This is a genomic window from Streptomyces sp. NPDC052773 (genome assembly GCF_044547145.1).
Lineage (GTDB): Bacteria > Actinomycetota > Actinomycetes > Streptomycetales > Streptomycetaceae > Streptomyces.
Genome location: NZ_JBITZX010000002.1, coordinates 400,152 through 624,442, shown reverse-complemented (window position 1 = coordinate 624,442; position 224,291 = coordinate 400,152). Strand labels below are relative to the sequence as shown.

Genomic DNA, 224,291 nt, shown 5'->3' with positions numbered 1-224,291 from the left:
ATGGGGGTGCCCCCGCGCGAGCGCAGCCGAGCGTGGGGGAATCGGCGACCGACGACAACGCGGCGAGGCGCGGTGCCAGGCGCCGGGAGCCCGGCCTGATCGACGAGACACCCCCTAGGCCTCCAGGTAGCGCAGCACCGCCAGGATCCGCCGGTTGTACCCGTCGGCCTGGTTCAGGTCCAGCTTGTCGAACACCGCATTGAGGTGCTTCTCCACCGCGCTCTGCGAGATGTGCAGCCGCGCGGCGATCGCCGCGTTGGTGTGTCCCTGCGCCAGCGCCTCCAGCACACCGCGCTCGCGCGGGGTGAGCCGGGTCAGCGGATCGGTGTGCGTGGTGCGCAGGACCAGCTGCCGCACCACCTCCGGGTCGATCGCGGCGCCGCCCGCGTGGATCCGCTCCAGGGCGTCCAGGAACTCCTCGACCTGCGCCACCCGGTCCTTCAGCAGATAGCCGACCCGCTCGGCGCTCACGGCCAGCAACTGGGCCGCGTAGTGGCGTTCGATGTGCTGCGAGAGCACCAGGACGCCGACCTCGGGCCGGCGGGCGCGGATCTCCAGGGCGGCGCGCAGCCCCTCGTCGGTGTGGGTCGGCGGCATCCGGATGTCGACGACGACGATGTCCGGCCGGTGTTCCTCCACCGCCTCCGGAAGCGTCACCGCGTCGCCCAGCGCCGCCACCACCTCGTGGCCCTCGTCGGCGAGCAGCCGGACCAGGCCCTCTCTGAGCAGGGTCGAGTCCTCGGCGAGGATCAGGCGCATGGCAGCTCCGCGGTGATGAGGGTGGGTCCCCCGAGGGGGCTGTCGACGTGCAGGGTCCCGTCGAGCGCCGCGACCCGGCCGCGCAGCCCGGACAGGCCGCCGCCGGCCGGGTCCGCGCCGCCCGCGCCGTCGTCCTCGACGCGTACGGTGAGCCGCTCGCCGTCGCGGAACACCCGCACCGAGACGGCCGTGGCCGCGGCGTGCTTGACGGCGTTGGTGACGGCCTCGGACACCACGAAGTAGGCGGCCGTCTCCACGGACCGGGGCAGCGGCCCGCCGGTCTCGCAGCGGATGCGCAGCGGGAGCGCGGACCGCTCGGCCACCCCGCCCAGCGCCTCCTCAAGACCGAGGCTGTCCAGCGCCGACGGGTAGACCCGCCAGGCCACCTCCCGCAACTCGGTGAGCAGGCCCTGGGATTCCTCGTGGGCCTGGAGCAGCAGGGCGTCGGCCCGCTCGGGGTCGCGGCTGCGGCGGGCCCGGCCGAGCAGCATGGCCAGCGCGACCAGGCGCTGCTGGACACCGTCGTGCAGATCGCGTTCGATGCGCCGCCGTTCGGTGTCCACCGCCTCGACGACCGCCGCCCGGCTCGCGGCCAGTTCGTCGATCCGCCGCCGCAGCAGCTCCCGCTCCGACGGGCCGAAGCACTCCCGGGCCGAGCGCTCGTCGAGCGCGGCCAGCGAGCGCAGCCCCTGGAGGTCGAGGAAGAGCAGCACACCGCCCAGCACCACCTGGGTCAGCAGTTCCTCCCAGCCGACGCCGCCCCGCACCACCCCGTACGCCAGCAGCCCGGCCAGCCCGGCGCCGACCGCGAGCAGCCCGGTCACCACCCCGGTCACCAGCCCGGCGGCGACGCGGCCCGCGACGTAGCGCAGGACCTTCTCGTCGGACGCCGCGTAGCGTTCGGGGAAGCGGTCGCCGAAGAACACGGCCCGGCGGCCCCGTTCCAGCGCCGCCAGCCGGCGCACCCCGGCCATCAGCAGGCCGAACGCGTCCGGCCGGGTGCGCGGCCACAGCAGGAACGGACCGAGGGCGACCCCGGCGACGAGCAGGTGGACGGCACCGGCCAGGGCGGTCGGGAAACCGAGCAGCACACCGAGCCAACGACGCGGCCAGGACGCGGAGTTGGTCGGGTCCTCGGGCACGGGGACCGAGCCTAGTGCGGCCCGTCGGGCCCGATCAACGCCGTCGGCCACCTCGGCTACCTCGGCTGCGTCGGCCACCTCGGCTGCGTCGGCCACCTCGGCTACGTCACCCGCGTCAGCCGCGTCGGGCACGTCGGCCACCTCAGCCGTCACGCCGGTGCCGGGCCGTGGTGCGGCGCCCCTTCAACCGTACGGCCACGTAGGCGGCCAGCGCGACGGCGGCGAGCACCAGGACGGCCTTGCTGAGCACCCCCACGTACGTGCCGACGACGTCCCAGCGGTCGCCCAGCCAGTAACCGGCCAGCACCAGAACGCTGTTCCAGACCAGGCTGCCGAGCGTGGTGAGCATGATGAACACGGGCATCGGCATCCGCTCGACACCGGCCGGCACCGAGATCAGACTGCGGAAGACCGGCACCATCCGGCCCAGGAGGACCGCCTTGGTGCCGTGCCGGGCGAACCACTCCTCGGTGCGCTCCAGATCGGCGGTCTTCACCAGCGGCAGCCGCTCCCACAGCGCGTACAGCCGGTCGCGGCCCAGCAGTACGCCGATCCAGTACAGCGCCACCGCCCCGACCACCGAACCCAGCGTCGTCCACACCAGCGCCGACGTCAGGCTCAGCACTCCCTGTCCGGCGGCGAAGCCGGTCAGCGGCAGGATGACCTCGCTGGGCAGCGGCGGGAACAGGTTCTCCAGCGCGATGGCCAGGCCCGCTCCGGGCCCGCCCAGCGTATCCACGAGATCGGCCGCCCAGCCCGCGACGCCGTCCGCGGGCTCCTGGGGCAGCGCCAGGGTCATCAGATGCACGTGAGGTCTCCAAGCCGGTGGCGTATCGGTTCGCCCGGGGCGGGTGCCCCGACCCGACCCAACCTAGAAAACCGCAGTTCAGTCCCGGCATGAGGGTGCCCGCCCGATGCGCCGGGGTTCCCCGCACCACTGACCCTGCGGAAATCCGCAACGGCCGTCGGCGGACCGGGAGGGCGGGCGCCGGGAACCACAGGGTCGCCTGACACCCTCTCTGTGTGCGGGTCGGACCTGTGGAACCGCGCACGAGTGGGGGGTTGTGATGAGCCGTGTGCTCTATGGCGAGCGGTCGTGGAACCCGCTGGCGCGCACCGTCGAGCTGACCGAGGACGGGCTGCGCAGGGGCGGCCGGAACACGCCGCCGCACGAACTGAACCTCGCCGCGATGGCGGAGGCGTTCCAGCGCGGCCACTGGCTCGGCGGCGGCGGGACGGAACGCCCGCTGGGACACCTGGCGGACGGGCCCGGCATCGTCCCGGTGACCCGCGTCACCGGCACCACCCGACCACTGAAGGTGCGGCGCGCCGCGGAGTTCGCCCGCGCGCTGGGGGAGTTGGCGGTACGGCACTGCGGCGGACCGGAGGGGGTGGCCGCGCTGGCGGACCGGGCCCGGGCCGAGAGGGTGCCGCTGTGGATGGCGCGCCGGTACGCGCCGGGCCCCGCCGGTCCGGTCGCCGTCGCCGTCGACCGCAACCTGGTGCGGGTGGACGTGTGGGGCCCGGACGCCCCCGCCGTACGGATCCGGGCGCCGTACGGCTTCCACCGCCAGGGCCACGAGCCGTCCCAGGGGCTGCGGCTGACCGTCGGCGACGTCGCGGCGGAGCTGAGGTTCGTGAAGAAGAAGCGCAAGTCCAAGAGGCGGGTGGAGGTCCGACTGCCCGGCCACCACTGGGAGTTGCGGCGCGAGAGCGCGCGGAGTTCATGGTTGCTGCGTGACGAACGGCCCATCGCCCTCCTGACGCGTCCCCGCGGACGGCCGGTGCCCGAGCCCGGCGGTGTCCTGCTGCCGCTCACCCCGGTCCGCTACGAGAGCCCCGACCCGCTGGACGCCGTCATGGCCCAGGCCTTCGCCGTCGCCTTCGGCATCGGGGACACCACGGGTGCGGCCCGGTTCCGGGCCGAGCGGCGGCGCCGGGTCAACGGCGGGGAACCGGTCGCCGCCGACGAGTGGTGGGACCGCTCCTGGTTCAGCAACCTCGGCACGGGACGCGACGACAACGAACCCGGCGGCGCGGACGGCTGGGGCGCGGACGGCGGCGAGGGCGGCGACTCCGGCGGAGGAGACGGCGGGGGCGGCGACGGCGGGGGTGGCGGCGACGGCGGAGGCGGTGGCGGCGGCGACTGACGCCGCCGCGTCGGGCAGTGCCCGCGCAGTGAGACCCCTGCGTCACGGTTCGGCTGTCGTGACACGGGGGTACTCGTGGGCCGGCACGAATTCCACGGAGCTTGGGAGGTGAGGGGAGTGACAACCTCTCCTCGGTCGTCGATGGAGACCCATCCCGACATCATCGACATGCGCAACCGCCATGAGATGGCGGAACGCGCCACGAGCACCCCCAGGGCGCAGGCCATCGAGACGCTGGCACTGCTCACCGGGGTCTACCTGGCCGCCTCCCCCTGGATCGCGGGGTTCAGCGGCCTGTCGACGCTGGCGGTCAACAACCTGATCGTCGGTATCGCCTATGCCGTGCTGATGAGCGGCGGTTTCGGCCGTGCGTACGAGCGTACGCACAGCATGGCGTGGGCGGCCTGCGCGCTGGGCGCGTGGACCATCGTCGCGCCGTGGGTCGTCGCCGGTGACGTCAGCACGACCAGGACGGTGGTGAACAACATCATCGTCGGAGCCATCGCGCTGCTGCTGGGCCTCGCGGCCAGCGCCATGTCCGGCGAGCGGTCGTCGCGGGGCGAGGACCGATGACCGCGCGGTAGGCGGCGTTCCGGCGCACCGGGAGAGCCGTCCGGGAGCCCTGGCCGTGGCCGCCCGCCTCGGCCAGGCACCGGACGGGTCTCTGGCATGTGGCCCACCGGCCGGGGTGACCTCACCGGGCCGGAGGGCGCGTATCGGCGTCGTAGACGAGAAGGCCGTCGCCGCGCAGGCGCGCGCCCGGTGTCGGGGAATGCGGCATGAGGCGTCCGTCGTGCATCAGGTGCAGGACGAGCGCGCCGCGGGACAGGACGGCGAAGTCGGCGATCAGACGCCGGTGGCAGCGCCACCACACCGCCTCGCCGCACATCACCGCGGTGCGTCCCCCGGCTGCCTGGCGCATCAGGACGTCCATCGCGGCGACGAACTCCGGGGTGCGGGTGTGGGCGGCGTAGCCACGGAAGGACTCGTTGCGCCAGACGGTGTCGGGCGAGGAGGGTGGCGGCTTGCGCCACCCGCCCAGCCTGCCCTCCCACCGGTAGGCGATGTGCTCCTCGGGCATCCACCGGGCCAGCCGCTGCCGCGACAGGTCCGGATCCCGGCGACTGCCGGGCGCGGTCCTGACATCCACCACGGCGGCCACGCCGGCGCCCCGCAGCAGCTCGGCCAACGTGGTCCGGTCGGCGGTGCCGTGGCCGAAGGTGATCAGCTCCGGGCGCGGGTCGGAGGGCCCGCCCCCGGGGTCGGTGCGCTCATGGCCCATACCCCGAGTGGACCACCTGCCGGCCGGCGCGGCAGCCGCGCCGCGGATGCGGCGGGGGTTACGCGTCGGCCGCCTGGGAACTCAGAGCACCTCACGAGCCGCGCGTCCGCCCGGTGCCACCGGGTTCTTTCCGCTGGTCGCGGACGCCCGGCAGCTCTGGGAGTGTGACAGTGATCTTGGTTGTGCGAATGGTGGAGGAGGCCGACGTCCCCATGCGGTACGCGAGCCGGTGCGGCCGGCGAGGGAGCGGCGGTGGACGAGTCGGCGGAGTCATCGGCCGAGTCCTCGACGGAGGGAGCGCGCCGGCCGTCGTGGCGCGGTGCGTCGGCGTCGGGGCCGGCGCCGGTACGGCGGAGGGGGGTGGTGCCTCGTGTGCGGCCTGAGCGGGGAGATCCGCTTCGACGGACGGGCGCCCGATCTGGCGGCCGTCGGACGCATGACGGACCGGCTCGCCGACCGCGGCCCCGACGGGCAGGGCGCCTGGAGCCGGGGCGCGGTGGCACTGGGACACCGGCGACTGAAGATCATCGACCTGTCGGACCGCGGAGCGCAGCCCATGACGGACGCCCGGGGCGAGGTCACCGGCGTCTTCAACGGCTGCGTCTACAACTATCCGCAGCTCCGGGAAGAGCTGCGCGGGCTCGGGCACCGCTTCGAGTCGACGTCCGACACCGAGGTGGTCCTCAACGCCTACCTGGAGTGGGGGACCGCCTGCGTCGAGCGCTTCCGCGGCATGTTCGCCTTCGCGATCGTCGACCACCGCACCGGCCGTGTCGTCCTCGCCCGGGACCGGCTCGGGATCAAGCCCCTCTACCTGGCGCCGGCACCGGGCCGGCTGCGGTTCGCCTCCTCGCTGCCCGCCCTCCTGGCCGCCGGGGACGTGGACACCTCGCTCGATCCGGTGGCCCTCCACCAGTACCTGAGCTGGCACGCCACGGTCGCGGCGCCCCGCACGGTCCTCAACGGGGTGCGCAAGCTGCCCCCGGCCACCGTGCGGGTGATCGAACCGGACGGCAACCACCGGGACCACCGCTACTGGCAGCCGTCGTACACCCGCCGCGCCGAGTACGCCGGCATGGGAGCCGACGAATGGCGGGACGCCGTGCTGGACGCGCTCCGTACGGCCGTACGCCGCCGGATGGTGTCCGACGTGCCGGTGGGCGTCCTGCTCTCCGGCGGCCTCGACTCCAGCCTGATCGTCGCGCTGCTGGCCGACGAGGGCCAGCGCGACCTGATGACGTTCAGCGTCGGGTTCGAGGCGGAGGGCGGCGAGGAGGGCGACGAGTTCCGCTACTCCGACCTGGTGGCCCGCGAGTTCGGTACCGACCACCGGCGGCTGATGGTTCCCTCCGAGCGCGTGTCGACGGCCCTGGAGGGGGCGGTCGCCGCGATGAGCGAGCCCATGATCAGCCATGACGTGGTCGCCTTCTACCTGCTGTCCGAGCAGGTCTCCCGGGAGGTGAAGGTCGTCCAGAGCGGGCAGGGCGCCGACGAGGTCTTCGCCGGTTACCACTGGTATCCCCGGCTGGCCGAGGTCTCCCGCGCGGACGAACCGGAGCGGTACGCCGAGACGTACTTCGACCGGTCGCACGCCGACCTGGCCCGGATCCTGCGGCCGGAGGTGCTGCCCGACGAGGACTTCTCGGGCCGCTTCGTGCGGGAGCACATGGCGGCGCCGGGCGCCGAGACCGCCCTGGACGCGGCTCTCCGCCTCGACACGCACGTCATGCTGGTCGACGACCCCGTCAAACGCGTCGACAACATGACCATGGCCTGGGGCCTGGAGGCCCGGGTCCCGTTCCTCGACCACGAACTGGTGGAACTGGCGGCGGCCTGCCCGCCCGAGCTGAAACTGGCCGACGGCGGCAAGGGCGTACTGAAGGAGGCGGGCCGCAAGCTGCTGCCGCACGAGGTCGTCGACCGGCCCAAGGGCTACTTCCCGGTGCCCGCCATCCGGCACATGGCCGGGCCCGTCCTGGAGCGCGTGCGCGAGGCGCTCCAGGCGCCGGAGGCGAAGCGACGCGGACTGTTCCGGGACGAGTACGTGGCCGAGCTGCTCGCGGCACCCGACGCGCACCGCACCAGGCGGGGCGCGAACGCCCTGTGGCAGACGGCCCTGCTGGAGATATGGCTACAGACCCACGGCATCAGGTGACCGGAGAGCACGGGGAGATCCGTGTGGCAGCCGACGGGGGGACCCGTGCGGCGGCCGACGGGGAGGCGCACGAGGTGCACCACGGGGAGATCCATGTGGGGCACCATGGCGAGCCCCGTGCGGCGGCCGGTGGGGATACCCGTGCGGCGTCCGGCGGGGATACCCGTGCGGCGACCGACGGAGGCGCGGGGGAGGTGCTGCCCCATCCGGCCCCCGCCCACATCCCTGCCGGGACCCGCGAAGCCGCCCCGGCGCCCCTGCCGCTGCCCGACGCGGGCGGCCCCCGGGACGCCGTCACCCGGCTGCGCGCCCACGGCTGCTGGTACCCCTCGGCGAACCCCCAGGGCACCGAGGTGGCCTTCATCTGCGACCGGGGCGGCGTCCCGCAGCTGTGGGCCGGACCCGTCGACGGCGACGAGGCTCGGCTGCTCGACTCCTCACCGGATCCCGTCACCGAGGTGTCCTGGTCACCGGACGGCCGCTGGATCGCGTACACCACCGCGCCGGGCGGCGGCGAGCACACCCGGGTGCTCTGTGTACGGCCGGACGGCACCGGCCGCCGCCTCCTGGCCGGCGCCGACCCGGCCGCCTCCGCCCATCTGGGCTGCTGGGCGCACGACGGCTCGGCCGTCGCCGTGACCTTCGCGGCGCCGGCCTCCGGCGGGACCGGCGGCGGACTGCCCGACGGCAGACCTCCCGAGGCCGGCCCGGCGGCGGACTGGACGGAACGGGACGGCCACGCCACACTCCTCGGCCCGGCCCCGTACGACGCCGCGTCGGGGGACGTCGCCTCCGTGACCGCCCCGAACGGGACGCCGATCACTGGCACCACCGGCACCGCGGGTACCACCGGCACCATGGGCATCACCGGCATCCCCGGCACCGGCACCACCGCCACCACGACTCCTGCGGCCCGCCCCCAAGGAGGCCTCTCCGTCTACCTGATCGACCCCGACGGCCTGGCTTCCCCCGTTCTCCTCACCACCGAGACGCACGCCGCCTCCCTCCGCGCCTGCGACCTCAGCCCCGACGGCACGCTCGCGCTGCTGCGCCGCGGCCCGCGCGGACGGCGCGAGGCGGTCGTCCTGCGCACCGCCGACTCGGTGACCACGTTCGCCCTGCCGGTCGCCGACGGCGACCCGTGGATCGGCCGGTTCTCCCCGGAGGGCCGCACCCTGTGGCTGCGCAGCAACGCCGACCGCGAGTACGCGGCGCTCCTCGCGGTCGGCCTGGCCGACGACGGCCGGCCGCGCGGTGTGTCCGTCCGGGCGGAACGCGAGGGCAGCGACCTGGAACTCCTGGCCCTGGCGCACGACGGCCGCACGGCTGCCCTCGCGTGGAACGTACGGGGCGCGAGCGAGCTGGAACTCGTCGAGACCGCCCCGACCGGGCAGGCTCCCGGCGCTCCCGCCACCCCCGACTCCGCGGGCCCGGCACGCCCCGTGCCCCTGCCCCACGAGGTCGTCACCCGCGTGACCGCCGCCGGCACCGGACGCCTGCTGCTCGCGCTCTCCGGTTCACAGCGCCGGCCGGGCGTCTGGTGGGCCCACGAGGGCGTATCCCTGCTGCGCACCCCGTGGTCCTCCCGGGACGAGGACGCCGTCCCACCGGGCCGCCCGCCCGTACGCCCGGTCCCCGTGCGCCTGACAGCGCGGGACGGCCTGCCCCTGAGCGGCTGGTACTACCGCGCGCCGGGACGCTCCCCGGACGAACCCGCCCCCTGCGTGATCCACCTGCACGGCGGACCGGAGGAACAGGAACGCCCGGTGTTCCACCCGCTCTACCACGAGCTGACCGGACGTGGCCTGGACGTCTTCGCCCCCGACGTCCGAGGCTCCCTGGGACATGGCCGGTCGTTCGTCGACGCGGACCTGGGCGCGGGCCGCTTCGCCGCGCTCGACGACGTCGCCGACTGCGCCGCCCACGCGGTCACCGCGGGCCCCGCCGACCCGACGCGGCTGGCCGTCATGGGCCGCTCGTACGGCGGCTATCTGACGTTCGCCTCCCTCGTCTGGCACCCGGACCTGTTCCGCACGGGAGTCGCCGTCTGCGGCATGTCGGACTTCCTGACCTTCTTCGCCGGTACGGAACCCTGGATCGCGGAGTCGGCGGCGCACAAGTACGGCCACCCCGAGCGCGACCGCGAGCTGCTGCGCGCCCTGTCGCCGATGAGCCGCATCGACGCGCTGCGCGCCCCGCTGCTGGCGGTCCACGGCGAACACGACACCAACGTGCCACCGGGTGAGTCCCGGCAGTTCGTCCGGGCCGCGCGGGAACGCGGCATCCACGCCGAACTCCTCACCCTGCGCGACGAGGGCCACGACTTCCTGCGCGCGGACAACCGGCGCCTGTTCCGCCGGGCCGCCGCCGACTGGCTGGAACGGCACCTGCACGTGTGAACCGCGTGCCCGGGCCCCGCCTCGGGACTCAGCGACCGCCCCCGCCCCGGGACTCGGGGACCGTCCCCGCCCCGGGACTCGGGGACCGTCCCCGCTCCGGGCCTCGGGGACCGCCCCCGCCCCGGGACTCAGCGACCGCCCCCACTCCGGGCCTCAGGGACCGCTCTCGCCGACGATCAGGCCGATGGCCGCTCGCGGACCGCCCGCGGCGAGGGCGGCGCGCTGCCGGTCCGCGCCGGTGCCCTGCCGGAGCAGTCGGTGGACCAGGGCGGAGACCTCCCGGGTGTCGCCGGACGCGTCCAAGGCGGCGCCGATGTGCCGCAGCAGCCCGCACAGCATGTCCCCGGCGCGGTGGCGGGTGGCGCCGACCGGATCGATCAGGGCGTCGCTGAGGCCGTGACGCGCCGCGTGCCACATGGCGGCCTGGAGGAGCTCCGGCGCGCAGTCCGGCACGGGTTCCCCCGCGGTCGCCTCGGCGAGGGCCGTCTCCACGAGCGCCCGGACGACACCGGCGCACATGACCGCCTCGTCGGCGCGCAGTTGTACGTCGAGACAGCGCACCTCGACCGTGGGGTAGCGCTCGGAGAGCCGGGCCTGCCAGTACAGCTGGCCGGTGTCGGAGATCAGACCGCAGTCGATCAGGCGCTGCACGCGCCGCTCGTAGTCCTCCAGGTCCCGGAAGACGGGAGGCAGCCCGGCGACGGGCCAGCGGCCGAAGATGACGGTGCGCCAGCTCGCGAAGCCGGTGTCGTGGCCGTCCCACAGCGGGGAGTTCGCCGACATCGCCGTCAGCGTGGGCAGCCACGGCCGCAGCCTGTTCAGCACCTGCACACCCGCCTCACGGCTGGGCACGGCCACATGGACGTGCATGCCGTTCACCAGCTGCTCGGCGACCAGCTGGGGCGCCTGGACGAGCATGGCGCGGTACCGGGCGTGGTCGGTGACGGCCACGGGATGCAGTGCGTCGCGCAGCGGCGGTGTCGCGACGGGCGCGATACGGCAGCCGTGCGCCTCCGCCGCGGACGCCAGGGCGTGCCGCAGCCGCAGCAGGTGCCCTCCGACCTCCTGGAGGCTGTCGCACACGGGCGTGGCCACCTCGACCTGTGCCTGGAGCAGCTCGCACTGCACCTCCCGCCCGCCCGTCAGACGAGCCAGGTCGGCCGCCATGCGGACCTTCTCCGCGAGCGGCACCGGGATGCCCGTGACCGGGTCGAGCAGCAGGTACTCCTCTTCCACACCGATCGTCGCCATCGCGCGCCCTTCGCTCGGCGCCCGAGTGCCACCCCCGCCGCGCCGCAAACGGACGGCCTCATTCCGCTCTTGTGTTTCCGCCGACCGGGCCGCGGGGACTCGCCGGATGTGGTGGCGTACGGCGCGGAGCAGCGGGTGCGGCTGCCGGTGCTGCGGGCGGGCTGGCGGACGCAGACGTTCGTGCACTGGCCCGTGCCGGTGGAGGCGGTGCGGCCGCTGGTGCCGGAGCCGCTGGAGGTGGACGAGTACGAGGGCACCGCCTGGGTGGGACTCACGCCGTTCGTGATGGCGGACCTGCGCCCGCCCGGCGTACCGGCCGCGCTGCCGGGCCTCCCGACGTTCCCGGAGACCAACCTCAGGACCTACGTCCGGCACCCCGGCGGCCGGGACGGGCTGTGGTTCCTCTCCCTGGAGGTCACCTGCCCGCTGATGCTCGCGGCGCGGGCGATCGGCGTGCCGTACCACCTCGGCGCCCTGGAGGTCACCAGGCGGGAGGAGACGATCGTCTACTCCGGCCGCAGACGGCCGGGCGAAGCCTCCTACCGCCTCGTGGTCCGCCCCGGAGCCCCGATCGAGCGGCCGACGGAACGGGACGTGTGGCTGACCTCGCGCTGGCGGGCGTACACGCACCGGCTCGGCACCCTCTGGGAGACGCCCGCGGAGCACGAGCCGTGGCCGCTGGCCGCCGCCACCGTCGAGGAGCTGGACGAGACGCTCACCACCGCGGCGGGCCTTCCGGCCCCCACCACCGAGCCCGTCGTGCACTTCTCCGAAGGAGTCGGCCATGTACGGCTGGGAGCCACCCTGCCCTGCCCACCGGCGCACACGGCGCCCTGAGCCCGGACCGCGCCCATGAACAGGCGCACGATGCGCTTCGACGGCTGGATCGCGGGCCTCGGCACCACCTCCGGAACACGGGTCGTGCTCGGCCACTGGCAGCGGTCACCGTTCGGCGCGTTCAGCGACGTGATGCTGGAGCGGGCCGACGGCGAGCGGCTGCTGCTGGCCCCCACGCGGGAGACGGCGGACTTCGTCCGCGCCACCTACGTCTTCGACACCGTGCGGGTCGTCCCCGTGCGGGTCGGCGTGACGGACGACGTCTGGACCGTGACCGCGGACTCCCTCGACCTGCGCTTCACCACCGGGCGGCGAGGACCTCTGGGCCTGCTCCTGAGCGCCGTACCCGACGCCCTCGCCCGCCGTCCCGCGTGGAGCGCGCTCCTGGACGGCCCGGCCCGGTTGCTCCTGCCCGGGGTGCGCACCCGGGGGAGCGCCCGCCCGGGCCGCCGGGAATGGTACGGCGCGCACGATCTCCGGCCCATCCGGGAAGCCTCCGCGCTCTTCGAAGGCACCGATCTCGGAGCCGAAGCACCCGTCGAACCACCCGTCCGCTTCGGCTTCGGCTCGGTCCCGAGAAAGCCCTCGCTCGCCCGGGTCACCACCACGGTGGCCCTCGACCCGGACCGAGCGTGAGGGAGCGCCGCCCCCGGGGTACTCGGCGGGCCGTCCGTGCCGAGGCACGAAGGGAGACGCCGTGAGCGGGAGGACAACGCGGGATCCGGCGGCCGGCATCGCGCTCGCCCACGGCGCCTTCAACGTCGTGGGCGGCCTGTGGCCCCTGCTCCACCTGCGCAGCTTCGAGTGGGTCTTCGGCCCGAAGAGCGACGACTGGCTGCAGATGACGACGGGCGGACTGCTGACCTCCGCCGGCCTGGCCCAGCTCGCGGCGGCCACGGACCCCGAGGGCGGCCCGGCCCACGCCCGCCGCATCGGCCTGGGCACCGCCCTCACCCTGCTGGCCGTCGATCTGGTCTACGTCCCCAAGGGACGCATCCGGCCGACGTACCTCCTCGACGCCGCGATGCAGACGGCCTGGATCACCACCTGGCTGCGCACCGCCCGAAGGGCCTGAAGGCCTGCCGGCCCGGACACCGACACCCGAACCCGACACGGAGGACAGGTCATGAGTGAGCACACGCCGTCCCAGGCCGAGGGCGAGCCCGACCCGACGACGACCGGCGCGGACGCCGAGCCGGACCGGGCCGACCGCCGCGACGCGCCGCGCACCACCCCGTCACAGGCGGAGGGCGACGACGAGGACGGGGACCGGGACGACGCCGCCGAGTGGGAGGCCGGCTGGTCCGGCCCCTGACCCGGACGGCCCTGTCCGCCCTGTCAGCCCTGGCGGCTGCTCGTCTCGCGGTCCGGGACGGGCAGCCGTACCTCCACATGACCGTCGACGATGCGGGTCTCGAAGGCGGGCTGCGGTGAGGTGGCCGGGCCCCGTACGTTCCAGCCGTCCGACAGCCGGAACACGCTCCCGTGCCACGGGCACCGCACACATCCGTCCGCGACGGTGCCTTCGGACAGCGGCCCCGCCAGATGGCTGCACCGCTCCGCCAGCGCGTGCACGGCACCACCGGACTCACGGACGACCAGGACGGGCACGTCGTCCACACTGCGCCGCACCGCCTGACCGGCCGGGAACTCGGCCACCGCCCCGATCCGGTGCCAGCCCGGCGAGACGACGTGCGGCACCTCTTCGGCGTGGTTGGCGCCGGAGGCCTGCCGGTAGGCGAGGTGGCCGCCCAGCACGCCACCCGTCGCGGCAACCGTCAGCCCCAGAAAGCCGAGGCCCCGACCGGCCCCCGCACGGCCCTTGACGCGGCAGGCGAGCGAGGCGGCGTACAGTCCGACGGCCGTCGTGTTGGCCAGCGCGTGCACCAGGCCGACCCGCTGCTGCGGGCGGTGCAGCTCCGCCCAGTCCACGGCCCCCGCCAGCGCGGCGGGCGCGGCCGCGGCCAGCCCGACGCCGATCAGCAGGCCCGCCTCGCGCGAGCGGCCGGGGCCCAGGTCCAGCACCGCCGCGGACAGCCAGCTGCCGATCGGCACCTGCACCAGCAGCGGATGCACCGGATGCCCCAGCCACCTGCCGTGCAGCACATCCCGCCCACCACCCAGCGGCAGCGCCCGCACCCCCCGGCTGATCGCGTCGATCACCGCATCGGCACGAGGCTGTCGTTCGAGTCCGTCCAGCAGCCGCAGCATCCGGTTCTGGCCCATCCGGCGACGTCGTGTGATTCCCATGAGACGCAGGGTCCCCGACCGCGCATACCGCGAAACGAGCTGATCAGGCGGTTGGCGGTGCTGCGCGCCTCCTTTCGGAGGGCGCACGAGGACATGCGGCCGGCCGCCGACGAGGAGCGCGCGAGTGCGCGGGCGAGAGCGGCCGGGGTCCGGCAGGTGTACCGGGAGCCGGGGTGTGACGAGACGCGGGAGCGGCTGCTCCTGTGCGATCTCGGCGCCTTGGGATCCGAACCCGGTCGCTCAGAGCCAGTCCCGCCGCTTGAAGACGACGTACAGGCTGGTGCACACGACCGCCATCAGGAGCACGGCGAAGGGGTAGCCGAACGCCCAGTGCAGTTCCGGCATGTGGTCGAAGTTCATGCCGTAGATCGTGCCCACGAGCGTCGGCGCGAACAGGATCGCCGCCCACGACGAGATCTTCTTGATCTCCTCGTTCTGCTCGAACCCCGCCTCCGCCAGCGCCCGCATCTCCGCGTTCTGCTGCTGGGTGACGAGGGTGGCGTTGACGGTGAGGATCTCGGTGAGGGCCTGGCGGAAGCCGTCGACGCGTTCGCTGATGTGGGTGACGTGGTCGGCGACGTCGCGCAGGTAGCGCTGGAGTTCCTCGTCGGTGCCGTACTTGGAGAAGCCCGCCATGAGGCCGTGCAGCATGCCCACCAGGGGGCGGGTGGCGCGCTGGAACTCGACCATCTCGCGGGAGAGTTCGTAGATGCGGCGGGAGACCTCGGGGTGGCCGCGGAAGACTTCCGTCTCGATCTCGTCGATGTCGTTCTGGACGCCGGCGACGACCGGGGCGTAGCCGTCGACCACCGCGTCGAGGATGGCGTAGAGGACCGCCTCGGGGCCGAGTTTCAGCAGCTCGGGGGTCTCCTCCATACGGCGGCGCACCGCGGACAGGTCGGGGGCGGCGCCGTGGCGGACGGTGATGACGAAGTCCGGGCCGACGAAGACGTGGAGTTCGGCGAAGTCGACCTCCTCGGGCGCGTCCAGGTAGCGGGCGGCCCGCAGGACGACGAACAGCGTGTCGCCGTAGCGCTCCAGCTTCGGGCGCTGGTGGGCCTCCATCGCGTCCTCGACGGCCAGCGGGTGGAGGTCGAACTCCTCGGCCAGCGAGTGCAGTTCGCGTTCGGTGGGGCGGGCCAGGCCGATCCAGGCCATGCCGGAGGGCTGGGAGCGCAGGACGCGGTAGGTCTCGGCGAGGGTGTCGGGGGAGGAGACACGGACGCCGTCCTGGTAGAGGGCCGACTGCACGATCCCGGCGGGGTCGGCGGACGGGCGGGCCGCTGCGGTGCCCCGCGCGGGTGCGGGGGTCTCGTGCGGTGGGGACGGGGGTGCGGCGCGGCGCCACACCGGTCGTCGTGGGCTGCGTCCGTTCCCGGAGTCCTTCGCGGCGATGGGGGCACCTCCCTGGTCCGGCCGGCGATCGCTCAGCAGGATATAGAGGGCAAACGATGTATATCGGGGCGGGGTGGGTGCGGCCCGCCCCGTATCGCGGACCGTACCTGTCCGCATGCCCCGTTAGCGTGCCGTCATGACCAGGACGAAGGCCCAGCCCGCCGCGAGCGGCGGCCCCGTGCTCACCACCCGCGCCCTCAACCGGGCAACCCTCGCCCGGCAACTGTTGCTGCGGCGCTCGCCGATGTCCGCGAAGGCGGCCGTCGAGCACCTCGTCGGACTCCAGGCGCAGGAGGTGAGGCCGCCGTACGTCGCGCTGGCCGCCCGGCTCGACGGCTTCACCACCGGGGAGCTGTCCGGACTGCTCGCCGACCGGGAGGTGGTGAGGATCGTCACGATGCGCTCCACCATCCACCTCCACACCGCCGACGACTGCCTCGCCCTGCTGCCCCTGGTCCAGCCCGCCCGGGACCGGGAGCTGAACATGAAGACCTTCCGGGAAGGTCTCACCGGCGTCGACCTCGACCGGCTCGCCGCCCTCGCCCGCGCGCTCGTCGAGACCGAGCCGCGCACCATGCGGCAGCTCCGCGAGGCCCTGCTCGCCGAGTGGCCGGACGCCGACCCGCAGGCCCTGGCGGTCGCCGCCCGCTGCACCCTGCCCCTGGTCCAGGTCACACCGCGCGGCATGTGGGGCAGGAGCGGCCAGGTCACCCTCACCACCGCCGAGCACTGGCTGGGCCGCCCGGCGGGGCCGCCCGCCTCCCCGGACACCGTCGTCCTGCGCTACCTCACCGCCTTCGGACCGGCCTCCGTACGGGACTTCCAGACCTGGGCGGGCCTGACCCGGACCCGGCCCGTCTTCGAACGCCTGCGGCCCTCCCTCCTCACCTTCCGCGACCCGAACGGCACCGAACTCTTCGACCTGCCCGACGCCCCGCGCCCCGACCCGGACACCCCCGCCCCGCCGCGCCTGCTGCCCGAGTTCGACAACCTGCTGCTCTCCCACGCCGACCGCACCCGCGTCGTCCCGCCCCCGCACCGCGGACGCACCTGGCAGGCGAACACCCTGTACTGCCCGCTCCTCGTCGACGGTTTCCTCGCCGGCGTGTGGCGGCTGTACGACGACGCCCTCGTCATCGAGCCGTTCACGGACCTGACGAAGGCGCGCCGCGCGGAGGTGGGGGAGGAGGCGGAGCGGATGCTGAACGTGCTGCATCCGGACGCCTCGTACGACGTCCGGTTCGGGACCGTCCTTCCCTGACCGCATGGAAAGGGGGCGCTGCGGGCCGCTCGTGGAGGCCCGCAACGCCCCCTGGTTTTCAACCGAGGAGTGGTTGCCCTCGGAAGCTTCTCCCGGTTACGAGTTGACCTGCGCGGTCACCAGGCTGGAGAAGGTGGTCAGCCGGGTGTAGACACCCGGGTAACCGGCCTGGGCGCAGCCCTCGCCCCAGGAAGTGATCCCTGCCAGGACGCCCCCGACGAGCAGGGGACCGCCGCTGTCGCCCTGGCAGGTGTCCACGCCGCCGGAGGAGTATCCGGCGCACACCATCTCGCTCGCGACGAAGTCGGTGCCGTAACTGCTCCGGCAGCTGGTGTCGGAGACGATCGGCACGGTCGCGGTGCGCAGCTGGTTGGAGGAGCTGCCGTTCTGCGACGTGGTGCCCCAGCCGAGCACCCGGGCGGTGGTGCCGGCCGCGTAGACGGAGGTGTCGGTGGAGGAGACGTACTTCGCCGTCGCGTACGGCATCGCCGTCGACAGCGTCAGCACCGCCACGTCCTCACCGCGCGTGGCGGTGGTGTAGTTCGGGTGGATCCAGATCTTGCTGACCCGCGCGACGGTGCCGTTGGTGCCGTTCAGATAGGTGCGGCCGCCGACCACGCGGACGCTGCTCGTCGTCTCGCCCACCATGCAGTGCGCGGCGGTGACGACCTTCGTCGGGGAGACCAGCGTGCCGCCGCAGAACTGGTTCTGCGAGGCGTCGGTGATCTGCATCATGAACGGGTACGCGCTGGTCGTGGTCGTGGTGCCGCCGACGATGGGCTGGGGCGCGGCGACGGCCGCGGGGGCGGCGGTGAGCGCGGTCGCCGCCGCGGCGGCGGTGGCGGCTATCGCGACGGCGGTCTTTCTCGCACGGGTGAGCCCGAACATGAGTCTCCTCAAGGGGTTGCCGGTGGGGGGTCGCGCGGGTGTGGGGGTGGTGCACGAAAGGCCTGGGACGGACCTCCGTGTGCCCGGCGAGCGGCACGGCCCTACGCTAGGGCCGCGCCCGACGACGCCCCAATGAGGGAACCCCCTAAGGGGGTTGGTGAGGGAAAACCCTCGGTCCCGGCCGGACGGAACCGGCCACGGTGTCTCAGCCCGTACGCCGCCCCGCCGCCAGCCGCACGATGTCCACCCGGGAGCGGATGCCCAGCTTGCGGTAGACCCGGGTCAGGGTCGCCTCCACCGTCTTCACGCTGATGAACAGCCGCGCGGCGATCTCCCGGTTGGTGGCGCCCTCCATGACCAGCGAGGCGACCTGACGCTCCATCGACGCCAGCCCCTCCAGCGCCGCCGTCGCGGGCACGGGCGCAGGGGCCGGGACGGGCGGCGGCGGCTCCGGCAGCGCGGCGACCGCCTCCACCTGCCGCAGCCAGGGCAGCGCCCGGCACCGCCGGAACAGCCGCGCCGCCTCGTCGTACGACGTCCGGCCCGGCCGCCCGGTGCCGCGCAGCCCCGCCAGGACGAACGCGGTACGCGCCTCCTCCAGCCCGTACCCCAGCTTCGCCAGCCGGTCCTGAACGGACGTCAGCCGCCCGACGGCGCCCTCGCGGTCCCCGCGCGCCGCCCGCACCAGCGCCTCCGCCCGGTCCAGCACCGCCAGCACGCTCTCCCGGCCCAGCCGCAGCGCCTGCTCCCGGGTGACGTCGACGACGTCCTGCGCCTCGGCGATCTCCCCGATCCGCACCAGCGCCTCCGCGAGGTCCCCGTGCCAGCGCCCGCGCGCCGGGTCCGTCACCCCCAGCCCGTGCTCCAGCTCCCGCACCCGGCGCAGCGACCGCACGGTGCCGGGGGCGTCCCCGGCGACCAGCTGGACGTAGCCGAGCGCGGCCAGGGCACGCGACATGTAGATCTGGTCGCCGTCGTCCTCCGCGTGCTCGGCGGCCTCGCGGGCGAGGGCCAGCGCCCGGTCGACGTCCCCGCCGGACGCCTCCGCGAGGGAGGTGAGCACGGCGGACGCCACCTCGCCGATCCCGGAGTCCCGGGCCAGCCGCATGCTCTCCCGGGCCAGGTCGAGGGCGCGCCCGCAGTGCCCCGAGCGCAGCTCGGTCTCGGCGAGCATCCGCAGGAAGTGCACCTCGCTCTCCACCATGCCGCGCCGCCGCACCTCGCTCAGCAGCCGGGTGACCGTGGAGCGGGCCTCGGGCAGCTGGTCGCTCATCAGCAGCCAGCGCAGCCGCGTCGAGCCCGCCCCGTTGTGGTGGCAGGCGACTTGCGGGTCCTGCGGCTCCTCCAGGGCCCGCCGGATGGTGGCGGGGGCGTCCGGGTGGCCCATCAGCGTCTCGGCCTGCGCCTGGAAGGCGAGCGCCAGCAGCTCGGTACGCCGGTCCCCGGCCCGCGCGGCCAGCGCCGCGGCGTGCGCGGCCTCCTCCCGGCCCTCCGCGAAGTCGCCCTCGACGACCAGGCCCCGCCACGCGAGCTGGTAGTGGACGAGGGCGAGCAGCCGCGGGTCGTCGCCCGCGTCGGCCAGCGCCTGCGGGAAGACCGCGTCGACCTCCCCGAGGGCCTGCCCGGCCGCCTCGATCACCACCATCCAGGCCCGCACCCGGTCGGCGGGCACGGTCGCCCGGGACAGCACCTCCCGCGCGATGTCCCGGGCGAGGTCCACCTCACCGGCGGTGATCGCGTCCTCCGCGGCCTGCAACCGCCGCTCGTCGGCGGCCGGTTCGGCGTCGGCGGGGGTGTGCCGGGCGGCGAGCAGCCCCAGCGAGGCCGCCATCGACGGCGCGCCGCGGTCCCGGGCCAGCGCGGCGGCCTCGGCGAGCCGCGCCGCCACCTCCGGGTCGGTGCCGGGGGTCGCCAGCGCCAGGTGCCGGGCCCGTTCGATCGGGTCGGACGCCGCCTCGGACAGCGCGGCGTGCGCGGCCCGCCGCTGGTGCGCGGGCGCCTCCGCGTACAGCGCGGCCGAGATCAGCGGATGCGCGAACCGTACGGCCGGGCCCTCCGACTCGGTGGTCAGCAGCCCGAGTTCGGCCGCCCGCGCGGTCTCCGCCTCGGCGTGGTCGCGGCCGGCCGCGTGCAGCAGGGCCAGCGTGGGACGGGCGCCCGCGCTGGCCACGAGGAGGGTGTGCCGGGCCTCGTCGGACAGCATCTCCAGCCGGCTCAGCACCAGTGCCCGCAGCGACGTCGGCACCGGCAGCGGCTCGCCCGGCCGGGGCGGGGTCGGGTTCTCGGCGAGGGCGCGGCCGAGCTCCAGCGCGAACAGCGGGTTGCCGCCGCTGGTGCGGTGGATGTCGCGCACGGTGGAGCGGGGCAGGCCGGTGTAGCCGCGGTGGTCGAGGAGCGCGGAGACCTGGGCGCGGGAGAGCGGGCCGAGGCGCAGGGCGAGGGTGTCGGGCGGGGCGGAGCGCAGCTGACGGTCGTACTCCTGGCCCTCGGAGCGCATCGCGCACAGCAGTTGGACCGGGGTGTCGCCGAGGCGGCGGGCGGCGAAACCGAGCAGTTCGGCGCTGGCCGGGTCGAGCCACTGGAGGTCGTCGGCGACGACGAGGACGGGGCCCGCCGCGGCGAGCGCGCGCAGCGCCGACAGCACGGCGAGACGCAGCGCGAGCCCGTCGCTCTGGAGGGTGGACTCGCCGCGGCCGGTGAGCGCGGACTCCAGCGCGGTGCGCTGGGTCGCGGGCAGCGCGCCGGACACCTCGTCGACGACCAGGCCGAGCAGGTCGGCGAGGGCCAGGAAGGGGAGATGGGATTCGGACTCGGTCGCCGAGCAGCGCAACACGGTCCGGGCCGTCGCGCCGTATTCCGCGGCCAATGCCCGCAGCACGGTCGACTTTCCTATTCCGGCGGGGCCGTGGAGCAGCACACTGCCGCCGCGGTCGAGCTGCTCACGCGCCGCGCTGAACGGCTCCTCCCTGCCGATGACCAGGTCGGGGCGGCATCTGGCAGGCTCCTGGAAGTCCCGTCGCACGGTCACCGCTCCCCTCCGTGTGTCGTGTTCGGGCCAAATTCTAGGCGGGGAGTCGTTGAAATCCGGAGGGGCGAGACGGTGAGGGAAATAACAGCAACGTGCCTGGGGAATTTCAGCTCCGTGTCAATTGCATGACGAACGGCGTGCCGGGAGCGCTCCGAGGGGCGCGGAAGCGCGCCCGGAAGGGGCGCGGGGAACTGCGCGAGCAACCACGACGAACCCGTGGCCGCCGCCCCCCGCCGCAGCCCCTACGGCGCCCACGCCCGTAACCCCTACGCGACGCTCACGCCCGTAAGCCCTACGACGCTCACGCCCAAGGAGGCCCTTACGGCAGCACCCCCGCCCGCCGCGCGGCCACCACCGCCTCTCCCCGCGTCCGCGCGCCCAGCTTCCGCATCGCCGAGCGCAGATAGCTCTTCACCGTCTCCGGGCGCAGCCCCAGCCGCTCGGCCGCCGCCGCGTTCGTCGAGCCCGCCGCCACACAGGCCAGGACGTCCACCTCCCGCGGCGCCAGCCGCACCCCGCCCGGCTCCCGGCCCGCCGCCAGCAGCCCGCACGCGTCCAGCAGCTCCGCCCGCAGCGCCGGATCGGGGATCCGCGGCGCCAGCGCCCGCAGGGCCGCGTGCGCCTCCCGCATCCGCTCCCGTACGGCGCCCGCCTCCTCCTCCGCCTGGGGCTCCGCTCGCACGGCGTCCAGCAGCCCCCGTGCCTCCTCCCGCGCCACCAGCGCCTGCTCCACGTCCCGCGCCGCCTCGACGGCCGCGTGCAGCATGCGGTCGCCCAGCGGCTGCGCGGTGCGCAGGGCGCCGTACAGCACGCCCCGCACCCGCCGCCGTACGACGACGGGCACCGCGAGCACGGACCGCAGCCCCTCGACGGCGACCGGCGCGTCGTACTCGTGACTGATCTGCCGCGACGCCGAGTAGTCGGTCACGGCGCACGGCCGGCCCAGCGCCACCGCCTTGCCGCCCAGCCCGTTGCCGGAGGTGACGGCGAGTGCGCTCAGCGCCGGGGTGCGGGTCCCGGACAGCTCGGTGATGCGCATCCACGGCCGCCCCGCCTCCACCAGCCCGCCGAAGGCCACCGGGAGACCGGTCGTGCGGCGCAGCCGCAGCAGCGCGCCCCGTATCTCCGCCGTGTCCGCCACATCTGCCGCGTCTGCTCCCACGTGCTCGCCCTTCCTGGCCGCGGCCGCGTCCTGCGGCGCACACCCCCGTTAGGGGGTAGTGAGACCTGCATCACGGATTACACGATGTCCGGGAGCCGCCCGGCAACGGTCCGGACAGAGGGAGAACAGATGACGACGGCGAAGGCGACCGCGAGCGCGACCGAGGAGTTCCGCAGGGCGCGGGACTTCCTGCTGGCCCACCGGGAGGACTACGCCACGGCCTACGAGGGCTTCGCCTGGCCACGGCCCGAGCACTTCAACTGGGCACTGGACTGGTTCGACGTCATCGCGGACGGCAACGACCGCACCGCGCTGCACATCGTCGAGGAGGACCACACCGAGACCCTGCTGAGCTTCGCCGAACTCTCCGACCGCTCCGACCGGGTCGCGAACTGGCTGCGCGGCCGCGGCGTCGCCGCGGGCGACCGCGTCCTCGTCATGCTCGGCAACCAGGCCGAACTGTGGGAGACCGCGCTGGCCGCGATGAAGCTGCGCGCCGTCGTCATCCCCGCCACCCCGCTGCTCGGCCCCGCCGACCTGCGCGACCGCGTCGACCGGGGCCGGGTCCGGCACGTGATCGTGCGCGCGGCCGACACCGGCAAGTTCGACGAGGTGCCCGGCGACTACACCCGGATCGCGGTGGGCGGCGGGCTCGGCGGGACCTGGCTGCCGTACGAGGAGGCGTACGCGGCCCCGGCCGGGTTCACTCCCGACGGCCCCACCCGCGCCGACGACCCGCTGATGCTCTACTTCACCTCCGGGACGACCGCCCGCCCCAAGCTGGTCGAGCACACCCACACGAGTTACCCCGTCGGGCACCTCGCCACCATGTACTGGATCGGCCTCAAGCCCGGCGACGTGCACCTCAACATCTCCTCGCCCGGCTGGGCCAAGCACGCCTGGTCCAACCTCTTCGCCCCGTGGAACGCCGAGGCGACGGTGTTCCTCCACAACTACACCCGCTTCGACGCGGCCCGGCTGATGGCCGAGATGGACCGCGCGGGCGTCACCACCTTCTGCGCCCCGCCCACCGTGTGGCGGATGCTCATCCAGGCGGACCTGAGCGCGCTGCGCACCCCGCCGCGCGAGGCCGTCGCCGCGGGCGAGCCGCTGAACCCCGAGGTCATCGAGCAGGTCCGGCGCGCCTGGGGCGTCACCATCCGGGACGGCTTCGGCCAGACCGAGACCGCCGTGCAGGTCGCCAACACCCCCGGCCAGCCGCTGAAGACCGGCTCGATGGGCCGCCCCAGCCCCGGCTACCGCGTCGAACTCCTCGACCCGGTCACCGGCGCGCCCGGCGCCGCCGAGGGCGAGATCGCCCTGGACCTCGCGCACATGCCGGTCGGCCTGATGACCGGCTACCACGGCGACCCCGAGCGCACGGCGGAGGCGATGGCCGGCGGCTACTACCGCACCGGCGACATCGGCGCCCGCGACGAGGACGGCTACATCACCTACGTCGGCCGCGCCGACGACGTCTTCAAGGCGTCCGACTACAAGATCAGCCCCTTCGAGCTGGAGAGCGCGCTGCTGGAGCACGAGGCGGTCGCCGAGGCCGCCGTCGTCCCCGCGCCCGACGAGCTGCGCCTGGCCGTCCCGAAGGCGTACATCGTGCTCGCGGACGGCTGGACGCCGGGCCCCGACACCGCGAAGGTCCTGTTCGAGCACTCACGCGAGACCCTGGCGCCCTACAAGCGCATCCGCCGCCTGGAGTTCGCCGACCTGCCCAAGACCGTCTCCGGCAAGATCCGCCGCGTGGAGCTGCGCGAGGCCACGGCGGCCGGCTCGGACGCCGAGTACCGTGAGGAGGACTTCCGGTGAACTCGTACGCGCACGGGGTGAGCGAGACCCCGCTCCTCGGCGACACCATCGGCGCCAACCTCGACCGTGCGGTCGCCGCCTGGCCCGACCGGGAGGTCCTGGTCGACGTCCCGTCCGGCCGCCGCTGGACCTACGCCGCGTTCGCCGCCGACGTCGACGCGCTGGCCCGCGCCCTGCTGGCGAGCGGGGTGGCCAAGGGCGACCGGGTGGGCATCTGGGCGGTCAACTGCCCCGAGTGGGTCCTCGTCCAGTACGCCACCGCCCGCATCGGCGCGATCATGGTGAACATCAATCCGGCGTACCGCACCCACGAGGTCGAGTACGTCCTCAAGCAGTCCGGTGTCTCGCTGCTGTTCGCCTCGCTCGCCCACAAGAGCAGCGACTACCGGGCGATGGCGGAGGAAGTGCGCGGCCGGTGCCCGGAGCTGCGGGAGGTCTTCCACTTCGGCGACCCGAGCTGGGAGGAGCTGCTGGGCCGGAGAGCCGGAGCCGGGACCGCCGCCTCCGCCGCGTTCCCCGAGGACCTGTCCTGCGACGACCCCATCAACATCCAGTACACCTCTGGCACGACCGGCTTCCCGAAGGGCGCGACGCTCTCCCACCACAACATCCTCAACAACGGCTATTTCGTCGGGGAGTTGATCGGGTACGGCGAGGACGACCGCGTCTGCGTCCCCGTCCCCTTCTACCACTGCTTCGGCATGGTGATGGGCAACCTGGCGGCCACCTCCCACGGCGCCTGCATCGTCATCCCCGCCCCCTCCTTCGACCCGAAGGCCACCCTGGAGGCGGTCCAGCGGGAGCGGTGCACCTCGCTGTACGGCGTACCGACGATGTTCATCGCCGAACTCAACCTGCCGGACTTCGCGACCTACGACCTGTCGTCCCTGCGGACCGGCATCATGGCGGGCTCGCCGTGCCCCGTCGAGGTGATGAAGCGGGTGGTCGCCGAGATGCACATGGAGCAGGTCTCCATCTGCTACGGCATGACCGAGACGTCCCCGGTGTCGCTCCAGACCCGGATGGACGACGACCTGGAGCACCGCACCGCCACCGTCGGCCGGGTCCTGCCGCACATCGAAGTGAAGATCGTCGACCCGGCGACCGGGGTGACGCAACCGCGCGGTGAGGCGGGCGAGTTGTGCACACGCGGCTACAGCGTGATGCTCGGCTACTGGAACGAGCCCGAGAAGACCGCCGAAGCCGTCGACGCGGGCCGCTGGATGCACACCGGGGACCTCGCGGTGATGCGCGAGGACGGCTACGTGGAGATCGTCGGCCGCATCAAGGACATGATCATCCGGGGCGGCGAGAACATCTACCCGCGCGAGATCGAGGAGTTCCTGTACGGCCACCCGAAGATCGCCGACGTCCAGGTGGTCGGCGTCCCGCACGAGCGGTACGGCGAGGAGGTGCTCGCCTGCGTCATCCCGCGCGACCCGGCGGAGCCCCCGACCCTGGAGGAGCTGCGCGCGTACTGCGACGGCCGGCTGGCGCACTACAAGATCCCCAGCAGGCTGCGGATCCTCGACTCCTTCCCGATGACCGTGTCCGGAAAGGTGCGCAAGGTGGAACTGCGGGAGCGGTACGCCGACGGGACGACGGCGGAGTGAGGCCGGACGAGCCCGGACGACGGCTGAAACGACCTCCGCGTGACCGCGAGGGCGTTCGATCGTGAGGGGCCGGGGCCCGTAAGATCGGACCCCCTTGGGGGTGAGACATGGTCAAACGGCGGCCCGGTACGACACCCACGCTGGAGCAGGTGGCCGCGCTCGCCGGTGTCGGGCGGGGCACGGTCTCCCGTGTCGTCAACAACGAGGCGGGCGTCAAGGAGTCCACGCGGCGCGCCGTGCAGCAGGCCATCGCCGAACTCGGCTACGTGCCCAACCTGGCGGCGCGTTCGCTGGCCGGGCGGCGCGCCGACGCGGTGGCGCTGGTGATGACGGAACGCGACTGGCGGCTGTTCGGCGAGCCGTTCTTCTCGGAGACCGTGCGCTCCGTCGGCGACGCGCTCACCGACACCTCCGTGCAGCTGCTGCTCACCCTGGTCCGCACGGAGGCCGAACGGCAGCGGTTCGTCGAGTACGCGCGCGGCGGCCGGGTCGACGGCGTGCTGCTGATGTCCGTACGCGCCGAGGACCGGCTGCCGGACATGCTCGCCGACGCCGGTCTGCCCACCGTGCTGCTGGGCCGCCGCTCCGGCGACGAGCAGATCACCTACGTCGACGCGGACAACGTCGGCGGGGCGCGCGAGGCCGTGGCCCACCTCCTGAGCGGCGGCCGGCGCGCCATCGCCGCCATCACCGGCCCGCTCGACATGTACGTCGCCCAGTGCCGGCTGCGCGGCTACCGGCAGGCCCTCGCCGACGCGGGACTGACCACGGACGCCTCCTGGATCGCCGAGGGCGACTTCACGGAGGCGAGCGGGCGGCGGGCGATGACCGAACTCCTCAAGCGGCACCCGGACGTCGACGCGGTCCTCGCCGCCTCCGACACCATGGCCGCCGGTGCGCTGACGGCGCTGCGGGCGGCGGGCCGCCGGGTGCCGGACGACGTCGCGGTCGTCGGCTTCGACGACTTCCAGCTCGCCCAGCACACCGACCCGCCGCTGACCACGGTCCGCCAGCCCCTGGAGGAGATCGGCCGGACCATGGTGCGGCTGCTGCTGGAGGAGATGGAGCAGCCCGAGGTGGCGTGGCGGCACGTCATCCTGCGCACGCAGCTGGTGGTGCGGGATTCGGCGTGAGCCGCCCCGCAGCCGGGCGTGCCGCCCCTCAGCCGGGCGTGCCGCCCCGCCGGGACCCGACTTCATCGGGCACAGGATGTCGGGTCCGGGCAGGTGTCCGCTGCCTAGCGTGGTGAGCGCAAGGAAGGAAGAGCCGAGGAGCGAGGAGACCGGCGTGCTGGAGCGGCTCAACCAGGCCATGGACCACATCGAGGGCCACCTCGACGAGCCGGTCGACGTGGCGGGGCTGGCGCGGATCGCGGCCACCTCGGAGTACCACCTGCGCCGGATGTTCTCCGCGCTCGCGGGCATGCCGCTGTCCGAGTACATCCGGCGCCGCCGGCTGACCGTCGCGGGCGCGGAGGTGCTCGCGGGACGCGAGCCGCTGCTGGACATCGCGGTGCGGTACGGCTACGGCTCGGGCGAGGCGTTCGCGCGGGCGTTCCGGGCCGTCCACGGTGTCGGTCCGGGCGAGGCCCGCCGCACCGGCGCCGCGCTGGTCTCCCAGCCCCGGCTGACCTTCCGTCTCACCGTCGAAGGGAGCAGCAGCATGCGCTATCGCGTAGTGGACCGTACGGCCTTCACCGTCGTCGGCCTCAAGGCCCGGGTGCCCTTGGTCCACCTGGGACCGAACCAGGCCGTCATCGACTTCGTCCGGGGCATCGACCGGCCGGTCCTGGACCACCTGGAGAAGCTGTCGGACCAGGAGCCGCGGGGCCTCGTCGCGGTCTGCGACGACCTGGACCCGAGCCGCGCGGAGGGCACGGAACTCGACTACTACCACGGCGTGATCACGTCTGGGACGGCGGCCCCCGTGGCCACCCCCGAGGGCACGACGACCCTCACCGTCCCGCCCGGCACCTGGGCCGTCTTCACCACCTCCGGCCCGGCCCCGCAGGCCATCCAGGAACTGTGGCGCGCCGTGTTCACCGAGTGGTTCCCGTCCAACCCGTACCGCAGCCGCCCCGGCCCCGAGATCCTCCGCACCCACCTGTCCGCGGACGGGTCGGAGGCGGAGGCGGAGCTGTGGCTGCCGGTGGAGCGGGAGGTGAGCTGACGGGGACCTCGGCTGGTTCTCCTAGTTCTTCTGGAGGGTGCGGGTGACCCCCGCGACGACCGCGGTCGTCAGCATCCACCCGAAGGCGATCAGCAGGTAGGCCAGCCACTGGAGGCCGTCGTCCGTCCAGTACCAGGCGGTTCGCTGGCCCAAGCCGCCGATGGGGACCAGGAGGTCGAGGGTGTAGACGAGGGGCTGGAACGGCGCTCCCTCGCCTCGCTTGACGGCGGTGGGGGAGCCGGTGCCGAAGGCCAGCGTGCCCAGCAGGGTCAGGGTGAGCAGCCAGATTCCGGCGAGCCAGGGACGGTAGCCGTACCCGACGGTCACGTCGAGGAGATGCCCCCACACCCGCGCGGCCGGACGCAGCGTGCGGCGCCGGTGGCGCTGCTTGGCGAGGAGGACACGGCGGGCGTCGTCGTCGTGGCCGGCCTTGCGGTACCAGCTCGCCAACTGCTCGTACGGCTGCGGGCTGTAGCCGGGGCTCCGCCGTACCCACGCCACCCGGTGGGCCACGGAGTCCCGTCGGCCCACGGCCTCCCGCCGCTCGCCGGAGTCCTCCTCCTTGATGGAGCCGTAGACGAAACCGTCCAGCTCCACCACGTCCGGCCAGCTGTGCTCGTTGTCGTGCAGGTAGGACACCTGGGCGCCCCGCAGGTCCACGACGCCGGCCGGCGGCCGGGCGAGGGTGAGGTCGAAGTCGACGGCCTGCGTCAGGGAGGCGACCAGAGACGGGCCGTCACTGCCGGGCGGCCCGTTCAGGACGGCACCTTCGAAGGTCAGGTTGTCCGAGATCCTGGCACCCCGCAGCCGCACGGTCCCGTTCGCGGTGAACCCGCCGGAGCAGTCGAGGGTCGCGACCACGGCGTTGTCCAGGGCGAGCGCCACCCCGCGTGGGCCGGGTCCCGCCAGTTGCGCGCCCCGCATGTGCAGCCCGCCGGGCAACTGCGCTCCCATCAGCCGGACTTCACCATGGGCCACGAATCCGTCGACGCAGTAGACGCCCCCCTCCGCGACCAGTCCACCGGCGGACACGGCCCACTCCCCGGGCGCGACGATCTCGCTGCCGCTGAGATTCACGGCCCCGCTCACCTGGGCGTTGATGAGCGACAGGGCGGTGACCCTGCGGTGCAGAGGCGAGGCGCAGCCGCCCTCCAACAGCGAGCGCCGCAGGTCCAGACGTCCCTCGACCCGCGTCAGCCCGGCTTCCACCCCCGGCACACGGCTGCCCACGATCGCCACGGACTGCGTCGACGCCCCGGAGAGGTCCACGCCCTCCTCGAACCAGCAGTCCTCGAGCCAGACGGGATGTCCCACCTGCGCACCGGCGAGATCGAGCCGTCCGGATATCCGCGCCCCCACGAGCCTCAGGCCCGCCACCGCCCCCGGCCGCGGGCCGTTCGCGCCCAGCAGCAGCGCCCCGATCACCACGGCCCGAACCGTCCGCTCAGGCCCCCACCCCCCGCCACCGCCGACCCGGTCGTCCTCCGGCACCCCCGTCCGCAGATCCACACCGCGCCCCTCGGGGAACGCGTCCCACAGCTCACGCTCGGGCGAAGTCAACTCGTCGTAGGACAGCACGCATGCAGGGTAATGATCTCCGCCCACGACCGCCCACGGAGCTGTGGCCGGCTTCCTCAGTACGGCGCCATCACCAACTCGCCGATCACCCGCAACCCGACTTGGGCTGCCAGCCACGGTGCGCGTTCGGCCTCGGCCTGCTTGACGTGGACGAAGACGGTGTGGTCGGCCGCGGGCTCTCGGTCGAGGTCGAGGTCGCGGGTATGGACACACAGCGTGACGAATGCTCCGCGAGTACCTCCCGCCCCCAGCCTGCCTCCGGAGCCTCAGGCCAGGCGTTGAAGTCCCACCGCACCGTCGCCGGGCTGTCGCCAACCGCCTGGAGGAATGGCTTCACCGTCTCCGGTGGTCCAGCCCAGCGTCGCAGCCGGATGGGCAAGGAGGACGAAGGATCATCCCCACGCTCCGACGAACCGCCTCTTCCCCCTTCCGCCCACCACTCGGCATCCGGCAACACGGCCAGGACCGCCGGAAGCGAGCGAGCCGAGGAGATCCGCACATCGAAATCGACTTCGAGATCCCCCAGGTCGGCGATCCCAAGCAGCCTCTCGACAGTGCGCAACCCCTCGGACAGGTCCGCTGTTCTCAGGATGGGCTGCGCGTAGGAGTTGGACACGGCGGCCAGTGTGCCACTGAAGGGCATTGCTCAACTTGTGTGGCGAGCACGCGCTCCCGGCCCGGCCCCGTCGCCGTACTCTCGAAGCATGAGCGCCGACCTTGGTGACCGGCTTCGGTACATCCGTAAGCGCCGGGGCCTCAGCCAGCGGGAGTTGGCAGAGCGGTCCGGTGTCTCCGTCTCGCTGATTCGCAAGCTGGAGCAGGGAGAACGGAACGACACGCGCCTGGAGACCGCGCGGCAACTCGCCGAGGCACTGAGGGTGCCCACCACCAAGCTCCTGACCGAGCATCCGGAGGCGCCGGCCGGAGGGGACGCCGTGGCGCGCTGGGCCCCGGTGCGTGCCGCGCTCGCGGCCTCGCCGCAGTCCGATGACCTTGCCGAAGTGCCCACGTACGAAGGCGTGCGGGCGTCCCTCGAAGCGGCTGTGCCCTTGTTCTCCCACGACCGTTTCGCAGAGCTGGGCGTGACACTTCCGCCCCTGCTCCGGGACGTGGAAGTGCTCACCGCGGTGGACCCGCGAGGTCGCGTTCTCCGAGCCCGCCTTCTGGAGCTCACCGGATGGCTCATGACCCAGACCCGGCAGTTCGATGCCGCCGAGATGGCCCTTGAGTGCTCTGCGTCGAGGCCGACGGCAGAGTGACCGCAGCGGTCGGCAGGTGTCTGGTGCCGCCGATGCCCGCGACGGTAGGTCGTGTGCGCCCGAGGCACCGGAACCGGCAAGCGGTGACCTGGCGAACGCCACGGGCGTCGAGGCCGAGGCGGTTACGTTGTACAGGATCGGCACCGTGCGTGCCGAGGCGACCTGGTTCCTCGATCAGCACCAGCTGTTGGGCCTGAACAGTGTGCGGCTCTTCATCGAGGACTTCCGAGGCTTCCTGGAGCAGATGATGCCGCTAGTCGAGCAGGGAGCCGGGCGTCGGCCGGAGGAGGACGTTCCAGGGCGGGTGGCGTTGGCCGCCGTAGGAGCAGCACGACGACGCCTGGACGAGCCGGAGGCCGCCGAGCTGGACGGGGAGGTGGCGCGCGCGATGCGGCTCGCCCATTCCGCTGTCGCCCTCTGCGATCACTACGACGCGCTCAGCGGCAGGCTGATGTGCCTGGTGTGCGACCACATGATCGAGGCAGGAGAAGCATCCGTGCCATACGCCCGGTTCCGCTCCGATCCGGATGCCGCGGACGCCACGCATGGCCCGGGAAGCGTCCACGCCCGCTGCACCGGCACCCTCCGCCGCCGCTGACATCACGGGCCGACGTACTCGAAGACAACCAGGCCTCGTTCAGGACTCCCGTAAGGCAGCGGGTGGATGTCCTCGCCCGTGACTGAGCGCGGTAGCCGGCCGCTGAGCGTTCCGGTTGGCATGGGTGAATTGTGTAGGTGGCCCACGGGTTTGAGCGGCGCGTCGGCTGGTGGGTCCCGCGCGGACCGTCCTGCGGGATCCGACTACCCTGGCCGAATGATCGATTGGGGGGATGTCCAGGTCGGGGACGTGCTGTCGGTTGCCTGCCCCTTCACGCCGGCCCGGGTCGAGCAGGGGATCACGTGGGACTGCGTGTCGGTGCGGTGGCCCTGGTGGGAGATCGACACCGGTAGCGATTTTCTGCACTGGAACGGGGTCGTCGCCCTGGGCGTGGACAGTGGCGGGCGCGCCGCGCCTGAGGTGGAGGCGGAGCTGTTCCGGACCGACCCGCCGCCCGAGCAGTTGAAGGCGGGCGACATCTGCCGGGTGGGAGTGCCGCCGACCGTGGTGCATGTGACGGCCGTCGACCACCACGACCCCCCGCTCGAAACGGGCTGGCTGCCGCGCCCGCATCTGACCGTGAGCGTGCTGCGGCGCGGCCTGTCCTATCGCGAGTTCCCGGACGGCAGCCATCTCGACGGCACGGGGTACCCCATCCATCCCGGCGACGGGATCCCCTTCACCTTCGAACTGCTGATGCGCCCGTACGCGTTCCTCTGCCTGGGCGACGAGGTCGCCGACACCGCCGGCCGGGCATGGCGGTTCGACGGCCCCTGGAACTGGACCGCCTTCGACGGAGAACCGGCCGGCGCGGGCCCCGAGTGGCCGCTCGTCCTGCTCACCCGCGCGGGAACGCCGTGCTCCGTCGAGGACGCGGAGGCAGTGGCCACGAGCACGGCGAGCGGTTCGCACCAGAAGACGGTCCGGGACTGGATGTCACTCACCGAGGCCTCGCCTACACCCTGACCCGTCGGGACCTCCGCCTTCGACGTGTCTCCCGTGACGGAGCAGCGGGAACCCAGCGGGTCTGTCGGCCGGGTCAGACGGGGGTGTTCTCGTCGGGTACGAAGGGCTCCCCGTGGCCGGGGACGATCAGGGCGGGCTGGAGGGCGAGGATCTTGCGGCGTGAGGTGCGCAGGCCCTCGGGGTCGTCGGAGGTGGGGTCTTCGGCGGGGCCGTGGGTGCTCCACCAGGCGTGGGTGAGGACGACGGTTCCCTCGGCGGTTTCCGCGATGGTGGAGATGTCCTGGGGGGTGTGGCCGGGGGTCTCCATCAGGCGGATGGAGGGGGAGAGCCGGTAGCCGTCGGCGGGCCTGTCGTGCCAGAGGTCGTGGTGGTAGGTGGCCCAGACGTCGTGGGCGCGGGCGTGGGGGAAGAGGGCCGCGTTGAGGGTGTGGTCGGGGTGGTGGTGGCTGAAGACCACGTCGGTCACCTGCTCGGGGCTGATTCCGGCGGCGGCGAGCGGGTCGAGGATGAGCTTGCGGTTCTCGACCATGCCGGGGTCGACGACGACGATCGTGTCGCCGTTGCGCAGGAGGGAGACGGTGGAGGCGACGTGCCAGGGCCGCTCGCGGCCGTCGCGGTCGGCGTTGCGTGCGTCGAGGCTGTCGTAGCCGGAGGTCAGCAGTGTGAAGGTGGCCGTCATCTGGGAGGGATCTTCCTTGGGCGGGCAGGCGGGCAGGCGGGCAGGCGGGGATGCCCCGGGCGGAAGGCGAGGTGTGCCGTCCGTACGGGGGCGGGGTTGAGGGTGTGTCAGGTCCGCGCCCCGTCGGCACGGGTCCCGCGGGCCGGCGGCGGGGCGGGGTGGTGGGAAATCAGTCGGTGGTGGCCTGGGTGCGGCGGGCGTAGGCGCGGGCGGCGCGGGCGCGGTCGCCGCAGCGGACCGAGCACCAGTGGCGGCGTCCGGCGCGGAGCAGGTAGCGGTTGCAGGGGGTGGACGGGCACGCCGTCAGCCGTTCGGCGTCGGGGCCGGTGAGGAGGTCGGCGGCGTCGGCGGCGAGGATGCCGAGGGCCTGGTCGACGATCTGGTCGATGGGGTGCGGGGCGGTGCGGTGCAGGCCGCGGACGGGGTCCCAGCCGAGCGGGGAGGCGGTGGGGACCCGGGTGAGGGCGTCGTTGACGGCGGTCAGTGCGGTGGCGGGGGCGGGGTGGCCGCCGACCCGGGCCGCGAGCAGGGCGCGTACGTGCTCGCGCAGGGAGCGCATGCGGGCCGCGCAGATCTCCTGCAGTCCCGCCTCCGCGGGGGCCAGGTTGTGGCCGACCAGCCACTGGTTGGCGCCGGACGGTGTGCCCAGCGCGTCGAGGAACTGACCGCCCGGCAGCGCTACGGCGCTGTTGGCGAGGTCGAGCGCGGGGTAGAGCTCGGCGCCCGGCGCCGGAGGCAGCCCGGGGTCGACGGTGCCGACGGTCACGGCGGTGTCAGTCTCACTCACGCATCTCACGTTACAGCTTGCCTTCATCCGTGACAAACGCCTATGGTCACGGATGTCATCCAATCTATCCGTGAGGTTTTTCGTCATGGCGGCATCCGCAGCAACCGCAGCAACCCCCGCTTCCAGCGATCAGGTCCCCATCCGCGTCCTCGGCGGCCCCACCGCACTCATCGAGTACGGCGGGCTGCGGTTCCTGACCGACCCGACCTTCGACGCCCCGGGCAGCTACCCCTCGGGCCTGACCAAGACCGCGCCCGCCTCCGCCACGCCCGCCGACCTGGGCCGTATCGATGTGGTCCTGCTGTCGCACGACGAACACGACGACAACCTCGACGCCTCGGGCCGCGCCCTGCTCGCCGACGTACCCCTGATCCTGACCACGCCCGGCGGCGCCGGCCGACTGGGCGGCACCGCACGCCCTCTCGAGGACTGGGAGTCCATCGAGCTGGACCGCCCCGGCGGCGGCACGATCACCGTCACCGGAGTCCCGGCTCTGCACGGCCCCGGGGTACGCGAGGACCTGGAACCGGTCGTCGGCGAGGTCGTCGGCTTCGTCCTGACCGGTGACGGCCTGCCCACCCTCTACGTCAGCGGCGACAACGCCCAGCTCTCCGTGGTCCGCGAGATCGCCGACCGCTTCGGCCCGGTGGACACCGCCGTGCTGTTCGCCGGCGCCGTCCGCACGCCCGTCCTGGACCGCGCGCTGCTCACCCTCGACAGCGCGCAGGCCGCCGAGGCCGCCCGCATCCTGGGCGCCCGCCGGATCGTGCCCGTCCACTTCGACAGCTGGGCCCACTTCACCGAGGGCCGCGAGCAGCTCGTGCGCGCCTTCACGGCCGCCGGCCTGATCGACCGCGTGGAACTGGCCTGAGCCCGTACGTCTTTCGCCGCCGCGGTGCGGCGTCACGAGCGCCCACCGCAGCGGCCCTTCGACCGGCCCGGCCAGGCCACCCCGCACCGGTCCGGCACACCCCCAGAAGGAAACCCCCGTGAACGACCCCATCAAGGGCACGGCCCGCGGATCCGCTCCCGCGCCGCTGTCCGTCCTCGACACCGCCCTGGCCGGCCGCGGTATCAGCGCCGCCGAGGCCCTGTCCGGCAGCATCGCCCTGGCCCGGCTCGCCGAGAGCCGCGGCTTCACCCGCTACTGGGTGACCGAGCACCACTCCATGCCCGGCGTGTCCTCCTCCAGCCCCGCCGTCCTGCTGGCCCGGCTCACCGCCCACACCACGCGCCTGCGGCTCGGCGCGGGCGGAGTGATGCTGCCCAACCACCCCCCGCTCATCGTCGCCGAGCAGTACGGCCTGCTCCAGGCCCTCGCCCCGGACCGCGTCGACCTCGGTCTGGGCCGCGCCCCGGGCACCGATCAAGCCACCGCCGCGGCCCTGCGCCGCGGACGTTCGGACGACGACGACTTCCCGCGGCAGGTCATCGAGCTGCTGCGGTTCCTCGACGACGACTTCCCCGAGGAACACCCCTACCGCGGGCGCGTCTACGCCGTCCCCGGACCCGGCCAGGACAAGGAGAACGGGCTCTCACAGACCACCGGCCGGCCCTCGGTCTGGCTGCTGGGCTCCTCCGGATACTCCGCCCGGCTCGCCGCCCGCCTCGGCCTGCCCTTCGCCTTCGCCGCCCACTTCTCGCCCGATCACGTTGCGGACGCGCTCCGCCTCTACCGCGACCGGTTCACCCCCTCCGCCGTCCTCGCCGAGCCGTACGCGCTGGCCAGCTTCGCCGTCATGGCCGCCGACGACGAGCACGAGGCCCTGCGCCAGACGCGCAGCTACGCCCACAGCATGATGCGCATGCTCCACGGCAGGTCCTACCTCGTGCCCACGCCCGACGAGGCCGCCGCCCACCCCTACACCGCCTCCGAGCGGCTGGTCCTCGACCGCTGGATCGACAGCGTCCTGCACGGCACCCCCGACCAGGTCACCGAGCACCTCGACCGCCTGCACGAGGCAGCGAGCCCCGACGAGATCATGATCGCCAGTGTGGGCCACAGTCCCCAGGCGCTCCTGCACTCCACGCAGCTCATCGCCGACGCCTACCACCTGCCGGCCAGTCCGGTGGCCGAGTCCGCTCGCTGACACGGCCCCGCCACGCCCGCCGGGCGGTTCACGGGGGCCGCCCGGCGGGCGCGGCCGGCCAGGCAGCATGTCCGGCACCGCACACCCCACCCACCACAGCACCTTCGGGCCCGCGACCTCGCAAGCTCGCGACCTCGTAACGGAGACACCATGCGCAACGGCGCGACCACGCCACCCGGTGGCAGACCGGCCCAGGCCCCACCGGCCACCCCTGCCCCTTCCCTGCCCGAGACGCAGAAGCGGATCCTGGTCATCCTGCTGGCGTCCCAGATCCTCAGCGGTGTCGGACTCGCGGCAGGCGTCACCGTGGCCGCCCTGCTGGCTCAGGACATGCTCCACTCCACCACCCTGGCCGGGCTGCCCAGCGCCCTGCTCACCGCGGGCTCCGCCCTCGCCGCCGTCACCATCGGCCGTATCTCCCAGTCCCGCGGCCGCCGCCCCGGCCTGGCCGCCGGCTACCTCGCGGGCGCCCTCGGCGGTGCCGGAGTCGTCCTCGCCGCCGCCCTCGCCAACCCCGCCCTGCTGTTCGTCTCCCTCTTCCTCTACGGCGCCGGCACCGCCGCCAACCTCCAGGCCCGCTACGCCGGAGCCGACCTCGCCGCCCCACGGCACCGCGCCCGCGCCCTGTCCACCGTCCTGGTCGCCACCACCCTGGGCGGCGTCATCGGCCCCAACCTCACCGCCCCCGCCGGGCACCTCGCCGCCGCCCTCGCACTGCCCCCGCTGAGCGGCCTGTTCCTCGTCTCCGGCGCCGCGTTCGCCCTGGCCGCACTGACCCTGCTGATCTGGCTGCGCCCCGACCCCCTCCTGCTCGCCCGCACCCTCCCCGCCGGACCGGAGGCCCGTGCCGCCGGATCGGAGGCCCGCCCCGCCGGATCGGAGGCCCTCCCCGCCGGACCGGAGGCCCGCCCCGCCGGACCGGAGGCCCGCCCCGCCGGACCCGAGCCGGCGGAGCACACCGCCACCGGGCCGGCCCCCGCCCTCCCGCAGCCCACCGCACACCGCCGCCCCGGCCTGCCGCTCGGCGTACTGGTCATGGTCCTCAGCCAGCTCATCATGGTCGCGATCATGACGATGACCCCCGTGCACATGCAGGACCATGGCCACGGCACCGCCGCCTCCGGCCTCGTCATAGCCCTGCACATCGGCGCGATGTATCTGCCCTCGCCGTTGACGGGAGCGCTCACCGACCGCTACGGCCCCACCGTGACGGCCACCGCCTCCGGCGTGACCCTGCTGGCCGCCGGCCTCCTCGCCGCCGCCGCGCCCGCCGACTCCGTCGTCCTGCTCGCCGTCGCTCTCACCCTGCTCGGCCTCGGATGGAACCTCGGCCTCGTCAGCGGCACGACCGTCATCACCGACGCCGTTCCGCTCGCCACGCGAGCCAAGACCCAGGGCGTGGTCGACGTCGCCATCGCCATCGCCGGGGCCACCGGCGGCATGACCTCCGGCATCGTCGTCGCCGTAGCGAGTTACCCCCTGCTCGCCCTCACCGGCGCCGCCCTCGCCCTCGCTCTCCTCCCCGCGGTCATCGTCACCGCCCGGACCTGAACCGCCTGCCCGGACGGCCGGCGCGGCGCTCACCCCCCACCCGAGCAGCCCCCACCCCGCACCGGCAGCCCCAGCACCGGCTCACCGGCAGCCCCCGCACCGGCACGCTCCGCCCATTCCCCACCCACCCGCCTCCCACCCGCCCGTTTCTCCTCCCCCCGCTTCTCTTGACACCGACGCCCCCCGCTGGCTTCATGGCCAGCACGTGGGAGCGCTCCCAAGGTCATGGGCTCCCGGCGTCTGCTCCCGCCTCGCCTCCCCGCGGACGCGAGCCGGCGCCGGGCTTCCACCACGCCTCACGCACGCCTCGTGCGACGCCCCGAGGGGCCGCTTCCCCGGTACGGCACGACCCAGATCCATCCTCCCGCGCACCCTCGTACGGAAAGGACGATCCGTTGCGCCCGCACCCCCTCACCCTTTTCGGCCGCCGCAGACGCCCCGGCACCGCCGGCGCCGCCGGCCCCCTCGCCCTCGCCGCCACCGTCACCGCCGGGCTGCTGCTGCCGCTCGCCGCCGCCGGCCCGTCGGCCGCCGCGCCCGCGTTCAACTACGGCGAGGCCCTACAGAAATCTTTGCTGTTCTACGAGGCCCAGCAGTCCGGTGAACTCCCGGACTGGAACCGGGTCGGCTGGCGCGGCGACTCCGCGCTCAACGACGGCAAGGACGTCGGCCTCGACCTCACCGGCGGGTGGTACGACGCCGGTGACCACGTCAAGTTCGGCCTGCCGATGGCGTATTCGGCGACCGTCCTGGCGTGGGGCGGGCTGGAGGAGCGCGCCGCCTACACCGACACCGGTCAGTGGGGCCATCTGAAGAACAACCTCCGGTTCGTCAACGACTACTTCGTCAAGGCCCATCCCTCGCCCAACGTGCTCTACGGGCAGGTCGGGCACGGCGGCAAGGACCACGCCTGGTGGGGGCCCGCCGAGGTCATGCCGATGGAGCGTCCCGCGTTCAAGATCGACGCCTCCTGCCCGGGCTCCGACCTCGCCGGGCAGACCGCCGCCGCGATGGCCGCCTCCTCGATGGTCTTCAAGGACAGCGACGCCGCCTACGCCGACAAGCTGCTCACCCACGCCAAGCAGCTCTACGCCTTCGCCGACACCTACCGCGGCGAGTACAGCGACTGCATCACCGACGCGCAGAGCTACTACAACTCCTGGAGCGGGTACCGCGACGAGCTGGTGTGGGGCGCGATCTGGCTGCACAAGGCCACCGGCGACCCCGCCTATCTCGCCAAGGCCGAGAGCTACTACGACAACCTCTCCACCGAACCCCAGACCTCCACCCGCTCCTACCGCTGGACCCTCTCCTGGGACGACAGCTCCTACGGCGCCTACGTCCTGCTCGCCCAGCTCACCGGCAAGCAGAAGTACATCGACGACGCCAACCGCTGGCTGGACTGGTGGACCGTCGGCGTGAACGGCAGCCGGGTGCGCTACTCGCCCGGCGGACAGGCCGTCCTCGACAGCTGGGGCTCCCTGCGCTACGCCGCCAACACCGCGTTCGCCGCGCTCGTCTACTCGGACTGGCTCACCGGCGACCCCACGCGCAAGGCCCGCTACCACGACTTCGCCGTCCGGCAGATCAACTACGCCCTCGGTGACAATCCGCGCAAGGCGAGTTACGTCGTCGGGTTCGGGGTCAATCCGCCGACCAAACCCCATCACCGTACGGCGCACGGGTCCTGGTCCGACCAGATCACCAACCCCGCCGACAGCCGGCACGTGCTGTACGGCGCCCTCGTCGGCGGTCCCAGCGCGGCCGACGACGCCTACACCGACGACCGGCAGAACTACGTCAACAACGAGGTCGCCACCGACTACAACGCGGCCTTCACCGGTGCCCTCGCCCGCCTCCACGCCGAGTACGGCGGCGCCCCGCTGAGCGACTTCCCCGAGCCCGAGACACCCGACGGTCCGGAGATGTCCGTGCAGGCCTCGGTGAACGCCTCCGGCGCCAACTTCACCGAGATCAAGGCCTATCTCGTCAACAAGTCCGCCTGGCCCGCCCGCGCCCTCACCGACAGCTCCCTGCGCTACTACTTCACCCTGGAGCCGGGGGTCCAGCCGAGCCAGATCAGCGTCACCACCAACTACAACCAGTGCGGGCCGGTCTCCGGGCCCACCCGGCACGCGGGCGACGTCTACTACGTCACCGTGGACTGCTCCGACACCGTCATCGCACCCGCCGGCCAGTCCGCGTACCGCAAGGAGGTGCAGTTCCGGATCAGTTCCGCCGGTGCCTGGAGTCCCGGCAACGACTGGTCGTACCAGCGGATCGCCACCACCCCGGGCAGCACCCCGGTGGACGCCCCCAACATCGTCCTGCTGGAGGGCGCACAGCGGCAGTGGGGCACACCGCCGGCCTCGGACGGAAGCACCCCCGATCCGGAACCGACCCCGACACCCACCCCCACGCCGACCCCGACTCCCACGCCCACGCCCACTCCCACTCCCACCCCGACCCCCACACCCGCCGAAGGCTGCGCCGTCACCTACACCGTCGGCTCCTCCTGGAACGGCGGATTCACCGCCGAGGTGCGGGTGCGGAACACCGGGACCACGGCCGTGAACGGATGGAAGCTCGGCTTCTCCTTCAAGGGCACCGAGAAGGTCACCAACGCCTGGAACGCCACGCTCACCCAGTCCGGAGCCGACGTCACCGCCTCCCATGCCGGGCACAACGCCGCCCTGCCCGCGGGCGGTACGGCGAGCTTCGGCTTCCAGGCGAGCGGGACTCCGGCGGGCGCGCCCACCGCGTTCACGCTCAACGGCCGTACCTGCACCACCTGATTGCCTTCTGTCCCCATCCGGTTCTCATCCGACCTCCATATGACCCCCGCCCAACCCGTTCCCGCAACTTTTCGGGAGCGCTCCCAATTCCCTTGTCCGGCTTGCTCGTTGATCGGGCGGGTCGGACTCATCCCGCTGACCTGCGACTTCGAAATCCATTCGACGGATTCGTGTCCACAGGGTTGTCAGGGGCATGGACGGACTCCTACAGTCGCGTCCGAAACCGGTGGGGTGGGAGCGCTCCCATCAGTGGGGAGATGGGAGCGCTCCCGACACCCGAAAAACCGCACAGCGTCCCCTGTCGAAATCCGGTTCCCTCGGAGAGAGGCCCCGCATGCGATCGTCACCGCACCGCCTCCGCACCGCCCGCGCCCTGTTCGGCGCGCTCCTCACCGCTCTGACCACCCTCGCGGCGCTGCTCGTCGGCAGCGCGCCCGCCCAGGCGGACACGCTGATCTGCGAGCAGTACGGATCGACCGTGATCCAGGGCCGCTACGTCGTCCAGAACAACCGCTGGGGCACCAGCGCCACCCAGTGCGTCACCGCCACCGACACCGGCTTCCGGCTCACCACGGCCGACGGTTCGGTGCCGACCAACGGCGCCCCCAAGTCGTACCCGTCCGTCTTCAACGGCTGCCACTACACGAACTGTTCGCCGGGGACCAACCTCCCCGCGCAGATCAGCTCCATCTCCAGCGCGCCGAGCAGCATCTCGTACGGCTACGTCTCCAACGCCGTGTACAACGCCTCGTACGACATCTGGCTGGACCCGACGCCCCGCACCGACGGCGTCAACCGGACCGAGATCATGATCTGGTTCAACCGGGTCGGCTCGATCCAGCCGATCGGCTCCCGCGTCGCCACCGCCACCGTCGGCGGGCGCAGCTGGGAGGTGTGGACCGGCAGCAACGGGTCCAACGACGTGATCTCCTTCGTCGCCCCGTCGGCGATCTCCAGCTGGAGCTTCGACGTCATGGACTTCGTCGACGAGACCGTCGCCCGCGGCATGGCGCAGAGCAACTGGTACCTGACGAGCGTTCAGGCCGGGTTCGAGCCGTGGCAGAACGGCGCCGGGCTCGCGGTGAACTCCTTCTCCTCCGCCGTGAACCTCGGTGGCGGCGGCGGCCCCGGTGACCCGGGCGACCCGGCGGCCGGCTGCCAGGTGGCGTACGACACCAACGTCTGGCAGGGCGGCTTCACCGCCAACGTGACCGTGAAGAACACCGGCACCACCGCCGTCGACAACTGGAAGCTGGGCTTCACGCTGCCGTCCGGACAGCGGATCACCAGCGCCTGGAACGCGACCCTGTCCGGGTCGTCGGGCGCCGTCACGGCGAGCCCCGTCGCGCACAACGCGCGGCTCGCGGCCGGTGCCAGCCAGACCTTCGGGTTCCAGGGCACCTACAGCGGCAACTTCGCCGAGCCCTCCGCGTTCACCCTGAACGGCACCACCTGTTCCGTCGCCTGACCGGCGGCGCACCGACCCGCTCCGGGCTCCGCCCTGCGCCGACAGGGCGGACCCCGGAGCGTTCCAACCCCCCGCCCCTCCGGCCCGCACCCGGAAAGGCCAGCCCGTCATGACCCCGCTCCTCCCCGCGGCCCGCGCATCCGCGGCGCCCGCGCGCCCCTTACGCTCCGCCCGCTCCGCACGCCGTACCGCCTTCGTCGCCGCGCTGTGCGCCGCCGCGCTCGCCGTGACCGGGCTGACCGCCGCCGCCCCGCCGGAGCGGGACACTCCGCGGGCCGCCGCCGTCCTGCCGTACCAGGACCCGTCGCTGCCCGTGCCCCAGCGGGTCGACGACCTGCTGGGCCGGATGACGCTGGACGACAAGCTCGGCCAGATGACCCAGATCGAGAAGGACGCCCTCGTCCCGCAGTCCGACCTCGCCACCTACCGCATCGGCTCGGTGCTCTCCGGCGGCGACTCCACGGTCAGCCCCAACAACGCCCAGACCTGGGCCGACACCTACGACTCCCTCCAGCGCACCGCCCTGACCACCCCGCTGGGCATCCCGATGATCTACGGCATCGACGCGGTGCACGGCCACAACGCGGTGCGCGGCGCGACGATCTTCCCGCACAACATCGGCCTCGGCGCCACCCGCGACCCCGCGCTCGTGCAGCGGATCGGGCGCGCGGTCGCCGAGGAGGTGGCCGGCACCGGCATCGACTGGTCCTTCGCGCCCTGTCTGTGCGTGGCCCGCAACGACCGCTGGGGCCGCACCTACGAGTCGTTCGGCGAGACGCCCGAACTGCCCACCGCCATGACGTCGTTCATCACCGGCCTCCAGGGCGGCACCCTGGGCGGCGACCCGGCCTCCGTGCTCGCCACCGCCAAGCACTACCTCGGCGACGGCGGCACCACCGGCGGAGTCGACCAGGGCAACACCCAGCTCACCGAGGCGGAGCTGCGCGCGATCCACCTGCCGCCCTTCAAGGAGGCGGTCAAGCGCGGCGTGGGCTCGGTGATGCTGTCCTACAGCAGCTGGAACGGGGTGCGCTCGCACGCCCACAAGTACCTGGTCACCGACGTACTCAAGGGCGAGCTGGGCTTCACCGGGTTCGTCGTCTCCGACTGGGCCGCCGTCGACCAGCTCGACGGGCAGACCGGGTTCACCGGCGCCGAGATCGCCACCGCCGTGAACGCGGGCGTCGACATGGTGATGGTCCCGCACGACTACAAGAAGTTCCTGAGCCTGCTGCGCGGCGAGGTCACCGCGGGCCGGGTGTCCATGGCGCGGATCGACGACGCCAACCGGCGCATCCTGACGAAGAAGTTCCAACTCGGCCTGTTCGAGCGGCCGTTGACCGACCGGTCGTACACCTCCACGGTCGGCTCGGCCGCCCACCGCACCCTCGCCCGGCAGGCGGTGCGCGCCTCGCAGGTGCTGCTCAAGAACGACGGCAACATCCTGCCGCTGCCGAAGACGGGCAAGCTGTTCGTCGCCGGGAAGTCCGCCGACGACATCGGCAACCAGAGCGGCGGCTGGACCCTCGGCTGGCAGGGCCGCAGCGGTCCCGTGACCGAGGGCACGACCGTCCTCCAGGGCATCCGGTCCGCCGTGGCCGACTCCTCCCGGGTCACCTACGACCGGTACGGCAACGGCATCGACGGCAGTTACACGGCCGCCGTGGCCGTCGTAGGGGAGACCCCGTACGCGGAGATGCGCGGCGACCGCCCCGACGGCATGGGCCTCGACCAGGAGGACCTGCAGACCCTGGCCCGGCTGAAGGCGAGCGGGGTGCCCGTCGTGGTGGTGCTGGTCTCCGGCCGGCCGCTGGACATCGCGGCCCAACTGCCTGACTGGAAAGCCTTGTTGGCGGCCTGGCTGCCCGGGACCGAGGGCGGCGGAGTGGCGGACGTGCTGTTCGGCGACCACGCGCCGACCGGCAAGCTGCCCATGAGCTGGATGCGCAGCGCCTCCCAGCAGCCCGTCAACGACGGCGACGGCAAGAGCCCGCTCTTCCCCTACGGGCACGGCCTGACCTACGGCACGAACCCCGGCCCGGACCCGGATCCCGATCCCGACCCGACCCCGGCCAAGGCCTGCACCGCCACCCACAAGCTGGTCAACTCCTGGCCGGGCGGCCACCAGGCGGAGGTCACCGTCAAGAACACCGGCACCGGCCCGATCACGGGCTGGACGGTCGACTGGGACCTGGGCGGCGCGACCGTCACCAGCCTCTGGAACGGCACCCACACGGTCGCGAACGGCCGGATCACGGTCCGCAACACCGGCACCAACGGCACCCTCGCCGCCGGCGCCACCACCTCGTTCGGCTACACGGCGAACGGCACCGCGGGCACCCCCGCCCCGCGCTGCACACCCGCCTGAACCGGACCCACGGTTCTCCCCACCGGTCGATCCCGCGGACGTCCCCACCCCGTCGCCCGCACCCCCGCACTCGAGGAGAGCACATGACAGACCGGACCAGGCGCAGGGGCGCCCGCCCGCGCCGACCGCACCGCAGGCGGGCGGCGGCGCTGGCCACCGCGCTGAGCACCCTGCTGCTGGGGGCCGCGGCCCAGCTGTCCGCGCCCCAGGCGTCCGCCGCCGAGGCACACGTCGACAACCCGTTCGCCGGAGCCTCGTTCTACCTGAACCCGGACTACGCCCGCCTCGTGGACGGGTCCATCGCCAAGACCTCCGACGCCACGCTCAAGGCGAAGATGGAGAAGGTCAAGAGCTATCCGACGGCGGTCTGGCTGGACCGGATCGCCGCCATCCACGGCGGCGACGCCAACGCGGGCCGCAAGAGCCTCGCCGACCACCTCGACCTGGCGCTCGCGCAGAAGAAGCCCGGGCAGCCGCTCGTCGCCACCTTCGTCGTGTACGACCTGCCGGGCCGCGACTGCGCCGCGCTCGCCTCGAACGGTGAACTTCCCCTCACCGCCGAGGGCCTGGCGCGCTACAAGAGCGAGTACATCGACGAGATCGCCAAGGTCTTCGCCAACCCCAAGTACCAGGACATCCGCATCACCACGGTCATCGAGCCGGACGGCCTGCCGAACCTGGTCACCAACCTCTCCGACCCGGAGTGCGCCCAGGCCAAGAGCAGCGGCATCCAGGTCGACGCGATCCGGTACGCGCTGAACAAGCTGCACGCCATCCCGAACGTGTACACGTACATGGACTTCGCCCACTCGGGCTGGCTCGGCTGGGACAACAACCTCTCCCAGACCACCCAGCTCTACACGGACGTCGTCAAGGGCACCACGGACGGCCTGCGCAGCGTGGACGGGCTGATCACCAACGTCTCCAACTACACGCCGCTCGCCGAGCCGTTCCTCCCCGACCCGAACAAGACGGTCGGCGGCAACCAGATCCGGTCCGGCAAGTACTACGAGTGGAACCCGAACTTCGACGAGTCGGACTTCACCAAGGCCGTGCACGCCGCGCTGGTGGCGCAGGGCTGGCCCGCCTCCACCGGCATGGTCGTCGACACCTCCCGCAACGGCTGGGGCGGCGCGGGGCGGCCGACCGCCGAGTCCACCAGCACGGTCCTCGACACCTACGTCAGCCAGTCCAAGGTGGACCGCCGCACCCACCGCGGCCTGTGGTGCAACGTGAACGGCGCGGGACTCGGGCAGCCCCCGCAGGCCTCGCCCTCCGGCTACCCGGACTCGCACCTCGACGCCTTCCTGTGGATCAAGCCGCCGGGGGAGTCGGACGGCGCGAGCAAGGACATCCCGAACGAGGAGGGCAAGCGCCCCGACCCGATGTGCAACCCGGACTACACGGCGCCCAACGCGGGCGGCAACCCGACCGGCGCGATGCCCGACGCGCCGCTCGCCGGGCACTGGTTCCACGACCAGTTCTCGATGCTGGTCCGGAACGCGTACCCGGCCGTGCCCACCGACGGCGGCGGCAACCCGGACCCGTCCGACACCACGGCCCCGACCGCGCCGACCGGTCTGCGGGCCACCGCGAAGACCGCGTCCAGCGTCTCCCTGGCCTGGACGGCGGCCACCGACAACGTGGGCGTCACCGGCTACGACGTCTACCGCGACGGCACCAAGGTCAGCGCCTCGCCCGTCACCGGGACCATGTTCACCGACACCGGGCTGAGCGCCGCCACGGCGTACAGCTACACCGTGCGCGCCCGGGACGCCGCGGGGAACGTCTCCGCGGCCTCGACCGCGCTGAGCGTCACCACCGAGGCGGGCGGCGGCAGTCCCGACCCGGTCGGCGGTCTCAAGGTCACCTACAAGAACAACGACGCCTCGGCCACCGACAACGGCATCCGCCCCGGCCTGCGGATCGCCAACACCGGCAGCGCCTCCGTGGACCTCACCAAGGTCACCGCCCGCTACTACTTCACGCGTGACGGCGGCTCGTCCACCGTGAACGCCTTCTGCGACTACGCGGGCGTGGGCTGCTCCAACCTCACGCTGCGGGTGGTGCCGCTGAGCACGCCGGTCGCGGGCGCGGACGCCTACCTGGAGGTCGGCTTCAAGAGCGGCACCCTGGCCGCCGGCAAGGACACCGGCGACCTCCAGCTGCGCATGGCCAAGTCCGACTGGTCCGCGTTCGACGAGGCCGGCGACTACAGCCGTACGACCGCCACCTCCTACGCCGACGCCCCGAAGATCCCCGCCTACCTGAGCGGCGCCCTGGCGTGGGGCACCCCGCCGGCCTCCTGACCGGCCCCGAACCCCCGAGGAGACCCACACAACCCCACCACCATCACAGGAGACACGATGGCGAGAACCAACAAACGATCACTGTCCTTACTGGCGGTGCTGGCCACCTTGCTCAGCGGCCTCGGCCTGGCCCTGATCGGCCAGGGCAGCGCGCAGGCGCACGGCGTGACGATGATGCCCGGATCGCGGACCTACCTCTGCTATCTGGACGCCAAGACCAGCACCGGCGCCCTCGACCCGACGAACCCCGCGTGCAAGGCCGCGCTCGCCGAGAGCGGTTCGACGGCCCTGTACAACTGGTTCGCCGTGCTCGACTCCAACGCGGGCGGACGCGGTCCGGGTTACGTCCCGGACGGCAAGATCTGCAGCGCCGGTGACCGCTCCCCGTACAACTTCACCGGCTACAACGCCGCCCGCGCGGACTGGCCCCGGACGCACCTGACCTCCGGGGCGACGATCCGCATCAAGCACAGCAACTGGGCGCACCACCCGGGCAGCTTCCGGGTGTACGTCTCCAAGCCCGGCTACTCGCCCACCAAGCCCCTGGGCTGGGGCGACCTCGAGCTGATCCAGACGGTCACCAACCCGCCGCAGTCGGGTTCGGTGGGTTCGGACTCCGGCCACTACTACTGGGACCTGAAGCTGCCCTCGGGCCGCTCGGGTGACGCGATGATGTTCATCCAGTGGGTGCGCTCGGACAGCCAGGAGAACTTCTTCTCCTGCTCCGACATCGTCTTCGACGGCGGCAACGGCGAGGTGACCGGCATCCGCGGCTCGGGGAGCACCCCGACCCCGAACCCGACGCCGACCCCCACTCCGACGCCGACCCCGACCCCGACGCCCACGCCGACCCCGACCGACCCGCACACCGGGTGCATGGCCCTCTACAAGGTGACGAACTACTGGAGCGGCGGCTTCCAGGGGTCCGTCGAGGTGATGAACCACAACACCACCGCGCGTGAGGGCTGGGCCGTGCGCTGGCAGCCGGGCGACGGAACCAAGATCAGCCAGGTCTGGAACGGCACGCTCAGCACCGGCTCGGACGGCACGGTGACGGTGAAGAACGCCGACCACAACCGCACCATCCCGCCGGACGGCACGGTGACGTTCGGCTTCACCGCAACCTCGACCGGGAACAACCTGCCGGTCGGCTCGGTGACCTGCGTCAACCCGTAACACCCGCACGACCCGGCGACACCCTGCACCATCCGGAAACGGCGGCGCCGGCTCCCGCACCCGCGGGGGCCGGCGCTGTCGTGTGTGCGCTTGTGATGTGGGCGGCGGGCTCAGGCGGTGAGCGCGTCGGCGTGGTCGTTGACCGGCTGCGGGGTGCCCGTCAGATCGAGCACGAACAGCGGCACGCCGAGGGTGTCGGCGCGGGCGCGGGCCTGGTCGGTGTACCCGGCGAGGGAGAAGTAGACGCAGATCGCGGACTCCGTCATCGCGGCCAGCCACAGGCACTCCACGTCACGTGGCTCCGCCGGGCGCAGGGTGGGGTCCACCTGGGCCAGCAGGCCGGTCGCGGCGAGCGCGACGCCGGACGGCGGGCGCAGAACCGCGCGGCGTACGTCCCGGTGGCCGAGCCAGCGCAGATAGAGGGCGGCGGCGGTGACCGCGTCGCGGGCGGTGCGGATGGTGACGGGCTGGAAGGCGGGGCGCACCGGCTCGGCGGGGTCCTCGCACGCGGCGGTGTGCGTGCCCGCCACCGGGATGCGCAGCACCGTGCCGCAGGGGCAGCCCAGCTCGGGGTGGGGCCACTGGGTGGGGCGGTCGCAGGCGGCGCAGCGCACGGTCACCCACTCCTCGTCCCAGGAGCGGTGGGTGACGGGCGCCGCCGGGGTGCGCGGATCGAGGGGCGGTGCGACGGGGGCTCCGCACGCGCATGGATAGCTCTGCGCGGCGAACAGATGGGCGCGCCGGCAGACCGGACAGCGCACCGACACGCTCTGGGACATGCCCCCATCGTCCACCGGCGGGGCCCCGCCTGTCCGCCGGTCAGGACGTCTCTTGACGGCTTTCGCTCACCCCCATACATTGCTTCCAGATAGTAGAAGTTGGTTTCCGCGATACGGAAAAGCAAGCGGAAAGCAAGAAACACAGCGACCGGACATCCGGAAGGTGCTCACCGCGGGGCGCGACGGGAGTGCGTATCCGACAGCCGAAGCAGGAGTTCCCATGGCTCGTATGACCGCTGCCCGCGCGGCAGTTGAGATCCTCAAGCGCGAGGGCGTCAGTGACGCGTTCGGTGTGCCGGGCGCAGCGATCAACCCGTTCTACGCGGCGCTCAAGGCCTCCGGCGGTATCAACCACACCCTCGCCCGCCATGTCGAGGGCGCCTCCCACATGGCGGAGGGCTACACCCGCACCCACCCCGGCAACATCGGCGTCTGCATCGGCACCTCGGGCCCGGCCGGCACCGACATGATCACCGGCCTCTACTCGGCGATCGGCGACTCCATCCCGATCCTGTGCATCACCGGACAGGCCCCGACCGCGGTGATCCACAAGGAGGACTTCCAGGCCGTCGACATCGCCTCGATCGCCAAGCCGGTCACCAAGATGGCGGTGACCGTCCTGGAAGCCGCGCAGGTCCCCGGCGTCTTCCAGCAGGCCTTCCACCTGATGCGCTCCGGCCGCCCCGGCCCGGTCCTGATCGACCTGCCGATCGACGTCCAGCTCACCGAGATCGAGTTCGACCCGGAGACCTACGAGCCGCTGCCGGTTTACAAGCCCGCCGCGTCCCGCGCCCAGATCGAGAAGGCGATCGGCATGCTGAACGCCGCCGAGCGCCCGCTGATCGTCGCGGGCGGCGGTGTCATCAACGCCGACGCGGCCGACCTGCTCGTCGAGTTCGCCGAACTGACCGGCACCCCGGTCGTGCCCACCCTGATGGGCTGGGGCGTCCTGCCCGACGACCACGAGCTGAACGCCGGCATGGTGGGCCTGCAGACCTCGCACCGCTACGGCAACGCGACGTTCCTGGAGTCCGACTTCGTCCTCGGCATCGGCAACCGCTGGGCCAACCGCCACACCGGCAAGCTCGACGTCTACACCGCCGGCCGGAAGTTCGTCCACGTCGACGTGGAGCCGACCCAGATCGGCAAGATCTTCGCCCCGGACTACGGCATCGCCTCCGACGCGAAGGCCGCCCTGGAGCTGTTCGTCGAGGTGGCCAAGGAGCTGAAGGCCGAGGGCAAGCTGCCCGACCGCTCCGCCTGGGCCGCGTCCGCGCAGGAGAAGAAGGCGACCCTGCTGCGCCGTACGCACTTCGACGACATCCCGATCAAGCCGCAGCGCGTCTACGAGGAGATGAACAAGGCCTTCGGCCCGGAGACCCGGTACGTCTCCACCATCGGCCTCTCCCAGATCGCCGGCGCGCAGATGCTGCACGTCTACCGGCCCCGCCACTGGATCAACTGCGGCCAGGCCGGCCCGCTCGGCTGGACCATCCCGGCCGCGCTCGGCGTCGCCAAGGCCGACCCGGAGGCGCAGGTCGTCGCCCTCTCCGGCGACTACGACTTCCAGTTCATGATCGAGGAGCTGGCGGTCGGCGCGCAGCACAAGATCCCGTACGTCCACGTCCTGGTCAACAACTCCTACCTCGGCCTGATCCGCCAGGCGCAGCGGGCGTTCGACATCGACTTCCAGGTCAAGCTGGAGTTCGAGAACATCAACTCGCCCGAGCTGGGCGTCTACGGCGTCGACCACGTCAAGGTCGCCGAGGGCCTGGGCTGCAAGGCGATCCGGGTGACCGACCCGAGCGAACTGGGCGCCGCCTTCGAGCAGGCGAAGAAGCTGGCCGCCGAGTACCGGGTGCCGGTCGTCGTCGAGGCGATCCTGGAGCGGGTCACCAACATCTCGATGTCCACGACCAACGACATCAGCAACGTCGTCGAGTTCGAGGAGATCGCGACCGAGCCGGGCCACGCCCCGACGTCGCTGCGGACCCTGAAGGCGTAAGGCGCGAAAGAAGGCGTGAGGCTCACGACGTAAGGCTCAAGCGGCAAGGGCGGCTCATCCGGGGGGTGGGCCGCCCTTCCGCATGCCCGCACGCCGCATCCCCGCCCCCGCAGATGGGTGCCGCGCCGCCGTGGCCCCAGGAGGGGCTGGTGCCCGTACGTCCGCCACCTCGACGCGGGACAGCAGACCCGCCCGGTGGGCGAACCGCGGCACGAGCGCCTTCATGACGGTCTCGCCGTGCAGGGCGACGGCCGGCAGCTTGTCGTGGTCGGGCAGGCCGTACCGACGGACCGGTAGCGGGTGCCGGCCCGCAGGGCCGCCAGCTCGCGCCGGGCGGCCCGCGTCGGGCCGAGGAACGGCCGGCTCTGCAGTCCGGCCTCGGCGAGCGGGACGCGGGTCAGGGCCACGGCCGGCCGGACGTCCGGGTGGCGCATGAGCCGGCGTGGCCGCAGCGGCCGGTCCAGGGCGGAGTGCACGACGTCCTCGAAGGGCGGGGGAGTTCGGCGGTCGCGGCGTGCCAGGGCACCGCGCGGACCGTGCCCGGCGGTCCGGGTTCCACCATGCCCCGCAGATGGAGTGCCACCAGAGCGACGGTGACGGCGGCGCGCGGGCCGCCCCGCAGCAGCGCGATCTCGTGCGGCGCCAGGGCCGCCGTACCGTCGCTCATGGCTTCACCCCCGTGCCGGGGCCCGCCGCCCCCGTGCCGGCGGGCCCCGTGACAGCACTGTGCCCGCCCCCGGGGGCCGGTCACGCCTCCCGGGGGCGGGTTCAGAGGTTGATTTGAGGGTGTCGTAGCGGCCGTACGACCGCTGACGTACGGCTGTTCAGCTCTCGTGGTGCTCCGACAGCCCCGGCCAGTCGTCGGGGCCGCCGCCCTGCCATTCGATGAGGTCGCTCTCCGCCACGTCGGTGACGTACAGATCGGCCAGCCGCAGGATCTCGCCCACGTCGTCGGCGTGCGTGGCGATGCCCAGCGTCTCGTCGCCCTCGGTGACCCGGCGGGAACCGTCCAGGGCCGGCGGATGGACCACGACGTGCGGATGGTGCGATGCGTGTGCCATGCCTTCAGGCTGCTGCGGGCGGGCGCGATCCGCACCCCGGAGCGGGCATGGGAAAGCGCCGGGTGCGGGACCGTCCGCACCCGGCGCTCGTCCGGGATGTTGCTGGGACCGCGGCGGATGCGACGGAACCGGGAGCACTCTTCCCTCAGGTCGAGAAGGGAGTCTCGGTCCTTCACCACCGCACTGGCTCGCACACCGCCGCGGTCCGCACCCTGTCCGCGTCCGCCCGCTTCGGGCGACCACCCCTCATCCGGGCCGTCCGGCGGCCGGGCGCGGTCAGGGAGTCGTGGCGTCTCAGTCCTCGCGCAGGGCGCGGACCGCCTCCTCCACGCGCTTGCCGTACTCCGGGTCGGCGGCGTGGAAGTGGGCCAGGTTCTTCTCGACCACGTCGTCGCGGGAGACCTGGGACAGGCCGCCGGCGATGTTGGCGACGAGCCGGGACTTCTCCTCCTCGCTCATCAGGCGGTACAGCTCGCCCGCCTGGAAGAAGTCGTCGTCCTTGGTGTGCTGCGGGGCCTCGTGGGTGCCGGTGTGGCCGGACACGGCGAGCGGGGCCGCCAGCGGGCGGCCGGTCTCCACCGGGCCGTCGTAGGAGTTCGGCTCGTAGTTCTTGGCGTGGCGGCCCTGGCCGTTGAGGGCCATGAAGCCGTCGCGGCCGTAGTTGTTCGCCTCGGTCGCCCTCGGGGCGTTCACCGGGAGCAGGGTGTGGTTGACGCCCAGGCGGTAGCGCTGCGCGTCGGCGTAGGCGAACAGGCGGCCCTGGAGCATCTTGTCCGGGGAGGGGCCGATGCCGGGCACGAAGTTGTTCGGGGAGAACGCGGCCTGCTCGACCTCGGCGAACACGTTGTCCGGGTTGCGGTCCAGCACCAGGCGGCCGACGCGCTGCAGCGGGTAGTCCTTGTGCGGCCACACCTTGGTCAGGTCGAACGGGTTGAAGCGGTAGTCCGCGGCCTCGGCCGCCGGCATGATCTGGACGTAGAGGGTCCAGGACGGGTTCACACCGCGCTCGATCGCCTGGAGCAGGTCCGTCTGGTGGGAGTTGGGGTCCTTGCCCGCGACCTCCTGGGCCTGCTCGGTGGACAGGCAGCGGATGCCCTGGTTCGTCTTGAAGTGGTACTTGACGAAGAAGGCCTCGCCCTGCTCGTTCGTCCACTGGTAGGTGTGCGAGCCGTAGCCGTTCATGTGGCGGTACGACGCCGGGATGCCGCGGTCGCCCATCAGCCAGGTCACCTGGTGGGTGGCCTCGGGGGAGTGGGCCCAGAAGTCCCAGACGTTGTCCGGCTCCTGCTTGCCGGTGAACGGGTCGCGCTTCTGCGAGTGGATGAAGTCGGGGAACTTGATCGGGTCCTTGATGAAGAAGACCGGGGTGTTGTTCCCGACGAGGTCGTAGTTGCCTTCCTCGGTGTAGAACTTCACCGCGAAGCCGCGGGGGTCGCGCACCGCGTCCGCGCCGCCCAGCGAGTCGGCCACGGTCGAGAAGCGCACGAACACCTCGGTGCGCTTGCCGACGGAGTTCAGGAAGTCGGCGTGGGTGAAGCCGGTGACGTCGTCGGTCACCTCGAAGTAGCCGTAGGCGCCGGAGCCGCGGGCGTGCACGACACGCTCCGGAATGCGCTCCCGGTTGAAGCGCGCCAGCTTCTCCAGCAGGTGCTGGTCCTGGATCAGGAGAGGGCCGCCGACGCCGGCGGAGGCGGAGTTCTGGTTGTCGGCGACCGGGGCGCCGGACTCGGTGGTGAGCACGCGCTTCGACATCGTGGACCTTCCGTACGAGGGGCAGCGGAAACCCGTTTCCGCTTTGTGGAGCCTAGAAGTGGGCCGATCTGGGCGTCAACAGTTTGTTGAAGTGGATTCCGGGCGGCGCCGCCGCCTGGGCGCGACAGGACAGGTGTCAGCAGCGGCGCCGCCCGGGGTCTGGGGGCGGACGGGGTCCGGTGGATCAGACCTGGGCGCCCGACAGGCGCTCGACGGCCCGCAGCAGGGCCGAGTGGTCGAGGCCGCCGTCGCCCTGGGCGCGCAGCGAGGCGACCAGCTGGGCGACCACGGCGCCGACCGGCAGCGCGGCGCCGACGTTGCGGGCGGCGTCGGTGACGATGCCCATGTCCTTGTGGTGCAGGTCGATCCGGAAGCCCGGCTTGAAGTCGCGGTTCAGGAAGTTGTCCTTCTTCCGCGTCAGCACGGTCGAGCCGGCGAGGCCGCCGTTGAGGACGTCCAGGGCCGCGGCGAGGTCCACGCCGGACTTCTCCAGGAAGACCACGGCCTCGGCGCACGCCTGGATGTTCACGGCGACGATGAGCTGGTTGGCGGCCTTCACGGTCTGGCCGGAGCCGTGCGGACCGCACAGCACGATGGTCTTGCCCAGCGCCTCGAAGATCGGCTTGGCCTCCTCGAAGTCGGCCTTCTCGCCGCCGACCATGATGGAGAGCACGGCCTCGATGGCGCCGGCCTCGCCGCCGGAGACGGGGGCGTCCAGGACGCGGATGCCCTTCTCCTTGGCGTTCTTCGCCAGGTCGACCGAGGTCTGCGGGGTGATCGAGGACATGTCGATCAGCAGGGCGCCGGACTTGGCGTTCTCCAGGATGCCGTCCGGGCCGTAGGCGATGGCCTCGACCTGCGGGGAGGCGGGGACCATCGTGATGACCACGTCGGCGTCGCGCACGGCCTCGGCGATCGAACCGGCCGCGGTGCCGCCGGCGGCGGCCAGGCGGTCCAGCTTCTCCTGCTCCAGGGTGTAGCCGGTGACGCTGTAGCCCGCCTTGATCAGGTTCTCGGACATGGGGGAGCCCATGATGCCGAGGCCGATCCAGGCGATCGCCGGGCGGGCCGGGTGGGAGGAAGCGGGAAGGTTGCTCATGATGGGTGCCTCTCTTGGTGCAAGTGCAAGGTGGTCAGCGGGCGGCGCGGGCCTCGGCGGGCAGCCAGTCGAAGGCCTCGGCGCTCGGGCGGTCGCCGGGCTTGTACTCCAGACCGACCCAGCCGTCGTAGCCGGCCTTCCTCAGCTGGTCGAGCAGGTCCTCCAGCGGCAGGGTGCCGGTGCCGGGGGCGCCGCGGCCGGGGTTGTCGGCGATCTGCACGTGGCCGGTCTTCGCGGCGTACCGCTCGATCACCGACGGCAGGTCCTCGCCGTTCATGGACAGGTGGTAGAGGTCCATGAGGAACTTGGCGTTGCCGAGTCCCGTCGCGTCGTTGACCTTGTCGACGATCCCCACCGCGGCCGGGGCGCTCACCAGGGGGTAGAGCGGCGACTCGGGCTGGTTCAGCGCCTCGATCAGCAGGATCGCGCCGATCCGGTCGGCGGCCCGGGCCGCGAGCGTCAGGTTCTCCAGCGCGAGCGCGTCCTGCTCGGCGGGGTCCACGCCCTCCACGCGGTTGCCGTAGAGCGCGTTCAGCGCCTTGCAGCCGAGCGAGGCGGCGAAGCCGGCGGCCACGTCGATGTTGGCGCGGAACCTCTCCGACTCCTCACCGGGCACCGACAGGGCGCCGCGGTCGGGGCCGGGGAGCTGCCCGGCGTAGAAGTTGAGGCCGGTGAGCTGGACGCCCGCGTCCTCGATGGCCTTCTTGAGCGCGTCCAGCTCGGACTGCGCGGGGGTGGGCGAGTCGATCCAGGGCCACCACAGCTCGACCGCGGAGAAGCCGGCCGCGGCGGCGGCCGCAGGGCGCTTCAGGAGCGGGAGTTCCGTGAAGAGGATCGACAGGTTGACGTTGAAGCGCTGGTCTGCGAATCCCATCGGGGCCGCGCTCCCTTCCTGGCTTGCTGCTCCGCTAGCTATTTCGCATTGCGGAAGTTGATTTCTGCTTAATGGAAGACATGGGGAAGACTGCCTGTCGGCGGGGAGGGCTGTCAAGAGCCGGAGGCGAGCCGGGTACGCAAAAAGAGCCCCCGCGCCGTGGCGCGGGGGCTCCTCAGGTGTGCAGGTCAGAGGTGTTCGGAGGGGTTCGGAGAGGGCTGGAGGCGGTTCGGAGCGGGCTGGAGGGCGTTCCGGGCGGCTCAGAGGGCGTCGACGGCGCTCACCTTCCAGCCGTCGTCCGTGTCGGCCATCGTGATCCGCACCCGGTTCAGATCCACCCGGGACCCGGTGACCTGGGTGCTCTCGGTGACCTGGTTGACGAAGAGCAGCACGACCACCCGGTCCGGCGAGGCCGACACCACCGAGGCCGCGGGTCCGCCCTCGGGCGGTGTCACGACCGTCGCCTTCACCACACCCCGGTACTTCCGCGCCGTCGGCCCCACCACCGCCTTCGTCGTGCGGGCGTACTCCTCCCGGAACTCCCCGGTCAGCAGGGCCCGCGCCCGGGCGAAGTCGCGCTCCAGCCGCCGGTGGTCGTACGACAGCACTACCGGCGCGGCCTTCCGCGCCGCCGCCAGCGCCTCCTCGCGCGCCTGCTCGGTCACCCGCCCCTGCTGGTACTGCCGGCCCAGCACGCCTGCCGCGACCAGGGCCGCGAGGAGCAGGACCGTGAGGGAGAGGGTGCCGATCCGGCGCCGGCGCACGGGGAGGACGAGATCCGCGCCGTCTGTGCCGTCGGAGTCGTCCGACGTGCCGTCTGTGCCGTCCGCGCGGTCCGGCACGGGCTCCGGTGGGTCGTCCCAGCCGTCCGGCGGCTCGATGACGACCGTCCGGCCGGAGCGCGGTCGCGCCTCCTCGCGCCGCGGCTTACGGGGCTCTGAGGCCTCGCGGGGCTCCTGATCCGCCCGCTCCGCGCGCTTGGCCGCCGCGCGGGCCGCCGCGGTCAGGGTGCGCCGGGCGGGTGACGAGCCGGGGCCGCGGCTCCTGGTGCTCGGGTGGGACACGGTCGTTCTCCTCACGAGTGATACGTGCGGGCTCATCCGACGAACTCCACGTCGGAGGTCAGCCAGCGGCCCTTCTCCAGGACCAGGTCGAGCTGCAAGCGGTAGGTGCGCGCCTCGCCCTTCGGCACGGCGACGTTGGTGACCTCGCTGTCCGCGACCACCAGCACCCGGGCGGAGCGCTCGTCGGCGCGCACGATGCCCGCCTCCAGGACCTGTCCCTTCGACACCGACTTGTTCTGCCGCACCAGCCGGGTCAGCTCCTCGGTCTGCGCCGCGAACTGCTCCCTGAAGTCGCCGGTGGCGCCCCGCAGCACGGTGCGGCTGTCGCGGTCGTAGTGCCGGTAGTCGAGCGAGGTGAAGTTCAGCGCCGACCGGCGGGCCGCGGCCAGGACGTCCTGCCGTCGCTGCTCCGTCTGCCGCTGCTCGTACACCTGCGCGCTCAGCCAGACGGCCGCCGCGGTCGTGAGGACCGTCGCCGCCACCAGCGCCACCGAACTCCGCCGCAGCGCGCGCACCCACCGCCGCACGCGGTCGACGCGCGGCCTCACCCCGTCGGTGCGCGACTTCATCCCACCGGCGCGCTGCCTCACGCCATCGGTCCGACGAGCAGCCATTGCCAGGACTCCTTTCCGAACACGGCCTGCTGGCCGCCCGTCGAGCCGATCTCGACGGGCCTTCCGTCCGGCCCCTGGACGAGACCGGTCCGTTGGTCGTACGCCGCGACATACGGCGAACGCGACGCGCCGGGCGCGTTCTGCGCGCCCCGCACCGACGTGGCGCTGCCGCGCGGCTCCGCGCAGTGCGCCCCGGTGTTCGCGGGGCGGCTGCTGGTGTCCGCCGGGTCGCGGCGACGGGTGTCGTAGCCGCGGGTGCACGCGGGCGGGTCGTCGGCGTTGACGACCATCCCGAAGTGGGTGGTGCCGTCGCCGGGGATGACCGTGTAGCTGCCGGCCACCACCACCGGGAAGGTGACCAGGGCCTGCTCCACGCCGGGCAGCCGCGCCAGGGTGACCTGGCCGCCGCTGATCAGGTTCGCGAGCAGCACCGACAGCCGGGGCCCGGTCGCCTTCAGCAGCGAGTTCACCTGCTGCGCGGCCGGACTCGCCTGGTCGATCAGCCTGCGCAGGTCCCCGTCGCTCGCCTTCAACTGCGCGGCGAGCGTGGCGAGATCGCGCGAGAACGAGCGGATCGCCGAGCCCTGCTCGGTCTGCGTCCGCAGCACCGTCCGCGCGTCCTCGATCAGCGTGATCGTCTCCGGCAGCGCCTCGGACGCCGACTCGACGAGCGCGTTGCCCGAGTCCACCAGCCGGCTCAGATGCGGCCCGGTGCCGGAGAAGGCCTTCCCCAGCTCCTCGACGGTGACGCGCAGATCCTCCTTGCCGACCGAGTTCACCAGCCGGTCCAGGCTCACCACCAGGTCCGTGGTGGGCAGCGGCACCCGGGTCCGCTCGCGCGGGATGGCGGCGCCGTCGCGCAGATACGGCCCGCCCGCGCGGCGCGGCTGGAGATCGACGTACTGCTCGCCCACCGCCGACCGGTTCGCGACGACGGCCACCGTGTCCTCGGGGATCCGCGCCCCGTCCTCGATGTCCAGGGACACCGACACCCCGCCGTCCCCGCTCAGCCGCAGCGGGCCGACCCGGCCCACCGGGACCCCGCGATAGGTCACCTCGGCGCCGGTGAACACGCCCCCGGAGTCGGCGAAGTCGGCCCGCACCGTGTAGCCGCGGTCGAGCAGGGCGTCCACCAGGCCCGTGTACTGGGCGCCGACATACGACACACCCACCGCGGTGAGCGTGGCGAACGCCAGCAGCTGGACCTTGACCGCGCGTGTGATCACGGGAGTATCCCCTTCAGCAGAAGCTCGGCGAGGGCGGGGTCGTAGGCGGCGGGGGCGCCGCCGGTGCCGTGGGCGACCGGGGTGCCGGTGCACACGGGCGGGCACAGGGGGCCGCCGTCGCCGTCACCGCCGTCACCGCCGTCGCCGGGCGTGTCCGGCGGTGACGTGGGCGCGGGCACCCCCGGCACCCCCGGCACCCCCGGTACGCCGGGCAGGTCCGGGGTCTCCGGCAGGTCCGGAAGGTCCGGCAGCTCGGGGGCCTCCGGCAGCGAGGGCGCCTTCGGAGTGTCCCCGCCCTTGTCGTCCGGCTCGTCGGCGAGGTTGCCGTACAGGCTCGCCAGGTCGAGATCGGCGGTGATCTTCAGGTTGACGTAGTCGCCCTTGATGGCGTCCACCGCATTGCGCGGGAAGGGGTAAGTCGTCAGCAGTTCCAGGGAGTTGGGCAGGTCGTCGCCCGCCTTGTTCAGCTGGACGAGGATCGGGCGGAGCGCCTTGAGGTTGGCGACCGTGTCCTCGTGGGACGCCTTCACCACCTTCGTGCCGGCCTTGCCGAGCCGAGACAGCGCCGTGAGCATCGCCGTCAGGTCCCGGCGCTGGTCGGCGAGGACCTTCAGCGCGGGCGGCAGGGTGTCGAGGGCGCGGGCGATCGTCTTCTTCTCCCCGCCGAGCCGCTTGGCCAGCCGGTCGATGCCCTCCAGCGCGCGGACGATGTCCGCACGCTGCTCGTCCAGGCCGCCGAGGAAGGTGTTCAGCTCCTTCAGCAGCGACCTGACCCGGCTCTCCCGCCCGTCCAGCGTCTTGTTCAGCTCCACGGTGATCGTCTTCAGCTGGGCCACCCCGCCGCCGTTGAGCAGCGCGGACAGGGCGGACAGCACCTCCTCGACCTCCGGGTTGCGGCCGCTGCGGGCGAGCGGGATCCGGTCGCCGTCGCGCAGCCTGCCGGCCGGCGCGGTGTCCACGGGGGCGGACAGCGCCACGTACTTCTCGCCGAGCATGCTGGTCTGCCGCAGCTCGGCGACCGCGTTGCCGGGCAGCTTCACCGAGCCGTCGATCCGCAGCCGCACCCGCGCCCGCCAGCCGGCCAGTTCGACCTTCTCGACGGCGCCCACCGTCACGTTGTTCACCTTCACCGCGGACTGCGGCACGAGGTCCAGCACGTCCCGGAACTCCACGGTGATCCGGTAGGCGTCGCCGCCGGTGGCCGCGCCGCCCGGCAGCGGGATGTCGTACCAGCCGTTCATCTCGCACCCGGACAGCAGCAGCGAACCCGCCGCCACCCAGACGGCCGCCCGGTGGGCACGTCGCGCGCTCATGCGTCGGCCTCCAGGATGCCGCCCAGCGTGCGGTCGACCGAGCCGGTGCCGGCCGGTGCCGCGGGCAGCCGGGACGGGTCGGGCAGCTCGGGCAGGGAGTCGAAGAGCCGCTCGAGCTCCGCGCAGTCGGCGCTCTTCTCCCCGGTCGTGCGCAGGATCGAGCAGAGCAGGGCCGCCGGGTCCTGCGGGTGGTCGGGGTTGTTGCGGGTGTCGAGGGTGCCGGAGGACGGGTTGTAGGCGTTCTGGAGGTTCGACAGGCCCGTCGGGGCGACCTCCAGCAGCTCCTCCAGGGCGGCGCGCTGGGTGACCAGCACCTTGGTCACCTTGCTGAGGCCCTTCACGTTCGCGGTCAGGGACTTCTTGTTGTCCTTCACGAAGTCCGCGACGTCACCCAGCGCCGTGCCCAGGTGCTTCAGCGCCAGCGCCAGGTCCTCGCGCTCACCGGCCAGTTGCTCCGCGACCTCGGCGAGGGTGCCGGTGAAGGTCCGCACGCTCTGGTCGTCGGCCGCCAGCGCCGAGGTGAACACCTGAAGGTTGCGCACCGTGCCGAACAGGTCGCCGCGGCCGTCGGAGAGCGTGGTGACCGCCTTCGACAGGTCCTCGACCGTGCGGTGGATGTCGTCGCCCTGGCCCTCCAGGGTGTCCGCGCTCACCCCGAGCAGCCGGGCCAGCGAGCCGTCCTCGTTCGCACCGTCCGGGCCCAGCGCCTCCGCGGTGGTGTGCAGACTGTCGAAGATCCGGTCCAGCTCCACCGGGACCGCCGTCCGCGCCTCGGGGATGACGGCGCCGTCCCGCAGCACCGGGCCCTTCCGGTACACCGGCAGCAGCTGCACGTAACGGTCGCTGACGACCGACGAGTTGATGATCGCCGCCTGCGCGCCCGCGGGCACCTTGCGCTCCGCGTCGTACTCCAGGACCACCCGCACCCTGCGCCCCTCCGGCTCGATCTCCGCGACCTCCCCGATCCGCACGCCCAGCACCCGCACGTCCGAGCCGGGATAGATGCCGACCGTGCGCGGGAAGTACGCCGTGACCCGGACGGTGTCCGTACGCGGCCACAGCGCGACGGCGAGCGCGGCCACGACCGCCAGGGCGGTGACCAGCGCCAGTGCCTTCTTCCGGGTCATCGCGAGCCTCCCGTCCGCGGCACCACCGGAGCGGCGACCAGGTTCTGGATGTAGCTGTCGAACCAGCGCCCGTTGCCGAGGGTGTTGGTGAACATCCGGACGTACGGCGCCAGCAGCTTGACGCTGCGGTCCAGGCTCGCCTGGTTGCGCTCCAGCATTCCCACCACCCTCTTCAGGCCCTTGAGGGCCGGACCGATCTCCTTGCGGTTGTCCTCCACCAGCCCGGAGAGCTGGATGCCGAGCGCGGCCGAGGTGGTGAGCAGCTTGTGGATCGCCGCGCGGCGCTTGGAGATCTCCGTGAACAGCTTGCCGCCGTCCTCCACCAGCGCCCCGAAGTCCTCGCTGCGCGCGGCCAGCACACCGGTGACCCCGTCGGCGTGGTCGAGCAGTTCGCGCAGCTCCTCGTCGCGGCTCGCGACCGTGCGGGAGATCTTCGACAGGCCCTTGACGGCGGCGCGCACCTCGGCGGGGGAGTCCTCGAAGGTGGCCGAGATCGTGTCCAGCGCCTTCGCCAGCCGCTCGGTGTCGACCTCCTCCGTGGTGGTGGTCAGATCGCTGAACGCCTGCACCACGTCGTACGCCGGGACGGTCCGCCGCAGCGGGATCTCGCTCCCCGGCGGCATCCGGCCGGGACCCTTCGGGTGCAGCGCGAGGTACTTCGCGCCGAGGATCGTCTTCACCCGGATCGACGCGCCGGTCGCGGCGCCGAACGCGGGCTCGCCCTTCACTTCGAAGGTGACCTTCACATGGTCGCCGTCCAGGTCGACCTCCTCCACGGTGCCGACCTTCACCCCGGCGATCCGCACGTCGTCGCCCGGTTTCAGCCCGCCCGCCTCCGCGAACGCCGCGCTGTACGTCTCACCGCCGATCAACGGCAGGCTGCCGGCGTTGAACGCGGCGAGCGTCAGCAGCGCGAGGGTGGTCAGGCCGACGGCACCGATCACGACGGGGTTGCGCTCGCGGAACGGCTTGAGCCGGGGCAGCCGTGGCCTCCTCATTCCGCGCACCTCGCCCTCGCCACGTGCAGTTCCGGCGTCAGCACCTTCTCCGTCCTCGGCAGCACGATCCGGCCGTCGAAGTCACAGAGGTAGAAGTTGAACCACGAGCCGTAGGACGCCGTCCCCGTCAGCTCGTCGAGCTTGTTCGGCAGCCGCTTCAGCACGCCTTCCACGGTCTCCTCGTTGTCGTTCAGCGTTCCGGTGAGTTCGGTCAGCTCGGCGATGTCGTCCTTCAGCGGCGGCCGGGCGTCCTCCAGCAGCCCCGAGGTCGCCGCGGCGAGATCGCCGATGCCGGTCAGGGACTCGCCGATCGGCTTGCGGTCGGCGGACAGGCCGGAGATCACCCGCCGAAGCTCCTTCAGCAGGGCGGAGAACCGGCCGCCCCGCTTGTCCAGCGTCTCCAGCACGGTGTTGAGGTTGTCGATCACCGAGCCGATCAGCTTGTCCCGCCCGGCGAGCGTCGTGGTGAGGGAGGCGGTGTGCGCGAGCAGGCTGTGCACCGTGCCGCCCTCGCCCTGGAAGGTCCGGATGATCTCCGTGGCGAGCTTGTTGACGTCCTGCGGGCTGAGCGCGGCGAACAGCGGCTTGAAGCCGTTCAGCAGCGCGTTCAGATCCAGCGCGGGCCGGGTCCGGGACAGCGGGATGGTCCCGCCGGGCCGCAGCCGGGTGCCGTCGCCCGAACCCTCGGTCAGGGCGACGTACCGCTGCCCGACCAGGTTGCGGTAGCGGAGCTGCGCGCCGGTGCTGGTGAGCAGGGGCCGCTCGGCGTCCACGGTGAAGGTGATCTCGGCCAGCGTCCGGTCCTTGATCCTGATGTCCTCGACCTCGCCGACCCGCACTCCCGCGACCCGGATGTCGTCGCCCTCCTGCAACCCGGTGACGTCGCTGAACACCGCGCGGTAGCGGTGCTCCGGGCCCAGGTCGAGATGGACGATGGTCGCGGCGAGCAGCGCGGTCGCCAGGGTGGTCACCACCGCGAAGAGACCGAACTTGACCAGCGGGGCCGCCGTGCTCCGGGCCGCGCTCCGGCTTGTCCTCCGGCTCGTGGTGCGGCTCATACGTGGCTCACCTCCGTCCCCCGGGCCAGCGGGCCGAACAGCAGCGTCGCCACCGGCGGCACCTCGTCCGCCGGCACGCCCAGCACCGGCGCCACCAGCGAACCGACGACCCGCTGCTCACCCCGCGTCGCGGACACACCGGGCGGCAGCGCGCCGGAGGAAGCCCCGGCCTTCGTCCCGTCGTTCAGGCGGGTGGGCGGGGCGGGCACCGGGGGACGCGGCAGGCCGCGGCAGTCCGGCCCGGACCGTTCGCCGTAGACCGGCTCCTCGCCGGGCACGTACGCCGGCCGCTGCCGGACGACCTCCAGGGTGATCCGCATCTTCCCGCCCCGGAACGTCTCCTCCGCCGCGCGGTTCTGCCGGACCAGGCCCTCCAGCAGGCACGGGTACTCGGGCGAGTAGCGGGCGAACAGCTCCAGCGTGGGCCGGGAGACGCGGCCGAGCGTGATCAGCCGGTCCCCGTTGTCGTCGAGGAAGTCCTCGGCGGTGCCCGCGACGGTGGCCGTGTTCTTCAGCGCCGCGGCCAGCCGGTCCCGCTTCTCGACGATCGTGCGGCTGGTGGTGACCGTGTCGCGCAGCACCGCCAGCAGGTCCGGCGCCGCGTCCGCGTAGACCTCGGCGACATCGGCGAACCGCGCGATGTCCTCCGTCAGCGACGGCAGATGAGGATTGAGCCGGCGCAAATAAGCCTCGACGCGCACCAGGTTGTCGCCGATCCGGTCGCCCCGCCCCTCCAGCGCGGTCGCGAACGCCGAGAGCGTGGCGTTGAGTTCACCCGGCCGCACCGCCCGCAGCAGCGGCAGCAGGTCGTTGAGCAGCTGCTGGAGCTCCATGCCGACCTTGGTGCGGTCCTGGGTGATGACGTCGCCCGCGCGGATCGGCCGGGCCGTGGAACCGCGCGGCACCACCAGGTCGACGTACTTCTCCCCGAACAGCGTCTTCGGCAGCAGCCGCGCGTGCACGTCGGCCGGGATGAACGGCACGTGCTCCGGCTTCAACGCGATGTCCAGCGTCGCCTTCGCGCCGTCCGCCCGCACCTCGCGCACCTCGCCGACCAGCAGCCCGCGCAGCTTCACGTCGGCGCGCGGGTCGAGCTGGTTGCCGAGGCTGTCCGCCTCCAGCGTGATCCGCACGACCGGTGTGAACGCCTGCCGGTAGACGGCCACCGCCAGTGACAGCAGCAGCGCCAGCACGGCGATGAACACGATCCCGTACACCTTGAGTCTCATCCCTCTCACCCCGGTCACCCCGCGATCCGTACGGTCGTGTCGGCGCCCCAGATCGCCAGGCTCAGGAAGAAGTCCAGGACGTTCACGGCGACGATCGAGGTGCGCACCGCCCGCCCCACCGCGACACCGACGCCCGCCGGGCCGCCGCTCGCGTGATAGCCGTACCAGCAGTGCACGAGGATGATCAGCACCGCGAAGACGATCACCTTGCCGAACGACCAGAGCACGTCGACGGGCGGCAGGTACTGCTGGAAGTAGTGGTCGTAGGTGCCCGCCGACTGCCCGTGGTAGCCGGTCGTGATGGTCCGGGCGGCGAAGTACGACGACAGCAGCCCCACCACGTACAGCGGGATCACCGCGACGAACCCGGCGATCATCCGGGTGGTCACCAGGAACGGCAGCGACGGCACGCCCATGACCTCCAGCGCGTCCGTCTCCTCGCTGATCCGCATCGCGCCGAGCTGCGCGGTGAACCCGGCGCCGACCGTCGCCGACAGCGCCAGCCCGGCCACCAGCGGGGCGATCTCCCGGGTGTTGAAGTACGCCGACAGGAACGCCACGAAGTTGGACGTGCCGAGCTGGTTGAGGGCCGCGTAGCCCTGGAGCCCCACCTCGGTGCCGGTGAAGAACGACAGGAACGCGATCACCCCGACGGTGCCGCCGACCACGGCGAGCGCGCCCCGGCCGAAGCTCACCTCCGCGAGCAGCCGCAGGATCTCCTTCCTGTAGCGGCGCAGGGTGCGCCCGGTCCACGCCAGCGAACGGCCGTAGAAGACCAGCTGGGCGCCCAGATCGTCGAGAAAGCGCAACGGAGCCATCGTCCTTCACCCCCGCTGCGGGACGACCTGGAAATACACGGCCGTCAGCACGAAGTTGGTCACGAACAGGAGCATGAAAGTGATCACCACGGACTGGTTGACCGCGTCGCCGACCCCCTTGGGGCCGCCCTTCGCCGTCAGCCCCTTGTACGAGGCGACGATCCCGGAGATCGCCCCGAACACCAGCGCCTTGATCTCGGCCGCCCACAGGTCGGGCAGCTGGGCGAGAGTGGTGAAGGACGCCAGGTAGGCACCGGGTGTGCCGTTCTGGAGAACGACGTTGAAGAAGTAGCCGCCGGCCACGCCCACCACCGACACCAGGCCGTTGAGCAGCACCGCGACCAGCATCGACGCCAGCACCCGGGGCACGACCAGCCGGTGGATCGGGTCGATGCCGAGCACCTGCATCGCGTCGATCTCCTCACGGATCTTCCGCGCCCCGAGGTCCGCGCAGATCGCCGTGCCGCCGGCGCCCGCGATGAGCAGCGCGGTCACGATCGGCGACGCCTCCCGCAGCACCGCCAGCACCGAGGCCGCCCCCGCGAAGGACTGGGCGCCCAGCTGCCGGGTGAGGCTGCCGATCTGCAGCGCGATCACCGCGCCGAAGGGGATCGACACCAGTGCCGTCGGCACGATGGTCACGCTGGCGACGAACCACGACTGCTGGATGAACTCCCGCAGCTGGAACGGGCGTTTGGGGATGGTGCGGAGCACGTCCAGGGCCAGGGCGAACAGCAGGCCGGAGTGGCGCAGGGCGGCGGTGGGGGAGAGGCTCATGCGTCGGCTCCCCGCGTCGGGGCGTCCGCCGGTTCCTGCGTCGGGGCGTCAGCCGGGTCCTGCGTCGGGGCGTCCGCCGGGTCCTGCGTCGGGGCGTCAGCCGGGCCCTGCGTCCGGTCGTCTGCCGGGTCCTGCGTCCGGTCGTCTGCCGGGCCCTGCGCCCGGCGCTCCGCCTCACGCCGGGCGATCGCCTCCCAGCGGGGCGGGCGGGGTATGCCGCGGCCCGGCAGCAGCCGGGGTGTGAGGGGCGGCGGCCCGCCCTCGTCGTCGTCGAGCTGGGCCAGCTCCCGCTCGACCAGCGCGGCGTCCTTCTCCTCCGCCATGCCGATCGGGCCCTGCATCCGGCCGTTCAGGAACTGCCGTACGACCGGCTCGTCGCTGCTCAGCAGCTTCTCCCGGGGGCCGAACACGACCAGCTCACGGCGGAACAGCAGCCCGATGTTGTCCGGCACCTGACGGGCGGAGGCGATGTCGTGCGTGACGATCAGGAACGTCGCGTCGATCTGCGCGTTGAGATCGACGATCAGCTGGTTGAGATACGCGACGCGCACCGGATCCAGGCCCGAGTCCGGCTCGTCGAACAGGATGATCTCCGGGTCCAGCACCAGCGCCCGGGCCAGCCCGGCGCGTTTGCGCATGCCACCGGAGATCTCGCCGGGCAGCTTCTCCTCCGCGCCGATCAGCCCGACCATGTCCATCTTCTCGAGCACGATCCGCCGGACCTCGCTCTCCGGTTTGCGGGTGTGCTCGCGCAGCGGGAAGGCGATGTTGTCGTACAGGTTCATCGACCCGAACAGAGCGCCGTCCTGGAACAGCACGCCGAAGAGCTTGCGCACCTCGTACAGGTCGTGTTCACGCAGCCGGGTGATGTCCCGGCCCTGGATGGTGATGGAGCCCCGGTCCGGCTTCAGCAGTCCGACGAGCGTCTTCAGGAAGACCGACTTGCCCGTGCCGGACGGCCCGAGCAGCACGGAGATCTCCCCGGCGGGCAGCGTCAGCGAGACGTCCTGCCAGACGACCTGGTGACCGAAGGACTTCGTGAGCCCTTCCACACAGATCTCGACACCCATCCGGTCCACCCTTCCGCAGGCCGTGGAGCAGCTTCGACATCTGCTCTACGGGGAGGGGCGGAGCGTCCGTCGCGACGGACGCGGATTTTTTTTACGGGAGGGTCGGTGCAGGGGTGACGGCGGGCGGTTCGGGGAGTTCGTCGGTGACCTGCGTGAGGTCGGGTGCCTCCGGTGTCCTGGGCAGGGCGGGCGGTTCCGGGAGGGCGGGGAGGGCGGAGGTGTCCGGGAGGGCGGGCACCTCCGCGGTGGGCAGGGCGGGGGCCTGAAGTGTGGGGGTGGGGGCCAGGTCGGGCAGGTCCGGCACCGGCGTCGGAACCGGAAGGCGGAGGGTCCGGCCGGGCGCGGGGCGGGGATCGCGCGGGGCGGGGCCGGCCGCCGGCCGGGCATCACGCTCGGGCCCGCGGCCCTCGCCGTGCGGATGCTGCCGGGTGAGCGGCCCGGCAGCATCCGCCGGCACCGGGGCCACGGAGGTGCGGGGCGCCGCCGGCCGGTGCTCGCCGCCGTCGTGGTCGTACGGCAGGACCAGCCCGGCCACGGCGAGGGTCACCGCGGTCGAGGCCACCGCCACCGCGGGGGCGTGACCGCCGGTGCGCGGCCGGCCCCGGCCCCACAGGAACAGGGCCAGCCCGAGGGTCCCGGCGAGCGAGTTGCGCAGGGTGCGCCGGGCGCGGGCCAGCAGGGACTCCACGGTGCGGTAGCTCAGGCCCATCCGGTGGGCGACCTGGCCGACGTCCAGGTCCTGGGACTTCAGCCGCAGGGCCTCCGCCTGGCGGGCGGGCAGCTCCCCGCTGCGTACGGCGAGCCAGCGGGCCTCGGCCCGGTCGCAGACGACCTCCTCGACGGGCACCGGGCCGGGCGCCACCAGCGTGGGGCTGCGATGGACCTCGGCCTCCCGGCTGACCTGGCGGTACCGGTCGACGCACAGCCGCATCGTGACCGTGGTCAGCCAGGCGGCCAGCCGGTCGTCGTCGAGGTCGGGGCGCTCGGCCGCGCGCAGCATCGCCTCGTGCACGGCGTCCTCGGCGTCCTCCTGGCTCATCGAGCGGCGGCGGGCCACCCTCAGCAGCTCCTCACGGTGGCTCCACATGCGCTGCCACCGGTCGTGGACCGCCTGGATCTCCGCTTCGGCGGTGCTGTCCGTCATCACCATGAGGGCCCCTTCGCGCTCACCCCGCCGGTGCCGTGCCGTCCGGCGGGAGCGCGACATTACCGCCGAGTATCCGGGGTTGTGGAGGGGGCGGCGGTTATCGAGTCGGCAACGTTCCCGACCAGCGGCGGCAGGGTGCCGGGGGCCGGCTCGAGGGGCTCGTCGGGGACGGGCTGCCGGGGCGCGGCGGAGGAGGGCGGAGGGGAGGTGGGGGAGGTGGGCGAGGGGGAGGCCGGGGGAGTGGTGCGCGGCGCGGAGCCGGGCCGTGGCTGCGACGGCGCCTGCTCGGGCGGGGCCGCATCCTCCCGCTCGGGCTTCTCCCTCACCTCGTCCTCCTTCACGGAGCCGGAGGCCACGGCGGCGTCGGGCACGACCCGGTGGCCTTCCAGGAAGTACGCGTACCAGGCCAGGACCGTGCGCAGATAGGCGCGGGAGTGGTTGTAGCCGAGAATGGCGCGCTCGAGGTCGCCGGGCTCGGACAGGTCCCGGCCGCCCGCGCACAGGTAGCGTCCGGCGGCGAGGGCGGCGTCGTGGATGTTGTGCGGGTCGGCGCGGCCGTCGCCGTTGCCGTCCGCGCCCCAGCGCGCCCAGGTCGACGGGATGAACTGCATCGGGCCGACCGCGCGGTCGTACGCCGTGTCGCCGTCGAGCGCGCCGCCGTCGGTGTCCCGGATCAGCGCGAAGCGCCGGCCGTCCAGGCGCGGGCCGAGGATCGGTGCCCGCGTGGTGCCGTCCGCCGTGACCCGCCCGCCGCGGGCCTGCCCCGACTCCACCTGCCCGATCGCCGCGAGCAACTGCCAGCGCAGCCCGCACCCGGGGTCGCTGCGCCGCAGCTCGGTCTCCGCCCGCCGGTACGCGTCGAACACGCTCGCCGCGAGCACGGCTCCCGGCCCCGCCGCCGCGGCCTTCCGCCCCGTCCGCTCCGGAGCCCGCAGTGGCGGCAGCTCGGTCCGGTACGGTCCGTCCCCGGACACACTCGCCTCCCGCCCGGCGGCCGGCTTCTGCCGCCCGGGTTCGCCCTCCCGCGCCGTGACCACTGCCGGCGCCTGCGACGCGGTCAACGCCACCATCGCCACCACCGCGGCCGCTGTGCCACGCACCGCCCTGACTCTCTGCCCTGCCACGTCCCGGTCCCCTCCCGCCAGCCGTACGCCGACTCCTCTGTCACCTGCTCTACGGCGCGGACCGTCCGGTCCGTCGCTCTGATCCGGGGCTGATCCGGGGCGGAATCAGGGCGGGTGGGAGCCGGTGTTCGGCGGCGGCCGGGGGGAGAGGGCGAATCCGCCGGCGACCGGGGCCGCCGATGGGTGAGCGACGGCGGGCCCGCACTCGGCGCCGGTCCCGGGCGGGACCGGACCCCGCGGGAGCCCGTCGGGGTACCGACCCGTGCCGGACTTGCGGGCAGGGGGCGATCCGGAAGACGCCGATCCCGCGGGGCAGGAGGTGATCCGGAGGGCGCCGGGCCCGCGGGTAGGGGGCGATCGGGAGGGCGCCGGGCCCATGGGTCAGGAGGTGCGCCGGATGAAGGGCGTGCCGCCGGGCAGTGGTGTGAAGCGGGCCCCGGCCGAGGAGGGGGCGGGCCCCGGTCCGGTGGGCGGGCCCCGGTCCGGTGGGGGAGCGGGGGCCCTCGGCCCCCAGGGCTGCACGAACCCCGGCCGCGCGTGCCGCCGGGCAGTGGTGTGAGGCGGGCCCCGGCCGAGGAGGGGGCGGGCCCTGTCCGGTGGGGGAGCCGGGGCCCTCGGCCCTCAGGGCTGCACGAACCCACGCCGCGCGGGTTAGGTTGAGCGCGTGCGACTGCGAGTGGAATTCACAACCGAGCCCTTCGACCTGGACGAGGCGCCCACGCACGCGGTGGTGGCGCGTGAGGTGATCGAGGGTGCCGAGCTGGACGAGGTGGACGTCGGGCCGTTCGGGAATACCGCGGAGGGGGCCGCGGACCGGGTCCTGACCGCCGTGGACGCCCTGTTGCGCAAGACCCTGGAGGCCGGTGCCACCCGGGTGTCGCTCCAGGTCAACGTGGTGGGGGAGGACGAGCGGTGACCGGGTCCGGCGACGAGCCGTTCATCACGGCCGTGAAACCCCTGGTCGACGCCATGGGCGGCGAGATGATCCCGCCCGACGAGGCCGGGCCGGACGACGTCGTACTCTCCTGGGAGGGCGCCGACGTGGTCGCGGTGCGGCTGCCGCAGCTGGCGGACTCCCTCGATCACATCCTGGCCGCGATGGAGCGCAAGCGGGGAAGACCGCTCGCCGACCTGGACCGCAAGGCCAAGCAGGAGATCGTCCGGGCCCTGGAGGCGCGCGGCGCGTTCGCCGTCCGGCACGGCGTGGAGACCGTCGCGAGCGCACTCGGCGTCAGCCGCTTCACCGTCTACAACTACCTCAACCGGGAGAAGGAGAGCTAGGGCTGCCCCACGCCAGCGGGTGCCCCCAGGCCCTTCAGGGCCCTGGCCCCCGCCCGAGCTGATGCGGAACGCCGTCGTCCCGGCAGGGGCGGCGGCGTTTCCCATCTCCGGCCCGTGCCGCGCCAGTCCGCTTTGTTACCCCGAATTTTCAACAAAGTGTTGACGTGCTGTTTCGGAGGGCGTTAGCTATCCGCAGCCCGTTCAGCACGCACGAACAGCACGAAGGCCGAAACGGCCACGGAGGCTCCCGTGACTTCCACTTCCACGCCGCCGGGCCTGGCCCGGTTCAACGCTCTGGAGGAGGCCGCGGCCTTCGCCGCGCTCCACGAGGCGTGTGCCTCCACGGCATGGGCCAACCGGCTGCTCGCGGCCCGACCCTACGCCTCGGCCGAGGACCTGTACACGGCCGGCGACGCCGCGATGGCCGAGCTGACCGCCGAGGATCTCGCGGAGGCGATGGCCGGGCACCCGCCGATCGGCCGCCCCAAGCCCGGCGACCCGACCTCCGCCCGCGAGCAGAGCGGCATGGCCGGCGCCTCCGACGAGCTCAAGGCGGAGATGCTGGAACTGAACCTGGCCTACCAGGAGAAGTTCGGCCATGTCTTCCTGATCTGCGCCACCGGCCGGACCGGCGAGCAGATGCGGGACGCGGTCAAGGAGCGGATCGGCAACACGCCGGAGCAGGAGCGGGAGATCGTCCGCACGGAACTGGGGAAGATCAACCGCATCCGCCTGGCCCGACTCGTCGAAGAGGACGCCTGACACCATGAGCACCAGCACCACCGCCTCCGTGTCCACGCACATCCTGGACACCAGCGTCGGCCGCCCCGCCGAGGGCGTCGCCGTCCACCTCTCCGCCCGCGGCGGCAGATCCGCCCATTACGGGCAAGGCGGGGACTGGCAGGCGCTCGGCGGCTCCGCGACCGACGCGGACGGCCGGTGCAAGGACCTTCCGGCCCTGCCGGAGGGGACGACACACGTACGGCTCGACTTCGCCGTCGAACCGTATTTCGAGAAGAAGCAAGCCGATGCGCAGCAGGACGCCCCCGCGAATCGGGACAGCGGTTCCGCGGTGTTCTTCCCGGAGGTGGCGATCACGTTCGCCGTCGTCCCGGGCGAGCACTACCACGTGCCGCTGCTGCTCAACCCGTTCGGCTACTCCGTTTACCGAGGGAGCTAGCAGACAATGCCCACGATCCTGGGACAGAACCAGTACGGCAAGGCCGAGAACCGAGTCGTAAAGATCACGCGGGACGGCGCAACCCACCACATCAAGGACCTGAACGTCTCCGTGGCCCTCAGCGGCGACATGGACGACGTCCACTATTCCGGCTCGAACGCCAACTGCCTGCCGACCGACACCACCAAGAACACGGTGTACGCGTTCGCCAAGGAGTACGGCATCGAGTCCGCCGAGCAGTTCGGCATCCACCTCGCCCGGCACTTCGTCACCAGCCAGGAGCCGATCCACCGGGCGCGGATCCGCATCGAGGAATACGCCTGGGACCGCATCGAGACCTCCGACGCCAACAGCAAGTTCATCGGCGCCGACGAGGTCAAGCACTCCTTCGTGCGCAAGGGCCAGGAGACCCGCCTCACCCAGATCACCTTCGACGGTGAGAAGTGGGAGGTCATCTCGGGTCTGAAGGACCTGATCGTGATGAACTCGACCAACTCCGAGTTCTGGGGCTACGTCAAGGACAAGTACACCACCCTCCAGGAGGCGTACGACCGCATCCTGGCCACCCAGGTCTCCGGCCGCTGGCGGTTCAACTGGACCGACGACGAGCAGAAGATGCCCAACTGGGAGAAGTCCTACGAGCAGGTCAAGAAGCACATGCTCCACGCCTTCGCCGAGACCTACTCCCTGTCGCTGCAGCAGACGCTGTACCAGATGGGCGCGCGGATCATCAACAACCGCAGCGAGATCGACGAGGTCCGCTTCTCCCTCCCGAACAAGCACCACTTCCTCGTGGACCTGGAGCCGTTCGGGCTGAAGAACGACAACGAGGTCTACTTCGCCGCGGACCGCCCCTACGGCCTGATCGAGGCCACCATCCTGCGGGACGGCTGCGAGGCCCGTATCCCGGTCGACATGACCAACCTCTGACGCGGGACGCGCGCCCCCGGTCCCGCCACCCGGGCCGGGGGCCCGCCACACCGGAGGGAACACCATGGCACAGCCTGCAGCGGAGCCGGCGAAAGGCTCCGGTTCCACCCCGCCGGTGCACACCGAGGACGCCGTCACGTCCGTGCACCCGGTGGACGAGAAGCTCCACCCCTCGCGGCTCGTCCCCGCCGCGCTCCAGCACATCGCCGCGATGTACGCGGGCGTTGTCACTCCTCCGCTCATCATCGGCCAGGCCTGCGGACTCGACCTCGCGGCCCGCACCCGTCTGATCGCCGCGTCCCTGCTCATCGCGGGCGTCGCGACCCTCCTGCAGACCATCGGCGTCAAGGGCTTCGTCGGCAACCGGCTGCCCTTCGTCAACGCCGCCTCCTCGGCCGGCATCGCCCCGATCCTCGCCATCGCCGAGACCAACGACCCCGGGCACCAACTCCCCGCGATCTACGGCGCGGTGATGGTCGCCGGCGTGTTCTGTCTGGCCGTCGGCCCGTTCTTCGGACGGCTGCTGCGCTTCTTCCCGCCCCTGGTCACCGGCGTGGTGATCACCCTGATCGGCGTCACTCTGATGCCCGTCCCGGTGGGCTGGGCGCAGGGCGGTGACAAGACGGCCGCCGACTTCGGTGCCATGAAGTACCTCGCGCTCGCCGGGTTCACCCTCGCCGTCATCCTGCTCGTCCAGCGGTTCGGCCGCGGCTTCGTCAAGCAGGTGGCCCTGCTGTTCGGGCTGCTCGTCGGCACCCTGGTCGCCATCCCCTTCGGCATGGCGGACTTCAGCGCCCTCAAGTCGGCGCCGGTCGCCGCCCTGCCCGCCCCGTTCGCCTTCGGCGCGCCCGAGTTCCAGCCCGCGGCGATCCTGTCGCTGTGCATCGTGATGCTCGTGCTGATGACCGAGTCGAGCGCCGGCATGCTCGCCCTCGGCGAGATCTGCGACCGCCGCGCCGACGCGAGGACCATCACCCGCGGCCTGCGCACCGACGGCATCGCCACCCTCGTCGGCCCCGTCTTCGGCGGCTTCCCCACATCCGCCTTCGCGCAGAACGTCGGCGTCGTCTCGCTGACCCGGGTGCGCAGCCGCTACGTCGTCGCGGTCGCCGGCGCCACCCTGCTGGTCCTCGGCGCCTTCCCGGTCCTCGGCGCGGTCGTCTCCCTGGTCCCCATGCCGGTCCTCGGCGGCGCGGGCATCGTCCTGTTCGGCTCGATCGCCGTCAGCGGCATCCGTACGCTGTCGGAGGCGGGGCTGGACGACAGCTCCAACATCATCCTCGTGGCCGTGGCGCTCGGCGCCGGCATCATTCCGCTGGCCGCGCCCACCTTCTACGCCGGCTTCCCGGCCTGGGCGCAGACGGTGCTCGGCTCCGGCATCAGCGCCGGCGCGCTCGTCGCGGTCACCCTGAACCTCTTCTTCCACCATCTCGGCACCCGGAGCCGCCATCCGGTTCCGGCACTCAAATCCTCCTAGGGTCCTGCCGTGCCCACCCCGTGGACACCCCACCGTCCACGGGCCGCCACCGAAAGACAAGGAAGCACCATGGCACCATCGGCAGCCCAGCGCATCGTCATCGAGAACTGCGCGATCGCCACCGTGGACGCGAACGACACGGAGTACGCCTCCGGACACCTCGTCCTCGCCGGCAACCAGATCGAGTCGGTCGGCGCGGGCAGGGCTCCCGAGGGGCTGGAGAACGTGGTGCGCCGGATCGACGCGAGCGGCCATCTGGCCACGCCCGGTCTGGTCAACACCCACCACCACTTCTACCAGTGGATCACCCGGGGCCTGGCCACCGACCACAACCTGTTCGACTGGCTGGTCGCGCTGTACCCGACCTGGGCACGCATCGACGAGCGGATGACGTACGCGGCGGCGCAGGGGTCGCTCGCCATGATGGCCCGCGGCGGTGTCACCACCGCCATGGACCACCACTACGTGTTCCCGCGGGGCGCGGGCGACCTCTCCGGCTCGATCATCCGGGCCGCCGCCGAGATGGGCGTCCGTTTCACCCTGGCCCGTGGGTCGATGGACCGCGGTGAGAAGGACGGCGGCCTGCCGCCGGACTTCGCCGTGGAGACGCTGGAGGGTGCGCTCGCCGCCACCGAGGAGACCGTCAGGGAGCACCACGACGCCTCCTTCGACGCCATGACCCAGGTGGCCGTCGCCCCCTGCTCGCCGTTCTCCGTCTCCACCGAACTCATGCGCCAGAGCGCCGAGTCGGCCCGCCGCCTCGGGGTGCGGCTGCACACCCACGGCTCGGAGACGGTGGAGGAGGAGAAGTTCTGCCACGAGCTGTTCGGCATGGGCCCGACGGACTACTTCGAGTCGACCGGCTGGCTGGGCGAGGACGTGTGGATGGCGCACTGCGTCCACATGACCGACGCCGACATCGCCGCCTTCGCCCGCACGAGGACCGGCGTCGCCCACTGCCCCTCCTCCAACGCGCGTCTCGCGGCCGGCATCGCCCGCGTTCCCGACATGCTGAAGGCGGGCGTCCCGGTCGGCCTCGGCGTCGACGGCACCGCGTCCAACGAGTCCGGTGAACTCCACACCGAGCTGCGCAACGCGCTGCTGATCAACCGTCTCGGAGCGCACCGGGAAGCGGCGCTGAACGCCCGCCAGGCGCTGCGCCTGGGCACCTACGGCGGCGCGCAGGTCCTCGGCCGCGCCGAGCAGATCGGCTCGCTGGAGCCGGGCAAGCTCGCCGACGTGGTGCTGTGGAGGATGGACACCCTCGCCCACGCCTCCATCGCCGACCCGGTGACCGCGCTCGTCTTCGGCGCGGCCGCCCCGGTCACCGCTTCCTTCGTCAATGGCCGGCAGATCGTCGACAACGGCCGGCTGGTCGCCGTCGACGAGGACGAGATCGCCCGGTCGACCCGTGAGGAGGCCCAGCGCCTGGCACGGATCGCCGCGCAGGGCTGACCGGTTCGACCGGTTCTCAGACTCCGGCAGGGAGGGACGGCTCCCGGCCGGACCCGTGGATCCGAGCGGGATCCACGGCAGCCGTCTCCGGGGCGCGCGTGAACGCGCGCCCCGGAACGGTCAGACACCACCGAAGACCCCCGCTCACGAGTACCGCTCAGGCACCGCTCACCGTCCCCAGCGCCACCCCCCAACGGTCCCTCCCCCAAGCTCTCGACTTCGCTCGAGCAGGGAGGTACCCCCATGCCCACACTCCGCACCACCTCCCTGAAACCCACGTCAGACGACGTGCAACGCGACCGGAGGAGCCGCCGTGGCCGCTCAGCCCGATGCCGTACCGCCCGTATCCGACCAGGGGCGCGCCGAGGACTCCGGCGCCCGTCCCGCCGTCCACCCCGTGGACGAGAAACTCCCGCCCCTGAAGATGGCGACGACCGGCCTCCAGCACGTGGCCGCCATGTACGCGGGCGTCGTCGCCCCGCCCCTGATCGTCGGCGCGGCCATCGGCCTGTCCGGCACCGAACTGACCTTCCTCACCGGCGCGTGTCTCTTCACCGCCGGCCTCGCCACCTTCCTCCAGACCCTGGGCATCTGGAAGATCGGTGCCCGCCTGCCCTTCGTCAACGGGGTCACCTTCGCCGGTGTCGCCCCCATGACCGCGATCGTCGCGTCGACGGAGGACAAGAACGACGCGCTGCCGATCATCTTCGGCGCGGTCATCGTCGCCGGCCTGCTCGGCTTCATCGCCTCACCCTTCTTCAGCAAGGCGGTCCGCTTCTTCCCGCCGGTCGTCACCGGCACCGTCATCACCCTGATCGGTATCTCCCTGCTCCCGGTCGCCTTCGGCTGGGCCCAGGGGTCCAGCCCCACCGCCGATGACTTCGGCTCCGGCACCAACCTGGGGCTGGCCGCCGCGACGCTGCTGATCGTGCTGCTGCTGCGCCGCTTCACCCGCGGCTTCGTCAAGCAGATCGCCGTGCTGCTCGGCCTGGTCATCGGCACGCTGATCGCCATTCCGCTCGGCGTGACGGACTTCAGCCCGGTCGCGGAGGCGGACATCGTCGGCTTCCCGACGCCGTTCCACTTCGGCGCCCCGCAGTTCCAGCTCGCCGCGATCGTCTCGCTGTGCGTGGTGATGGTGGTGTCGATGACCGAGTCGACCGCCGACATGCTCGCGCTCGGTGAGATCGTCGACCGCCCGGCCGACGAGAAGACCATCGCCGCCGGTCTGCGCGCCGACACCCTCGGCTCCGCGATCAGCCCGCTGTTCAACGGCTTCATGTGCAGCGCCTTCGCGCAGAACATCGGCCTGGTCGCGATGACGAAGATCCGCAGCCGGTTCGTGGTCGCGGCCGGCGGCGGCTTCCTGGTGCTGATGGGCCTGTGCCCGATCGCCGCCTCGCTGATCGCCGTCGTGCCCCGCCCGGTCCTCGGCGGCGCGGGTGTCGTCCTGTTCGGCTCGGTCGCCGCGAGCGGCATCCAGACCCTGGTCCGGGCGAGCCTGGAGAAGGACAACAACGTCCTGATCGTCGCCGTCTCCCTGGCCGTCGGCATCATCCCGATCACCGCGCCGGAGTTCTACCACGCCTTCCCGGAGACCGCGAAGATCGTCCTGGACTCCGGCATCTCCACCGGCTGTGTCGCCGCGGTCCTGCTGAACTTCGTCTTCAACCACCTCGGCAAGGGCCGCGACGCCCAGGAGGTCACCCACCCCATGGAAGCGGGAGAGGAGATCACCGGGGCGACGACCCGGGCCCCGGCCACTCCATGAGGTTGATCAACAGCTCCGCCTGCTCCACGGCGTCGTCCAGCGCATGATGCGTGTGGCGGCGCCGTGGCAGTAGTGCTTCCGGCATTGCCCGCTTGGCGACGGCCCGCAGCGGGACCCCGGCCTTCGTGGCGTACAGCGTCTTCATGTCCAGGCAGCCGGAGTGCCCGAAGGGGCTCTCCCCGGTGAAGCGGATCAGGTACCAGTACAGGAAAGTCCAGTCGTACGACGCCGGATAACCGCACATCACCGGCTGGGCCCCCGTCTCGGCGCTCACCTCGCGCACCCAGCGGGTGAACTGGCCGAGCGCGAGCGCCGGATCGAGACCCTCCCGGCGCAGCCGCTCGCGGTCCAGCCCGCTCACCGCCAGCGCCTCCGGCACGAACTCCTCGCTGATCGGCCGCAGTTCCCGGTAGAACGTCCGCCGCTCGGGATCGGCCGGGACGAACCCGTCGTCCCCCTGAACCCCGGCGACGGACGCCCCCAGGCTCAGCAGGGAGTACGGCCCCGGGATGGGCCCGTCGGCCTCGATGTCGACCGAGATGTACACACTGGGTTTGCCGCGTCGTGCCGCCATGACGGAGCAGCATCGCAGGCCTGGGGCCCTGGGCGCACGCGATTTCAGCGGGCTCTCACGGGCTGTTCCGCATGGAGGGAGCCCGTGCAACTGCCTCCGGGTTTCCTGCCACTTGCTCGATGCCTGAACAACATGGCATCACCTCATCCGGCGACAACCCCTGTCCATTCTCGTGCGGGGTGCCGCCGCCCGCCATCACACAGTCGGCCGGGGAGCGGAGCGACCGTCAGAGCCCGAACAGGGCCGGATCGGCGGCCAGTTCCTTGAAGCGCTCCCGAGGGTCGGCCACCATGCGGCGGGTCGTGAGGTCCAGCAGGCCGCCGACCGCCTCGATCTCGGCCGCGAGGGTGCCGTCCGTCTTGACGATGTGCTGGCGTATCCGGAACGTCTTGCCCTCGCCCCACTCGAACTCGCAGGTCACGCGCACCTCGTCGCCCGCGCGCAGCTCCCGCCGGTAGCGGATGGTCGTCTCCAGGGCCACGGGGCCGACGCCGCGGGCGAGGAGGTCGGCCTGGCGGATTCCGGCCGCCTGGAGCAGCGACCAGCGGGCGTGTTCCGCGTAGTTGAGATAGACGGCCTGGTTCAGGTGGCCCTGGGTGTCGGTCTCGTATCCGCGGACGGTCACCGGGACGGAAAACGGCTCGGTCACGACTTCCTCATCTCCTGGCACGGTTGTTGGTGTCCCGATCCTGACATGTGTGCTCTACACGCGCCGTGGTGAGGCCAGCAGGTAGCGGGCGCGCGTGCGGGGGTCGGTGTGGGCGCCGACCTGCCAGCCGGCCCGTTCCAGCGTGGCCGCGCAGGCGTCCAGGGTCCCCGCGTCCGGGCCGTGCACGGCGACGGCGTCCGGCTGCGGGGTGGCCCGCACCCGGTAACCGGCCGTGTCCGGGCCCTCGGGCCGGTGCCCGGCGGCCTCCAGGGCGAGCGCGGCGGCCTGCACGAGATGGCCGCGTTCCCACCCGCAGGGCCGGTCCACGGCGCCGTCGGCGTTGGTCATCCGGCGCAGCTCCAGCAGTCCCTGCCAGGCGCTGTGCACCTCGCGCAGCCGGGCCGGACCGTCCGGCGGCGCGTCCTCCTCGCCGCCGATGCGGGCGGCGAACACCCCGGCGCGCCCCGTGCCCCCGGCGGGTTCGGCGGGTTCGGCGGCCTCGGCGGTCGGCCCGGTCGGCGGGGCAGCCGCGGGCTCGCCCTCCCGCAGTCTGTGCCCCGCCGGGGTCAGGAAGTGGTCGTGCGGCGGGCGGGGGTGCCGGAAGGCGAGCCCCCGCTTCACCAGCGCCGCGAGCTGCGCCTCCGTACCGCCCCGCAGGCGGCCGGTGACGGGATCGGCGGCGTCGATCACACGCCGCTGCGCGGCGGTCGGCGGTCGGGTCACGGCGTGCTCCTTCCCGGCGCTGGGGGACGTCCCCACCGCTTCGAAGGCTACGACCCGGGTCTGACATTCCAGCCCGCGATCACCGGCCGCCCGTGCTCGGTGCCCAGCCGGCACAGCGTGCCCGTCGCCAGCTGGAACAGCGCCCCGTCCGCCGCCGGCAGCCCGAGCCACCGCGCGGTCAGCACCCGCAGGAAGTGCCCGTGCGCGACCAGCACCACGCACCCCTCGGTGTCCGCGAGCGCCGCCTCCGCCTTGGCGAGCATCCGGTCGGCGCGCTCCCCGACCTGCCCGGGCGTCTCCCCGGGGCGTTCCGGCGGGCCCGGCGCGACCCCGTCCCGGAACAGGAACCAGCCGGGCCGCTCCCGCTGGATGTCGGCGGTGGTGACGCCTTCGTAGCCGCCGTAGTCCCACTCCCGCAGGTCCGCGTCGACCCGCGCGTCGGGCAGGCCGATGAGCCGGGCGGTCTCCCGCGCCCGCAGGAGCGGGCTGACGAACGCCGCCCCGATCCGGTGCGAGCGGAGCAGCGGCACCAGATGCCGCGCCTCCTGACGCCCGCGCTCGGTCAGCGGGACGTCCGTCAGCCCGGTGTGCCGTCCGGACCGCGACCACTCGGTCTCACCGTGCCGTACGAGGAGCAGATCACTCACGCCAGCGCCTTTCCCGCTCGCCTCTCGGTACGGTGTCACAGGCGCACCGCGGCCCGCAGGACGGACTCGGCCAGACGGCGGTTCTCCGGCGCCTCGCCGTACCCGGACGGGAAGGCGAAGCGGCGCCGCGTGTAGGCGTACGCCACCCCGCTCGCCGGGTCGGCGAAGCCCAGCGAGCCGGTCGCCCCGCTGTGTCCGAAGGAGTCCTCGCCGAGGAACGGATAGCGTCCGGCCAGGTACTCGAAGCCGAGTCCGAAGTGGTCCTCGGTGCCCGTGACCAGGTCGGGTCCCCCGGGCGTGCGCAGCCCGCCGAACAGCGCCGCGGTCTCCCGGGTGAGCAGCGGGGCCCGGCCGTCCACCGTGCTGATCGCCGCCGCGTACATCCCGGCGACGCCGCGCGCGTTGCCCACGCCGCCGGAGGACGCCGGCCCGAGGACCCGCACCCGGGGATGGTTGGCGAACGCCACCAGGTCGACGGGCTCGGGCCCGTGCTGCTGGAAGGCGACGCCCCGGATGCTGTCCGGTGCCGTCGCCCGCTCGGCGAGCAGCGCCTCCTCGGCGGGGGTGGGCAGCAGCGGCTGTACGTCGACCCGGCGCGGCTCCAGCGCGGCGGGCAGCCCGAGGTGGAAGTCCAGACCGTAGGGCGCCCGTATCCGCTCCTCGTACAGCTCGTGCAGGGACCTGCCGGTGGCCCGGCGCACCACCTCGCCGGTGAGCGCGCCGATGACGAAGGCGTGGTAGCCATAGGCGGTGCCCGGCTCCCACAGCGGCTTCAGGCCGGCCAGCCGGGCGGCGATCACCCGGTCGTCGGCCAGCTCCTCGACGGTGAAGGCGCGCTCGGGGTCCCCGACGACCCCGGCCCGGTGCTCCAGCAGCTCGCGCAGGGTCAGCCGGTCCTTGCCCTCGGCGGCGAACTCCGGCCAGTAGGCGGCCACTTCGCGGTCGAGGTCGAGGGTGCCCTCCTGCACCAGCAGCGCGACGACCAGGTGTGCGGCGCCCTTGGCGATGGAGAACAGGGTGGTCAGCGAGTCGCCGTCGATGCCCTCGCCGCCCCACAGGTCCACCACCCGCCGCCCGTGCAGCTGGACGACGAGCTGCGCTCCGGGATCGTGCCGCTCCCCGGCGAGGTGTGCGGCGAACTCCTCCCGCACCTCCTCGAACCCTTCGGCCACCGTGCCGTGGACGTCGTACGTCATGCCGAGCCCCCTCTGTCCGGTCCGTGATCACGGACGTTACGACGTCCCCCAACAACCGGACCGGGCCCGGGCATTCCGCCCCGCGGGGCTACTGCCGGTACCCGCTGAGGAACCGTCCGATCCGCCCGATCGCCGTCTCCAGGACGTCCGCGTGGGGCAGGGTGAGGATGCGGAAGTGGTCGGGGGTGGGCCAGTTGAAGCCGGTGCCCTGAACGACCTGGATCTTCTCGCGCAGCAGCAGGTCGAGGACGAACTTCTCGTCGTCGCGGATGGGGTGCACCTTGGGGTCGAGGCGCGCGAACGCGTACAGCGCGCCCTTCGGCTTCACGCACGACACGCCGGGGATCTCGTTCAGCTTCTCCCAGGCGATGTCGCGCTGTTCGCGCAGCCGGCCGCCGGGGGCGGTGAGGTCGGCGATGGACTGCCGGCCACCGAGCGCGGCCTGGATGGCGTACTGCGCGGGGGCGTTGGCGCACAGCCGCATGGAGGCCAGCATGGTCAGGCCCTCCAGGTAGTCCTTGGCGTGCTGCTTCGGGCCCGTCACGACCAGCCAGCCGGAGCGGAAGCCCGCCACCCGGTAGGTCTTGGACAGGCCGCAGAACGTGAGGACGACCAGGTCGGGGGCGAGGGCGGCGGCCGAGTGGTGGACGGCGTCGTCGTAGAGGATCTGGTCGTAGATCTCGTCGGCGAACACCATCAGGCCGTGGCGGCGGGCCAGGTCGAGGATGCCCTCGACGATCTCCTTCGGATAGACCGCGCCGGTGGGGTTGTTCGGGTTGATGATCACGACCGCCTTCGTCCGGTCGGTGATCTTCGACTCCATGTCGGCCAGGTCGGGGTACCACTCGGCCTGCTCGTCGCACAGGTAGTGGACCGCCTTGCCGCCGGCGAGCGTCGTCACCGCCGTCCACAGCGGGAAGTCGGGGGCCGGGATGAGGATTTCGTCGCCGTCCTCGACCAGCGCCTGCACGGCCATGGACACCAGCTCGGAGACGCCGTTGCCGAGGAACACGTCGTCGACGCCGACCTCCAGACCGAGCGTCTGGTAGCGCTGGGCGACCGCGCGGCGGGCGGAGAGGATGCCGCGCGAGTCGGTGTAGCCGTGCGCCTTCGGCAGCATCCGGATCATGTCCTGGAGGATCTCCTCCGGCGCCTCGAACCCGAAGAGCGCCGGGTTGCCGGTGTTCAGGCGCAGCACGCTGTGCCCCGCCTCCTCCAGCGCGTCGGCGTGCTCGATCACCGGGCCGCGGATCTCGTAACAGACCTCGCTCAGCTTGCTCGACTGCCGGAACTCCATGCGCCCCTCCAGGTAACCAGTGTCACTTGGTTTTACCAAGTAGCCGCTTGGAAAGTCCAACAACTTGTCTAGACTGCGTCGCATGCCACCTCGCCGAAGCTACGACCAGTACTGCTCCGCCGCCCGCGCGCTCGACGTCGTCGGCGACCGCTGGACCCTGCTGATCGTCCGTGAGCTGCTGGCCGGCCCCCGCCGCTACACCGACCTGCACGCGGACCTGCCGGGCGTCAGCACGGACGTACTCGCCTCGCGGCTGAAGGACATGGAGCGCGACGGGCTGACCACCAGGCGCCGGCTGCCCCCGCCCGGCGCGGCCTACGTCTACGAACTCACCCCGCGCGGACGGCGGTTGCTCCCGGTCCTCCAGGCGCTCGGCACCTGGGGCCAGGCCGAACTGGGCGAGCGGCGGCCCACCGACGCGGTGCGCGCCCACTGGTTCGCGCTGCCGCTGCTGCGGGCGCTGGACGGGGAGGCGGGCGTCGTCGAAGTGCGCCTCGAGGAAGGCGAGTTCCATCTGTACGTCGGCGCGGACGACGGCCCGGTCTACGGCGACGGGCCCGCCCCCGGCGAACCCGACGCCCGGCTGGCCATGGACGTCGCCACCTGCACGGCCCTTGGGCGCGGTGAACTGACCCTGGCCGACGCGGTGCGCGACGGACGGGTCACCGTCACGGGAGACGGGACGGTCGCCAAGGCGCTGCGCGCATGAGACGGGCCTGAGGCCGAGTGCGAGACCGGGCATGAGAAAGGCCCGCGCCACGGGGACGCGGGCCTCGCGAAACGGACGTCACCGGCCGTCACACGTTCGGCGGCACCCTCGGCGGGCGCCCGAGCCGCGGGTGAGCGCGTATCCGCCGATCCCCGCGAGCGCGGCCAGCAGACCGCCCACCGCCGTCCACACCCAGCGGTCGGACCACCACCCGGAGGCCCAGCCGTCCTCCGGCTCGATGCCCGACAGCACCGCCGACGAGGACTCCTCCCGCTCGGCGTCCCGCGTCGCGCTGCCCGGCACCAGCGGCTCGCCCAGCCGGCCGTCCACCGCGACCGCGCCGCCCATGTCCTTCGCGTCCACCCGCACCTCTGCGCCGACCGGCAGCCCCAGGTCGCCGGTGGGCAGGCCGACGGCGGTGAGCCGGACGTAGTACGTGCCCGGCAGCGGGTCGTTCGCCCACGGCTCCGACCAGGCCCGCACCGTGCGCAGCACACAGGTGAGTTCCACGCTGCCCGCGTCCGCCGCGACCGTGCGGGTCTGCGCGCCCCACTGGCAGGCCTGACGGCGGCGCAGGCCGTCGTACACGTCGAGCTGCCAGGTCTCGGCGGCGTGCGCCTTCGGCAGCTTCACGATGGCCCGGACGGTCGGCCGCTGAGCGGCGTCCGCCGGGAACGACCAGTACAGGTAGTCGCCCGCGGAGGCGTCCGCCGTCGCGGTCTGCCCCGGGTCGATCTCCGTCGCCGTACGGAAGGACGTGCCCGCCTCGGTCGGCGCGTCACCGGAATCGGCCGCCGCCGGGCCCGCGGCCAGACCCAGGGCGAGCAGGGCCGTGCCCAACACTCGGGAAACACGCATCAGTTGGTCCTCCAGACCGCGATCCGCCAGCGCGACAGCCAGCCCCACACCAGACCGGCGAGGAACCCGGCCACCACCAGCACGCCGAGCAGCCACCAGCCGCGCCCCAGACCGAAGGCGGCCACGTCGTCCGCCTCGCCCGGCCCGTCCACCACGTCGAGAGTCAGCTCCACCGGCAGACCGGGCGTGGTCTTGACCCCGGGGGCGGGGGAGAAGGAACTGGTCAGCTGGAGACAGACGGTCTCCGTGGAGCTGCCCTCCGCCTCGTCTTCCGCCGCCTGCTTCGGATAGCGCAGGCCTGTCGACATCACGTCCGTACGGCCGTTGCCCGCCGCCTCGCCCCGCACGATCTCGCGACCCTGGACGGTGACCGCCCGCAGCAGCACCCCGTGGTCCGGGTCGACCGCGCGGTCCGCGGCCACGCTCACCGAGGCGCGCAGCTCCTGGCCGGGGCGTACGTCCACCCGGTACCAGCGCTGCTCGCCGAACTCCGCGCGGTCCGAGTACAGGCCCGACTCCAGCGTCGGCGCCTTGGCGCACTCCGAGCCACCCTGGGTGACCACCGGCGTCACCACGGGGTCCGCCGCTCGGTCCACCAACTGGTTGACGCGGTCGGTGAGTTCGTCGGTGTGCTCGACGGAGGTGTAGGTGCCGCCGGTCGCCTCCGCGATACAGCTGAGCTGCCGGCGCATCTTCGTGTTCGGCACCAGGCCGAGGGTGTCGATGGTCAGACCGATCCCCTTGGCCGCTATCTCGCGGGCCACCTCGCACGGGTCGAGGGGGGCGCAAGTGTCCTCGCCGTCGCTGATCAGCACGATCCGCTTCGAACCGGTGCCGCCCTCCAGGTCGTCGGCCGCCTTCAGCAGCGCCGGACCGATCGGCGTCCAGCCCGTCGGCGCCAGGGTCGCGACGGCCGCCTTCGCCTCGGTGCGGTCCAGCGGGCCGACCGGGTAGAGCTGCGCGGTGTCCCGGCAGCCCTGCTTGCGGTCGTCGCCCGGGTAGTTCGCGCCGAGGGTGCGGATGCCGAGCTGGACGTCCTCCGGCGTCGCGTCCAGCACCTCGTTGAACGCCTGCTTGGCCGCGGCCATCCGGGACTTCCCGTCGATGTCGCGGGCGCGCATCGAACCGCTCACGTCCAGCACGAGGTTGACCTTGGGCTGTCCGGCCGTGGTCTCGTCGGCGAGCGCCGTGGACGGCAGCGCCAGCCCGGCCGTCAGCGCGGCGAGCAGGGCGCCGGCCCCGGCCGCCAGCCGTTTTCTTGTGATCATCAGCGGATCCTATGGACCGGAACCGCTCCGCTTCAAAACGGCCGCTCCCCACGCAACGGCCGCTGCCCACGCAACGGGCGCTCCTCACGCAACGGGCGCTCCTCACGCAACGGGCGCTCCGCCCCCGAACGGCCGGTGCGCCTCAGACGTGCCCGTCCGGCCCCCACAGCCCCGCCAGCCGCGCCCGGTACAGCGCGGCGATGGTGAAGCCGTCCGTGATCGCGCCGTCGGCCACCATCGCCTCCGCCTCCCGCACCGGCACCACGACCGCCCGCCCGATCGCCTCGCCGGTCTCCAGCTCGCCGACGCCGTCGACGAACGCCGCGTACAGCTCGACCCGCTGGGCGAGCAGCCCGGTGTCGGGATGGACGGTGCCGAGCGCCGTCACCCGCGTGGGCGTGGCGCCGATCTCCTCCCGCAGCTCCCGGGCGACGTTCTCCTCGCCCGTGGCGCCCGGGTCCCCGAAGCCGCGCACCACCTCCCAGTGGCGGCTGCGCGTCGCGTGCCGGTAGTGCTCGATCAGGACGACCTTGCCCTGCGGCCCGAGCAGCGGCAGCACCACCACGCCGGGGGAGGAGTCCGGGGGCGGCAGGAGCCGGTCGTACAGGCCCAGCCGCCCGTCGGGGAAACGCACCGGATCGCGGAGGTACCACACGTACCTGGTGGCGGACACCACACCCGCCGGGACCGGCCGCACCCGTGCCCGCAGACGCGCCCACAGTGCCGCGATCCACCCCTCGGACGCGCCTCGCTGCGCCTCGGTCACCTCACGGCGCGCCCGGCGCACCAGCGCGGGGTCCCGGAGGATCTCGATGCCTCCGGGGTCGTTGCGGAACCACTCGGGTTCGGACCGGCGCAGGGCCTCGTAGCGGTTCATCGGGCGCTTCGCAGACGGTGGGGCACGGGTTCTCCGGACGGGACGTCAGTACTCGGGCAGGTCCTCATTGTCCTGGGTGGTCGTTCCGGCCCGGCCGGTCGGGGCGGGGCCCGCCGCCTCCCGGTAGCCGGGCAGCCGCCGCACCAGGTCGTGGAACTGCTCCCACTCTCGGGCACTGGCCAGACGTACGTTCGCGATCTCCCGGGCGAACTTCTGTTCCTGCCGCCCGTGGATCCGGTTGCGCAGCACCAGCTGCACCGAGCCGCTCAGCGACCCGGTCACCGCCAGCGGCACGGCCGCGCCGGCCACCTCCCACACGTCCTCCCCGCTGACGGCGGTGAACACCGCCGCGCCGACCGTGACGACTACCTCGACGACCGGCCGCCACGGGTTCGGCCGGGCCTGCCGGCGCTCCCGGGCCAGCTTGAGGATCTCCGAGTTGAGCCGTACATACCGGTCGAAGACCCGCCCGACGGAGTCGTGGAAGGCCTCCGGAGCGGCGGTCAGCTCGCCGAACGCCCGTACGTAGTCGTGCCAGACGGGGGTCTGCCGCAGCCGCCAGATGTCGTGCAGCTCCAGCTCGTTGACGGCCGCCGGCGTCAGATGGTCCTGCACCGCGGCGAAGGTCTGGCGGCGCAGGAACGTCAGCAGCTGCTCCGGGTCCTCCACGACCCCCGGTGTCGCCCGTGCCTCGCGGGCCTCCTGGAGGACCACCCGCCGCAGACTCCCGACCGGCGTGAGCGGGTAACGTCCCAGCGCATCCGCCAGGTTGACGCTGTAGATGAGGTCCAGGAGCTGCTTGATCTCCGTGGCGAACGGCTTGTCCCGGTCGTAGCGGCCCTCCGCGACATTGGTCCCGGGGACGGTCACGAACTCCTCGTAGAGGCTGTTGCGCACCACCGGCTGCCGGCGGACGCTGAGGCTGTTGCTGAACGCGACCACCTCGCCGAGCCGCTGCCCGAACCGGTCCGCGTCCCGCCGGTCGACGCCGACCTGGGCGGCGAGGATGTCGATGTCCTTGGCGGTCAGCCCCTGGACCTTCTCGGCGAACGGCTGGAACAGCCGGGTACGGGTGCGGTCCCGGTTCTCCTGATCCCGCTCGGGGTCCTCCCAGGACATGCGCACACAGTGCACCCGGTCCTCGGCCCGCAGCCCCGCCAGCGTCTCCTGCCACGCGGTGAACCCGGCCGGACGTACGTGCAGATGGGAGAGCGGCTCCTCGGCCGGATGCCGCTCGTTGAGCAGGAACGGCACGATCGCCCCCGAGGCGAGGAGCCTGCGGTGCGCCTCGCGGGCCTCCCCGTCCTCCCGCAGATCGCGGTTGATCGCGTCGTTGTTGTAGAAGTAGGCGCGGTTGATCACGACCTGGCTCGCGTTGATCAGGCTGCGGAAGTACTCCGCGCGCACCTCCGTGACCCGCCGCTCCGCGACCTCGTCCAGCGACCTCCCCTGTTCGATCATCTCCCTGGCGAGCCCGGCCGGGACCCACTGGTTGTCCAGCGACTGCGCGATCACCGCTCCGGGGTCCAGTTGTTCGGGGCGGATCGGCGTCATCAGACCGTCACTGCTGTCGACGTCGGTCATGTCCTGTTCCCCCATCTCTCGCATCCTGCGAACCCCACAGCGCTCCACCGTAGAGCGCGGAGCACGCGCGTGTTCCCCCTTCGGCCACGGCATTTGAGGGCGTATCAGATGTCCGTTGCGGGCCGGACCGTGCCCGGCTGCGGCAGTCCCGTCCAGATGTCGCCGCTGTGCCCCGGCGACAGCCGCATCAGGGTCAGCGCCTTGGCGGGCACCGGCTCCTCGCGCAGCGCGGTCAGGTCGGGGGTGCGCGGCAGGTCCGCGGCGGCCGTCTCCAGCGCCGCCGCCAGCGCCGGGCCCGAACCGGCCGTCGCGGCCAGCGATCCGGCCACCAGCGACCCGAACAGCTTGCGCCGCAGCGCGGTCACGTCGTCGGTGAGGATCCGCCCCGACAGCTCCGGCAGCGCGATGCCGTGCCGGGCGAGGCGGGCCGGGCCGACGCGGATGTCGGCCAGGTCGCGGTAGACCAGCCGCAGCGCCTCGCCCGCCGGTGACAGTACGACCAACAGGTTCTGGCCGTGCGCCTCCAGGGCCACGCCCAGCTCCAGCAGCCGCAGCCCGACCGTCAGCGCGAGCCGGGCGAAACCGGCCAGCCAGGCGGGGGAGCGGTCGAGCCCGGTCGGGCCGAGCGCCGCGACCGGGACGACCCGTTCGCCCGGCCCCGCGTACACCTGCGGCGACTCCCGCAGCACGGCCGCCAGGTCGGGGGAGCCGGTGGTCGCCGCGCCCAGGGTGCGGGTGATGTGCAGCAGACCGCCGGTGCGGGACGCGAGCTGCTCGGCGAAGTCCGACAGCGTCGCCGCCATCCGCACCGACCCCACGGAGATGTCCCGCACCGACGACGTCAGCCGGGCGCTGAGCGCGGTCTTCACATGCGGCCCGTCCGGCACCGCGAGGGTGCGCAGGGACATCAGCGGATGAGCCGGAAACGTCTCCTCGCAGCTCCGTTTCAGCACATGGGCCGCCTGCCACGGGTGCACCGGCAGCACCACCCGCCCCCCGTCGCGCAGCGACTCCGGCCACTCGCCCGTCACCAGGCACTCCCCGGCCGGCACCGGCAGCAGGCCCAGCTCCACCACCGGCCGGTGCTCCGGTGCGTACGCCAGCTGCTCGGCCACCGAGAAGCCGGGCCGGGAACGGCAGTTGGGGTGGTACGGATGCCCGTCGACCACCCGCTGCTCCCACTCCCAGTCCCGCACCGGCGTGGCCTGCGGACCGGTCGGCTGCCCGGCCCGGGACAGCGCCAACGAGGCCACGCTGTGGGCGAGTTCACGGGCCAGTTCCGCACCGTGGGGGACCCGCAGGTCCGTCATCAGCCGGGCCGGATCCTGGTACGCCGTACCGTCGAGCCGTACGGCCGTGACGTACCCGGCGGTCGCGTACGGGTCCGGCGCCGGGCCGTACAGACGGCGGCCGTCGCGCAGGCGCAGCAGCCGGCCCTCCCCGGCGGGTTCCCGGCGCTCGACCCAGGGCATCGGCTCATGGGTGAGGGCCCGCCACAGCCGGGTCAGCACCGCCGCCCGGGCGCCCGGCAGTTCGGCCGCGTACCGGTCGGCGAGGTCCGGCCGCAGCGCGGCCAGCTCGTCGGCGACCTCGGCCTCGGCGGTGGGGGAACGGTGCACGGTCGGGTCCTCCGTGGGAATCGGCGAGCGGGGCGGTCACGGCGGGGCGTGACGGCGGGGATACTGATCGTCTCCGGAGAACCGTAGGGAACTTCTCGGCACCGTAGGCAATTCCGCAGGACCGTACGAAACGAGTGGATCGCGTGGACCACATCCCCCCGCCCCCCGAGGACGACGCCCCCGAGGACGACGCCCCCGAGGGTGACGCGCTCGAGGGTGACGCCCCCGAGGACGACACCGTCGAGGGCGGCATCGCCGCGCGGGCCGACGCGTACGCCGCCGCGCCGCTGCTGGGCTGTCTGCTGCGGGAGGTCGCCCGGCCGGTGGCGGACGAGCCCGGGGTCCACCTGCTGCCCGGCTGCGGGAAGCTGCTGCGGGTGCGCGGCGGCCGGCGGCCCGCCGCTCCCGAGGTGCGCACGACCGGTGGCTGGCACCGCCTCGACCATCCCGAGCTGGTCAAACTGGTCGCCGAGGAACTGCGCCGGCACACCGGGCTGTCCAACCACGAACTGCCCGCCGAGATGGCCGACAGCCGCGACACGGTCGCCGCGCTGCTCACCGCGCGCGCTCGCGCGACCCCGCCCGGCGACCCCTATCTGCGCTCCGAGCAGTGCCTGCTCACCGGCCACCCGCACCACCCGGCACCCAAGGCGCGCGGCGGCGGACCGGCGGCGGCCTGGCTGCCGTACGCCCCGGAGGCGCACGCCCGCTTCCCGCTGACCCTGCTCGGGGTGCGCGAGGACACCGTCGTTGAGGAGGGCGACTGCTCAGCGCTCGACGCCCTCGGCACCGCCCCGCCCGGCTACCGGCTGCTGCCCGCCCACCCCTGGCAGCTCGACCTGGCCGCCGGCCGGCTCGCCGGGGCCTTCGCCGACGGCCGGCTGATCCGGCTCGGCACCACCGCGTCCGACACCTGGCCGACGGCCGCGATCCGCACGGTGTACGCCCCCGAGCGCGACCTGTTCCTCAAGTTCAGCCTCGACGTGCGCATCACCAACGACATCCGCCGCCTCTGGCGCCACGACCTGCTGAAGCTCACCCGCACCGACCGCGCCGTCCGCACCGCCTTCGCCGCCCTCGACGGCCCCGCCGCCTGGCTCTCCGACCGCGGCTACCGCACCGCCGACCTCGCGTTCGAGGAGCTGGCCGTGCTGGTCCGCGACGGTCTGCGCCGCCGGCTGGTGCCCGGCGCCACGCCCTACCTCTCCGCCGGACTCGTGGAGGGCTTCGCGGGCAGTCCGCTCGACGGACCGGCCGACCCGGAGGCCTGGTGGGAGGCGTACCTCGCCCAGGTCGTGCCGCCGGTCCTGGCCGCCTTCGCCGACCACGGTGTCGTCCTGGAGGCCCACCTCCAGAACTGCCTGATCGCCTGCGACGCCGACGGCCTCCCCGTCCAGGCCCTCTTCCGCGACGCCGAGGGCGTCAAGCTGCTGCCCGACGTCGACCGCGCGGCCGGCTGGGAGCGCCTGGTGTACTGCCTGGTCGTCAACCACCTCCTGGAACTGGCCGCAGCGCTCGCCGAACGCCACCCCGGCCTCGACCCCTGGCCCGCCGCCCGCCGCGAGCTGGCCCGCCACGACCTCCCGGAGATCCCCGCCCTCCTCACCGCCCCCACCCTCCCCGCCAAGACCAATCTCCTCCTGCGCTGGACCGGCGCGGACGGCGCCGCGGCCCGCTACCGGCCACTGCCCAACCCGCTGGCCGCCGCGTGAGAGGGCCGACGGGGAGCCGGCCGCGGGCGCGGGGGCGCCGTGGCCGCCGCTGCTGATATGACTGGTGCATGCAGGAAGAGACCGCTCAGTCCGCGATCGACACGTTCATCTCGGCCTTCAACGCGTCCGACGACACCTATGTCACGTCTCTGCTGTCCCAGGCCCTGACCTCGGACGTGGTCCTCTGGGGGCCGCTGGGCCGCAGCGAGGGGATCGAGGCCGTCGAGCGATTCGTCCTGGACATCCGGCGCCACCCGGCGGGCACGGGCACGATGGTCCGCTGCTCCGCGGTGGACATGCCGCACGACTGGGCGCGCTACCAGTGGGTCTTCACCACACCGGACGGCGGTCCGCGGCTGGCGGGGACGGACGTGGTGCACCTGCGGCGCGGCCTCATCGACCAGATCATCGTCTTCGCCGGAGAGATCAAGCCGTCGAGCGGTATGTCCGAAGGTGGCCCGGGACCGTGCTGAGAGAGGTCACCGCCACCCGTTACGTCACCCCGCTGCGGTCCGGCGGTTCGGTGCCCGGAGTCGTCGAGGCCGACGACGAGGGGACGTACGTCGTGAAGTTCACCGGCTCCGCGCAGGGGCGCAAGGCGCTGGTCGCCGAGGTGATCGTGGGGGAGCTGGCCCGTGCCCTGGGGCTGCGCTTCCCCGAGCTGGTCCTGGTCGACTTCGATCCGGCGATCGCCGCGGACGAGCCCCACCAGGAGGTCCGCGAGCTGCACTCGGCCAGCGCGGGCGTCAATCTCGGCATGGACTTTCTGCCGGGCGCGCGGGACTTCACCCCGGAGGTCGCCGAGGTCTTCGACGTGGACCCGGTGGAGGCCGGGCGGATCGTGTGGCTGGACGCGCTCACCGTGAACGTCGACCGCACCGTGCACAGCTCCAACCTGATGGTCTGGCCGACACTCGGCGTCGCACCGCCGCGGCTGTGGCTGATCGACCACGGCGCCGCGCTGGTCTTCCACCACCGCTGGGGCACCACCGACCCGGCCAAGGCCTACGACTTCCGCCACCACGCCCTCGGTCACTACGGGCCCGACGTGCGCGCGGCCGACGCGGAGCTGCGGCCGAAGGTGACCGAGGAGCTGCTGCGGGCGATCACGGACGAGGTACCGGACGCCTGGCTGGCCGACGAGCCCGGCTTCGGCACGCCGGAGGAGGTGCGCCGCGCCTACGTCGACTTCCTGCACGCGCGCGTGCGGGCGTCCGAGGCGTGGCTGCCCACCGATTTCCCCAGCCGCGAGGAGCTGGCCGCGGAGAACGCGCGCCGCGCGGCGAAGACGCAGCAGGGCCGGCCGGACTGGCTGAAGCGGGTCCCCGACCTGCACGGCAAGCCGGCGGCGGAACAGGATTGGTCGGTGCACCTGGGATGAGCGCACGGGTTGAGATCGAGTACTGCACCCAGTGCCGGTGGCTGCCGCGCGCGGCCTGGCTGGCGCAGGAGCTGCTGACCACCTTCGAGGCCGAGCTGGACGAGCTGGCCCTCAAGCCCGGCACGGGCGGGGTGTTCGTCGTCCGGGTCGGCGACGAGGTGGTCTGGGACCGCCGCGAGCACGGCTTCCCCGAGCCGACGGCGGTCAAGCGGGCCGTACGCGACCGAGTGGCCCCGGGCAAGACCCTGGGCCACTCGGAGCGTACGTCCTAAGGGGTGTCTCGTGGTGCTGCTCAGCCCCTGAGCCGCTCGTACGCGGGCAGGGTGAGGAAGTCCGCGTAGTCCTCGTCGAGGGAGACCTCCAGCAGCAGGTCGTGGGCCTCCTGCCAGTGGCCGGCCGCGAAGGCCTCCTCGCCGATCTCCGCGCGGATGTTCGCCAGCTCCTCGGCGGCGACCTTGCGGGCCAGCTCGGCGGTGACCCGCTCGCCGTTGTCGAGGACGACCCCGGCGTTGATCCACTGCCAGATCTGCGAGCGGGAGATCTCCGCGGTGGCCGCGTCCTCCATCAGGTTGAAGATGGCGACCGCGCCGAGGCCGCGCAGCCACGCCTCGATGTAGCGGATGCCGACCTGCACGGCGTTGACCAGGCCGTTGTAGGTGGGCTTGGCGTCGAGGGAGTCGATCGCGATGAGGTCCTCGGCCTTGACGTCGACGTCCTCGCGCAGGCGGTCCTTCTGGTTCGGCTTGTCGCCGAGGACCTTGTCGAAGGACTCCATGGCGATCGGCACCAGGTCGGGGTGGGCGACCCAGGAGCCGTCGAAGCCGTCGTTCGCCTCGCGGTCCTTGTCGGCGCGGACCTTCTCGAAGGCGACCTTGTTGACCTCGGGGTCCTTGCGGGACGGGATGAACGCGGCCATGCCGCCGATCGCGTGCGCGCCGCGCTTGTGGCAGGTGCGGACGAGGAGTTCGGTGTACGCCCGCATGAACGGGGCGGTCATCGTGACCGCGTTGCGGTCGGGCAGGACGAACCTCTCGCCGCCGTCGCGGAAGTTCTTGACGATGGAGAACAGGTAGTCCCAGCGGCCGGCGTTCAGCCCGGAGGCGTGGTCGCGCAGCTCGTAGAGGATCTCCTCCATCTCGTACGCCGCCGTGATCGTCTCGATGAGGACGGTGGCGCGGACGGTGCCCTGCGGGATGCCGACGTAGTCCTGCGCGAAGACGAACACGTCGTTCCAGAGGCGGGCCTCCAGGTGCGACTCGGTCTTCGGGAGGTAGAAGTACGGGCCCTTGCCGAGGTCGAGCAGGCGCTGGGCGTTGTGGAAGAAGTACAGGCCGAAGTCGACGAAGGCGCCGGGGACCTGCTTGCCGTCGGCGTCGACGAGGTGACGCTCGTTCAGATGCCAGCCCCGCGGGCGCATCACGACGGTCGCCAGTTCCTCGTTCGGGCGCAGGGCGTACGACTTGCCGGTGCGCTCGTCGGTGAAGTCGATGTTCCGGGTGTAGGCGTCGATCAGGTTGAGCTGGCCGAGGACGACGTTCTCCCAGGTGGGGGCGGAGGCGTCCTCGAAGTCCGCGAGCCAGACCCTGGCGCCCGAGTTGAGGGCGTTGATGGTCATCTTGCGGTCGGTGGGGCCGGTGATCTCGACGCGGCGGTCGTTCAGCGCGGCCGGAGCGGGGGCCACCTTCCAGGAGTCGTCCGCGCGGATGGCGGCCGTCTCCGGCAGGAAGTCGAGCGTGGCGGTGCGGGCGATCTCGGCGCGGCGCTCGGCCCGGCGGGCGAGGAGTTCGTCACGGCGCGGCGTGAACCGCCGGTGCAGCTCGGCCACGAAGGCGAGCGCCGCTTCGGTGAGGACCTCCTCCTGCCGGGGCAGGGGCTCGGCGTCGACGATGGCCAGCGGGGACGGCGCTGGTGTGGACATGAGCTGTCACTTCCTTCAGCGGTGGCACCGGGTGCCAAGAGGCACGTATAGGGGCATTTCACACCCGCTGTGCGGTCGGGTGCTTCTGGTCAGTGGATATTAGTTTCCTCATTGTGGAACTTCAATGGTTTGTTGATGTCGAGATTCTCTGAGTCGAGGCAAGATGGCGCTCGGTGCCACCCCGCTCACTCAAGGTGGACCAGGTCGGCCTCGGTGTCGATGTCGTAGGGGCGCGCGATGTCCCCGCACTCCACGAGGCGGACCTCGGCGAAGTGTTCCCGCAGGTAGGCGCGGGCTCCCTGGTCGCCGGTCGCGGTCGCCGCGATGCCCGCCCAGTGGGCCGCGCCGAAGAGCACCGGATGCCCGCGGACGCCGTCGTAGGCCGCCGCCACCAGCGAGGTCTCGTCCGTGTACCCGGCCAGCACGCGGGCCACCGCCTCCGGTCCGACGCCGGGCTGGTCCACCAGCGTCACCAGCGCCGCGCGCGCCGGCGTCCCGGCGAGCGAGGCCAGTCCGGCGCGCAGCGAGCCGCCCATGCCCCGCTCCCACTCCGGGTTGTCCACCAGGACACAGCCGGGCAGCTCGGCCCGCTCCCGTACGGCGTCGGCGCGCGCCCCGAGGACCACGTGGACGCGGGCGCAGCCGGCCGCGCGCAGGACCCCCGCCGCGTACTCCACGAGCGGCCGTCCCCGGTGCTCCAGCAGCGCCTTGGGGCGCCCGCCGAGCCGCCGCCCGCCGCCCGCGGCGAGGAGGACTCCCGCCACCGGGTGCGCGGCCGTGCCGTCCGCCGCCCCTCCTTGCGCGGCCGTGCCGTGCGCCGCCCGTCCTTGCGCCTCCATGCCGCCTGCCGCCGGTCCCTGCTCGTCGTTCATGGACCCTGCATACCGGACACGAGGTCGAGCGGCCGTCCCGGCGGGCTGAATTTCCTTCCACGTGCTGGCGCTGTCGCTCAGCGTGGCGTTTACTTTCCCGCACATCCCCGGCGCTCGGTTCACAGTGGGGGCGCACAGGGGGAGTGAACGGGACCGGGCACAAGGGAGTGCCAGGGGGGAGAGCTGTGTTGCGGAGCTTGGGGCAGAGGCCAGTGACCGGCAGCGGTGAGGACCCGAGGGTGGTGGAACTGCGCACCGCCGTGTCCCGGTTGCGCCGCGAACTCGCCGCGCATCCCGCGGAGTTCCCCGACCGGGCGGTCGCCGAGGACGAGCTCGCCGCGCTCGCCGCGATGGCCGTCGGGGGTACGCCCGAGATCCCGCGGTTACGCCGCTCGCTGCTGCTGATCGCGGGCGCGATCGGCTCGGTCAGCGCGCTGTCGCGGGGACTGGCCGACGTACGGCGGGCGGTGGAGCTGTTCGGACCGCCGCCGCGGAACGACTGAGATCACGACAGCCCCTGGCCGCTCGGGCCAGGGGCTGCTCGGCTGTACGGGGCGGGTGGCCCCGGGGGTCAGGCGCCGTTCGCCACGGCGTCAGGCGCCGTTCGCCACGGAGGTGGCCAGCGCCGCCGACAGCTCGCGCGCGACCTGCTGGAGCGCCGGCACGATCCGCTCCGTCGCCGCCTCGGTGACCCGGCCCGCCGGGCCGGAGATGGAGATCGCGGCGGTGGTGGGGGAGTCCGGCACCGGCACCGCGAGGCAGCGGACCCCTATCTCCTGCTCGTTGTCGTCCACGGCGTAGCCGAGCCGGCGGACGTCCTCCAGCGCCGCCAGGAAGCCCTCGGGCGTGGTGATGGTCTTGTCGGTGGCCGCCGGCATACCGGTGCGGGCGAGCAGGGCGCGCACCTCGTCGTCCGGGAAGCCCGCGAGCAGCGCCTTGCCGACACCGGTCGAGTGCGGCAGGACGCGCCGGCCGACCTCGGTGAACATGCGCATGGAGTGCTTGGAGGGCACCTGGGCGACGTAGACGATCTCGTCGCCGTCGAGCAGGGCCATGTTGGCCGTCTCGCCGGTCTCCTCGACCAGGCGGGCCAGATAGGGGCGGGCCCAGGTGCCGAGCAGCCGGGAGGCGGACTCGCCGAGGCGGATCAGCCGGGGGCCGAGGGCGTACCGGCGGTTGGGCTGCTGACGGACATAACCGCAGGCCACGAGCGTACGCATCAGGCGGTGGATGGTGGGCAGCGGCAGTCCGCTGCTCGCCGAGAGCTCACTGAGCCCGACCTCGCCGCCCGCGTCCGCCATCCGCTCCAGGAGGTCGAAGGCGCGCTCGAGGGACTGGACGCCACCGCCGCCGTTGGCGGTCTTGGCGGAGTCGGTGGTGCTGGCGCTGGACGTCGGCACGGCGCGTTCCTTTCGGGACTGGCAGGAAGGTCAGAAGCCTACCCGGCGGCCGGTTGACTCCTCGCTTGTGCGTAGCTACGTTCTGCCTGCTGGAATTGTAATTCCGCTTTGTGGAAACCTCCAGAGCGGGGCGCCGCGGGTACACGGTGGAAGTGTGCCCCTTGACGGCGGGGGAGCGGGAGTGAAGACTCCGAGAGAGGTTCAACAGACTGTTGAATTCCGTAACGCGGAAGTGCATCCCCGTTTCCCGGGAGTAACACGCGGCAGAGAGAGGGGTCCGGGTGTCCGACGCTGAACTGGTGCTGCGCTCGACGCGCGTCATCACGCCCGAGGGAACGCGCGCCGCGGCCATCGCGGTCGTGCGGGGCACGATCACGGCCGTACTGCCGTACGACGCCCCCGTACCCGAGGGGGCCCGCCTGGAGGACGTCGGCGACCACGTGCTCCTCCCCGGCCTGGTCGACACCCACGTCCACGTCAACGACCCCGGGCGCGCCGAGTGGGAGGGGTTCTGGACCGCCACCCGCGCGGCGGCGGCGGGCGGCATCACCACCCTCGTCGACATGCCCCTCAACTCGCTGCCGCCGACCACCACGGTCGACCACCTGCGGGTCAAGCAGGACGTCGCCCGGCCCAAGGCGCACATCGACGTCGGCTTCTGGGGCGGCGCCCTGCCCGACAACGTCAAGGACCTGCGCCCGCTGCACGAGGCCGGCGTGTTCGGCTTCAAGGCGTTCCTGTCGCCGTCCGGTGTCGACGAGTTCCCGCACCTCGACCAGGAGCAGCTGGCCCGCTCCCTCGCGGAGATCGCCGGGTTCGGCGGCCTGCTGATCGTGCACGCCGAGGACCCGCACCACCTCGCCGCCGCCCCGCAGCACGGCGGCCCCCGGTACGCCGACTTCCTCGCCAGCCGCCCGCGCGACGCCGAGGACACCGCGATCGCCGCGCTCATCGCCCAGGCCAGGCGGCTCGACGCGCGCGTGCACGTGCTCCACCTGTCCTCCAGCGACGCGCTGCCGCTGATCCGCGCCGCCCGCGCGGAGGGCGTCCGCGTCACCGTCGAGACCTGCCCGCACTACCTCACCCTCACCGCCGAGGAAGTGCCCGACGGCGCCAGCGAGTTCAAGTGCTGCCCGCCCATCCGCGAGGCCGACAACCAGGACCTGCTGTGGGAGGCGCTGGCCGACGGCACCATCGACTGCGTCGTCACCGACCACTCCCCGTCCACCGCCGACCTGAAGACCGACGACTTCGCCACCGCGTGGGGCGGCATCTCCGGACTCCAGCTCAGCCTCTCCGCCGTCTGGAGCGCGGCCCGCGAGCGCGGGTACGGCCTGGAGGACGTCGTCCGCTGGATGTCCGCGCGGACCTCGGAACTGGTCGGCCTGGACGACCGCAAGGGCGCCATCGCGCCCGGCCGCGACGCCGACATCGTGGTCCTCGCGCCCGACGAGACCTTCACCGTCGACCCGGCGGAGCTCCAGCACCGCAACCGCGTCACGGCCTACGCCGGCCGCACCCTCAGCGGCGTCGTCAAGTCGACCTGGCTGCGCGGCGAACGGATCTACGCCGACGGCGAGTTCACCGACCCCCAGGGGAAGCTGCTCACCCGCACCCCCTGAACCGCCCCGCCCGCACCCGCAGCGGCCGACTCCCGAAAGGAAGAACTGATCACCGTGACGGCGATACCCAGCTTCACCGGCGACGCGAACCCCTACGGAGGCGGTGACCCGTACGCGGACTACCGCACCGCCGACTTCCCCTTCACCCAGTACGCCAACCTCGCCGACCGGCAGCTCGGCGCCGGTGTCATCGCCGCCAACGACGAGTTCTTCGCCCAGCGGGAGAACCTGCTGGTGCCCGAGCGGGCCGAGTTCGACCCCGAGCACTTCGGGCACAAGGGCAAGGTCATGGACGGCTGGGAGACGCGCCGGCGCCGCGGCGTCTCCGCCGAGCACCCCTGGCCGGCGGCCGAGGACCACGACTGGGCGCTGATCCGCCTCGGCGCCCCCGGCGTGATCCGCGGCATCGTCGTCGACACCGCCCATTTCCGCGGCAACTACCCCCAGTCGGTGTCCATCGAGGCCACCGCGGTGGCGGGCTCCCCCTCCCCGGAGGAGCTGCTGGCCGACGACGTGAAGTGGACGACCCTGGTACCGCGCACGCCGGTCGGCGGCCACGCGGCCAACGGCTTCGCCGTCTCCCTGGAGCAGCGCTTCACCCACCTGCGGGTCAACCAGCACCCCGACGGCGGCATCGCCCGCCTGCGCGTTCACGGCGAGGTCGTCCCCGACCCCGCGTGGCTGTCGGTGCTGGGCACCTTCGACGTCGTCGCCCTGGAGAACGGCGGCCGGGTCGAGGACGCCTCCAACCTCTTCTACTCGCCCGCCACCAACACCATCCAGCCGGGCCGCTCCCGCAAGATGGACGACGGCTGGGAGACCCGCCGCCGCCGCGACCAGGGCAACGACTGGATCCGCTACCGGCTGGTGGCCCAGTCGCAGATCCGCGCGATCGAGATCGACACGGCGTACCTCAAGGGCAACAGCGCCGGCTGGGCCTCGGTGTCCGTGAAGGACGGCGAGGACGGCGAGTGGCGCGAGATCCTCCCGCGGACCCGCCTCCAGCCCGACACCAACCACCGCTTCGTCCTCGACGAGCCGGCCGTCGGCACCCACGCCCGCATCGACATCTACCCGGACGGCGGCATCTCCCGCCTCCGCCTCTTCGGCTCCCTGACGGAGGAGGGCGCACAGCGTCTGGAGGCGCGTCACCAGGAACTGGGTGGGTGACGGGGGCCCGTTGCTCATCGGTGTCGGCGACCTCGCCGCCGCCGCAGACTCGCGGGGTGCACTGGCCTGACAGCACCGGTGCGCCCCGCGCTCCAACCGGGCCTGGGGTGCGTGTGCACGGGGGCGACATCGCCCCCGCGCTGCGCACCGGACGAACAGGCCCCCGCGCGGCGCACCCCGGCTGGGACAGCACCGGGGCGCCCCGCGCACAGCCGGACTCACCCGGCCCCGCCGGACCCGGTGTCACGCCGCGTGGCCCCCGTCCACCGCGTACTCCGCGCCCGTGACGTAGGCCGCGCCCGCCAGGTGGGTGACCGTGGCGGCCACCTCGTCGGGTGTGCCGAAGCGGCCCAGGGCGGTCAGGGCGGCCTGGGAGGGCGCGTAGGGACCGTCCGCCGGGTTCATGGCGGTGTCGATCGGACCGGGGTGGACGATGTTCGCGGTGATGCCGCGCGGGCCCAGTTCGCGGGCCAGGGCCTTGGTCAGCCCGGTCAGGGCCGCCTTGCTCATGGCGTAGAGCGTGCCGCCGGGGCCCGGCACCCGCTGGGTCATGCAGGTGCCGATGGTGATGATCCGGCCGCCGTCGGACATCCGCGCGGCCGCCGCCTGGGAGGCGAGGAACACCCCGCGCACATTGACCGACAGGACATGGTCGACGTCGGCGAGGGTGATGCCGTCCAGCGGCCCGAGCAGCCCGACGCCCGCGTTGTTCACGAGCACGTCGAGGCGCCCGAGCGCCTCCGCCGCGCGCCCCACCGCCCCGGCCGCCTCGCGCGGGTCCGCGGAGTCCGCCCGCAGCGCCACCGCGCGGCGCCCCAGCGCCTCCACGCGCCGCACGACCTCCTCGGCCGCCTCCTTGTCCCGTACGTACGTCACGGCCACGTCCGCGCCCTCCCGGGCGAGCCGCAGCGCGGTCGCCGCGCCGATGCCCCGGCTGCCACCGGTCACGAGCGCCACCTTGCCGCCGAGGGTTCCTTGAACGTTCATCGAGTTCATGCGTCCATTGCAGCCGCCCGCGCACCGGCACACCGGCGGCGAACGGACGTCGACCTCGGCTCGGACATCCACGTCGGCTCGGACATCCGCCTCGGCTCGGACATCCGCCCCGGCCCGCCAGGAACTCGCCCGTCCCCCTCTCACGTTCACCCCGTGTGACTCTTCAGCAAGAGATCGTCGGCAACGCCATGCAGATGGCGGTCGTGAGCCTGCAGCCCGGCCAGACGGTGTACTGCGAGGCGGGAAAGTTCCTGTTCAAGACGGCGAACGTGACGATGGAGACCCGGCTGACCGGCCCCTCCGACAGCGGCGGCGGACAGCAGGCGCAGGGTGGCGGCGCGGGCGGCATGGGCGGCCTGCTGCGGCAGGCGATGGGCACCGCCATGCAGGTCGGCCAGCGGGTGCTGGCGGGCGAGTCGATCGCGTTCCAGTACTTCACCGCGCAGGGCGGCGAGGGCACCGTCGGCTTCGCGGGCGTCCTCCCGGGCGAGATGCGCGCCCTGGAGCTGGACGGCACGCGCGCGTGGTTCGCCGAGAAGGACGCCTTCGTCGCCGCCGAGTCCACCGTCGACTTCGGCATCGCCTTCCAGGGCGGGCGCACCGGCATGAAGGGCGGCGAGGGCTTCATCCTGGAGAAGTTCACCGGCCGCGGCACGGTGATCATCGCGGGCGCGGGCAACTTCATCGACCTCAACCCCGCCGACTTCGGCGGCCGTATCGAGGTCGACACCGGCTGCGTGGTCGCCTTCGAGGAGGGCATCCAGTACGGCGTGCAGCGCGTCGGCGGCCTCAACCGCCAGGGCCTGATGAACGCCGTGTTCGGCGGCGAGGGCCTGTCCCTGGCCACCCTGGAGGGCAACGGCCGGGTGATCCTCCAGTCGCTGACCATCGAGAGCCTGGCCAACGCCCTGAAGAAGGCCCAGGGCGGCGACAAGCAGGGCCCGACCGGCGGCCTGTTCTCCACAAACGCCGGATGACGCGGAAGTGCGGCAGCGGGTGACGCAGAGGAGCACCGGGTGAACCGATGAGTTGCGGGGCCCCGCGGGGTCTGCCCTGATGACAGCAGACCCCGCGCACTCCACGAAAGGCACCCGCCATGGGCAAGCTCGTCTCCACCATCTTCGTCACCCTCGACGGCGTCTACCAGGCCCCGGGCGGCCCCCGGGAGGACACCCGTGACGGCTTCGAGCAGGGCGGCTGGGTCGTCCCGTACATCGACGACGCCTTCGGCCGGTTCGTCGACGACGTCTTCGGACGCGTCGGCGCCTTCCTGCTCGGCCGCCGCACCTACGACATCTTCGCCTCGTACTGGCCGAAGGTCACCGACCCGGACGACCCGATCGCCGGCCCCCTGAACCGGCTGCCGAAGTACGTCCCCTCGAGCACCCTCACCGAGGCCGACTGGTCCGGCACCACGGTGCTCCGCGGCGACCTCGCCAAGGAGATCACCGCCCTCAAGGAGCGCACCGACGGCGAACTCCAGGTGCACGGCAGCGGCGCACTGGTCCAGTCCCTGCTCGACCTGGGCCTCGTCGACACCGTCCACCTCCTCACCTTCCCGGTCGTCCTCGGCACCGGCCGCCGCTTCTTCGCCGACGGCGCCGTCCCGACCGCCTTCCGCCACACCGCCGGCAGCGTCACCGCCACCGGCGTCTCCATCCAGTCGTACGACGTGGCGGGGCGGCCGGAGTACGGCTCGTTCGAGCTGCCGGAGGACGCCTAGACGGCGGGCGGCGCGCCGGGCCGGCCGCTCAGCCCCACCGCTCAGCCCTAGCGCGTGCCTGGGCCGCCTCCGAGGAAGCGTTGGCGCGGAGGTAGGCCTCGGCGGCTCGCAGCAGCGCGCTGCGGGCTTCGGCGGGGCGGTGGGCGCTTTGATGAGTGAGGGCCAGAGTCTCGAGCGTCCGTCCCGCTCCGTACCAGTCCTCGAAGTCCTGGTAGATCGCCAGAGCCCGGCCGTATGCCTCGACCGCTTCCTTCACGCGGCCCGCTTGTCCCAGGGCGAGGCCGAGGTTGTGCCATGCGGTGGCTTCGCTGTGGCGGTCGCCGACGGCCTGGTGGAGGTCGCGGGCGCGTGTGGTGGCCGCGATGGCTTCCTCCACGCGGCCCACCTGGCCCAGGGCGAGACTGACGTTGTTCCATGCGGTGGCTTCGCTGTGGCGGTCGCCGACGGCCTGGTGGAGGTCGCGGGCGCGTGTGTGGGCGTCGATCGCCTCGTCCAAGCGGCCGGTCTCCTGCAGGGCGAGGCCGAGGTTGGTCCATGCGGTGGCCTCGCCGCGGCGGTCGCCGATGATCTGGTGCAGATCGACGGCTCGGGTGCCGGCCTCGACCGCCTCTCTCACCCGGCCCGCTCCTCGCAAGGCCAGACCGAGATCGCTCAACGCAGCCGCCTCGCTGCGGCCGTCCCCCATGCGGAGGGCCGCTTCCCGGGCGACGCGGGTCACGGTGATCCAGTCGTCGAAGTACCGCCGCCATGCCAGGTACGCCGACAGGCACCCGGCCAGCCGCATCGCGGGGCCCGCGAACTGCTCCTCCCGCGCCCAGGACACCGCCGCGACCAGACCCGCCCGCTCCTGGTCCAGCCACGCCAGCGCCTGCGCCCGGTCCGCGAACCGCTCGGGCTCCGGCCTGCCCGGCAGCCACCGCAACCGGTCGTCGGCCGCCTGCGCCCACCGGAGGCAGAACGCCAGCAGCCGTTCCCTGGCCGCGTTCCCTTCCTGCCGCAGCTCGGCGTCACCCGCCACCACGGCCGTTCCGAATGCCCCGACCAGGTCATGCAGTTGCCACCGCGGCGCGGACGGAGATCCCTCGCCGCCGTGCACCCGTGTGACCAGATGCGTGGCCGCCAGTCTGTCCAGCAGATACCGGGCGGTCCCCGAAGTCACGTCGGCCAGCGCGGCCACCGCCTCCGTGCCGGTGTCCGGACCCGGCGCGAGACAGAGCAGGCGCAGCAGCCGGGCTTCGCCGGCCGGAAGCCGGCGGTACGACGCCTCCAGCACGGGACGCACGGCGAGCACACGGCCGTCCGGGTCCGAGCTGCTGCCGGCTTCGAGTGCGGCGATCGGATCGCCCACCTCTCTGATCTCGGCCACGAGCGAGGCGATGCTCCGATGAGGGTTCTCCCGCAGCAACGCGGCGGCGATCCGGAGGGCGAGGGGCAGGTAGCCGCAGAGAGCGGCCAGCTCGCGCAGCGCCTCCCGTTCGCGTTCGGGGCGGTCGTCGCGTTCGTCGGCGGCGCGCAGGGTGACGACGACGAGGTCGACGGAGTCGTCCGGACCGAGTGTCCCCAGGTCGATGATCCGCACCGGAAGGCTCACCGGGAGGTCCCGGGAGGTGATCAGGACTTGGTGATGGTCCGTGCCGGGCAGGAGCGGCAGGAACTGGGAGGGGCCCGAGGCGTTGTCCAGGATCAGCAGCATCCGGTCGCGCCGCTCGGCGAGCAGATCCCGATAGGCGTCGAACCGGGCTGCCGAGGTCGGGGGCACGTCCTCGCCCCGCACCCCCAGCACCGAGAGCAGGGCCAGCACCGCCTGGTCCGCCGTCAGCGGGTTGTCGTCATAGCCCCGCAGGTCCAGGAACAGCGAACCGCCGGGGAACCAGCCTTCCTCGTCGGCGCGGTGCGCCGCTTCCAGTGCGAGCGCCGTCTTGCCGATGCCGCCCATGCCGCTGCGGGCGGAGACGACCACGGGCGTGCCTTCGTCCGAGTCGATCGCGAGGAGGCGCAGCAGGCGGTCCAGTTCCGCCGACCGGCCGGTGAAGAGCCGAGGACGACGCGGGAGGTTGGTCACCAGGGCCGTGGTTGAGGGGGCTGTGTGGGCGGTCTCGGGCGTGGCGCTCGTCGTGGCCGGAGAGGTCCCGGTAGGCGCGGTGGCGACGGCATCCTGTGTGCTGCTCGCGAGGGCGCCCTGCTTCGCCTGTGAAGAGGCCGCGCGCGGGCGGTGCTTCCGCAGGACCGCCACTGCCACGGAGGCGGCCTGCGCGGCCGCCCACAGCTGCGAGCCGGACGTGTCCGCCGCGCGCTGAGACCCGTCGGCGTGCTCGCTGATCCCCCGGATCACCAGTACGTCCAGCCGTGCGCTGAGACGTGCCGCGTGTGCCGCGCCCGACCCCTCCATCTCGATCGCGGCGGCGTCGGCGTAGTGCTCGCGCAGATGCCGGGCGATCTCCGACTCGGCCTCTGCGAGGACCACGTCCCCGGAGGCGATGGGGGCGAAGTGGGCCCTTACGCCGGGCATGTCCCGCAGCGCCGAACGCGCTGCCCCCGCCAGCGTGTGGGAGCCGGACCAGGACTGAGGACGGATCAGGAGGCCCTCTGGCGTCCGCTCGACGCCGTGGATGCCGTACACCTTCGTGCCGACCACGACGTCCCTGATCCGGACGTCATCCTTCAGGCTCCCCGCCACTCCGACCATCAGCACCGCCTCCGGGCTGAGCCATTCGACGATCTGGCTGCTGAGCGCGATCGTCGTCCCGGAGCCTTCGCCCAGTTCCGCCAAGGCGACGTGCCAGCGGGTGCCGGGCAACCGGCCGCGCTCGACCCGGGTCCCGTCGCGATGCACGAGTTCCTCCAGGTCGCGGAGGTGAGCGCGAACGGCGGCGTACTCGAAGGACAGGGCGGTGAGCACGACTGCGGTCGCGAGTGGTGCTTCGATCTCACGGTCCTGGCCTTCATCGTCATCGAAGAGATCCTCGTCCCCGATGCCGAGCCGGTCGCGCAGCGCCGTCCCGATGCGGGCGAACGGCTCCGGGCCGTCCCCCTGCCCTTCCGCGCGAGGAGAGGCCAGGAGCCATGCGGGGAAGTCGGGCGAGCGGCCCACCAGTTGTTCGATCTGCTCGCCGACGCGGCGGCCGGCGGTGACGAGTTCGGCCAGCGGGACGGTGTCGAGCAGCAGATCCTTCGCCTCCGGACTGAGGTCGAAGAACCGGTGCTTCACGGGCCGTCGGGCCTCGTCCGCGCCGCGCTGCTCCACGGGCCGGAGGAGTCCGCTCAGGAAGATCTCGGCGAGGGCGGCCGTGTCGGTGTGCTCGGGGAGCCGGGACTGGACGAGACGCATGACCGGTACGGTCACCGGGGCCATGGCCGCGATGTGCGCGGCCAGGCGGACGGCCGGGGGAGACGCCGAGCGGGTGAAGCCACGGGCCAGGATGCCGGGGTCGGACGTCGGCCGTCCGGCGGGCGCGGACCGCGGTTCCCACAAGCGCAGCGGGGCGGGCCGGCCGACCGCCGTGATGGCCGTCGACCAGGCCCGCAGTCCGGCCGGCGTGAGTTCGACGACGGGCACGGGCACCCCGGTGAAGGGGGCGACGTCCGGCGGCAGCACCGGATCGGCGACTCGCCACGCGGAATTGGGCGCCCCCGGGCGCGGCGCCGTGATGTGCCAGGTGTCGCCGTCGACCCCGGTGCCGGCCCACAGGTGGCGGGGCAGGACATGGAGTACGGCCGTGGGGCCGGCCATGGCCCACCGTTCCAGCACGGCGCGCATCCGGCCGTCGCGCCAGGCGGGCGCCGCCCCGTCGGTGACCACCATGACCAGTGTGCGCCCGGACGGGTCGCTCAGGGTGCTGACCGGCAGGGCGCCCCTTCTGCTGCCGCTCCACGGACGTACGAGGAACACCTCGCCCCGGTTCGGGCCGAGATCCCCCGGCGGCGCGCCGTACGAGAGCTGATGGACCTCGATCTGGCGGAAGGCACCGCTGCGTTCCAGCGCGGTCTGCAGCTCACGGCAGTGACGTTCCCACAGCACCATGGACACATCGCTGTCGATGACCAGCGCGAGCCGCAGCCAGCGTTCGGGCAGGGCCCGCAGGACCACGTTCGGGATCCCGGTGTCGGCCTGTGCCGCGGCCGTGGCGTCCTCGTCGAGTTCGGTGCGGACGGTGCTGGGGACGCGGCGCTTGAGCGGGCGCAGGGCGCGCCCGAGCACCAGTTCGTCGCCCAGCATCCTGGCGCCGGGCAGCCGCATGACCCGGCCAGGGGCGTCGGTGGGCGGTGGAGCCGCGGTGACGGGTGTGAGGGGACGCCGGTCGCCGGCCGGCTCGGGCAACCGTGGCGCGGGGTGGGGGGCGTCGGGCGGTTGCCCGGCGGTCGGGGCGGCGGTCACCGCGGACGCCGCTTTCGCCTCCGTCGGCGTGCCGGTGCCCGCTGCGCCGCTGTCCGGCTCTGCGCCTTGCAGCCGTCGGGCCAGCGGTGCGTCCGCGCCCCCTGGCAGGCGCGTGCTCAACCACAGGACGTCGAGGAGTTCCTCGTCCCCCAGATCGAGTCCGGGGTTGTCAAGGACGCGCCGCAGCTCCTCGAACACCGCTCAGCCGCCCGGGTTCAGCTGATGCAGTACGGTCCGCAGCAGGCCCTCGGGGTCGAGTCGGGCTCCCTCCCGGCGCAGGAACACGGCGTTGAGCAGTTGGTCCGTGGCCAGTTCCTTGATGTCGCGTTCCCGGACGAAGGTGTCCACGAGGTCTTCGATACCGGCCAGCGCGCCCTCGCCGAAGTGGCTGACGATGATCTGCTGGAGACGTTCCCTGCGGGGATCGTCGAGGTGCAGCGGCAGACAGCGCCGCCGGAACGCCGGCGGGAAGTCGCGCTCGCCGTTGCTGGTGATCACGACGACCGGGAACTGGGTGCAGCGCACGAAGCCCCGTCGCACGGTGGCCTGTCGGCCCCGGTCCGCCGTGAACACCGTGACGTCCGGCTGCTGCTCCGGAAGCCGGGACAGCTCGGGGATCTCGAAGCAGCCTTCCTCGAACACGGTGAGCAGGTCGTTGGGCAGATCGACGTCTCCCTTGTCGAGTTCGTCGACCAGGAGGACACGCGGGCGGTCCGCGGGCACGAGTGCGGTGCCCAGCGGACCCAGGCGCACGTACCGCCCGATGCCCGGGACCACCTGTCCCTCCGCGGCCGGCGGTCCGCTCTCCTGGAGGCGGCCGATCGCGTCGTACCGGTAGAGCGCCTCCTGGAGGGTGGAGCGGCTGTTGACCGGCCAGCGCAGTACCTCGCCCAGGTCCAGCTCGTGCGCGATCGCGTCGGCCAGCGAGGTCTTCCCCACGCCGGGATGGCCCGTGACCAGGAGGGGCCGGCGCAGGTGCAGGGCCGCGTTGATGACGTCGACCTCGGCGTCGCCGATGACGTAGGCCGGTTTGCGGGCGGTTGACGGACCGCCTTCGTCGTGGTCCTGGAAACGCCGCCACGGGGGCGGCTCGGGGATCTCCGGCCTGCGCCGCCGGCCGTCGCCGCGGAAGATCCGCCACTCGGAACTCTCGGCTCCGCTGCTCGCGCCGGTCATCGGTGACTCGCTTCCTCTTCGGGGGCGGACGATCGGGTCAGGGGCAGCACCGGAGGGAGGTGCCGATCCGGGTCCTCCAGCAGGAGCACGGGCCGCAGGGGATGCCCCGCGCCGTCCGCCTGGGCCCGGGCCCAGTAGGCCTGTACGCGGCCGGGCAGGTCGTGCAGATCGCCCTCCGGGTCGAGCGGCGTGAAATCCCCGGGGGAGAGGCCGTGGGAGTCCTCGCTGTCCCACAGGACGACGGGGTATCCGGAGGCGAGCGCCACCCGGACCAGCGCGGCGCCGGACCTCCGGCCGGAGCACACCACCACGCGGGCCGCGTCGCGGTCGGCCCGCAGCGCTCCGTAGGCCCTGGTCGCCCGAGGATCGTCGGCGGCGTGCGACTCGTCGAGATACACCACGCGGCCCAGCGAGCGGCCGGCCCATCGCCGCCGGAGCAGATCCCGTCGGCGCTCCTCCTTGTCCGTGGAGGCCATCGGCGCGCAGCGCAGCGCGATCTGCTGTTCCACCCCGAGCACGACGGCCGGGATGTCGCCGGGAGCACCGTCCCAGGCCGGCACCGGGACCGCCGGGAGGTCCTCCTGGCGCAGCACGACCTCCACCACGGGTACGGCGCCGTCGTCCGTGGTGAGCGAGCGCGCGGCGCGGTCGATGAGCCGTGCGGCCCGCGCGGAGCTGACGGGTACTCCGTTGTCCGCGTGACCGTACCGGGACAGCTCTCCCGTGCCAGGGTCGGTCCAGACCGCGCAGACGTAGGTGTCCTCCGTGCCGTCGGGGTAGACCTGCACGACGATCCGGCCGGACGGGCGTGACGCGCGCAGGGCGTCGTCCCACTGCTCGGCCCGCTCACGGACACGGTCCAGTTCACCGTCGGCCACCAGCAGGCGCTCGGCGACCCGGTCCGCCCATTGCGTCAGCTTCCACCGCAGGGCGGGCGAGACCCCGTCGAGGCCGGTGTGGAGGGCGAGGTACTGGATGAACGCCACCACCGCCGGCACCTTGAACCTCTTCGTCCCGGGCAGGCGGCCCCCGGGGAACTCCTCCAGCCTCTCGACGTGGTTCATGAGCTGGGCCGGTGTCAGTACTCCGCTCGCCGTCACCTGGACGCCGACGGCCGAAGTCGCCGCCCGAGTCAGTGTGTTCACCATGGCCGGCGACAGCGGGGGCACGCGCCCGAGCAGGCTCTCCACGTCGGCGTGTTCCTGAACCGAGAGCAGGCCCGGCGCTCCGTGGGCGAGTGCGAGCCTCAGGAACCTCAGTGCCCTCTTCTTCTCCTTGTCGGCGACGAGCGCCTCGATGAAGGTGGCCATCGTGCGCGGCGTGTGGAGCAGCGCTCGCGCGAACCACTGCACCGGGTCCTCGCCGGTGCCGGGTGCCAGGCCGCACACCTTGGCCACACGGCCTGTATAGGTGAGGAGAAGGCCCTCGTCCCGTCCGAGTTCCGTGCTCAGCGTCCCGGCGACCTCCTGAAGGGCCGCCTGGTCCACCCGGGCGAAAACGGTGCCGAAGTCCTGGGTGCCGTCGAGGGCGCGGTACCGGTAGGCCGTGGGCGTCTGCTGGACTTTGGTGGTCCGGTAGCGGTCCTCGAACCAGCTGCGGACGTGCAGTTCGAGGGCGGGCAGGTCCGGGCGCAGGTCGGGTGCCTGCTGCTCCAGCCACTCGAGGACCGTGTGGGAGAAGACTCCCGTCCGCCGCTCGTCGTCGTGCTCAGCCTCCTGCCCGTCACGGGCCGCGTAGAGCACGAACTGGTCCACTTCGCGGGGTGAGAACTCGGGGAACGGAATGGGCACCGTACCCTGCTGCAACCGGTACCCCTCCTCGAACGCCATGCAGGCGTCGACGAACATGACCTGCTGCGTGAAGCCGTTGAGGTCGTCGCGGGTCAGGTACGACCGCAGTTCCTCGAAGCGGAAACAGCTCAGGTCGACGGCGCACGCCTCGGGTGTGAACAGCGACGGGCCGGTACGGCCTCTGCCCAGAACGCCGTGCCCGCCCCAGTAGACGTAGAGGATCCCGCCGGAGCGAGTGGTCAGCTCGTGGATGAAGACATCCCGGATGTCCGCGATCGTCTCGGCGCCGCGCCAGGCGAGGTCGGCGGCCTCGGCTTCGACGGTGATGTCCGGCAGGCTCTCCTCCAGCGCGGAGAGCAGCAGGGTGATGTTCTCCTTCGGTACGCCGCCGTCCCGCAGCCAGCGCGCGAAACGCACCGCGTTCCCGGCCGCTCCCGGCAGGCTCATCTCGGAAGCCCTCGGATAGTTCTCCAGCCCGACGACCACGGCATGGACGTCACCGGGCCGGATCCGGTTCAGCCCAGCCATTCGCCGACGGCACTCCAGAACTCGGTATTGGCCCAGTACGCGCTGTGGGCCAAGGGGAACGGCTGTCCGCTGGACACCTCGACCTCGTACACACGGTCCTTGAAGACCTCGGCCGCGGTGTAGGAGAGCAGATCCCACGGGTCGTGCATGTTCAGCCACGCCGTCGGGAAGTGCGGTGGCAACTCCTCCGGGTGCTCCAGGCCGGCCAACGCCCCGCACGCGTACAGCAGGGCCGCCTGAGAGCCGACGGTGATCAGCTGGTCGACCCGGTCCAGCGGTTCCATGGCCAGCAGGTCCACGCAGGCGACACCGCCGAGGCTGTGTCCGAGGAGCGTGATCCGGTCACCGGGGGCGTGTTCGACCGTCCGCCGGATCAGCCGGCGCACCCCCTCACCGCGGGCCTGGTACCGCAGGATGTCGCCCACCTTCGGCAGCAGCGTGTCGCTCAGCGCGCCACGCCGGTCCACGGTCCATCGAGTCGCCCTGCGCATCGCGGAGTTCTTCATGGCCTGCCGCACCCTGCCGGGAAGGGCACGGCTACGGCCGGACAGCTCGGAACTCAGGGTGCGTACGAGAGCGTCGCGGGCCGGACCGGCGAGGGCGTCCGCACCACGGGCCTGGGCCTCGGCGAGCGTGGCGGCGACCACGGCCTTGGCGAACGCGTGCCGGTGCCCGTAGCCGTTCTGGTCGATCGTGTCGGCGGCGTCGCGGACCTCCGGTGAGGCGGCCACCGAGTCGAGCGCCGTGGTGAAGTCGGCGCGCAGTCCGTGCCGGTCGAGGCGGTCGAGCAGCTCGGGCGAGGGGCGGTATTCCCGGACCGTGGTGAGGAACCTCTTGCCCGGCGGAGCGCCCCGGACCACGCCCTGGCCCGGCGCGGGACGCAGGCCGAGAAGGCGCAGCTCGTATCCAGGGTCGCGGTACAGCACCTCCCACTCGGCGATCGCGGCGTCCCGGTCGTCCTCGCGCGCACCACCGCCGGTGGCGGCGTAGCCCGGGATCGGGGTGTCGCCGGGGATGAACTTCGCGCCGTGTTCGGGGCCCCACAGACAGCCCCGTACGTCCCAGTCGGGTCGGATGCCGTGAAGTTCGCTCCGGACGGTGGCCAAGGTGGAGTTGTACCCCTCCTCGCGTACGCCCGTGCCGTGTACGAAGACGACCGACCGCTTCATGAGCCCCCCGTGCTCGGACCGCGACTCCCGGGAATCCGCGCCCCAGCCGGCCCCGTTCCCCACAGTAGCAACGAGCACACGCGTGAACGCGGCGTATGGCGGAAGCGGTCGGGGGGCGAACGGACCCGAGGAGTCCACCCACCCGTTGGAAACGCCTGGCCCAGGCGCCTGCCCACCGGTACGGTGATCATCCCCGTGCGAGCCACCGCCGTCTCCGCACCCTTCCGCCGGAGACGAAAGCGGCAGCCGCATGTCCTCATCGATCGCCGTACCGGGCGCGCTCGCGCCCCGCCGCGTCTGGCTCACCGATCTTCCCGTGCTGCTGGTGGCGGTGGTCTGGGGCGGCAGTTACCTCGTCGCCAAGGACATCACGACCGCGCAGACCGTGCTCTCGGTCCTGGTGCTGCGGTTCGCACTGGTGCTGCCCGTGCTGGTGGTCGTCGGGCGGCGGGCGCTGCGCGACCTGACCCCGGCGCAGTGGCGCGGGGCCGCGCTGCTCGGGCTGATCCTCGGCGGGATCTTCCTGCTGGAGACGTACGGCGTCGTGCACACCTCGGCGACCAACGCGGGCCTCATCATCAGCCTCACCATGATCTTCACCCCGCTCGCCGAGTCCGCCGTGACCCGCACCCGGCCCTCGCGCGGCTTCCTCGCCGCCGCCGCGGTATCGGTGCTGGGTGTCGTCCTGCTGACCCAGGGCGGCGGCTTCACCCGGCCCTCGCTCGGCGACCTGCTGATGCTGCTCGCGGCGCTCGCCCGCACCGTGCACGTCCTCGCCATGTCCCGCGTGAAGGCGGTCCAGGGCGCGCCCGCGCTGCCGCTGACCACCGTCCAACTGGGCACGTCCGTAGCCGTGTTCGCGCTGTTGTCGGCCGGCGCCGACACCACGCCCTGGGGCACGGCCGCCGCGTTCGGGGCGCGCGAGTGGGCGGGGCTGGTGTTCCTGTCCGTGTTCTGCACTCTGTTCGCCTTCTTCGTGCAGATGTGGGCCGTCCGCCGTACCTCGCCCTCCCGGGTCAGCCTCCTGCTCGGCACCGAACCGCTGTGGGCCGCCGCGGCCGGGATCGCGCTCGGCGGGGAGCGGCTGGGCGCGGTCGGGCTGGCGGGCGGCGCGCTGGTGCTGGCGGGCACGGCGTGGGGGCGCCGAGCGGCGGGTTAACTGGGAAGGCGATCATCCTTCAGGCCGGGGGCAGGAGCTGCTCCAAGAGCTCTATGAACGTCGACGCGCCAAAAGTCATGATGTCGTCGTTTCACGCTCCCGACACCCGTTCGGTGCTGTGCGCCCGTGCATACGGAGACACGAGAGTGCGACACAAGCGACTGCGGCCGACCGACAGACCGACCTCCTGCTGCACGGATCCAGTCTGGGCCCTCACTCGCCGGTGGAATCAGCACAGGGTTGGCGAAAGGGCAGCGTGAGGCGAGGGCCGAAGTCTCGCAGGGCGGGGATCTCTTGATCGGCTTACGATGTGGGCAAGGACTTCCGGCAAGTCGGCTACCGATTCAGTCGGCGGAAAGCGGGACTCCATGGCACGCAACAAAGACACATCCGGACTGGTGGCGGAGCTTTTCGCGGAGTTCGCCGGCACGATGGTGCTCATTTTGTTCGGCTGCGGTGTGGTCGCTCAAGTGGTCGCAGGTGGAGCACTCACCACTCCACCGGGCGGTCTGGGTGATCACGACAGCATCGCCTGGGCGTGGGGGCTCGGCGTGACCCTCGGCGTGTATGTGGCGGCGCGGATCAGCGGCGCCCACATCAACCCCGCAGTGACACTCGCCCTCGCCGCCTTCAAGGGATTCCCGTGGAAGAAGGTGGCACCCTACGCCGTCGCCCAGACCGCGGGCGCCTTCGTGGCCGCTCTGCTGGTGCGATGGAACTACACCGAGGCGTTGGCGAAGGCCGATCCCGGTCACACCATCAAGACGCAGGGCGTCTTCTCGACCCTGCCCGCCAACGGCAACACGAACCTGCCGGTCTACGAGTGGGCTGCGTTCCGTGACCAGGTCATCGGCACGGCGATTCTGCTGCTGCTGGTCATGGCGGTCACGGACCTGCTCAACAATCCCCCGGGTGCCAATCTGGCCCCGTTCATCGTGGGACTCATCGTGGTCGCCATCGGCATGGCGTGGGGCACCCTCGCGGGATACGCGATCAACCCGGCACGTGACTTCGGGCCGCGCCTGGCGAGCTTCATCACCGGGTACGGCGGCGCGTGGCGAGATCAGTACGGCAATCTCTACTTCTGGGTGCCGATCCTCGGACCGCTGATCGGTGGCCTGCTCGGTGCGTTCCTCTACAAGTTCCTCATCGGCCGCTTCCTGCCGAGGGTGGAACCCGAGCCTCCGGGACGCGTCCCGGCCCCCGAGGGCTGACCGGCCCAGCGGCCCAGCGGCGCACAGCCCTGGTTTTCTCCGGAGAGGAAGCAACTCATGGCGGACTTCGTGGGCGCGGTGGACCAGGGAACCACCAGCACTCGGTTCATGATCTTCGACCACGACGGCAACGAGGTGGCCAAGCACCAACTGGAGCACGCCCAGATCTTTCCGCGCTCGGGCTGGGTCGAACACGACCCCGTGGAGATCTGGGAACGCACCAACACCGTGATGCAGACCGCAATGCGGGAGCGCAACCTGTCGGCATCCGACCTGGCGGCGGTCGGCATCACCAACCAGCGGGAGACGACCGTGGTCTGGGACCCCAGGACCGGCCGCCCGTACTACAACGCCATCGTCTGGCAGGACACCCGCACCGACTCCATCGCGGCGGCGCTCGAGCGGGACGGCCGCGGCGACGTCATTCGCCGGAAGGCGGGCCTCCCCCCGGCCACCTACTTCTCCGGCGGCAAGATCCAGTGGATGCTGGAGAACGTCGACGGCCTGCGCGAGGCCGCCGAGGCGGGCCACGCGCTTTTCGGCAACACCGACTGCTGGGTGCTGTGGAACCTGACCGGCGGGCCTGATGGCGGAACCCACGCCACCGATGTGACCAACGCCAGCCGCACCATGCTGATGAACCTGGAAACCCTCGACTGGGACGACGAACTGCTCGGTTTCTTCGGCATCCCGCGAGCGATGCTGCCACGCATCAATCCCTCCTCCCATGCCGACGCCTACGGCCAGGCGCGCACCTCCCGGCCACTGCGGGCCGCCATCCCCATCACCGGTGTCCTGGGGGACCAGCAGGCGGCCACCGTGGGCCAGGTGTGCTTCGCTCCCGGGGAGGCCAAGAACACCTACGGCACCGGCAACTTCCTCGTGCTCAACACGGGCACGGAGCTGGTGCGCTCCCGGCACGGGCTGCTCACCACGGTGGCGTACCAGCTCGGCGACAGCCCGGCGGTCTACGCCCTGGAAGGCTCCATGGCCGTGACGGGCTCGGCCGTGCAGTGGCTGCGCGACCAGTTGAAGATCATCCGAAGCGCGGCGGAGAGCGAACAGCTGGCAGCGACCGTGGAGGACAACGGCGGCATGTACTTCGTGCCGGCCTTCTCCGGCCTCTTCGCGCCCTACTGGCGTTCCGACGCCCGAGGAGCGATGGTCGGGCTGTCCCGCTTCCACCACGGCGGCCACATCGCACGGGCCACGCTGGAGGCCATCTGCTACCAGAGCCGCGACGTGGTGGAGGCCATGGAACAGGACTCGGGCGTCCATCTGGACGTGCTGAGGGTCGACGGCGGGGTGACCGCAAATGATCTGTGCATGCAGATGCAGGCCGACATCCTCGGCGTCCCGGTCAGCCGCCCGGTCGTCGCCGAGACCACCGCGCTGGGTGCCGCCTATGCCGCCGGGCTCGCCACCGGGTTCTGGGAGAGCGAGGACGAACTGCGCAGTCACTGGCAGGAGTCCAAGCGGTGGGAGCCGCAGTGGAGCGACGAGCAGCGCGCGGAGGGCTACGCCGGGTGGAAGAAGGCGGTGGAGCGAACCCTCGACTGGGCAACGGTCGAATAGCGGCCCCGGGCCCGCCCGTGCCCACCGGCTCCGCGCGGGCCGGTGCGCCGAACCGCTGGGAGGCGATCGCCGTGAGGGCTGTGGCGCTCTCGCTGTCAGCCCTCGACGGCGTCCTCGTTACGCCCCTCGGCGAACTCCCACCAGGCGAGCGGAAGCCAGTCGCCGCCCACGAAGGCGTCGACGGTCGACCCACGTCCGCTGATGGTCACAGGGGTACCGGGCGGGTACGTGGTGCCGGACACGCCGGGCACAGGGACGAGCAGGGTCCCGAAGCGCTGAGTCACTTTGCTCGTCCTCCGATTCGGCGCGAGGTTGAAATGGATAATTACTCGAAAATACCCGGCTTGTCCCGTGCTGCCTATAGGGGGAGCATGAGAGTTGGGTCACGTGAGGCGAACGGCCGCCGCTCTTTCCGCCGTTTCCACTGACCGTTCGCATCGGGTTACGTTCGGTTGACGGCCGTTTGTCTCCGGCGGCGAGGACATATTGCAGCGAGGGCATATCGCTCAACGGAGGTGTCGGTATGAAGGCCGTTGTCTACAAGGGACCATTCGAAGTAGCGGTGGAAGAAGTCGAGACGCCCCGTCTCCAGCACCCGAACGACGTGATCGTACGGGTCACGTCCACCGCGATCTGCGGCTCCGACCTGCACATGTATGAGGGTCGTACGGCCGCCGAGCCGGGCATCGTCTTCGGCCACGAGAACATGGGCATCGTCGAGGAGGTCGGCGAGGGCGTCACGACGATCAAGCAGGGCGACCGTGTGGTCATGCCCTTCAACGTCGCCTGCGGATTCTGCAAGAACTGCGTGGCGGACTACACCGGCTTCTGCCTCACCGTGAATCCCGGATTCGCCGGTGGCGCGTACGGCTATGTGGCGATGGGGCCGTGGATCGGTGGTCAGGCCGAATACGTGCGCGTACCGTACGCCGACTTCAACTGTCTGCCGCTGCCGGAAGGCACCGAGAACGAGAGCGATTTCGTTCTCCTCGCCGATATCTTCCCGACCGGTTACCACGGCAACGAACTCGCCCAGGTCTCTCCGGGCGAGAGTGTCGTGGTGTACGGCGGTGGCCCCGTCGGTCTGATGGCCGCCTACTCGGCCATGCTGCGCGGTGCGTCGAAGGTGTTCGTCGTCGACCGGGTGCTGGAGCGGCTGCAGAAGGCCGAGGAGATCGGCGCGATCCCGATCAACTTCGCCGAGGGCGACCCCGTGGAGCAGATCAAGGACCAGACGGACGGCGAAGGCACGGACAAGGGCATCGACGCCGTCGGGTACCAGGCCGTGGCCGGGGGCGCGGACCGCGAGGAACCCGCGGCCGTTCTGAACTCGATCATCGAGACCGTGCGGCCGACCGGAGCACTCGGCATACCCGGGCTCTACGTGCCGGCCGACCCGGGGGCGCCGGACGAGCAGGCCAAGCGGGGCCGGCTCGTGGTCGCGATCGGGAAGCTCTTCGAGAAGGGACTGCGTCTGGGTACCGGACAGTGCAACGTGAAGCGCTACAACCGGCAGCTGCGCGACCTGATCATCCAGGGCCGCGCACGGCCGAGCTTCGTCGTCTCCCATGAGGTGCCGTTGGAGGAGGCACCCACGGCGTACGACAAGTTCGACAAGCGTGTCGAGGGTTACACCAAGGTCATCCTGCACCCAGGGCAGTAGCGCAGGGCTCTGCCGTGGCGGCACCGCCCGCCGGCCGGGGCCAGGCCCGGGTCGGCGGGCGGGCTTCGTGTGGGCGTCTGTCACGCGCTCACCCCACGGGACCACGCCAACCGGCCCGCCCGCCGGCCCGCCCGCCGGCTCGGCGGCCGGGTCAGCGGATCACCAGCACGTGGTCGCCGCGCGGCAGCAGCTCGCCCACGACGGGCGCGCCGGGGATCTCGCCGGCCACCAGCAGCCCGCCGGAGGTCTGCGCGTCGGCCAGCAGTAGTGCCTCGTCCTCGCTCGCCGCCGACAGGTCGCTGTGCGGGCGTACCCATTCCAGGTTCCGGCGGGTGCCCCCGCTGACGTATCCGTCGCGCAGCGCCTGCCGGGCGCCGTCGAGGTAGGGCACGGCGGTCGCGTCGATCAGTGCCGTGACGCCGCTCGCTCGCGCGAGTTTGTAGGCGTGTCCGAGCAGCCCGAACCCGGTGACGTCCGTCGCGCAGGTGACACCGGAGGCGATCGCCGCTTCGGCCGCCTCCCGGTTGAGCCGTGTCATGACCTCGACCGCCTGCGGGAACACCTCGCCGGTGGCCTTGTGCCTGCTGTTCAGGACGCCGACGCCAAGCGGCTTGGTCAGCGACAGCGGCACGCCCGGCTCGCCCGCGTCGCTGCGCAGCAGACGGCCGGGGTCGACCAGGCCGGTGACGGCCATGCCGTACTTGGGCTCGGGGTCGTCCACGCTGTGGCCGCCCGCGACGTGGCAGCCGGCGGCCGCGGCCGTCACCAGGCCGCCGCGCAGCACCTCGCGGGCCAGTTCGAGGGGGAGCACCCCGCGCGGCCAGGCCAGCAGGTTCACGGCGAGCAGGGGACGGCCGCCCGTGGCGTACACGTCGGACAGTGCGTTCGCCGCGGCGATCCGGCCCCAGTCGTAGGCGTCGTCGACCACGGGCGTGAAGAAGTCGGTGGTGGCCAGCACGGCCGTGCCGTCCTTCAGCCGGACGACCGAGGCGTCGTCACCGTCGTCGAGCCCGACCAGCAGTTCCCCCACGGGGTCGCGGACCGGGACGGCGGCGCCGAGGTCCCGCAGCACCTCCTCCAGCTCACCGGGCGGGATCTTGCAGGCGCACCCACCGCCGTGCGCGTACTGGGTGAGGCGGACGGCTTCACGGGGCGACGTCGATGAGGTCACATGGGCCATGATCCTGCAAGTGTCCCATTAGCGCTTACATGAGGCTTTTGCGAAGATGGCTGCCAGTGCGAGGAGGCGTATCCGGCCTGGTGACCGGCCCGGTCTTCAAAACCGTTGAACGGCAGGAGCTGCCGTTGGCGGGTTCGATTCCCGTCCGCCTCCGCCACCCGCCGCGCAGTAGGGCCACGGCGAGCAGGAGAGGTGCCATGAGCGATCCGCGCCGGCGCATCCCCGGCACCGACTCCGTGCTGGCCGAGCCGCGCATCGCCACGGCGGTACGGATGCTGGGGCGTCCCCTGGTGAAAGCCGCGATCGCCGAGGCCCAGCGGCGCGCGAGGAACGGTGAGATCGCCCCCGAGGATGTCGTGGACGCGGTGGTCGGCCACCTGCCCGAGCGGGCCTGCGGCCTGCGGCCGGTGATCAACGCCACCGGCGTGCTGGTGCACACGAACCTCGGCCGTGCGCCGCTGTCGGATGCCGCCCGGGACGCCGTGACGGCCGCGGCCGGATGCACGGACGTCGAGTTCGACCTCGCGGAAGGCCGCCGGGCCCGCCGCGGACGCGGGGCCCTCGCCGCGCTGGCCGAGGCCGTACCCGATGCCGGCGCGGTGCACGTGGTGAACAACAACGCGGCAGCGCTGCTCCTGTGCGCCCTGGTGATGTCCCGCGGACGGGAGATCGTGATCAGCCGGGGCGAGCTGGTCGAGATCGGCGACGGGTTCCGCATTCCGGAGCTGCTGGCGTCCACCGGGGCCCGGCTGCGCGAGGTCGGCACCACGAATCGCACCCATGCGCGGGACTATGCGGAGGCCCTCGGCCCCGACACCGCGTTCCTGCTCAAGGTTCACGCGTCAAACTTCCACATCAGCGGTTTCACCGCGGCGGCGGATGTGGCCGAGCTTGCGGCGCTCGGCCCCCCGGTGGTCGTGGACATCGGCTCCGGCCTGCTCGCCCCGCACCCGTTGCTCCCCCACGAGCCGGACGCCGCCACCGCTCTGCGCGCCGGAGCGGCGCTGGTGACGGCCAGCGGAGACAAGCTGCTCGGCGGTCCCCAGGCCGGGCTGCTGCTCGGGGAGGCAGGACTGGTCGAGCGACTGCGACGGCACCCCGCGGCGCGGGCCCTCCGGGTGGACAAGCTGACCCTGGCCGCGCTGGAGGCGACGCTGCGCGGTCCGGAGCCACCCGTACGCACCGCCCTGGCCGCCGACGAGACCACCGTGCGGGAGCGCGCCACCCGGCTTGCCGAACGGCTGCGGGCCGAGGGAGTACCCGCGGAGGTGCTGCGCACGGAGTCGGCCGTGGGCGGTGGCGGCGCGCCCGGGGTGACCCTGCCCAGCACGGCCGTCGGCCTGCCCGCGCGGTACGGCCCGCTGCTGCGCACCGGTGTGGTCCCGGTCGTCGGCCGGCTGGAGCGCGGACGGTGCCTGCTGGACCTGCGCACGATCCGGGCGGAGGAGGAGCAGTCGGTGCTGGAGTCCGTACTCGCCGCGCGGCGATCACACACAGGCGGTGCGAGCGGCGGAAACGTGGACGGCAGGGACGGCAGGGACGGCAGGGACGGCACGGACGGCGGGGACGACCACGGGAGTGAGCGGCCGTGCAGGTGATCGCCACCGCCGGTCATGTCGATCACGGCAAGTCGACGCTGGTGAGGCAGCTCACCGGGATGGAGCCGGATCGCTGGGAGCAGGAGCGCCGGCGCGGCCTGACCATCGACCTCGGTTTCGCCTGGACGACCCTCCCGGGCGGACCAGAGGTGGCGTTCGTCGACGTCCCCGGCCACGAGCGGTTCGTGCCCAACATGCTCGCGGGAATCGGCCCCGTCCCCGCCGTGCTGTTCGTGGTGGCCGCCGACGAGGGGTGGATGCCGCAGTCGACCGAGCATCTGGAGGCGCTCGACGCCCTGGGCGTGCGACACGTGCTTCTCGCCGTGACCCGCTGCGACCTGGCCGACCCGGAGCCGGCCCGGCGACAGGCACTGGCCCGGATGACGGCGGCCGGCCTGCGACCGGTCGACTCGGTGACCGTGAGCGGGCGCACCGGCGAGGGCCTGGACCGGCTGCGTGTCGGACTGACCCGGCTGGTCGAAGCCCTCCCGCCTGCCGATCCGGACGCCGACGTCCGGCTGTGGGTGGACCGCTCGTTCAGCGTCGTCGGCGCGGGCACGGTGGTCACCGGGACACTGCCGGCCGGCAGCCTGCGAGCGGGAGCGGAACTTCAGCTGGGGTCCACCGGGGCGGTGATGCGGGTACGCGGCCTGCAGGCGCTGGGCCGGAACACACCCGAGGTCCGTGCCGTGGCCCGGGTGGCGGTCAATCTGCGCGGCGTCGAGCACCATGCGATCGGCCGCGGCGACGCGCTGCTCACTCCGGGAAGGTGGCTGACGACGGCCGAGGTCGACGTCGCACTGCGCTTCGGCGACGGCGACCGTGACGGGCGCGGGTGGCGCGGCGAGGGCGACCGTGACCGCCGCGGGCGGCGCGGCGACGGCGGTGAGGCCGGTGACCACAGCAGCGACGGTGACGTCGGTGAACGCCGCGACCTTCCCCGCGAGCTCGTGCTGCACGTGGGATCCGCATCCGTCGCCGCCCGTATCAGGCCGCTGGGAGCGGACAGCGCCCGGCTGCGGCTGGCCCGGCCCCTGCCGCTGCGCGTCGGCGACCGCGCGTTGCTGCGCGACCCCGGTCGCCACCGCATCGCCGCCCGTGTCGACGTACTCGACGTGACGCCCCCCGAACTGCGCCGACGCGGTGCCGCGCGGTCGCGTGCCGTGGAGCTGGCCGCGCTGACCGGTGCCCCACCCCGGGCGGTGGCCGAGGCGATACTGCTCCGGCGCCGCTTCACGACCGCGGGCGAACTGCACTCCATGGGGTTGCCCGAGGTCGGCGAGCCGGTGGGTGACGGCCGACGGGTTCACGCGAGCGTGTGGCGCGACCTGCTCGCCGCCGTGCGTGCCGTGGTCGACCAGTGGGGCGGCGATCACCCTCTGGAGTCCGGGGTGCCCGTGGAGGTGGTACGGCAGCGGTTGCGGCTGCCCACCACCGGCGTGGTGGAACGGCTTGCCGATGCCGCGTCGCTGCCGGTGGTGGGCGGGCGGGTGTGCGCGCCGGGCCGCCTTGCGGCGCTTCCCGGCCCCGTCGCGGCGGCGGTGGCCGCGCTGGCCGCCGAGTTGCGCGATGCGCCGTTCGCGGCGCCGGACGCCGCCAGGATGGCGGAGCTGCGGCTGGGTCCCCGGGAGCTGGCCGCCGCGGTGCGCGCCGGCCGCCTGCTGAAAGTGGCCGACGGCGTCTTCCTGCTTCCGGACGGCGAGGCACGGGCCGCCGAGGTGCTCGCGGAACTGCCCCAGCCATTCACCCTGAGCCAGGCACGGCAGGCGCTGCGGACCACTCGGCGGGTCGCAGTACCGCTGCTGGAGCTGCTGGACCGCCGCGGTGCCACCGAGCGGCTGCCCGACGACACCCGTCGCGTGCGTACCCTGCCGCCGAACGGTCACCCGGCCCGGGGCGAGGCCTGATCGGTGCTGGGTGCCGAGGCCGACGCGCCCGGCGCGGGCCGGCTTTCCCGGGACAGCCGACGGGACTCGACATGCCCCCCACCCGACCCGGCGTTACGTTGGCTGGGACGGCGGAAGGGCGCGAGGCGGGAGATCGCCATGGGCCTGCGGCAGTGGATCGACGGCTGGCCGGTGTACCGGCAGCTCACCGGCGACGATGCGCTGGGCAGAGGGACCGCGGCACGTTCGCGCGGTACCGAGCGGCTGTCCGCCCGTACCGAGCGGGCCGACAGGGTCGTACGGTCCGTGTGCCCGTACTGCGCCGTGGGCTGCGGGCAGAAGGTCTACGTCCAGGACGAGAAGGTCACCCAGATCGAGGGCGACCCGGACTCGCCGATCTCACGCGGCCGGCTGTGCCCCAAGGGTGCGGCGAGCAAGCAGCTGGTGACCGGCCCCGGCCGGATCAGCGCCGTCCTCCACCGGCCGCCGTACGGCACGGGGTGGGAGCGGATCCCGCTCGACCGGGCCATGGACATGATCGCCGACCGGGTCATCGAGACCCGTCGGCGGACCTGGCAGGACACGCATCGCGGCGTCCCCGTCCGGCGCACGCTCGGCATCGCCTCTCTCGGCGGAGCGACGCTGGACAACGAAGAGAACTACCTGATGAAGAAGCTCTACACGGCGCTGGGCGCCATCCAGATCGAGAACCAGGCGCGGATTTGACACTCCGCCACGGTTCCCGGTCTGGGGACCTCGTTCGGCCGTGGCGGAGCCACGACGTTCCAGCAGGACCTGGCCGAGGCCGACTGCATCCTCATCCAGGGCTCCAACATGGCCGAGTGCCATCCGGTCGGCTTCCAGTGGGTGATGGAGGCCAGGGAACGGGGTGCCACGATCATCCACGTCGACCCCCGCTTCACCCGCACCAGCGCGCTCGCGGACGTCCACGTGCCGCTGCGCGCCGGGACGGACATCGCCTTCCTCGGAGCCCTGATCAACCATGTGCTGAGCAACGGCAAGGACTTCCGCGAGTACGTTGTCGCCTACACCAACGCGCCGGCGATCCTCCGGGAGGACTTCGCCGACACCGAGGACCTGGACGGGCTGTTCTCCGGTTTCGACCCGGAGAGCCACCACTACGAGGCGACCAGCTGGATGTACGAGGGCGCGCAGGCCTCGGCCGCGGCCGGTGACCGGGACCGGTGGACGGCGGCGGGCGACGAGGGCGAGCAGGGCGCGGCCGCCCGGCAGCACGGAGGCCGTGAGCTGCGCGAGACCGCCCGCGCGGAGTCGTACGGCGCCGGCGGCCCCGCCCTGGACGGGAAGCCGGCCATGGACCCGACGCTGCGGCACCCTCGCTGCGTCTACCAGGTCCTCAAGCGGCACTTCGCCCGCTACACGCCGGAGTTGGTCGAGGACGTCTGCGGCGTCTCCCGTGAGCTGTTCGCCCGGGTGGCCGATGCGATCACCGCCAACTCGGGCCGCGAGCGCACCACGGCGCTGTGCTACTCCGTCGGCTGGACCCAGCACACCGTCGGGGTGCAGTACATCCGCACCGCGTCCATCCTGCAGGCGCTGCTGGGCAACATCGGGCGTCCGGGAGGCGGCATCCTGGCGCTGCGCGGACACGCCAGCATCCAGGGTTCCACAGACGTGCCCACTCTGTTCGACCTGCTGCCCGGCTACATCCCCATGCCGCACGCCCACCAGCACCAGGACCTGGACGCGTTCGTCGCCGCGGACGCCGGCACGACGGGCTTCTGGGGCAACATGCGCGCGTACGTGGTGAGTCTGCTCAAGGCGTGGTGGGGAGAAGCGGCCACCGAGGAGAACGACTACCGCTTCGACTGGCTGCCCCGCCTGACAGGCGACCACGGCACCTACCGCACGGTGCTGAACCAGCTCTCGGGAGAGTGCAAGGGGTACTTCCTCGTCGGGGAGAACCCGGCCGTCGGTTCAGCCAACGGCAAACTGCAGCGGCTGGGCTTGGCGAACCTGGACTGGCTGGTGGTGCGTGACCTGCGGCTGATCGAGAGCGCGACCTTCTGGGAGGACGGGCCGGAGATCGAGACCGGTGAGCTGCGCACCGAGGAGATCCCGACGGAGGTGTTCTTCCTGCCGGCCGCGGCGCACACGGAGAAGGACGGCAGCTTCACCAACACCCAACGGCTGCTGCAGTGGCACCACGCGGCGGTCGCCCCGCCGGGGGACGCCCGCAGCGACCTGTGGTTCTACCACCATCTCGGACGCATCATCAGGGAGAGGCTCGCGGGGTCCACCGACCCACGTGACCGCCCCCTGCTCGACCTCACCTGGGACTACCCGACGTCCGGCCCGTTGGCCGAACCGAGCGCCGAGGCCGTGCTGGCCGAGATCAACGGATACGGGCCGGACGCGCAGCCGCTGTCGACGTCGGCCCAGCTCCGGGACGACGGCTCCACCGCCTGCGGAGTGTGGATCTACTGCGGGGTCCGCGCCGACGGGCACAACCACGCGGCGAACCGCCGGCCGCGTGACGAGCAGAGCCGAGTCGCCCCCGACTGGGGCTGGGCATGGCCGGCCAACCGCCGCATGCTCTACAACCGGGCGTCCGCCGATCCCGAGGGGCGGCCGTGGAGCGAGCGCAAGCGGTACGTGTGGTGGGACGCCCAGCAGGGCCGGTGGACCGGGGAGGACGTCCCGGACTTCGAGGCGGACAAGCCGCCCGACTACCGGCCGCCCCCGGGCGCGAGAGCCCAGGACGCCCTGGCCGGGACGGACCCGTTCATCATGCAGAGCGACGGCCGGGCCTGGCTGTTCGCGCCGGCCGGACTGGCCGACGGCCCGCTGCCCGCGCACTACGAGCCGTACGAGTCGCCGGTGGACAACCCGCTGTACGGGCAGCAGACGAACCCGGCGCTCCAGGCCTACGACCGTGCGGTGAACCGGTACCACCCGGCCGGCAGCGAGGTGTATCCGTACACGTTCACCACCTACCGGCTCACCGAGCACCACACGGCCGGCGGCATGAGCCGTGCCCTGCCCTATCTGTCCGAGCTGCAGCCCGAGTTCTTCTGCGAGGTCTCCCCCGAACTCGCCGCGGAGCGCGGCCTGGAGCACCTCGGCTGGGCGACCATCACCACGGCCCGCGCGGCGGTCGAGGCGAGAGTGCTGGTGACCGATCGCATCAAACCGCTGCGGGTCCGAGGCCGCACCATCCACCAGGTGGGGATGCCGTACCACTGGGGCCCGGAGGGACTGTCCACGGGTGACGCGGCGAACGAGCTGCTGTCCGTGGTGCTCGACCCGAACGTGCGCATCCAGGAGTCCAAGGCGGCGACCTGCGACATCCGGCCGGGCAGGCGACCACGGGGCCCGGCGCTGCCGGCCCACGTGGCGGCGTACCGGCGACGCGCCGGCCTCCCGGACGACACCCCGCCGGGCACAGGAGAGGGGCAGCGATGACTTCCGACCGCAACCGGCTGTCCGGCCCGTTGGCCGACCCCAGCGCGGACGCCGGTTACCCGGACACCCACCCGCCCCGGATGGGGTTCTTCACGGACACCTCCGTCTGCATCGGCTGCAAGGCGTGCCAGGTGGCGTGCAAGGAGTGGAACCGGCTTCCGGCGGAGACCGAGGAACTCGACCTGCTCGGGCAGTCGTTCGACAACACGGGCGCGCTGAGCGCCGACAACTGGCGGCACGTGGCGTTCATCGAGCAGAAGATCGAGCAGAAGGTGGCGCCGGACCGGCCACCCGTCGATCTGGGCATGCCGGCGATGGGTCCGCCCGGGCACGACGCGGATGCCGGGGAGGACCGGGTGCGCTGGCTGATGTCCAGCGACGTGTGCAAGCACTGCACCCACGCCGCGTGCCTGGACGTCTGCCCGACCGGGTCGTTGTTCCGCACCGAGTTCGGGACCGTGGTGGTGCAGGAGGACATCTGCAACGGCTGCGGATACTGCGTGCCGGCGTGCCCGTACGGCGTGATCGACGTACGCCCGGGCGACGGCCGGGCCTTCAAGTGCACGCTGTGCTACGACCGGTTGGGGGCGGGCCGCGAACCGGCCTGTGCCCAGGCGTGCCCGACCGACTCCATCCAGTTCGGCCGCCTGGAGGAACTGCGCGAGCGAGCCGACCGGCGGGTGACCGAGCTGCACGAGCGCGGGGTGGACCAGGCACGGCTGTACGGCCGGGATCCGCAGGACGGTGTCGGCGGTGACGGCGCGTTCTTCCTCCTGCTGGACGAGCCCGAGGTGTACGGGCTGCCGCCCGACCCGGTGGTCACCACCCGTGACCTGCCGTCGATGTGGCGGCACGCGGCCGCGGCCGCCGCCGGTGTGGCCGTGAGCGTGGCGCTGTCCTTCGTGGGGCGGGGGACCTTCCACGGGCGACGGCGCTGAGGTGCCGACCCGGTGCACGACGGCTCAGAAGCGAGCGGCGAGCAGCCGCGAAGGGCGACGGAGAGGAGAAGCCGTGACGGGGAGCGGTGAGCGGGAGCGGCGCATGGTTCCGCGCGCGGAGTTCCGGTCGTACTACGGCCGGCCGGTCCTCAAGCGTCCCACCTGGAAGGTGCCGGACGTGCCGGCGTATCTGTTCCTCGGGGGAACGGCCGGTGCGTCCGCGGCCATGGCGGCGGTGGCCGAGCTGACCGGGCGTCGGGAGCTGGCGGGAGCGGGCCGGTGGGTCGCCGCCGCCTCGACGGCGGCCGGCGTCGCCGCCCTCGTCCACGACCTGGGCCGTCCCGAGCGCTTCACGCACATGCTGCGCGTCCTCAAGCCCACCTCGCCGCTGTCGGTGGGCTCCTGGATCCTGGCGCCGTTCTCCGCGCTCGCCACCGCCTCGGCCGCCTCGCAGGCCACCGGGCGGCTGCCGAGGCTCGGCCGGCTCGCCGCCCTCGGCTCCGGCGTGCTGGGACCGGCGATGTGCACCTACACCGCGGTGCTGCTCTCCGACACGGCGGTGCCGGCGTGGCACGAGGCGTATCCGGAGTTGCCGTATCTGTTCGCCGGCAGCTCGCTGGCCGGCGCCGCGGGTGCCGCGCTGCTCTGCGCACCCGCCGCGGACCACGGGCCGCCGACCCGGATGGGCCTCCTCGGCACGGTCATGGAAATCGCCGCGATGCACCGCATCGAGCGACGGCTCGGACTGGTCGGTGAGCCATACGTCACGGGTCGGCCCGGCCGGCTGCTGACCCTGGCCAAAGCGCTGGCCGGGGCCGGAGCCGTGCTGTCGGTTCTCCCGGATCGCCGGTCGGTCCCGGTCCCGGTCCCCGTCCTGGCCGGAGGGGCGTACCTGGCAGCGGGACTGTGCACCCGCTTCGGCATCTTCGCAGCGGGCATCGCGTCCGCCGAGGACCCGGCGTACGTGGTGACTCCGCAGCGACAGCGCCTCGAGTCGGGCGGCGGCGGCGCCTCTTAGTACCCCAGTGCGACTTCGTGATCTATCCGGTCGTGGGGGCGGCGAGTCGTTGCTGGGAGTGGCTGCGCCGGGCTGTGGCCTGGTGGTTTCGGCGCCAGTTTGACCACTGCATCGACTACAACTGCTGAGCCACGCGCCGTCGGCTCAGCGGGACCTGCGGCTCTCCGCCGCGGCGAACAGCGCGCACGCCAGCACCAGCAGCGTCACGCTCGCGAAGATGCCGTAGTCGTCCAGGAACGCGACGCGCGCCACCAACCCGCCGTCCCAGTCGGTGAACTCCTGCACCAAACCCATCACGCCCTGCACCAGGGCCACGAATCCGAGAAACTCCAGCACGGTCTTCATGCACGAGACTCTCGCCCCGCGGACCCTCCACACGTAATCGGCCGCGGGGCGGGATCCGTGCGACGCAAGTCGCCGCCCGTGCCGTACCACCCCGCACCGGTCGGCGCGGGGTGGTACGACTTTCGTCGGACAGCCGCGTGACGTACGTCGGAGATCGCGCGACCCACGTAGAGATCGCGCGACCCACGTCGGACAACGCACGACCTACGTCGGACAACGCATGACTTACGTCGTCGGTCAGGCCCGCGGACCCCTGACCCGGCCCGCGGCTGCGTAGATTTGTCGACCGTGACGAACGACAGCACGGCACCGCAGGCGCCGGCGTTCACGGGACGCCGGTGGCTGTTCCCGTCCGCCGTGATCCATGAACTGGACGCGGACGGCGCGTCACCGGGACGATCCGGCCGGCCCCGCCGCACCGCGCGCGACTGGGCTGTCGACATCACCTGCTTCGTGCTCTCCGCCCTCATCGGCCTCGCCGGCGCGGAGACCGTCTCCGGCGACCCCGCCACACCCCACGGCCTCGCCGTCGTCGACCAGACGCTCGGCGCCCTCGCCTGCGCCGCGATCTGGCTGCGCCGCCGGTGGCCGGTCGCGCTCGCCGCCGCCCTGACCGCCCTCGGCCCGATCGCCGTCACCGCCGGAGGAGCCGGTCTGGTCGCCCTGTTCACGCTCGCCGTGCACCGGCCCTTCCGGTACGTCGCCTGGATCGGCGGCGCCTCCCTCGCGCTCATCCCGCTCGTCCTCTGGCTGCGCCCGGAGCCCGACCTGCCCTACCCGGCCGCCGTCGTGCTCACCGCGCTGCTCACCCTCTCCGCCATCGGCTGGGGCATGTTCGTCCGCTCCAAGCGGCAGCTCATGCTCAGCCTGCGCGACCGCGCCCGGCGGGCGGAGACGGAGGCCCGGCTGCGCGCCGAACAGGCCCAGCGGCTGGCCCGCGAAGCCATCGCCCGCGAGATGCACGACGTCCTCGCCCACCGGCTCACCCTGCTCAGCGTGCACGCCGGCGCGCTGGAGTTCCGGCCCGACGCCTCCCGCGAGGAGATCGCCCGCGCGGCCGGCGTGATCCGCGCGAGCGCCCACGAAGCCCTCCAGGACCTGCGCGAGATCATCGGCGTACTGCGGGCGGGCGAACCGGACGACGCGGGCCGCCCGCAGCCCACGCTCGGCGCCCTCGACACCCTGGTCGCCGAGTCCCGGCAGGCCGGCATGAAGGTCACCCTCGTCCACCAGGTCGCCGACCCGTCCGCCGTCCCCGCCTCCGTCGGCCGCACCGCGTACCGCATCGCCCAGGAAGGCCTCACCAACGCCCGCAAGCACGCCCCCGGCACCGAGGTCACCGTCCGCGTCTCCGGCGCCCCCGGCGACGGCCTCACCATCATCGTCACCAACCCCGCCCCCGACGGCGACGTCCCGCACGTCCCCGGCTCCGGCCAGGGCCTGATCGGCCTCACCGAGCGCGCCACACTGGCCGGCGGACGCCTGGAACACGGGCCCCGCGCGGACGGCGGGTTCGAGGTGCGGGCCTGGCTGCCATGGGGCTGAGCCGACCGCCCGGCCCACGACCGCACCTCGTCCGCCCCACGATCCCCACACCATCCGCCCCCGTCCGCAGCCCCACCGTCCCTCGCCCACCGTCCCTCGCCCACCGTCCCTCGACGTCATCCCGCGCGGGACGGCCGTGATTACGTAACCCCATGACTGCGATCCGACTGCTTCTCGTCGACGACGACCCCCTGGTGCGGGCCGGCCTGTCCTTCATGCTGGGCGGGGCCGACGACATCGAGATCGTCGGCGAGGCCGCCGACGGCGACGAGGCCGAGGCGCTGGTCGAGCGGACCCGCCCGGACGTGGTCCTCATGGACATCCGGATGCCGACCGTGGACGGGCTCACCGCCACCGAGCGGCTGCGCTCGCGCACGGACGCCCCGCAGGTCGTGGTGCTCACCACCTTCCACGCCGACGACCAGGTACTGCGCGCCCTGCGCGCGGGCGCCGCCGGATTCGTCCTCAAGGACACCCCGCCCGCCGACATCCTCGACGCCGTGCGCAAGGTCGCGGCGGGCGACCCCGTGCTGTCGCCCGCCGTCACCCGGCAGTTGATGGCCCACGCGGCGGGCACCGCCGCCGACGTCCGGCGCACACGCGCGCGGGAGCGCGTCGCCGTCCTCGGCGAGCGGGAACGGGAGGTCGCCGTCGCGGTGGGCCACGGTCTGTCCAACGCCGAGATCGCCGGGCGGCTGTTCATGAGCGTGCCCACCGTCAAGACCCACGTCTCGCGCATCCTCGCCAAGCTGAACCTGAACAACCGCGTCCAGATCGCGCTGCTGGCCTACGACGCGGGACTCCTGGACGTACCCGACGGCGATGCGGCGGTCGGTGATGTCGCGGTCGGTGACGCGCCGGGCGGCGCCGCGCCGAATGGCCCGGCCGGGCACTGATCGGGCCGCCCGTTCGTTGACGGGGTGACAGAAGGGGAGAGACATGGGGGACTTGATCGATCTCGCCGCCTACGGCGACGCGTTCCGCACCGACCCGCACCCGGTCTACGCCGAGCTGCGCGAGCGGGGCCCGGTGCACCGGGTGCGGCTGCCGTTGCCCGAGGGGTACGAGACCTGGCTGGTCGTCGGGTACGAGGAGGCGCGCGCCGCGCTCGCCGACCCGCGGCTGTCCAAGGACGCGAGCCGCATCGGCTTCACACCGCTGGACCAGGAGCTGATAGGGCCGTATCTGCTGGTCGTCGACCCGCCCCGGCACACCCGGCTGCGCGCGCTCGTCACCCGCGCGTTCACCGCCCGCCGGGTGGAGGAGCTGCGACCCCGCGTGCAGAAGATCACCGACGACCTGCTGGACGCGATGCTGCCGCTCGGCCGCGCCGACCTGGTCGAGTCGTTCGCCTTCCCGCTGCCCATCACCGTGATCTGCGAACTGCTCGGCGTGCCCGAGCTGGACCGCGCGGAGTTCCGCAAGCTGTCCACGGAGTCCGTCGCCCCGACGAGCGCGGAGAGCGGCAACGACGCGGTCACCCGGCTCGGCACCTATCTGACCGAGCTGATCGAGGACAAGCGCCGCGCCGGCCCCGGCGACGACCTGCTCAGCGCGCTTATCGGCACCACGACCGAGGACGGCGACCGGCTCTCCCCGGAGGAACTGCGCGGCATGGCCTACGTGCTGCTGATCGCGGGCCACGAGACGACGGTCAACCTCATCACCAACGGGGTCCACGCCCTGCTCACCCACCCCCGCCAACTGGCCGCCCTGCGCGCCGACATGTCCCTCATCGACAGCGCCGTCGAGGAGATGCTGCGCTGGGAGGGCCCGGTGGAGAACGCCACCTTCCGGTACGCCGCCGAGCCACTGGAGATAGGCGGAACCCGCGTCGAGGCGGGCGAGCCCGTCATGATCGGCCTCACCGCGGGCGACCGCGACGACGCCCGCTATCCCGACGCCGACCGCTTCGACATACGCCGCGACCCCCGCGGCCACCTCGCCTTCGGCCACGGCATCCACTACTGCCTGGGCGCCCCCCTGGCCCGCCTGGAGGCCCGCACCGCCATCCGCACCCTCCTCGACCGCGCCCCGGACCTCACCCTCGACGGCCCACCCGGCGACTGGCTCCCGGGCATGCTGATGCGCGGCATGCGCAGCCTGCCGGTGCGCTGGTAGGGGGCGCCGACCGGGACCACCGTCGCCGCCCGGCCCGGCGGCCCACCACCCAGCCGCCGCACCCACCGAAGCCGCCGGGCGGCTACCCGCCGGGTCACCGCCCAGCCTGGTCCTGCCCGGCCGTCGTCACCAAACCCAGCCCCGTCGGGCCCAGGCGCAGCGCCGTTCACCGGGGAGCCCATAGCCCCCGGGCGCAGCCCGAACCCCCGCGCGGCCCCGCCGACGCGGGGCGGCCAACCCACCCGCCTACCGGAACACCGCCTCGGCCCCACCCGGGATCTCCGCCAGCCGTACCGGTCTGCGCTCGCGCCGTGAGCGTTCGCAGGCCTCGGCGATGCGGAGTGCCTGCAACGCCTCGCGGCCGTCGCACGGGTTGGGTCGTTCGCCCCGTACGACCTCCACGAACGCGGTGAGTTCGGCCTCGTACGCGGGCCCGAAGCGCTCCAGGAACCCGGTCCACGGCCGGGACGCGGCGGGTGGACCGGTGGGCTCGGTGGAGGCGATGGGTGTCCGGTCGTCCAGGCCGACGACGATCTGGTCCAGTTCCCCGGCCAGCTCCATGCGGACGTCGTAGCCCGCCCCGTTGAGCCGGGTGGCCGTCGCCGTGACGAGCGTGCCGTCGTCCAGGGTGAGCAGCGCCGCACCCGTGTCGACATCGCCCGCCGCGCGGAACATCGGCGGACCCGCGTCGGACCCGGTGGCGTACACCTCCACCACCTCACGGCCGGTCACCCAGCGCGCGATGTCGAAGTCGTGGATGAGGGTGTCCCGGAACAGTCCGCCGGACAGCGGGAGATAGCCGGCCGGCGGCGGCGCGGCGTCGGAGGTCATGGCCCGCACCGTGTGCAGCCGCCCGAGCCGTCCCGAGCGGACCGCCTCGCGCGCACCCGTGTACCCCACGTCGAAGCGGCGCTGGAACCCCATCTGCAGAACGGTCCCGGCCGCCTCCACCTCGGCGAGCGCGTGCAGCGTGCCGGGCAGGTCCAGCGCGATCGGCTTCTCGCAGAACACCGGCAGTCCCGAGCGCGCCGCCCGCCCGATCAGCTCCGCGTGGGCCGAGGTCGCCGTGGTGATCACCACCGCGTCCACGCCCCACCGGAAGATCTCCTCCACCCCGGGCGCCGCCGTCTCGCCCAGCCGGAGGGCCAGTTCCTGCGCCCGCGCGGGGTCCGTGTCCGTCAGAATCAGCGAGCCGACGTCACGGTGCCGGCTGAGCGTGTTCGCATGGATGGTGCCGATGCGGCCCGTACCGATGACCCCGATGCGCATGTCATCACGGTGGGGCAGAGCCACCCCCCTGTCAATCCGAATGTCCGGACAATCGGACTACACAACTTCCCGTCAACCAGTCGTGAAAGCTACGCTCGCCCCGTGCCGAAACCAGATGCCGACCCGACCGTCCAGCTCGACCTCAGTGTGGACCGGAGTTCTCCGGTGCCCCTGTACTTCCAGTTGTCCCAGCAACTGGAGGCCGCGATCGGGCAGGGAACGCTGACCCCGGGCAGCCTGCTGGGCAACGAGATCGAGCTGGCCGCACGGCTGGGCCTGTCCCGGCCCACCGTCCGCCAGGCCATCCAGTCCCTGGTCGACAAGGGGCTGCTGGTGCGCCGCCGCGGCGTCGGCACCCAGGTCGTGCACAGTCAGGTGAAGCGCCCCCTGGAGCTGAGCAGCCTCTACGACGACCTGGAGGCGGCCGGCCAGCGCCCCGCCACGAAGGTGCTGGTGAACACCGTCGTCCCGGCGTCCGCCGAGGTCGCCGCGGCGCTCGGCGTCGCCGAGGACAGCGACGTCCACCGCGTCGAACGGCTCCGGCTCGCGCACGGTGAGCCGATGGCGTACCTGTGCAACTTCCTGCCGCCCGGACTGCTCGACCTGGACACCGCGCAACTGGAGGCCACCGGCCTGTACCGGCTGATGCGGGCCGCGGGGATCACCCTGCACAGCGCCCGGCAGTCCATCGGCGCCCGCGCCGCCACCGCCGCCGAGGCGGACCGGCTCGGCGAGACCGAGGGCGCCCCGCTGCTCACCATGCAGCGCACCACCTTCGACGACACCGGCCGCGCCGTCGAGTACGGCACCCACACCTACCGCCCGAGCCGCTACTCCTTCGAGTTCCAGCTCCTCGTACGGCCCTAGGGTGGTCCTCGCCGATCATGCCGGGCTCCCGGCGTCTGGCACCGCGCCTCGCCGCGTTGTCGTCGGTCGCCGATTCCCCCACGCTCGGCTGCGCTCGCGCGGGGGGACCCCCATCGCATCGACTCCCTCCTCCGCCTTGCGACGCACGGCACCGGACACCGCTCGCTGATCCGGCCTGATCGATGAGACACCTCCTGGACGCACGGTCCCGCCGACGCCGTCGTTCGTCGCAATGTCCGGACAATGTGACCGGCTCGCGCTCCCCGGTCACGGGGCCCAGGGTCCCTGTGTTCGATACTGGGGCGTTTGGGGCCGGTGAGGCACCGCCCCGGACGTACCGAAGAACGACGTACCGAAGAACACGGCACGACAAGAACACAGCAAGAAGGGCACGGCCTCGTGGCACGGTTTCGGACCTGGGTAGGCATCGCGGTGGCAGGGGCACTGACACTGTCCCTCGCGGGGTGCAGCAGCACCGGCGGCAAACGCGCCGAGGACGCCCGCAAGGCCGCGGCCGCCCGGGGCGAGGCGGCGGTGACCACCCCCCGCTGGACCTTCGCCATGATCACCCACTCGGGTGACGGCGACACCTTCTGGGACATCGTCCAGAGCGGCGCGAAGGAAGCCGCCGCCAAGGACAACATCAACTTCCTCTACTCCCACGACGACGAGGCCCAGCAGCAGGCCCAGCTCGTCGACGCGGCCATCGACAAGAAGGTCGACGGCATCATCGTCACCCTCGCCAAGCCGGACGCGATGAAGGCCGCCGTGGCCCGCGCGGTCAAGGCGGGCATCCCCGTGGTGACCGTGAACTCCGGCTCCGAGCAGTCCGAGGAGTTCGGCGCGCTCACCCACATCGGCCAGGACGAGACCATCGCCGGCCAGGCCGTCGGCGAGGAGCTGAACAAGCGCGGCAGGAAGAAGGCGCTCTGCGTCCTGCACGAACAGGGCAACGTCGGCCACGAGCAGCGCTGCGCCGGGGTGAAGGACACCTTCGACGGCGAGGTGCAGAACCTCTACGTCACCGGCACGAGCATGCCCGACGTGCAGTCCGCCATCGAGGCCAAGCTCCAGACCGACAAGAAGGTCGACGCCGTCGTCACCCTCGGCGCCCCCTACGCGGACACCGCCGTCAAGGCCAAGCAGGGCGCGGGCAGCGACGCCGAGATCGACACCTTCGACCTGAACGCCAAGGTCGCCGCCGGCCTCAAGGACGGCACCCTCGGCTTCGCCGTCGACCAGCAGCCGTACCTCCAGGGCTACGAGGCGATCGACCTGCTGTGGCTGTACAAGTACAACGCCGACGTCCTCGGCGGCGGCAAGCCGGTGCTCACCGGGCCGCAGATCATCACCAAGGACCAGGCCGCGGCCCTGGAGGAGTACACGAAGCGGGGCACCCGATGAGCGCGACCACCACCGGCGACGAACGCCTGCTGCACACCTCGCCCCTGCGCAAGCTCCTCGGCCGCCCCGAACTGGGCTCGGTCGTCGGCGCGCTCGCCGTCTTCGTCTTCTTCGCGTTCGCCGCCGACAGCTTCCTGCGCGCCTCCAGCCTCAGCACCGTCCTGTACGCGGCGTCCACGATCGGCATCATGGCCGTCCCGGTCGCGCTGCTGATGATCGGCGGCGAGTTCGACCTGTCCGCCGGTGTCCTCGTGACGTCGTCCGCGCTGATCTCGTCGATGTTCAGCTACCAGATGACCGCCAACGTCTGGGTCGGCGTCGGCGTGTCCCTGCTGGTCACCCTCGCGATCGGCGCCTTCAACGGCTTCATGCTGACCCGCACCCAACTGCCGAGCTTCATCATCACGCTCGGCACCTTCCTCATGCTCACCGGCATGAACCTCGGCTTCACCAAGCTGATCTCCGGCACCGTCTCCACCAAGACGATCGCCGACATGGAGGGCTTCCCGAGCGCCCGCGACGTCTTCGCCTCGACCCTCACGATCGGCGGCGTCGACTTCAAGATCACCATCCTGTGGTGGTTCGCACTCGTCGCCGTCGCCTCCTGGATCCTGCTGCGCACCCGCGCCGGCAACTGGATCTTCGCGGTCGGCGGCAACCAGGACGCGGCCCGCGCGGTGGGCGTCCCCGTCCGGGCCACCAAGATCGGCCTCTACATGGGTGTCGCCTTCGGCGCCTGGATCGCCGGCCAGCACCTGCTCTTCTCCTACGACGTCGTCCAGTCCGGCGAGGGCGTCGGCAACGAGCTGATCTACATCATCGCGGCCGTCATCGGCGGCTGCCTGATCACCGGCGGCTACGGCAGCGCCGTCGGCTCGGCGGTCGGCGCGTTCATCTTCGGCATGACCAGCAAGGGCATCGTCTTCGCCGAGTGGGACCCCGACTGGTTCAAGTTCTTCCTCGGAGCGATGCTGCTCCTCGCGACCCTGCTCAACGCCTGGGTCCGCAAGCGCGCGGAGGCCACCAAGTGACGACCGACACCGCGACCCGTACGGCGCTCGTCGAACTCACCGACGTAAGCAAGCACTACGGCAACGTCCGCGCTCTCGAGGGTGTCTCCCTGGAGGTGCGGGCGGGCGAGATCACCTGCGTGCTGGGCGACAACGGCGCGGGCAAATCGACGCTCATCAAGATCATCGCGGGCCTGCACGAGCACGACGGCGGAACCCTGCGCATCGGGGGCGAGGAGACCCGCCTGTCCTCCCCGCGCGAGGCCCTGGACCGTGGCATCGCCACCGTCTACCAGGACCTGGCCGTCGTCCCCCTCATGCCGGTGTGGCGCAACTTCTTCCTCGGCTCGGAACCGAGGAAGGGGGTGGGCCCCTTCAAGCGCATGGACGTCGACTTCATGCGGAAGACCACCCACGCCGAACTCCTCCGCATGGGCATCGACCTCCGCGACGTCGACCAGCCCATCGGCACCCTCTCCGGCGGCGAACGCCAGTGTGTGGCCATCGCGCGGGCGGTGTACTTCGGCGCGAAGGTCCTCATCCTCGACGAGCCGACGGCGGCACTGGGCGTGAAGCAGTCGGGCGTCGTCCTGAAGTACGTGGCGGCGGCCCGGGACGAAGGCTTGGGCGTTGTGTTCATCACGCACAACCCGCACCACGCGTACCTGGTCGGCGACCGTTTCGTCCTGCTGCGCCGGGGGACCATGGTGGGCAACCACACACGGGACGAGATCTCCCTGGACGAGCTGACGGACCAGATGGCGGGCGGAACCGACCTCGCGGAGCTCCGCCGCGAACTGAAGGGTGCTCAGGGGCGCGGGGCGTGACGATGTACGGCTCCGCCGCGTGGGCGCGACCAGCCACAACGGCGCCGCACCCGGCACTGAACCGGAACCACGCCGTTCGGCACCCCGCCACCCCGTGAGGCAGAATCGGCGACGATGAGCACCTACGGCACCTTCAGCGCCCCCATCGGCTCCCGGCGTGCCCCCGCCCTCAGAACGATCGGCACCCGGGAACGCCGCTCCCACCTGACCGCACCCCGCGTGCCCACGGTCGGCATCGACATCGGCGGCACCAAGGTGATGGCGGGCGTCGTCGACGCCGACGGCAACATCCTGGAGAAGCTGCGCACGGAGACCCCGGACAAGTCCAAGAGCCCCAAGGTCGTCGAGGACACCATCGTCGAGCTGGTGCTGGACCTGTCCGACCGGCACGACGTGCACGCCGTCGGCATCGGCGCGGCCGGCTGGGTCGACGCCGACCGCAACCGGGTGCTGTTCGCGCCCCACCTGTCCTGGCGCAACGAACCCCTGCGCGACCGCATCGCCGACCGGCTCGCCGTCCCCGTGCTCGTCGACAACGACGCCAACACCGCCGCCTGGGCGGAGTGGCGGTTCGGGGCCGGCCGGGGCGAGGACCACCTCGTCATGATCACCCTCGGTACCGGCATCGGCGGCGCCATCCTGGAAGACGGCCAGGTCAAGCGGGGCAAGTTCGGGGTGGCCGGCGAGTTCGGCCATATGCAGGTGGTGCCCGGCGGCCACCGCTGCCCGTGCGGCAACCGCGGCTGCTGGGAGCAGTACAGCTCCGGCAACGCGCTGGTCCGCGAGGCCCGGGAGCTGGCCGCCGCCGACTCCCCGGTGGCGTACGGGATCATCGAGCACGTCAAGGGACAGATCGCCGACATCACCGGCCCGATGATCACCGAGCTGGCCCGCGAGGGCGACGCGATGTGCGTGGAGCTGCTCCAGGACATCGGCCAGTGGCTCGGCGTCGGCATCGCCAACCTGGCCGCCGCCCTCGACCCCTCCTGCTTCGTCATCGGCGGCGGCGTCTCGGCCGCCGACGACCTCCTGATCGGCCCCGCGCGGGACGCCTTCAGGCGGCATCTGACCGGCCGCGGCTACCGCCCCGAGGCCCGGATCGTCCGCGCCCAGCTCGGCCCCGAGGCCGGCATGGTCGGCGCCGCCGACCTCGCCCGGCTCGTCGCCCGCCGCTTCCGCCGCGCCAAGCGCCGCCGCGTGGAGCGCTACGAACGCTACGAGCGGTACGCGCAGACCCGCCGCGCCCAGGGGGCACCGTGACCTCGGGTTCCCTGCCGCACCAGGCCGGTCCGCCGGACGAGCCGGAGCGCCCCGCCGAGCACCGCAGCCACATGATCCGCCGCCGCGCGCTGACCCTGCTCATCATCGTGCTGCTCATCGGCGTCCCGGCCGGCTATCTCGTCATCTCCGCCAACCAGAGCCGCGACAGCGGCAAGGACAAGGAGAAGAAGTACTCCGCGACCGGCCTCACCGAGGGCTGGCCGTCGAAGGTGCAGCGCCGCCTCTACCAGGTGCCGATACCGCATCCGTCGAACAAGGTCGCCTGGTACGAGACGAACAACTGGAAGACCAGCCGCCTCTACGTCCAGTTCCAGACCACGCACGACGGCCTGGACGCCTTCCTCAACGAGCTGGGCGCCGACCGCGGCGACCTGGTCAAGGACGACATCGTCATCGGCGCCCGCGACCGTGACGTCACCGGCTGGAAGTTCACGGGGGCCGGCGGCCGGACCGGCCCGAACTACGGCCTGGTGCGCGAGCAGAAGAACCCGAAGCCGACGCAGCACGTCGTCGTGAACTTCGGCAACCCGACGTACCCGATGGTCTACGTCGTCTCCCGCACCACTCCCTGACGCACCGGCCCCGGCCCGGCCTCGGCCCGGCCCCGGACGGCCGCCGGGGCCGATTGTCAGACCCGGCCCGTAGAGTCGAAGACGACTGATCGACGCGCACGGGCGGGAGGTGACCAGACGTATGCGCGACACGGCGACGACGGCCGAGCGGAAGGCCGGATGGACGGCGGAGCGGACGACCGAGTGGAAGGCCCAACGGTCGGCCGAGCACACGGACGCACGGGTGCCCGCCGGACTCGCGGCCGTCTTCCTCCCCGCCCCCTTGCCGCGCGACGGCAGGATCGCCTTCTGGCACCCCGAGGGCGACGCCCCGGCCGGCCTGCGCGCCGCCGAACCCACCGAGGTGACGGTCGTACGCCGCCACGGCTCCTCCGTACGCCGCCGGCAGACACCCGCGCTGACCGTGCCGCTCGGCGAGGCCCTGCCCCTGCTGGTCCACGCCCGGCACGACCCCGCAGCCCACCCCGCCACCGCCTGCTGGGGAGCGGCCGCCCTGCACGCCCTGCGGCTCACCGCCCGCGGGCGCCTCCTGCCCGGACTGACCCCCACCGGCCACGACGCCTGGCGGGCCGGCCCACTCGACCCCGACGACCTGGCCCACCTGCGCGCCATCGCCGCCGCCCTGCCCCCCGAGGGCCACGCCGTACCCCTGCCCGGCACGGGCCCGCTCCGGCTGCCCGAGCCGGAGGCCCTGATGCGCTCCTTCCTGGACGCCGTCGCGGACACCCTGCCCCGCACCCCCGCCGCACCGCACGCCTGCGGTCGCCCCTTCGCCGACCGCCGCCCGCAGCACCTGCCCGGCGCCCACGACTGGGCGGCCGAGGTCGCCGCGGGCATGGACGCGGGCGTGCGGATCTCGCTCCGCCTCGACCTGTCGGCGTACGACCTGTTCGACACCGGGCAGGAGACCCCGGGGCAGGACGGCGCGGACGGGCAGCGGCTGCGCCGCGCGGGCGCCGCGGTCGTCCAGGTGCACAGCCTCGCCGACCCCACCCTCGTCACCGACGCCGCGGCCCTGTGGGCGGGCGAGGCGGACACCGCGTTCGGGCCCCGCGCACGGGTGGACGCCGCCCTCGCCGTGCGCCGCGCGGCTCGCGTCTGGCCCCCGCTGGACCGGCTCGCCGACCAGGACGTGCCCGACGTCCTCGCCCTCTCCGAGGAGGAGCTGGGCGATCTCCTCGGCGTCGCCGCCGCCCGCCTGGCCGCCGCCGGAGTCGCCGTGCACTGGCCGCGCGACCTCGCCCGCGACCTCACCGCCGCCGCCGTGGTGCGCCCCGCGCCGGGCTCCGCGACCGACGGCACCGGCTTCTTCGAGAGCGAGGAACTGCTCCAGTTCCGCTGGCAGCTCGCGCTCGGCGGGGAACCGCTCAGCGAGGCCGAGATGGACGCCCTCGCCGAGGCCCACCGCCCCGTCGTCCGGCTGCGCGACCAGTGGGTGCTCGTCGACCCGGCCCTCGTCCGCAAGGCCCGCAAACGCGAACTCGGCCTGCTCGACCCGGTCGACGCGCTGTCCGTCGCCCTCACCGGCAGCGCCGAGGTCGACGGCGAGACCGTCGAGGCGGTCCCGGTCGGCGCCCTCGCCGCCCTGCGCGACCGCCTGACCGCCGGAATCCGCCCGGCCGAACCCCCCGCCGGCCTCCGCGCCACCCTGCGCGACTACCAGCTGCGCGGCCTGGCCTGGCTGGACCTCATGACCTCCCTTGGCCTCGGCGGCTGCCTCGCCGACGACATGGGCCTCGGCAAGACCATCACCGTCATCGCCCTGCACCTGAAGCGCGCCCGGCCCGAACCGACCCTCGTGGTCTGCCCCGCCTCCCTGCTCGGCAACTGGCAGCGGGAGATCGAACGGTTCGCCCCCGGCGTCCCGGTCCGCCGCTACCACGGCACCGGCCGCACCCTCGACGATCTCGACGGCGGCTTCGTCCTCACCACCTACGGCACCATGCGCTCCGCCGCCCCGGTCCTCGCCGGACAGCGGTGGGGCATGGTCGTCGCCGACGAGGCGCAGCACGTGAAGAACCCGTACTCGGCCACCGCCAAGGCCCTGCGCACCATCCCCACCCCCGCGCGCGTCGCCCTCACCGGCACACCCGTCGAGAACAACCTCTCCGAACTGTGGGCCCTGCTCGACTGGACGACCCCCGGCCTCCTCGGCCCCCTGAAGTCCTTCCGCGCCCGCCATGCCCGCGCGGTGGAGAACGGCGAGGACGAGGAGGCGGTGACCCGGCTCGCCCGCCTCGTCCGCCCCTTCCTGCTGCGCCGCAAGAAGTCCGACCCGGGCATCGTCCCCGAGCTGCCGCCCAAGACGGAGACCGACCACCCCGTCCCCCTCACCCGCGAGCAGGCCGCACTGTACGAGGCGGTGGTGCGCGAGTCGCTGCTCGCCATCGAGACGGCCGAGGGCATGGCCCGCCGGGGCCTGGTCCTGAAACTGCTGACCTCCCTCAAGCAGATCTGCGACCACCCCGCGCTCTACCTCAAGGAGGAGCCCGCACAGCGCGGCGGCACCGACCGTCTCGCGGCCCGCTCCGGCAAACTCGCCCTGCTGGACGAGCTGCTGGACACCCTCCTCGCCGAGGACGGCTCGGCGCTGGTCTTCACCCAGTACGTGGGCATGGCCCGCCTCATCACCGCCCACCTCGAAGGCCGCGCGGTCCCCGTCGACCTGCTGCACGGCGGCACCCCGGTGCCCGAGCGCGAGCGGATGGTCGACCGCTTCCAGAGCGGGGCCACCCCCGTCCTCGTCCTCTCCCTCAAGGCCGCCGGCACGGGCCTCAACCTCACCCGCGCGGGCCACGTCGTCCACTTCGACCGCTGGTGGAACCCTGCCGTCGAGGAACAGGCCACCGACCGCGCCTACCGCATCGGCCAGACCCAGCCCGTCCAGGTCCACCGCCTCGTCACCGAGGGCACCGTCGAGGACCGCATCGCCGAGATGCTGGCCTCCAAGCGCGCCCTCGCCGACGCCATCCTCGGCTCCGGCGAGTCCGCCCTCACCGAACTGACCGACCGCGAGCTGTCCGACCTCGTCTCCCTGCGGAGGACGTCATGAGCGGCGCACCACAGGACCGGGGCGCCGACCCGACGGGCGGCGAGCAGGGGCAGCACCTCGAAGAGACCGCCGCCGAAGAGACCATCGCCGAAGAGACCGCCGCCGAAGAGGAGCCCTCCGCCCGCCCCGGAGACGCGGCACGCCGGGCCCTGCGGGCCGCCCGGGCGACGTACGAGACCGAAGAGACCCGCCGCACCTCCAACACCCCGGACACCCGAGACCCGCGCCCGGGGGACGCCGCGCGCGCGGCACTGCGCCGTGCGGTGGGGACTCGGCGGGGCGCGGGGGAGCCGCTGGACAGGGAAGCGGCGGAGACGAACGAGCCGACGGGCGCCGAGGACTTGGAGCACGCCGCAGACACCACTGACACAACTGACACCATTGACACCGCGGACTCCCCGTTCTCGCCGAGCCAGGGACCGGCACCGGACGCCGCTTCCCCCGACGCGAGCGGTGCGGAGACGCCCCCCCGCCCCGCCGACGTCGCCCGTGACGCCCTGCGCGCCGCGCGCCGGGAGCGGGAGAGGGAACGCGAGCGCGCGGCGGCCGCACGTGACGCCTCCCGGGCGTCGCGCTCAGGCGCGGGCAGCAGCCGCCCGAGCCGTACCGCGCCCTCCCAGGGGCCTGCGGCGAAGAGGGAGATGGCGGCGTTCCTGGCGAATGCCTTCCGGATGCCGGCCGGCACGGACGACGGCCCGGCGGAATCGGCCGACGCCGTCCCGGCCCCCGGCGCGTCCCCAAGCCCGCCCCGGGCGACAAGGGACCCGGGCACCAGAACATCCCAGTCGAACGCGGACACCCGGACCGGCACCCGCCCCACGACCCCACCCACCCCGCCCTCCTCCCTTTCCATGGCCTCCCCTTCCATGGCCTCCCCGCACCGCGACAGCGACCTGCGCCGCACCTTCCCCGCCTTCGCGCCACGCCCCTCCACCCACGACACCCGGTTCGCGGAGACCTGGTGGGGCAACGCCTGGATCACCGCGCTGGAGGAGGGCGCGCTGGACGCCAAGCGGCTGGCGCGGGGCCGGGGTTACGCCGAGCAGGGCCACGTGGACGCCATCACGGTGACGCCCGGACTGGTCCTCGCGTACGTGCACGGCAGCCGCCCCCGGCCGTACCGCGTGCAGATCCGGCTGCGCACCCTGGACGACGCCGACTGGGAACGCTTCCTGGACGCCGCCGCGGACCGGCCCGGGCACATCGCCGCGCTGCTGGACAAGGAGATGCCGCACGCCCTCGCGGAGGGCGACGTCCCGCTGCTGCCGGGCCCGGGGGACCTGGAACCCCGGTGCAGCTGCCCCGACCGCGGCCACCCCTGCAAGCACGCCGCCGCCCTCTGCTATCAGAGCGCCCGGCTTCTCGACGCCGACCCCTTCGTGCTGCTCCTGCTGCGCGGCCGGGGCGAGCGCGAACTCCTCGACGCGCTCTCCCGGTTGAACGCCACGCGGGCGGCCCGCGCCGCCCAGGAACGCGACCCGGCCCCGCTGCCCGGCGTCCGCGCGACCGACGCCCTGGCCGCACGCCAACTCCCCCCGCTCCCGCCACCGTTGCCGGCCCCCTCGCACCCTGAGCAACCCCCGGCCTACCCGGCGGCGCCCGGCGGCCCCGACCCGCTCGCACTGGACCAGCTCGCCACCGACGCCGCCACCCGCGCCCACACCCTGCTCACCACGGGCCACGACCCGGTCGCGGAGCTGACCCTGTGGCAGGACGCGGTACGGCTCGCCGCGGCACGGCCCGGCGCCGGTCTCACCGCCGCCACCCGCGGGCTGTACGCGTCCCTCGCCTCCGCCGCCGGCCGCACCCCCGCCGAGCTGGCGCGCGCGGTCGCCGCCTGGCGGCAGGGCGGCCCGGACGGACTCGCCGCGCTCGAGGAGCCCTGGGACCCGCCGGCCGGCCGTTTCGACCGCGCCCGCCCGCTGCTCCTCGCCGCCGACCTCCCCGCCTTCCGCCCCTGGCGCAACCGCCTCACCCACCCGCGCGGCCACATCCAGCTCCGCCTCGGCCGCGACGGCCTGTGGTACGCCTACGAGTCGGAGCCGGGCGCGGACGACTGGTGGCCCCGAGGCACCCCGGACCAGGACCCGGTGGGCGCCCTCACCGGCCTGGGCGGCCCCACCGACCCCTGACCGGACCGCCGGTTCGCCGGGCCCGGCGGCTAGGGTCGAAAGCGTCACACCGCCTGACCACAAGAGGGACCCGATGCCGTCCGAGACCACCCCTCCTCCGGACCCGTCCGCGCAGCACTTCGGCCCGGAGGGCATGCGCCGCTTCACCGTCCCGGACACGTACGCCTCCGGCATCCCGGCGCCGGCGCGGGATCTCCTGGCCCGGACTGGGGTGCCGCTGCACGTCGGCCCGTACTTCACCGCCGCCCGCGAGGATGACGCCCTGACCCTCGGCGTATTCGCGGGCCATCACGGGGTGACGGTCCCCGACGACATCGCCGGCCTGGTACGGCTGGGCACCGACCGCCTCGGCCAGATCTGCCTCGGCCCCGAAGGGGCGGTGCGGGCGCTGTTCCTCGGCCAGTTCGGCATGGACGACCTGTACGTCAGCTCCAGCGTGGACGCCTTCAACCGGTCGCTCGCCGCGCTGGACCGCCGTATGCCCGTCATCGCGGCGGCCGAGAGCCTGCCGGTCGCCGCCGCCGCGTTCCGGGAGCTGAACGCCGAGCTGCGGTCCGTGGACCCGGCCGCGTTCGAGGAGCGGGAGAGCTGGTGGCCGCGCGTCCTGGACGACGTCCGCCACACCCTCAACTTCCCGTTCTCCGCCGCCTTCGAATACGTCGACGCCGACGGCCAGAAGCAGATCGTCACCGACGCGACCGGCCCCGGCCGCCCCCACCCCGAGGAACTGATCTGGGACCGGCTCGCCGCCCAGGGCATCCGCCCCGAGCAGGTACGCCGCGTCTACTGCGAACTCCAGCCCTGCATGATGCCCGGCCACTACTGCGCCGTCTGGCTCCAGCGCTTCTTCCCCCACGCCGAGTTCACCCACAGCTTCGACTACGGCGACACCGCCGACTCCCGCGAGGAAGCCATGAAGGAGCTGATCACCCACGCCGCCCAGCAGGGACCGCGGTGACCGCACCTGTCCCCGGAAGTGAAGAGAACACACACCGGCTCCCGCGGAGCACGGCGGAGCGGTACGGCTTCGCCGGAGAGACGCTGACAACAAGGTCATCCCCATCGGGAACTTCCCGGTCAACGCCGTGGTGATCGCCCCGGAGACGGGAGTGGTGTACCAGTACACCGATGCGCTTCAGCAGACCATTCCGATTCACCGCGACCTGTCGTCCCTGGCCACAACCCTGACCGCATTCGTCGGCTACATCGAGTCCTACGAGCGGGCGCCCGGAGAAGACCCCGAGTCGGAGGACACGTGCCGCCGTCGGGAAGTCGAGACGCTGCTGGCCGACATCAGGCAGGCCGACCGATTGCCCTTCGCCCACGAGCTGAGCGAGTGGAACGAGCTTTTCGAGAACCTCGCGACGGGTGTCTACACCTGACGAGGCGTGTTGAGCGTCAGGCTCCCTGATCACCACCGCCCCGGTGCAGCAGGCCGCACACCGTCACGCTCGTGCCCAGGACGGCGCCCATCCCCGCCAGTAGCGCGACCACCACGTCCACGAGGATCCGCACGCCCGTCACGTGTGCAGATACACCTTGCACTGCGTGCCCGACGGGTGGACGACGAGACCGGTGACGCGACCGGACCCCTTCCGCACGTACCGGGCGTCCGTGTCGTTCTCCGACCAGCCGCGCCCCTCGGCGAAGACCTCGGCCGGGACCGCGTACTGGTCCACGGACGTGGTTTTCCGGAAGCCGTTGCCCGCCACGAACCCCGGCAGAGCCGAGCACGGCATGCGCAGCACGGCCGCCATCGGGTACGTCTCGTCCTCGGACCACGCGTAGTAGCCCACGACATGCGCCGACGCCGGCGGGTCGATCCCGTGGTCGCGGAACGCCTGGGCAGCGCTCACATCGGTGTGCGTGTCCGGGAAGGCACCGGGGAAGTGCTTCCCCGGCTCCTCACCGCACGAGGCGACCACCAGCAGCGGCAGCAGGCCCAGGATCAGCCCCGCTGCCCGGTGCCGGAGCGCACGGATGGGCATCTCACCCCCGGCTCCTTTCCACTTGCCGACGTTGCCCCGCGGGGCGGCGCCGGCCCGCCGGGTTGCCGTAGTTATAGCGCTTGAAGACCTCGACGGTGATCGTCTTGTTGACGTTGGTGGTCTTCACGCGGTACGGGAACCCGTTGACGGCGCACCACCAGCCCTGGACCGCGGGACCCACGAGGTCGTCGTCATCCCCGCCGCCCACGACGCCGACGCCATCGCCGAGGCCGTCGGCGACCGCCGGCTCACCGCCATCGTGTGCACCCACGCCCACAACGACCACATCGGCGCCGCGCCCGCCCACAACGACCACATCGGCGCCGCGCCCGCCCTCGCCGACCGCACCGGCGCCGTCATCTGGCTGCACCGCGACGACCCGCCGCTGTGGCAGCAAACCCACCCCGCCCGAGACCCCGACGGCTACCCCCTGTTCACGGGCGGCCCCGGAGCGACGGGACGGTAGTACTCGCATTTCCCCACCATCATCCGTTCGATCCGCGACCAGCTCCTCACTGTGCCCACCACCGCGGTCCGCACCGGTCACGGCGCGGACACCATCATCGGCCAAGAGGCCCTCACCTCGCGACATGGATCGCACGAGGTCACTGAGCCGGTCGACGCACAGGCCCGCGCCGGAGACGGGTGCCGGTACCGCTCCCCGCCGGTACGCGCACGACCGAGGTCGCCCAGCCCTGCCCCCCGTCACCAGGACACCCCTGAGACGTGAGAGGGTCTGACGCGTGAGTGAGACACCGTCGAACACCCTGCAATACCGCTTTGACGGGCCGGAAGAGGCTCCCGTCCTGATCCTCGGTCCCTCACTGGGCACCACCTGGCACATGTGGGACCGCCAGGTCCCGGAGCTGGCCAAGCAGTGGCGGGTCTTCCGGTTCGATCTGCCGGGGCACGGCGGCGCCCCCGCCTACCCCGCCGGCTCCGTCGCCGAGCTGACCGCCCGGCTGCTCGCCACCCTCGACGGGCTCGGGGTGCAGCGCTTCGGCTACGCGGGCTGCGCGCTCGGCGGTGCCGTCGGCGTGGAGCTGGCTCTGCGCCACCCCGAGCGGCTGGCCTCCCTCGTGCTGATCGCCGCCTCCCCGCGGTTCGGCACGGCGGACGAGTTCCGCCAGCGCGGTGTGATCGTGCGGACCAACGGTCTCGACCCGATCGCCCGTACCGCGCCCGACCGCTGGTTCACCTCCGGCTTCGCCGCCGCCCAGCCCGCGATCACCGACTGGGCGGTGCAGATGGTGCGCACCACCGACCCCGGCTGCTACATCGCCGCCTGCGAGGCGCTGGCCACCTTCGACGTCCGGCCGGAGCTGGGCCGGGTGGGCGTGCCCACCCTGGTGCTGGTCGGCTCCGAGGACCAGGTCACCGGTCCCGCCGAGGCACGCACGCTGGTCGCCGGTATCCCGGACGCCCGGCTCGCGGTCGTCCCCGGCGCCTCCCACCTGGTGCCCGTCGAGCAGCCGGCCGCCGTCACGGACCTGCTGGTCACCCACTTCTCCACCGCCTGGCAGCCGATCGTCGACCCCGGCACCGGCCAGATCGCCATTCCGGCCGCCCCGGTCAAGCCGGTGCTCGCCGCGGCGCCCCCGCAGGCCACGCCGACGGCGCCCATCGCCGAGATCGCCCCGGCCGCCGAGCAGCCGCACGCCGTGGGCCGGCCCGACCCGTACGACGCCGGGATCAAGGTCCGCCGGGAAGTGCTCGGGGACGCGCACGTGGACCGGGCGCTGGCCCAGGCCGACGAGTTCTCCGGGGACTTCCAGGAGTTCATCACCCGCTACGCCTGGGGCGAGATCTGGAACCGGCCCGGCCTGGACCGCCGCACCCGCAGCTGCATCACCCTCACCGCCCTGGTCGCGGGCGGCCACCTCGACGAGCTGGCCTTCCATACCCGCGCCGCGCTGCGCAACGGCCTGACCCCGGCCGAGATCAAGGAGGTGCTGCTGCACGCCGCCGTCTACTGCGGCGTACCGGCGGCGAACAGCGCGTTCAAGGTGGCCCAGGAGGTCATCCGGGAGGAGACCACGCCCCAGGAGTGACCACGCCCCGGGAGTGAGCACGCGTTCCGGGCGGGCGGGCAGGATGATCCCATGAAGCTGAAGCTCACGAAGAAGTCGCACGCCTGTGTCCGCCTGGAGAAGGACGGCCGCACCCTCGTCCTCGACCCCGGCGGATTCAGCGAGCCGGACGCCGCCGTCGGCGCGGACGCGATCCTCGTCACGCACGAGCACCCCGACCACTTCGACGAGGGACGGCTGCGCGCCGCGATGGAGGCGAATCCGGCCGCCGGGATCTGGACCCTGAAGTCGGTTGCGGAGCGGATCTCGGCGGCGTTCCCCGGACGCGTGCACACCGTCGGCCACGGCGACACCTTCACGGCCGCGGGCTTCGACGTGCAGGTCCACGGCGAGCTGCACGCGGTGATCCACCCCGACATCCCGCGCATCACCAACGTCGGGTACCTCATCGACGGCGGCCGGGTCTTCCACCCCGGCGACGCCCTCACCGTCCCGGACCAGCCGGTGGAGACGCTGATGCTCCCGGTGATGGCTCCCTGGAACAAGATCTCCGAGGTCATCGACTACGTCCGTGAGGTGCGCCCCCAGCGCGCCTACGACATCCACGACGCCCTCCTCACCGACCTCGCCCGCCCGATCTACGACCGGCAGATCGGCGGGCTCGGCGGCACGGAGCACCTGCGGCTGACGCCGGGCGGCTCCGCCGAGGTGTGAGCACCCCGACGCCCGGGCGGCACCGCGTTGTCAGTGCCGCCGGGTAGGTTGTGAGACATGCGCATCGCGACCTGGAACGTGAACTCGATCACCGCCCGCCTGCCGAGGCTCCTGGCCTGGCTGGAGAGCAGCGGCACCGACGTGCTCTGCCTCCAGGAGGCCAAGGTCGCCGAGGAGCAGTTCCCGTTCGCCGAGCTGCGCGAGCTGGGCTACGAGGCGGCGGTGCACGCGACGGGCCGCTGGAACGGGGTGGCGGTGCTCTCCCGCGTCGGTATCGAGGACGTGGTCAAGGGCCTGCCCGGCGACCCCGGCTTCGACGGCGTGACGGAGCCCCGCGCGATCTCCGCGACCTGCGGCCCGGTCCGCGTCTGGTCGGTGTACGTGCCGAACGGCCGCGAGGTGGAGCACCCGCACTACGCGTACAAGCTCCAGTGGTTCGAGGCCCTGAAGGCCGCCGTCGCGGGCGACGCGGGCGGCAGCCGCCCGTTCGCCGTGATGGGCGACTACAACGTGGCGCCGACCGACGACGACGTCTTCGACCCGGCCGCCTTCGAGGGCTCGACCCACGTCACCCCGGCCGAGCGCGCCGCCCTCGCCTCCCTGCGCGAGGCGGGCCTGGAGGACGTCGTCCCGCGCCCCCTGAAGTACGACCACCCGTTCACGTACTGGGACTACCGCCAGCTCTGCTTCCCCAAGAACCGCGGCATGCGCATCGACCTGGTCTACGGCAACCAGCCGTTCGCCAAGGCCGTCAAGGACGCCTACGTGGACCGCGAGGAGCGCAAGGGCAAGGGCGCCTCGGACCACGCGCCGGTCGTCGTCGACCTCGAGGTCTAGCCCCGTCCAGCCCCCGTACGGGATCCTCGTCGGCCTCGACGTCCAGCCCCGTACGGGTTCTTTCACAGCAGCCGCAGGTCCACCGACTCCGCCAGCGCCGCGAGCCCGGCGTCGCCCGGGTGCAGATGGTCGCCGCTGTCGTACGCGGGCAGCATCCGGGACGGCCGTGCCGGGTCCCGGATCACCGCGTCGAAGTCCAGCACGCCGTCGAACACGCCGGCGCGGCGGATCCAGTCGTTGACCGCGATCCGCTCGGTGTCGACGGCGGCGGTGCACCGGGCCTCGCCCTCGCACGGCAGGATCGTCGCCGCCAGCACCCGCAGCCCGCGGGCGTGCGCGCGGCCGGCGATCTCCCGCAGCCCGTCGGTCACCCGCGCCGCGCTCGTGCCCCAGCGCACGTCGTTGACGCCCTGGAAGACGACCACCGTGCGCGCCGAGGTCTGGGCGAGGGCGTCCCGGTCGAGCCGGTGCAGGGCGCTCACCCCGCCCGAGCTCGACGAGACGCCGTCGCCCGGGTAGACGTCGGTGACCACACGGTTGGCCGAGATGCCCTGGTTGAGCACGCCGTAGCGCGGCACCTCGCTCTGCGCCAGCAGCCGCCGGGCCAGCACGTCCGGCCAGCGCCGGTTGGCGTCCACCGTCGACTTGTCCCCGTCGGTGATGGAGTCGCCGAGCAGCACGACCGAGCCCGGCCCGCCGCCCACGTCGACCCCCGTCAGCAGCGGCCAGCTGGTGATGACCGTGGTGTACGCGCCCGCCGTGGCGTCGGCCGCGTGGTCGCCGGCCTCACTGAGATACGACCGCTGCTGCGCGAGCCGGTGCACGGGCGCCGCGGGCACCGTGCCGGGGAGGTGGAAGCTGACCAGCAGACTGGTGTCCGGCGCCACCGCGAAGTCCACGGGGTCGCTGCGGACCTGGGCGCCCGCGGGGATCTCCGTGCCTCTCGCGCCCCCGAACGTCAGCGGCACCGGTGTGCCGACCGCCGCCGCCCCCGTGTCCTGGACGGCGACGGTGGCGCTGCCGATCCGCACCGGCGCGGCGGCGAACGTGTTGTCGAAGCGCAGCCGCACCCGCGGCCCGCCCGCCGAGGTGTGCACCACCAGCCGCAGCGTCCGGTCGGTCCACGGCCCCACGGCCGGATAGCCGGAGGTCGCCGTCGCCCAGCTTCCGGTCCAGCCGGTCGCCGCCGCCCGCACCGACACCGCGAACACATGCAGTCCGGCCGCGCGCGGCAGCCGTACCGAGACGACCTCGCGGCCCGGCGCGACGGGCACCGTCACGACGTACAGCCGGGCCTTCTCGGCGAGTTGACCGCCGGGGGTGTTGATGTGGGGCAGGGCCACCGCCTTGGTGGCGAGGGGGCCTCGGCGCCAGTCGGGGGCGGTCAGCAGGTAGGAGGAGACGGAGCCGTCGGCGTATCCGACCGTGCCCGAGCCGGTGACGTCCTGCCCGGTGGTGCCCGCGACGAGGAAGGCGAGGGCGTCGCCGCGGCCGTGCACCCGCACCTGCTGGCCGGCGGCGACCACGTTGTCCGGCTCGCCCGGGGCCCGCTTCGGCCAGGTCAGCCGGGCGCCCTGCACGGTGAGCGCGCGGCCGGGCGTCCAGCCGGCCGCGGCGAGGTCCCGGGCGGACAGGGAGGCGCCGGCGCCGTCGAAGTCCGCCTCGGCGGGGCGGGCGTCGTCGCTGACGGCCCGGTTGTCGAACAGCTGGGTGATCGGCCGTGGTTCGGCGCGCCGCTCGCCGGTGGCCTGCGCGGTGGCCGCCGGGATCACGGACGCGCACAGCAGGAGGACGACCGCGAGCCCTCGGACCCCTCGACGCACCAACCGGACCTCCCGACTCAGGGGACACGGACACCGCTTCCGTGAAGCTAGGCAGGGGCCGGGGAGCCGTCAACGAACCGCGGACGAACACGGCGTGAAACCGCCCGCAGGCGTGGCCGGGATCGTCCGCGTGCCCTGTGGTGCGCACGCCGGTACGAATGTCAGTCTGGAGGTATGAACATCCCTTTCCTGGGCAGCCGGCGCACGGGGCACGGGGCGGTCGACCCCGCGGGCATCGCCGAACTCCTGGCCGAGTGCGAGCTGCTGCGGTCCCAGGCGGGGGAGGCGGGGGTCCGGCTCGACGACACGGCGGCCTCCCTGGAGGCGCTGGACCAGCTGCCGCCGCGCTGGCGGGACGACGCGGAGATGCTGCTGCGGCTGGGCAACGACGCGGGTCTGTATCTGGGCACTGTCATCGTGCGGACCGTGCCCGGCGCGGCCTGGGAGATCCGCCCCGACGGGCAGCCGGTCGTCCTGCTCGCCTCCGGGCGCGAGGTCGACGTGGTGGCCGTCGGACAGGAGTGGGCGGCCAATGGGGTGCCCGAGCTGTCCCAGCTGTACGCCGAGGTCGCGGAGAGCTGAGGGGTCCAGGAGGGCCTGGAGGGGCCTGGAGGGGCCTGGAGGGGCCTGGAGGGGCCTGGAGGGGCCTGAGGGGGGCCTGGAGGGCCTGAGGGAGCCGCCCCTCGGCCCCGTTGACGTAAATACGGCTTATGTCCGGAAGGTGCGTGTCGCGTCTTAACTCCCTTCTGGGGTGGATAGTTTGCGGCAACCACGACACAGCGGAAAGTGGGTAGCGCTGAGCATGGCCGTCGATCCGTTGATCGAGCTGCGGAACGTCAACAAGTACTTCGGGGAGCTGCATGTCCTGCGGGACATCGACCTCACCGTCGGCAAGGGGGAGGTGGTCGTGGTCATCGGCCCGTCCGGGTCGGGCAAGTCGACGCTGTGCCGGGCGATCAACCGGTTGGAGCCCGTCCAGTCCGGCACGATCCTGCTCGACGGCCGGCCGATGCCCGAGGAGGGCAAGGCGCTGGCCCGGCTGCGCGCCGAGGTCGGCATGGTCTTCCAGTCCTTCAACCTGTTCGCCCACAAGACGGTCCTGCAGAACCTCTCGCTCGGGCAGGTCAAGGTCCGCGGCCGGGGGAGGGAGGAGGCCGACCGGCGCTCCCGCGAACTCCTGGAACGGGTCGGAGTCGCCGACCAGGCGGACAAGTACCCCGCCCAGCTCTCCGGCGGCCAGCAGCAGCGGGTCGCCATCGCCCGCGCCCTCGCCATGGACCCCAAGGCGCTGCTGTTCGACGAGCCCACCTCCGCCCTCGACCCCGAGATGATCAACGAGGTCCTGGAGGTGATGCGGCAGCTCGCCCGCGAGGGCATGACCATGGTGGTCGTCACCCATGAGATGGGTTTCGCCCGCTCCGCCGCCAACCGTGTGGTCTTCATGGCCGACGGCCGGATCGTCGAGGACCGCGCGCCCGACGCGTTCTTCACCGCACCCGAGAGCGAGCGTGCCCGCGACTTCCTCGCCAAGATCCTCCACCACTGAGCGGGGGCACCGCCCATGGTCCCCGTCACCCGGGCGCTCCGTGCCCGGTGGACGCCCCTTCGGCAGGGCGTCCACCGACCGGCCGCCCCCAGCGCGCCGGAACTCGACTACGATGTGCCGTTCATCCCCGTGGCGAGGGAACTCTCGCCGATTCGCGTCGGGATGCGCGGACCGTAGGGGGCAGCAGTACCCAGAGCCGGGCCGTCCGGCCGCGGCCGCCGATCACTGCTCGCGCAGCGGAATCGACACGTATGACGGGTCGTTCGCCGGTGAGGAGAAGGTCAGCCGCGCGCCGGACGGGTTGTGCTCGATGTAGAGCGGGTCGACCGTGTCGACGACCAGGGCGAGCCGGTGCCCTGCCGGGACGTCGTAGGCCGTGGAGAACAGCTCCAGGTCGACGCCGAACGGCTGACCCGGCGTCTGCCCGTGGAAGGTGTACGGCGCGTTGCTGACCAGCTTGCCGAGGCCGAGCGGGCCCACGTCGTAGAGGTACGCGACGAGGGTTCCGCTCTCCTTGGTCGAGGTGACCGTGGTGTGCAGCGTGGCGGTGCCGCGCACCCGCTGGGCGGTGGCGTACGTCTGCGACTGCCAGACGGCGGCCCAGCGGCGGGGGAGCAGGGGGATCGAGGCGACCGGCGGGACCTGGGCGATCTGGTCGAGCAGGTTGGACAGGAAGATGACGCCGCCGTCCGCGCCCGTGTTGACGTTCGTGTCGATGGTGGTGGTGCCCTGGAGGGTGATCTTCCGGTGGGTCGCCGCGACCGACTTCCAGTCCGGGTACGTCTCGTAGCCGCCTCCCGTACGGGACTTCAGCCGCACCGGCTGCTCGCGGTCGATGCCGTTGGCCTCGCCCTTGAGGTGGTGGTCGAACCAGCGCTCGGTGTCCGTCCAGACGTCGTTGGGGAGCCCGAGCAGGCCCGTCGCCTCGGCGGTCGCGTGGTCGCCGGGGCGCAGCTGGAGTCTCTTGGGGCCGGTCAGCTTCTCGTAGAAGTCGGCGTACTGGTTGGGCGGGAAGACGGTGTCGCCCCAGGCGTTGGCGAGCATGACGGCGGTGCCGTGGGCGTTGATCCGGTCCAGGTGGGTGGCGGGGGAGCGCTTCGCCCCCCAGGCGAGCATCTCGTCCTCCTTGTCCAGGTTGGACGCGAAGAAGTCCTGGAAGATCTGCTGGAGTTCGGCGCTCGGGCGGCCGGTGAGGGATCCCGCGCCCTGGAGCAGGGCGGCGGCCTGGGCGTGCTGGGTGCGGCCGGAGTAGATGGAGTCGATGAGGTCGGCCCAGCCGCTGAGCGCGGCGACCGCCTTGACCCGCTCGTCGTGGGCGGCGGTGAGCAGGCTGATCCCGGCGCCGTAGGAGACGCCCGCCATACCGATGTTCGACGCGTCGGACGGGGTGTGGGCCAGTGCCCAGTCGATCACCTTCGACGCGTCGGCTATGTCCGGTGGGCCCGCGACCTCGATATGGCCGCCGGACTGCCAGAAGCCGCGCACGTTGTAGGTGACGACCACATAGCCGGAGTCGGCGAGCCGCTGGGCCTGGGCCAGGTACTCGATCTGGGGCGTGGCCCAGCTCGTGGGCAGCACGATCAGCGGGTAGCGGCGGGAGCCGTCGGCGCCGGCGGGGGTGACGACGTTCGCCTTGAGCGTCGTACCGCCGTCGCCGGTGATGTCGACGAACCGTACGCCGCCGGTCGTGGCGTGGGCGGTGGGGGCGACGGTGAGGGCGCCACCGGCGATCAGGGTCGCGGAGACGGCGCCCACGGCGGTCGTGCGCAGGGCCTTGCGATGGAGTCCCACGGGTCACTCCTCACTCGTGTCAACGAAAGTGACCCGACGGTAACCGCGGGGGCTTACCAGGGGTAACCCGTCGGTAAGTTACGTGAAAGTAACAATCATTGAAGGGCGGACCGTTCCGCCTCCGCCGGGAGGGGCGACTGCGCCGCCCGCGTCACGTCCGCCACCAGCTCCACCACGTCCGGCCCGTACGCCTGGGAGTTGACCACCTTCAGCAGCAGCACGAAGGAGCCCTTGCCGTACGTGCGGGACAGGCGCTCGTGATGGCGGGCGAGATACCGGGTGGCGGCCTGGTTGTCGATCGCCCGCTGCCCGCAGAACAGGAACACCGGCCGCGCCTGGGGCGCCTGACCGCCGGTGAGCCGGGCCAGCAGCACGTACTCGGTGCGGCCCGGCTCCATCAGGTAGCGCTCGCCCCCGATCCGGAACGCGCCCCGCTCCGGCCCCGGTTCGCCGTCCACGTTGACCCGCACCCCCGGCAGCAGGCTCTGCAGATGGGCGGCCATCCGCCGGTTGGAGACCGGCCCGCCCACGCAGAACTCGGTGCGTTCGCCGAACCCCTGCTGGGCCGAGTCGTGCGCCACCACCTGCGCGTGTGCGTTGCAGTCCTTGATCAGCGCCGACAGCTCCAGCAGCGCGAACACGTCGTGCCGGGTCACCATCAGATCCGTGCCGCCCGCGTCCCGGTTGACCACCAGCAGCGACTCGGAGTTGTCCGGCAGCCCGAAGAACGCCTGCTTGCGGCGGAGTCGGCGGCGCCAGAGGTAGGTACGGGTGAACCAGCCCAGCGCGGCGCTTATGCCGGTCGCCAGTACGCCGAGGACGATGTTGCGCACGTCGTCGTTCATGGCGGGGCATCGTATCGGGTGCACCTGACGTGCCCATGGTCATGGACTAGGCTGCCCGAACGGCCTTTCACTGGAGGTGCGGATGCGTCGTCCCGTCGTACGCAAGCTGTCCGTCCTGGCGGTCTCGGCCGCCGTGGTGTCGGTGGGAGCGGCAGCCCCGCCCGACGCCCCCCGGACCGCCCCCGAGAAGGTACCGGTCGCCGTCGGCCACGGCGGCGCCGTCGCCAGCGTCGACCCGGACGCCTCCGCCGCCGGCATCGAGGTGCTGAGGAACGGCGGCAACGCGGTCGACGCGGCCGTCGCCACCGCCGCCGCGCTCGGCGTCACCGAGCCCTACTCCGCGGGCATCGGCGGAGGCGGCTACTTCGTCTACTACGACGCCAAGTCCCGCAGCGTGCACACCCTCGACGGCCGCGAGACCGCCCCGCTGACCGCGGACTCCGGCCTCTTCCTGGAGCACGGCAAGCCGATCCCGTTCGCCGAGGCCGTCAGCAGCGGCCTCGCCGTCGGCACCCCCGGCACTCCCGCCACGTGGCGCGCCGCCCTCGACAAGTGGGGCACCCAGCGGCTCGGCACGCTCCTGAAGCCCGCCGTGCGGCTGGCCCGCGACGGCTTCACCGTCGACGCCACCTTCCGCGCGCAGACCGCCGCCAACGAGACCCGCTTCCGCCACTTCCCCGACACCGCCGAGCTGTTCCTGCCGGGCGGCCGACTGCCCGTCGTCGGCTCGACGTTCAAGAACCCCGACCTGGCCCGCACCTACGAGGAGCTGGCCCGCAAGGGCACCGGCGCGCTCTACCGCGGCGACCTCGCCGAGGACATCGTCGCCACCGTCAACAAACCCCCGGTGGACCCGGATTCGGGCTGGAACGCCCGCCCCGGCGACCTGTCCGAGAAGGACCTCGCCGCCTACCGCGTCAAGTCCCAGGCACCCACCCGGACGACCTACCGCGGCCTCGACGTCTACTCCATGGCCCCGTCCTCCTCCGGCGGCACCACCGTCGGCGAGGCGCTCAACATCCTGGAGCGCACCGACCTGTCCCAGGCGAGCCAGGCCCGCTACCTGCACCGCTTCATCGAGGCCAGCCGTATCGCCTTCGCCGACCGGGGCCGCTGGGTCGGCGACCCGGCCTTCGAGGACGTACCGACCAAGGAACTGCTGTCGCAGCGGTACGCCGACACGCGCGGCTGCCTCATCAAGGACGACGCGGTGCTCACCAGCCCGCTCGCGCCCGGCGACCCGCGCCACCCCGCCGACTGCGGCACCACGGGCCCCGCGGCGCCCACCACGTACGAGGGCGACAGCACCACGCACCTGACGGTCGCCGACAAGTGGGGCAACGTAGTCTCCTACACCCTCACCATCGAGCAGACCGGCGGCAGCGGCATCACCGTGCCCGGCCGCGGCTTCCTCCTCAACAACGAGCTGACGGACTTCTCCTTCGCCCCCGCCAACCCGGCCGTCCACGACCCGAACCTGCCCGGACCGGGCAAGCGGCCCCGCTCGTCGATGTCCCCGACGATCGTGCTGGACCGCCACGACCGGCCCGTCGTGGCCCTCGGCTCGCCCGGCGGCGCCACGATCATCACCACGGTGCTCCAGACCCTGACCGGTTTCCTCGACCGCGGCCTGCCCCTCGTCGACGCCATCGCCGCCCCGCGCGCCAGCCAGCGCAACGCGGCCACCAGCGAACTCGAACCCGGCCTGTACGACAGCGCGGTGCGCGCCGAACTGGAGCGGATCGGCCACGCCTTCCGCCTCAACCCCGAGATCGGCGCCGCCACCGGCGTCCAGCGCCTGCCCGGCGGCAAGTGGCTGGCGGCGGCGGAGACGGAACGCCGGGGCGGCGGCTCGGCGATGGTCGTACGGCCCACCCGCTAGCCGAGGCGCGCCCCGGAACCCCGCGCCCCGGGGCGTGTCGCGCTAGCCGACCGGGGCCCGCTCCGGATGGAAGGCGAGGCGGTCGCCCGTCACGTCGACCGTGACACGGTCGCCTCGCTGGACCCGGCCGTCCAGCAGCAGCCGGGACAGGCGGTTGTCGACCTCCCGCTGGATCGTGCGGCGCAGCGGGCGCGCCCCGTACTCCGGCTGGTAGCCCTGCCGGGACAGCCAGTCCACGGCCGGATCGGTGAACTCGACGGTCACGCCCTGGGCGTGCAGCAGCCGCCGGGTCTCCTCCAGCAGCAGGTTGGTGATCCGGTGCAGCTGGTCGGGGGTGAGCTGGCGGAAGACGACGATCTCGTCGATCCGGTTGAGGAACTCGGGCCGGAAGTGCTCGCGCAGCGGGCGCAGGATCTGCTCCCGGCGCGCCTCCTCGTCGGCGTCCCCGCCCGGCCCGAACCCGATCCCGGCGCCGCGCCGGATGATCGCCTCCGAACCGAGGTTGCTGGTCATCACGATGACCGTGTTGGTGAAGTCGACCGTGCGGCCCTGGGAGTCGGTGAGCCGTCCGTCGTCCAGCACCTGGAGCAGGATGTTGAAGACGTCCGGGTGCGCCTTCTCCACCTCGTCGAGCAGGAGCAGCGAGTACGGGTGGCGGCGGACCACCTCGGTGAGCTGCCCGGCCTCCTCGTGGCCGACATATCCGGGCGGGGCGCCCACCAGCCGGCTGACGGTGTGCCGCTCCTGGTACTCGCTCATGTCGAGGCGGACCATCCGGTCCTCGCTGCCGAACAGCGCCTCCGCGAGCGCCCGCGCCAGCTCGGTCTTGCCGACGCCGGTCGGCCCGAGGAACAGGAAACTGCCGATCGGGCGGTCCGGTGAGGACAGCCCGGCCCGGGAGCGCAGCACCGCGTCGGAGACGACCCGCACGGCCTCCTCCTGGCCGACCACCCGCTCACGAAGATGCTCCTCCAGGCCCAGCAGCCGGTCCTTCTCCTCCTCGGTGAGCCGGCTGACGGGAATCCCCGTCAGCCGGGACACCACCTCGGCGATCGCCTCCCCGGTCACCTCCAGGTTCTGGCCCTCGTCGGCCTCGTCGTCCCCGGCGGCCTCGGCGATCCGCCGCTTCAGCTCGGTGATCCGGTCGCGCAGCCGCATGGCCTCCTCGTACTGCTCGTCGGCGACCGCCTGGTCCTTGTCCAGGGTCAGCTGCTCGGCCTCCCGCTCCATGGCCCGTACGTCCGTGCCCTTGGTGCGGGCCCGCAGCCGTACCCGCGCGCCCGCCTGGTCGATCAGGTCGATCGCCTTGTCGGGCAGGCGCCGGTCGGTGAGATAGCGGTCCGACAGCTCCACCGCCGCCTCCAGCGCCTCGTCGCTGTAGCGGACCTGGTGGTGGGCCTCGTATCGGTCGCGCAGGCCGCGCAGGATCTCCAGCGCGTCCTCGGTGGTCGGCTCCGGCACCAGGATCGGCTGGAAGCGGCGGGCCAGCGCCGCGTCCTTCTCGATCCGGCGGAACTCCTCCAGCGTGGTCGCGCCCACGATGTGCAGCTCGCCGCGCGCGAGCGCCGGCTTGAGGATGTTCCCGGCGTCCATCGAGCCGCCCTCGCCGCCACCGCCCGCGCCGACCACGGTGTGCAGCTCGTCGATGAAGATGATCAGCTGGTCGGAGTGGGTGCGGATCTCGTCGACGATGTTGTTCATCCGCTCCTCGAAGTCGCCCCGGTAGCGGGTGCCCGCGACGACTCCGGTGAGGTCGAGGGCGACGACCCGGCGGCCGATCAGCACGTCCGGCACGTCGCCGTCGGCGATCCGCTGCGCCAGCCCCTCCACGATGGCGGTCTTGCCGACGCCCGCGTCCCCGATCAGCACCGGGTTGTTCTTGCCCCTTCGGGACAGCACCTCGATGGTCTGCTCGATCTCGTCGTCCCGGCCGATCACCGGGTCGATGCGGCCCCGGCGGGCCTGGTCGGTGAGGTCGCGGCCGTACTTGTCGAGGGTGGGCGTGGCGGTCTGCCGTGGCCGCTCCGCGCGGGGCGCCGCCGGCCCGGCCTCCGGGGCCTCCTTCGGCCCGCCGGGGGCGAAACGCGCCGCGTTCAGGATGTGCCCGGCGGCCGAGTCCGGGTTGTTGGCGAGCGCGCTCAGCACATGCTCCGGCCCGATGTGACCGGCGCCGCTCGCCCGGGCCAGGTCGTGCGCGTCCAGCAGGGCGCGCTTGACCGCCGGGGTGAGCGACAGCGAGGTCGGCGGTGGCACCTCGCCCTCCGGGTACTGCGCCGGCCCGGAGCGCTCGTCGATCTCCGAGGCGAGCGAGTCCGGGTCCGCGCCGGAGCGGCTGAGCAGACTTCGGGTCGGCTCCGCGGACAGGGCCGCGCGGAGCAGGTGCTGGGTGTCGAGGTCCCGGCTGCCGTGTTCGGCGGCGTACCGCGCGGCGCCCTGGACCAGATCCCGGGCCGGCTGGCTGAGCAGCCGGCCGATGTCGATCTGGCGGGGCCCGGGGCGGGGGCCGCCGAAGAAGCGGGCGAGGAATTCTCCGAAGGGGTCGCCCTCCGAGCCGATGAAGCCGCTGGTCATCGTTTGGGTTCCTTCGCTGTCGACGTGCCGGGGCCGGGTAACCCGGGGTGGGCTCGTTTAAGCCACCTTGGCACGAAGTGGGGCGACAGGCATGTGCAGCACCGGCGCCCCCGAAGGGGTCACCTCGCCGTGAGAATGCGCGGCCCCTCCTCCGTGATCGCGACCGTGTGTTCGACGTGGGCCGCCCTGGAGCCGTCGTTCGTGCGGAGGGTCCAGCCGTCCGGGGCCGCGTGGTAGCCGTCGGTGCCGCCCGCGACGAGCATCGGCTCGATAGCCAGGACCATGCCGGCGCGCAGCCGCATGCCGCGGCCGGGGCGGCCCTCGTTGGGGACCGGCGGGTCCTCGTGCATACGGCGGCCCACGCCGTGCCCGCCGAAGTCCTCCGGGATGCCGTAACCGGCGTCCCGGCACACCCGGCCGATGGCGTGGGCGATGTCGCCGATGCGGTTGCCGACGACGGCGGCGTCGATGGCGGCGGCGAGGGCGCGTTCGGCCGTCTCTATCAGGCGCACGTCGGCGGGGCGGGGGCGGCCGACGGTGAAGCTGATCGCCGAGTCGCCGACCCAGCCGTTCAGCTCGGCGCCGAAGTCCAGGGAGACCAGGTCGCCGTCGCGCAGCCGGTAGCGCGTCGGGATGCCGTGCACGATCGCGTCGTTCACCGAGGCGCACAGGACGGCGGGGAAGGGGGTCGGGGCGAAGGAGGGGTGGTAGCCGAGGAAGGGTGAGGTCGCGCCCGCCTCCCGCAGCACGTCGCGGGCCAGGGCGTCCAGGTCGAGGAGGGAGACGCCCACGTCGGCGGCGTTTTGTGCGGCCGTGAGGGCGCGGGCGACGACCTGGCCCGCCTCGTACATGGCATCGATCGAGGTGTCGGTCTTCAGTTCCACCATGCCAATTACTATACCGGTATTTGAATGGGGTGCGGTATTTGAATGGGGACGCCGCTAGACTGGCGCCATGGTGCGCACCCCCCTCACCCCCGAAGAGCGCGAACGCGGCGAGCGGCTCGGCCGGCTGCTCCGCGAGGCCCGCGGTGGCCGCAGCATGGCGGAGGTGGCGGCCGGCGCCGGCGTCTCCGCCGAGACGCTGCGCAAGATCGAGACCGGCCGGGCGCCCACACCGGCGTTCTTCACGGTCGCCGCGCTCGGACGCACCCTGGGGCTGTCCCTGGACGAGCTGGCCGCGGCGGTCGGCGACGCGTCGGCCGTGGACGTCACGTCCGGGGCGGCCGCCGCCTGAGGGTGTCGCGCCCCGGCTGAAAACTCCCTGTAGCGAGCCCGTAACACGGCTCGTGTTGGCTACGGACCCGAGTGCTCCGGTCGTGCGGGGAGTGGGCGATGACAGTGGATCAGCTCCCGGATCGAGTCCGGGAGTTCGCGGACTACCTGGGTGGCCTGCTGGCCCGGCTGGACCAGGACAGCGGGTGGTGCGCCGTGTTCTGGCAGCGCGACCCCGACGGGATGAGCGCCTGCCTCGACGGGCACGAGGTCCCGCCCTGGGACGTGGTCGAGTCGCTGCTCCAGGACCTCGCCGCCGAGCACGGGCCCGAGGCCGCCGCCGAGAAGGACCGGGCGCGCGCCCTGCACGCCGCCGCGCTCGCCGCGTACGACGCCCGGCCCGGCGGCCGGGACGCCCTCGGCGACCGGCTCGACGTGATGCTCCGCGAGCAGAAGTACGCCGCCGAACGCCTCGCCGAACTGGGCCGCTCGCTCGCCGCGGCCACCACTCAGGACGCCGCCGACGCCCTCCGCCTCGACCTGGCCTGGGCCCGCGACGACCACGACCGCGCCACCGCCCGCTGCACGGAACTCCGCGCCCGCATGGCCAGGTGGGAGGGAAGCTCGTGGCCGGGTGGCAGGCGGGACGGTGAGCCTTGGCCGGCCGCTGGTCCGGGCGGTGGCCCTTGGTCGGCCGTTGGTCCGGGCGGTGGCCCGTGGTCGGTCGGTGAGCCGGGTGGTGGCCTGCGGCGGGCCACTGGTCCGGATGGTGGCCTGTGGCCGGCCGGCGAGTCGGGTGGCCCGTGGTCGGTCGGTGAGCCGGGTGGTGGCCTGCGGTCGGCCGCTGGTGGCCTGCGGCCGGCCGACGCCGCAACCGCCGCGCCGGCCCCCGCGACACCCAGCCCCGTGACACCCAGCCCCGTGACACCCAGCCCCGTGACACCCAGCCCTGCGACACGCAACCCGGTGACGCCCGCCCCCGCCACCACCCCTACGCCCCTTGCCACCCCTGCGCCTCCTGCCACGACCCCCGCGACCCACACCACCTCCACCACGACCCCCACCACCCCCGCACCCCCCGCGCCCACCGCCACCCCCAAGCCCCGCAAACGGCGTCGCGGCAGTGCCCGTTTCGCCGGGATCGGCGAGGACAGCGACGGTCCGGTCGTCGTCCCGGACGTTGCCCAGGCGGTGCCCGCCGTGCCGGTCGCGCGGGGTGGGCGTACGCCTCGGGGCGCGCGGTTCGCGGGAGCAGGGGAGGAGACGCCGGTGGTGGAGGTGCCGCGGAGCGAGCCCGTGGACGCGGAGGCGCGGCGCGAGGCGGGGGCCGTGGTCGAGGCGTTGGCGCGGCTGCGGGCCGAGGGTCGCAGCGGGGAGGCGCACGCGCTGCTGGTCGAGGCCGCGCGGTGGCCCGCCGCCCGGTTCCCGCTGCTCGCCGCCGAGATGGAGCGCGCGGGCCTGGCCGCCGACTGGGCGACCCTGCTGTGGGAGACCGCCTCGCTGCCCGCGGACCGGCTGGTGGCCGCCGCCGACGCGCTGACCGCGGCCGGGCGTGACGCGGACGGGCAGCAGATCCTGCGGCAGGGCGTCGTCCGCCCCGCCGTGGAGATCGGGCAGGCCGTGCTCGGACTGACCACCGAGGGCCGCCGCCGGGAGGCGGACGCCCTCCTCGACGCCTACGTCCGGGTCCGCACCCCGGAGGAGGCGGTCCGCAGCGCCGCACCCGCCCCGCAGACCCTCGTCCCACTGCTGCTCCAGGCCGCCGCGCGGGTCTCCGGGGAACGCCACCGGGACCTCGTGCACGCCCTCCGCGTGGCCGGACTGGCCACCTGACCGGCCCCGCCGCTCACCCACAGGAGTGGCAGTCGCGACGGACCGCGCGGGTTGCCGACGATGGTCTTGGCAAGGCCTTCCCGGAGGCATACGTTCATCCCTCTACGACCTGCGTCTACGGGCGTAGAGGCTCTGACGTCCCGTCGAAGGAGCAGCTCATGGCCAACGTCGTACGCGCCGCTCTGGTCCAGGCGACCTGGACCGGCGACACCGAGTCCATGGTCGCGAAACACGAGGAGCACGCCCGCGAGGCGGCCCGCCGGGGAGCCAAGGTCATCGGGTTCCAGGAAGTCTTCAACACCCCGTACTTCTGCCAGGTCCAGGAGCCGGAGCACTACCGCTGGGCCGAGCCGGTCCCCGACGGCCCGACCGTGCGCCGGATGCGCGACCTCGCCCGCGAGACCGGCATGGTGATCGTCGTCCCTGTCTTCGAGGTCGAGCAGTCCGGCTTCTACTACAACACCGCCGCCGTGATCGACGCCGACGGCACCTACCTCGGCAAGTACCGCAAGCACCACATCCCCCAGCTCAAGGGCTTCTACGAGAAGTACTACTTCCGGCCCGGCAACCTCGGCTGGCCCGTCTTCGACACCGCCGTCGGCAAGGTCGGCGTCTACATCTGCTACGACCGCCACTTCCCCGAGGGCTGGCGCCAACTCGGCCTGAACGGCGCCCAGCTGGTCTACAACCCGTCGGCCACCCACCGCGGCCTCTCCGCCCACCTGTGGCGCCTGGAGCAGCCCGCCGCGGCCGTCGCCAACGAGTACTTCGTGGCCGCCATCAACCGCGTCGGCCAGGAGGAGGAGTACGGCGAGAACGACTTCTACGGCACGAGCTACTTCGTCGACCCGCGCGGACAGTTCGTCGGGGAGGTCGCCGGCGACTCCAAGGAGGAACTGCTCGTGCGCGACCTCGACTTCGACCTGATCGACGAGGTGCGGCGGACGTGGGCGTTCTACCGCGACCGCCGCCCCGACGCGTACGAAGGGCTGGTACGGCCGTGACCGAGAACCACATCACCAGGGACCTGCTGGGACGACACCGCGCGGTGCTGCCCGACTGGCTCGCCCTCTACTACGACGACCCGATCGAGATCACCCACGGCGAGGGCCGGCACGTATGGGACGCCGAGGGCAACCGGTACCTCGACTTCTTCGGCGGCATCCTCACCACCATGACCGCCCACGCCCTGCCCGAGGTCACCAAGGCGATCAGCGAGCAGGCCGGGCGGATCATCCACTCGTCCACGCTCTACCTCAACCGGCCCATGGTCGAACTCGCCGAGCGCATCGCCCAGGTGAGCGGCATCCCCGACGCCCGCGTCTTCTTCACGACCTCCGGCACCGAGGCCAACGACACCGCGCTGCTGCTGGCCACCACCTACCGGCGCAGCAACACCGTCCTCGCGATGCGCAACAGCTACCACGGCCGCTCCTTCTCCACCGTCGGCCTCACCGGCAACCGCGGCTGGTCCCCGACATCCCTGTCCCCGCTGCAGACGCTGTACGTGCACGGCGGCGTCCGCACCCGCGGCCCGTACGCCGCACTCGACGACCGCGCGTTCATCGCGGCCTGTGTCGAGGACCTGCGGGACCTGCTCGGCCACACCCGCCCGCCCGCCGCCCTGATCGCCGAACCCATCCAGGGCGTCGGCGGGTTCACCTCTCCGCCGGACGGCCTGTACGCCGCCTTCCGCGAGGTGCTGCACGAGCGCGGCGCGCTGTGGATCGCCGACGAGGTGCAGACCGGCTGGGGCCGCACCGGAGAGCACTTCTGGGGCTGGCAGGCGCACGCGCAGTCCGGCCCGCCGGACATCGTCACCTTCGCCAAGGGCATCGGCAACGGCATGTCCATCGGCGGCGTCATCGCCCGCTCCGAGATCATGAACTGCCTGGACGCCAACAGCATCTCCACCTTCGGCGGCACCCAGATCACCATGGCCGCCGGCCTCGCCAACCTCACCTACCTGCTGGAACACGACCTCCAGGGCAACGCCCGGCGGGTCGGCGGGCTGCTCATCGAACGGCTGCGGGCCGTCGCCGCGCAGATCCCGGCCGTACGGGAGGTCCGCGGGCGCGGTCTGATGATCGGCATCGAGCTGGCGAAACCCGGCACCGACGAGGCCGCCCCCGAGGCCGCGGCGGCCGTGCTGGAGGCGGCCCGCGAGGGCGGACTGCTCATCGGCAAGGGCGGCGGCCACAACACCAGCGCCCTGCGGATCGCCCCGCCGCTGTCCGTCACCGTCGCGGAGGCCGAGGAGGGCGCCGCGATCCTCGAACAGGCCCTGCGGAGCATCGCCTAGCCGCCCAAGAGACAGCCGAAGAGACAGGGGGACACCGCCATGACCGTCGGCCACGAACTGCCGCCCGCCCTGTCGGTCCGCCAGGTGCTCACCCTGGAACGCGTCCTCGCCGGCGAGCCCGAGGTGGTGGCGGGCGCCGACCGGCTCGACCGCCCGGTGCGCTGGGTGCACGTCGCCGAGGCCGCCGACGTCGGCGTGATGCTCAGCGGCGGCGAGATGGTCCTCACCACCGGCGTGCTGCTCGTCGGCGACGAGCACAAGCAGGCCGAGTACATCCGCTCCCTGCACCGCGCGGAGGCCGCGGCCGTCGTCCTCGGACTCGGCCGCGCCTTCCCCGCGCCGCCCCCCGCGATGTGCCGGACCGCCGAGCGGTGCGGACTGCCCCTGGTCGTCCTGCACCGCCCGTTCCCGTTCGCCCAGCTCACCGAGGAGGTGCAGTCCCGGCTCGTGCGGCGCAACTTCGCCGCGGTCAGCCTCTCGGAGACCGTACGCACCGCCCTCACCGCGCTGATCACCGCCGGGGCACCGCTCCAGGACCTCCTCGACGAGATCGCCCGGCACAGCGGCTGCCCCGTCGTCCTCACCAACCTCGCCCACCGGGTGCTCGCCACGGCCGGCGAACGCCCCGCCGTGGAGGACGTACTGCGCGACTGGGACCGTATCGCCCGGCAGGCCGGCGGCCGGGAGGGCGACGGCTGGATCCGCGCCGAACTGGGCGGACGCGGGCAGCGGTGGGGACGGATCGTGCTGTGCGGCCACCGCGGCGACACCGCCGCCGGCCGGCTGCTCGCCGACCGCGCCGCCGAGGCACTGATACTGCACCGCCTGCTGGGCGGCGCCGCGCACCCATGGGAGGAGCAGTCCGCGCGGAGCCTGCTGACCGACCTGGTCTCCGGAGCCGTACCGGCGCGCCGGCTGCTGCCCCGGGCGCGGGCCGCCGGACTGCCCGTGGGACGGCGCGCCTACGTCCCCCTCGTGGTCCGCGACGTCCGGCCCGCCGTGCTCGAGCGCACCCTGCGGCTGCTGGGCCTGCCCGGGCTGGTCGCCGGGCTCGCCGACGGCGCCACCGCCGTCCTGCTCAGCCTCGCCCGCGACCAGGACGCCCCGGCGCTCACCGAGCACTTCGCCGCCCGGCTGCGCCAGGAGGGCCACCCCGCCGTCGTGGCCGCCGCCGACGCCCGCACCGACTGGGACGAGGTGCCCGCCGGGCTGCGCGAGGCCCGGCACGTCGCGGACGCCGCGGCCGGATCCCCGGCAGCCCTGGACCTCCCGGCCGTGGTCCGCCTGAAGGACGTCCACCTCAGGGGCCTCGTCCGGCTGCTGCGGGACGACCCGCAGGTGCAGTCGTTCGCCGAGCGGGAGCTGGCCGGGCTGCTCGGCCGGGACCGGCAGGACCTGCTGCCGGTGCTGCGCACCTATCTCGCCACCGGCCGCAACAAGTCGCGCACCGCCCAGCTCCACCATGTCTCCCGGCCCGCCCTCTACCGCCGCCTGGAGGCGATACAGGCCCGCCTCGGTGTGGACCTCGACGACTTCGAGCAGGCCGCCTCGGTCCACATCGCGCTCCTCGCGCACGACGCGCAACACCGGTGAAACCTGTGACGACCTGGGAAAACGGCGGTGAAACATGGGCCCCGCACAGCGTGACACGGTGACACGCCGCCCGCCCGCGGACGTGACACGGTGCATCTCAAAGCCGGCCGTCCGGCTTTCTACGCTCACGGCACACCGAGCCACCGCAGCGACCGGAGGTCCCGATGAGCCGAGTGATCCGCGCCGCCGTCTTCCAGACCGCCTGGACCGGCGACAAGGAGTCGATGATCCGGGTGCACGAACAGGCGGCCCGCGACGCCGCCGCGCAGGGCGCCCACGTCCTCTGCTTCCAGGAGCTGTTCTACGGACCGTACTTCTGCCAGGTCCAGGACCCCGCCTTCTACGCGTACGCCGAGCGGATCCCCGAGGGGCCGATCGTCCGCCGCTTCCAGGCGCTCGCGAAGGAGCTGGGCCTCGTCCTCGTCCTGCCGATGTACGAGGAGCAGCAGCCCGGCGTCCTCTACAACACCGCCGCCGTGATCGACGCCGACGGCTCCTACCTCGGCAAGTACCGCAAGACCCACATCCCGCAGGTGCGCGGCTTCTGGGAGAAGTTCTACTTCCGCCCCGGCAACAGCGGCTGGCCCGTCTTCGACACGGCCGCGGGGAAGATCGGCGTCTACATCTGCTACGACCGCCACTTCCCGGAGGGCTGGCGGGCGCTGGGACTGGCGGGCGCCGAGATCGTCTTCAACCCCTCGGCCACCTCCCGCGGCCTGTCCGGCTACCTCTGGCAACTGGAACAGCCCGCGGCGGCCGTCGCCAACGAGTACTTCGTCGGCGCGATCAACCGGGTGGGCGTCGAGGAGTACGGCGACAACGACTTCTACGGCACCTCGTACTTCGTGGACCCGGAGGCCCAGTTCGTCGGCGAGGTGGCGAGCGACAAGGAGACCGAACTGGTCGTGCGGGACCTGGACATGGCGAAACTCCGCGAGGTCCGCGACCGCTGGCAGTTCTACCGGGACAGGGCGCCGGGGGCCTACTCGCCGCTGACGGCGCCGTAGAACTCCGGCAAGGACAACTCCCTGAAGGGGCGCGGGGCTGCATCGATATGCGGCTCCGCCGCGCGGGCGCGACCAAACCACAAACGACCGGCATGTACCCACAGCGAGGAGCGACCACGACATGAGCAGCCGGACAGTCATCCGCGGCGGCCTCGTCATCACGGCCTCCGACGAGATCCACGCAGACATCCTCATCGAGGACACCCGCATCGCCGCCCTCGCCGCCTCCGGCACCCCCGCCGCCGAGGCCTGGACGGCCGACCGGACCATCGACGCCACCGGCAAGTACGTCATCCCGGGCGGCGTCGACGTCCACACCCACATGGAGCTGCCCTTCGGCGGCACCTTCGCCTCCGACACCTTCGAGACCGGCACCCGCGCGGCGGCGTGGGGCGGCACGACGACGATCGTCGACTTCGCCGTCCAGAGCGTCGGCCACGGCCTGCGCGAGGGCCTCGACGCCTGGCACGCCAAGGCGGAGGGCAACTGCGCGATCGACTACGGCTTCCACATGATCGTCTCCGATGTGAACGAGGAGACGCTGAAGGAGATGGACCTCCTCATCGAGGAGGGCGTGACCTCGTTCAAGCAGTTCATGGCCTACCCCGGGGTCTTCTACTCCGACGACGGCCAGATCCTGCGCGCCATGCAGCGCTCCGCCGAGAACGGCGGCCTGATCATGATGCACGCCGAGAACGGCATCGCGATCGACGTACTCGTCGAGCAGGCGCTGGCCCGCGGCGAGACCGACCCGCGCTACCACGGCGAGGTCCGCAAGGCGCTGCTGGAGGCCGAGGCCACCCACCGCGCGATCCGGCTCGCCCAGGTCGCCGGCGCGCCCCTGTACGTCGTGCACGTCTCCGCGATGGAGGCGGTGGCCGAGCTGGCCAGGGCGCGCGACGAGGGCCTGAACGTCTTCGGCGAGACCTGCCCGCAGTATCTGTTCCTGTCGACCGACAACCTCGCCGAACCGGACTTCGAGGGCGCCAAGTACGTGTGCAGCACGCCGCTTCGGCCGCGCGAGCACCAGGCGAAGCTCTGGCGGGGCCTGCGCACCAACGACCTCCAGGTCGTCTCCACCGACCACTGCCCCTTCTGCTTCACCGGCCAGAAGGAGCTGGGCCGCGGCGACTTCTCCAAGATCCCCAACGGTCTCCCTGGCGTGGAGAACCGTATGGACCTGCTCCATCAGGCCGTCCTCGACGGGCACATCTCGCGCCGCCGCTGGATCGAGATCGCCTGCGCCACCCCGGCGCGGATGTTCGGCATGTACCCGAAGAAGGGCACCATCGCCCCCGGCGCGGACGCCGACGTCGTCATCTACGACCCGCACGCCGAGCAGGTCATGTCCGCCGAGACGCACCACATGAACGTCGACTACTCGGCGTACGAGGGCAAACGCGTCACCGGCCGGGTCGAGACCGTGCTCTCCCGCGGCGTGCCCGTCATCACCGAGCGGGAGTACACCGGACGCGCCGGGCACGGCGTCTACACCCCCCGCTCCACCTGCCAGTACCTCAACTAGGAGGAGTGCTCATGGACTTCGGACTCGTCCTCCAGACCGACCCGCCCGCCTCACGCGTCGTCAGCCTGATGAAACGCGCCGAACGCAATGGCTTCCGCTACGGCTGGACCTTCGACTCCGCCGTGCTCTGGCAGGAGCCGTTCGTCATCTACAGCCAGATCCTCGCCAACACGCAGAAGCTGACGATCGGGCCCATGGTGACCAACCCGGGCACCCGCACCTGGGAGGTCACCGCCTCCACCTTCGCCACCCTCAACGACATGTTCGGCAACCGCACGGTGTGCGGCATCGGCCGCGGCGACTCCGCGATGCGCGTCGCCGGCCGCAAACCCAACACGCTCGCCCGGCTCGGCGAGGCGATCGACGTCATCCGCGACCTGGCCGAGGGCCGCGAGGCGGTCGTCGACGGCAAGCCCGTCCGCATCCCCTGGATCCGCAACGGCAAGCTCCCGGTCTGGATGGCGGCGTACGGCCCGAAAGCCCTCGCCCTCGCCGGACAGAAGGCGGACGGCTTCATCCTCCAGCTCGCCGACCCCTTCCTGACCGAGTGGATGGTCAGGGCGGTGCGCGACGCCGCGGAGGCGGCCGGCCGCGACCCGGCCTCGATCACGATCTGCGTCGCCGCGCCCGCCTACGTCAGCGACGACCTCGCGCACGCCCGCGACCAGTGCCGTTGGTTCGGCGGCATGGTCGGCAACCATGTCGCGGACCTGGTGAGCCGGTACGGGGAACACTCCGGCCTGGTGCCGGAGGCGCTCACCGCGTACATCAAGGCACGGCAGGGCTACGACTACAGCCACCACGGCCGCGCCGGCAACCCGTCCACCGACTTCGTGCCCGACGAGATCGTGGACCGCTTCTGCGTCCTGGGACCGGCATCGGCGCACGTGGAGAAGCTGAGCACGCTGCGGGAGCTGGGCGTGGACCAGTTCGCGCTGTACGACATGCACGACGCGCAGGAGGCGACGATCGAGGCGTACGGGGCCGAGGTCATCCCGGAGCTGGCGGGGTGACCCCGGCGACGTGGAGCGGGTCGCCGGGGTGGGCGCGGGACGGTCCTTCAGGGCACTAGGCGCACTTGAACTTGAAGTCTCCGTTCGCGGAGGCCGTTGAGGGCGCGGTCACCTTCAGGTCGGCGAAGCTCGACTGCTCCGAGCCGGCGGCGGCATCAGGCCGCGCGGGGATGGTGAATTCCTTGGTGACCTGCTTCGACTCTTCAGGTCCCGTGAACTCGAGCTTCTGTTGCGCATGGGTCTTGCCCGGCGTGGCCCACTGGTAGCTGACGGTGCCCTTGCCCTTGGCCTTGATGACGCCGGTGGCGGTGAACTTCATCGTGTTCTTGCAGTCCAGCCCCGTCAGCGGCGCGGCGTTCACGAAGTCCAGGTCGACCAGGTCGACGGCTCCCGGCTTCGCGCCGTCCTTCGGCGGCGGCGGGGTCTCGCACGAGACCTTCTGGTTCTTGCCCTTCGACTTGAAGAACACGGTGTACTCGCCGTACTCCACGTCCTTGAACGTGTGGTCGCCGTTCTGGTTCACCTTGCCCGAGACGGTCTCCTCATCGGACTCGGCGCGCACGTTGGTGTTCTTCGGGAAGTTGTCGAGCACGAGGTTGTGCTTGGGGCTGTCTTTCTTCCCCACCCTCTCGAGCTCACAGGACGGGCCACCCTTCTGGGCCGGAGCGGACGCTGGTGAGGCCGCCTGTGCGGCGACCGCGGGCGCGAGGGCCAGCGACGTGATCACCAGTGGGCTCAGGAGGAGTACGAGGCGACGTTGCCGATTCATGCTGCTACTTCCCTTCCTGGGACAGGGGCGGCCGGAGTGGCCCATAGGAAGCAACATCACCGTGACCCGCCGGGCGTGACGCGAGCGTGACAGCGATGTGACCGCACTCGTTTTTCCCGTCCCTCATCCGATTGGTCTGCCATGACAGAAGCCGTTCACCAGGGAACCCCCGCCGACCGAATAGACCTGGCCCCCGAGGCCTTCCCCGCCGACAGCCCTTTCGCCAACGAGGACCTGCGGCCCGTCCCGGTCTCCGAGCGCCGCTGGACGACGTACAACTTCGCCGCGCTGTGGATCTCCATGGCGCACTGCATCCCGAGCTGGACGCTCGCCTCCGGTCTGGTCGCCCTGGGTATGGACTGGAAGCAGGCCGTGTTCACCATCGCCCTCGCGAACGTCATCGTGCTGCTGCCGATGCTCGCCACCGGGCACGCCGGACCCAAGTACGGCATCCCCTTCCCGGTCCTCGCCCGCGCCTCCTTCGGGCTGCGCGGCGCCAACGTCCCGGCGCTGATCCGCGCCGCCGTGGCCTGCGGCTGGTTCGGAATCCAGACCTGGATCGGCGGCAGCGGCGTCTTCCTGCTCGGCTCCAAGCTCACCGGCGGCGAGTGGGAGAACGCCGGGCGGATCGCGGGCAACCCGTGGCCGCTGTGGCTGTGCTTCCTGCTCTTCTGGGCGGTGCAGATCGCGATCATCCTCCGCGGCATGGACTTCCTGCGGCACTTCGAGAACTGGGCCGCACCGTTCGTCCTCGTCGGCGCGTTCGTGCTGCTGGTCTGGATCGCCGTCCAGGCCGACGGCTTCGGTGAACTGCTCTCGCAGCCCTCGAAGCTCGGCTGGGGGGCCGACTTCTGGCCGGTCTTCTTCCCGTCCCTGATGGGCATGATCGGCTTCTGGGCGACGCTGTCGCTGAACATCCCCGACTTCACGCGCTTCGGCGCCAGTCAGAAGGCCCAGACCTGGGGCCAGTCCCTCGGCCTGCCGACCACGATGACGCTGTTCGCGATCCTCGCCGTGCTCGTCACCTCCGGTTCGGAGGTGGTCTACGGCGAGCCGATCTGGGACCCGGTGACCCTCGCGGCCAAGGCCGACAGCGTCTTCGGGCTGCTCTTCGCGCTCGTCACCGTGCTGGTCGCCACCGTCTCCGTGAACATCGCGGCCAACGTGGTCTCCCCGGCGTACGACCTCGCCAACCTGGCGCCGAGGCTCATCACGTTCCGCACCGGCGCGCTGATCACCGGTGTCGTCGGCATCCTGATCTTTCCGTGGAAGCTGATCTCCACGCCCGAGTTCTACATCTTCACCTGGCTCGGCGTGGTCGGCGGGCTGCTCGGCACGGTCGCGGGCATCCTCATCGCCGACTACTGGATCGTCCGCCGTACGGTCCTGCACCTCGCCGACCTGTACACGCCCGGCGGGCGCTACTGGTACGCGGCCGGCTGGAACTGGCGGGCGCTGGTGGCCTTCGCGGCCGGGGGAGTGCTCGCCGTCGGGGGGTCGTACTCGACGGTGAACGCGGACGGTGTGGCGTCGGGTCCCTTCCCGGCGGACGGACTGATCCCGTTCCTGAAACCGCTCGCCGACTACGGCTGGGCGGTGGGCCTCGCGGCCTCGCTGGTGCTGTACGTCGCGCTGATGCGGGCGGGGCGGGAGCGGGTCGCCGTCTGAGGCCCGCGCCTACGAGGGGGCGAGGCCTCCTGGAGGTCCCCTTTTGCGGCCTCCTGGAGGCGGGGCCGGCGGGCGAGGGCCGGTGGCCAGGGGCGTCAGCCCGTGCCGCCGGCCTCCGTCAGCGCGGCCACCGCGGCCTTGGCCGCCTTGATGGCGCCCTTGTTGATCTCGTCCGTCGAGGGTGCCGTCCTCGTCTCGAAGTCGGAGCCGTTGTACGTCACCGTCACCAGCGCGTTGGCCACGCGGACCAGCACCATGCCCTCACGGGTCTGCTGCTTGTCCTCGGTGGTGAGGTTCACGACGGAGTACGCCGCGTCGCCGAGCCCCGGCACCGCCCCGCCGCCGCTCTTCTCCGCCTTGCGCGCCTCGTACTGCTTCTCCGCCTTCTCGTCCGAGTCGCCGATCTCGAAGGAGACGTCGAGCCAGCGGTAGTCGTAGCCCTTGAGGGCGTTCCACGAGCAGGTGCGGCGCACGGAGGAGTCCGTGGACGGGAGTTCCTTGCCGGCCGGTTCGGCGCCCGGCACGAGGGAGGCGATCGTCTTCTCGGGCAGGCTGTCGCACGGCGCCGGGGCCTCGGTGTACGTCTTGGGTACCGCCGTCGTCGACGGCGCGGACGTGGACGACCGGGTCCCGGTTCTCTCGGGCGTCTTGCTTTGGGCGGCGGTGGTCGTCTCGGGGCCGGACGACAGGGCCCAGCCCGCGCAGGCGAGCACCGCGACCGGGGTCAGACGTGCGGTGAGGGCGAGCGGCAGGGGAAGAGAACGCACGGCGCACTTCTCGTCGGGGTCGGTGCGGAGGGAGTCCGCACTGCGGACGGGACGACAGTGTCACATGAGTCCCCGTGGGGCGGAAGTGCCAACTCGCTCCGTGCCCGCGCGGTAACGGTGCCTCACCGGCGGCGCGTTGTATGCCCGGTATATCCCCCGTGTGTCCGCCCGCGGTGATCGATAGCCTGCGGACGATCAGGTGATCGGGACGCCTGACACCGACTCCGCGGAAGCGAGGTGCGACGCCGTATGTTCACCACCCGGCCCACGCTCCAGGGCACCTTCGGCATGGTGTCCTCCACCCACTGGCTGGCCTCCCAGTCGGCGATGGCGGTGCTGGAGGACGGCGGGAACGCGTACGACGCGGCGGTGGCGGGCGCGTTCGTGCTGCACGTCGTGGAGCCGCATCTCAACGGCCCGGCCGGGGAGGTGCCGATCCTGCTCGCCCCGGCGGGCGGCGAGGTGCGGGTGCTGTGCGGGCAGGGCGTCGCGCCCGCCGGGGCCACGGTCGCGCACTACCGCGGCCTCGGACTGGACCTCGTCCCCGGCACCGGGCCGCTCGCCGCCGCCGTGCCCGGCGCGTTCGACGCCTGGATGCTGTTGCTGCGCGACCACGGCACCAAGTCCCTCGCGGACGTCCTGAAGTACGCCATCGGCTACGCCGCACACGGCCACCCACCCGTCGAGAACGTGGGCGCGACCGTCGAGACCGTACGGGAGCTGTTCGAGACGGAGTGGACCTCGTCGGCGGAGGTGTACCTGCCCGGTGGGAAGCCGCCCCGCGCGGGCGAGCCGTTCCGCAATCCCGCCCTCGCCGCCACCTGGAAGCGGCTGCTGGCCGAGGTCTCCCGCGCGGGGGACCGGGAGGCGCAGATCGAGGCCGCGCGGGAGGTGTGGCGCACCGGCTTCATCGCCGAGGCCCTGATACGGCAGGCGCACCGCCCCACCCTGGACACCAGCGGCGAGCACCACACGGGCACCCTCACGGCCGACGACCTCACCGCCTGGTCGGCGTCCTACGAGACGCCCGTGACGTACGACTGGAACGGCTGGACCGTGTGCAAGGCCGGCCCCTGGAGCCAGGGCCCGGTCCTGCTCCAGCAGCTCGCCCTGCTCCCGCCCGAGCTGCCCGCGTACGGCTCCGCCGACTACGTCCACCTGCTGATCGAGAACTCCAAGCTCGCCATGGCCGACCGGGAGGCCTGGTACGGCGACGCCGCCGAGGTGCCGCTCGACGCGCTGCTGTCGGACGCGTACAACGCGGAGCGGCGCGCACTGGTGGGGGAGCGGGCCTCGTACGAGCTGCGGCCCGGCAGTCCGGGCGGGCGTGCGCCCCGGCTGTCCCGGTACGCGCGCGTGGAGGCCGCCGTGGCGCGGGCGGGCGGCGCGGCGGGCGCGGGGGAGCCGACGGTCGCCACGAGCACGGCCACGTCCGGCACGGCCGCGCCTGATGACACCTCGCCCGGTGCGGCTCCGCCCGGCGCGCCCTCGCCCGTGCCGGGGGAGCCGGTGGTCGACGCCGACGGCGCCACCCGCGGGGACACCTGCCACCTCGACGTCGTCGACCGCTGGGGCAACATGGTCGCGGCCACGCCCAGCGGCGGCTGGCTCCAGTCCAACCCCGTCGTCCCCGAGCTGGGCTTCCCGCTCGGCACCCGGTTGCAGATGACCTGGCTGGAGGAGGGCCTGCCGAACACCCTCACGCCCGGCCGCCGGCCCCGCACCACGCTCACCCCGTCGATCGCGTTGCGCGACGGCGTCCCGGTGCTGGCCTTCGGCACGCCCGGCGGTGACCAGCAGGACCAGTGGCAGCTGCACTTCTTCCTGGCCGTCGCCCTGCGCTCCCCGGTGCGCGGCGGCCTCGACCTCCAGGGCGCCGTCGACGCGCCGAACTGGCACAACGACAGCTTCCCCGGCTCCTTCTTCCCGCGCGGTATGCGGCCGGGCAGCGTGACGGTGGAGTCCCGCACGGACCCGGCGGTCGTCGCGGAGCTGCGGCGGCGTGGTCACGATGTCACCGTGGGTGACGCCTGGTCGGAGGGGCGGCTGTGCGCGGTCGCCCGGGACCCGGAGACCGGTGTGCTGTCGGCGGCGGCGAACCCGCGCGGGATGCAGGGGTACGCGGTGGGCCGGTGACCGGCCGGGCAACGTCCGGCGACCAGGGGCTTCATCCCGATTCCACCGGGAGTGCACCGGCCGGGTGGGGATTGTCAGTGCCGCGTGCTCTCATGGAGGCATGATCGAAGAGAGCGGAACCATCGACGATTTCCTCGCCCGGCACGCGGCCGACGTGGAGGAGGCGGTCCGCAAGGCCGCCGCCGCGGAGATCATGCCGCGCTTCCGGCAACTGGCCGCGCACGAGGTCGACCAGAAGAGCGGCCCGCACGACCTGGTCACGGACGCCGACCGCAAGGCGGAGCTGTATCTGACCGAGGCGCTGTGCGCCCTGCTGCCCGGGTCCGTCGTCGTCGGCGAGGAGGCCGTGCACGCCAACCCGGCGACGTACGAGGCGATACGGGGCGACGCGCCGGTCTGGATCGTCGATCCCGTCGACGGCACACGGCAGTTCGTGCACGGCGAGGACGGATTCTGCACCCTCGTCGCGCTCGCCCGGCACGGCGTGGTGCACGCCTCGTGGACGTACGCGCCCGCGCGCGACCAACTCGCCACCGCCGTAAGGGGCCAGGGCGCCTTCCTGGGCGGCGAGCGGCTGTTCGCGGGCCCGCCCACGCCCGGCCGGGACCTGCGCGTCGCCACCTCCCACCCGGACTACACCACGGACGAGCAGAAGCGCGCCCTGCTCGCCCTGCGCACCGAGGGCGTCGCCCCGCGCCCGTGCGGCTCGGCCGGCCTGGAGTATCTGGCCGTCGCCCGGGGCGAGTCCGACGCCGTCGCCTTCTCATGGGAGGCGGCATGGGATCACGCGGCGGGCCTGCTGCTCGTCGAGGAGGCCGGCGGCACCCATCTGACCCGCACCGGCGAGCCGTTCCACATCACCGGTGGCAACGACCTGCCGTTCACCGCCGCCCGCGACGCGGCGACGGCCCGCCAGGTCGCCGCCCTGCTGGCCTCGCCCCTGTGACCGGCCCGCCGCGTGCGCCCGACGAGGAGGAGTGCCGGTCCCCCGGCATATGCTGAAGTCCAGTGGCCGTCGGCTGACGAAGGAGTCCGAAGGTGCCGTCGATGTTCGATGCGGTCGTGGTGGGGGCGGGGCCGAACGGACTGACGGCTGCCGTCGAACTGGCCCGCCGCGGCTTCTCCGTGGCCCTCTTCGAGGCCCGCGACACCGTCGGCGGGGGCGCCCGCACCGAGGAGCTGACCCTCCCCGGCTTCCGGCACGACCCGTGCGCCGCCGCCCACCCGCTCGGCATCAACTCCCCGGCGTTCCGCGCCCTCCCGCTGGAGCGGTACGGCCTGCGCTGGCTCCAGCCGGAGCTGCCCATGGCCCACCCCTTCCCGGACGGCACCGCGGCCGTGCTGTCCCGCTCGGTCGCGGAGACCGCGGCGTCCTTCGGCCCGCGCGACGCGGGCGCCTACCGCAGACTGGTCGAGCCGTTCCTGCCCCGATGGGACACGCTGGTCCGGGACTTCATGTCCCTGCCGCTCACCGCGCTCCCGCGCGACCCGGTGACCCTCGCCCGCTTCGGCCTCGCCGGCCTGCCCCCGTCGACCTGGCTCACCCGCCGCTTCCGCGACGAGCCCGCCAAGACCCTCTTCGCCGGACTCGTCGCCCACGTCATGGCCCCCCTCAACGGTGTGGCCACCGGCGCCATCGGGCTGGTCTTCGCCCTCGCCGCGCACGCCCGCGGCTGGCCGGTCGCCCAGGGCGGCTCCCAGTCCATCTCGGACGCGCTCGCCGCGTATCTGAAGGACCTCGGCGGCGCGATCCACACCGACTACGAGGTCAAGCGCCTCGACGACCTGCCGCCCGCCCGCGCCTACGTCTTCGACACCTCGCCCACCGCCCTGGCCCGGATCGCGGGCTTCGGCCGCTTCTACGACCACTACCGGTACGGCCCCGGAGCCTTCAAGATCGACTACGCGCTGGACGGCCCGGTCCCGTGGACCGCGCCCGAGGCCCGCACCGCCGGCACCGTCCAGATCGGCGCCAGCAGCGCGGAGATCGGCGCCGCCCTGCGCGCCGCCTCCCGCGAGGGCCGCGCACCCGACCGCCCCTTCATGATCACCGTGCAGCCGAGCGTCGTCGACCCCACCCGCGCCCCCGCCGGCAAGCACGTCTTCTGGGCCTACGGCCACGTCCCGCACGGCTGGACCGGCGACCTCACCGACGCCCTCGAACGCCAACTGGAGCGCTACGCCCCGGGATTCCGCGACCGTGTCCTCGCCCGCGCCACGGCCGGCCCGCCCGAACTCGCCGCCCGCAACGCCAACTACGTCGGCGGGGACATCGCCTCCGGCGCGGTCTCCGGACTCCAGGTCCTGCTGCGCCCCCGGCTGTCCCTGTCGCCGTACCGCACCCCACACCCGGCGGTGTTCATCTGCTCGTCGGCCACCCCGCCCGGCCCCGGTGTGCACGGCATGTCGGGCCACAACGCGGCGAAGGCCGTCTGGAGAAGGCTGAGGCAGACGCCATGACCACCCTCACCCTCGTCCAGGGCGACATCACCCGCGAGACCGCCGACGCCCTCGTCAACGCGGCCAACTCCTCCCTCCTCGGCGGCGGAGGCGTCGACGGCGCCATCCACCGCCGCGGCGGCCCCGCGATCCTGGAGGAGTGCCGCAGGCTCCGCGCGTCTCGCTACGGCAAGGGCCTCCCCACCGGCCAGGCGGTCGCCACCACCGCGGGCGCCCTGAACGCCCGCTGGGTCATCCACACCGTCGGCCCCGTCTGGTCCCCCAAGGAGGACCGCTCGGCCCTCCTCGCCTCCTGCTACCGGGAATCACTCCGCGTGGCCGACGAACTGGGCGCCCGCACGGTCGCCTTCCCGGCGATCTCCACCGGCGTGTACCGGTGGCCGCTGGACGACGCGGCCCGCATCGCCGTCGAGACGGTGCGCGGCACTCCCACCGCGGTCGAGGAGGTCCGGTTCGTCCTCTTCGACGACCGGGCGTACGCGGCGTTCGCCGCGCAGGTCGGCCGAGGGGCGGCGGAGGGGTCGGCGTGGTCGCTCCTGCCGGCCGTTGTCGCTGGTGCGGGCGTTGTCAGTGGTGCGGGTTAGGCTCCCGACCGCACCACCGCACCACCGCACCACCGCACTCGCTTTGACCGAGCCGACAGACCTGCCGGAGGCCCCCGTTGACCTCGATCCACGACTTCGCGACCTGGGAACCGCTGCTGCGGCTGCTGCGGGCCCATGCCGGGGACGGCGCCCGGGCCGGTGTCCCGTCCGGGCGAGTGGGAGGGCGGATCGGGCGGTACGGATGGAGCCTGCCGCTTCACCGGCCGATGCCGCGGCTCGGGCGGGCGGTCCAAGTGGAGGACATGCAGGACGAGTTCGACGCGGTGGAGCGGGTGCGGGAGGCGCTCCCGGGGGACGAGGAGGTCTCGTTCGCGGCGGAGTTCGGCCCGGACGGGCGGGCGGTGGTCCATGTGCTGGGGTCCAGCCCGGCCGTGGAGTCGGGGATGGGCGCCCGCCCGGGCGCGCTCGTCCTCGTCGAGGGCGCCGTGCCGGCCCCCTGGCGCCGGCTGCCGGAGCCGGTGGCCGAGGGCGTGCGGCCCGCGCCCTCGGCGGACCCGGAGCTGGTGGAGGGCACGCTGCGGGAGCGGCTGCCCGAGGCGATCGGCGCCACGGAGGAGGAGATCGCCGAGACGGAGGCGCGCCTCGGGGTCGCCCTGCCCGAGGAGCTGAAGGCGCTCTACCGGGTGACGCGGGCCCGGTGGGAGGACCTGGGCGACGACTACGCGGCGGCGCAGCGCCACGCGGAGGCGGTCCGCTGCGAGCTGTTCTCCCTGGACGGGCTGTACGTCTCCGACGTCTCCGCCCGCCAGTGCCTGTGGCAGTTCGGCGCCAGGGAGGCGGCTGCCACCGCGCCGGACGCCGCGGTGCAGTACCTGGTGGGCTCACCGGGCTGGATCGTCTTCGCGGACAACGGCGGCGGCGACCGGATCGCGATCGACCTGACGCCCGGCCCGCGCGGCCACCTCGGACAGGTGATCATGCTCAGCCACGAGGAGGACCTCGGCGCCGCGCTGATCGCCGACTCCGTCACCGACTTCCTGCTCGACCGGCCGTCGGCCCTGTCGGACGGCCTCGGCGTGAACGACCTCCGGTCCGTCGCGCACGTCAACACCGGCAGCCTGCCCAGCGTCGAGGCCGCCGTCCACCCCGCGCTGGAGGTGCTGTCCATCGGCGTGTGGGAGGGCGAGCCGCTGAGTCTCGCCCCGGTCGTCGGGCTGCCCCGGCTGCGGACCCTCACCGCCTACCCGGGCACCCTCGCCGACCCCCTGGAGATCACCAAGCTGACCGGCCTCGAGTATCTGGAGCTGGGGCCGCGCGAGTGGCGGGTCCTGCTCGACGCGCGGGCCGTGCCGCGCGGGCTGTCCGCCGCCGGCATCGAGGTGCACGGCGACGCGGACCCGCTGTCGGTCGTGGAGCTCGCCAACGAGATCCTCGCCCTCTGGGACCGCCCCCTGATATCGCGGACTGTTGTCGAGGGGACTCTCGACCCGGCGCGGTGAGTGACGCCGCTCCCGGTCACCAGCTGCGCCCCGCCTCCAGAAGGAGGTCGCGTACCCGGACCACGTCCGGGTTGTCGGGGCGGCCGGGGCGCTGGACCAGGTAGCCCGTGTTGATGGGCGGATCCTCCGGTTCGAGCAGCGGCACCAGCGCACCGGAGGCCAGCTCGTCGAGGCAGAGATAGCGCGGCAGCACGGTGAACCCGGCCCCCGCGACGACCGCGGCGAGCACCCCGCGCAGATCCGGGACGGTGAGCGCGGCGGGCCGGGAGAGCCGGGTGCCGAAGACATGGCGCCAGTAGCGGCGGGCGATCGGCACGTCCTCCGCGTACGTGACGAGGGGGACGTCCCGCAGCGCGTCGGGGCCGTCGGCGGGGAGCCGGTCCGCCAGCCGGTCCGCCCACAGCGGCGCGGCGACCAGCACGAACTCCTCGTCCATCAGCGGCATCGCGGTCAGGGCCCGCCCCCGTGGCCGGTAGGTGGCGATGACCAGGTCGTGGTGCCCGGCGCGCAGCTCCTCCAGCAGCGGGTCGGTCAGACCGGGCGTCACCCGCAGCCGCAGCCCCTCGGCGGTCAGCGGAGCGAGGACCGGCAGCACCCGCAGGCACATCAGCTCGGCGGGCCCCGCCAGATGCACCGGCGCGGTCCGCTCGGCGGCGCCCGAGTCCGGTCCGGTGGCCGCGGCGAGCGCGTCGAGCGGGGCCGCGACCCGGGCGGCGAGGTCGTGCGCGACGGCGGTCGGGGTGACACCCCGCGGCAGCCGCTGGAACAGCTCCCGCCCGGACTGCCGCTCCAGCGCCCGGATCTGCGTGGTCACGGTGGGCTGCGACACGCCCAGCAGCCCCGCCGCGGCGGTGAACGACCCCGAGCGGTACACCGCCAGGAAGGTGCGCAGCAGATTCAGATCCGCCACCGGATGGCCGACCGGCGCCCCGGAGTAACCGTCCGCCGGGCCATCGGGATTCCTATACCTCACAGGGCAGAGCCTAGGGGGTGTCTCGCCGATCATGCCGGGCTCTCGACGCCTGGCACCGCGCCTCGCCGCGTTGTCGTCGGTCGCCGATGCTCCGCATCGACTCCCTCCTCCGCCTTGCGATGCACGGCACCAGACGCCGCTCGCTGATCCGGCCTGATCGACGAGACACCCCCTAGTCGTCCGCTATCGCACCGACGCGGGCCCGGGCGCGCGCCTCCAGCACCCGCAGCGCCCGCTCGCCCCAGCGGATGTTCTCCTCCTCGAAGGACACCCCGCGCAGCAGCGTCAGATACGGTCCCACGCGCTCGGCACGGGTCAGGTACTCCTCCTCGTCCCGCCCGCCCAGCAGCCGCTCCCGCAGCCGTTCGTAGCGGGCCAGCTTGGCCCGCGCCCACGCGACGCGCTCGGCGATGTCCGCGCGTACGGCGTCGAGGTCGCCGATGTCGGCGCACTGCACCTTCACCAGCAGGCCGTCCCGGATCGCGGTGGGCTTGCCGATCGGGTCGGCGAGGTAGGAGCGCAGGGCCGCGTATCCGGCCTCGGTGAGGGAGAACATCCGCTTGTCCGGACGCCGCTCCTGGCGCACCACACGCGTGCTGACCAGGCCTTCCCGCTCCATGCGGTCCAGTTCCCGGTACAGCTGCTGGGGTGTGGCCGTCCAGAAGTTGGCCACCGAGGCGTCGAAGCTCTTGGCCAGGTCGTATCCGGAGGCCTCCCCCTCCAGCAGGGTCGCCATCACGGCATTGCGCAGAGCCATGACCTCACCCTACTCTCCAGTGCACCTATTCAATTTGTTGGCTATGGAGAGGGGTGGGTCGCCCGTGCACGCGTTCCGCAAGGCCGTCGAGGACCGCGACACGCAGGCGCTGGAGGCGCTGCTGGCGGACGACGTGGTGTTCACCAGCCCCGTCGCCTTCAAGCCGTACGAGGGAAAGGCCATCACCGCGGCGATCCTGCGCGGCGTGATGCGCGTCTTCGAGGACTTCACCTACGTCCGTGAGATCGCCGACCCGGCCGGTCGCGACCACGCCTTCGTGTTCACCGCCACCGTGAACGGCAAGCGGCTCCACGGCTGCGACTTCCTGCACTTCGACGAGGACGGACGTATCGACGACTTCACCGTCATGGTCCGCCCCCTCTCCGCCGCCCAGGCCCTGTCCGAGGCCATGGGTGCCCAGTTCGATCGCATCGCGTCGGAGGCGGCGGCCACCGCGTGACCCCGCCCCGCGGGCCGGCCCGCCCCTACAGGCCGGCCCGCAGGGACCGTCAGGCCAGCTTCTTCAGCAGTTCCGCGGCGAGCGGGGCCGACGACGCCGGGTTCTGGCCGGTGACGAGGTTGCGGTCCACGATCACGTTCGGGGCCCACGGCTCACCGGCGCGGACGTCGACACCGGCCTCGGTGAGGCGGGTCTGGAGCAGCCACTTCGCCTTGTCGGCGAGGCCGCCCTGGATCTCCTCGGCGTCCGTGAAGGCGGCCACCCGGTATCCGGCGAACGCGTTGGAGCCGTCCTCGCGCGTCGCGGCGAGCAGGGCGGCCGGGCCGTGGCAGACGACGCCGAGCGGCTTGCCGGAGTCCAGGGCCTCGATCAGCAGCCGGCCGGAGACGGCGTCCACGGCCAGGTCCTCCATGGGGCCGTGACCGCCGGGGTAGAACACGGCGGCGTACTCGTCGGGGACGACGTCCTCCAGCCGGATCGGCCGCTCCAGCTCGGTCATCGCGGCCAGCGCCGCCGCGATCCGGTCCGCGGCCTCCTGGCCGCCGTTGACCTCGGCGGCCAGGCTGCCCTTGTCGACCGTCGGCACGACCCCGCCCGGGGTGGCGACGACGATCTCGTGCCCGGCCGCCTTGAAGGCCTCGTACGGCGCGACGGCCTCCTCGGCCCAGAAGCCGGTGGGGTGCCGGGTGCCGTCGGCGAGCGTCCAGTAGTCGACGCCGGTCATCACGAAAAGGATCTTCGACATGCTGCCTCTCCCATAAGGGGTGCTCAGGATGCCGTCGACGTTAGGCCTGCCCGGTGAGGCTTTTCCAATGACGAATCCAATGTCCGGCATAGGGATGCCGATGGATTCCCAGGAATAAGCCCGGCAGGGGCTCCTCAGCGTGAGGTCGGCGCCGGTGTCGGGGACGGTGACGGCGACGCCGTGTTGATGTTCAGGTCCGGCCGCGGCTCCAGCGCGAGCACCGGCGCGCCCGGCTGCGGCGGGGGCGGGGTGAGCTGCTCCTGCGGGAGCTTCGGCGGCGAGGTCTGCTGGAAGTTCACCTGCTCGTGATTGACCAGGCCGGTCTTCTCCAGCACGGTGATGTGGTCCAGGACCGTGTCGTTGGCCTGGTCGGCGAGCTGCCGCACCAGGCTGTTGCGGGTGTTCGCGCGGACCTTGGCGACGACCGGGAAGATCTGCCCGTGCGTCACCCGCATGATCGTGACCGCCGTCGAGTCGAACGCCCGCCCGTTCTCCGCCGCCGCCGTCGCCACGAACTGCTGCTGCTGGGGACTGGCCTGGTTGGGCAGGGTGATGCCCAGCTCCGGCGCGATCCGGCGGCAGGTCTCGTCCAGCCGGGCGTGCCCGACGATCAGGTGCGCGCCGGCCTCCTTCATCTCCGGCGTGGTGCCCCGCTCCATCGCCAGCTCGCCCAGCGGGTACTCCCACAGTCCCGCCGCCCGTACCTTGACCACGAAGTCACGGTCGGCCTCGGTGAGCGGGCCGTAGCGGGTGTTGGCGATGATGCGGTCCGCCGTCGTGGACGTGTTCTCCACCCCCAGCATGGCGGGATACGCGAGCGCCGCCAGGGTCAGCCCCAGCGCGCCGAACACGAAGACGCTTCCTGCCGTGTTGCGGGACATCCGCATGCTGCCTCCAGACGCGAGTGGGTTGTACGCCAGGAGGTACGCAAACGCCGGGCGGTTCGATCAGCGCGCCGCGAAATTCTTCCGCCACACCCGTGTGGGCTGCGCCACAGCGAGGCGGCGAGGGACGGGTATCGGCCGACTGGCCCAACAGAACCGCACAGACCGCGACGGCGTCATTGCTTCGAATCTGTTGGAGTTTTAGTGTGACTGCGGCTCAGAAGTCCCCTGGGGCCCGCGAGTTGAGTGGCTCACCCCCCGAGGAAGGTCACGGTCATGCCGCACCCGCACGCGCCGCACCCCCACCGCCCCGAACCCGCCGACCGCCCCGAACCGCCCGCGGTCCGCCCGGCCGTCAGCCGCCGCCGGCTGCTCGAGGGCGGCGCCGCCGTCCTCGGCGCGCTCGCCCTGTCCGCGCCGCCCGGCACGGCGTACGCCGCCGGACCCGCCGCCACGCCCTCCGCCGCGCCGGGCGGCGACGGCACCCCGGAGTGGAACGGCCGTATCTCCGTCTTCCGGCTCGGCACCGAGCCGCCGCACACCACGCTGATGCCGTACGCCGATCTCGGCCAGGCCCTGGCCGCCGACCGCACCCGCTCGCCGTACCGGCTCAGCCTCGACGGCACCTGGAAGTTCGCCTACGCCGACCGCCCCGGCGACCGCGACCCGGACTTCCACCGCACCGACCTCGACGACAGCGACTGGGACACCCTGCCCGTCCCCAGTGTCTGGCAGCTGCACGGCTACGACCGCCCGATCTACCTCAACATCACCTACCCCTACTGGGGCCCCAACGGCCTCGGCGAGGAACCGCGCCCGCCCGCCGCGCCGACCCGCTACAACCCGGTCGGCCAGTACCGCCGTACCTTCACCGTCCCCCGCTCGTGGACCGGCCGCCGCACCTTCCTGCACTTCGAGGGCGTCAAGTCCGCCCACTACGTGTGGATCAACGGCAAGCTCGCCGGCTACCACGAGGACTCGTACACCCCCGCCGAGTACGACATCACCCCGTACCTGAAGCCCGGCACCAACCAGATCGCGGTCGAGGTCTACCGCTACTCGGACGGCGACTGGCTCGAGGACCAGGACATGATCCGGCTGAGCGGGATCTTCCGCTCGGTCTACCTCTACTCCAACCCGTCCGTACACCTGCGCGACTTCAAGCTCGACACCCCGCTGAGCGACGACTACACGGCCGCCGAGCTGAAGGTCACCGCGCACGTCCGCGACTACGGCTCACGATCCGGCGAGCCGGAGCGGCGATCCGACGGAACCGGTGGGCGGTACACCGTCGACGTCATGCTGTACGACGCCGACGGCCGGCCCGTCTGGCGCCGCCCTCTCCAGCAGGCCGCCGACGTCCCGCCCGGCCAGGAGGTCACCGTCGAGGCCGCCCGGGCCGTCCCCGAACCCCGCCTGTGGTCCGCCGAAGACCCCTACCTCTACACCGCCGTCCTCCAGCTCCGCGACCCCGCCGGAAAGGTGACCGAGACCCTCTCGCACCGGGTCGGCCTGCGCGAGTTCGCGCTCAAGGACGGGCTGATGCGGATCAACGGCAGATCGGTCTCCTTCCGTGGCACCAACCGCCACGAGATGCACCCCGACCGCGGCATGGCGCTCACCCGCGCGGACATGGTGCGCGACATCCGCCTCATCAAGCGGCTCAACATGAACAGCGTCCGCACCTCGCACTACCCCAACAACCCGCTGTGGTACGAACTCGCCGACGAGTACGGCCTCTACCTCGTCGACGAGACCAACCTCGAGACCCACGGCATCCGCGCCGACTACCCCGGAAACCACCCCGAGTGGACCGAGGCCTGCCTCGCCCGCGCGCAGAACATGGTCCACCGCGACAAGAACCACGCCTCGGTGGTCATCTGGTCCCTCGGCAACGAGGCGGGCGGCGGCACCACCTTCAACGCCATGCACGACTGGATCCGCTCCTACGACCCCACCCGCGTCATCCAGTACGAGGGCGACGACCGCCCGGGCATCAGCGACATCCGCTCCGAGATGTACGACACCCCGCAACGCGTCGAGGCCCGCGCCAAGGACACCGCGGACACCCGGCCGTACGTGATGATCGAGTACTCCCACGCGATGGGGAACTCCAACGGCAACTTCAAGAAGTACTGGGACCTCGTCCGCCGCTACGACGTCCTCCAGGGCGGCTGGATCTGGGACTTCGCCGACCAGTCGCTGACCTGGCCCGTCCCCCCGCGCATCCTGCTCACCGAGACCGGCCCCGCCCGCCTCAAGGGCGAGATCATGGCCGCAGGCGGCACATTCGACCGGGCGAAGGGCATCTCGGGCGGCACCGTCTTCGCCCGCGACGAGCGCCTGGACCTCACCGGCTCCCTCACGCTGGAGGCGTGGATCACCCCGCACGTCCTCGGCTACCACCAGCCGATCCTCGCCAAGGGCGACACCCAGTACGCCCTGAAGCAGACCAGCAAGAGCCTGGAGTTCTTCATCCACGGCGGCGGCCAGTGGATCACCGCTAGCTGGGCGCTGCCCGACGACTGGACCGGCCGCGAGCACCATGTCGCGGGCGTCTACGACGCCGACGCCGGCACCCTCACCCTCCACGTCGACGGCCAGATCCGGGCCACCCGCACCACCACGCGGCGACCGAGCAGCACCACCGCGCCCCTCGCCCTCGCCACCGACGCCGACAGCCAGACCCGCGAGTTCAGCGGCACCATCCGCCGCGCCCGCGTCTACGCCCGCGCCCTCACCGCCGCCGAACTCGCCTCCGACAGCCGCGGCCCCGGCGACGACGGCGTACGGTTCTGGTTCGACGCGGCCACCGCCGGCCACACCGAGAAGAAGCCCCGTGAGAAGACCTTCTTCGCCTACGGCGGCGACTGGCGCGACAACCCCAACGACGGCAACTTCGTCGCCGACGGCATCGTCACCGCCGACCGCGGCCACACCGGCAAGGCCGCCGAGATCAAACGCGTCCACCAGGCCGTCAACGCCGCCCCCGCGGACGGCGGCCCCGGCGCGGTCACCCTCACCAACGAGTACCTGTTCACCAACCTCCGCGCGTACGAAGGCCATTGGGCCCTCGTCGCCGACGGCGAGACCGTCCAGCGCGGCAGACTCACCCGCGCCCAGATGGACGTACCGCCCCTGTCCACGAGACGGATCACCCTGCCCGTACGGCTCCCGCAGAACCCGCCGCCCGGCACCGAGTTCTTCCTGGAGCTGTCCTTCACCACCAAGGAGCCCACCCCGTGGGCCGAGCGCGGCTTCGAGGTCGCCCGGCAGCAGATCCCCCTCGACGCGGGCGTCCCCGAGGTGACACCGGTGCCGCTGGACAGCGTGCCCGCGCTGCGCCACACCGACGGCGACCGGGAGATCACCGTCACCGGCGCGGACTTCTCCGTCACGATCGACAAGCGCGCCGGTGTCCTCACCTCCTACGAGTCCGGCGGCAAGCCCCTGATCCTCTCCGGTCCCACGCCCAACTTCTGGCGGGCCCCCACCGACAACGACAGGGGCAACGGCCAGCACACCCGCAACCAGACCTGGCGCGACGCCGGAGCCCGCCGCACCGTGTCGGACGTCCGGGCGCGTCCCCTCGGCGGCAAGGCCGTCGAGGTCACCGTCACCGGAACCCTGCCGACCACCGTCGCCTCCACGTTCACCACCACCTACACCGTCTTCGGCAACGGCGAGGTCAAGGTCGACCACACCCTGCACCCGGGCGCGGCGAGCCTGCCGTACCTCCCCGAGGTCGGCGCCCTGCTCTTCCTGCCCGGCCGGCTGGAGCGGCTGCGCTACTACGGGCGCGGCCCCGAGGAGAACCACTGGGACCGCAACAACGGCACCGACGTCGGCGTGTACTCCGGGACCGTCTCCGGACAGTGGACGCCGTACATCCGCCCGCAGGAGAACGGCAACAAGACCGACGTCCGCTGGATCGCCCTCACCGACGACAGCGGCGCCGGACTGCTGGTCACCGGGGACGGACTGCTGGAGGTCAACGCCTCCCACTTCACCCCCGAGGACCTCTCCGACGGCGTGCGCCACGACTACCAGCTCACCCCGCGCGAGGAGGTCGTGCTGCGCGTCAACCACCGGCAGATGGGCGTCGGCGGCGACAACAGCTGGGGCGCCCACACCCACGACGAGTACAAGCTGTTCGCCGACCGCGACTACGCGTACAGCTACCGGCTGCGTCCCCTGCCCGACGTGAAGGAGGCGATGCGGCTCTCCCGGAGGCCCACGGCCACCCCGCAGGCGTGACCCGCCACCGGTGACCCGTCACCAGCGGGCTTCGAGGCTGCCGCCCGGCCCGTGGACGACATCGGCGCCGACGGCGATCCCGTCGAGCGTCGCGCGCAGCCAGGCGCGGTCGTCCGCGGCCGGGTGCTCCAGCCGCATCCGCCGCGCCTGGAACGGCACCATGCGCAGCCCGGCCAGCCGTCCCGTCTCCGCGTCGAGGGAGACCAGGAAGGCCAGCCGCAGGTCGTCGCGGTACTCCTCGTAGCCGGTGATGCCCTCGTAGTCGTCGATGAAGTCGCCGCAGCCGTAGAACACCGGCCGCCCCCGGTACACCTCGATCCGGCGGGGGTGGTGCGAGGAGTGGCCGTGGACCACGTCCACTCCGCCGTCGACGAGCGCGTGCGCGAAGCGGACCTGGTCCGGGGGGACGCGGTAGCCCCAGTTGGACCCCCAGTGCACGGAGACGACCACGAGGTCGCCGGGGCGCCGCGTCCGCCCCACCCGGCGTACGACGGCCTCGGCGGCTGGGGGAGTGGGCGCCGGCACATACGCCACCCCGGGCTGCTCCGGGGTCGCCGCCCAGCCCGACGGGATCCCGCTGGACGTCATGCCGAGCGCGAAGACCAGCACCCGGGCGCCCGGGCCGGCGCCGATCACGGCGGGCGCGTACGCCTCGTCCGCGTCCCGGCCCGCGCCCGCCACCCGCAGCCCCGCCCCGGCCAGCGCGTCCAGCGTCTCCGCCAGACCGCGCCGGCCGAAGTCCAGGACGTGGTTGTTGGCCAGCACGCACACATCGGGCCGGGCCACCGTGAGGGCGGGCAGGTTCGCCGGGTGCATCCGGTAGTGCACCGCCTTGCCGGGCGCGAACGTGCCGTCCGCCGTCACCGCCGTCTCCAGGTTCACGATCCGCGCGTCCGGCGCGGCCTCGTCCAGCACCGGCAGCGCCTCACCCCACGGCCACGCGGGGTCCACCGGCGCGGGCACCGGCCCGTTCACGGCCTCCGCCAGCGCCACATAGCCCCGGGCATCCCGGACGTACCCCTCACGCAGCCCCGGATCACCGGGGTGCGGGAGGATCTGGTCGACGCCGCGCCCGAGCATCACGTCCCCGCACAGGAACAGCGTCACGACATCGCCGCCCATCTCTCCACCGTAGGACGACACCGCGCGGGACGACGCGTGTGGTTCGTGCCGCCGGGGAAACCCGGGGCTCCTGAGGGACCTCACAGAAGGGAGGCGTGCCATGAACACGCCTGCGCGGCGTGGCGGCGGCCCCCTCGAGCCGCGGCGGGGGCCCGGCTGGGGCGGCGGACCGTGGGACTGGGACCCGCTCGCGGAGCTGCGGCGGCTGCGGCGTGACATGGACACGGACCGCGCCGACGACCGGGGCACCGCGCCCGCCTGGGGCGGCGTCGCCTGGGGGCCCGCCGTCGAGGAGGAGGAGACCGGCGACGCCTACGAGATCCGCGCCGAACTGCCCGGCGTCCCGCGCGAGCGGATCACCGTCGACGTCGACGAACACGAACTGCGGATCTCCGGCGACCTCGGCGAGGCGGAGGGCCGGACCCTCTCCCGGCGCGGCGGTCGCTTCTTCTACCGCACCAGTCTGCCCACCGGCGCCGACCCGGACCGGGCCGAGGCGGAGCTGACCGACGGCGTCCTGTGGGTCCGGCTGCCCAAGACCGCGGCACCGAAACGACGCCGCCTGCGGATCGGCGGGACGGACCGAGGGACGGAGCACACGGCGGACCGAGGGACGGAGCACACGGCGGACCGAGGGACGGAGCACACGGCGGACCGAGGGACGGAGCACACGGCGGACCGAGGGACGGAGCGTGCGGCGCACCAGGGAACGGAACGAGCGACGCGAGAAGTGACGGAGCAGGCGACGGCGCGGACGACCGCACGGGAAGCGGACCGGGCCACGGACCGGACGGGGGCGGACACATGACCACTCGGTTCCACGATCGCGCACACGCCGGCCGCGAGCTGGCCGAGCATCTGCGCATCCTCCAGGAGAAGGGGCTCCTCCCGCACCCCGTCGTGCTCGCCCTGCCCCGCGGCGGCGTCACCGTCGCCGAGCAGGTCGCCCGCGCCCTCGGCGCGCCGCTCGACGTGCTCGTGGTCCGCAAGATCGGAGCGCCGTTCCAGGAGGAGTTCGGGGTCGGCGCCCTCGCCGGCGACGAGCCGCCGCTGTTCGACCAGCGCTCCCTGGACCAGACCGGCCTCACCGAGGACGACCTCGCCCCCGTGGTGGAGCGGGAGCGGGCCGAGCTGCGCCGCCGCGAGCAGCGCTACCGCGAGGGCCGCCCCGCGCCGGAGCTGACGGGCCGTACCGTCATCCTCGTCGACGACGGGCTCGCCACCGGCGCCACCGCCCGCGCCGCCGTGCACGCGGTGCGCGGCCGGCAGCCCGAGCGGATCGTCGTGGCCGTGCCCGTGGCCTCCCACGAGGCGGTCGACCTGCTGCGCCACGAGGCCGACGACGTGGTCTGCCTGCTGCGGCCCAGTCCCTTCCACGCGGTCGGCCTCTGGTACGAGAACTTCGACCAGCTCACCGACGACGACGTTCTCAAGGCCCTGCGCACAGGGTTAGGAGGTACCCCGATGACCAGGCACGTGCGTGACGTGATGTCGCCCGGCGCGACCGCCGTCGAACCCATGACGACCCTCACCGAGGCCGCCCGGGTCATGCGCGAGCAGAACATCGGTGACGTGCTCGTGGCGTACGACTGTGATCTGTTCGGTGTCCTCACCGACCGGGACATCACCGTCCGGGCCGTCGCCGAGGGCCGCGACCCGAAGATCACCACGGTCGGCTCGCTGTGCACCCGGCCGCCGGTGATCACCCTCGGCCCCGACGACACCACCGACCACGCCGTGGAGCTGATGCGCCGGCACGCGCTGCGCCGGCTGCCCGTGGTGGAGCACGGCGGCTGCCCCGTCGGCATGGTCAGCCTCGGCGACCTCGCCACCACCGAGGACCCGCACTCCGCCCTCGCCGACATCAGCCGCGCGGCCCCCAACCGCTGAGGAGAGCCCGCCGTGCCCCACAACCACGCCCTGCGGAGATCCCGCACCGGCACCGAACCCGTCACCGCACGCAGCCCGCTGCGCCTGCGGCTGCTGCTGAGCGCCGCGTTCCTGCCGCTGTTCGTGGCGGCGGCCGTCCTGCTCGGCCTGTGGGCGGCGGACTCCGGCCCCGGCGACAGCCCCGGCAGCGGCCCGCTGACCGGCCTGGCCGTCGTCTGCGCCGTGCTCGCCGCGATCGCCGCCGTGGACGCGGTGGTCGTACGACGCCGGATGCGCCGCGAAGGGGGCGGCGGCGCGCACCGCCGGACGTAGCGGGTGCCGCCCAGCGGCCGGTGGCGGGGAGCCGGGCGGGACGGGACAATCCGGACTGGCACCCCGCCGCTCGCACCGCACCTCACCGAAGGGACCTCGCGCATGGTTGAGCAGGACGAGCGCTTCGACGTCGTCGTACTCGGCGCCGGCCCCGGCGGGTACGTCGCCGCCATCCGCGCCGCCCAGCTGGGCAAACGCGTCGCCGTCGTCGAGGAGAAGTACTGGGGCGGCGTCTGTCTGAACGTCGGCTGCATCCCCACCAAGGCCCTGCTGCGCAACGCCGAACTCGCGCACATCGTCACCCGCGAGGCCAAGACCTTCGGCATCAGGTCGGACTCCCCGATCACCCTCGACTACGGCGAGGCGTTCCGGCGCAGCCGCAGGGTCGCCGACGGCCGGGTCAAGGGCGTCCACTACCTGATGAAGAAGAACAAGATCACGGAGTTCGACGGGCGCGGCATCTTCCTCGACCCGCACACCCTCCAGGTCACCGACTACGAGGGCACCACCCGCACCATCGGCTTCGACCACTGCGTCATCGCGACCGGCGCCACCCCGAGGCTGCTGCCCGGCACCAAGCGCAGCGCGCGCGTGGTGACGTACGAGGAGCAGATCCTCGCCGAGGACCTGCCCCGCTCGATCGTCGTCGCGGGCGCCGGCGCGATCGGCATCGAGTTCGCGTACGTCCTGCACAACTACGGCGTGAAGGTCACGATCGTCGAGTTCCTGGACCGCGTCGCCCCCACCGAGGACGCCGACGTCTCCGCCGAACTCGCCAAGCAGTACCGCCGGCTCGGCATCGACGTGCTCACCTCCACCCGCGTCGAGGCCATCGACGAGTCCGGCCCGCAGGTCCGGGTCACCGTCACCGCCAAGGACGGCTCCCAGCAGGTCCTGGAGGCCGACAAGGTGCTCCAGGCGATCGGCTTCGCCCCGAACGTCGAGGGCTACGGGCTGGAGCAGACGGGGGTGAAGCTCACCGACCGCGGCGCGATCGACGTCGACGCCCGCTGCCGCACCTCCGTCCCGCACATCTATGCGATCGGCGATGTCACCGCGAAGCTGATGCTGGCGCACGCCGCCGAGGCGATGGGCGTGGTCGCCGCGGAGACCATCGCGGACGCGGAGACCATGGAACTCGACTACGCGATGATCCCGCGCGCCACCTTCTGCCAGCCGCAGATCGCCAGCTTCGGCTTCACCGAGGAACAGGCCCGCGACCTGGGATACGACGTGAAGGTCGCCAAGTTCCCGTTCACCGCCAACGGCAAGGCGCACGGCCTCGGCGACTCCACCGGTTTCGTCAAGCTCATCAGCGACGCCACCCACGGCGAGCTGATCGGCGGCCACCTCATCGGCCCCGACGTCACCGAGCTGCTGCCCGAGCTGACCCTGGCCCAGCAGTGGGACCTGACCGTCCACGAGGTGGCCCGTAACGTGCACGCCCATCCGACCCTGGGCGAGGCCGTGAAGGAGGCGGTGCACGGGCTGGCCGGACACATGATCAACTTCTGAGTCCGGCGGTCGCGGGCGCGGTCACCCGGACGGCCCGCACCGTTCGCCGGTCCGTCGCCCGCGCGGTCTGCTGTTCTTCCAGGGGTCCCCGGTTCCGCCACGGGGTCACCGGACACGGAGAGGACGGGCAGCCGGATGAGCGAGCAGCCGGACCGGCCGCGGCAGGCCGCCCCGCCCCAGGGCGAGATCGGCACCGCCTGGACGGCCGACCGCCGCCGGGGCGCCACCGACGCGGCCACCCGGCCCGGGAACGGCGACGGCCGGGGCTCCGGCGGCGTCACCCTCGCCGGGGTGCTGATGCTGTGCGGCGGCATCCTGGCCGTGCTCCAGGGCATCGCGGCCATCGCCAGGGACGACGTCCACGGCCGGATCGGCCACTACGTCTACGAACTCGACGTCACCGGCTGGGGCTGGATCCACCTGGTCGTGGGCGCCCTCGTCGCCGCGACCGGCTGGGGCGTGCTCACCGGCGCGGCCTGGGCCCGGCCCGCCGGCCTCGCCCTGGTCTCGCTCGCCCTGGTCGCGCAGTTCCTCTTCCTGCCGTACGCGCCGCTGTGGGCGCTGGTCATGGTGGCGCTCGACGTGTTCGTGCTGTGGGCGCTGGCGTCCTGGACGCCCGCCGCCTCGCCGGCTACTCCGCCGCGTCGCTGATCCCCAGGCGCAGGTGCTCCACGTGGTACACGGCCTGGTCGAGGAGTTCGGCCACATGGTGGTCGTGCAGCGCGTACACCACCGACCGGCCGCGGCGCTCGCCCACGACCAGGCCCAGGTTGCGCAGCAGTCGCAGCTGGTGGGAGCAGGCCGACTGCTCCATGCCCACCTCGGCGGCCAACTCGGTGGCCGGCAGCGGGCCTTCGCGCAGCCGGGCGAGGATCAGCAGCCGGGACGGGGTGGAGAGGGCCTGCAGCGTGGTGGCCACCTTCGCGACGTTGTCCGCGTCGAGACGGACGCGCTCGGGGGCGCTCTGCGCGCTGGTGACGGCTCCATGACCCATGGCGAGTATCTTACTCACCGCACATGAACGAATGAATGAGTCTTCATGTGTTCCTGTATGGTGTGGCGATGTGTCCGCGACTCTCGCTCCTCAGCCGACCCCTGTCCGCTCCCTGACGCCACCCCGCCGCCGCACCCGCGTCCTCGCCCTGCCCGAGGCCCGCTGGGCGCTCGCGTCGCTGGTCGCCTTCCTGCTGGGCCTCGCGCTCGACCTCGGCGGCGCGCCCGTCTGGGCCTACGGGATCCCGTACGCGGTCGCCTATGTGACCGGCGGCTGGGAGCCGGCCCTCGAAGGGCTGCGTGCCCTGCGCGAGAAGACCCTCGACGTCGACCTGCTGATGATCGTCGCCGCCCTGGGCGCGGCAGCGATCGGCCAGGTCCTCGACGGCGCCCTCCTCATCGTCATCTTCGCCACCTCCGGCGCCCTGGAGGCCCTGGCCACCGCCCGCACCGCCGACTCCGTGCGCGGCCTGCTCGACCTCGCCCCCACCACTGCGACCCGGGTCCGAGCCGACGGCACCGAGGAGACCGTGCCGACCGCCGAACTCGCCGTCGGCGACGTCCTGCTGATCCGCCCGGGGGAGCGGATCGGCGCCGACGGCACGGTCCTGGACGGCACCAGCGAGGCCGACCAGGCCACCATCACCGGAGAGCCCCTGCCGGTGGTCAAGCGCCCCGGCGACGAGGTCTTCGCCGGCACCCTCAACGGCACCGGCTCGCTCCGGGTCCGCGTCGAACGCGACCCCGCCGACTCCGTCATCGCCCGGATCGTCACCCTGGTCGAGGAGGCGTCCCGCACCAAGGCGCCCACCCAGCTGTTCATCGAGAAGATCGAACAGCGCTACGCCGTCGGCGTGGTGGCCGCCACCCTCGCCGTCTTCGGCATCCCGCTCGCCTTCGGCGAGAACCTCACCGACGCCCTGCTCCGCGCGATGACCTTCATGATCGTCGCCTCCCCGTGCGCGGTCGTCCTCGCCACCATGCCGCCGCTGCTGTCCGCCATCGCCAACGCCGGCCGCCACGGCGTCCTGGTCAAGTCGGCCGTCGCCATGGAACGCCTCGGCGAGGTCGACGCCACCGCCCTCGACAAGACCGGCACCCTCACCGAGGGCACCCCCGAGGTCACGGCCGTACGGCCGCTGCCCGGCTCCGGGCTCGACGAGGACCGGCTGCTGGCCCTCGCCGCCGCGGCGGAGAACCCCAGCGAGCACCCGCTGGCCCGCGCCATCGTGGCCGCCGCGCGAGCCCGCGAACTGCGCGTGGCCGCGGCGGAGGAGTTCACGGCGACGCCGGGGGAGGGGGTCACGGCGACGGTGGACGGCCGACGGGTGACGGTCGGCCGGGCGAAGCACGCCGTGGACGCCGCCGACCGCGAAGGCCACGGCGGTGAGGATCGCGACTTCGGTGACCACCGGGGCGCCACCGTCGTCACCGTCACCCGCGACGGCGTCCCCGTCGGCACCCTCGCCCTCACCGACCGCCTGCGCCCCGACGCCGCGGCCACCACCGCCGAGCTGACCGCGCTCACCGGCACCGCCCCCACCCTGCTCACCGGCGACAACGCGCACACCGCCGCCCGGGTCGCCGAGGCCACCGGGCTCACCGACGTCCGCGCGGAGCTGCTGCCCGAGGACAAGGTGAAGGCCGTACGCGCCCTCCAGGAGGCCGGCCGCAAGGTGCTGTTCGTTGGCGACGGCGTCAACGACGCGCCCGCCCTCGCCGCCGCCCACTCCGGTATCGCCATGGGCCGCGCCGGGTCCGACCTGGCGCTGGAGACCGCCGACGCGGTCATCGTCCGCGACGAACTCGCCACCGTCCCGGCGGTCGTCCGCCTGTCCCGCGCCGCCCGCCGCCTGGTGGTGCAGAACCTGGTCATCGCCGGCACCTTCATCACCGTCCTCGTCGTCTGGGACCTGGTCGGCCACCTCCCGCTGCCGCTCGGGGTCGCCGGTCACGAGGGCTCGACCGTGCTGGTCGGACTGAACGGGCTGCGGCTGCTGCGCGAGTCCGCGTGGCGATCCGGGTCCGCCCAGGCCGGGCGAGGTTGATGTCGGAAACCCGCCAGCCCGCATGCGTCCGGTCCCCGATGCTGGACGCATGCAGATGGGGATGCACACCGACACCGAGCGCTGTGTCCGCGCGGTCAGATCCAAGGACGCCCGCTTCGACGGCTGGTTCTTCACCGCCGTCCTGACCACCCGGATCTACTGCCGGCCCAGCTGTCCGGTGGTGCCGCCCAAGCCGGAGAACATGACGTTCCTCCCGAGCGCCGCCGCCTGCCAGCAGGCCGGCTTCCGGGCCTGCAAGCGCTGCCGCCCGGACACCACCCCCGGCTCCCCGGAGTGGAACCGGCGCGCCGACCTCGTCGCCCGCGCCATGCGCCTGATCGCCGACGGCGTCGTCGACCGCGAGGGCGTCCCCGGCCTCGCCGCCCGACTCGGCTACAGCACCCGCCAGATCGAACGCCAGCTGCTCGCCGAGCTGGGCGCCGGCCCGCTCGCCCTGGCCCGCGCCCAGCGCGCCCAGACGGCCCGCCTGCTCATCGAGACGACGGACCTGCCCATGGCGGAGATCGCCTTCGCCGCCGGCTTCGCCTCCATCCGCACCTTCAACGACACCGTCCGCGAGGTCTACGCCCTCACCCCGAGCGAACTGCGCACCCGCACTCCGCGCGGGAGCACCCCGGCGACCCCCGGAGCGATCTCCCTCCGGCTCCCCTTCCGCGCCCCGCTCAACCCGGACAACCTCTTCGGCCACCTCGCCGCCACCGCCGTCCCCGGCGTGGAGGAATGGCGGGACGGCGCGTACCGCCGCACCCTGCGCCTCCCCTACGGCCACGGCATCGCGGCCCTGACCCCGAAGCCGGACCACATCGCCTGCCGCCTCACCCTCACCGACCTGCGCGACCTGCCCGTCGCCATCAGCCGCTGCCGCCGCCTGCTCGACCTGGACGCCGACCCGGTCGCCGTCGACGACCACCTGCGCACCGACCCGGTCCTCGCCCCGCTGGTCGACAAGGCACCCGGCCGGCGCGTCCCGCGCACCGTCGACGAGGCCGAGTTCGCGGTACGGGCCGTGCTCGGCCAGCAGGTGTCCACGGCCGCCGCCCGCACCCACGCGGCCCGCCTCGTCACCGCGCACGGCGAGCGGATCGACGACCCGGAGGGCGGCCTCACCCACCTCTTCCCGGCCCCGGACGCGCTCGCCGCCGCCGACCCTGAGTCCCTGGCGATGCCCCGCACCCGCCGCACCACGTTCACCACCCTCGTCCGCGAACTCGCCGACGGCTCCCTCCACCTGGGAGTCGACAGCGACTGGCCCGAGACCCGCGCCCGCCTGCTCACCCTGCCCGGCTTCGGCCCCTGGACGGTCGACGTCATCGCGATGCGCGCCCTCGGCGACCCCGACGCCTTCCTCCCCACCGACCTCGGCATCCGCCGCGCCGCCCGCGACCTGGGCCTGCCCGCCACCCCCGCGGCACTCACCGCCCGCGCGGCGGCCTGGCGGCCCTGGCGGGCCTACGCCGTCCAGTACCTGTGGGCGACCGACAGCCACCCCATCAACTTCCTTCCGGTCTAGGGACGTTCCGTGACACAGCACCGACAGCACACCGTGATCGACAGCCCCTACGGCCCGCTGACCCTGGTCGCCGACGACGGCGTCCTGTGCGGCCTCTACATGGAGAACCAGCGCCACCGCCCCGCCGAGGACACCTTCGGCACCCATGACGAGCGCCCCTTCGCCGAGGCGGAGGCCCAGCTCGAGGCCTACTTCGCGGGCGAGCTGACCGAGTTCACCCTCCCGCTCCGGCTGCACGGCACCCCGTTCCAGCGCCGCGTCTGGGAACACCTGCGCACCATCCCGTACGGCGAGACCCGCACCTACGGCCGGCTCGCCACCGCCCTCGGCAACCCCCAGGCCTCCCGCGCGGTCGGCCTCGCCAACGGCCGCAACCCCATCGGCATCATCGTCCCCTGCCACCGCGTCGTCGGCACCGACGGCAGCCTCACCGGCTACGGCGGCGGCCTGGCCCGCAAACAGCGCCTGCTGGACTTCGAGTCGGGAAAGGCCCTGTTCTGACCCCGGGGACCCCGAAGGATCTCACCCCAGGGACCCCCGAAGAGCCTTACACGCCCGGCGTCGGCTCCCGGCCGGGCAGACGGCGCAGCAGTTCGGGCAGGGCCGTGCCGATCGGCTCCCGGATCACCTCGTCGGCCAGGTCGTCGTACGGCGTCGGCTCGGCGTTGACGACGATCAGGCGGGCGCCGTGATCGGCGGCGACCCCCGCGAGGCCGGCCGCGGGCTGCACCTGGAGGCTGGTGCCGACGGCGATGAACACCTGGCACGCCTTCGTGATAGCGACCGCCTCGCCGAGCACCATCGGGTCCAGGCGCTCGCCGAACATCACCGTCGCCGGCTTGAGGATCCCGCCGCACTCCCGGCACGGCGGGTCCGCCTCCCCGGCGTCGAGCCGGGCCAGGGCCTCCTCCATGGGGCCGCGCGCGTGGCACGCCGTGCACACGTACCGGCGTGCGGTGCCGTGGAGTTCCAGCACCTTGCGGTCGGGCATCCCGGCGAGCTGGTGCAGGCCGTCCACGTTCTGGGTGATCACCCGCACCGGCACCCCGGACCGCTCCAGCTCCGCCACCGCCCGGTGCGCGGCGTTCGGCCGGGCGCCGAGCGCCCCGGTCTCGCGCCGCATCCGCCAGGAGCGGCGGCGGATCTCCGGATCGCCCATGTAGTACTCGTACGTCACCAGCTTCTCGGCCTCCGGATCCCGCTGCCAGAGCCCGTTCGGACCGCGGTAGTCGGGGATGCCGGAGTCGGTGGAGATGCCGGCGCCGGTCAGCAGGGCGACGAGGGGCTTGCTCATGGCGCCGAGGGTAGGCCGGGCCGGCCGGCCGATGCGAACGGATATCCGGGAGGGGGAGGCCGGTGCTAGGGTCCGCGCATGGCCAAGGTCACCGTCTCGCTCGATGCCGAACTCGTCGTGGAAGCCATGGTGCTGGCGGGTGTCGGCAGCCCGCAGGACGTCGTCGAACTCGTCCTGCGCGACTACATCGAGCGCGGACACCGCACCGAGGCACGCCTCGTCACCCGCGACGAGGCGCTCCGCGAGATCGACGTCAAGCCGCGCGACGAGGGCTGACCGCCACCGCCCACCGGCGCCCACCGGGGCTCGTCGTCGGCCCCTCACCCGTCAGTCCGTCCGCACCGGGCGCCCGTTCTCCAGCTCGACCGGGCCCGAGCCGTCCGCCAGGACGTCCAGGGCGGCCAGGACCCGGTGGCCCAGCGCGTCCGGCAGGTAGTCGGTCAGCTCCTCGCGCGGCACCAGCCGCCAGGACAGCAGCTCCTCCTCCTGGAGCCGGATGGCCTTGAAGTCGTCCTCGTCGAGCACACCGCCGTCGTAGAGGTACGCCACCAGCGGCGGCCGGCCGGGCCCCTGCACCCAGTCCACGGCGAGGAGCCGGCCGAGCGTGCGGTCCAGGCCGATCTCCTCGGCGGTCTCGCGGCGCGCGCCCTGGCGCGGGGTCTCGCCGTCGTCGGACTCGACGGTGCCGCCCGGCAGCGCCCAGCCCTCCCGGTAGTTGGGCTCGACGAGCAGCACCCGCCCCTCGGCGTCCCGGAAGAGCGCGGCGGCCCCGGCGAGCACCCGGGGCAGACCGGCGATGTACGCGGCGAAGTCCTGAGCGTTGGTCATCCTGGAAGGGTAACCAGCGCGCGGTGCCGCCATCTCCGGCGCGCGAAGCCCGCCCGCGCGGCACCGCGCCGTCCCGCACCTCATCCGCGCCGCCCTACGCCTCCGTCCGCGCCAGCCGCAGCGTCCGCTCCGCCAGCTCGCTGATCGACACCCCGTCGAAGCCGAACACCGCGCTGCGCACCGTGTCCCGCAGCGGCCCGGTCCACTGCGGCGGGATGTTCCGCGCGCCGCCCAGCACCCCGGCGACCGAGCCCGCGGTGGCCCCGTTGGAGTCGGTGTCGAGGCCGCCGCGGACGGTGAGCGCGATCGTGCGGGTGAAGTCGCCGTCGCCGTACAGCAGCCCCGCGGTGAGCACGGCCGCGTTCGGCACCACATGGATCCAGTGCAGGCCCGCGGTCTCCTCGGACACCGTCGACAGCGTGTCCTCCCAGCTCAGCCCGGTGTCGTGCAGCGAGACCACCCGGCGCACGGCCCGCGCGAGCCGGCTGCTCGCCGGAACGACGCCCAGCGCGGTCTCCACGGCGTGCCCGACCGTGGGCGCCGTGAACGCGGCGGAGATCAGCGCCGCCGCCCACATCGCGCCGTAGACGCCGTTGCCGGTGTGCGAGAGCACCGCGTCCCGGCGGGCCAGCGAGGCGGCCTCCCGCGGGGCGCCGGGGCGGGTCCAGCCGTGGACGTCGGCGCGGATCAGGGCGCCGATCCACTCCTGGTAGGGGTTGTCGTACGTCGCGGTCAGCGGCGGTCTGCGCCCGTTCGCGAGATTGCGGTAGGCCGCGCGCTCCGCCGTGAACGTCTGCAGATACGGCAGCCGCAGCAGCCACAGGTCGCCGACCTGCTCGGTGCTGAAGCCGAAACCGTACGTCTCCAGCAGGTGCAGACCGAGGATCGCGTAGTCCACGTCGTCGTCGCGGCAGCTTCCGTCGACCCGGCCCCGGACGCACTCGCGCCACTCCGGGCGCAGCGGTGGCAGGTCGTCGGCGTCGGCGGGCGGCTCGGGCAGGTAGTCGGTCAGCGGCAGGGCGTCCGCGCGGCGCAGATACCGGTCGATGCGCGCCCGCGTCCACACCTCGCCCTGCTCGACCGGCTTGCCCAGCATGTTGCCCGCGATCCGGCCCAGCCAGCCGCCGAGGACGCGGTCGGCGAGGTCCGGTGCGGTCCCTGGAGAGGTCATGACTCCCGGGTTACCCGTTTCGCGCGCCCGCCACCGGCCCGCCGAACGGCGTTCCACGCTCCGGGCAGGGGCATGACGGCGGGGGCGCCTTGCGGTTATGGTCGCAGCGGCGCGACTGCCTTGACGTGGGCAAGGCTCGGAGAGCAAGGGGAAAAGCAAGGTGGCTGACGCTGCACAGGACGGCGCCCGCAGGGTGCTCATCGCCGCGGACAAGTTCAAGGGCTCGCTGACGGCCGTACAGGTCGCCGAGCGGGTCACCGCCGGGCTGCGCCGGGTCGTACCGGACCTCGTGGTCGAGGCGATGCCCGTGGCCGACGGCGGCGACGGCACCGTGGCCGCGGCGGTCGCCGCCGGGTTCGAGCACCGTGAGGTGCGGGTCGCGGGGCCGCTCGGCGACGAGGTGACGGCCGCGTTCGCGCTGCGCGGGGACACCGCGGTCGTGGAGATGGCCGAGGCCAGCGGGCTGCAGCGGCTGCCCGAGGGCGTCTTCGCGCCGCTGACCGCCTCCACGTACGGCTCCGGCGAGCTGCTGCGCGCCGCGCTGGACGCCGGGGCCCGCACGATCGTCTTCGGCGTCGGCGGCAGCGCGACGACGGACGGCGGCGCGGGGATGCTGGCCGCGCTCGGGGCGCGGTTCCTCGACGCCGACGGCGCGCCGGTGCCGCCCGGGGGCGGAGGCCTCGCCGCGCTCGCCTCCGCGGACCTGTCCGGCCTCGACCCGCGCCTCGCCGACATCGAGCTGGTGCTCGCCAGCGACGTCGACAACCCGCTGACCGGGCCGAAGGGCGCCCCGGCGGTGTACGGCCCGCAGAAGGGGGCCTCACCGGACGACGTGGCCGCGCTGGACGCCGCGCTCGCGCACTACGCCAAGGTGCTCTCCGAGGCGCCCGGCGTCGGCGCGAAGGCCGCCGAGTACGCCGAGTCGCCCGGCGCGGGCGCGGCGGGCGGCATCGGTTACGGCGCGCTGCTCCTCGGCGCCCGCTTCCGGCCCGGTATCGAGGTCATGCTGGACGTGCTCGGGTTCGCCCCGGCGCTGGAGCGGGCCGACCTGGTGATCACCGGCGAGGGCTCCCTGGACGAGCAGACCCTGCACGGCAAGGCCCCGGCGGGGGTCGCGGCGGCGGCGCGGGCGGCCGGCAAGGAGGTCGTCGCGGTGTGCGGACGGCTGGCGCTGGCGCCCGAGGCGCTGGGGCGGGCGGGGATCCGCCGGGCGTACCCCCTCACGGAGGTGGAGCCGGACGTGGCGAAGTGCATCGCCGACGCCGGGCCGATTCTGGAGCGGGTGGCGGAGGCCATCGCGCGGGACTTCCTGAGCTGAGGTGCGGGGGGGGGCGCCCCCCCCCCCCCCCGGGGGGCCCGGGCGGGGGCGGGGGGGGGGGGCCGCCCCGCGGGGGGGGGTGGGCCCGCGGGGGGGGGGGGGGGGCCCCCCCCCCCCCCCGCCGCTTCGGCCCTGGACGGGCCTCGTCCTCAAGCGCCGGACGGGCTGGTTTTCCGCGCCCTGGGCTAGATGGCGCGCCCCCGCCCCCTCCTCAACGCGTGACAGCCCCGACCACAACGTGAAAGGCCCCGAACCAGCAGGTTCGGGGCCTTCCTCGTCGTATGACCGCTACGGCAGCTGTGCCGCCCGTGCCTCACGCCGGTTGTCGCGGAAGTTGTTCACCCGGCGGGCCGTGGCGAACAGGGGGATCACCGCGCCGAGGACCAGCTGGAGGGCGCAGCCGGTCTGGAGGAGCAGCTGGCCGCCGGGGGCGTCGAAGGCCCAGGCGGCGAGCAGGCCCATCGCGGAGACGATCCAGGAGAGCATCGCCACCGCCAGCGGACCGCGCGGCTTCGGGTACTCGACCCGGCTGACCATCAGCCACGCCGTGCCGAGGATCGCCAGCAGGGTCGCCACGAAGGGCAGCTCCAGGAGGACGATCGAGACCACCGTCAGCGCGCCGAAGGGGCTCGGCATGCCCTGGAAGGTGCCGTCCTTGACCGTGACGCAGCTGAATCTCGCGAGCCTGAGCACCACCGCCAGCAGCACGACGATCGCGCCGACCGCCGCCACCCGCTGGTGCGCGTCGTCCGCGACCATGCCGTAGACCAGGACGAAGTACGCCGGCGCCAGGCCGAAGCTGATCAGGTCCGAGAGGTTGTCCAGCTCCGCGCCCATCGGCGACGAGCGCAGCTTGCGGGCCACCAGGCCGTCGAACAGGTCGAAGACCGCCGCGCACAGCATCAGGATGACCGCCGTGGCCGCGCTGTGGCGGGCCATGCCGGTCTCCTGGCTGCCGGTGAGGTGCGGGATCAGGATGCCGGTGGTGGTGAAGTACACCGCCATGAAGCCGCACGTGGCGTTGCCGAGGGTGAGGGTGTCCGCTATCGACAGACGGAGCGAGAGCGGCATCTCCTCCTCGTCGTCCTCGATGGCCTCGGGGACCCAGCCCGGCTGCGCCTCCGGATCAGTCACGGTCAATGCGAGTCACCCCAGCCACTGTCTTCTGGCCGACCTCCACCGCGACCTCCACGCCCTCCGGCAGGTACAGGTCGACCCGCGAGCCGAAGCGGATCAGGCCGATCCGCTCGCCCTGCTCCACCTTGGTGCCCTCCGGGATGTACGGGACGATACGGCGGGCGACCGCGCCGGCGATCTGGATCATCTCGATGTCGCCCAGCTCGGTGTCGAAGTGCCACACGACCCGCTCGTTGTTCTCGCTCTCCTTGTTGAAAGCGGGAACGAAACCGCCCGGGATGTGCTCCACCGACGTCACCGTGCCCGCGAGGGGCGCGCGGTTGACGTGGACGTTGAGCGGGCTCATGAAGATCGCGACCCGGGTCCGGCCGTCCTTCCACGGCATGATGCTCTGCACCACACCGTCGGCGGGCGAGATGACCCGGCCCGTGGCGATCTCGCGCTCGGGGTCGCGGAAGAACCACAGCATCCCCGCCGCGAGCGCGGTGGCGGGAACGGCGACGGCCTTGGCGGCGCCGGAGCGGCGCGCCCGGGCCAGGCTGAGGGCTGCGGTGGCGACGGTCGGGAGAAGCCACGGCGATGCTCCGCGCGCGAGGCGTACGCCGACTCGGCTGTCGCGAGGTGCAGAGGTTTGGCTGTGGGGCATGGATGACCTTCGTAGCGGAATGATGCCGCGCTTCTGACGGGGGGACGGCGGCTTTCCCGCGATCGTAGCGGCTAACCGCCACAACTGGGTAAGTCAGGAAGCCGAGTCGGCGGCCGAAGAGTGCCTACGGGGTGTGATCTTCTTCTCGAAGAAAACACCCCGTCCCGGACATTCAGCCCTGGAATCGATACTCTTCGAGCAGCCTGCGCCCGATGATCATTTTCTGGATCTCGGCGGTACCCTCACCGATGAGCAGCATCGGGGCCTCACGGTAGAGGCGCTCGATCTCGTACTCCTTGGAGAAGCCGTAGCCGCCGTGGATCCGGAAGGCGTCCTCCACGACCTCCTTGCAGTACTCGGAGGCGAGGTACTTCGCCATCCCTGCTTCGAGGTCGTTTCGCTCCCCGGAGTCCTTTTTGCGCGCTGCGTTCACCATCATGGCATGGGCTGCCTCGACCTTGGTAGCCATCTCGGCGAGCTTGAACTGGATCGCCTGGTGCTGGGCGATCGGCTTGCCGAAAGTGTGACGCTGCTGGGCGTACTGGACACCCAGTTCGAACGCACGCTGAGCGACGCCGCAACCACGCGCGGCGACGTTGACGCGGCCGACCTCGACGCCGTCCATCATCTGGTAAAAACCGCGTCCGGTCACCCCGCCGAGCACCCGATCGGCGGGAATCCGCAGGCCATCCATGATGAGTTCGGTGGTGTCGACCCCCTTGTAACCCATCTTGTCGATCTTGCCCGGAATGGTCAGGCCCGGACGGACCTCCCCGAAGCCGGGCTCCTTCTCGACCAGGAAGGTGGTCATCGACTTGTGGGGCGCGGTGCCCTCGGGGTGTCCTTCGTCACTCCGGACGAGGACGGCCACCAGGGACGAGGTGCCGCCGTTCGTCAGCCACATCTTCTGGCCGGTGAGGACGTACTCGTCGCCGTCCTTGACCGCCTTCGATGTGATCGCCGACACATCGGAGCCCAGGCCCGGCTCCGACATCGAGAAGGCGCCGCGGATGTCGCCGGCCGCCATGCGCGGCAGGAAGTAATCCTTCTGCTCCTGCGTGCCGTGCTGCTTGAGCATGTACGCCACGATGAAGTGCGTGTTGATGATGCCGGAGACCGACATCCAGCCGCGGGCGATCTCCTCCACGCACAGCGCGTACGTCAGCAGCGACTCGCCCAGACCCCCGTACTCCTCGGGGATCATCAGACCGAACAGCCCCAGCTCCTTCAGGCCGTCCACGATCGCTTGCGGGTACTCGTCGCGGTGCTCCAGCTCCGTCGCGACGGGGATGATCTCCTTGTCCACGAACTCCCGGACCGTGGAGAGGATCTCCCGCTGGACGTCCGTGAGGCCGTGGGTCTGGGCGAGACGGGCCATGGCTACTTCTCCTGCTGCTTCAGCTCAGGGCGGCCCGGCTGCTCGCCGCCGCGCTCCTTGATGTACGTCTCGGTGGGCACCATCACCTTGCGGCGGAACACGCAGACCAGCGTGCCGTCCTGCTTGTAACCCTTGGTCTCGACGTAGACGATCCCGCGGTCGTTCTTCGACTTCGACGGCCACTTGTCGAGCACGGTCGTCTCGCCGTAGATCGTGTCGCCGTGGAAGGTCGGCGCCACGTGCTTCAGCGACTCGATCTCCAGGTTGGCGATCGCCTTGCCGGAGATGTCCGGCACGCTCATGCCGAGCAGCAGGGAGTAGATGTAGTTCCCGACGACGACGTTCTTGCCGAAGTCCGTCGTCTTCTCCGCATAGTTCACGTCCATGTGGAGCGGGTGGTGGTTCATGGTGAGGAGACAGAACAGGTGGTCGTCGTACTCCGTGACCGTCTTGCCCGGCCAGTGCTTGTACACCGCGCCGACCTCGAACTCCTCGTAGGTGCGTCCGAACTGCATGGCGCTCAGCCCTCCGGGATCTCGAACTTGCTGGTGCGCTGCATGCCGGCGGCGCGTCCCTTGCCCGCGATGACCAGGGCCATCTTGCGGCTGGCCTCGTCGATCATCTCGTCGCCGAGCATCGCCGAGCCCTTCTTGCCGCCCGCCTCGGACGTGTAGTACTCGTACGCGTCCAGGATCAGCTCGGCGTGGTCGTAGTCCTCCTGGGAGGGGGAGAAGACCTCGTTCGCGGCGTCCACCTGGCCCGGGTGCAGCACCCACTTGCCGTCGAAGCCGAGCGCGGCGGCGCGGCCGGCGACCTCGCGGAAGCCGTCGACGTTGCGGATCTGGAGGTACGGGCCGTCGATCGCCTGGAGGTTGTTGGCGCGGGCCGCCATCAGGATCTTCATCAGGATGTAGTGGTAGGCGTCCGCCGGGTAGCCGGGCGGCTGCTCGCCCACGACCAGCGACTTCATGTTGATCGACGCCATGAAGTCGGCCGGGCCGAAGATGATCGTCTCGATGCGCGGGGAGGCCTGCGCGATCTCGTTGACGTTGTTCAGGCCCTGCGCGTTCTCGATCTGCGCCTCGATGCCGATCCGGCCGACCTCGAAGCCCATGGTCTTCTCGATCTGGGTGAGGAGGAGGTCGAGCGCGACGATCTGCTGGGCGTTCTGCACCTTCGGCAGCATGATGCAGTCCAGGTTCGGGCCGGCGCCCTCGACGACCGTGACGACGTCGCGGTACGTCCACTCGGTCGTCCAGTCGTTGACGCGCACGACCCGGGTCTTGCCGGTCCAGTCGCCCTCGTTGAGGAACTTGACGATGGTGTGCCGCGCCTCGGGCTTGGCGAGCGGCGCGCACGCGTCCTCCAGGTCGAGGAAGACCTGGTCCGCCGGGAGGCCCTGCGCCTTCTCCAGGAAGCGCGGGTTGCTTCCCGGGACCGCGAGACACGAGCGGCGGGGTCGCAGACGGTTGACGGTCATGCGGGGACCTCCAGGGGGTCGAGCTTGTTCGCTTTCCGGATCTCGTCGACGATGCGGCCGATGATTCCGGTGATGTCGAAGTCCTTCGGGGTGAAGACCGCGGCCACTCCGGCGGCGCGCAGCTGTTCGGCGTCACCGTTCGGGATGATGCCACCTGCGATCACCGGGATATCTGTGGCACCGGCCACACGCAGCCGTTCGAGCACGTCCGGCACGAGCTGCGCGTGGGAGCCGGAGAGGATGGACAGGCCGACCGCGTGCACGTCCTCGGCGAGGGCGGCGTCCACGATCTGCTCCGGGGTGAGCCGGATGCCCTGGTAGACCACCTCGAAGCCGGCGTCACGGGCCCGCACGGCGATCTGCTCGGCCCCGTTGGAGTGCCCGTCCAGGCCGGGCTTGCCGACCAGGAAGCGCAGCTTGCCCACGCCCATCTCCTGAGCGGTCAGCTCCACCTTGCGGCGCACCTCGGCCAGCTTGGAGCCCTCCTCGGCGGGGATGGCCACCGGCGCCGACGAGACGCCCGTGGGCGCCCGGAACTCGCCGAACACCTCGCGCAGGGCCCCGGCCCACTCACCGGTCGTGACACCGGCGCGGGCGCACTCCAGGGTGGCCTCCATCAGGTTCTCGGTGCCGCGCGCGGCCTCCTTCAGCCGCTCCAGCGCCTTGCACGGGCGCGGGTGGTTGAAGGGCGGCTGGTAGCGGGTGTCCCGCCAGTGCCGCAACGACTCGATGACGCGGGCCTCGACGGCCGGGTCGACCGTCTGGATCGCCGTGTCCAGGTCGGCGGTCAGGGGGTTGGGCTCGGTCGACTCGAAGATGTTGACGCCGACGATCTTCTCCTGGCCGGACTCGATCCGCGCGCGGCGCTCGGCGTGCGAGGCGACCAGCTGCGACTTGAGGTAGCCGGACTCGACGGCGGCCATCGCGCCGCCCATCTCCTGGATCCGCTCGATCTCGGCCAGTGACTGCTCGACCAGCTCGGAGACCTTGGCCTCGATCACCTTCGAGCCCTCGAAGATGTCGTCGTACTCCAGCAGGTCGCTCTCGTAGGCGAGCACCTGCTGGATGCGCAGCGACCACTGCTGGTCCCAGGGGCGGGGCAGGCCCAGCGCCTCGTTCCAGGCCGGGAGCTGGACGGCGCGGGCGCGGGCGTCCTTGGACAGCGTCACGGCCAGCATCTCCAGCACGATCCGCTGGACGTTGTTCTCCGGCTGCGCCTCGGTCAGTCCGAGGGAGTTGACCTGGACGCCGTAGCGGAAGCGGCGCTGCTTGGGGTTCTCGATGCCGTACCGCTCACGCGTGATCTTGTCCCAGATGCGGCCGAACGCCCGCATCTTGCACATCTCCTCGACGAAGCGGACGCCCGCGTTGACGAAGAAGGAGATGCGGGCGACGACGTCGCCCATGCGCTCCTGCGGCACCTGCCCGGAGTCGCGCACGGCGTCGAGGACGGCGATCGCGGTGGACATCGCGTACGCGATCTCCTGCACCGGCGTGGCGCCCGCCTCCTGCAGGTGGTAGCTGCAGATGTTGATCGGGTTCCACTTCGGGATGTGGGAGACCGTGTACGCGATCATGTCCGTCGTCAGGCGGAGCGACGGCCCCGGCGGGAACACATGGGTGCCGCGGGACAGGTACTCCTTGACGATGTCGTTCTGGGTCGTCCCCTGGAGCTTGGTGATGTCCGCGCCCTGCTCCTCGGCGACGACCTGGTAGAGCGCCAGCAGCCACATGGCGGTGGCGTTGATCGTCATCGAGGTGTTCATCTGCTCCAGGGGGATGTCCTGGAACAGCCGGCGCATGTCACCGAGGTGCGCGACGGGCACCCCGACCCGGCCGACCTCGCCGCGGGCGAGGATGTGGTCCGGGTCGTAGCCGGTCTGGGTCGGCAGGTCGAACGCCACCGACAGACCCGTCTGGCCCTTGGCGAGGTTGCGCCGGTACAGCTCGTTGGACGCCTCGGCCGTGGAGTGACCGGCGTAGGTGCGCATGAGCCACGGCCGGTCCTTCTCCCGCCTGCCGTCGGCGGGCTGACGCTCAGTCATCTATGACCCCGGGTGTCCTCAGATGTTGCGGAAGCGGTTGATGGCGTCGATGTGCTGGGCGCGCATCTCCTCGTCGCGGACGCCCAGGCCCTCCTCGGGCGCCAGGCACAGGACGCCGACCTTGCCCTGGTGCAGGTTGCGGTGGACGTCGTAGGCGGCCTGGCCGGTCTCCTCCAGGCTGTACGTCTTCGACAGCGTGGGGTGGATCTTGCCCTTGGCGATGAGGCGGTTGGCCTCGTAGGCCTCGCGGTAGTTGGCGAAGTGCGAGCCGATGATCCGCTTCAGCGACATCCACAGGTAGCGGTTGTCGTACTCGTGCATGTAGCCCGAGGTCGAGGCGCAGGTGGTGATGGTGCCGCCCTTGCGGGTGACGTAGACCGAGGCGCCGAAGGTCTCACGGCCGGGGTGCTCGAAGACGATGTCGATGTCCTCGCCGCCGGTCAGCTCGCGGATGCGCTTGCCGAAGCGCTTCCACTCCTTGGGGTCCTGGGTGTGCTCGTCCTTCCAGAACTTGTAGCCCTCGGCGTTGCGGTCGATGACGTGCTCGGCGCCCATCTTCCGGCAGATCTCGGCCTTCTCCGGGGAGGAGACGACACAGATCGGGGTGGCGCCGCCGGCCAGGGCGAACTGGGTGGCGTAGGAGCCCAGGCCGCCGGAGGCGCCCCAGATCAGGACGTTGTCGCCCTGCTTCATCGCCGCGCCGTTGCGGGAGACCAACTGCCGGTAGGCGGTGGAGTTGACCAGGCCGGGGGCGGCGGCCTCCTCCCAGGTGAGGTGCTTCGGCTTCGGCATCAGCTGGTTGGTCTTCACCAGCGCGATCTCGGCGAGGCCGCCGAAGTTGGTCTCGAAGCCCCAGATGCGCTGCTCGGGGTCGAGCATCGTGTCGTCGTGGCCGTCGGGGGACTCCAGCTCGACGCTCAGACAGTGGGCGACGACCTCGTCACCGGGCTTCCAGGCGTTGACGCCGGGGCCGGTGCGCAGGACGACGCCGGCCAGGTCGGAGCCGATGATGTGGTACGGCAGGTCGTGGCGCTTGGTCAGCGGCGAGAGCTTGCCGTAGCGCTCCAGGAAGGCGAACGTCGACACCGGCTCGAAGATCGAGGTCCACACCGAGTTGTAGTTGACCGAGGAGGCCATGACGGCCACCAGGGCCTCGCCCGGACCGAGTTCCGGGACCGGGACCTCGTCGAGGTGGATGGACTTGCGCGGGTCCTTGTCGCGGGTCTGCAGGCCCGCGAACATCTCGACCTCGTCCTTGTGGACGGTGATCGCGCGGTACGACTCGGGGAGCGCCAGGTTGGCGAAGTCGGCCGAGGTGGCCTCGGGGGACTGGATCGCGTCCAGGATGTCCTTCACGGTCACGGTATTGCCTCCGGCGATGAGCGCCCTTGAGGGAGGGGCGCTGGGGGTTACGTCGGTGCTGCTGAGGGTGAGGGTTTTCTGGGGTGCCGTCGGTTCGGCGGGTGGTGCTTCGGCAGCGCTTTGTGGCGCGGGAGGGTGCCTGTGACGCAGGCGTCCGGGCGCGCGGGCCATGGGCTCGCGGGGACAGTCGCCGCACTGTGATCGGGTGCGCCGGCCGCCCGGACAACATCAACGTATGGCACGCCGTGTCAGGTGACAAGGCACTGGGTGCCAGAAGTTGCTCTCAAATGAATTCTTTACTTGACAGATGAGCGATGATCGATCGAACGGGGGCTCCGAGAGGGGCGAAAACCGCCTCTGACATGCCAAAACGGCCACCCCGTGGGGTGGCCGTCATCACATCGGTGCGGGCGGGTCGGCGCGGCGGTCAGCGCTCCTTCAGCGCCTCCTCGATGGTCCGCATGACCTCCTCCAGCGGCGCGTCGGTGCGCGCCACGGTCACCAGGACCTCACCGTGCGCGGAGGCCGTCGCCGCGGCCGGCCGCGGGGCCGTGGTGCGCCCCGCCATGATGCCGGTGCCGAAGGTCTTGCGGACGATCGCGAAGGCGTGGTCGAGCTGGGCCTCCACGTCGCCCTGGCCGCCCGCCCTGAGCCAGCGCCGCAGGACGTGGTTGTGCGCGGTGACCACGGCGGACGCGGCGACCTCCGCCAGCAGCGGGTCGTCGTTGGCGTCGTCGTCGTGCGCGTGCTCGTCGAAGTGGCCGAGGAGATAGCGGGTGAAGAGGCGCTCGTAGCGGGCCACCGACGCGATCTCCGCCTCGCGCAGGGTGGGCACCTCGCGCGTCAGCTTGTAGCGGGCGACCGAGATCTCCGGCCGGGCCGCGTACATCTTCATCACTTCCTTGATCCCGCGGCACACCGTGTCGAGCGGATGCTCGTGCGCGGGGGCGGCGTTGAGCACCGCCTCGGCGCGGATCAGGGTGTCGTCGTGGTCCGGGAAGATCGCCTCTTCCTTGGACCGGAAGTGGCGGAAGAAGGTGCGGCGGGCGACCCCGGCCGCGGCCGCGATCTCGTCGACGGTGGTCGCCTCGTACCCCTTGGTCGCGAACAGTTCCATCGCCGCGGCCGCCAGTTCTCGGCGCATTTTCAGCCGCTGGGCGGCGGCGCGACTGCCTGCGGCACTTTCCGGCGCGTCGGGCGTGGCTGGTGTACGGGAGGACTTGGCGGGCTGGGACATGACCCGAACGTACTGCATATGTGCGGCCTTTTGCGCAGGTCCGGGGTTTCCCCCGCCCTCCGGGGGCGGGGGAGTCCGGGCCGGCGCGGGCGGGGCGAGCCGCTCCGGGTCGAGCAGTCCGCCCCACTCCGCACCCACCCGGAACCGGTCGCCGCGCCGCTCAGCGCCGGGCATGCTCGCGGAAGCCGCGGCCCGTCTTGCGACCGAGGCAGCCCGCGGCCACCAGGTGCTCCAGGAGCGGCGCGGGGGCCAGCCCGGGCTCGCGGAACTCGCGGTGCAGGACCTGCTCGATGGCCAGCGAGACATCCAGCCCGACCACGTCCAGCAGCTCGAACGGGCCCATCGGGTAGCCGCCGCCGAGCTTCATCGCGGCGTCGATGTCGTCCAGCGACGCGTAGTGGTCCTGGACCATCTTGATCGCGTTGTTCAGGTACGGGAAGAGCAGCGCGTTCACGATGAACCCGGCGCGGTCCCCGCAGTCCACCGCGTGCTTGCGGATCTTGGTGCACACCTCGCGGACCGTGGCGTGGACGTCGTCCGCGGTCAGCACGGTGCGGACCACCTCGACCAGCTTCATCGCCGGGGCCGGGTTGAAGAAGTGCATGCCGATGACGTCCTGCGGGCGCGAGGTGGCGCGGGCGCAGGCGACGACGGGCAGCGAGGAGGTGGTGGTGGCCAGGACCGCGCCCGGCTTGCAGACCTTGTCCAGCGCGGCGAACAGCTGCCGCTTGACCTCCAGGTCCTCCGCGACAGCCTCGACCGCCAGGTCCACGTCCGCGAAGGCGTCGTAGGAGCCGGCCGGGACGATCCGCTCCAGGGTCTGCGCGGCGGCCTCGGCGGTCATCCGGCCCTTGTCGACCGACCGGGCCAGGGACTTGCCGATCCGGTCCTTGGCGGCCTGCGCCTTCTCCTCGCTGCGGGCGGCCAGCACGACCTCGTAGCCCGCCTTGGCGAACACCTCGGCGATGCCGGACGCCATGGTGCCGGAGCCCGCCACGCCGACCGAGCGGACCGGGCGGCCGGGGACCGCCAGGTCGCCCTCGTGCGGCGTCAGCGCGTCCCGCACGACGGTGGCGCTGCCCGGGGCCTCGTAGGTGTAGAAACCGCGGCCCGCCTTGCGTCCGGTCAGGCCCGCCTCGCTGAGCTGCTTCAGGATCGGCGCGGGGGCGTGCAGCCGGTCCCGGGACTCGGCGTACATCGCCTCCAGGACGGTGCGGGCGGTGTCGATGCCGATCAGGTCGAGCAGCGCGAGCGGGCCCATCGGCAGCCCGCAGCCCAGCCGCATCGCGGCGTCGATGTCCTCACGGGAGGCGTACTTCGCCTCGTACATCGCGGCGGCCTGGTTGAGGTAGCCGAACAGCAGGCCGTCGGCGACGAAACCGGGCCGGTCGCCCACCGCGACGGGCTCCTTGCCGAGGTCGAGGGCGAGATCGGTCACCGCGGTGACGGCCGTCGGCGCGGTCAGCACCGAGGAGACCACCTCGACCAGCTTCATGGCCGGCGCCGGGTTGAAGAAGTGCAGGCCGATGACGCGCTCCGGGCGGGCCGACTCGGCGGCCAGCCGGGTCACCGACAGCGCGTTGGTGCCGGTGGCGAGGATCGTCTCGGGCCGCACGATGCCGTCCAGCTCGCGGAAGATCTGCTGCTTGATCTCGTACGACTCCGGCGCCACCTCGATGACCAGGTCGGCGTCGGCCGCGGCCCGCAGGTCGGTGGAGGTGCGGATCCGGGCGAGGGCGTCCGCGCGCTCCTGCTCGGTGAGCCGGCCGCGCTCGACGGAGCGGGCGGTGGAGGCCTCCAGGGCCGCGACGCACCGCGCGGCCTGGGCCTCGCTGATGTCGATGCCGACGACCGTGCGGCCGGCCTGGGCGAGGACCTCGGCGATACCGGTGCCCATGGTGCCGAGGCCGACGACGGCGACGGTCTGGAGCGGGGACAGGGAACTGTCGGACAGGGGAGCGGCCATCGCGGGACTCCAGGAATGAGGGTGACGACGGGAAGCGCGCCCGGGTGCGCCGAAACGGCGCACACCGGGTGCGTGGAGAAGGTGCGGGTGTTGCCGGGCTGCGAGCGCACACGCCCGGTGCCGGTCGTCGCGGACGCGCACACGTCCGCGAGACGGCGGTGAACCGACCGGCCCTGTCCCGTGGCCGAGTCGTACCGAGGTACGGAAGACGTACCGAACCGACTGCTTCCCCCACGGCCCGAGGGGCGTGGGAGACGTCCCCTTGCGGCGGCCGCGTCACCAGACCGTCGCGAGGAGCTGCGAGTGGGTAACTCGCTCGTCTGAGCTTAACTTGCGGGTAACGAGCGCGCCAGTCCCTCGTCTTTGTGATGTGGGTCCCTCATCGGGTCCCCCGCCCGGCCGTTCACCCCTACCCTCACCTCATGGATGTCAGGGACGAAGCGTCACGAACGCTCACCGAACGCTTACGGCAGGAGTCGGAAGCCTCGCCGGCGTACGAGCATCTGCTGGCGACCGAGGACCACGACGAACTCGCGGAGGTGCTGACCGCCCCCGGACAGCCCCTGTGGGCCCGCGAACTGGCCGCCTTCCGGCTGGGCGTGGCCGGGGACCGCCGCGCCTTCGAGGCCCTGGTCCTGCTCCTCAACCACCGCGACCCGCCCCGCTGCGCCGCCGCGGCGTACGCACTGGCCCGCCTGGCCGACCCGCGCACCGCCCGCGCGGCGGCGGCCCTCGCCACCAACGAACTCCGCGTGGCCTACGCCCTGCACCCGGTCCGCCTCCTGGTGGAGCTGCGGGCGCCGGAGTCCGTGCCCGCGCTCATCACCACCCTGGAACGCCGGCTGCGCCCGCACGACCCCTACCGCCGCGTGGCCCTCGCCTGCGTCGAGGGCCTGGGCACCCTGGCCGACCCCCGGGCCCGCCCCGTCCTCAACGAGGCCCTGGCCCACCCGTCCCTGGCGGAGGCAGCGGTGCGCGCGCTGGCCCGGATCCCGCGGCAGCGGCGGTGACGACGGGTCACCCCGCGGGCCGTCGGACGTACCGTCCCGCCGGGGGCGCACGTCACGCCGTCACCACCGCGAACGCCTCGACCTCCATCAGGAACTCGGGCCGGACCAGTGCGGCGACCTGGACGGCGGAGGCGGCCGGGAGGCGGGCGTCGGGTATGTGCGCGGCGCGGGCCGCGCGGATCGCCGGCATGTGGGCCATGTCCGTGACGAAGTAGGTCAGTTTGACGACGTCGTCGAACGTCGCCCCGGCGGCGGCCAGGCAGCGCCGGATGTTCTCGAACACCTGGTGGGCCTGGGCGGCCGGATCGCCCTCGCCGACGAGTCCGCCGTCCTCGTCCAGCGGGAGCTGGCCCGATATCGCCACGAAGCGGCCGGTGCCCATCACGACGTGCGAGTACTGCGCGGCGGGGGCGACGCCGTCGGGGGCGGGGATCCTGGTCGGCTCGGTCATGCCCCCATGGTGGACCATGGGTCTGACAACGCCCCCGACGGGTCGTCGCCTCACGGGCGGAAACCGATCACGGGCGCAAGCCGATCACGGACGGAAGCCGATCAGGCGGTGCAGGGCCGCCCCCGGCGTCGCCATGGCCCGCTCCGCGGTCAGCGGCTTCGGCTCCGGCAGCGCCGCGCACACCGCGTCCGCCTCGTCGCCGTCGCCGTCGCCGCGTGGCACCGTGCCGTCGGTCAGATACGCCGCCAGATGCCGGTCGAGGCACGCGTTGCCGCTCAGCGTGATGCCGTGGTTCCCGCCGCCGTCCTCCACCACCAGGCTGGAGCCGCGCAGCAGGCGGTGGAGCCTGGCGCCGCCCCGGTAGGGGGTGGCCGCGTCCCCGGTCGCCTGGAACAGCAGCACCGGGGGCAGCCGGTCGCTCGCCACGCGCACCGGGCGCTCCGAGCGGACCGGCCAGAACGCGCACGGCGCGTTGTACCAGGCGTTGTTCCAGGTCATGAACGGCGCCTTGTCGTGCACCGCCCAGTTGTCCGCGCGCCAGCGCCGCCAGTCGCGCGGCCAGCGGGCGTCCCGGCACTGCACGGAGGTGTAGACGCTGTAGGTGTTGTCGTCGGCGGCGTCCGCCGCGCCGAACTCCTCGTACGCCGCGACGAGGGGTTCGGTGTCCTTGTCGTTGACGTACGCCGCGAACGCCTCGGCGAGATGCGGCCAGTAGCCGTGGTAGTAGCCGCCGGGCAGGAAGGTGTCCTCCAGCTCCGCCGCCCCGACGGTGCCGCCCGCCGGTTTCCTCGCCAGCGCCGCCCGCATCGCGTACCAGGCGGTCTCGACCTTCTCCGGGTCGGTGCCGAGCCGGTACGTCCGGTCGTGCCGGGCCACCCAGGCCAGGAACGCGCGGTGGCGGTCGTTGAAGGCGCGGTCCTGGATGAGGTTGTTCTCGTACCAGACCCCGGTCGGGTCGACGACCGAGTCGAGGACCGCGCGGCGCACCCGCTGCGGGTACAGCCGGGCGTAGACCGCGCCGAGGTAGGTGCCGTACGAGTAGCCGAAGTAGGAGATCCGCTCGGCGCCCAGTGCACGGCGGATCCGGTCGACGTCCCGCGCGGCGGCGACGGTGTCGATGTGCGGCAGCACGTCCGCGTACTTCCTGCCGCAGGCGTCCGCGAACGACTTGGCTCGCCGGAGGTTGGCGGCCTCGACGGCGGGCGTGCCCGGCACGGAGTCCGGCCGCACCGGGGCGAAGTGGCCGGGCGCGCAGTCGAGGGCGGGCTCGCTCCGGCCCACCCCGCGCGGGTCGAAGCCGATCACGTCGTACTGCGCGGCGACCGCCTTCGGCAGTGACGAGGCGACGAATCCGGCGAGGGTGAGGCCGCTGCCGCCGGGGCCGCCGGGGTTGACCAGCAGTGGTCCCTGGTACGTCTTGGCGGTGTGCGGCACGCGGGACAGCGCCAGCGTGATCTGCCGTCCGCGCGGGTCCGCGTGGTCGAGCGGCACTTTCAGGGACGCGCACTGGAGTGTCGGGTAGGCGGCGGTGCCGCACTTCTTCCAGGCGAGCCCCGCGGCCGGAGCGGGGACCGCGCGGGGGGTGCCGGCCTGGGCGGGGGCGGCCGTGAGCGTTCCGGCCGCGACGACGGCGGCCCCGCACAGCACGGCCGCGCGCCGGGTCAACGAGTCCATGAAGTCCTCCCGGGACGGAGGTTTCCGGACCGCGAGGATCACGGTCCTCGCCGGATCGTCCCGGCAGGAGCACCCGGAAGAACATGTTCAGGCGAGACTTGACCCAATTGAGCCGCTATATGCGCCCCAATGCGCTCACAGCAGCGTCAGTTGGGTCGGTTCCGAGGAGGCCGTCGGGGCCGGTGCCGGGGTCGCCGCCGGGTCCTGCCGGGCCGGGCGGACGCGGCGCGGCATCCCCGCCCGCGCGGGGCCGATGCCGTACTCCTGGGCCAGCTCGTGCACCTGGCGGGTGATCCGGCGCTGGTACCACTTCGGGGCGTACGCGCCGTCCGCGTACAGCCGCTCGTAGCGGCGCACCAGATACGGGTGCTCACGCGCCAGCCACGCCATGAACCACTCCCGGGCGCCGGGCCGCAGATGCAGCACCAGCGGCGTCACGGACGTGGCCCCGGAGGCGGCGATCGCCCGCACGGTGGCCCGCAGCTGCGCCGGCTCGTCGCTCAGGAACGGGATCACCGGCGCCATCAGCACCCCGCAGCCGATCCCGTGCTCCCCGAGGGTGCGTACGACGTCCAGGCGCCGCTCGGGCGCCGGGGTGCCCGGCTCCACGGTGCGCCACAGCGCGGGGTCGGTGAAGCCGACCGAGACGTTGACGCCGACGTCCGTCACGCGCGCGGCCTGGGTCAGCAGGTCCAGGTCGCGCAGGATCAGGGTGCCCTTGGTCAGGATGGAGAAGGGGTTCGCGTGGTCGCGCAGGGCGGCGAGGATGCCCGGCATCAGCTGGTAGCGGCCCTCCGCCCGCTGGTAGCAGTCGACGTTGGTGCCCATCGCGATGTGGTCGCCCTGCCAGCGCCGGGAGGCGAGCTGGCGGCGCAGCAGCTCCGGGGCGTTCACCTTCACCACGATCTGGGTGTCGAAGCCGAGGCCCGTGTCCAGGTCCAGGTAGCTGTGGGTCTTGCGGGCGAAACAGTAGACGCACGCGTGCGAGCAGCCGCGGTAGGGGTTCACCGTCCACTCGAAGGGCATGCGGGAGGCCCCGGGCACCCGGTTGAGGATCGAACGGGCCCGCACCTCGTGGAAGGTGGTCCCGCGGAACTCCGGGGTGTCGAAGGTGCGGGTGGTCACCGCGTCCGCGCCGAACAGCGCGGCGTCGGCCCGGGCGTGGTCGTCGGACCCGACGGAGAGGTTCTCCCAGCGCATGACGCCTCCTCGATAGTGCTCGACCACAGAATAGAACACTTGTTCCCATGATCGTGCGAACGAGTGTGCGGGCATACCCGGACCCCGATTTGGGCGGCCGGGCGCCGGGGTGGTTGGCTTGCCCCAACCCCGAGAACCCAGGTGCTGGAGGAACGCAATGGCGCAGGTCGAGGCCACTACCGAGCGGGTCGTCGCGGCGGACGCGGAGACGGTGTTCGACACCCTCGCCGACTACAGCGGCACGCGTGCGAAGCTGCTGCCCGAGCACTTCAGCGAGTACGAGGTGCGCGAGGGCGGCGACGGCGAGGGCACCCTCGTCCACTGGAAGCTCCAGGCCACCAGCAAGCGCATCCGCGACTGCCTCCTGGAGGTCACCGAGCCCTCCGACGGCGAGCTGGTCGAGAAGGACCGCAACTCGTCCATGGTCACCACCTGGCGGGTCACCCCGGCCGGCGAGGGCAAGTCCCGCGTCGTCGTGACCACGGTCTGGAACGGCGCCGGCGGCATCGGCGGCTTCTTCGAGAGGACCTTCGCCCCCAAGGGCCTCGGCCGGATCTACGACGCGGTCCTCGCCAAGCTCGCCGCGGAAGTCGAGAAGTAGTCAAGACTCAATCGTTTACGGGGCGTTGGCGCTCTCACCGGATCGAGTGGTTCTCCGTATCGACCGGCTTTATGCCGTGACTCGTCGCACTTGCCCGTAGTTGTCGCTTCGCGCAGGACTTCTGTGCGCAGCGTGCAGCGGCGCGGCGAGGGGAGCGGTACGTGGGCGGGATCACTCTGGTGCAGGACGAGCCGGTCGCGGCGACGCCCCCGCCGCCTCCGGCCCCACCCGTCGCGGAGACCGTCGAACTCGGCCCGCGCCGGGTGCGGTTGGTGTTCTTCGCGCTGCTGCTCGCCCTGCTCCTCGCCGCCCTGGAGCAGATGATCGTCGCCACGGCGCTGCCGAGGATCGTCGGCGAACTCCACGGCCTGGACAAGATGTCCTGGGCGATCACCGCCTATCTGCTCACCGCCACCGTCGGACTGCCGATCTACGGCAAACTCGGCGACCTGCTCGGCCGCAAGGGCGTCTTCCAGTTCGCCATCGTCGTCTTCGTCGCCGGCTCCGCGCTCGCGGGGCGCGCGCAGACCATGGACCAGCTGATCGCCTTCCGCGCGTTGCAGGGCGTCGGCGCGGGCGGACTCATGATCGGCGTCCAGGCGATCATCGCGGACATCGTGCCGCCGAGGCGGCGCGGCCGGTTCATGGGCCTGATCGGCGCCGCCTTCGGACTCGCCTCGGTGGCCGGACCGCTGCTCGGCGGCTACTTCACCGACCACCTCTCCTGGCGCTGGTGCTTCTACATCAACGTGCCGTTCGGCCTGGTCACCCTCGCCGTCGTCGCCCTCGTCCTGAAACTCCCCAAGCCCACCGCGAAACCCCGCTTCGACGTGCTCGGCGCGCTGCTGCTCGCCGCGGCCTCCACCTGCCTGGTCCTGCTGACCAGCTGGGGCGGCACCGAACACGCCTGGGACTCGCGGGTCATCCTCGGCCTCGGCGCGGGCGCCCTCGCCGCCACCGTCCTCTTCCTCATCGCCGAGCGCTTCGCCGCCGAACCCCTCATCCCCCTGCGGCTGTTCAAGGACTCCGTCTTCAACGTCACCGGCCTGATCGGTCTCGTGGTCGGCGTCGCCCTGTTCGGCGCGGCCGGCTATCTGCCGACCTACCTCCAGATGGTCGACGGGGCCAGCGCCACCGAGTCCGGGCTGCTGATGCTGCCCATGATGGGCGGCATCGTCGGCGCCTCCATCGTCTCCGGCCAGCTCGTCAGCCACACCGGCCGCTACAAGCTCCACCCCGTCCTCGGCAGCGCGCTGTCCGCGCTCGGCATGTGGCTGCTGTCCCGGCTGGAGACCGACACGCCCCGGCTGCACTACAGCATCTGGATGGCCGTCCTCGGCGCCGGGATCGGCCTGGTGATGCCCGTGCTGATCCTCGCCGTGCAGAACGCGGTGCGCCCCGCCGACCTCGGCACCGCCACCAGCGCCAACAACTACTTCCGGCAGATCGGCGGCAGCGTCGGCGCCGCCGTCTTCGGCACCCTCTTCGCCGACCGGCTCACCGACGCCCTCGGCGACCACCTGCCCGCGCGCGACGGGGCCCGGCTGCCGGACCCGGAGTCCCTGACCCCCGAGCTGGTCCACGCGCTGCCCCCCGCGCTGCGCGACAACTACATCCAGGCCTACGCCGACGCCATGCCGAGGATCTTCCTCTACCTCGTGCCGGTGCTCGTCCTCGGCCTGCTCATCGCCTGCTTCCTCAAGGAGAGACCACTGGTGTCCCACAACGCCCCCGCCACCGCCCCGGAGACCCCGACGGTGCCCGCCCCGGGGCCCGCGCCGTTCCCGCGCGCCCGCCCGGCGCACACGGGCGGCATCCCGGTCTGCGGCACGGTGCAGCACTCCGACGGGACCGTCGTGCCCCGCGCGGCCCTCACCCTCATCGACGGTGCCGGACAGCAGATCGGGCGGGGCGCCAGCGGCGAGGACGGGCGGTACGCGCTGGCCACCCCGGGCGTCGGTGCGTACGTGCTGATCGCCGCCGCGGGCGGCCACCAGCCGCAGGCGGTCTCCGTGACCGTCGGCGAGCGCCCCGTCGAGCTGGACGTCGTCCTCGGCGGCGCCGGACGCCTCGCCGGGACGGTCGTCACCGCCGACGGCACCCCCGTCCGCGACGCCACCGTCACCCTCACCAACGTGCACGGCGAGGTCGTCGCCGCCACCCGCAGCGGACGCGAGGGCGGCTACCTCATCACCGAACTCGTCGCCGGCGAGTACACCCTCGCAGCCAGCGCGCCCGCGTTCCGCCCCGCCGCGCTCCCGGTCACCGTCCAGGCCGCCCGCGAGACCCGCCAGGACATCGAACTCGCGGGCGGCGCCGTGCTGCGCGGCACCGTACGGGCAGGCGGCGGACGGCCCGTCGAGGACGCCCGCGTCACCCTGCTCGACGCGGCGGGCAACGTCGTCGACACCCTGACCACCGGCCCCGACGGCACGTTCCGGTTCGTCGACCTGTCCTCCGGCGAGTACACCGTCATCGCCGCCGGTTACCCGCCCGTGGCCACCGTGCTCCAGGTGGCGGGCGGCGGCCGTACCGAACGCGACCTCCAGCTGGGACACGAGGACTAGACCGTTGGCGGGGCGCGCGGCGCCCCGCCAACGGCCGCTCCTCACCGCCGAGTCGCCCCCGGCGAAGCCGCCGGGGGCGCCCGCCGCGGGGCAGGCGTCCGTGCGTACGTTCTGGTCTGGCGTCGGGGCCGCGCGTAACGTGTGGGCGACAAGATCCGCGGTCCGCGGCAGCGGAGTGAGGAGCATGGTGAAGATCCTCATCAGCGCCGACATGGAGGGCGCCACCGGTGTCACCTGGCCGGCCGACGTCCTGCCGGGAACACCGCAGTGGGAGCGATGCCGCGCGATGTTCACCTCGGACGTACAGGCCGCCGCGCTCGGCTTCTTCGACGGCGGCGCGGACCGGGTCCTGGTGAACGAGGCGCACTGGACGATGCGCAACCTGCTGCTGGAGCGGCTGGACGACCGGGTGGAGATGCTGACCGGGCGGCACAAGGCGCTGTCCATGGTGGAGGGCGTCCAGCACGGCGACGTCGACGGCATCGCCTTCGTCGGCTACCACGCGGGCGCCGGCATGGAGGGCGTCCTCGCCCACACCTACCTCGCCAACCAGATCACCGGCGTCTGGCTGAACGACGTCCGCGCCAGCGAGGGACTGCTCAACGCCCATGTCGTCGCCGAGTACGGCGTCCCCGTCGTGCTGGTGACCGGGGACGACGTGGCCTGCGAGGACGCGCTCGGCTACGCGCCCGAGGCGCCCAAGGTCGCGGTGAAGGACCATGTGTCGCGGTACGCGGCGGTGTGCCGTACGCCCGCCAGGACCGCCGCCGACATCCGGGCCGCGGCGAAGGAGGCGGTGACGCTCGCCGGGCGGCGCGAACCGGTCACCGGCGGACCGCACACGGTCGCCGTGGAGTTCGACGCCGAGCACCTGGCGATGGCGGCCACCGTCGTGCCGGGCGTCGACCGGATCGGCGAGCGCAAGGTGGCGTACACCAGCCCGACCATGTACGAGGGGATCCGCACCTTCAAGGCGGTCACCACCGTCGTCTCGGCCGCAGTGGAGGAGCAGTATGGCTGACGGGCGCGCGCTGGACGAGGTCGTCGAGTTCACCTCCGGCCTGATCCGCGTCGACACCACCAACCGGGGCGGCGGCGACTGCCGGGAGCGGCCCGCCGCCGAGTACGCGGCGGAGCGGCTGGCCGACGCGGGCGTCGAACCCACACTGCTGGAGCGCACCCCGGGCCGCACCAACGTCGTCGCCCGGATCGAGGGCACCGACCCGTCCGCCGGCGCGCTGCTGCTCCACGGCCATCTGGACGTCGTCCCCGCCGAGGCCGCCGACTGGAGCGTGCACCCGTTCTCCGGGGAGGTGCGCGACGGGGTCGTCTGGGGGCGCGGCGCGGTCGACATGAAGAACATGGACGCGATGATCCTCGCCGTCGTCCGGTCCTGGGCGCGGGAGGGCTTCCGGCCCCGCCGGGACATCGTGATCGCGTTCACCGCCGACGAGGAGGCCAGCGCCGAGGACGGCTCCGGGTTCCTCGCCGACACCCACCCGTACCTGTTCGAGGGCTGCACCGAGGGCATCAGCGAGTCCGGGGCGTTCACCTTCCACGACGGCGCCGGCCGGCAGATCTACCCGATCGCCGCCGGGGAACGCGGCACCGCCTGGCTGAAGCTCACCGCGCGCGGACGCGCCGGGCACGGCTCCAAGGTGAACCGGGAGAACGCGGTCACCCGGCTCGCCGCCGCGATCACCCGGATCGGCGCCCACGAGTGGCCGCTGAGGCTCACCCCGACCGTGCGGGCCGCGCTCACCGAACTCGCCGCGCTCTACGGCATCGACACCGACCTGCGCGACGTCGACCGGCTGCTGGAGAAGCTCGGCCCGGCGGCCAAGCTGGTCGAGGCGACCGTACGCAACAGCGCCAACCCGACCATGCTGGACGCCGGTTACAAGGTCAACGTCGTCCCGGGCGAGGCCGTCGCCTACGTCGACGGCCGGTATCTGCCCGGCGGCGAGGACGAGTTCCGCGCCACCCTCGACCGGCTCACCGGCCCGGACGTGGACTGGGAGTTCCACCACCGCGAGGTCGCCCTCCAGGCCCCCGTGGACTCACCGACGTACGCCCGACTGCGCGCCGCCGTCGAGGAGTTCGCCCCCGAGGGACACGTCGTGCCCTACTGCATGTCCGGCGGCACCGACGCCAAGCAGTTCTCCCGGCTCGGCATCACCGGCTACGGCTTCACCCCGCTCAAGCTCCCCGAGGGCTACGACTACCAGGCCATGTTCCACGGCGTGGACGAGCGAGTGCCGGTCGAGGCCCTGCACTTCGGCGTCCGGGTCCTCGACCGCTTCCTGCGGACGGCCTAGGCGGATGGGAGACCAGGTGCACACCCTGCCCTACGGCTCCTGGCCGTCACCGATCGACGCGGCCCTCGCCGCCGCCCACGACGGGCGCCCCGACTGGGTCGGCTTCGTCGGCGACGAGGTGTGGTGGACCGAGCCGCGGCCCGCCGAGGGCGGCCGGCGCGCCCTGGTGCGGCGGCGCACGGACGGCACCGAGGAGCAGGTGCTGCCCGCGCCGTGGAACGTGCGCAGCCGGGTCTGCGAGTACGGTGGCCGGCCCTGGACCGGCGCCGTCGTGGACGGCCGCCCGCTGGTGGTGTTCGCGCACGGCGCCGACCAGCGGCTGTACCGGTACGAGCCGGGGCGCGGCGCGCCCCGTCCGCTGACGCCGCTGTCCGCGGTGGGCGGCGGGCTGCGCTGGGCCGATCCGCTGCTGCGGGCGGAGCGCGGCGAAGTGTGGTGCGTGCTGGAGGAGTTCACCGGCGACGGGCCCGGTGACGTCCGCCGGGTCCTGGCCGCCGTACCGCTGGACGGCTCGGCCGCCGACGACCGCGCGGCGGTCCGCGAACTGAGCGACGGCGCGCACCGGTTCGTCACCGGGCCGCGGCTCGCGCCCGACGGGCGGCGGGTGGCCTGGCTCGCGTGGGACCATCCGCGGATGCCGTGGGAGGGCACGGAACTGATCGTCGCCGAGGTCCGGGCGGACGGGAGCCTGCGGGGAGCGCGGACGGTGGCCGGCGGGCCGGACGAGTCCGTCGCCCAGGCCGACTGGTCGGCGGACGGCCGGCTGCTGTACGCGAGCGACCGTACCGGCTGGTGGAACCTCTACCGCGACGGGGAACCGCTGTGCCCGCGCGAGGAGGAGTTCGGCGGACCGCTGTGGGAGGTCGGACGCCGGTGGTTCGCGCCGCTGGACAGCGGGCTGATCGCCGTCGTGCACGGCCGGGGATCGGCCGTGCTCGGGGTACTGGATCCCGAATCCGGCGAACTCGTCGACACGGCGGGCCCGTGGACCGAGTTCGCGGCCACCCTCGCCGTGCACGGCGAGCGCGTCGTCGCCGTCGGCGCCAGCCCGCGCACCGCCCACGAGGTCGTCGAACTCGACACCCGGACCGGCCGGGCCCGCGTCGTCGGCGCCGCGCACGACGACGCCGTCGACCCCGCCTACTACCCCGAGCCGCAGACCCGCACCTTCACCGGCCCCGACGGCCGCGAGATCCACGCCCGGGTGTACCCGCCGCACCACCCCGCCTGCACCGCCCCCGCCAGCGAACTGCCGCCGTACGTCGTCTGGGCGCACGGCGGGCCCACCAGCCGCGCCCCGATCGTCCTCGACCTCGACATCGCGTACTTCACCTCCCGCGGCATCGGGGTCGCCGAGGTCGACTACGGCGGCTCCAGCGGATACGGCCGGGCCTACCGGGAGCGGCTGCGCGAGCAGTGGGGCGTGGTGGACGTCGAGGACTGCGCGGCCGTCGCCCGCGCCCTCGCCGACGAGGGCACCGCCGACCGGGCGCGGCTCGCCATCCGGGGCGGCAGCGCGGGCGGCTGGACCGCCGCGGCCTCCCTCGCCGCCACCGACGTCTACGCCTGCGGCACCATCATCTACCCCGTCCTCGACCTCACCGGCTGGGCGTCGGGCGGGACCCACGACTTCGAGTCGCGCTATCTGGAGAGCCTGGTCGGGCCGCTCGACGAGGTGCCCGCACGGTACGCCGAGCGCTCCCCGGTCACCCGGGCCGACGACATCGCCGTACCGTTCCTGCTGCTCCAGGGGCTGGACGACGTGGTGTGCCCGCCCGCGCAGTGCGAGCGGTTCCTGGCCCGGCTGAACGGGCGGCGCGTGCCGCACGCGTACCTCGCCTTCGAGGGGGAGGGGCACGGATTCCGCCGGGCGGAGACCATGGTGCGCGCCTTGGAGGCCGAACTGTCCCTGTACGCCCAGGTGTTCGGGCTGCGGGTGCCCGGCGTGCCCCGGCTGGAGCTGACCGAGTGAAGGAACTCCTGCGGCCCGCCCGGCTCGCCCCCGGCGCCCGGGTCGCCGTCGTCGCCCCCAGCGGGCCGGTGCCCGAGGAGCGCCTCCAGGCCGGGCTCGACGTGCTGCGCGGCTGGGACCTCGACCCGGTCGTGGCCCCGCACGTCCTCGACCGGCACCCGGAGTTCCGCTACCTCGCGGGCACCGACGCCGACCGCGCCGCCGACTTCCAGGCCGCCTGGTGCGACCCGTCCGTGGACGCGGTGCTGTGCGCCCGCGGCGGCTACGGCGCGCAGCGGACGGCCGACCTGCTCGACTGGGAGGCGCTGCGCGCCGCCGGGCCCAAGGTCCTGGTCGGCTTCAGTGACATCACCGCCCTGCACGAGGCGTTCGCCGTCCGCCTGGGCCTGGTCACCCTGCACGGGCCGATGGCCGCCGGGATCGACTTCCTTAAGAACGCC

Annotated in this window: 188 protein-coding genes, 1 tRNA gene and 5 pseudogenes (1 of these 194 only partly in view); 107 read left to right on the top strand and 87 right to left on the bottom strand. The window is 72.7% G+C overall.

Annotation, left to right across the window (positions count from 1 at the left end):
• Positions 1-114: 114 nt before the first annotated feature.
• From ACIG0D_RS07865 to ACIG0D_RS07855, 3 genes are all read right to left on the bottom strand, one after another.
• The gene (locus ACIG0D_RS07865) at positions 115-759 is read right to left on the bottom strand and encodes a response regulator (protein WP_399797049.1); all 645 of its coding nucleotides are present in this window, start codon (positions 757-759) and stop codon (positions 115-117) included.
• Positions 750-1,901, bottom strand: coding sequence for a sensor histidine kinase (locus ACIG0D_RS07860; protein ID WP_399797107.1), 1,152 nt, complete (start codon positions 1,899-1,901; stop codon positions 750-752). The genes ACIG0D_RS07865 and ACIG0D_RS07860 overlap by 10 nt, the downstream gene beginning before the upstream one ends.
• Before the next feature lie 142 nt (positions 1,902-2,043).
• The gene (locus tag ACIG0D_RS07855) at positions 2,044-2,700 is read right to left on the bottom strand and encodes a DedA family protein (RefSeq protein WP_399797106.1); all 657 of its coding nucleotides are present in this window, start codon (positions 2,698-2,700) and stop codon (positions 2,044-2,046) included.
• 268 nt (positions 2,701-2,968) lie between these two features.
• Here ACIG0D_RS07855 and ACIG0D_RS07850 point away from each other — a divergent pair, with 268 nt between their 5' ends.
• Positions 2,969-4,051 carry a hypothetical protein gene (locus ACIG0D_RS07850; RefSeq protein WP_399797047.1) on the top strand — a complete coding sequence of 361 codons (1,083 nt, stop codon included), beginning with the start codon at positions 2,969-2,971 and terminating at the stop codon, positions 4,049-4,051.
• Between the two features lie 141 nt (positions 4,052-4,192).
• A complete protein-coding gene (locus ACIG0D_RS07845) occupies positions 4,193-4,624 on the top strand; it encodes an SPW repeat protein (RefSeq protein WP_399797104.1) in 432 nt (143 codons plus the stop codon).
• A gap of 121 nt (positions 4,625-4,745) precedes the next feature.
• On the opposite strand, the gene ACIG0D_RS07840 is transcribed toward ACIG0D_RS07845, so the two are convergent.
• Positions 4,746-5,333, bottom strand: coding sequence for a DUF488 family protein (locus ACIG0D_RS07840; protein WP_399797045.1), 588 nt, complete (start codon positions 5,331-5,333; stop codon positions 4,746-4,748).
• 370 nt (positions 5,334-5,703) lie between these two features.
• On the opposite strand from ACIG0D_RS07840, the gene ACIG0D_RS07835 reads away from it, so the two are divergent.
• Both ACIG0D_RS07835 and ACIG0D_RS07830 read left to right on the top strand, forming a co-directional pair.
• Positions 5,704-7,488, top strand: a complete 1,785-nt coding sequence (locus ACIG0D_RS07835; protein WP_399797043.1) for an N-acetylglutaminylglutamine amidotransferase — start codon at positions 5,704-5,706, stop codon at positions 7,486-7,488.
• The gene (locus ACIG0D_RS07830) at positions 7,461-9,887 is read left to right on the top strand and encodes a prolyl oligopeptidase family serine peptidase (protein WP_399797041.1); all 2,427 of its coding nucleotides are present in this window, start codon (positions 7,461-7,463) and stop codon (positions 9,885-9,887) included. Before ACIG0D_RS07835 ends, ACIG0D_RS07830 begins: the two co-directional genes overlap by 28 nt.
• A gap of 153 nt (positions 9,888-10,040) precedes the next feature.
• On the opposite strand, the gene ACIG0D_RS07825 is transcribed toward ACIG0D_RS07830, so the two are convergent.
• On the bottom strand, positions 10,041-11,138 hold the full coding sequence (locus ACIG0D_RS07825; RefSeq protein WP_399797039.1) for a glutamate--cysteine ligase: 1,098 nt from the start codon (positions 11,136-11,138) through the stop codon (positions 10,041-10,043).
• Between the two features lie 108 nt (positions 11,139-11,246).
• On the opposite strand from ACIG0D_RS07825, the gene ACIG0D_RS07820 reads away from it, so the two are divergent.
• The 4 genes from ACIG0D_RS07820 to ACIG0D_RS07805 all read left to right on the top strand — a co-directional run bounded on the left by ACIG0D_RS07820 (position 11,247) and on the right by ACIG0D_RS07805 (position 13,290).
• Positions 11,247-11,975: a YqjF family protein gene (locus ACIG0D_RS07820; RefSeq protein WP_399797037.1), complete on the top strand. Its 729-nt coding sequence runs from the start codon at positions 11,247-11,249 to the stop codon at positions 11,973-11,975.
• A gap of 15 nt (positions 11,976-11,990) precedes the next feature.
• Positions 11,991-12,611, top strand: coding sequence for a hypothetical protein (locus ACIG0D_RS07815; RefSeq protein ID WP_399797035.1), 621 nt, complete (start codon positions 11,991-11,993; stop codon positions 12,609-12,611).
• A gap of 61 nt (positions 12,612-12,672) precedes the next feature.
• Entirely contained in the window at positions 12,673-13,050 is a 378-nt protein-coding gene (locus ACIG0D_RS07810) for a hypothetical protein (protein ID WP_399797033.1), read from the top strand.
• A gap of 51 nt (positions 13,051-13,101) precedes the next feature.
• Positions 13,102-13,290 carry a hypothetical protein gene (locus ACIG0D_RS07805; protein ID WP_399797031.1) on the top strand — a complete coding sequence of 63 codons (189 nt, stop codon included), beginning with the start codon at positions 13,102-13,104 and terminating at the stop codon, positions 13,288-13,290.
• 23 nt (positions 13,291-13,313) lie between these two features.
• On the opposite strand, the gene ACIG0D_RS07800 is transcribed toward ACIG0D_RS07805, so the two are convergent.
• Together ACIG0D_RS07800 and ACIG0D_RS07795 are read right to left on the bottom strand one after the other, a co-directional pair.
• On the bottom strand, positions 13,314-14,201 hold the full coding sequence (locus tag ACIG0D_RS07800; protein WP_399797103.1) for a Rieske 2Fe-2S domain-containing protein: 888 nt from the start codon (positions 14,199-14,201) through the stop codon (positions 13,314-13,316).
• A 264-nt stretch (positions 14,202-14,465) separates the two neighbouring features.
• Positions 14,466-15,476 carry a magnesium and cobalt transport protein CorA gene (locus tag ACIG0D_RS07795; protein ID WP_399797029.1) on the bottom strand — a complete coding sequence of 337 codons (1,011 nt, stop codon included), beginning with the start codon at positions 15,474-15,476 and terminating at the stop codon, positions 14,466-14,468.
• A gap of 280 nt (positions 15,477-15,756) precedes the next feature.
• Here ACIG0D_RS07795 and ACIG0D_RS07790 point away from each other — a divergent pair, with 280 nt between their 5' ends.
• Entirely contained in the window at positions 15,757-16,881 is a 1,125-nt protein-coding gene (locus tag ACIG0D_RS07790; protein ID WP_399797027.1) for a winged helix DNA-binding domain-containing protein, read from the top strand.
• 96 nt (positions 16,882-16,977) lie between these two features.
• Here ACIG0D_RS07790 and ACIG0D_RS07785 read toward each other — a convergent pair whose 3' ends face one another.
• The 3 genes from ACIG0D_RS07785 to ACIG0D_RS07775 form a co-directional block, all read right to left on the bottom strand.
• Positions 16,978-17,769, bottom strand: a complete 792-nt coding sequence (locus tag ACIG0D_RS07785) for a S1 family peptidase (protein ID WP_399797025.1) — start codon at positions 17,767-17,769, stop codon at positions 16,978-16,980.
• A gap of 205 nt (positions 17,770-17,974) precedes the next feature.
• Positions 17,975-20,797: an AAA family ATPase gene (locus tag ACIG0D_RS07780; protein WP_399797024.1), complete on the bottom strand. Its 2,823-nt coding sequence runs from the start codon at positions 20,795-20,797 to the stop codon at positions 17,975-17,977.
• 319 nt (positions 20,798-21,116) lie between these two features.
• Positions 21,117-21,959 carry a response regulator transcription factor gene (locus ACIG0D_RS07775; protein WP_399797023.1) on the bottom strand — a complete coding sequence of 281 codons (843 nt, stop codon included), beginning with the start codon at positions 21,957-21,959 and terminating at the stop codon, positions 21,117-21,119.
• A 129-nt stretch (positions 21,960-22,088) separates the two neighbouring features.
• Between ACIG0D_RS07775 and ACIG0D_RS07770 the strand changes: the two genes are divergently transcribed.
• From ACIG0D_RS07770 to ACIG0D_RS07755, 4 genes are all read left to right on the top strand, one after another.
• The gene (locus ACIG0D_RS07770) at positions 22,089-23,780 is read left to right on the top strand and encodes an AMP-binding protein (protein WP_399797022.1); all 1,692 of its coding nucleotides are present in this window, start codon (positions 22,089-22,091) and stop codon (positions 23,778-23,780) included.
• Positions 23,777-25,393, top strand: a complete 1,617-nt coding sequence (locus ACIG0D_RS07765) for an AMP-binding protein (protein ID WP_399797020.1) — start codon at positions 23,777-23,779, stop codon at positions 25,391-25,393. The genes ACIG0D_RS07770 and ACIG0D_RS07765 overlap by 4 nt, the downstream gene beginning before the upstream one ends.
• A 107-nt stretch (positions 25,394-25,500) precedes the next feature.
• The gene (locus ACIG0D_RS07760; RefSeq protein ID WP_365763534.1) at positions 25,501-26,526 is read left to right on the top strand and encodes a LacI family DNA-binding transcriptional regulator; all 1,026 of its coding nucleotides are present in this window, start codon (positions 25,501-25,503) and stop codon (positions 26,524-26,526) included.
• Between the two features lie 154 nt (positions 26,527-26,680).
• Positions 26,681-27,562, top strand: a complete 882-nt coding sequence (locus tag ACIG0D_RS07755) for a helix-turn-helix domain-containing protein (RefSeq protein ID WP_399797102.1) — start codon at positions 26,681-26,683, stop codon at positions 27,560-27,562.
• A 21-nt stretch (positions 27,563-27,583) separates the two neighbouring features.
• Here ACIG0D_RS07755 and ACIG0D_RS07750 read toward each other — a convergent pair whose 3' ends face one another.
• Entirely contained in the window at positions 27,584-29,140 is a 1,557-nt protein-coding gene (locus ACIG0D_RS07750; RefSeq protein WP_399797018.1) for an oxidoreductase, read from the bottom strand.
• Positions 29,141-29,844: 704 nt separating this feature from the next.
• Here ACIG0D_RS07750 and ACIG0D_RS07745 point away from each other — a divergent pair.
• The 3 genes from ACIG0D_RS07745 (at position 29,845) to ACIG0D_RS07735 (ending at position 31,963) form a co-directional block, all read left to right on the top strand.
• Positions 29,845-30,399 (top strand): helix-turn-helix domain-containing protein, encoded by a 555-nt coding sequence (locus ACIG0D_RS07745; protein WP_399797017.1) that lies wholly within the window; start codon positions 29,845-29,847, stop codon positions 30,397-30,399.
• A gap of 145 nt (positions 30,400-30,544) precedes the next feature.
• Positions 30,545-30,997 (top strand): DUF6415 family natural product biosynthesis protein, encoded by a 453-nt coding sequence (locus ACIG0D_RS07740; protein ID WP_399797015.1) that lies wholly within the window; start codon positions 30,545-30,547, stop codon positions 30,995-30,997.
• Positions 30,998-31,213: 216 nt separating this feature from the next.
• Positions 31,214-31,963, top strand: coding sequence for a hypothetical protein (locus tag ACIG0D_RS07735; RefSeq protein ID WP_399797013.1), 750 nt, complete (start codon positions 31,214-31,216; stop codon positions 31,961-31,963).
• Between the two features lie 73 nt (positions 31,964-32,036).
• Here the strand turns inward: ACIG0D_RS07735 and ACIG0D_RS07730 are convergent, their stop codons facing one another.
• Positions 32,037-32,642, bottom strand: a complete 606-nt coding sequence (locus ACIG0D_RS07730; RefSeq protein ID WP_399797011.1) for an MBL fold metallo-hydrolase — start codon at positions 32,640-32,642, stop codon at positions 32,037-32,039.
• A 169-nt stretch (positions 32,643-32,811) separates the two neighbouring features.
• The gene (locus tag ACIG0D_RS07725; protein WP_399797009.1) at positions 32,812-33,429 is read right to left on the bottom strand and encodes a CGNR zinc finger domain-containing protein; all 618 of its coding nucleotides are present in this window, start codon (positions 33,427-33,429) and stop codon (positions 32,812-32,814) included.
• A gap of 85 nt (positions 33,430-33,514) precedes the next feature.
• Between ACIG0D_RS07725 and ACIG0D_RS07720 the strand changes: the two genes are divergently transcribed.
• The 8 genes from ACIG0D_RS07720 (at position 33,515) to ACIG0D_RS07685 (ending at position 47,186) form a co-directional block, all read left to right on the top strand.
• Positions 33,515-34,300: an MBL fold metallo-hydrolase gene (locus tag ACIG0D_RS07720; protein WP_399797007.1), complete on the top strand. Its 786-nt coding sequence runs from the start codon at positions 33,515-33,517 to the stop codon at positions 34,298-34,300.
• Between the two features lie 118 nt (positions 34,301-34,418).
• Entirely contained in the window at positions 34,419-35,519 is a 1,101-nt protein-coding gene (locus ACIG0D_RS07715) for an LLM class flavin-dependent oxidoreductase (RefSeq protein ID WP_399797005.1), read from the top strand.
• A gap of 150 nt (positions 35,520-35,669) precedes the next feature.
• Positions 35,670-37,070: an MFS transporter gene (locus ACIG0D_RS07710; protein ID WP_399797003.1), complete on the top strand. Its 1,401-nt coding sequence runs from the start codon at positions 35,670-35,672 to the stop codon at positions 37,068-37,070.
• 395 nt (positions 37,071-37,465) lie between these two features.
• Complete coding sequence (locus ACIG0D_RS07705; RefSeq protein WP_399797001.1) at positions 37,466-39,865, top strand: glycoside hydrolase family 9 protein; 2,400 nt, start codon at positions 37,466-37,468, stop codon at positions 39,863-39,865.
• Between the two features lie 334 nt (positions 39,866-40,199).
• Positions 40,200-41,333, top strand: a complete 1,134-nt coding sequence (locus ACIG0D_RS07700) for a cellulose binding domain-containing protein (protein ID WP_399797000.1) — start codon at positions 40,200-40,202, stop codon at positions 41,331-41,333.
• Positions 41,334-41,442: 109 nt separating this feature from the next.
• Positions 41,443-43,701, top strand: coding sequence for a glycoside hydrolase family 3 N-terminal domain-containing protein (locus ACIG0D_RS07695; protein ID WP_399796998.1), 2,259 nt, complete (start codon positions 41,443-41,445; stop codon positions 43,699-43,701).
• An 83-nt stretch (positions 43,702-43,784) separates the two neighbouring features.
• Positions 43,785-46,010 carry a glycoside hydrolase family 6 protein gene (locus tag ACIG0D_RS07690; protein ID WP_399796997.1) on the top strand — a complete coding sequence of 742 codons (2,226 nt, stop codon included), beginning with the start codon at positions 43,785-43,787 and terminating at the stop codon, positions 46,008-46,010.
• A 57-nt stretch (positions 46,011-46,067) separates the two neighbouring features.
• A complete protein-coding gene (locus ACIG0D_RS07685) occupies positions 46,068-47,186 on the top strand; it encodes a lytic polysaccharide monooxygenase (protein WP_399796995.1) in 1,119 nt (372 codons plus the stop codon).
• Between the two features lie 110 nt (positions 47,187-47,296).
• Here ACIG0D_RS07685 and ACIG0D_RS07680 read toward each other — a convergent pair whose 3' ends face one another.
• Positions 47,297-47,965, bottom strand: a complete 669-nt coding sequence (locus ACIG0D_RS07680) for a hypothetical protein (RefSeq protein ID WP_399796994.1) — start codon at positions 47,963-47,965, stop codon at positions 47,297-47,299.
• Between the two features lie 220 nt (positions 47,966-48,185).
• Here ACIG0D_RS07680 and gcl point away from each other — a divergent pair, with 220 nt between their 5' ends.
• Positions 48,186-49,970, top strand: coding sequence for a glyoxylate carboligase (gcl, locus tag ACIG0D_RS07675; protein ID WP_399796993.1), 1,785 nt, complete (start codon positions 48,186-48,188; stop codon positions 49,968-49,970).
• A gap of 397 nt (positions 49,971-50,367) precedes the next feature.
• Here gcl and ACIG0D_RS07670 read toward each other — a convergent pair whose 3' ends face one another.
• From ACIG0D_RS07670 to ACIG0D_RS07585, 18 genes are all read right to left on the bottom strand, one after another.
• Entirely contained in the window at positions 50,368-50,637 is a 270-nt protein-coding gene (locus tag ACIG0D_RS07670) for a hypothetical protein (RefSeq protein ID WP_399796991.1), read from the bottom strand.
• Positions 50,638-50,794: 157 nt separating this feature from the next.
• Positions 50,795-51,031, bottom strand: a complete 237-nt coding sequence (locus ACIG0D_RS07665) for a hypothetical protein (protein WP_365766061.1) — start codon at positions 51,029-51,031, stop codon at positions 50,795-50,797.
• 294 nt (positions 51,032-51,325) lie between these two features.
• Complete coding sequence (locus ACIG0D_RS07660) at positions 51,326-52,783, bottom strand: catalase (protein WP_399796989.1); 1,458 nt, start codon at positions 52,781-52,783, stop codon at positions 51,326-51,328.
• A 184-nt stretch (positions 52,784-52,967) separates the two neighbouring features.
• Entirely contained in the window at positions 52,968-53,882 is a 915-nt protein-coding gene (locus ACIG0D_RS07655; RefSeq protein ID WP_399796988.1) for a 2-hydroxy-3-oxopropionate reductase, read from the bottom strand.
• Positions 53,883-53,916: 34 nt separating this feature from the next.
• Complete coding sequence (locus tag ACIG0D_RS07650; protein ID WP_399796986.1) at positions 53,917-54,756, bottom strand: TIM barrel protein; 840 nt, start codon at positions 54,754-54,756, stop codon at positions 53,917-53,919.
• Between the two features lie 260 nt (positions 54,757-55,016).
• Positions 55,017-55,820 carry a hypothetical protein gene (locus tag ACIG0D_RS07645; RefSeq protein WP_399796984.1) on the bottom strand — a complete coding sequence of 268 codons (804 nt, stop codon included), beginning with the start codon at positions 55,818-55,820 and terminating at the stop codon, positions 55,017-55,019.
• Positions 55,821-55,852: 32 nt separating this feature from the next.
• Positions 55,853-56,389: a hypothetical protein gene (locus ACIG0D_RS07640; protein ID WP_399796982.1), complete on the bottom strand. Its 537-nt coding sequence runs from the start codon at positions 56,387-56,389 to the stop codon at positions 55,853-55,855.
• Between the two features lie 17 nt (positions 56,390-56,406).
• Entirely contained in the window at positions 56,407-57,660 is a 1,254-nt protein-coding gene (locus tag ACIG0D_RS07635; RefSeq protein ID WP_399796981.1) for an MCE family protein, read from the bottom strand.
• Positions 57,657-58,973, bottom strand: coding sequence for an MCE family protein (locus tag ACIG0D_RS07630; protein WP_399796979.1), 1,317 nt, complete (start codon positions 58,971-58,973; stop codon positions 57,657-57,659). Before ACIG0D_RS07630 ends, ACIG0D_RS07635 begins: the two co-directional genes overlap by 4 nt.
• A complete protein-coding gene (locus tag ACIG0D_RS07625) occupies positions 58,970-60,100 on the bottom strand; it encodes an MCE family protein (RefSeq protein ID WP_399796977.1) in 1,131 nt (376 codons plus the stop codon). The genes ACIG0D_RS07630 and ACIG0D_RS07625 overlap by 4 nt, the downstream gene beginning before the upstream one ends.
• A complete protein-coding gene (locus tag ACIG0D_RS07620) occupies positions 60,097-61,098 on the bottom strand; it encodes an MCE family protein (RefSeq protein ID WP_399796975.1) in 1,002 nt (333 codons plus the stop codon). Before ACIG0D_RS07620 ends, ACIG0D_RS07625 begins: the two co-directional genes overlap by 4 nt.
• Complete coding sequence (locus ACIG0D_RS07615) at positions 61,095-62,156, bottom strand: MCE family protein (protein WP_399796973.1); 1,062 nt, start codon at positions 62,154-62,156, stop codon at positions 61,095-61,097. Before ACIG0D_RS07615 ends, ACIG0D_RS07620 begins: the two co-directional genes overlap by 4 nt.
• On the bottom strand, positions 62,153-63,385 hold the full coding sequence (locus tag ACIG0D_RS07610) for an MCE family protein (RefSeq protein ID WP_399796972.1): 1,233 nt from the start codon (positions 63,383-63,385) through the stop codon (positions 62,153-62,155). Before ACIG0D_RS07610 ends, ACIG0D_RS07615 begins: the two co-directional genes overlap by 4 nt.
• Before the next feature lie 14 nt (positions 63,386-63,399).
• Positions 63,400-64,203, bottom strand: coding sequence for an MlaE family ABC transporter permease (locus ACIG0D_RS07605; RefSeq protein ID WP_399796970.1), 804 nt, complete (start codon positions 64,201-64,203; stop codon positions 63,400-63,402).
• A gap of 6 nt (positions 64,204-64,209) precedes the next feature.
• Positions 64,210-64,980: an MlaE family ABC transporter permease gene (locus ACIG0D_RS07600; protein WP_399796968.1), complete on the bottom strand. Its 771-nt coding sequence runs from the start codon at positions 64,978-64,980 to the stop codon at positions 64,210-64,212.
• Positions 64,977-66,050, bottom strand: coding sequence for an ATP-binding cassette domain-containing protein (locus tag ACIG0D_RS07595; protein WP_399796967.1), 1,074 nt, complete (start codon positions 66,048-66,050; stop codon positions 64,977-64,979). The genes ACIG0D_RS07600 and ACIG0D_RS07595 overlap by 4 nt, the downstream gene beginning before the upstream one ends.
• A gap of 91 nt (positions 66,051-66,141) precedes the next feature.
• A complete protein-coding gene (locus ACIG0D_RS07590) occupies positions 66,142-67,194 on the bottom strand; it encodes an RNA polymerase sigma factor (RefSeq protein ID WP_399796966.1) in 1,053 nt (350 codons plus the stop codon).
• A 62-nt stretch (positions 67,195-67,256) separates the two neighbouring features.
• On the bottom strand, positions 67,257-68,297 hold the full coding sequence (locus ACIG0D_RS07585) for a lytic transglycosylase domain-containing protein (protein ID WP_399796964.1): 1,041 nt from the start codon (positions 68,295-68,297) through the stop codon (positions 67,257-67,259).
• A gap of 688 nt (positions 68,298-68,985) precedes the next feature.
• Between ACIG0D_RS07585 and ACIG0D_RS07580 the strand changes: the two genes are divergently transcribed.
• The 8 genes from ACIG0D_RS07580 to ACIG0D_RS07545 all read left to right on the top strand — a co-directional run bounded on the left by ACIG0D_RS07580 (position 68,986) and on the right by ACIG0D_RS07545 (position 76,415).
• On the top strand, positions 68,986-69,237 hold the full coding sequence (locus ACIG0D_RS07580) for a hypothetical protein (RefSeq protein WP_399796962.1): 252 nt from the start codon (positions 68,986-68,988) through the stop codon (positions 69,235-69,237).
• A complete protein-coding gene (locus ACIG0D_RS07575) occupies positions 69,234-69,602 on the top strand; it encodes a helix-turn-helix domain-containing protein (protein WP_399796961.1) in 369 nt (122 codons plus the stop codon). Before ACIG0D_RS07580 ends, ACIG0D_RS07575 begins: the two co-directional genes overlap by 4 nt.
• A 249-nt stretch (positions 69,603-69,851) precedes the next feature.
• Positions 69,852-70,364, top strand: a complete 513-nt coding sequence (gene uraD, locus ACIG0D_RS07570; RefSeq protein WP_399796960.1) for a 2-oxo-4-hydroxy-4-carboxy-5-ureidoimidazoline decarboxylase — start codon at positions 69,852-69,854, stop codon at positions 70,362-70,364.
• Positions 70,365-70,368: 4 nt separating this feature from the next.
• The gene (gene uraH / locus ACIG0D_RS07565) at positions 70,369-70,782 is read left to right on the top strand and encodes a hydroxyisourate hydrolase (RefSeq protein ID WP_399796958.1); all 414 of its coding nucleotides are present in this window, start codon (positions 70,369-70,371) and stop codon (positions 70,780-70,782) included.
• Between the two features lie 6 nt (positions 70,783-70,788).
• Positions 70,789-71,712, top strand: coding sequence for a factor-independent urate hydroxylase (gene pucL / locus ACIG0D_RS07560; protein WP_399796957.1), 924 nt, complete (start codon positions 70,789-70,791; stop codon positions 71,710-71,712).
• 64 nt (positions 71,713-71,776) lie between these two features.
• Positions 71,777-73,189: a nucleobase:cation symporter-2 family protein gene (locus ACIG0D_RS07555; protein WP_399796955.1), complete on the top strand. Its 1,413-nt coding sequence runs from the start codon at positions 71,777-71,779 to the stop codon at positions 73,187-73,189.
• A gap of 69 nt (positions 73,190-73,258) precedes the next feature.
• A complete protein-coding gene (locus ACIG0D_RS07550; protein WP_399796953.1) occupies positions 73,259-74,644 on the top strand; it encodes an 8-oxoguanine deaminase in 1,386 nt (461 codons plus the stop codon).
• 424 nt (positions 74,645-75,068) lie between these two features.
• Positions 75,069-76,415, top strand: coding sequence for a nucleobase:cation symporter-2 family protein (locus ACIG0D_RS07545; RefSeq protein WP_399797101.1), 1,347 nt, complete (start codon positions 75,069-75,071; stop codon positions 76,413-76,415).
• On the opposite strand, the gene ACIG0D_RS07540 is transcribed toward ACIG0D_RS07545, so the two are convergent.
• The 6 genes from ACIG0D_RS07540 to ACIG0D_RS07515 all read right to left on the bottom strand — a co-directional run bounded on the left by ACIG0D_RS07540 (position 76,378) and on the right by ACIG0D_RS07515 (position 81,501).
• Positions 76,378-76,989, bottom strand: coding sequence for an exonuclease (locus ACIG0D_RS07540; RefSeq protein WP_399796951.1), 612 nt, complete (start codon positions 76,987-76,989; stop codon positions 76,378-76,380). The genes ACIG0D_RS07545 and ACIG0D_RS07540 overlap by 38 nt on opposite strands.
• A 226-nt stretch (positions 76,990-77,215) precedes the next feature.
• Entirely contained in the window at positions 77,216-77,638 is a 423-nt protein-coding gene (locus tag ACIG0D_RS07535; protein ID WP_399796950.1) for an acyl-CoA thioesterase, read from the bottom strand.
• 54 nt (positions 77,639-77,692) lie between these two features.
• Entirely contained in the window at positions 77,693-78,361 is a 669-nt protein-coding gene (locus ACIG0D_RS07530; protein WP_399796948.1) for a hypothetical protein, read from the bottom strand.
• Positions 78,362-78,408: 47 nt separating this feature from the next.
• Positions 78,409-79,008 (bottom strand): histidine phosphatase family protein, encoded by a 600-nt coding sequence (locus tag ACIG0D_RS07525; RefSeq protein ID WP_399796947.1) that lies wholly within the window; start codon positions 79,006-79,008, stop codon positions 78,409-78,411.
• Between the two features lie 35 nt (positions 79,009-79,043).
• A complete protein-coding gene (locus ACIG0D_RS07520) occupies positions 79,044-80,204 on the bottom strand; it encodes a serine hydrolase domain-containing protein (protein ID WP_399796945.1) in 1,161 nt (386 codons plus the stop codon).
• Positions 80,205-80,292: 88 nt separating this feature from the next.
• Positions 80,293-81,501 (bottom strand): pyridoxal phosphate-dependent aminotransferase, encoded by a 1,209-nt coding sequence (locus tag ACIG0D_RS07515; protein WP_399796943.1) that lies wholly within the window; start codon positions 81,499-81,501, stop codon positions 80,293-80,295.
• Positions 81,502-81,583: 82 nt separating this feature from the next.
• Between ACIG0D_RS07515 and ACIG0D_RS07510 the strand changes: the two genes are divergently transcribed.
• Complete coding sequence (locus tag ACIG0D_RS07510) at positions 81,584-82,210, top strand: winged helix-turn-helix transcriptional regulator (protein ID WP_399796941.1); 627 nt, start codon at positions 81,584-81,586, stop codon at positions 82,208-82,210.
• 88 nt (positions 82,211-82,298) lie between these two features.
• On the opposite strand, the pseudogene ACIG0D_RS07505 reads toward ACIG0D_RS07510, so the two are convergent.
• The 5 genes and pseudogenes from ACIG0D_RS07505 to ACIG0D_RS07485 form a co-directional block, all read right to left on the bottom strand.
• Positions 82,299-83,068: pseudogene (locus ACIG0D_RS07505) on the bottom strand (hypothetical protein).
• Positions 83,068-84,336, bottom strand: coding sequence for a VWA domain-containing protein (locus ACIG0D_RS07500; protein ID WP_399796939.1), 1,269 nt, complete (start codon positions 84,334-84,336; stop codon positions 83,068-83,070). Before ACIG0D_RS07500 ends, ACIG0D_RS07505 begins: the two are co-directional and overlap by 1 nt.
• A 142-nt stretch (positions 84,337-84,478) precedes the next feature.
• On the bottom strand, positions 84,479-85,213 hold the full coding sequence (locus ACIG0D_RS07495) for an NUDIX hydrolase (protein WP_399796938.1): 735 nt from the start codon (positions 85,211-85,213) through the stop codon (positions 84,479-84,481).
• A 45-nt stretch (positions 85,214-85,258) separates the two neighbouring features.
• Positions 85,259-86,797, bottom strand: coding sequence for a hypothetical protein (locus ACIG0D_RS07490; protein WP_399796936.1), 1,539 nt, complete (start codon positions 86,795-86,797; stop codon positions 85,259-85,261).
• Positions 86,798-86,901: 104 nt separating this feature from the next.
• On the bottom strand, positions 86,902-88,416 hold the full coding sequence (locus ACIG0D_RS07485; RefSeq protein WP_399796934.1) for an IucA/IucC family protein: 1,515 nt from the start codon (positions 88,414-88,416) through the stop codon (positions 86,902-86,904).
• Between the two features lie 134 nt (positions 88,417-88,550).
• Between ACIG0D_RS07485 and ACIG0D_RS07480 the strand changes: the two genes are divergently transcribed.
• The 4 genes from ACIG0D_RS07480 (at position 88,551) to ACIG0D_RS07465 (ending at position 91,781) form a co-directional block, all read left to right on the top strand.
• Positions 88,551-90,128, top strand: coding sequence for an IucA/IucC family protein (locus tag ACIG0D_RS07480; RefSeq protein WP_399796932.1), 1,578 nt, complete (start codon positions 88,551-88,553; stop codon positions 90,126-90,128).
• 68 nt (positions 90,129-90,196) lie between these two features.
• Complete coding sequence (locus tag ACIG0D_RS07475) at positions 90,197-90,601, top strand: nuclear transport factor 2 family protein (RefSeq protein WP_399796930.1); 405 nt, start codon at positions 90,197-90,199, stop codon at positions 90,599-90,601.
• Positions 90,595-91,509 (top strand): HipA family kinase, encoded by a 915-nt coding sequence (locus ACIG0D_RS07470; RefSeq protein WP_399796929.1) that lies wholly within the window; start codon positions 90,595-90,597, stop codon positions 91,507-91,509. The genes ACIG0D_RS07475 and ACIG0D_RS07470 overlap by 7 nt, the downstream gene beginning before the upstream one ends.
• On the top strand, positions 91,506-91,781 hold the full coding sequence (locus ACIG0D_RS07465; protein WP_399796927.1) for a SelT/SelW/SelH family protein: 276 nt from the start codon (positions 91,506-91,508) through the stop codon (positions 91,779-91,781). The genes ACIG0D_RS07470 and ACIG0D_RS07465 overlap by 4 nt, the downstream gene beginning before the upstream one ends.
• Positions 91,782-91,801: 20 nt before the next feature.
• Here ACIG0D_RS07465 and aceB read toward each other — a convergent pair whose 3' ends face one another.
• On the bottom strand, positions 91,802-93,427 hold the full coding sequence (gene aceB / locus ACIG0D_RS07460; RefSeq protein WP_399796925.1) for a malate synthase A: 1,626 nt from the start codon (positions 93,425-93,427) through the stop codon (positions 91,802-91,804).
• A gap of 185 nt (positions 93,428-93,612) precedes the next feature.
• Entirely contained in the window at positions 93,613-94,299 is a 687-nt protein-coding gene (locus tag ACIG0D_RS07455) for an NTP transferase domain-containing protein (protein ID WP_399796923.1), read from the bottom strand.
• Positions 94,300-94,484: 185 nt separating this feature from the next.
• On the opposite strand from ACIG0D_RS07455, the gene ACIG0D_RS07450 reads away from it, so the two are divergent.
• Entirely contained in the window at positions 94,485-94,802 is a 318-nt protein-coding gene (locus ACIG0D_RS07450) for a DUF5955 family protein (protein WP_399796921.1), read from the top strand.
• Positions 94,803-94,892: 90 nt separating this feature from the next.
• On the opposite strand, the gene ACIG0D_RS07445 is transcribed toward ACIG0D_RS07450, so the two are convergent.
• On the bottom strand, positions 94,893-95,699 hold the full coding sequence (locus ACIG0D_RS07445; protein WP_399796919.1) for an IclR family transcriptional regulator: 807 nt from the start codon (positions 95,697-95,699) through the stop codon (positions 94,893-94,895).
• A 281-nt stretch (positions 95,700-95,980) separates the two neighbouring features.
• Here ACIG0D_RS07445 and allB point away from each other — a divergent pair, with 281 nt between their 5' ends.
• Positions 95,981-97,321, top strand: a complete 1,341-nt coding sequence (allB, locus tag ACIG0D_RS07440; protein WP_399796917.1) for an allantoinase AllB — start codon at positions 95,981-95,983, stop codon at positions 97,319-97,321.
• 54 nt (positions 97,322-97,375) lie between these two features.
• Entirely contained in the window at positions 97,376-98,491 is a 1,116-nt protein-coding gene (gene alc / locus ACIG0D_RS07435; protein WP_399796915.1) for an allantoicase, read from the top strand.
• Positions 98,492-98,734: 243 nt separating this feature from the next.
• Here alc and ACIG0D_RS07430 read toward each other — a convergent pair whose 3' ends face one another.
• Complete coding sequence (locus ACIG0D_RS07430; RefSeq protein ID WP_399797099.1) at positions 98,735-99,478, bottom strand: SDR family NAD(P)-dependent oxidoreductase; 744 nt, start codon at positions 99,476-99,478, stop codon at positions 98,735-98,737.
• 164 nt (positions 99,479-99,642) lie between these two features.
• Here ACIG0D_RS07430 and ACIG0D_RS07425 point away from each other — a divergent pair, with 164 nt between their 5' ends.
• The gene (locus tag ACIG0D_RS07425; RefSeq protein WP_399796914.1) at positions 99,643-100,464 is read left to right on the top strand and encodes an AIM24 family protein; all 822 of its coding nucleotides are present in this window, start codon (positions 99,643-99,645) and stop codon (positions 100,462-100,464) included.
• 119 nt (positions 100,465-100,583) lie between these two features.
• Entirely contained in the window at positions 100,584-101,210 is a 627-nt protein-coding gene (locus ACIG0D_RS07420; RefSeq protein WP_399796912.1) for a dihydrofolate reductase family protein, read from the top strand.
• 28 nt (positions 101,211-101,238) lie between these two features.
• On the opposite strand, the gene ACIG0D_RS07415 is transcribed toward ACIG0D_RS07420, so the two are convergent.
• The 5 genes and pseudogenes from ACIG0D_RS07415 to ACIG0D_RS07395 all read right to left on the bottom strand — a co-directional run bounded on the left by ACIG0D_RS07415 (position 101,239) and on the right by ACIG0D_RS07395 (position 110,248).
• Positions 101,239-103,170: a tetratricopeptide repeat protein gene (locus ACIG0D_RS07415; protein WP_399797097.1), complete on the bottom strand. Its 1,932-nt coding sequence runs from the start codon at positions 103,168-103,170 to the stop codon at positions 101,239-101,241.
• Positions 103,171-103,491: 321 nt separating this feature from the next.
• Positions 103,492-105,783, bottom strand: a pseudogene (locus tag ACIG0D_RS07410) (SAV_2336 N-terminal domain-related protein); the annotation flags it as partial.
• A 3-nt stretch (positions 105,784-105,786) separates the two neighbouring features.
• Positions 105,787-106,761 (bottom strand): AAA family ATPase, encoded by a 975-nt coding sequence (locus ACIG0D_RS07405; protein ID WP_399796910.1) that lies wholly within the window; start codon positions 106,759-106,761, stop codon positions 105,787-105,789.
• Positions 106,758-109,079 (bottom strand): hypothetical protein, encoded by a 2,322-nt coding sequence (locus ACIG0D_RS07400; protein WP_399796908.1) that lies wholly within the window; start codon positions 109,077-109,079, stop codon positions 106,758-106,760. The genes ACIG0D_RS07405 and ACIG0D_RS07400 overlap by 4 nt, the downstream gene beginning before the upstream one ends.
• Positions 109,067-110,248 (bottom strand): hypothetical protein, encoded by a 1,182-nt coding sequence (locus ACIG0D_RS07395; protein ID WP_399796906.1) that lies wholly within the window; start codon positions 110,246-110,248, stop codon positions 109,067-109,069. The genes ACIG0D_RS07400 and ACIG0D_RS07395 overlap by 13 nt, the downstream gene beginning before the upstream one ends.
• A gap of 250 nt (positions 110,249-110,498) precedes the next feature.
• Here ACIG0D_RS07395 and ACIG0D_RS07390 point away from each other — a divergent pair, with 250 nt between their 5' ends.
• The 3 genes from ACIG0D_RS07390 (at position 110,499) to glpK (ending at position 114,196) form a co-directional block, all read left to right on the top strand.
• Positions 110,499-111,407, top strand: coding sequence for a DMT family transporter (locus tag ACIG0D_RS07390; protein ID WP_399796904.1), 909 nt, complete (start codon positions 110,499-110,501; stop codon positions 111,405-111,407).
• Positions 111,408-111,775: 368 nt separating this feature from the next.
• The gene (locus tag ACIG0D_RS07385; RefSeq protein WP_399796902.1) at positions 111,776-112,621 is read left to right on the top strand and encodes an MIP/aquaporin family protein; all 846 of its coding nucleotides are present in this window, start codon (positions 111,776-111,778) and stop codon (positions 112,619-112,621) included.
• 57 nt (positions 112,622-112,678) lie between these two features.
• On the top strand, positions 112,679-114,196 hold the full coding sequence (glpK, locus tag ACIG0D_RS07380; RefSeq protein WP_399796900.1) for a glycerol kinase GlpK: 1,518 nt from the start codon (positions 112,679-112,681) through the stop codon (positions 114,194-114,196).
• 95 nt (positions 114,197-114,291) lie between these two features.
• Here glpK and ACIG0D_RS07375 read toward each other — a convergent pair whose 3' ends face one another.
• Positions 114,292-114,480 (bottom strand): hypothetical protein, encoded by a 189-nt coding sequence (locus ACIG0D_RS07375; RefSeq protein ID WP_365763860.1) that lies wholly within the window; start codon positions 114,478-114,480, stop codon positions 114,292-114,294.
• 239 nt (positions 114,481-114,719) lie between these two features.
• Between ACIG0D_RS07375 and ACIG0D_RS07370 the strand changes: the two genes are divergently transcribed.
• A complete protein-coding gene (locus ACIG0D_RS07370; protein ID WP_399796897.1) occupies positions 114,720-115,859 on the top strand; it encodes a glutathione-independent formaldehyde dehydrogenase in 1,140 nt (379 codons plus the stop codon).
• Between the two features lie 151 nt (positions 115,860-116,010).
• Here ACIG0D_RS07370 and selD read toward each other — a convergent pair whose 3' ends face one another.
• Positions 116,011-117,039 (bottom strand): selenide, water dikinase SelD, encoded by a 1,029-nt coding sequence (gene selD / locus ACIG0D_RS07365; protein WP_399796895.1) that lies wholly within the window; start codon positions 117,037-117,039, stop codon positions 116,011-116,013.
• Between the two features lie 62 nt (positions 117,040-117,101).
• Here selD and ACIG0D_RS07360 point away from each other — a divergent pair.
• The 6 genes from ACIG0D_RS07360 (at position 117,102) to nrfD (ending at position 125,926) form a co-directional block, all read left to right on the top strand.
• Positions 117,102-117,196 (top strand) — tRNA-Sec (locus ACIG0D_RS07360).
• A 40-nt stretch (positions 117,197-117,236) separates the two neighbouring features.
• Positions 117,237-118,637, top strand: coding sequence for an L-seryl-tRNA(Sec) selenium transferase (gene selA, locus ACIG0D_RS07355; RefSeq protein WP_399796893.1), 1,401 nt, complete (start codon positions 117,237-117,239; stop codon positions 118,635-118,637).
• Positions 118,628-120,544 carry a SelB C-terminal domain-containing protein gene (locus tag ACIG0D_RS07350; RefSeq protein ID WP_399796891.1) on the top strand — a complete coding sequence of 639 codons (1,917 nt, stop codon included), beginning with the start codon at positions 118,628-118,630 and terminating at the stop codon, positions 120,542-120,544. The genes selA and ACIG0D_RS07350 overlap by 10 nt, the downstream gene beginning before the upstream one ends.
• Before the next feature lie 138 nt (positions 120,545-120,682).
• Positions 120,683-123,970, top strand: a complete 3,288-nt coding sequence (gene fdh, locus ACIG0D_RS07345) for a formate dehydrogenase (RefSeq protein ID WP_399796889.1) — start codon at positions 120,683-120,685, stop codon at positions 123,968-123,970.
• Positions 123,967-124,908 carry a 4Fe-4S dicluster domain-containing protein gene (locus ACIG0D_RS07340; RefSeq protein WP_399796887.1) on the top strand — a complete coding sequence of 314 codons (942 nt, stop codon included), beginning with the start codon at positions 123,967-123,969 and terminating at the stop codon, positions 124,906-124,908. The genes fdh and ACIG0D_RS07340 overlap by 4 nt, the downstream gene beginning before the upstream one ends.
• A 73-nt stretch (positions 124,909-124,981) precedes the next feature.
• Entirely contained in the window at positions 124,982-125,926 is a 945-nt protein-coding gene (gene nrfD / locus ACIG0D_RS07335) for an NrfD/PsrC family molybdoenzyme membrane anchor subunit (RefSeq protein ID WP_399796885.1), read from the top strand.
• A gap of 144 nt (positions 125,927-126,070) precedes the next feature.
• On the opposite strand, the gene ACIG0D_RS07330 is transcribed toward nrfD, so the two are convergent.
• Positions 126,071-126,271 carry a hypothetical protein gene (locus tag ACIG0D_RS07330; protein WP_399796883.1) on the bottom strand — a complete coding sequence of 67 codons (201 nt, stop codon included), beginning with the start codon at positions 126,269-126,271 and terminating at the stop codon, positions 126,071-126,073.
• A 279-nt stretch (positions 126,272-126,550) separates the two neighbouring features.
• Between ACIG0D_RS07330 and ACIG0D_RS07325 the strand changes: the two genes are divergently transcribed.
• The 3 genes from ACIG0D_RS07325 to ACIG0D_RS07315 all read left to right on the top strand — a co-directional run bounded on the left by ACIG0D_RS07325 (position 126,551) and on the right by ACIG0D_RS07315 (position 129,937).
• Complete coding sequence (locus ACIG0D_RS07325; protein WP_399796881.1) at positions 126,551-127,816, top strand: sensor histidine kinase; 1,266 nt, start codon at positions 126,551-126,553, stop codon at positions 127,814-127,816.
• A 152-nt stretch (positions 127,817-127,968) separates the two neighbouring features.
• A complete protein-coding gene (locus ACIG0D_RS07320) occupies positions 127,969-128,712 on the top strand; it encodes a response regulator (protein ID WP_399796879.1) in 744 nt (247 codons plus the stop codon).
• A 43-nt stretch (positions 128,713-128,755) separates the two neighbouring features.
• On the top strand, positions 128,756-129,937 hold the full coding sequence (locus tag ACIG0D_RS07315) for a cytochrome P450 (protein ID WP_399796877.1): 1,182 nt from the start codon (positions 128,756-128,758) through the stop codon (positions 129,935-129,937).
• Between the two features lie 246 nt (positions 129,938-130,183).
• On the opposite strand, the gene ACIG0D_RS07310 is transcribed toward ACIG0D_RS07315, so the two are convergent.
• Positions 130,184-131,206, bottom strand: coding sequence for a Gfo/Idh/MocA family oxidoreductase (locus ACIG0D_RS07310; protein ID WP_399796875.1), 1,023 nt, complete (start codon positions 131,204-131,206; stop codon positions 130,184-130,186).
• A 102-nt stretch (positions 131,207-131,308) separates the two neighbouring features.
• Between ACIG0D_RS07310 and ACIG0D_RS07305 the strand changes: the two genes are divergently transcribed.
• From ACIG0D_RS07305 to ACIG0D_RS07260, 10 genes are all read left to right on the top strand, one after another.
• The gene (locus ACIG0D_RS07305) at positions 131,309-132,073 is read left to right on the top strand and encodes a GntR family transcriptional regulator (RefSeq protein ID WP_365761614.1); all 765 of its coding nucleotides are present in this window, start codon (positions 131,309-131,311) and stop codon (positions 132,071-132,073) included.
• A gap of 399 nt (positions 132,074-132,472) precedes the next feature.
• Positions 132,473-133,477, top strand: a complete 1,005-nt coding sequence (locus ACIG0D_RS07300) for a sugar ABC transporter substrate-binding protein (RefSeq protein ID WP_399796873.1) — start codon at positions 132,473-132,475, stop codon at positions 133,475-133,477.
• Complete coding sequence (locus tag ACIG0D_RS07295) at positions 133,474-134,508, top strand: ABC transporter permease (protein ID WP_399796871.1); 1,035 nt, start codon at positions 133,474-133,476, stop codon at positions 134,506-134,508. Before ACIG0D_RS07300 ends, ACIG0D_RS07295 begins: the two co-directional genes overlap by 4 nt.
• The gene (locus tag ACIG0D_RS07290) at positions 134,475-135,314 is read left to right on the top strand and encodes an ATP-binding cassette domain-containing protein (protein ID WP_399797095.1); all 840 of its coding nucleotides are present in this window, start codon (positions 134,475-134,477) and stop codon (positions 135,312-135,314) included. Before ACIG0D_RS07295 ends, ACIG0D_RS07290 begins: the two co-directional genes overlap by 34 nt.
• A gap of 114 nt (positions 135,315-135,428) precedes the next feature.
• Positions 135,429-136,574, top strand: a complete 1,146-nt coding sequence (locus tag ACIG0D_RS07285; RefSeq protein WP_365761609.1) for an ROK family glucokinase — start codon at positions 135,429-135,431, stop codon at positions 136,572-136,574.
• Positions 136,571-137,167 carry a sugar kinase gene (locus ACIG0D_RS07280; protein ID WP_399796868.1) on the top strand — a complete coding sequence of 199 codons (597 nt, stop codon included), beginning with the start codon at positions 136,571-136,573 and terminating at the stop codon, positions 137,165-137,167. The genes ACIG0D_RS07285 and ACIG0D_RS07280 overlap by 4 nt, the downstream gene beginning before the upstream one ends.
• 121 nt (positions 137,168-137,288) lie before the next feature.
• Positions 137,289-140,219 (top strand): DEAD/DEAH box helicase, encoded by a 2,931-nt coding sequence (locus tag ACIG0D_RS07275; RefSeq protein WP_399796866.1) that lies wholly within the window; start codon positions 137,289-137,291, stop codon positions 140,217-140,219.
• Positions 140,216-142,351 (top strand): SWIM zinc finger family protein, encoded by a 2,136-nt coding sequence (locus ACIG0D_RS07270; protein ID WP_399796864.1) that lies wholly within the window; start codon positions 140,216-140,218, stop codon positions 142,349-142,351. The genes ACIG0D_RS07275 and ACIG0D_RS07270 overlap by 4 nt, the downstream gene beginning before the upstream one ends.
• A 73-nt stretch (positions 142,352-142,424) precedes the next feature.
• The gene (locus tag ACIG0D_RS07265; protein WP_399796862.1) at positions 142,425-143,309 is read left to right on the top strand and encodes a nucleic acid/nucleotide deaminase domain-containing protein; all 885 of its coding nucleotides are present in this window, start codon (positions 142,425-142,427) and stop codon (positions 143,307-143,309) included.
• 127 nt (positions 143,310-143,436) lie between these two features.
• On the top strand, positions 143,437-143,733 hold the full coding sequence (locus ACIG0D_RS07260; RefSeq protein ID WP_399796860.1) for an SUKH-4 family immunity protein: 297 nt from the start codon (positions 143,437-143,439) through the stop codon (positions 143,731-143,733).
• A gap of 16 nt (positions 143,734-143,749) precedes the next feature.
• Here ACIG0D_RS07260 and ACIG0D_RS07255 read toward each other — a convergent pair whose 3' ends face one another.
• Genes ACIG0D_RS07255 through ACIG0D_RS07245 form a run of 3 tightly spaced genes read right to left on the bottom strand, consistent with a single transcriptional unit; the run spans position 143,750 to position 144,610 of the window.
• Positions 143,750-143,875: a hypothetical protein gene (locus tag ACIG0D_RS07255; protein ID WP_399796858.1), complete on the bottom strand. Its 126-nt coding sequence runs from the start codon at positions 143,873-143,875 to the stop codon at positions 143,750-143,752.
• Positions 143,872-144,339, bottom strand: a complete 468-nt coding sequence (locus tag ACIG0D_RS07250) for a hypothetical protein (protein WP_399796857.1) — start codon at positions 144,337-144,339, stop codon at positions 143,872-143,874. The genes ACIG0D_RS07255 and ACIG0D_RS07250 overlap by 4 nt, the downstream gene beginning before the upstream one ends.
• A gap of 1 nt (position 144,340) precedes the next feature.
• A complete protein-coding gene (locus tag ACIG0D_RS07245; RefSeq protein WP_399797113.1) occupies positions 144,341-144,610 on the bottom strand; it encodes a hypothetical protein in 270 nt (89 codons plus the stop codon).
• Here ACIG0D_RS07245 and ACIG0D_RS07240 point away from each other — a divergent pair.
• The 4 genes and pseudogenes from ACIG0D_RS07240 to ACIG0D_RS07225 all read left to right on the top strand — a co-directional run.
• Positions 144,518-144,951: pseudogene (locus ACIG0D_RS07240) on the top strand (MBL fold metallo-hydrolase); the annotation flags it as partial. The gene ACIG0D_RS07245 and the pseudogene ACIG0D_RS07240 overlap by 93 nt on opposite strands.
• 131 nt (positions 144,952-145,082) lie before the next feature.
• Complete coding sequence (pcaC, locus tag ACIG0D_RS07235) at positions 145,083-146,390, top strand: 4-carboxymuconolactone decarboxylase (RefSeq protein ID WP_399796855.1); 1,308 nt, start codon at positions 145,083-145,085, stop codon at positions 146,388-146,390.
• Between the two features lie 57 nt (positions 146,391-146,447).
• Entirely contained in the window at positions 146,448-147,083 is a 636-nt protein-coding gene (locus ACIG0D_RS07230) for an MBL fold metallo-hydrolase (protein ID WP_399797093.1), read from the top strand.
• 57 nt (positions 147,084-147,140) lie between these two features.
• Positions 147,141-147,920 carry an exodeoxyribonuclease III gene (locus tag ACIG0D_RS07225; RefSeq protein WP_399796853.1) on the top strand — a complete coding sequence of 260 codons (780 nt, stop codon included), beginning with the start codon at positions 147,141-147,143 and terminating at the stop codon, positions 147,918-147,920.
• Positions 147,921-147,982: 62 nt separating this feature from the next.
• Here ACIG0D_RS07225 and ACIG0D_RS07220 read toward each other — a convergent pair whose 3' ends face one another.
• Positions 147,983-149,743, bottom strand: coding sequence for a GDSL-type esterase/lipase family protein (locus ACIG0D_RS07220; protein ID WP_399797091.1), 1,761 nt, complete (start codon positions 149,741-149,743; stop codon positions 147,983-147,985).
• A 174-nt stretch (positions 149,744-149,917) separates the two neighbouring features.
• Here ACIG0D_RS07220 and ACIG0D_RS07215 point away from each other — a divergent pair, with 174 nt between their 5' ends.
• Together ACIG0D_RS07215 and ACIG0D_RS07210 are read left to right on the top strand one after the other, a co-directional pair.
• Positions 149,918-150,325, top strand: coding sequence for a DUF6278 family protein (locus ACIG0D_RS07215; protein WP_399796851.1), 408 nt, complete (start codon positions 149,918-149,920; stop codon positions 150,323-150,325).
• Positions 150,326-150,545: 220 nt separating this feature from the next.
• Entirely contained in the window at positions 150,546-151,289 is a 744-nt protein-coding gene (locus ACIG0D_RS07210) for an amino acid ABC transporter ATP-binding protein (protein WP_399796849.1), read from the top strand.
• 222 nt (positions 151,290-151,511) lie between these two features.
• Here ACIG0D_RS07210 and ACIG0D_RS07205 read toward each other — a convergent pair whose 3' ends face one another.
• Both ACIG0D_RS07205 and ACIG0D_RS07200 read right to left on the bottom strand, forming a co-directional pair.
• Positions 151,512-153,080, bottom strand: coding sequence for an alpha/beta fold hydrolase (locus ACIG0D_RS07205; RefSeq protein WP_399796847.1), 1,569 nt, complete (start codon positions 153,078-153,080; stop codon positions 151,512-151,514).
• Between the two features lie 95 nt (positions 153,081-153,175).
• The gene (locus ACIG0D_RS07200; RefSeq protein WP_399796845.1) at positions 153,176-153,925 is read right to left on the bottom strand and encodes a hypothetical protein; all 750 of its coding nucleotides are present in this window, start codon (positions 153,923-153,925) and stop codon (positions 153,176-153,178) included.
• 82 nt (positions 153,926-154,007) lie between these two features.
• Here ACIG0D_RS07200 and ggt point away from each other — a divergent pair, with 82 nt between their 5' ends.
• A complete protein-coding gene (ggt, locus tag ACIG0D_RS07195) occupies positions 154,008-155,807 on the top strand; it encodes a gamma-glutamyltransferase (protein WP_399796843.1) in 1,800 nt (599 codons plus the stop codon).
• A 42-nt stretch (positions 155,808-155,849) separates the two neighbouring features.
• Here the strand turns inward: ggt and ACIG0D_RS07190 are convergent, their stop codons facing one another.
• Together ACIG0D_RS07190 and map are read right to left on the bottom strand one after the other, a co-directional pair.
• Complete coding sequence (locus ACIG0D_RS07190; RefSeq protein WP_399796841.1) at positions 155,850-158,378, bottom strand: ATP-dependent Clp protease ATP-binding subunit; 2,529 nt, start codon at positions 158,376-158,378, stop codon at positions 155,850-155,852.
• 119 nt (positions 158,379-158,497) lie between these two features.
• On the bottom strand, positions 158,498-159,265 hold the full coding sequence (gene map, locus ACIG0D_RS07185; protein ID WP_399796840.1) for a type I methionyl aminopeptidase: 768 nt from the start codon (positions 159,263-159,265) through the stop codon (positions 158,498-158,500).
• Between the two features lie 67 nt (positions 159,266-159,332).
• On the opposite strand from map, the gene ACIG0D_RS07180 reads away from it, so the two are divergent.
• The 8 genes from ACIG0D_RS07180 (at position 159,333) to ACIG0D_RS07145 (ending at position 168,865) form a co-directional block, all read left to right on the top strand.
• Positions 159,333-159,614, top strand: coding sequence for a helix-turn-helix domain-containing protein (locus tag ACIG0D_RS07180; RefSeq protein WP_399796838.1), 282 nt, complete (start codon positions 159,333-159,335; stop codon positions 159,612-159,614).
• Positions 159,615-159,712: 98 nt separating this feature from the next.
• A complete protein-coding gene (locus tag ACIG0D_RS07175; protein ID WP_399796837.1) occupies positions 159,713-161,425 on the top strand; it encodes a hypothetical protein in 1,713 nt (570 codons plus the stop codon).
• 158 nt (positions 161,426-161,583) lie between these two features.
• A complete protein-coding gene (locus ACIG0D_RS07170) occupies positions 161,584-162,429 on the top strand; it encodes a nitrilase-related carbon-nitrogen hydrolase (protein ID WP_365761578.1) in 846 nt (281 codons plus the stop codon).
• Positions 162,430-162,440: 11 nt separating this feature from the next.
• Positions 162,441-163,727, top strand: a complete 1,287-nt coding sequence (locus ACIG0D_RS07165) for an aspartate aminotransferase family protein (protein ID WP_399797090.1) — start codon at positions 162,441-162,443, stop codon at positions 163,725-163,727.
• 39 nt (positions 163,728-163,766) lie between these two features.
• Positions 163,767-165,320 (top strand): PucR family transcriptional regulator, encoded by a 1,554-nt coding sequence (locus ACIG0D_RS07160; RefSeq protein WP_399796836.1) that lies wholly within the window; start codon positions 163,767-163,769, stop codon positions 165,318-165,320.
• A gap of 164 nt (positions 165,321-165,484) precedes the next feature.
• Complete coding sequence (locus ACIG0D_RS07155) at positions 165,485-166,327, top strand: nitrilase-related carbon-nitrogen hydrolase (protein ID WP_399796835.1); 843 nt, start codon at positions 165,485-165,487, stop codon at positions 166,325-166,327.
• A 121-nt stretch (positions 166,328-166,448) separates the two neighbouring features.
• Complete coding sequence (gene hydA, locus ACIG0D_RS07150) at positions 166,449-167,852, top strand: dihydropyrimidinase (protein ID WP_399796833.1); 1,404 nt, start codon at positions 166,449-166,451, stop codon at positions 167,850-167,852.
• A gap of 11 nt (positions 167,853-167,863) precedes the next feature.
• A complete protein-coding gene (locus ACIG0D_RS07145; protein ID WP_399796831.1) occupies positions 167,864-168,865 on the top strand; it encodes a TIGR03842 family LLM class F420-dependent oxidoreductase in 1,002 nt (333 codons plus the stop codon).
• Between the two features lie 55 nt (positions 168,866-168,920).
• Here ACIG0D_RS07145 and ACIG0D_RS07140 read toward each other — a convergent pair whose 3' ends face one another.
• Positions 168,921-169,592: a hypothetical protein gene (locus ACIG0D_RS07140; protein ID WP_399796830.1), complete on the bottom strand. Its 672-nt coding sequence runs from the start codon at positions 169,590-169,592 to the stop codon at positions 168,921-168,923.
• Between the two features lie 183 nt (positions 169,593-169,775).
• Here ACIG0D_RS07140 and ACIG0D_RS07135 point away from each other — a divergent pair, with 183 nt between their 5' ends.
• A complete protein-coding gene (locus ACIG0D_RS07135) occupies positions 169,776-171,302 on the top strand; it encodes an NCS1 family nucleobase:cation symporter-1 (RefSeq protein ID WP_399796829.1) in 1,527 nt (508 codons plus the stop codon).
• 95 nt (positions 171,303-171,397) lie between these two features.
• On the opposite strand, the gene ACIG0D_RS07130 is transcribed toward ACIG0D_RS07135, so the two are convergent.
• Complete coding sequence (locus ACIG0D_RS07130) at positions 171,398-172,069, bottom strand: hypothetical protein (protein WP_399796827.1); 672 nt, start codon at positions 172,067-172,069, stop codon at positions 171,398-171,400.
• Between the two features lie 249 nt (positions 172,070-172,318).
• On the opposite strand from ACIG0D_RS07130, the gene ACIG0D_RS07125 reads away from it, so the two are divergent.
• The 5 genes and pseudogenes from ACIG0D_RS07125 to ACIG0D_RS07105 all read left to right on the top strand — a co-directional run bounded on the left by ACIG0D_RS07125 (position 172,319) and on the right by ACIG0D_RS07105 (position 178,709).
• The gene (locus ACIG0D_RS07125) at positions 172,319-174,205 is read left to right on the top strand and encodes a gamma-glutamyltransferase family protein (protein ID WP_399796826.1); all 1,887 of its coding nucleotides are present in this window, start codon (positions 172,319-172,321) and stop codon (positions 174,203-174,205) included.
• A 100-nt stretch (positions 174,206-174,305) separates the two neighbouring features.
• On the top strand, positions 174,306-175,151 hold the full coding sequence (locus ACIG0D_RS07120; protein WP_399796825.1) for an inositol monophosphatase family protein: 846 nt from the start codon (positions 174,306-174,308) through the stop codon (positions 175,149-175,151).
• Between the two features lie 101 nt (positions 175,152-175,252).
• On the top strand, positions 175,253-176,665 hold the full coding sequence (locus ACIG0D_RS07115) for a phytoene desaturase family protein (protein ID WP_399796824.1): 1,413 nt from the start codon (positions 175,253-175,255) through the stop codon (positions 176,663-176,665).
• Positions 176,662-177,168, top strand: a pseudogene (locus ACIG0D_RS07110) (O-acetyl-ADP-ribose deacetylase); the annotation flags it as partial. The gene ACIG0D_RS07115 and the pseudogene ACIG0D_RS07110, both read left to right, overlap by 4 nt.
• Before the next feature lie 158 nt (positions 177,169-177,326).
• Positions 177,327-178,709 (top strand): SMI1/KNR4 family protein, encoded by a 1,383-nt coding sequence (locus ACIG0D_RS07105; RefSeq protein ID WP_399796822.1) that lies wholly within the window; start codon positions 177,327-177,329, stop codon positions 178,707-178,709.
• Between the two features lie 16 nt (positions 178,710-178,725).
• Here ACIG0D_RS07105 and ACIG0D_RS07100 read toward each other — a convergent pair whose 3' ends face one another.
• Together ACIG0D_RS07100 and ACIG0D_RS07095 are read right to left on the bottom strand one after the other, a co-directional pair.
• Positions 178,726-179,682, bottom strand: a complete 957-nt coding sequence (locus ACIG0D_RS07100; protein WP_399796820.1) for a LysR family transcriptional regulator — start codon at positions 179,680-179,682, stop codon at positions 178,726-178,728.
• A gap of 172 nt (positions 179,683-179,854) precedes the next feature.
• Positions 179,855-180,439, bottom strand: coding sequence for a PadR family transcriptional regulator (locus ACIG0D_RS07095; protein WP_399796818.1), 585 nt, complete (start codon positions 180,437-180,439; stop codon positions 179,855-179,857).
• A gap of 64 nt (positions 180,440-180,503) precedes the next feature.
• Between ACIG0D_RS07095 and ACIG0D_RS07090 the strand changes: the two genes are divergently transcribed.
• Complete coding sequence (locus tag ACIG0D_RS07090) at positions 180,504-180,899, top strand: nuclear transport factor 2 family protein (RefSeq protein WP_399796817.1); 396 nt, start codon at positions 180,504-180,506, stop codon at positions 180,897-180,899.
• 49 nt (positions 180,900-180,948) lie between these two features.
• Here the strand turns inward: ACIG0D_RS07090 and ACIG0D_RS07085 are convergent, their stop codons facing one another.
• Together ACIG0D_RS07085 and ACIG0D_RS07080 are read right to left on the bottom strand one after the other, a co-directional pair.
• Complete coding sequence (locus ACIG0D_RS07085; RefSeq protein ID WP_399796816.1) at positions 180,949-181,644, bottom strand: type 1 glutamine amidotransferase domain-containing protein; 696 nt, start codon at positions 181,642-181,644, stop codon at positions 180,949-180,951.
• Positions 181,645-181,778: 134 nt separating this feature from the next.
• Positions 181,779-182,531, bottom strand: a complete 753-nt coding sequence (locus ACIG0D_RS07080) for a DUF4142 domain-containing protein (protein ID WP_365761548.1) — start codon at positions 182,529-182,531, stop codon at positions 181,779-181,781.
• 273 nt (positions 182,532-182,804) lie between these two features.
• On the opposite strand from ACIG0D_RS07080, the gene ACIG0D_RS07075 reads away from it, so the two are divergent.
• The gene (locus ACIG0D_RS07075) at positions 182,805-186,785 is read left to right on the top strand and encodes a glycoside hydrolase family 2 TIM barrel-domain containing protein (protein WP_399796815.1); all 3,981 of its coding nucleotides are present in this window, start codon (positions 182,805-182,807) and stop codon (positions 186,783-186,785) included.
• 18 nt (positions 186,786-186,803) lie between these two features.
• Here ACIG0D_RS07075 and ACIG0D_RS07070 read toward each other — a convergent pair whose 3' ends face one another.
• On the bottom strand, positions 186,804-187,907 hold the full coding sequence (locus ACIG0D_RS07070) for a CapA family protein (protein ID WP_399796813.1): 1,104 nt from the start codon (positions 187,905-187,907) through the stop codon (positions 186,804-186,806).
• Between the two features lie 100 nt (positions 187,908-188,007).
• On the opposite strand from ACIG0D_RS07070, the gene ACIG0D_RS07065 reads away from it, so the two are divergent.
• The 6 genes and pseudogenes from ACIG0D_RS07065 (at position 188,008) to ACIG0D_RS07040 (ending at position 192,275) form a co-directional block, all read left to right on the top strand.
• A complete protein-coding gene (locus tag ACIG0D_RS07065; RefSeq protein WP_399796812.1) occupies positions 188,008-188,715 on the top strand; it encodes an Hsp20/alpha crystallin family protein in 708 nt (235 codons plus the stop codon).
• Positions 188,712-189,350: pseudogene (locus ACIG0D_RS07060) on the top strand (phosphoribosyltransferase); the annotation flags it as partial. The gene ACIG0D_RS07065 and the pseudogene ACIG0D_RS07060, both read left to right, overlap by 4 nt.
• 21 nt (positions 189,351-189,371) lie before the next feature.
• Positions 189,372-189,797, top strand: a complete 426-nt coding sequence (locus ACIG0D_RS07055) for a CBS domain-containing protein (protein ID WP_399797089.1) — start codon at positions 189,372-189,374, stop codon at positions 189,795-189,797.
• Positions 189,798-189,809: 12 nt separating this feature from the next.
• The gene (locus tag ACIG0D_RS07050) at positions 189,810-190,109 is read left to right on the top strand and encodes a DUF6343 family protein (RefSeq protein ID WP_399796810.1); all 300 of its coding nucleotides are present in this window, start codon (positions 189,810-189,812) and stop codon (positions 190,107-190,109) included.
• Positions 190,110-190,211: 102 nt separating this feature from the next.
• The gene (gene lpdA / locus ACIG0D_RS07045; RefSeq protein ID WP_399796809.1) at positions 190,212-191,624 is read left to right on the top strand and encodes a dihydrolipoyl dehydrogenase; all 1,413 of its coding nucleotides are present in this window, start codon (positions 190,212-190,214) and stop codon (positions 191,622-191,624) included.
• 135 nt (positions 191,625-191,759) lie between these two features.
• On the top strand, positions 191,760-192,275 hold the full coding sequence (locus ACIG0D_RS07040; protein ID WP_399796807.1) for a hypothetical protein: 516 nt from the start codon (positions 191,760-191,762) through the stop codon (positions 192,273-192,275).
• Here ACIG0D_RS07040 and ACIG0D_RS07035 read toward each other — a convergent pair.
• Positions 192,256-192,618, bottom strand: a complete 363-nt coding sequence (locus tag ACIG0D_RS07035; RefSeq protein WP_166003123.1) for a metalloregulator ArsR/SmtB family transcription factor — start codon at positions 192,616-192,618, stop codon at positions 192,256-192,258. The two genes, ACIG0D_RS07040 and ACIG0D_RS07035, sit on opposite strands and share 20 nt — an antisense overlap.
• A gap of 70 nt (positions 192,619-192,688) precedes the next feature.
• Between ACIG0D_RS07035 and ACIG0D_RS07030 the strand changes: the two genes are divergently transcribed.
• From ACIG0D_RS07030 to ACIG0D_RS07020, 3 genes are all read left to right on the top strand, one after another.
• Complete coding sequence (locus ACIG0D_RS07030; protein ID WP_399796806.1) at positions 192,689-194,665, top strand: heavy metal translocating P-type ATPase; 1,977 nt, start codon at positions 192,689-192,691, stop codon at positions 194,663-194,665.
• A 61-nt stretch (positions 194,666-194,726) separates the two neighbouring features.
• Positions 194,727-196,196, top strand: a complete 1,470-nt coding sequence (locus ACIG0D_RS07025) for a DNA-3-methyladenine glycosylase 2 family protein (RefSeq protein ID WP_399797087.1) — start codon at positions 194,727-194,729, stop codon at positions 196,194-196,196.
• 9 nt (positions 196,197-196,205) lie between these two features.
• The gene (locus ACIG0D_RS07020; protein WP_399796804.1) at positions 196,206-196,697 is read left to right on the top strand and encodes a methylated-DNA--[protein]-cysteine S-methyltransferase; all 492 of its coding nucleotides are present in this window, start codon (positions 196,206-196,208) and stop codon (positions 196,695-196,697) included.
• A 46-nt stretch (positions 196,698-196,743) separates the two neighbouring features.
• Here ACIG0D_RS07020 and ACIG0D_RS07015 read toward each other — a convergent pair whose 3' ends face one another.
• Positions 196,744-197,490: an SIR2 family NAD-dependent protein deacylase gene (locus ACIG0D_RS07015; RefSeq protein ID WP_399796803.1), complete on the bottom strand. Its 747-nt coding sequence runs from the start codon at positions 197,488-197,490 to the stop codon at positions 196,744-196,746.
• A 78-nt stretch (positions 197,491-197,568) separates the two neighbouring features.
• Here ACIG0D_RS07015 and ACIG0D_RS07010 point away from each other — a divergent pair, with 78 nt between their 5' ends.
• A complete protein-coding gene (locus ACIG0D_RS07010; protein ID WP_365765934.1) occupies positions 197,569-197,766 on the top strand; it encodes a type II toxin-antitoxin system VapB family antitoxin in 198 nt (65 codons plus the stop codon).
• 51 nt (positions 197,767-197,817) lie between these two features.
• Here the strand turns inward: ACIG0D_RS07010 and ACIG0D_RS07005 are convergent, their stop codons facing one another.
• Positions 197,818-198,318 (bottom strand): NUDIX domain-containing protein, encoded by a 501-nt coding sequence (locus ACIG0D_RS07005; protein ID WP_399796802.1) that lies wholly within the window; start codon positions 198,316-198,318, stop codon positions 197,818-197,820.
• 94 nt (positions 198,319-198,412) lie between these two features.
• Positions 198,413-199,489: an ADP-ribosylglycohydrolase family protein gene (locus tag ACIG0D_RS07000; protein ID WP_399796801.1), complete on the bottom strand. Its 1,077-nt coding sequence runs from the start codon at positions 199,487-199,489 to the stop codon at positions 198,413-198,415.
• Positions 199,490-199,649: 160 nt separating this feature from the next.
• Between ACIG0D_RS07000 and ACIG0D_RS06995 the strand changes: the two genes are divergently transcribed.
• The gene (locus ACIG0D_RS06995) at positions 199,650-200,807 is read left to right on the top strand and encodes a glycerate kinase (RefSeq protein ID WP_399796799.1); all 1,158 of its coding nucleotides are present in this window, start codon (positions 199,650-199,652) and stop codon (positions 200,805-200,807) included.
• Between the two features lie 288 nt (positions 200,808-201,095).
• Here ACIG0D_RS06995 and pssA read toward each other — a convergent pair whose 3' ends face one another.
• From pssA to ACIG0D_RS06950, 9 genes are all read right to left on the bottom strand, one after another.
• Positions 201,096-201,947, bottom strand: coding sequence for a CDP-diacylglycerol--serine O-phosphatidyltransferase (gene pssA / locus ACIG0D_RS06990; RefSeq protein WP_166003131.1), 852 nt, complete (start codon positions 201,945-201,947; stop codon positions 201,096-201,098).
• Positions 201,934-202,590 (bottom strand): phosphatidylserine decarboxylase, encoded by a 657-nt coding sequence (locus tag ACIG0D_RS06985; RefSeq protein WP_365765930.1) that lies wholly within the window; start codon positions 202,588-202,590, stop codon positions 201,934-201,936. Before ACIG0D_RS06985 ends, pssA begins: the two co-directional genes overlap by 14 nt.
• A gap of 172 nt (positions 202,591-202,762) precedes the next feature.
• Positions 202,763-203,968 carry an acyl-CoA dehydrogenase family protein gene (locus ACIG0D_RS06980; protein WP_399796796.1) on the bottom strand — a complete coding sequence of 402 codons (1,206 nt, stop codon included), beginning with the start codon at positions 203,966-203,968 and terminating at the stop codon, positions 202,763-202,765.
• Between the two features lie 2 nt (positions 203,969-203,970).
• Positions 203,971-204,483 carry a MaoC family dehydratase gene (locus tag ACIG0D_RS06975; protein ID WP_393861707.1) on the bottom strand — a complete coding sequence of 171 codons (513 nt, stop codon included), beginning with the start codon at positions 204,481-204,483 and terminating at the stop codon, positions 203,971-203,973.
• Positions 204,484-204,488: 5 nt separating this feature from the next.
• Positions 204,489-205,448 (bottom strand): HpcH/HpaI aldolase/citrate lyase family protein, encoded by a 960-nt coding sequence (locus tag ACIG0D_RS06970; protein WP_399796794.1) that lies wholly within the window; start codon positions 205,446-205,448, stop codon positions 204,489-204,491.
• A complete protein-coding gene (locus tag ACIG0D_RS06965) occupies positions 205,445-207,493 on the bottom strand; it encodes a protein meaA (protein WP_399796793.1) in 2,049 nt (682 codons plus the stop codon). Before ACIG0D_RS06965 ends, ACIG0D_RS06970 begins: the two co-directional genes overlap by 4 nt.
• 18 nt (positions 207,494-207,511) lie before the next feature.
• On the bottom strand, positions 207,512-208,849 hold the full coding sequence (gene ccrA / locus ACIG0D_RS06960) for a crotonyl-CoA carboxylase/reductase (RefSeq protein ID WP_399797086.1): 1,338 nt from the start codon (positions 208,847-208,849) through the stop codon (positions 207,512-207,514).
• Positions 208,850-209,282: 433 nt separating this feature from the next.
• Positions 209,283-210,092 (bottom strand): TetR family transcriptional regulator, encoded by an 810-nt coding sequence (locus ACIG0D_RS06955; protein WP_399796791.1) that lies wholly within the window; start codon positions 210,090-210,092, stop codon positions 209,283-209,285.
• Between the two features lie 160 nt (positions 210,093-210,252).
• Positions 210,253-212,058 carry a 3-hydroxyacyl-CoA dehydrogenase family protein gene (locus ACIG0D_RS06950; RefSeq protein WP_399796790.1) on the bottom strand — a complete coding sequence of 602 codons (1,806 nt, stop codon included), beginning with the start codon at positions 212,056-212,058 and terminating at the stop codon, positions 210,253-210,255.
• A gap of 422 nt (positions 212,059-212,480) precedes the next feature.
• Between ACIG0D_RS06950 and ACIG0D_RS06945 the strand changes: the two genes are divergently transcribed.
• Entirely contained in the window at positions 212,481-213,068 is a 588-nt protein-coding gene (locus tag ACIG0D_RS06945; RefSeq protein ID WP_399796788.1) for an adenylosuccinate lyase, read from the top strand.
• Between the two features lie 52 nt (positions 213,069-213,120).
• Here ACIG0D_RS06945 and ACIG0D_RS06940 read toward each other — a convergent pair whose 3' ends face one another.
• The 3 genes from ACIG0D_RS06940 to ACIG0D_RS06930 form a co-directional block, all read right to left on the bottom strand.
• Positions 213,121-213,519 carry a RidA family protein gene (locus ACIG0D_RS06940; protein ID WP_399796786.1) on the bottom strand — a complete coding sequence of 133 codons (399 nt, stop codon included), beginning with the start codon at positions 213,517-213,519 and terminating at the stop codon, positions 213,121-213,123.
• An 84-nt stretch (positions 213,520-213,603) separates the two neighbouring features.
• Positions 213,604-215,184, bottom strand: a complete 1,581-nt coding sequence (locus tag ACIG0D_RS06935; protein WP_399797084.1) for an alpha/beta hydrolase — start codon at positions 215,182-215,184, stop codon at positions 213,604-213,606.
• A gap of 144 nt (positions 215,185-215,328) precedes the next feature.
• Positions 215,329-216,393, bottom strand: coding sequence for an Rv2578c family radical SAM protein (locus ACIG0D_RS06930; RefSeq protein WP_399796785.1), 1,065 nt, complete (start codon positions 216,391-216,393; stop codon positions 215,329-215,331).
• Between the two features lie 157 nt (positions 216,394-216,550).
• Here ACIG0D_RS06930 and ACIG0D_RS06925 point away from each other — a divergent pair, with 157 nt between their 5' ends.
• The 6 genes from ACIG0D_RS06925 to ACIG0D_RS06900 all read left to right on the top strand — a co-directional run.
• A complete protein-coding gene (locus ACIG0D_RS06925) occupies positions 216,551-216,994 on the top strand; it encodes an SRPBCC family protein (protein WP_399796783.1) in 444 nt (147 codons plus the stop codon).
• A gap of 161 nt (positions 216,995-217,155) precedes the next feature.
• Entirely contained in the window at positions 217,156-219,561 is a 2,406-nt protein-coding gene (locus tag ACIG0D_RS06920; protein ID WP_399796782.1) for an MFS transporter, read from the top strand.
• Positions 219,562-219,748: 187 nt separating this feature from the next.
• Positions 219,749-220,582: a M55 family metallopeptidase gene (locus ACIG0D_RS06915; protein WP_399797083.1), complete on the top strand. Its 834-nt coding sequence runs from the start codon at positions 219,749-219,751 to the stop codon at positions 220,580-220,582.
• Complete coding sequence (locus tag ACIG0D_RS06910; protein WP_399796780.1) at positions 220,575-221,879, top strand: M20/M25/M40 family metallo-hydrolase; 1,305 nt, start codon at positions 220,575-220,577, stop codon at positions 221,877-221,879. Before ACIG0D_RS06915 ends, ACIG0D_RS06910 begins: the two co-directional genes overlap by 8 nt.
• A 4-nt stretch (positions 221,880-221,883) precedes the next feature.
• Positions 221,884-223,851, top strand: a complete 1,968-nt coding sequence (locus ACIG0D_RS06905) for a prolyl oligopeptidase family serine peptidase (RefSeq protein ID WP_399796778.1) — start codon at positions 221,884-221,886, stop codon at positions 223,849-223,851.
• Positions 223,848-224,291, top strand: partial view of an LD-carboxypeptidase gene (locus ACIG0D_RS06900; protein ID WP_399796776.1) — the beginning only. Its footprint extends 480 nt past the window's final position; 444 of the gene's 924 nt are visible here — the first part of the coding sequence; its start codon is at positions 223,848-223,850; the stop codon falls past the right edge of the window. Before ACIG0D_RS06905 ends, ACIG0D_RS06900 begins: the two co-directional genes overlap by 4 nt.

Excerpts from the sequence above, each read along its gene's own strand:
- ACIG0D_RS07865 (WP_399797049.1), bottom strand. The coding sequence starts at position 759 with ATGCGCCTGATCCTCGCCGAGGACTCGACCCTGCTCAGAGAGGGCCTG.
- ACIG0D_RS07855 (WP_399797106.1), bottom strand. The coding sequence starts at position 2,700 with ATGACCCTGGCGCTGCCCCAGGAGCCCGCGGACGGCGTCGCGGGCTGG.
- ACIG0D_RS07850 (WP_399797047.1), top strand. The coding sequence starts at position 2,969 with ATGAGCCGTGTGCTCTATGGCGAGCGGTCGTGGAACCCGCTGGCGCGC.
- ACIG0D_RS07845 (WP_399797104.1), top strand. The coding sequence starts at position 4,193 with ATGGAGACCCATCCCGACATCATCGACATGCGCAACCGCCATGAGATG.
- ACIG0D_RS07840 (WP_399797045.1), bottom strand. The coding sequence starts at position 5,333 with ATGGGCCATGAGCGCACCGACCCCGGGGGCGGGCCCTCCGACCCGCGC.
- ACIG0D_RS07830 (WP_399797041.1), top strand. The coding sequence starts at position 7,461 with ATGGCTACAGACCCACGGCATCAGGTGACCGGAGAGCACGGGGAGATC.
- ACIG0D_RS07825 (WP_399797039.1), bottom strand. The coding sequence starts at position 11,138 with ATGGCGACGATCGGTGTGGAAGAGGAGTACCTGCTGCTCGACCCGGTC.
- ACIG0D_RS07815 (WP_399797035.1), top strand. The coding sequence starts at position 11,991 with ATGAACAGGCGCACGATGCGCTTCGACGGCTGGATCGCGGGCCTCGGC.
- ACIG0D_RS07805 (WP_399797031.1), top strand. The coding sequence starts at position 13,102 with ATGAGTGAGCACACGCCGTCCCAGGCCGAGGGCGAGCCCGACCCGACG.
- ACIG0D_RS07800 (WP_399797103.1), bottom strand. The coding sequence starts at position 14,201 with ATGGGCCAGAACCGGATGCTGCGGCTGCTGGACGGACTCGAACGACAG.
- ACIG0D_RS07790 (WP_399797027.1), top strand. The coding sequence starts at position 15,757 with ATGACCAGGACGAAGGCCCAGCCCGCCGCGAGCGGCGGCCCCGTGCTC.
- ACIG0D_RS07785 (WP_399797025.1), bottom strand. The coding sequence starts at position 17,769 with ATGTTCGGGCTCACCCGTGCGAGAAAGACCGCCGTCGCGATAGCCGCC.
- ACIG0D_RS07770 (WP_399797022.1), top strand. The coding sequence starts at position 22,089 with ATGACGACGGCGAAGGCGACCGCGAGCGCGACCGAGGAGTTCCGCAGG.
- ACIG0D_RS07760 (WP_365763534.1), top strand. The coding sequence starts at position 25,501 with ATGGTCAAACGGCGGCCCGGTACGACACCCACGCTGGAGCAGGTGGCC.
- ACIG0D_RS07745 (WP_399797017.1), top strand. The coding sequence starts at position 29,845 with ATGAGCGCCGACCTTGGTGACCGGCTTCGGTACATCCGTAAGCGCCGG.
- ACIG0D_RS07735 (WP_399797013.1), top strand. The coding sequence starts at position 31,214 with ATGATCGATTGGGGGGATGTCCAGGTCGGGGACGTGCTGTCGGTTGCC.
- ACIG0D_RS07730 (WP_399797011.1), bottom strand. The coding sequence starts at position 32,642 with ATGACGGCCACCTTCACACTGCTGACCTCCGGCTACGACAGCCTCGAC.
- ACIG0D_RS07720 (WP_399797007.1), top strand. The coding sequence starts at position 33,515 with ATGGCGGCATCCGCAGCAACCGCAGCAACCCCCGCTTCCAGCGATCAG.
- ACIG0D_RS07710 (WP_399797003.1), top strand. The coding sequence starts at position 35,670 with ATGCGCAACGGCGCGACCACGCCACCCGGTGGCAGACCGGCCCAGGCC.
- ACIG0D_RS07700 (WP_399797000.1), top strand. The coding sequence starts at position 40,200 with ATGCGATCGTCACCGCACCGCCTCCGCACCGCCCGCGCCCTGTTCGGC.
- ACIG0D_RS07695 (WP_399796998.1), top strand. The coding sequence starts at position 41,443 with ATGACCCCGCTCCTCCCCGCGGCCCGCGCATCCGCGGCGCCCGCGCGC.
- ACIG0D_RS07690 (WP_399796997.1), top strand. The coding sequence starts at position 43,785 with ATGACAGACCGGACCAGGCGCAGGGGCGCCCGCCCGCGCCGACCGCAC.
- ACIG0D_RS07685 (WP_399796995.1), top strand. The coding sequence starts at position 46,068 with ATGGCGAGAACCAACAAACGATCACTGTCCTTACTGGCGGTGCTGGCC.
- ACIG0D_RS07680 (WP_399796994.1), bottom strand. The coding sequence starts at position 47,965 with ATGTCCCAGAGCGTGTCGGTGCGCTGTCCGGTCTGCCGGCGCGCCCAT.
- gcl (WP_399796993.1), top strand. The coding sequence starts at position 48,186 with ATGGCTCGTATGACCGCTGCCCGCGCGGCAGTTGAGATCCTCAAGCGC.
- ACIG0D_RS07670 (WP_399796991.1), bottom strand. The coding sequence starts at position 50,637 with ATGAGCGACGGTACGGCGGCCCTGGCGCCGCACGAGATCGCGCTGCTG.
- ACIG0D_RS07665 (WP_365766061.1), bottom strand. The coding sequence starts at position 51,031 with ATGGCACACGCATCGCACCATCCGCACGTCGTGGTCCATCCGCCGGCC.
- ACIG0D_RS07660 (WP_399796989.1), bottom strand. The coding sequence starts at position 52,783 with ATGTCGAAGCGCGTGCTCACCACCGAGTCCGGCGCCCCGGTCGCCGAC.
- ACIG0D_RS07655 (WP_399796988.1), bottom strand. The coding sequence starts at position 53,882 with ATGAGCAACCTTCCCGCTTCCTCCCACCCGGCCCGCCCGGCGATCGCC.
- ACIG0D_RS07650 (WP_399796986.1), bottom strand. The coding sequence starts at position 54,756 with ATGGGATTCGCAGACCAGCGCTTCAACGTCAACCTGTCGATCCTCTTC.
- ACIG0D_RS07640 (WP_399796982.1), bottom strand. The coding sequence starts at position 56,389 with ATGAAGTCGCGCACCGACGGGGTGAGGCCGCGCGTCGACCGCGTGCGG.
- ACIG0D_RS07630 (WP_399796979.1), bottom strand. The coding sequence starts at position 58,973 with ATGAGCGCGCGACGTGCCCACCGGGCGGCCGTCTGGGTGGCGGCGGGT.
- ACIG0D_RS07625 (WP_399796977.1), bottom strand. The coding sequence starts at position 60,100 with ATGACCCGGAAGAAGGCACTGGCGCTGGTCACCGCCCTGGCGGTCGTG.
- ACIG0D_RS07620 (WP_399796975.1), bottom strand. The coding sequence starts at position 61,098 with ATGAGGAGGCCACGGCTGCCCCGGCTCAAGCCGTTCCGCGAGCGCAAC.
- ACIG0D_RS07615 (WP_399796973.1), bottom strand. The coding sequence starts at position 62,156 with ATGAGCCGCACCACGAGCCGGAGGACAAGCCGGAGCGCGGCCCGGAGC.
- ACIG0D_RS07610 (WP_399796972.1), bottom strand. The coding sequence starts at position 63,385 with ATGAGACTCAAGGTGTACGGGATCGTGTTCATCGCCGTGCTGGCGCTG.
- ACIG0D_RS07605 (WP_399796970.1), bottom strand. The coding sequence starts at position 64,203 with ATGGCTCCGTTGCGCTTTCTCGACGATCTGGGCGCCCAGCTGGTCTTC.
- ACIG0D_RS07600 (WP_399796968.1), bottom strand. The coding sequence starts at position 64,980 with ATGAGCCTCTCCCCCACCGCCGCCCTGCGCCACTCCGGCCTGCTGTTC.
- ACIG0D_RS07595 (WP_399796967.1), bottom strand. The coding sequence starts at position 66,050 with ATGGGTGTCGAGATCTGTGTGGAAGGGCTCACGAAGTCCTTCGGTCAC.
- ACIG0D_RS07590 (WP_399796966.1), bottom strand. The coding sequence starts at position 67,194 with ATGACGGACAGCACCGCCGAAGCGGAGATCCAGGCGGTCCACGACCGG.
- uraH (WP_399796958.1), top strand. The coding sequence starts at position 70,369 with ATGAGCACCAGCACCACCGCCTCCGTGTCCACGCACATCCTGGACACC.
- pucL (WP_399796957.1), top strand. The coding sequence starts at position 70,789 with ATGCCCACGATCCTGGGACAGAACCAGTACGGCAAGGCCGAGAACCGA.
- ACIG0D_RS07555 (WP_399796955.1), top strand. The coding sequence starts at position 71,777 with ATGGCACAGCCTGCAGCGGAGCCGGCGAAAGGCTCCGGTTCCACCCCG.
- ACIG0D_RS07550 (WP_399796953.1), top strand. The coding sequence starts at position 73,259 with ATGGCACCATCGGCAGCCCAGCGCATCGTCATCGAGAACTGCGCGATC.
- ACIG0D_RS07545 (WP_399797101.1), top strand. The coding sequence starts at position 75,069 with ATGGCGACGACCGGCCTCCAGCACGTGGCCGCCATGTACGCGGGCGTC.
- ACIG0D_RS07540 (WP_399796951.1), bottom strand. The coding sequence starts at position 76,989 with ATGGCGGCACGACGCGGCAAACCCAGTGTGTACATCTCGGTCGACATC.
- ACIG0D_RS07520 (WP_399796945.1), bottom strand. The coding sequence starts at position 80,204 with ATGACGTACGACGTCCACGGCACGGTGGCCGAAGGGTTCGAGGAGGTG.
- ACIG0D_RS07515 (WP_399796943.1), bottom strand. The coding sequence starts at position 81,501 with ATGGAGTTCCGGCAGTCGAGCAAGCTGAGCGAGGTCTGTTACGAGATC.
- ACIG0D_RS07510 (WP_399796941.1), top strand. The coding sequence starts at position 81,584 with ATGCCACCTCGCCGAAGCTACGACCAGTACTGCTCCGCCGCCCGCGCG.
- ACIG0D_RS07500 (WP_399796939.1), bottom strand. The coding sequence starts at position 84,336 with ATGATCACAAGAAAACGGCTGGCGGCCGGGGCCGGCGCCCTGCTCGCC.
- ACIG0D_RS07495 (WP_399796938.1), bottom strand. The coding sequence starts at position 85,213 with ATGAACCGCTACGAGGCCCTGCGCCGGTCCGAACCCGAGTGGTTCCGC.
- ACIG0D_RS07490 (WP_399796936.1), bottom strand. The coding sequence starts at position 86,797 with ATGACCGACGTCGACAGCAGTGACGGTCTGATGACGCCGATCCGCCCC.
- ACIG0D_RS07475 (WP_399796930.1), top strand. The coding sequence starts at position 90,197 with ATGCAGGAAGAGACCGCTCAGTCCGCGATCGACACGTTCATCTCGGCC.
- ACIG0D_RS07465 (WP_399796927.1), top strand. The coding sequence starts at position 91,506 with ATGAGCGCACGGGTTGAGATCGAGTACTGCACCCAGTGCCGGTGGCTG.
- aceB (WP_399796925.1), bottom strand. The coding sequence starts at position 93,427 with ATGTCCACACCAGCGCCGTCCCCGCTGGCCATCGTCGACGCCGAGCCC.
- ACIG0D_RS07455 (WP_399796923.1), bottom strand. The coding sequence starts at position 94,299 with ATGAACGACGAGCAGGGACCGGCGGCAGGCGGCATGGAGGCGCAAGGA.
- ACIG0D_RS07430 (WP_399797099.1), bottom strand. The coding sequence starts at position 99,478 with ATGAACGTTCAAGGAACCCTCGGCGGCAAGGTGGCGCTCGTGACCGGT.
- ACIG0D_RS07420 (WP_399796912.1), top strand. The coding sequence starts at position 100,584 with ATGGGCAAGCTCGTCTCCACCATCTTCGTCACCCTCGACGGCGTCTAC.
- ACIG0D_RS07405 (WP_399796910.1), bottom strand. The coding sequence starts at position 106,761 with ATGACCGGCGCGAGCAGCGGAGCCGAGAGTTCCGAGTGGCGGATCTTC.
- ACIG0D_RS07400 (WP_399796908.1), bottom strand. The coding sequence starts at position 109,079 with ATGGCTGGGCTGAACCGGATCCGGCCCGGTGACGTCCATGCCGTGGTC.
- ACIG0D_RS07395 (WP_399796906.1), bottom strand. The coding sequence starts at position 110,248 with ATGAAGCGGTCGGTCGTCTTCGTACACGGCACGGGCGTACGCGAGGAG.
- ACIG0D_RS07390 (WP_399796904.1), top strand. The coding sequence starts at position 110,499 with ATGTCCTCATCGATCGCCGTACCGGGCGCGCTCGCGCCCCGCCGCGTC.
- ACIG0D_RS07385 (WP_399796902.1), top strand. The coding sequence starts at position 111,776 with ATGGCACGCAACAAAGACACATCCGGACTGGTGGCGGAGCTTTTCGCG.
- glpK (WP_399796900.1), top strand. The coding sequence starts at position 112,679 with ATGGCGGACTTCGTGGGCGCGGTGGACCAGGGAACCACCAGCACTCGG.
- ACIG0D_RS07370 (WP_399796897.1), top strand. The coding sequence starts at position 114,720 with ATGAAGGCCGTTGTCTACAAGGGACCATTCGAAGTAGCGGTGGAAGAA.
- selD (WP_399796895.1), bottom strand. The coding sequence starts at position 117,039 with ATGGCCCATGTGACCTCATCGACGTCGCCCCGTGAAGCCGTCCGCCTC.
- selA (WP_399796893.1), top strand. The coding sequence starts at position 117,237 with ATGAGCGATCCGCGCCGGCGCATCCCCGGCACCGACTCCGTGCTGGCC.
- ACIG0D_RS07340 (WP_399796887.1), top strand. The coding sequence starts at position 123,967 with ATGACTTCCGACCGCAACCGGCTGTCCGGCCCGTTGGCCGACCCCAGC.
- ACIG0D_RS07330 (WP_399796883.1), bottom strand. The coding sequence starts at position 126,271 with ATGAAGACCGTGCTGGAGTTTCTCGGATTCGTGGCCCTGGTGCAGGGC.
- ACIG0D_RS07320 (WP_399796879.1), top strand. The coding sequence starts at position 127,969 with ATGACTGCGATCCGACTGCTTCTCGTCGACGACGACCCCCTGGTGCGG.
- ACIG0D_RS07315 (WP_399796877.1), top strand. The coding sequence starts at position 128,756 with ATGGGGGACTTGATCGATCTCGCCGCCTACGGCGACGCGTTCCGCACC.
- ACIG0D_RS07310 (WP_399796875.1), bottom strand. The coding sequence starts at position 131,206 with ATGCGCATCGGGGTCATCGGTACGGGCCGCATCGGCACCATCCATGCG.
- ACIG0D_RS07295 (WP_399796871.1), top strand. The coding sequence starts at position 133,474 with ATGAGCGCGACCACCACCGGCGACGAACGCCTGCTGCACACCTCGCCC.
- ACIG0D_RS07285 (WP_365761609.1), top strand. The coding sequence starts at position 135,429 with ATGAGCACCTACGGCACCTTCAGCGCCCCCATCGGCTCCCGGCGTGCC.
- ACIG0D_RS07275 (WP_399796866.1), top strand. The coding sequence starts at position 137,289 with ATGCGCGACACGGCGACGACGGCCGAGCGGAAGGCCGGATGGACGGCG.
- ACIG0D_RS07270 (WP_399796864.1), top strand. The coding sequence starts at position 140,216 with ATGAGCGGCGCACCACAGGACCGGGGCGCCGACCCGACGGGCGGCGAG.
- ACIG0D_RS07265 (WP_399796862.1), top strand. The coding sequence starts at position 142,425 with ATGCCGTCCGAGACCACCCCTCCTCCGGACCCGTCCGCGCAGCACTTC.
- ACIG0D_RS07250 (WP_399796857.1), bottom strand. The coding sequence starts at position 144,339 with ATGCCCATCCGTGCGCTCCGGCACCGGGCAGCGGGGCTGATCCTGGGC.
- ACIG0D_RS07225 (WP_399796853.1), top strand. The coding sequence starts at position 147,141 with ATGCGCATCGCGACCTGGAACGTGAACTCGATCACCGCCCGCCTGCCG.
- ACIG0D_RS07215 (WP_399796851.1), top strand. The coding sequence starts at position 149,918 with ATGAACATCCCTTTCCTGGGCAGCCGGCGCACGGGGCACGGGGCGGTC.
- ACIG0D_RS07210 (WP_399796849.1), top strand. The coding sequence starts at position 150,546 with ATGGCCGTCGATCCGTTGATCGAGCTGCGGAACGTCAACAAGTACTTC.
- ACIG0D_RS07200 (WP_399796845.1), bottom strand. The coding sequence starts at position 153,925 with ATGAACGACGACGTGCGCAACATCGTCCTCGGCGTACTGGCGACCGGC.
- ggt (WP_399796843.1), top strand. The coding sequence starts at position 154,008 with ATGCGTCGTCCCGTCGTACGCAAGCTGTCCGTCCTGGCGGTCTCGGCC.
- ACIG0D_RS07190 (WP_399796841.1), bottom strand. The coding sequence starts at position 158,378 with ATGACCAGCGGCTTCATCGGCTCGGAGGGCGACCCCTTCGGAGAATTC.
- map (WP_399796840.1), bottom strand. The coding sequence starts at position 159,265 with ATGGTGGAACTGAAGACCGACACCTCGATCGATGCCATGTACGAGGCG.
- ACIG0D_RS07180 (WP_399796838.1), top strand. The coding sequence starts at position 159,333 with ATGGTGCGCACCCCCCTCACCCCCGAAGAGCGCGAACGCGGCGAGCGG.
- ACIG0D_RS07175 (WP_399796837.1), top strand. The coding sequence starts at position 159,713 with ATGACAGTGGATCAGCTCCCGGATCGAGTCCGGGAGTTCGCGGACTAC.
- ACIG0D_RS07170 (WP_365761578.1), top strand. The coding sequence starts at position 161,584 with ATGGCCAACGTCGTACGCGCCGCTCTGGTCCAGGCGACCTGGACCGGC.
- ACIG0D_RS07160 (WP_399796836.1), top strand. The coding sequence starts at position 163,767 with ATGACCGTCGGCCACGAACTGCCGCCCGCCCTGTCGGTCCGCCAGGTG.
- ACIG0D_RS07155 (WP_399796835.1), top strand. The coding sequence starts at position 165,485 with ATGAGCCGAGTGATCCGCGCCGCCGTCTTCCAGACCGCCTGGACCGGC.
- hydA (WP_399796833.1), top strand. The coding sequence starts at position 166,449 with ATGAGCAGCCGGACAGTCATCCGCGGCGGCCTCGTCATCACGGCCTCC.
- ACIG0D_RS07145 (WP_399796831.1), top strand. The coding sequence starts at position 167,864 with ATGGACTTCGGACTCGTCCTCCAGACCGACCCGCCCGCCTCACGCGTC.
- ACIG0D_RS07135 (WP_399796829.1), top strand. The coding sequence starts at position 169,776 with ATGACAGAAGCCGTTCACCAGGGAACCCCCGCCGACCGAATAGACCTG.
- ACIG0D_RS07125 (WP_399796826.1), top strand. The coding sequence starts at position 172,319 with ATGTTCACCACCCGGCCCACGCTCCAGGGCACCTTCGGCATGGTGTCC.
- ACIG0D_RS07120 (WP_399796825.1), top strand. The coding sequence starts at position 174,306 with ATGATCGAAGAGAGCGGAACCATCGACGATTTCCTCGCCCGGCACGCG.
- ACIG0D_RS07115 (WP_399796824.1), top strand. The coding sequence starts at position 175,253 with ATGTTCGATGCGGTCGTGGTGGGGGCGGGGCCGAACGGACTGACGGCT.
- ACIG0D_RS07095 (WP_399796818.1), bottom strand. The coding sequence starts at position 180,439 with ATGGCTCTGCGCAATGCCGTGATGGCGACCCTGCTGGAGGGGGAGGCC.
- ACIG0D_RS07085 (WP_399796816.1), bottom strand. The coding sequence starts at position 181,644 with ATGTCGAAGATCCTTTTCGTGATGACCGGCGTCGACTACTGGACGCTC.
- ACIG0D_RS07080 (WP_365761548.1), bottom strand. The coding sequence starts at position 182,531 with ATGCGGATGTCCCGCAACACGGCAGGAAGCGTCTTCGTGTTCGGCGCG.
- ACIG0D_RS07075 (WP_399796815.1), top strand. The coding sequence starts at position 182,805 with ATGCCGCACCCGCACGCGCCGCACCCCCACCGCCCCGAACCCGCCGAC.
- ACIG0D_RS07070 (WP_399796813.1), bottom strand. The coding sequence starts at position 187,907 with ATGGGCGGCGATGTCGTGACGCTGTTCCTGTGCGGGGACGTGATGCTC.
- ACIG0D_RS07065 (WP_399796812.1), top strand. The coding sequence starts at position 188,008 with ATGAACACGCCTGCGCGGCGTGGCGGCGGCCCCCTCGAGCCGCGGCGG.
- ACIG0D_RS07055 (WP_399797089.1), top strand. The coding sequence starts at position 189,372 with ATGACCAGGCACGTGCGTGACGTGATGTCGCCCGGCGCGACCGCCGTC.
- lpdA (WP_399796809.1), top strand. The coding sequence starts at position 190,212 with ATGGTTGAGCAGGACGAGCGCTTCGACGTCGTCGTACTCGGCGCCGGC.
- ACIG0D_RS07040 (WP_399796807.1), top strand. The coding sequence starts at position 191,760 with ATGAGCGAGCAGCCGGACCGGCCGCGGCAGGCCGCCCCGCCCCAGGGC.
- ACIG0D_RS07035 (WP_166003123.1), bottom strand. The coding sequence starts at position 192,618 with ATGGGTCATGGAGCCGTCACCAGCGCGCAGAGCGCCCCCGAGCGCGTC.
- ACIG0D_RS07025 (WP_399797087.1), top strand. The coding sequence starts at position 194,727 with ATGCACACCGACACCGAGCGCTGTGTCCGCGCGGTCAGATCCAAGGAC.
- ACIG0D_RS07015 (WP_399796803.1), bottom strand. The coding sequence starts at position 197,490 with ATGAGCAAGCCCCTCGTCGCCCTGCTGACCGGCGCCGGCATCTCCACC.
- ACIG0D_RS07010 (WP_365765934.1), top strand. The coding sequence starts at position 197,569 with ATGGCCAAGGTCACCGTCTCGCTCGATGCCGAACTCGTCGTGGAAGCC.
- ACIG0D_RS07005 (WP_399796802.1), bottom strand. The coding sequence starts at position 198,318 with ATGACCAACGCTCAGGACTTCGCCGCGTACATCGCCGGTCTGCCCCGG.
- ACIG0D_RS07000 (WP_399796801.1), bottom strand. The coding sequence starts at position 199,489 with ATGACCTCTCCAGGGACCGCACCGGACCTCGCCGACCGCGTCCTCGGC.
- ACIG0D_RS06985 (WP_365765930.1), bottom strand. The coding sequence starts at position 202,590 with ATGCCCCACAGCCAAACCTCTGCACCTCGCGACAGCCGAGTCGGCGTA.
- ACIG0D_RS06980 (WP_399796796.1), bottom strand. The coding sequence starts at position 203,968 with ATGGCCCGTCTCGCCCAGACCCACGGCCTCACGGACGTCCAGCGGGAG.
- ACIG0D_RS06975 (WP_393861707.1), bottom strand. The coding sequence starts at position 204,483 with ATGCAGTTCGGACGCACCTACGAGGAGTTCGAGGTCGGCGCGGTGTAC.
- ACIG0D_RS06970 (WP_399796794.1), bottom strand. The coding sequence starts at position 205,448 with ATGACCGTCAACCGTCTGCGACCCCGCCGCTCGTGTCTCGCGGTCCCG.
- ACIG0D_RS06965 (WP_399796793.1), bottom strand. The coding sequence starts at position 207,493 with ATGACTGAGCGTCAGCCCGCCGACGGCAGGCGGGAGAAGGACCGGCCG.
- ACIG0D_RS06955 (WP_399796791.1), bottom strand. The coding sequence starts at position 210,092 with ATGTCCCAGCCCGCCAAGTCCTCCCGTACACCAGCCACGCCCGACGCG.
- ACIG0D_RS06950 (WP_399796790.1), bottom strand. The coding sequence starts at position 212,058 with ATGGCCGCTCCCCTGTCCGACAGTTCCCTGTCCCCGCTCCAGACCGTC.
- ACIG0D_RS06945 (WP_399796788.1), top strand. The coding sequence starts at position 212,481 with ATGGATGTCAGGGACGAAGCGTCACGAACGCTCACCGAACGCTTACGG.
- ACIG0D_RS06940 (WP_399796786.1), bottom strand. The coding sequence starts at position 213,519 with ATGACCGAGCCGACCAGGATCCCCGCCCCCGACGGCGTCGCCCCCGCC.
- ACIG0D_RS06930 (WP_399796785.1), bottom strand. The coding sequence starts at position 216,393 with ATGCGCTGGGAGAACCTCTCCGTCGGGTCCGACGACCACGCCCGGGCC.
- ACIG0D_RS06925 (WP_399796783.1), top strand. The coding sequence starts at position 216,551 with ATGGCGCAGGTCGAGGCCACTACCGAGCGGGTCGTCGCGGCGGACGCG.
- ACIG0D_RS06910 (WP_399796780.1), top strand. The coding sequence starts at position 220,575 with ATGGCTGACGGGCGCGCGCTGGACGAGGTCGTCGAGTTCACCTCCGGC.
- ACIG0D_RS06905 (WP_399796778.1), top strand. The coding sequence starts at position 221,884 with ATGGGAGACCAGGTGCACACCCTGCCCTACGGCTCCTGGCCGTCACCG.